205 protein-coding genes, 9 tRNA genes and 3 pseudogenes (1 of these 217 cut by a window edge) are annotated in these 230,686 nt (G+C 47.6%); 105 read left to right on the forward strand and 112 right to left on the reverse strand.

Annotation, left to right across the window (positions count from 1 at the left end):
• The first annotated feature begins 199 nt into the window (after positions 1–199).
• Together BHV73_RS12445 and BHV73_RS12450 are read left to right on the forward strand one after the other, a co-directional pair.
• Positions 200–1,516: a pyridoxal phosphate-dependent aminotransferase gene (locus BHV73_RS12445; protein ID WP_022218788.1), complete on the forward strand. Its 1,317-nt coding sequence runs from the start codon at positions 200–202 to the stop codon at positions 1,514–1,516.
• Between the two features lie 151 nt (positions 1,517–1,667).
• Positions 1,668–2,261, forward strand: coding sequence for a YqgE/AlgH family protein (locus BHV73_RS12450; RefSeq protein WP_009121117.1), 594 nt, complete (start codon positions 1,668–1,670; stop codon positions 2,259–2,261).
• Between the two features lie 26 nt (positions 2,262–2,287).
• Here BHV73_RS12450 and BHV73_RS12455 read toward each other — a convergent pair whose 3' ends face one another.
• Genes BHV73_RS12455 through recR form a run of 3 tightly spaced genes read right to left on the reverse strand, consistent with a single transcriptional unit; the run spans position 2,288 to position 3,930 of the window.
• Positions 2,288–2,842, reverse strand: coding sequence for a GNAT family N-acetyltransferase (locus tag BHV73_RS12455; protein ID WP_087411871.1), 555 nt, complete (start codon positions 2,840–2,842; stop codon positions 2,288–2,290).
• Positions 2,842–3,291: a hypothetical protein gene (locus tag BHV73_RS12460; RefSeq protein WP_087411870.1), complete on the reverse strand. Its 450-nt coding sequence runs from the start codon at positions 3,289–3,291 to the stop codon at positions 2,842–2,844. The genes BHV73_RS12455 and BHV73_RS12460 overlap by 1 nt, the downstream gene beginning before the upstream one ends.
• A 21-nt stretch (positions 3,292–3,312) precedes the next feature.
• Positions 3,313–3,930 (reverse strand): recombination mediator RecR, encoded by a 618-nt coding sequence (gene recR, locus BHV73_RS12465; protein WP_009121120.1) that lies wholly within the window; start codon positions 3,928–3,930, stop codon positions 3,313–3,315.
• A 115-nt stretch (positions 3,931–4,045) separates the two neighbouring features.
• Here recR and yihA point away from each other — a divergent pair, with 115 nt between their 5' ends.
• On the forward strand, positions 4,046–4,654 hold the full coding sequence (gene yihA, locus BHV73_RS12470; protein WP_009121121.1) for a ribosome biogenesis GTP-binding protein YihA/YsxC: 609 nt from the start codon (positions 4,046–4,048) through the stop codon (positions 4,652–4,654).
• 14 nt (positions 4,655–4,668) lie between these two features.
• Complete coding sequence (locus BHV73_RS12475) at positions 4,669–5,265, forward strand: DUF4923 family protein (RefSeq protein WP_087411869.1); 597 nt, start codon at positions 4,669–4,671, stop codon at positions 5,263–5,265.
• An 83-nt stretch (positions 5,266–5,348) separates the two neighbouring features.
• Here BHV73_RS12475 and BHV73_RS12480 read toward each other — a convergent pair.
• The 7 genes from BHV73_RS12480 to BHV73_RS12510 all read right to left on the reverse strand — a co-directional run bounded on the left by BHV73_RS12480 (position 5,349) and on the right by BHV73_RS12510 (position 9,556).
• Positions 5,349–5,421: transfer RNA gene (locus BHV73_RS12480), tRNA-Gly, on the reverse strand.
• A gap of 26 nt (positions 5,422–5,447) precedes the next feature.
• Positions 5,448–5,529: transfer RNA gene (locus BHV73_RS12485), tRNA-Leu, on the reverse strand.
• A gap of 75 nt (positions 5,530–5,604) precedes the next feature.
• Positions 5,605–5,688: transfer RNA gene (locus BHV73_RS12490), tRNA-Leu, on the reverse strand.
• 42 nt (positions 5,689–5,730) lie between these two features.
• Positions 5,731–5,812 (reverse strand) — tRNA-Leu (locus tag BHV73_RS12495).
• A gap of 49 nt (positions 5,813–5,861) precedes the next feature.
• Positions 5,862–5,934: transfer RNA gene (locus BHV73_RS12500), tRNA-Gly, on the reverse strand.
• A 98-nt stretch (positions 5,935–6,032) separates the two neighbouring features.
• The gene (gene nspC, locus BHV73_RS12505) at positions 6,033–7,178 is read right to left on the reverse strand and encodes a carboxynorspermidine decarboxylase (protein ID WP_022218182.1); all 1,146 of its coding nucleotides are present in this window, start codon (positions 7,176–7,178) and stop codon (positions 6,033–6,035) included.
• 32 nt (positions 7,179–7,210) lie between these two features.
• Positions 7,211–9,556 carry an ATP-dependent helicase gene (locus tag BHV73_RS12510; RefSeq protein WP_087411868.1) on the reverse strand — a complete coding sequence of 782 codons (2,346 nt, stop codon included), beginning with the start codon at positions 9,554–9,556 and terminating at the stop codon, positions 7,211–7,213.
• 123 nt (positions 9,557–9,679) lie between these two features.
• On the opposite strand from BHV73_RS12510, the gene BHV73_RS12515 reads away from it, so the two are divergent.
• Positions 9,680–10,300 (forward strand): superoxide dismutase, encoded by a 621-nt coding sequence (locus BHV73_RS12515; protein ID WP_286738469.1) that lies wholly within the window; start codon positions 9,680–9,682, stop codon positions 10,298–10,300.
• Between the two features lie 209 nt (positions 10,301–10,509).
• Here the strand turns inward: BHV73_RS12515 and ppdK are convergent, their stop codons facing one another.
• Positions 10,510–13,230, reverse strand: coding sequence for a pyruvate, phosphate dikinase (gene ppdK / locus BHV73_RS12520; protein ID WP_022218179.1), 2,721 nt, complete (start codon positions 13,228–13,230; stop codon positions 10,510–10,512).
• 207 nt (positions 13,231–13,437) lie between these two features.
• Between ppdK and rlmD the strand changes: the two genes are divergently transcribed.
• On the forward strand, positions 13,438–14,865 hold the full coding sequence (rlmD, locus tag BHV73_RS12525; protein ID WP_087411867.1) for a 23S rRNA (uracil(1939)-C(5))-methyltransferase RlmD: 1,428 nt from the start codon (positions 13,438–13,440) through the stop codon (positions 14,863–14,865).
• A 54-nt stretch (positions 14,866–14,919) separates the two neighbouring features.
• Positions 14,920–15,831 (forward strand): RluA family pseudouridine synthase, encoded by a 912-nt coding sequence (locus tag BHV73_RS12530; RefSeq protein ID WP_022218177.1) that lies wholly within the window; start codon positions 14,920–14,922, stop codon positions 15,829–15,831.
• Positions 15,832–15,950: 119 nt separating this feature from the next.
• Here BHV73_RS12530 and BHV73_RS12535 read toward each other — a convergent pair whose 3' ends face one another.
• Genes BHV73_RS12535 through araJ form a run of 3 tightly spaced genes read right to left on the reverse strand, consistent with a single transcriptional unit; the run spans position 15,951 to position 18,016 of the window.
• The gene (locus tag BHV73_RS12535; protein ID WP_022218176.1) at positions 15,951–16,364 is read right to left on the reverse strand and encodes a hypothetical protein; all 414 of its coding nucleotides are present in this window, start codon (positions 16,362–16,364) and stop codon (positions 15,951–15,953) included.
• Between the two features lie 12 nt (positions 16,365–16,376).
• Positions 16,377–16,817: a hypothetical protein gene (locus BHV73_RS12540; protein WP_022218175.1), complete on the reverse strand. Its 441-nt coding sequence runs from the start codon at positions 16,815–16,817 to the stop codon at positions 16,377–16,379.
• 56 nt (positions 16,818–16,873) lie between these two features.
• The gene (gene araJ, locus BHV73_RS12545) at positions 16,874–18,016 is read right to left on the reverse strand and encodes an MFS transporter AraJ (protein WP_087411866.1); all 1,143 of its coding nucleotides are present in this window, start codon (positions 18,014–18,016) and stop codon (positions 16,874–16,876) included.
• A 245-nt stretch (positions 18,017–18,261) separates the two neighbouring features.
• On the opposite strand from araJ, the gene BHV73_RS12550 reads away from it, so the two are divergent.
• The 5 genes from BHV73_RS12550 to BHV73_RS12570 all read left to right on the forward strand — a co-directional run bounded on the left by BHV73_RS12550 (position 18,262) and on the right by BHV73_RS12570 (position 23,356).
• A complete protein-coding gene (locus BHV73_RS12550; RefSeq protein ID WP_022218173.1) occupies positions 18,262–18,774 on the forward strand; it encodes an outer membrane beta-barrel protein in 513 nt (170 codons plus the stop codon).
• A gap of 163 nt (positions 18,775–18,937) precedes the next feature.
• Complete coding sequence (gene map, locus BHV73_RS12555; RefSeq protein ID WP_009121135.1) at positions 18,938–19,792, forward strand: type I methionyl aminopeptidase; 855 nt, start codon at positions 18,938–18,940, stop codon at positions 19,790–19,792.
• A gap of 194 nt (positions 19,793–19,986) precedes the next feature.
• Complete coding sequence (locus tag BHV73_RS12560) at positions 19,987–21,435, forward strand: DNA recombination protein RmuC (protein WP_087411865.1); 1,449 nt, start codon at positions 19,987–19,989, stop codon at positions 21,433–21,435.
• Between the two features lie 25 nt (positions 21,436–21,460).
• Positions 21,461–22,027 (forward strand): xanthine phosphoribosyltransferase, encoded by a 567-nt coding sequence (gene xpt / locus BHV73_RS12565; protein WP_009121137.1) that lies wholly within the window; start codon positions 21,461–21,463, stop codon positions 22,025–22,027.
• A 9-nt stretch (positions 22,028–22,036) separates the two neighbouring features.
• Positions 22,037–23,356: a nucleobase:cation symporter-2 family protein gene (locus BHV73_RS12570; RefSeq protein WP_087411863.1), complete on the forward strand. Its 1,320-nt coding sequence runs from the start codon at positions 22,037–22,039 to the stop codon at positions 23,354–23,356.
• 51 nt (positions 23,357–23,407) lie between these two features.
• Here the strand turns inward: BHV73_RS12570 and nhaA are convergent, their stop codons facing one another.
• From nhaA to BHV73_RS12725, 31 genes and pseudogenes are all read right to left on the reverse strand, one after another.
• Positions 23,408–24,730 (reverse strand): Na+/H+ antiporter NhaA, encoded by a 1,323-nt coding sequence (gene nhaA, locus BHV73_RS12575; protein WP_286738474.1) that lies wholly within the window; start codon positions 24,728–24,730, stop codon positions 23,408–23,410.
• A gap of 55 nt (positions 24,731–24,785) precedes the next feature.
• Positions 24,786–25,973, reverse strand: a complete 1,188-nt coding sequence (locus BHV73_RS12580; protein WP_286738476.1) for a cation:proton antiporter — start codon at positions 25,971–25,973, stop codon at positions 24,786–24,788.
• Positions 25,974–26,053: 80 nt separating this feature from the next.
• The gene (gene lepA / locus BHV73_RS12585) at positions 26,054–27,838 is read right to left on the reverse strand and encodes a translation elongation factor 4 (RefSeq protein WP_022218169.1); all 1,785 of its coding nucleotides are present in this window, start codon (positions 27,836–27,838) and stop codon (positions 26,054–26,056) included.
• A gap of 112 nt (positions 27,839–27,950) precedes the next feature.
• Positions 27,951–28,151: a winged helix-turn-helix domain-containing protein gene (locus BHV73_RS12590; RefSeq protein WP_009121142.1), complete on the reverse strand. Its 201-nt coding sequence runs from the start codon at positions 28,149–28,151 to the stop codon at positions 27,951–27,953.
• A 158-nt stretch (positions 28,152–28,309) separates the two neighbouring features.
• Positions 28,310–28,768 (reverse strand): C-GCAxxG-C-C family protein, encoded by a 459-nt coding sequence (locus BHV73_RS12595; protein WP_009121143.1) that lies wholly within the window; start codon positions 28,766–28,768, stop codon positions 28,310–28,312.
• A 6-nt stretch (positions 28,769–28,774) separates the two neighbouring features.
• The gene (locus BHV73_RS12600) at positions 28,775–29,539 is read right to left on the reverse strand and encodes an exodeoxyribonuclease III (protein WP_009121144.1); all 765 of its coding nucleotides are present in this window, start codon (positions 29,537–29,539) and stop codon (positions 28,775–28,777) included.
• 22 nt (positions 29,540–29,561) lie between these two features.
• Complete coding sequence (locus tag BHV73_RS12605; RefSeq protein WP_087411862.1) at positions 29,562–30,149, reverse strand: methylated-DNA--[protein]-cysteine S-methyltransferase; 588 nt, start codon at positions 30,147–30,149, stop codon at positions 29,562–29,564.
• Positions 30,149–31,408, reverse strand: a complete 1,260-nt coding sequence (locus tag BHV73_RS12610; protein ID WP_009121146.1) for an Nramp family divalent metal transporter — start codon at positions 31,406–31,408, stop codon at positions 30,149–30,151. Before BHV73_RS12610 ends, BHV73_RS12605 begins: the two co-directional genes overlap by 1 nt.
• 262 nt (positions 31,409–31,670) lie before the next feature.
• Complete coding sequence (locus BHV73_RS12615; protein WP_009121147.1) at positions 31,671–31,916, reverse strand: TIGR03905 family TSCPD domain-containing protein; 246 nt, start codon at positions 31,914–31,916, stop codon at positions 31,671–31,673.
• On the reverse strand, positions 31,916–32,653 hold the full coding sequence (locus tag BHV73_RS12620) for a YebC/PmpR family DNA-binding transcriptional regulator (protein ID WP_087411861.1): 738 nt from the start codon (positions 32,651–32,653) through the stop codon (positions 31,916–31,918). The genes BHV73_RS12615 and BHV73_RS12620 overlap by 1 nt, the downstream gene beginning before the upstream one ends.
• A gap of 163 nt (positions 32,654–32,816) precedes the next feature.
• On the reverse strand, positions 32,817–35,279 hold the full coding sequence (gene pheT, locus BHV73_RS12625) for a phenylalanine--tRNA ligase subunit beta (RefSeq protein WP_087411860.1): 2,463 nt from the start codon (positions 35,277–35,279) through the stop codon (positions 32,817–32,819).
• A gap of 152 nt (positions 35,280–35,431) precedes the next feature.
• Positions 35,432–35,665, reverse strand: a complete 234-nt coding sequence (locus tag BHV73_RS12630) for a hypothetical protein (RefSeq protein ID WP_195621142.1) — start codon at positions 35,663–35,665, stop codon at positions 35,432–35,434.
• Between the two features lie 166 nt (positions 35,666–35,831).
• Complete coding sequence (locus BHV73_RS12635) at positions 35,832–36,923, reverse strand: DUF1972 domain-containing protein (protein WP_087411859.1); 1,092 nt, start codon at positions 36,921–36,923, stop codon at positions 35,832–35,834.
• 6 nt (positions 36,924–36,929) lie between these two features.
• Entirely contained in the window at positions 36,930–37,745 is an 816-nt protein-coding gene (locus BHV73_RS12640; protein WP_022218161.1) for a glycosyltransferase family 2 protein, read from the reverse strand.
• Complete coding sequence (locus tag BHV73_RS12645; protein ID WP_087411858.1) at positions 37,742–38,749, reverse strand: EpsG family protein; 1,008 nt, start codon at positions 38,747–38,749, stop codon at positions 37,742–37,744. Before BHV73_RS12645 ends, BHV73_RS12640 begins: the two co-directional genes overlap by 4 nt.
• A 2-nt stretch (positions 38,750–38,751) precedes the next feature.
• Positions 38,752–39,828, reverse strand: coding sequence for a glycosyltransferase (locus BHV73_RS12650; RefSeq protein WP_022218159.1), 1,077 nt, complete (start codon positions 39,826–39,828; stop codon positions 38,752–38,754).
• Positions 39,825–40,979, reverse strand: a complete 1,155-nt coding sequence (gene wecB / locus BHV73_RS12655) for a non-hydrolyzing UDP-N-acetylglucosamine 2-epimerase (RefSeq protein WP_022218158.1) — start codon at positions 40,977–40,979, stop codon at positions 39,825–39,827. Before wecB ends, BHV73_RS12650 begins: the two co-directional genes overlap by 4 nt.
• The gene (locus tag BHV73_RS12660) at positions 40,976–41,965 is read right to left on the reverse strand and encodes a polysaccharide deacetylase family protein (RefSeq protein ID WP_087411857.1); all 990 of its coding nucleotides are present in this window, start codon (positions 41,963–41,965) and stop codon (positions 40,976–40,978) included. The genes wecB and BHV73_RS12660 overlap by 4 nt, the downstream gene beginning before the upstream one ends.
• The gene (locus tag BHV73_RS12665) at positions 41,962–42,780 is read right to left on the reverse strand and encodes a LicD family protein (protein ID WP_087411856.1); all 819 of its coding nucleotides are present in this window, start codon (positions 42,778–42,780) and stop codon (positions 41,962–41,964) included. Before BHV73_RS12665 ends, BHV73_RS12660 begins: the two co-directional genes overlap by 4 nt.
• 106 nt (positions 42,781–42,886) lie before the next feature.
• On the reverse strand, positions 42,887–43,633 hold the full coding sequence (locus BHV73_RS12670) for an SDR family NAD(P)-dependent oxidoreductase (protein WP_022218155.1): 747 nt from the start codon (positions 43,631–43,633) through the stop codon (positions 42,887–42,889).
• Positions 43,630–44,976, reverse strand: coding sequence for a Gfo/Idh/MocA family oxidoreductase (locus BHV73_RS12675; protein ID WP_022218154.1), 1,347 nt, complete (start codon positions 44,974–44,976; stop codon positions 43,630–43,632). Before BHV73_RS12675 ends, BHV73_RS12670 begins: the two co-directional genes overlap by 4 nt.
• 54 nt (positions 44,977–45,030) lie before the next feature.
• Positions 45,031–46,158: a glycosyltransferase family 4 protein gene (locus tag BHV73_RS12680; protein WP_022218153.1), complete on the reverse strand. Its 1,128-nt coding sequence runs from the start codon at positions 46,156–46,158 to the stop codon at positions 45,031–45,033.
• Entirely contained in the window at positions 46,155–47,708 is a 1,554-nt protein-coding gene (locus tag BHV73_RS12685) for a lipopolysaccharide biosynthesis protein (protein ID WP_022218152.1), read from the reverse strand. Before BHV73_RS12685 ends, BHV73_RS12680 begins: the two co-directional genes overlap by 4 nt.
• A gap of 60 nt (positions 47,709–47,768) precedes the next feature.
• Positions 47,769–48,065: a type II toxin-antitoxin system RelE/ParE family toxin gene (locus BHV73_RS12690; protein ID WP_087411855.1), complete on the reverse strand. Its 297-nt coding sequence runs from the start codon at positions 48,063–48,065 to the stop codon at positions 47,769–47,771.
• Positions 48,053–48,310, reverse strand: a complete 258-nt coding sequence (locus BHV73_RS12695) for a hypothetical protein (protein WP_087411854.1) — start codon at positions 48,308–48,310, stop codon at positions 48,053–48,055. The genes BHV73_RS12690 and BHV73_RS12695 overlap by 13 nt, the downstream gene beginning before the upstream one ends.
• 62 nt (positions 48,311–48,372) lie before the next feature.
• The gene (locus tag BHV73_RS12700) at positions 48,373–49,464 is read right to left on the reverse strand and encodes an MraY family glycosyltransferase (protein ID WP_286738483.1); all 1,092 of its coding nucleotides are present in this window, start codon (positions 49,462–49,464) and stop codon (positions 48,373–48,375) included.
• Positions 49,465–49,555: 91 nt separating this feature from the next.
• Complete coding sequence (locus BHV73_RS12705) at positions 49,556–50,032, reverse strand: UpxZ family transcription anti-terminator antagonist (RefSeq protein ID WP_087411853.1); 477 nt, start codon at positions 50,030–50,032, stop codon at positions 49,556–49,558.
• Positions 50,033–50,070: 38 nt separating this feature from the next.
• Positions 50,071–50,669: pseudogene (locus BHV73_RS12710) on the reverse strand (UpxY family transcription antiterminator).
• A gap of 723 nt (positions 50,670–51,392) precedes the next feature.
• Positions 51,393–52,061, reverse strand: a complete 669-nt coding sequence (gene lipB, locus BHV73_RS12715) for a lipoyl(octanoyl) transferase LipB (protein ID WP_009121172.1) — start codon at positions 52,059–52,061, stop codon at positions 51,393–51,395.
• A gap of 142 nt (positions 52,062–52,203) precedes the next feature.
• Positions 52,204–53,850 carry a RagB/SusD family nutrient uptake outer membrane protein gene (locus BHV73_RS12720; RefSeq protein WP_087411852.1) on the reverse strand — a complete coding sequence of 549 codons (1,647 nt, stop codon included), beginning with the start codon at positions 53,848–53,850 and terminating at the stop codon, positions 52,204–52,206.
• Positions 53,851–53,862: 12 nt separating this feature from the next.
• Positions 53,863–56,595, reverse strand: coding sequence for a SusC/RagA family TonB-linked outer membrane protein (locus BHV73_RS12725; protein WP_281960497.1), 2,733 nt, complete (start codon positions 56,593–56,595; stop codon positions 53,863–53,865).
• Positions 56,596–56,732: 137 nt separating this feature from the next.
• On the opposite strand from BHV73_RS12725, the gene BHV73_RS12730 reads away from it, so the two are divergent.
• On the forward strand, positions 56,733–57,566 hold the full coding sequence (locus tag BHV73_RS12730; RefSeq protein ID WP_009121175.1) for a helix-turn-helix domain-containing protein: 834 nt from the start codon (positions 56,733–56,735) through the stop codon (positions 57,564–57,566).
• A 1-nt stretch (position 57,567) separates the two neighbouring features.
• Here the strand turns inward: BHV73_RS12730 and BHV73_RS12735 are convergent, their stop codons facing one another.
• The 4 genes from BHV73_RS12735 to BHV73_RS12750 all read right to left on the reverse strand — a co-directional run bounded on the left by BHV73_RS12735 (position 57,568) and on the right by BHV73_RS12750 (position 62,559).
• Positions 57,568–59,232: an HAD-IC family P-type ATPase gene (locus BHV73_RS12735; protein ID WP_087411850.1), complete on the reverse strand. Its 1,665-nt coding sequence runs from the start codon at positions 59,230–59,232 to the stop codon at positions 57,568–57,570.
• 72 nt (positions 59,233–59,304) lie between these two features.
• Positions 59,305–59,616 carry a heavy-metal-associated domain-containing protein gene (locus tag BHV73_RS12740; RefSeq protein WP_009121177.1) on the reverse strand — a complete coding sequence of 104 codons (312 nt, stop codon included), beginning with the start codon at positions 59,614–59,616 and terminating at the stop codon, positions 59,305–59,307.
• Positions 59,617–59,666: 50 nt separating this feature from the next.
• Positions 59,667–61,883, reverse strand: coding sequence for a TonB-dependent receptor (locus tag BHV73_RS12745; RefSeq protein ID WP_286738485.1), 2,217 nt, complete (start codon positions 61,881–61,883; stop codon positions 59,667–59,669).
• Positions 61,884–62,193: 310 nt separating this feature from the next.
• Entirely contained in the window at positions 62,194–62,559 is a 366-nt protein-coding gene (locus tag BHV73_RS12750) for a hypothetical protein (RefSeq protein ID WP_255379868.1), read from the reverse strand.
• Between the two features lie 172 nt (positions 62,560–62,731).
• Here BHV73_RS12750 and BHV73_RS12755 point away from each other — a divergent pair, with 172 nt between their 5' ends.
• The 5 genes from BHV73_RS12755 to trhA are packed head-to-tail and all read left to right on the forward strand — an operon-like array spanning position 62,732 to position 68,515.
• Positions 62,732–63,589 (forward strand): DUF3298 and DUF4163 domain-containing protein, encoded by an 858-nt coding sequence (locus BHV73_RS12755; RefSeq protein ID WP_195621104.1) that lies wholly within the window; start codon positions 62,732–62,734, stop codon positions 63,587–63,589.
• 28 nt (positions 63,590–63,617) lie between these two features.
• Positions 63,618–64,238: a 16S rRNA (guanine(527)-N(7))-methyltransferase RsmG gene (gene rsmG / locus BHV73_RS12760; RefSeq protein ID WP_087411846.1), complete on the forward strand. Its 621-nt coding sequence runs from the start codon at positions 63,618–63,620 to the stop codon at positions 64,236–64,238.
• A 31-nt stretch (positions 64,239–64,269) separates the two neighbouring features.
• Positions 64,270–64,908 carry an MBL fold metallo-hydrolase gene (locus tag BHV73_RS12765; protein ID WP_009121182.1) on the forward strand — a complete coding sequence of 213 codons (639 nt, stop codon included), beginning with the start codon at positions 64,270–64,272 and terminating at the stop codon, positions 64,906–64,908.
• A 27-nt stretch (positions 64,909–64,935) separates the two neighbouring features.
• Positions 64,936–67,785, forward strand: coding sequence for an aminomethyl-transferring glycine dehydrogenase (gene gcvP / locus BHV73_RS12770; protein ID WP_281960494.1), 2,850 nt, complete (start codon positions 64,936–64,938; stop codon positions 67,783–67,785).
• Positions 67,786–67,843: 58 nt separating this feature from the next.
• Positions 67,844–68,515 carry a PAQR family membrane homeostasis protein TrhA gene (gene trhA, locus BHV73_RS12775; protein WP_087411844.1) on the forward strand — a complete coding sequence of 224 codons (672 nt, stop codon included), beginning with the start codon at positions 67,844–67,846 and terminating at the stop codon, positions 68,513–68,515.
• Between the two features lie 28 nt (positions 68,516–68,543).
• Here the strand turns inward: trhA and BHV73_RS12780 are convergent, their stop codons facing one another.
• Positions 68,544–69,110, reverse strand: coding sequence for a nitroreductase family protein (locus BHV73_RS12780; protein ID WP_087411843.1), 567 nt, complete (start codon positions 69,108–69,110; stop codon positions 68,544–68,546).
• Positions 69,111–69,142: 32 nt separating this feature from the next.
• Positions 69,143–70,270 (reverse strand): HpaII family restriction endonuclease, encoded by a 1,128-nt coding sequence (locus tag BHV73_RS12785; RefSeq protein ID WP_087411842.1) that lies wholly within the window; start codon positions 70,268–70,270, stop codon positions 69,143–69,145.
• 125 nt (positions 70,271–70,395) lie between these two features.
• Here BHV73_RS12785 and BHV73_RS12790 point away from each other — a divergent pair, with 125 nt between their 5' ends.
• Positions 70,396–70,623, forward strand: coding sequence for a CDGSH iron-sulfur domain-containing protein (locus BHV73_RS12790; protein WP_009121187.1), 228 nt, complete (start codon positions 70,396–70,398; stop codon positions 70,621–70,623).
• Positions 70,624–70,639: 16 nt separating this feature from the next.
• On the opposite strand, the gene BHV73_RS12795 is transcribed toward BHV73_RS12790, so the two are convergent.
• Positions 70,640–71,242 carry an IMPACT family protein gene (locus tag BHV73_RS12795; protein ID WP_009121188.1) on the reverse strand — a complete coding sequence of 201 codons (603 nt, stop codon included), beginning with the start codon at positions 71,240–71,242 and terminating at the stop codon, positions 70,640–70,642.
• A 129-nt stretch (positions 71,243–71,371) separates the two neighbouring features.
• Here BHV73_RS12795 and BHV73_RS12800 point away from each other — a divergent pair, with 129 nt between their 5' ends.
• On the forward strand, positions 71,372–72,502 hold the full coding sequence (locus BHV73_RS12800) for a glycerate kinase family protein (RefSeq protein ID WP_286738701.1): 1,131 nt from the start codon (positions 71,372–71,374) through the stop codon (positions 72,500–72,502).
• A gap of 7 nt (positions 72,503–72,509) precedes the next feature.
• Here the strand turns inward: BHV73_RS12800 and BHV73_RS12805 are convergent, their stop codons facing one another.
• The 17 genes from BHV73_RS12805 to BHV73_RS12885 form a co-directional block, all read right to left on the reverse strand.
• Positions 72,510–73,415, reverse strand: coding sequence for a DMT family transporter (locus BHV73_RS12805; protein WP_009121190.1), 906 nt, complete (start codon positions 73,413–73,415; stop codon positions 72,510–72,512).
• A 107-nt stretch (positions 73,416–73,522) separates the two neighbouring features.
• A complete protein-coding gene (locus tag BHV73_RS12810) occupies positions 73,523–74,854 on the reverse strand; it encodes an MATE family efflux transporter (protein ID WP_009121192.1) in 1,332 nt (443 codons plus the stop codon).
• A gap of 109 nt (positions 74,855–74,963) precedes the next feature.
• Complete coding sequence (locus tag BHV73_RS12815) at positions 74,964–75,161, reverse strand: hypothetical protein (protein WP_009121193.1); 198 nt, start codon at positions 75,159–75,161, stop codon at positions 74,964–74,966.
• A gap of 66 nt (positions 75,162–75,227) precedes the next feature.
• The gene (gene bamJ, locus BHV73_RS12820) at positions 75,228–75,632 is read right to left on the reverse strand and encodes a BamJ family beta-barrel-assembly machinery protein (RefSeq protein WP_087411840.1); all 405 of its coding nucleotides are present in this window, start codon (positions 75,630–75,632) and stop codon (positions 75,228–75,230) included.
• Between the two features lie 12 nt (positions 75,633–75,644).
• A complete protein-coding gene (locus BHV73_RS12825; protein WP_087412033.1) occupies positions 75,645–76,220 on the reverse strand; it encodes a flavodoxin family protein in 576 nt (191 codons plus the stop codon).
• Between the two features lie 131 nt (positions 76,221–76,351).
• Positions 76,352–77,599, reverse strand: a complete 1,248-nt coding sequence (locus BHV73_RS12830; RefSeq protein WP_286738486.1) for a DUF1015 domain-containing protein — start codon at positions 77,597–77,599, stop codon at positions 76,352–76,354.
• A gap of 22 nt (positions 77,600–77,621) precedes the next feature.
• Positions 77,622–78,542 carry an NAD(P)-dependent oxidoreductase gene (locus tag BHV73_RS12835; protein ID WP_009121197.1) on the reverse strand — a complete coding sequence of 307 codons (921 nt, stop codon included), beginning with the start codon at positions 78,540–78,542 and terminating at the stop codon, positions 77,622–77,624.
• 112 nt (positions 78,543–78,654) lie between these two features.
• Positions 78,655–79,722, reverse strand: coding sequence for a 3-phosphoserine/phosphohydroxythreonine transaminase (gene serC / locus BHV73_RS12840; protein ID WP_087411838.1), 1,068 nt, complete (start codon positions 79,720–79,722; stop codon positions 78,655–78,657).
• 308 nt (positions 79,723–80,030) lie between these two features.
• A complete protein-coding gene (locus BHV73_RS12845; protein WP_087411837.1) occupies positions 80,031–81,377 on the reverse strand; it encodes a DEAD/DEAH box helicase in 1,347 nt (448 codons plus the stop codon).
• Positions 81,378–81,628: 251 nt separating this feature from the next.
• Positions 81,629–83,182, reverse strand: coding sequence for a PD-(D/E)XK nuclease domain-containing ATP-binding protein (locus BHV73_RS12850; RefSeq protein ID WP_286738487.1), 1,554 nt, complete (start codon positions 83,180–83,182; stop codon positions 81,629–81,631).
• 153 nt (positions 83,183–83,335) lie between these two features.
• Positions 83,336–84,610 carry an NADH:ubiquinone reductase (Na(+)-transporting) subunit F gene (gene nqrF, locus BHV73_RS12855; protein ID WP_039950388.1) on the reverse strand — a complete coding sequence of 425 codons (1,275 nt, stop codon included), beginning with the start codon at positions 84,608–84,610 and terminating at the stop codon, positions 83,336–83,338.
• 17 nt (positions 84,611–84,627) lie between these two features.
• On the reverse strand, positions 84,628–85,254 hold the full coding sequence (gene nqrE / locus BHV73_RS12860) for an NADH:ubiquinone reductase (Na(+)-transporting) subunit E (protein ID WP_009121207.1): 627 nt from the start codon (positions 85,252–85,254) through the stop codon (positions 84,628–84,630).
• 103 nt (positions 85,255–85,357) lie between these two features.
• A complete protein-coding gene (locus BHV73_RS12865; RefSeq protein ID WP_004294324.1) occupies positions 85,358–85,993 on the reverse strand; it encodes an NADH:ubiquinone reductase (Na(+)-transporting) subunit D in 636 nt (211 codons plus the stop codon).
• Between the two features lie 4 nt (positions 85,994–85,997).
• The gene (locus tag BHV73_RS12870) at positions 85,998–86,687 is read right to left on the reverse strand and encodes a Na(+)-translocating NADH-quinone reductase subunit C (RefSeq protein ID WP_087411835.1); all 690 of its coding nucleotides are present in this window, start codon (positions 86,685–86,687) and stop codon (positions 85,998–86,000) included.
• Between the two features lie 16 nt (positions 86,688–86,703).
• A complete protein-coding gene (locus tag BHV73_RS12875; protein ID WP_004290754.1) occupies positions 86,704–87,876 on the reverse strand; it encodes an NADH:ubiquinone reductase (Na(+)-transporting) subunit B in 1,173 nt (390 codons plus the stop codon).
• A 122-nt stretch (positions 87,877–87,998) separates the two neighbouring features.
• Entirely contained in the window at positions 87,999–89,348 is a 1,350-nt protein-coding gene (locus BHV73_RS12880; protein WP_087411834.1) for a Na(+)-translocating NADH-quinone reductase subunit A, read from the reverse strand.
• 250 nt (positions 89,349–89,598) lie between these two features.
• The gene (locus BHV73_RS12885) at positions 89,599–91,017 is read right to left on the reverse strand and encodes a C1 family peptidase (protein WP_087411833.1); all 1,419 of its coding nucleotides are present in this window, start codon (positions 91,015–91,017) and stop codon (positions 89,599–89,601) included.
• A gap of 206 nt (positions 91,018–91,223) precedes the next feature.
• Here BHV73_RS12885 and BHV73_RS12890 point away from each other — a divergent pair, with 206 nt between their 5' ends.
• The 3 genes from BHV73_RS12890 to BHV73_RS12900 all read left to right on the forward strand — a co-directional run bounded on the left by BHV73_RS12890 (position 91,224) and on the right by BHV73_RS12900 (position 96,516).
• A complete protein-coding gene (locus BHV73_RS12890) occupies positions 91,224–92,426 on the forward strand; it encodes a BamA/TamA family outer membrane protein (RefSeq protein ID WP_039950396.1) in 1,203 nt (400 codons plus the stop codon).
• 139 nt (positions 92,427–92,565) lie between these two features.
• Positions 92,566–93,756 carry a glycosyltransferase family 2 protein gene (locus BHV73_RS12895; RefSeq protein WP_087411832.1) on the forward strand — a complete coding sequence of 397 codons (1,191 nt, stop codon included), beginning with the start codon at positions 92,566–92,568 and terminating at the stop codon, positions 93,754–93,756.
• 12 nt (positions 93,757–93,768) lie between these two features.
• Positions 93,769–96,516, forward strand: a complete 2,748-nt coding sequence (locus tag BHV73_RS12900; RefSeq protein WP_255379879.1) for a hybrid sensor histidine kinase/response regulator — start codon at positions 93,769–93,771, stop codon at positions 96,514–96,516.
• A 127-nt stretch (positions 96,517–96,643) separates the two neighbouring features.
• Here BHV73_RS12900 and BHV73_RS12905 read toward each other — a convergent pair whose 3' ends face one another.
• The 3 genes from BHV73_RS12905 to BHV73_RS12915 all read right to left on the reverse strand — a co-directional run bounded on the left by BHV73_RS12905 (position 96,644) and on the right by BHV73_RS12915 (position 100,125).
• Entirely contained in the window at positions 96,644–98,419 is a 1,776-nt protein-coding gene (locus BHV73_RS12905; protein ID WP_087411830.1) for a hydroxymethylglutaryl-CoA lyase-like TIM-barrel protein, read from the reverse strand.
• A gap of 219 nt (positions 98,420–98,638) precedes the next feature.
• On the reverse strand, positions 98,639–99,142 hold the full coding sequence (locus BHV73_RS12910; RefSeq protein WP_005653557.1) for an RNA polymerase sigma factor: 504 nt from the start codon (positions 99,140–99,142) through the stop codon (positions 98,639–98,641).
• Between the two features lie 347 nt (positions 99,143–99,489).
• Complete coding sequence (locus tag BHV73_RS12915) at positions 99,490–100,125, reverse strand: trimeric intracellular cation channel family protein (RefSeq protein ID WP_009121217.1); 636 nt, start codon at positions 100,123–100,125, stop codon at positions 99,490–99,492.
• A gap of 79 nt (positions 100,126–100,204) precedes the next feature.
• Here BHV73_RS12915 and BHV73_RS12920 point away from each other — a divergent pair, with 79 nt between their 5' ends.
• Entirely contained in the window at positions 100,205–101,299 is a 1,095-nt protein-coding gene (locus tag BHV73_RS12920; RefSeq protein ID WP_087411829.1) for a UDP-N-acetyl glucosamine 2-epimerase, read from the forward strand.
• 226 nt (positions 101,300–101,525) lie between these two features.
• On the opposite strand, the gene BHV73_RS12925 is transcribed toward BHV73_RS12920, so the two are convergent.
• Positions 101,526–102,110: a porin family protein gene (locus BHV73_RS12925; protein WP_022218035.1), complete on the reverse strand. Its 585-nt coding sequence runs from the start codon at positions 102,108–102,110 to the stop codon at positions 101,526–101,528.
• A 259-nt stretch (positions 102,111–102,369) separates the two neighbouring features.
• Here BHV73_RS12925 and BHV73_RS12930 point away from each other — a divergent pair, with 259 nt between their 5' ends.
• The 5 genes from BHV73_RS12930 to BHV73_RS12950 all read left to right on the forward strand — a co-directional run bounded on the left by BHV73_RS12930 (position 102,370) and on the right by BHV73_RS12950 (position 108,851).
• Positions 102,370–104,955, forward strand: a complete 2,586-nt coding sequence (locus BHV73_RS12930; RefSeq protein WP_087411828.1) for a DUF5686 and carboxypeptidase-like regulatory domain-containing protein — start codon at positions 102,370–102,372, stop codon at positions 104,953–104,955.
• A 39-nt stretch (positions 104,956–104,994) separates the two neighbouring features.
• The gene (locus BHV73_RS12935; protein WP_087411827.1) at positions 104,995–105,357 is read left to right on the forward strand and encodes a four helix bundle protein; all 363 of its coding nucleotides are present in this window, start codon (positions 104,995–104,997) and stop codon (positions 105,355–105,357) included.
• Between the two features lie 29 nt (positions 105,358–105,386).
• Positions 105,387–106,682 (forward strand): replication-associated recombination protein A, encoded by a 1,296-nt coding sequence (locus tag BHV73_RS12940; protein ID WP_286738498.1) that lies wholly within the window; start codon positions 105,387–105,389, stop codon positions 106,680–106,682.
• An 18-nt stretch (positions 106,683–106,700) separates the two neighbouring features.
• Positions 106,701–107,657, forward strand: coding sequence for a D-2-hydroxyacid dehydrogenase (locus tag BHV73_RS12945; protein WP_286738499.1), 957 nt, complete (start codon positions 106,701–106,703; stop codon positions 107,655–107,657).
• A gap of 81 nt (positions 107,658–107,738) precedes the next feature.
• Positions 107,739–108,851, forward strand: coding sequence for an endonuclease/exonuclease/phosphatase family protein (locus tag BHV73_RS12950; protein ID WP_286738501.1), 1,113 nt, complete (start codon positions 107,739–107,741; stop codon positions 108,849–108,851).
• Positions 108,852–108,908: 57 nt separating this feature from the next.
• Here BHV73_RS12950 and BHV73_RS12955 read toward each other — a convergent pair whose 3' ends face one another.
• The 4 genes from BHV73_RS12955 to BHV73_RS12970 all read right to left on the reverse strand — a co-directional run bounded on the left by BHV73_RS12955 (position 108,909) and on the right by BHV73_RS12970 (position 115,440).
• Positions 108,909–109,322, reverse strand: a complete 414-nt coding sequence (locus BHV73_RS12955; RefSeq protein ID WP_286738705.1) for a type II toxin-antitoxin system VapC family toxin — start codon at positions 109,320–109,322, stop codon at positions 108,909–108,911.
• A gap of 1 nt (position 109,323) precedes the next feature.
• Positions 109,324–109,575: a hypothetical protein gene (locus tag BHV73_RS12960; RefSeq protein ID WP_087411823.1), complete on the reverse strand. Its 252-nt coding sequence runs from the start codon at positions 109,573–109,575 to the stop codon at positions 109,324–109,326.
• A gap of 225 nt (positions 109,576–109,800) precedes the next feature.
• Complete coding sequence (locus tag BHV73_RS12965) at positions 109,801–112,995, reverse strand: TonB-dependent receptor (protein WP_286738502.1); 3,195 nt, start codon at positions 112,993–112,995, stop codon at positions 109,801–109,803.
• Positions 112,996–113,157: 162 nt separating this feature from the next.
• Positions 113,158–115,440, reverse strand: coding sequence for a sensor histidine kinase (locus tag BHV73_RS12970; RefSeq protein ID WP_286738503.1), 2,283 nt, complete (start codon positions 115,438–115,440; stop codon positions 113,158–113,160).
• 192 nt (positions 115,441–115,632) lie between these two features.
• On the opposite strand from BHV73_RS12970, the gene BHV73_RS12975 reads away from it, so the two are divergent.
• The 4 genes from BHV73_RS12975 to BHV73_RS12990 all read left to right on the forward strand — a co-directional run bounded on the left by BHV73_RS12975 (position 115,633) and on the right by BHV73_RS12990 (position 119,679).
• Positions 115,633–115,794, forward strand: coding sequence for a hypothetical protein (locus BHV73_RS12975; RefSeq protein WP_009121228.1), 162 nt, complete (start codon positions 115,633–115,635; stop codon positions 115,792–115,794).
• A gap of 224 nt (positions 115,795–116,018) precedes the next feature.
• The gene (locus BHV73_RS12980) at positions 116,019–118,616 is read left to right on the forward strand and encodes a DUF3987 domain-containing protein (RefSeq protein ID WP_286738504.1); all 2,598 of its coding nucleotides are present in this window, start codon (positions 116,019–116,021) and stop codon (positions 118,614–118,616) included.
• A gap of 393 nt (positions 118,617–119,009) precedes the next feature.
• Positions 119,010–119,381 (forward strand): hypothetical protein, encoded by a 372-nt coding sequence (locus BHV73_RS12985; RefSeq protein ID WP_286738505.1) that lies wholly within the window; start codon positions 119,010–119,012, stop codon positions 119,379–119,381.
• A 4-nt stretch (positions 119,382–119,385) separates the two neighbouring features.
• Positions 119,386–119,679 (forward strand): nucleotidyltransferase family protein, encoded by a 294-nt coding sequence (locus BHV73_RS12990; protein WP_009121234.1) that lies wholly within the window; start codon positions 119,386–119,388, stop codon positions 119,677–119,679.
• Between the two features lie 142 nt (positions 119,680–119,821).
• Here the strand turns inward: BHV73_RS12990 and BHV73_RS12995 are convergent, their stop codons facing one another.
• Both BHV73_RS12995 and BHV73_RS13000 read right to left on the reverse strand, forming a co-directional pair.
• A complete protein-coding gene (locus BHV73_RS12995; RefSeq protein ID WP_009121236.1) occupies positions 119,822–120,067 on the reverse strand; it encodes a DUF4248 domain-containing protein in 246 nt (81 codons plus the stop codon).
• A 95-nt stretch (positions 120,068–120,162) separates the two neighbouring features.
• Entirely contained in the window at positions 120,163–120,369 is a 207-nt protein-coding gene (locus BHV73_RS13000) for a hypothetical protein (RefSeq protein WP_087425937.1), read from the reverse strand.
• A 613-nt stretch (positions 120,370–120,982) separates the two neighbouring features.
• Here BHV73_RS13000 and BHV73_RS13005 point away from each other — a divergent pair.
• Positions 120,983–121,480: an HU family DNA-binding protein gene (locus tag BHV73_RS13005; protein ID WP_009121238.1), complete on the forward strand. Its 498-nt coding sequence runs from the start codon at positions 120,983–120,985 to the stop codon at positions 121,478–121,480.
• 311 nt (positions 121,481–121,791) lie between these two features.
• Positions 121,792–122,304: a smalltalk protein gene (locus BHV73_RS13010; protein ID WP_286738507.1), complete on the forward strand. Its 513-nt coding sequence runs from the start codon at positions 121,792–121,794 to the stop codon at positions 122,302–122,304.
• A 79-nt stretch (positions 122,305–122,383) separates the two neighbouring features.
• Here the strand turns inward: BHV73_RS13010 and BHV73_RS13015 are convergent, their stop codons facing one another.
• The 4 genes from BHV73_RS13015 to ettA all read right to left on the reverse strand — a co-directional run bounded on the left by BHV73_RS13015 (position 122,384) and on the right by ettA (position 131,070).
• The gene (locus BHV73_RS13015) at positions 122,384–123,673 is read right to left on the reverse strand and encodes a DNA/RNA non-specific endonuclease (RefSeq protein WP_009120441.1); all 1,290 of its coding nucleotides are present in this window, start codon (positions 123,671–123,673) and stop codon (positions 122,384–122,386) included.
• An 84-nt stretch (positions 123,674–123,757) separates the two neighbouring features.
• The gene (locus tag BHV73_RS13020) at positions 123,758–126,409 is read right to left on the reverse strand and encodes a choice-of-anchor J domain-containing protein (RefSeq protein ID WP_286738510.1); all 2,652 of its coding nucleotides are present in this window, start codon (positions 126,407–126,409) and stop codon (positions 123,758–123,760) included.
• A gap of 24 nt (positions 126,410–126,433) precedes the next feature.
• On the reverse strand, positions 126,434–129,148 hold the full coding sequence (locus BHV73_RS13025) for a TonB-dependent receptor (RefSeq protein WP_009120439.1): 2,715 nt from the start codon (positions 129,146–129,148) through the stop codon (positions 126,434–126,436).
• Positions 129,149–129,372: 224 nt separating this feature from the next.
• Positions 129,373–131,070 (reverse strand): energy-dependent translational throttle protein EttA, encoded by a 1,698-nt coding sequence (gene ettA, locus BHV73_RS13030; RefSeq protein ID WP_286738511.1) that lies wholly within the window; start codon positions 131,068–131,070, stop codon positions 129,373–129,375.
• A gap of 164 nt (positions 131,071–131,234) precedes the next feature.
• On the opposite strand from ettA, the gene BHV73_RS13035 reads away from it, so the two are divergent.
• Positions 131,235–131,310, forward strand: a tRNA-Lys gene (locus BHV73_RS13035).
• Positions 131,311–131,465: 155 nt separating this feature from the next.
• Here the strand turns inward: BHV73_RS13035 and BHV73_RS13040 are convergent.
• The 3 genes from BHV73_RS13040 to BHV73_RS13050 all read right to left on the reverse strand — a co-directional run bounded on the left by BHV73_RS13040 (position 131,466) and on the right by BHV73_RS13050 (position 134,087).
• On the reverse strand, positions 131,466–132,038 hold the full coding sequence (locus BHV73_RS13040; protein WP_286738512.1) for a flavodoxin: 573 nt from the start codon (positions 132,036–132,038) through the stop codon (positions 131,466–131,468).
• Positions 132,039–132,149: 111 nt separating this feature from the next.
• Complete coding sequence (locus tag BHV73_RS13045) at positions 132,150–132,977, reverse strand: carboxymuconolactone decarboxylase family protein (RefSeq protein WP_009120434.1); 828 nt, start codon at positions 132,975–132,977, stop codon at positions 132,150–132,152.
• Positions 132,978–133,325: 348 nt separating this feature from the next.
• Entirely contained in the window at positions 133,326–134,087 is a 762-nt protein-coding gene (locus BHV73_RS13050) for an SDR family oxidoreductase (RefSeq protein ID WP_286738513.1), read from the reverse strand.
• A gap of 192 nt (positions 134,088–134,279) precedes the next feature.
• On the opposite strand from BHV73_RS13050, the gene BHV73_RS13055 reads away from it, so the two are divergent.
• The 10 genes from BHV73_RS13055 to BHV73_RS13100 all read left to right on the forward strand — a co-directional run bounded on the left by BHV73_RS13055 (position 134,280) and on the right by BHV73_RS13100 (position 143,997).
• Entirely contained in the window at positions 134,280–135,677 is a 1,398-nt protein-coding gene (locus BHV73_RS13055; RefSeq protein ID WP_286738514.1) for a polyamine ABC transporter ATP-binding protein, read from the forward strand.
• A 7-nt stretch (positions 135,678–135,684) separates the two neighbouring features.
• A complete protein-coding gene (locus BHV73_RS13060) occupies positions 135,685–136,485 on the forward strand; it encodes an ABC transporter permease (protein WP_009120429.1) in 801 nt (266 codons plus the stop codon).
• Entirely contained in the window at positions 136,482–137,273 is a 792-nt protein-coding gene (locus BHV73_RS13065) for an ABC transporter permease (RefSeq protein WP_009120428.1), read from the forward strand. Before BHV73_RS13060 ends, BHV73_RS13065 begins: the two co-directional genes overlap by 4 nt.
• 196 nt (positions 137,274–137,469) lie before the next feature.
• Complete coding sequence (locus BHV73_RS13070; RefSeq protein WP_022219334.1) at positions 137,470–138,801, forward strand: ABC transporter substrate-binding protein; 1,332 nt, start codon at positions 137,470–137,472, stop codon at positions 138,799–138,801.
• Positions 138,802–138,876: 75 nt separating this feature from the next.
• Positions 138,877–140,043 carry an N-acetylglucosamine-6-phosphate deacetylase gene (gene nagA / locus BHV73_RS13075; protein WP_022219333.1) on the forward strand — a complete coding sequence of 389 codons (1,167 nt, stop codon included), beginning with the start codon at positions 138,877–138,879 and terminating at the stop codon, positions 140,041–140,043.
• Between the two features lie 43 nt (positions 140,044–140,086).
• On the forward strand, positions 140,087–141,415 hold the full coding sequence (locus BHV73_RS13080; RefSeq protein WP_009120425.1) for an MATE family efflux transporter: 1,329 nt from the start codon (positions 140,087–140,089) through the stop codon (positions 141,413–141,415).
• A gap of 95 nt (positions 141,416–141,510) precedes the next feature.
• Positions 141,511–142,185: an OmpA family protein gene (locus BHV73_RS13085; protein ID WP_009120424.1), complete on the forward strand. Its 675-nt coding sequence runs from the start codon at positions 141,511–141,513 to the stop codon at positions 142,183–142,185.
• Between the two features lie 21 nt (positions 142,186–142,206).
• A complete protein-coding gene (gene mtgA / locus BHV73_RS13090; protein ID WP_286738515.1) occupies positions 142,207–142,923 on the forward strand; it encodes a monofunctional biosynthetic peptidoglycan transglycosylase in 717 nt (238 codons plus the stop codon).
• A gap of 242 nt (positions 142,924–143,165) precedes the next feature.
• The gene (locus BHV73_RS13095) at positions 143,166–143,414 is read left to right on the forward strand and encodes a helix-turn-helix domain-containing protein (RefSeq protein ID WP_087413719.1); all 249 of its coding nucleotides are present in this window, start codon (positions 143,166–143,168) and stop codon (positions 143,412–143,414) included.
• A 127-nt stretch (positions 143,415–143,541) separates the two neighbouring features.
• Positions 143,542–143,997: a hypothetical protein gene (locus BHV73_RS13100; protein WP_009120421.1), complete on the forward strand. Its 456-nt coding sequence runs from the start codon at positions 143,542–143,544 to the stop codon at positions 143,995–143,997.
• Between the two features lie 141 nt (positions 143,998–144,138).
• Here BHV73_RS13100 and BHV73_RS13105 read toward each other — a convergent pair whose 3' ends face one another.
• The 3 genes from BHV73_RS13105 to BHV73_RS13115 all read right to left on the reverse strand — a co-directional run bounded on the left by BHV73_RS13105 (position 144,139) and on the right by BHV73_RS13115 (position 147,225).
• Entirely contained in the window at positions 144,139–145,290 is a 1,152-nt protein-coding gene (locus tag BHV73_RS13105; RefSeq protein WP_009120420.1) for a cytochrome d ubiquinol oxidase subunit II, read from the reverse strand.
• Positions 145,291–145,319: 29 nt separating this feature from the next.
• The gene (locus BHV73_RS13110) at positions 145,320–146,885 is read right to left on the reverse strand and encodes a cytochrome ubiquinol oxidase subunit I (RefSeq protein WP_286738516.1); all 1,566 of its coding nucleotides are present in this window, start codon (positions 146,883–146,885) and stop codon (positions 145,320–145,322) included.
• A gap of 112 nt (positions 146,886–146,997) precedes the next feature.
• Positions 146,998–147,225, reverse strand: coding sequence for a DUF4492 domain-containing protein (locus BHV73_RS13115; protein WP_009120418.1), 228 nt, complete (start codon positions 147,223–147,225; stop codon positions 146,998–147,000).
• 188 nt (positions 147,226–147,413) lie between these two features.
• On the opposite strand from BHV73_RS13115, the gene BHV73_RS13120 reads away from it, so the two are divergent.
• The 10 genes from BHV73_RS13120 (at position 147,414) to BHV73_RS13165 (ending at position 156,109) form a co-directional block, all read left to right on the forward strand.
• Positions 147,414–148,817, forward strand: coding sequence for a TolC family protein (locus BHV73_RS13120; RefSeq protein WP_286738517.1), 1,404 nt, complete (start codon positions 147,414–147,416; stop codon positions 148,815–148,817).
• Positions 148,818–148,903: 86 nt separating this feature from the next.
• Positions 148,904–150,133 carry an efflux RND transporter periplasmic adaptor subunit gene (locus tag BHV73_RS13125; RefSeq protein WP_087413715.1) on the forward strand — a complete coding sequence of 410 codons (1,230 nt, stop codon included), beginning with the start codon at positions 148,904–148,906 and terminating at the stop codon, positions 150,131–150,133.
• 20 nt (positions 150,134–150,153) lie between these two features.
• Entirely contained in the window at positions 150,154–150,900 is a 747-nt protein-coding gene (locus tag BHV73_RS13130) for an ABC transporter ATP-binding protein (RefSeq protein WP_087413716.1), read from the forward strand.
• A gap of 33 nt (positions 150,901–150,933) precedes the next feature.
• Positions 150,934–152,154 (forward strand): ABC transporter permease, encoded by a 1,221-nt coding sequence (locus BHV73_RS13135; RefSeq protein WP_009120414.1) that lies wholly within the window; start codon positions 150,934–150,936, stop codon positions 152,152–152,154.
• 162 nt (positions 152,155–152,316) lie between these two features.
• Positions 152,317–153,381 (forward strand): sensor histidine kinase, encoded by a 1,065-nt coding sequence (locus BHV73_RS13140; protein ID WP_087413717.1) that lies wholly within the window; start codon positions 152,317–152,319, stop codon positions 153,379–153,381.
• A gap of 4 nt (positions 153,382–153,385) precedes the next feature.
• Positions 153,386–154,087, forward strand: coding sequence for a LytR/AlgR family response regulator transcription factor (locus BHV73_RS13145; RefSeq protein WP_286738519.1), 702 nt, complete (start codon positions 153,386–153,388; stop codon positions 154,085–154,087).
• 546 nt (positions 154,088–154,633) lie between these two features.
• Positions 154,634–154,816, forward strand: coding sequence for a hypothetical protein (locus BHV73_RS13150; protein ID WP_117589094.1), 183 nt, complete (start codon positions 154,634–154,636; stop codon positions 154,814–154,816).
• 42 nt (positions 154,817–154,858) lie between these two features.
• Positions 154,859–155,263 carry a DUF5053 domain-containing protein gene (locus BHV73_RS13155; protein ID WP_118047606.1) on the forward strand — a complete coding sequence of 135 codons (405 nt, stop codon included), beginning with the start codon at positions 154,859–154,861 and terminating at the stop codon, positions 155,261–155,263.
• 181 nt (positions 155,264–155,444) lie between these two features.
• Positions 155,445–155,627 (forward strand): SGNH/GDSL hydrolase family protein, encoded by a 183-nt coding sequence (locus BHV73_RS13160; protein WP_087413554.1) that lies wholly within the window; start codon positions 155,445–155,447, stop codon positions 155,625–155,627.
• 23 nt (positions 155,628–155,650) lie between these two features.
• On the forward strand, positions 155,651–156,109 hold the full coding sequence (locus tag BHV73_RS13165) for a phage tail protein (protein WP_087413555.1): 459 nt from the start codon (positions 155,651–155,653) through the stop codon (positions 156,107–156,109).
• 125 nt (positions 156,110–156,234) lie between these two features.
• Here BHV73_RS13165 and BHV73_RS13170 read toward each other — a convergent pair whose 3' ends face one another.
• From BHV73_RS13170 to BHV73_RS13190, 5 genes are all read right to left on the reverse strand, one after another.
• On the reverse strand, positions 156,235–156,516 hold the full coding sequence (locus BHV73_RS13170) for a hypothetical protein (protein ID WP_087413556.1): 282 nt from the start codon (positions 156,514–156,516) through the stop codon (positions 156,235–156,237).
• Positions 156,517–156,578: 62 nt separating this feature from the next.
• Positions 156,579–157,487: a hypothetical protein gene (locus BHV73_RS13175; RefSeq protein ID WP_087413557.1), complete on the reverse strand. Its 909-nt coding sequence runs from the start codon at positions 157,485–157,487 to the stop codon at positions 156,579–156,581.
• Between the two features lie 47 nt (positions 157,488–157,534).
• Positions 157,535–158,440, reverse strand: a complete 906-nt coding sequence (locus tag BHV73_RS13180; protein ID WP_087413558.1) for an alkaline phosphatase family protein — start codon at positions 158,438–158,440, stop codon at positions 157,535–157,537.
• A gap of 382 nt (positions 158,441–158,822) precedes the next feature.
• Complete coding sequence (locus BHV73_RS13185; RefSeq protein ID WP_022219317.1) at positions 158,823–159,389, reverse strand: 6-pyruvoyl trahydropterin synthase family protein; 567 nt, start codon at positions 159,387–159,389, stop codon at positions 158,823–158,825.
• A 7-nt stretch (positions 159,390–159,396) separates the two neighbouring features.
• Positions 159,397–159,807 (reverse strand): Fur family transcriptional regulator, encoded by a 411-nt coding sequence (locus tag BHV73_RS13190; protein WP_022219316.1) that lies wholly within the window; start codon positions 159,805–159,807, stop codon positions 159,397–159,399.
• Between the two features lie 175 nt (positions 159,808–159,982).
• Between BHV73_RS13190 and pdxH the strand changes: the two genes are divergently transcribed.
• Entirely contained in the window at positions 159,983–160,636 is a 654-nt protein-coding gene (gene pdxH, locus BHV73_RS13195) for a pyridoxamine 5'-phosphate oxidase (protein ID WP_087413559.1), read from the forward strand.
• A gap of 97 nt (positions 160,637–160,733) precedes the next feature.
• A complete protein-coding gene (locus tag BHV73_RS13200) occupies positions 160,734–161,780 on the forward strand; it encodes a DUF2776 family protein (protein WP_087413560.1) in 1,047 nt (348 codons plus the stop codon).
• A gap of 4 nt (positions 161,781–161,784) precedes the next feature.
• Here the strand turns inward: BHV73_RS13200 and pgl are convergent, their stop codons facing one another.
• The 6 genes from pgl to BHV73_RS13230 form a co-directional block, all read right to left on the reverse strand.
• Positions 161,785–162,489 carry a 6-phosphogluconolactonase gene (gene pgl, locus BHV73_RS13205; RefSeq protein WP_195621567.1) on the reverse strand — a complete coding sequence of 235 codons (705 nt, stop codon included), beginning with the start codon at positions 162,487–162,489 and terminating at the stop codon, positions 161,785–161,787.
• A complete protein-coding gene (zwf, locus tag BHV73_RS13210) occupies positions 162,486–163,982 on the reverse strand; it encodes a glucose-6-phosphate dehydrogenase (protein ID WP_286738528.1) in 1,497 nt (498 codons plus the stop codon). Before zwf ends, pgl begins: the two co-directional genes overlap by 4 nt.
• 56 nt (positions 163,983–164,038) lie before the next feature.
• The gene (gene gnd, locus BHV73_RS13215; RefSeq protein WP_118467754.1) at positions 164,039–165,514 is read right to left on the reverse strand and encodes a decarboxylating NADP(+)-dependent phosphogluconate dehydrogenase; all 1,476 of its coding nucleotides are present in this window, start codon (positions 165,512–165,514) and stop codon (positions 164,039–164,041) included.
• A 129-nt stretch (positions 165,515–165,643) separates the two neighbouring features.
• Positions 165,644–166,114, reverse strand: coding sequence for an N-acetylmuramoyl-L-alanine amidase (locus BHV73_RS13220; protein WP_286738530.1), 471 nt, complete (start codon positions 166,112–166,114; stop codon positions 165,644–165,646).
• Positions 166,115–166,152: 38 nt separating this feature from the next.
• On the reverse strand, positions 166,153–166,254 hold the full coding sequence (locus BHV73_RS13225; RefSeq protein ID WP_502686889.1) for a smalltalk protein: 102 nt from the start codon (positions 166,252–166,254) through the stop codon (positions 166,153–166,155).
• 125 nt (positions 166,255–166,379) lie between these two features.
• Positions 166,380–166,874 carry an HU family DNA-binding protein gene (locus tag BHV73_RS13230; protein ID WP_286738532.1) on the reverse strand — a complete coding sequence of 165 codons (495 nt, stop codon included), beginning with the start codon at positions 166,872–166,874 and terminating at the stop codon, positions 166,380–166,382.
• Positions 166,875–167,171: 297 nt separating this feature from the next.
• Here BHV73_RS13230 and BHV73_RS13235 point away from each other — a divergent pair, with 297 nt between their 5' ends.
• The 3 genes from BHV73_RS13235 (at position 167,172) to BHV73_RS13245 (ending at position 168,069) form a co-directional block, all read left to right on the forward strand.
• Positions 167,172–167,408 (forward strand): DUF4248 domain-containing protein, encoded by a 237-nt coding sequence (locus BHV73_RS13235; RefSeq protein ID WP_009120811.1) that lies wholly within the window; start codon positions 167,172–167,174, stop codon positions 167,406–167,408.
• 74 nt (positions 167,409–167,482) lie between these two features.
• Positions 167,483–167,725 carry a hypothetical protein gene (locus BHV73_RS13240; RefSeq protein WP_087413671.1) on the forward strand — a complete coding sequence of 81 codons (243 nt, stop codon included), beginning with the start codon at positions 167,483–167,485 and terminating at the stop codon, positions 167,723–167,725.
• On the forward strand, positions 167,725–168,069 hold the full coding sequence (locus BHV73_RS13245) for a type II toxin-antitoxin system RelE/ParE family toxin (RefSeq protein WP_022218420.1): 345 nt from the start codon (positions 167,725–167,727) through the stop codon (positions 168,067–168,069). Before BHV73_RS13240 ends, BHV73_RS13245 begins: the two co-directional genes overlap by 1 nt.
• Before the next feature lie 82 nt (positions 168,070–168,151).
• Here BHV73_RS13245 and BHV73_RS13250 read toward each other — a convergent pair whose 3' ends face one another.
• Positions 168,152–170,449 (reverse strand): VapE domain-containing protein, encoded by a 2,298-nt coding sequence (locus tag BHV73_RS13250; protein ID WP_286738534.1) that lies wholly within the window; start codon positions 170,447–170,449, stop codon positions 168,152–168,154.
• 101 nt (positions 170,450–170,550) lie between these two features.
• Complete coding sequence (locus BHV73_RS13255) at positions 170,551–170,919, reverse strand: hypothetical protein (protein WP_286738536.1); 369 nt, start codon at positions 170,917–170,919, stop codon at positions 170,551–170,553.
• A gap of 1,949 nt (positions 170,920–172,868) precedes the next feature.
• Here BHV73_RS13255 and BHV73_RS14705 point away from each other — a divergent pair.
• From BHV73_RS14705 to BHV73_RS13325, 14 genes and pseudogenes are all read left to right on the forward strand, one after another.
• A pseudogene (locus BHV73_RS14705) lies at positions 172,869–173,396 on the forward strand (DUF3575 domain-containing protein); the annotation flags it as partial.
• 6 nt (positions 173,397–173,402) lie between these two features.
• A complete protein-coding gene (locus tag BHV73_RS13265) occupies positions 173,403–173,816 on the forward strand; it encodes a helix-turn-helix domain-containing protein (RefSeq protein WP_087413674.1) in 414 nt (137 codons plus the stop codon).
• 19 nt (positions 173,817–173,835) lie between these two features.
• Positions 173,836–174,816, forward strand: coding sequence for a DUF5119 domain-containing protein (locus BHV73_RS13270; protein ID WP_022218711.1), 981 nt, complete (start codon positions 173,836–173,838; stop codon positions 174,814–174,816).
• Positions 174,817–174,902: 86 nt separating this feature from the next.
• Positions 174,903–176,027 carry a fimbrillin family protein gene (locus BHV73_RS13275; RefSeq protein WP_087413675.1) on the forward strand — a complete coding sequence of 375 codons (1,125 nt, stop codon included), beginning with the start codon at positions 174,903–174,905 and terminating at the stop codon, positions 176,025–176,027.
• Between the two features lie 115 nt (positions 176,028–176,142).
• The gene (locus BHV73_RS13280) at positions 176,143–178,434 is read left to right on the forward strand and encodes a fimbrillin family protein (RefSeq protein WP_286738541.1); all 2,292 of its coding nucleotides are present in this window, start codon (positions 176,143–176,145) and stop codon (positions 178,432–178,434) included.
• A 50-nt stretch (positions 178,435–178,484) separates the two neighbouring features.
• Positions 178,485–180,116, forward strand: a complete 1,632-nt coding sequence (locus BHV73_RS13285; protein ID WP_286738542.1) for a hypothetical protein — start codon at positions 178,485–178,487, stop codon at positions 180,114–180,116.
• 22 nt (positions 180,117–180,138) lie between these two features.
• The gene (locus BHV73_RS13290; RefSeq protein WP_087413678.1) at positions 180,139–180,321 is read left to right on the forward strand and encodes a hypothetical protein; all 183 of its coding nucleotides are present in this window, start codon (positions 180,139–180,141) and stop codon (positions 180,319–180,321) included.
• 159 nt (positions 180,322–180,480) lie between these two features.
• Positions 180,481–181,290, forward strand: coding sequence for a KilA-N domain-containing protein (locus BHV73_RS13295; protein ID WP_286738543.1), 810 nt, complete (start codon positions 180,481–180,483; stop codon positions 181,288–181,290).
• A 286-nt stretch (positions 181,291–181,576) separates the two neighbouring features.
• Complete coding sequence (gene gmd, locus BHV73_RS13300) at positions 181,577–182,653, forward strand: GDP-mannose 4,6-dehydratase (protein WP_009120741.1); 1,077 nt, start codon at positions 181,577–181,579, stop codon at positions 182,651–182,653.
• Positions 182,654–182,692: 39 nt separating this feature from the next.
• Positions 182,693–183,775, forward strand: a complete 1,083-nt coding sequence (locus BHV73_RS13305) for a GDP-L-fucose synthase family protein (protein WP_022218705.1) — start codon at positions 182,693–182,695, stop codon at positions 183,773–183,775.
• 2 nt (positions 183,776–183,777) lie between these two features.
• Complete coding sequence (locus BHV73_RS13310; protein ID WP_087413679.1) at positions 183,778–186,159, forward strand: TonB-dependent receptor; 2,382 nt, start codon at positions 183,778–183,780, stop codon at positions 186,157–186,159.
• A 95-nt stretch (positions 186,160–186,254) separates the two neighbouring features.
• Positions 186,255–187,913: a long-chain fatty acid--CoA ligase gene (locus BHV73_RS13315; protein ID WP_009120738.1), complete on the forward strand. Its 1,659-nt coding sequence runs from the start codon at positions 186,255–186,257 to the stop codon at positions 187,911–187,913.
• A 135-nt stretch (positions 187,914–188,048) separates the two neighbouring features.
• Entirely contained in the window at positions 188,049–189,602 is a 1,554-nt protein-coding gene (locus tag BHV73_RS13320; RefSeq protein ID WP_087413680.1) for a sulfatase, read from the forward strand.
• A gap of 6 nt (positions 189,603–189,608) precedes the next feature.
• Positions 189,609–190,778, forward strand: coding sequence for an LA_2272 family surface repeat-containing protein (locus BHV73_RS13325; RefSeq protein WP_087413681.1), 1,170 nt, complete (start codon positions 189,609–189,611; stop codon positions 190,776–190,778).
• Here the strand turns inward: BHV73_RS13325 and BHV73_RS13330 are convergent.
• Complete coding sequence (locus BHV73_RS13330; RefSeq protein ID WP_009120735.1) at positions 190,775–192,769, reverse strand: fructose-bisphosphatase class III; 1,995 nt, start codon at positions 192,767–192,769, stop codon at positions 190,775–190,777. The genes BHV73_RS13325 and BHV73_RS13330 overlap by 4 nt on opposite strands.
• Positions 192,770–192,876: 107 nt before the next feature.
• Positions 192,877–194,541 (reverse strand): putative transporter, encoded by a 1,665-nt coding sequence (locus tag BHV73_RS13335; RefSeq protein ID WP_009120734.1) that lies wholly within the window; start codon positions 194,539–194,541, stop codon positions 192,877–192,879.
• 67 nt (positions 194,542–194,608) lie between these two features.
• Here BHV73_RS13335 and BHV73_RS13340 point away from each other — a divergent pair, with 67 nt between their 5' ends.
• From BHV73_RS13340 to BHV73_RS13350, 3 genes are all read left to right on the forward strand, one after another.
• Positions 194,609–196,117, forward strand: coding sequence for a tetratricopeptide repeat protein (locus BHV73_RS13340; RefSeq protein ID WP_195500713.1), 1,509 nt, complete (start codon positions 194,609–194,611; stop codon positions 196,115–196,117).
• A 167-nt stretch (positions 196,118–196,284) separates the two neighbouring features.
• Positions 196,285–197,628: a leucine-rich repeat protein gene (locus tag BHV73_RS13345; protein ID WP_087413683.1), complete on the forward strand. Its 1,344-nt coding sequence runs from the start codon at positions 196,285–196,287 to the stop codon at positions 197,626–197,628.
• Between the two features lie 44 nt (positions 197,629–197,672).
• The gene (locus BHV73_RS13350) at positions 197,673–198,377 is read left to right on the forward strand and encodes a hypothetical protein (protein WP_087413684.1); all 705 of its coding nucleotides are present in this window, start codon (positions 197,673–197,675) and stop codon (positions 198,375–198,377) included.
• A 66-nt stretch (positions 198,378–198,443) separates the two neighbouring features.
• Here the strand turns inward: BHV73_RS13350 and BHV73_RS13355 are convergent.
• The 4 genes from BHV73_RS13355 to BHV73_RS13370 form a co-directional block, all read right to left on the reverse strand.
• Positions 198,444–198,516, reverse strand: a tRNA-Lys gene (locus tag BHV73_RS13355).
• 13 nt (positions 198,517–198,529) lie between these two features.
• Positions 198,530–198,601, reverse strand: a tRNA-Glu gene (locus tag BHV73_RS13360).
• Positions 198,602–198,658: 57 nt separating this feature from the next.
• Positions 198,659–198,745: transfer RNA gene (locus BHV73_RS13365), tRNA-Ser, on the reverse strand.
• 174 nt (positions 198,746–198,919) lie between these two features.
• The gene (locus BHV73_RS13370) at positions 198,920–200,260 is read right to left on the reverse strand and encodes an MATE family efflux transporter (protein WP_022218699.1); all 1,341 of its coding nucleotides are present in this window, start codon (positions 200,258–200,260) and stop codon (positions 198,920–198,922) included.
• A 132-nt stretch (positions 200,261–200,392) separates the two neighbouring features.
• On the opposite strand from BHV73_RS13370, the gene BHV73_RS13375 reads away from it, so the two are divergent.
• The 6 genes from BHV73_RS13375 to BHV73_RS13400 all read left to right on the forward strand — a co-directional run bounded on the left by BHV73_RS13375 (position 200,393) and on the right by BHV73_RS13400 (position 207,976).
• Complete coding sequence (locus BHV73_RS13375) at positions 200,393–200,977, forward strand: Crp/Fnr family transcriptional regulator (RefSeq protein WP_009120729.1); 585 nt, start codon at positions 200,393–200,395, stop codon at positions 200,975–200,977.
• Between the two features lie 141 nt (positions 200,978–201,118).
• Positions 201,119–202,054 (forward strand): tyrosine-type recombinase/integrase, encoded by a 936-nt coding sequence (locus tag BHV73_RS13380; protein WP_009120728.1) that lies wholly within the window; start codon positions 201,119–201,121, stop codon positions 202,052–202,054.
• A gap of 496 nt (positions 202,055–202,550) precedes the next feature.
• Complete coding sequence (locus tag BHV73_RS13385; protein WP_039950225.1) at positions 202,551–203,954, forward strand: undecaprenyl-phosphate glucose phosphotransferase; 1,404 nt, start codon at positions 202,551–202,553, stop codon at positions 203,952–203,954.
• 46 nt (positions 203,955–204,000) lie between these two features.
• Positions 204,001–204,807 (forward strand): polysaccharide biosynthesis/export family protein, encoded by an 807-nt coding sequence (locus BHV73_RS13390; RefSeq protein WP_286738551.1) that lies wholly within the window; start codon positions 204,001–204,003, stop codon positions 204,805–204,807.
• A 42-nt stretch (positions 204,808–204,849) separates the two neighbouring features.
• On the forward strand, positions 204,850–207,270 hold the full coding sequence (locus tag BHV73_RS13395) for a GumC family protein (protein WP_286738552.1): 2,421 nt from the start codon (positions 204,850–204,852) through the stop codon (positions 207,268–207,270).
• Between the two features lie 142 nt (positions 207,271–207,412).
• Positions 207,413–207,976, forward strand: a complete 564-nt coding sequence (locus BHV73_RS13400; protein ID WP_009120721.1) for a UpxY family transcription antiterminator — start codon at positions 207,413–207,415, stop codon at positions 207,974–207,976.
• A 59-nt stretch (positions 207,977–208,035) separates the two neighbouring features.
• On the opposite strand, the gene BHV73_RS13405 is transcribed toward BHV73_RS13400, so the two are convergent.
• Entirely contained in the window at positions 208,036–208,137 is a 102-nt protein-coding gene (locus BHV73_RS13405) for a smalltalk protein (protein WP_022218693.1), read from the reverse strand.
• Between the two features lie 42 nt (positions 208,138–208,179).
• Complete coding sequence (locus BHV73_RS13410) at positions 208,180–208,680, reverse strand: HU family DNA-binding protein (RefSeq protein ID WP_009120720.1); 501 nt, start codon at positions 208,678–208,680, stop codon at positions 208,180–208,182.
• Positions 208,681–208,926: 246 nt separating this feature from the next.
• Between BHV73_RS13410 and BHV73_RS13415 the strand changes: the two genes are divergently transcribed.
• A complete protein-coding gene (locus BHV73_RS13415; RefSeq protein ID WP_009120718.1) occupies positions 208,927–209,151 on the forward strand; it encodes a DUF4248 domain-containing protein in 225 nt (74 codons plus the stop codon).
• Positions 209,152–209,270: 119 nt separating this feature from the next.
• On the opposite strand, the gene BHV73_RS13420 is transcribed toward BHV73_RS13415, so the two are convergent.
• Positions 209,271–211,271, reverse strand: a complete 2,001-nt coding sequence (locus tag BHV73_RS13420) for a bifunctional DNA primase/helicase (protein WP_286738710.1) — start codon at positions 211,269–211,271, stop codon at positions 209,271–209,273.
• A 31-nt stretch (positions 211,272–211,302) separates the two neighbouring features.
• Positions 211,303–212,238 carry a hypothetical protein gene (locus BHV73_RS13425; RefSeq protein ID WP_286738556.1) on the reverse strand — a complete coding sequence of 312 codons (936 nt, stop codon included), beginning with the start codon at positions 212,236–212,238 and terminating at the stop codon, positions 211,303–211,305.
• Positions 212,239–212,365: 127 nt separating this feature from the next.
• Here BHV73_RS13425 and BHV73_RS13430 point away from each other — a divergent pair, with 127 nt between their 5' ends.
• The 20 genes and pseudogenes from BHV73_RS13430 to BHV73_RS13515 all read left to right on the forward strand — a co-directional run.
• Positions 212,366–212,527 (forward strand): hypothetical protein, encoded by a 162-nt coding sequence (locus BHV73_RS13430; protein ID WP_022218689.1) that lies wholly within the window; start codon positions 212,366–212,368, stop codon positions 212,525–212,527.
• 391 nt (positions 212,528–212,918) lie between these two features.
• Positions 212,919–214,184 (forward strand): nucleotide sugar dehydrogenase, encoded by a 1,266-nt coding sequence (locus BHV73_RS13435; RefSeq protein WP_148359896.1) that lies wholly within the window; start codon positions 212,919–212,921, stop codon positions 214,182–214,184.
• An 8-nt stretch (positions 214,185–214,192) separates the two neighbouring features.
• Entirely contained in the window at positions 214,193–214,363 is a 171-nt protein-coding gene (locus tag BHV73_RS13440) for an NAD-dependent epimerase/dehydratase family protein (RefSeq protein ID WP_148359897.1), read from the forward strand.
• Positions 214,335–214,566, forward strand: a pseudogene (locus BHV73_RS14755) (transposase); the annotation flags it as partial. The gene BHV73_RS13440 and the pseudogene BHV73_RS14755, both read left to right, overlap by 29 nt.
• Positions 214,567–214,602: 36 nt before the next feature.
• Positions 214,603–215,388, forward strand: a complete 786-nt coding sequence (locus tag BHV73_RS14710; protein WP_353681453.1) for an acyltransferase family protein — start codon at positions 214,603–214,605, stop codon at positions 215,386–215,388.
• Positions 215,389–215,633: 245 nt separating this feature from the next.
• Positions 215,634–217,178, forward strand: coding sequence for an MATE family efflux transporter (locus BHV73_RS13450; protein ID WP_148359899.1), 1,545 nt, complete (start codon positions 215,634–215,636; stop codon positions 217,176–217,178).
• On the forward strand, positions 217,166–218,185 hold the full coding sequence (locus tag BHV73_RS13455; protein WP_286738559.1) for an O-fucosyltransferase family protein: 1,020 nt from the start codon (positions 217,166–217,168) through the stop codon (positions 218,183–218,185). Before BHV73_RS13450 ends, BHV73_RS13455 begins: the two co-directional genes overlap by 13 nt.
• A gap of 92 nt (positions 218,186–218,277) precedes the next feature.
• Positions 218,278–219,249: a hypothetical protein gene (locus BHV73_RS13460; RefSeq protein WP_148359901.1), complete on the forward strand. Its 972-nt coding sequence runs from the start codon at positions 218,278–218,280 to the stop codon at positions 219,247–219,249.
• A 16-nt stretch (positions 219,250–219,265) separates the two neighbouring features.
• On the forward strand, positions 219,266–220,150 hold the full coding sequence (locus tag BHV73_RS13465; RefSeq protein WP_187366624.1) for a glycosyltransferase family 8 protein: 885 nt from the start codon (positions 219,266–219,268) through the stop codon (positions 220,148–220,150).
• A gap of 529 nt (positions 220,151–220,679) precedes the next feature.
• Positions 220,680–221,375, forward strand: coding sequence for a hypothetical protein (locus BHV73_RS13470; RefSeq protein WP_148359903.1), 696 nt, complete (start codon positions 220,680–220,682; stop codon positions 221,373–221,375).
• Positions 221,342–222,562, forward strand: coding sequence for a glycosyltransferase family 4 protein (locus BHV73_RS13475; RefSeq protein WP_286738562.1), 1,221 nt, complete (start codon positions 221,342–221,344; stop codon positions 222,560–222,562). The genes BHV73_RS13470 and BHV73_RS13475 overlap by 34 nt, the downstream gene beginning before the upstream one ends.
• On the forward strand, positions 222,559–223,665 hold the full coding sequence (locus tag BHV73_RS13480) for a glycosyltransferase family 4 protein (protein ID WP_148359905.1): 1,107 nt from the start codon (positions 222,559–222,561) through the stop codon (positions 223,663–223,665). Before BHV73_RS13475 ends, BHV73_RS13480 begins: the two co-directional genes overlap by 4 nt.
• On the forward strand, positions 223,662–224,489 hold the full coding sequence (locus BHV73_RS13485; RefSeq protein WP_148359906.1) for a glycosyltransferase family 2 protein: 828 nt from the start codon (positions 223,662–223,664) through the stop codon (positions 224,487–224,489). Before BHV73_RS13480 ends, BHV73_RS13485 begins: the two co-directional genes overlap by 4 nt.
• Positions 224,490–224,574: 85 nt before the next feature.
• Entirely contained in the window at positions 224,575–225,642 is a 1,068-nt protein-coding gene (locus tag BHV73_RS14715) for an acyltransferase family protein (RefSeq protein ID WP_353681455.1), read from the forward strand.
• A complete protein-coding gene (locus tag BHV73_RS13490; RefSeq protein ID WP_286738564.1) occupies positions 225,639–226,010 on the forward strand; it encodes a hypothetical protein in 372 nt (123 codons plus the stop codon). Before BHV73_RS14715 ends, BHV73_RS13490 begins: the two co-directional genes overlap by 4 nt.
• A gap of 412 nt (positions 226,011–226,422) precedes the next feature.
• Positions 226,423–227,424, forward strand: a complete 1,002-nt coding sequence (locus tag BHV73_RS13495) for a glycosyltransferase family 2 protein (RefSeq protein ID WP_286738565.1) — start codon at positions 226,423–226,425, stop codon at positions 227,422–227,424.
• A 5-nt stretch (positions 227,425–227,429) separates the two neighbouring features.
• Complete coding sequence (locus BHV73_RS13500; RefSeq protein ID WP_148359910.1) at positions 227,430–228,524, forward strand: glycosyltransferase family 4 protein; 1,095 nt, start codon at positions 227,430–227,432, stop codon at positions 228,522–228,524.
• Between the two features lie 13 nt (positions 228,525–228,537).
• Positions 228,538–229,617: a glycosyltransferase family 4 protein gene (locus tag BHV73_RS13505; RefSeq protein ID WP_148359911.1), complete on the forward strand. Its 1,080-nt coding sequence runs from the start codon at positions 228,538–228,540 to the stop codon at positions 229,615–229,617.
• Entirely contained in the window at positions 229,607–230,641 is a 1,035-nt protein-coding gene (locus BHV73_RS13510; protein ID WP_286738566.1) for a DUF6625 family protein, read from the forward strand. Before BHV73_RS13505 ends, BHV73_RS13510 begins: the two co-directional genes overlap by 11 nt.
• Positions 230,638–230,686 carry the 5' end (the start) of a glycosyltransferase gene (locus tag BHV73_RS13515; protein WP_286738567.1) on the forward strand. The gene runs 1,052 nt beyond the window's last position, so only the first 49 of its 1,101 coding nucleotides appear in the window; it begins with the start codon at positions 230,638–230,640; its stop codon lies off the right edge, out of view. Before BHV73_RS13510 ends, BHV73_RS13515 begins: the two co-directional genes overlap by 4 nt.

Below are 230,686 nucleotides of genomic sequence, written 5' to 3' on the forward strand. Positions count from 1 at the left end.
GACAGGCATGTATTCTAACCAACTGAACTAACGCACCAGAATTTCATTTTATCATTGCTATCTCTCTCGATTGCGGTTGCAAAGGTAGGTGTTTTTTTTAAACCTGCAATAGCTTGAAAGAAAAAAAATCATCTTTTTTTTAACATTGGTTGATTATAAGAGATTTATGTTACCTTTGCATAGACAAAAAATAGAAATTATGAAAAATACCCCTATCGAACGTAAACTAATCGATGAAACTATCGAAGATTTTCATATTGCAGACTTTGCAAAAGCCACTATTCGCGAAGTAAAAGCTATCGCAGCTAAAGCAGAAGCGGATTCCGGTGTAGAATTTATAAAAATGGAAATGGGAGTTCCCGGACTGCCTCCCTCAGCCGTAGGTGTAAAGGCGGAAATTGAATCTCTGCAAAAAGGGATAGCAAGCCTATATCCGGACATCAACGGCTTGCCGGCATTGAAAGAGGAAGCGTCCCGTTTCATCAAAGCATTCATCAACGTAGATGTGGCGCCGGAAGGATGTGTACCGGTAACAGGCTCCATGCAGGGGACTTTTGCCTCATTCCTCACATGCAGCCAGTGCGACGGGAAGAAAGATACCATCCTGTTCATCGACCCCGGTTTCCCCGTGCAAAAACAACAATTAGTTGTAATGGGACAGAAATATGAAACCTTTGATGTGTACGATTACCGTGGCGACAAACTGAAAGATAAGCTGGAAAGTTATCTCAAAAAGGGCAATATTTCCGCCATTGTTTACTCTAATCCAAACAATCCCAGCTGGATATGCCTGAAAGAAGAGGAACTCCGCATTATCGGCGAACTCGCCACTCAATATGATGTAATCGTTCTGGAAGACCTTGCCTATTTCGCCATGGATTTCCGCCAAGACCTAAGCAAACCGTTTCAAGCGCCATATCAACCTTCCGTGGCTCATTACACAGACCATTATGTCCTACTCATATCCGGTTCCAAAGCATTCAGCTATGCAGGGCAACGTATCGGAGTAAGCTGCATCTCAGACAAACTTTATCACCGGGCATATCCGGGACTGACACAGCGTTATGGTGGCGGTACATTCGGCACTGTATTCATTCATCGCGTTCTTTACGCTCTTTCTTCCGGAACCAGCCACTCGGCGCAATATGCGCTCGCCGCCATGCTGAAAGCTGCCAACGAAGGTAAATACAACTTCCTGGACGAAGTAAAGGTATACGGTGAACGTGCACGGCGATTGAAAGAGATTTTCCTGCGCCATGGCTTCCATCTGGTATACGACAACGACCTCGGCGATCCCGTAGCCGACGGATTCTACTTCACTATCGGCTATCCGGGTATGAGCAGCGGCGAACTTGCCAAAGAACTGATGTACTACGGAGTAAGTGCCATTTCATTGGTAACCACCGGAAGCCATCAAGAAGGACTACGCGCTTGCACCTCATTCATCCAAGACCATCAATATGCCCAGTTGGACGAACGTATGGCTGTCTTTGCAGAAAATCATCCTATAAAATAAGACGCATATACCTTGTTACAGAGAATGAGCATCTCCTCCCTGAAGACGCTTCATTCTCTGTAAAACCTTAAATTTCCCAAGAAAGATACTTTTCTCATAAAAAAGAGAAATATAATTTGCTCCTTTATAGAAAAATACTTAATTTGGGGGCATGTATATCAATACAGACATATTCAAAATAGAAACTAACCATATAGTTCCTGCACGAGGAAAAGTTCTTATATCTGAACCTTTTTTGTGTGACCATATGTTCGGGCGATCTGTTATTTTATTAGTAGACCATACACAAGACGGAACAATGGGATTGGTAATGAACAAACCGTTGCCTCTATTTTTGAATGATTTATTAAGTGAAATCGACTGTCGAGAGGATATTCCTATCTATAAAGGCGGCCCCATCAGCACCGACACTCTTTTCTATCTGCACACGCTGGAGAACATAGCAGATTCACTCCCGATAGCCAACGGATTCTATCTGAACGGTGACTTCGCCGCCATCAAGCAATTTATGGCGGAAGGCAATTCAATAAAAGGAAAAATACGATTCTTCCTCGGCTACTCCGGTTGGGAATCCGGACAGCTGAAGCAAGAGATAGAAGAAAATACCTGGTTGGTGGACAAAGCGGATATTCCCTCGCTCATGGATGAAAAAGCCAGCAAGAATCTGTGGAAAGACGCGCTTGGCAAGCTCGGCGGAAAATATGAAATGTGGTCACGTTTTCCGCAAATCCCCACTCTGAACTGACAGTAACCGACTAATCCGATTACCGACTATCCTCTACCCGACTCCGTACTCCCGGAACGAATACGTTGCATCAAAACAACATCCTTAAATTTACCACCTGTAAACCACCATTCTTTCAGCAGTCCGCACTGTACAAAACCACAAGAGCCGAACAGACGCAGACTCACCTCATTATCGGCGGCCACATGCACAATCAGTTGTTTCAGAAATAAAAAGCCGAAAGCATAGTCACACAAAAGTTTCAAGGCGTCGGAAGCATATCCATTCCCCTGATACTCCTTTCGTACCGCAATCCCCACCTCACCGCGGGAATGCATCGGTGCAAAGTCCGTAATGTCAATAGTGCCCACCACGGCATCATCCTCGCAACGCACTATCATCATACGGAGCTGACGGTCAGCAAACATATCGCATTGCGAGTTTTCCATGTATTGTTTCAGGACATACTTGGAATACGGCACCGAGAAGTTCGTGACATCCCACGTTTGCGGGTCATTCTCCATGGCATACATTATCTCCAAATCTTCCGGCTCCATGGCCCGAAGACGCACACGCTCATTTATAAAAAAAGAAGATTTCATTATTCTTTATCTATATGCAGTTCCTTACGCAAACGATTTTCACCCGGCAGACAGAACAGAGACGCAGTCAAAGCAATTAAGGCACAAAGCACTCCCTTATTGCTCAGCATCATGTAATAGGTGAGAAATCCCGCCAATACCGGCACGGCAAGCAGAGCCAGACGCACCCCACTCCACAACACATACAAGCGCAGCGCATCCGTAATGGCAACAACATCTATTTGCTTAGTCAGCACCCACGAAAAAAGTTTCAGGGAAACAGGCACTAATACAGCCGTAAGCAGAATCGTAACAGTCTCCGCAAAATATGTAGCACGCACATCTCCCGCATAGTCACCAACCCATTCTCCGCCTGTTTCACCAAATACCACAAGAAATACGGGCAACATCCAGAAATATACAAACAACATCTTTGTGCGGGCTGCAACCCGCTTTATCTTTTCTTCCATGCAATCGGTTTTAAAGTTACGTCATACCGTACCCGTAAACGGAGTACGATTTACAATGCTACGCCCAAGCGTTACCTCGTCCGCATATTCCAGTTCATCTCCCACAGAAATACCACGTGCTATCACAGACAGTTTCACTCCCAGTTTTTCCAGTTTGCGATAAATATAAAAGTTGGTTGTATCACCTTCCATGGTAGTACTGAGGGCAAGCACTACTTCCTTAATTCCCCCGGCAGACACCCGTTGCACCAGACTTTCTATTTCCAAGTCACCGGGACCTATTCCGTCCATCGGCGAAATCACACCGCCCAGCACATGATACAATCCACGGAATTGCTGTGTCGCTTCCACCGCCATCACATCGCGTATGTTCTCCACCACGCAAATAACGGAAGAATCACGCTGAGGATTGGAGCAGATACGGCAAGTCTCCGTATCAGAAATATTATGACACACCTTGCAGTACTTCACTTCATGCTTCAACGTAACGATGGCATTGCCGAAGGCTTCCACCACCGCCGTATCTTGCCGCAGCAGATGGAGTACCAGCCTCATGGCAGTCTTCCGGCCCACACCCGGCAGTTTGGCAAACTCATTCACCGCTTTCTCCAGTAATATCGAGGGAAATTGTCCGTTCATACTTAAAGTTCTCCTATTGACGGGCAAAGATAGAGAGAATTCCTCATTATGAACAAGGATTTTTGAAATAAGTGCTACCTTTGCAGGAAGAAACAATTAAAAAACAGATAACAAAATGGAGATAACAAACGCTGAATTCGTCATCAGTAACACAGACGTAACCAAATGTCCCGGCGGGACATTCCCCGAATACGCCTTCATCGGACGTTCCAACGTTGGAAAATCCAGCCTCATCAATATGCTGACAGGACGCAAGGGACTTGCCATGACGTCCGCAACTCCGGGAAAGACCATGCTCATCAACCATTTCCTGATTAATAAGAGTTGGTATATCGTTGACCTTCCGGGCTACGGTTACGCCAAGCGCGGGCAGAAAGGACAAGAGCAGATTCAGCGCATCATAGAAACCTACATCCTGCAACGTGAGCAAATGACCAACCTCTTTGTCCTCGTCGACAGCCGCCACGAGCCGCAAGCCATCGACCTTGCTTTCATAGAGTGGCTGGGCGAGAACGGAGTGCCTTTTGCCATCGTTTTCACCAAAGCCGACAAGCTGAAAGGCGGCAGGATAAACAGCAACATCCGCCACTATCTGGAGAAACTGCACGAACAATGGGAAGAGCTTCCCCCCTACTTCGTCACATCTTCCGAAAACCGTATGGGACGCGATGAACTGTTGGGCTACATCGAACAAATCAACAAGGACATTAACTCCAAACCATAATTATTATAACCGAAATGAAAAGATTTGTTTTTTGGCACATATTCGTTGCCGCATTGCTAATGGCTTCCAACAGCCGGGCACAATCTCTGAAAGATTTATTAAACAAGGAAAATATCGAAAAAGTAGTGAATGCAGTAACCGGCAAAAGTACCGCCAGCATGGAAGGAACATGGATATATACCGGTTCAGCCATTGAGTTTGAATCGGACAACTTACTGCAAAAAGCAGGCGGTTCGGTAGCCGCCGGCGCTGCCGAAAGCAAGTTGAACGAACAATTGGCAAAGGTAGGTATCAAAGAAGGACAAATGTCTTTCACCTTCAATGCAGACAGTACTTTTACAGCCAAAGTAGGTGCAAAAAGCATAAAAGGCACTTACTCCTACGACACTTCCACACAGCATGCTAATCTGAAATTCATGAAGCTGATTCCACTCAGCGCCAAAGTCAACTGTACATCCGCCAATATGGATTTGCTGTTTAATTCGGATAAACTTTTAAAATTGATTACCCTTATTTCCAGCAAGAGCAATAATACCACACTTAAAACAATCGGCTCGCTGGCAAACAGCTACGACGGCATGATGCTAGGTTTTGCTTTGAAAAAGGAATAAACCCAGGAACGGAAAAATGAAAAAGCCCCGTAAGTATAAAACTTACGGGGTTTTTTCATTCTTATTCTTTAAAATATAAAAAGAGCGGAAAACGAGACTCGAACTCGCGACCCTAACCTTGGCAAGGTTATGCTCTACCAACTGAGCTATTTCCGCAAATGATGCCCTTCTTACAAAGAGCGTGCCCAGAACAGGACTCGAACCTGCATGCCTCTCGACACACGCACCTGAAACGTGCGCGTCTACCAATTCCGCCACCTGGGCAATCATTAAATCAAAGGACCCTAACCTTGGCAAGGTTATGCTCTACCAACTGAGCTATTTCCGCAATATACTATGTGAAGAGAAGGAGACTCGAACTCCCACGACATAATTGTCACTACCCCCTCAAAGTAGCGCGTCTACCAATTCCGCCACCTCTCCAACATATTCCAAACATTTCATAGACCATTGCCTCTACCCTTGTGCCCAGAACAGGACTCGAACCTGCATGCCTCTCGACACACGCACCTGAAACGTGCGCGTCTACCAATTCCGCCACCTGGGCAATCATTAAATCAAAGATAGGTAATTGCAATCATTAAATCATAGAAAAGAGCGGAAAACGAGACTCGAACTCGCGACCCTAACCTTGGCAAGGTTATGCTCTACCAACTGAGCTATTTCCGCGTTTGCGGTTGCAAAGGTAGATATTTTCAACATTCTACGCACTTTTTTCACACATAAAATTGAACATTCCACCCAAAGCGAAAGCAGACTTTTGATTATCAACTCATTCGGTCACGATAATCTTCGTAAGAAAATAGCTTGAATATATCAGCCTTCCCCTCTTTTGTCCACATGGCAATGGCGGGATGATGAATTCCGTTGAACATATTCGTCTTCACCGTGGTGTAATGTATCATATCTTCAAAAACGATTCTTTCGCCGATATGAAGTTCGTGGTCAAAGCTCCACAAGCCCATATAGTCACCGCTCAAACAAGAATTACCTCCCAAACGGTAGACATATGCACCTCCATCACCCGTTTCAGCGCCCCGAACGGCAGGCTGATAGGGCATTTCCAGACAATCGGGCATATGGCAGGTGAAACTGACATTCAGAATAGCGGTACGAATACCGCGGTTCTCTACGATATCCACCACTTCGGAAGTCAACACCCCCGTCTGCCAGGTAAACGCAGAACCAGGTTCCAAGATAATATTCAAATGAGGATAACGCTCTTTCAATCCGCGGAGCAGACGAATCAGATGTTCTACATCGTAGTCCTTACGGGTCATCAAATGTCCACCGCCCAGATTCAACCATTTTATTTGCGGGAACCAACGGGAGAACTTCGCTTCCAGATGCTCCAACGTGCGTTCCAGTTCGTATGAGGACGACTCGCAATGGCAGTGGCAGTGGAATCCGTCAATACCCTGCGGCAAAACGTCGGGAAGCTGTCCGGCCATTACACCGAAACGAGTACCGGGAGCGCAAGGATTATACAGCTCCGTTTCCACTTCGGAATACTCCGGGTTGACGCGTATGCCGCAGGATATACTCTGTCCGTCCGCCTGAATCATGGGATAGAAACGTTTGAACTGCACCAACGAATTGAATGTAATATGGCTGCTGCATCGCATGATTTCTGAAAAGTCGGCTTCCGTATACGCCGGAGAATACGTATGCGCCTTGCTGCCGAATTCTTCCAACGCCAAGCGTGCCTCATATACGGAGCTTGCCGTAGAATGCTCTACATATTCACGGAATATGGGAAATGAACGCCACATGGCAAAGGATTTGAAAGCAAGAATAATCTCTACTCCCGCCCGGTCGGCAACGCTCTTTATCAATGTGAGGTTCTTCCTCAGCAGTTCTTCTTCCATGATATAACAAGGAGAAGGAAAAAGGTCGAAATCTTTGTCTGTCATTTTTATCGTTGTATAAACTTTTCTTATTAATATCACCCTATCACTTTAAAACGCGCGAAACGCAAAAGAAGTTGCTTGTCACCCGCATTCTTAAAACGAATGGTGGCTTTTGCATTATCACCCTCGCCTTCCACTTTCATCACTTCGCCCAGGCCGAAACGTTCATGCTCGATAAGTTGCCCCGGCTGCACCGTGTTTCCGCCTGCGACTGCCGATAAATGAGATGCGGCAGAAGTTGTTCCCATAGAAGGCGTCATCCGCTTTAAATTACGTGGAACGGTGGGGGCAATGATTTCCTGCCGGGGACGAACTCTTTCCTCACGTTTTCCATACATGCCGGAAGAGATATTCTCTCTGTTCTCCCGACGGAAAGACATGGCATTCTCATCTATTCTGCGGCTCAATCCCGCATCCTGCGGCAATTTAAGGAAACGTACATCTATATCTTTCAGAAAACAGCTGGGATTTCCAAACTCCATTTTTCCATAACGGTAGCGACTCTTGGCGTAAGTAAGGAAACAATGATCTTCCGCACGGGTTATGGCTACATAGAACAGACGGCGTTCTTCTTCCAGCGCCTTCGGAGAGTCTCCCGCCATACCGCTGGGGAACAACTCTTCTTCCATCCCTACCACAAAGACATTCTTAAATTCCAACCCTTTGGCGGAATGTACGGTCATCAGGGTTATCTTTGCATCGTCTCCGTCCTTGTCCGAATCTTGGTCGGTAAGCAAGGAGACTTCCGAAAGGAAATCGCTCAGTGTGATATTGGCGTTACCCTCTTCCTGCCGTTGGGCGCAGAAGTCTCCCATACCGTTTGCAAGTTCTTCGATATTCTCCTTGCGACTGAGGTTTTCTGGAGAATTGTCTTGGCAAACATCATTGATGATACCGGACTGACGGATTATCTCCGTACCGAGTTCGTAGGCATTCTTTTCGGTAACGCCCTCTATAAATCCGGCTATCAAGTCGCGAAAGCCTTGCAGCTTACCCGCTGTCCCTTTGTTGATATTCACTCCATAAGTCAGCGGCTCGCAGAGTACGGTCCACAGGCTTACATTGTTGTCAGTGGCGGCGGCAGTGATTTTGCTTACCGTCGTATCGCCTATTCCGCGTGCCGGATAGTTGATGATACGTTTGAAGGCTTCTTCATCATTCGGATTGACTGCCAGACGGAAATAGGCGATTACATCTTTTATTTCCTTACGCTGATAGAAAGACAGTCCGCCGTAAATGCGATACGGCATGCTGCGTTTGCGCATGGCTTCCTCGAAGACGCGGCTCTGCGCGTTGGTACGATAGAGTATGGCAAAGTCGGAATAAGCGTAATTCTCCTGCCGGCGCAATTCGGCTATCTTGTTGATTACAATATCGCCCTCTTCCACATCACTGTATGCCTGATACACCCCGATAGCCTCTCCCCTCTCCTTTTCCGAAAAGACTTCCTTGCGAATTTGCCGCTGATTCTTTTCTATCAGACTGTTGGCGGCAGAAACAATCGTTTGGGTGGAACGATAATTTTGTTCCAACTTAAAAACTTTCGTACCCGGATATACCTTTGTAAAATACAGAATGTTATCAATATCCGCCCCCCGGAAAGAATAAATACTTTGCGCATCATCACCCACCACACAGACGTGCTGATGCTCTTTCGCCAACTGAAGCACAATACTGTGTTGGGCAAAGTTGGTGTCCTGATACTCGTCCACCAAAATATAGCGAAACTGCGACTGATAGCGGGCAAGCACATCCGGATGGTCGCGGAAAAGCAGGAAAGTATAGAACAGCAAATCATCGAAGTCCATAGCATCCGCCTGTCGGCAACGTTCCCAATAGCGGCGGTAAATATCGCGCAGGGCGGGCATCTTGGCGGCGCAATCGCCTTCGTAGGCTTCTTTGTTGTTGGCATAGCCCGCAGGAGACACCAAGTGGTTCTTAGCGTTAGAGATACGAGACTGCACCATACCCGGCTTGTACACCTTTTCATCCAGTCCCATTTCCTTGATGATAGAACGCAACAGGCTTTTGCTGTCCGCCGTATCATAAATGGTGAACTTCGAGGTAAATCCTATCCGTGCGGCTTCCGCATGCAGAATGCGCAAAAATATGGAATGGAATGTCCCCATCCAAAGATGGCGCGCACGTTCTATACCTACTTGCCGGGCAATACGCTCTTTCATCTCACGGGCTGCCTTATTGGTAAAGGTAAGCGCGAGAATGTTCCAGGGCTGATAACCGTTCTCCAACAGATAAGCTATTTTGTAGGTTAGCACACGGGTTTTTCCCGAACCCGCACCGGCTATCACCAGTGACGGGCCGTCATTGTAGAGCACCGCGGCTCGCTGTCCCTCATTCAATTCTTGTATATAATCGGACATATTCCTAATCATCTAACGGGTAAAGTTCGGGCACAAAGATAAAAAAAGGTTCGGACACCAGCGAACAATTCCATAGGTTATCACGTTAGTATAGTAAAGTTTCAAAACTAAATAATTGAACTTATGAATACGTTATTAATGTCTTTAATGATAATGATTATGACACATGAAATGCCAAAACTTCCTTACGCAAACAACGCGCTGGAACCTGTAATCAGTCAGCAAACAATAGATTACCATTACGGTAAACACCTGCAAACGTACGTGAACAATCTGAACAATCTTGTTCCGGGTACGGAGTATGAAAACAAAGATTTGGTTACTATCGTAGCTACCGCACCCGACGGCGCTATTTTTAATAATGCCGGACAAGTGCTGAACCACACATTATACTTCCTGCAATTCTCTCCGAAACCGTCTCAAAGCGAACCCACCGGGAAGCTGGCGGAAGCTATCAAACGTGATTTCGGCAGTTTCGAGAACTTCAAGAAAGAGTTTAATGCAGCGGTAGTCGGATTATTCGGCTCGGGCTGGGCATGGCTGTCGGTAGACAAGAACGGTAAACTGCATATCACCAAAGAAGCCAACGGAAGCAATCCCGTACGTTCGGGACTGACCCCGCTGCTGGGCTTCGACGTTTGGGAACATGCTTACTACCTGGATTATCAGAATAAACGCGCCGACCATGTCAACGCTCTTTGGAGCATCGTGGACTGGAATACAGTAGGAAAACGAATGAAATAAGCAACCCCTTATAAAACCCTGTTGCAACGCATCTGTAAGCTGTAAAAAGCCACAGATGCGTTTTTTATTGCTTATTCCGTGCAATGTACAGAAATAGAAGCCGGAACAGACCCCGTGCTTTACAAATAAATCAGGCCGTAATCCCATGCAAATGAGAGTTACGGCCTGATTGCCCTATCCAGTTCGCCTTACGGCGTTCTTGTCATTTCTTAATCTTCTATGGCTGCCTGCGCCGCTGCAAGTCTTGCGATAGGCACGCGGAACGGAGAACAGCTGACATAGTTCAAACCTACCTTGTGGCAGAATTTCACGGAAGAAGGCTCACCACCATGCTCACCGCAAATACCGCACTTCAAGTCCGGACGAATGGCACGGCCTTTTTCGGTAGCCATACGTACCAACTGTCCTACTCCATTCTGGTCGAGCACTTGGAACGGGTCTACTTTCAGAATCTTCTTCTCCAGATAGATAGGCAAGAAAGAAGCGATATCATCACGTGAATAGCCGAAAGTCATCTGCGTCAAGTCATTCGTACCGAATGAGAAGAATTCCGCAGAAGAAGCGATACGGTCTGCAGTAAGAGCCGCACGCGGAATTTCAATCATCGTACCTACTTTGAAATCGATGCTGTCGCCAACTTCGGCAAACAACTTGGCCGCTTCGGCGCGGATAACCTCTTCCTGCTGCTTGAACTCGTACAAGATACCCGTCAGCGGAACCATGATTTCAGGATGTGTCTCAACGCCCTCTTTTTTCAATTCCAAAGCGGCGCCGAGGATAGCCCGTGTCTGCATCTGCGTGATTTCGGGATAAGTATTACCCAAACGGCAACCACGGTGACCCAACATCGGGTTATGTTCGCAAAGCGCTTCCACACGCTGCTGGATATACTGCAAGCTTACGCCCATGGTATCCGCCATTTCCTGCTGTCCCTTCAAATCGTGGGGAACGAATTCGTGCAAAGGCGGGTCGAGTAAACGAACGGTTACCGGACAACCGGCCATCGCCTTGAAGATACCCTTAAAGTCAGCCTGCTGGTACGGCAGAATCTTAGCCAGTGCCTTGCGGCGTCCTTCCGCGTCTTCCGCCAGAATCATCTCGCGCATAGCCTTGATTTTCTCACCTTCGAAGAACATGTGTTCCGTACGGCAAAGACCGATACCCACCGCTCCGAAATTACGTGCGACCTCTGCATCGTGCGGAGTATCGGCATTGGTACGTACCTGCAATTTCGTATATTTATCAGCCAACTGCATCAATTCGGCAAAATCACCGGACAATTCGGCTGCTTTTGTTTCTACCTTTCCTTTGTAAACCTCACCGGTGCTACCGTTCAAAGAAATGAAGTCGCCTTCTTTCAACACAACGCCATCTACCTCTACCGTACGGGCTTTGTAGTCGATATTCAATGCGCCTGCACCGGATACGCAACATTTACCCATACCGCGGGCCACAACGGCAGCGTGTGAAGTCATACCGCCACGTGCCGTCAGGATGCCTTCGGCAACGGCCATACCGGCCAAATCTTCCGGAGAAGTTTCGATACGCACCATCACCACACGCTTACCGCCGGCATGCCATTCGGCAGCGTCTTCGGCAAAGAACACGATCTGACCGCAAGCCGCACCCGGAGAAGCCGGAAGACCGCGGGTAAGCACTTTAGCCTGCTTCAAAGCCGTCTTATCAAATACGGGGTGAAGCAATTCGTCCAGCTTATTGGGTTCGCAACGCAACAAGGCCGTTTTTTCGTCAATCATGCCTTGATGCAACAAGTCGGTGGCAATCTTTACCATAGCGGCACCGGTACGCTTACCGTTGCGTGTCTGAAGGAACCAGAGCTTACCTTCCTGTACGGTGAACTCCATATCCTGCATATCTCTATAATGATTTTCCAATTTGGTTTGCAAAGCATCCAGTTCCTTATAGATTTCGGGCATCGCCTCTTCCATGGAAGGATATTTGGCGGCACGCTCTTCTTCGCTCACGCCGGCAAGTTCAGCCCAACGCTTGGAACCGACGATGGTAATCTGCTGCGGAGTACGGATACCCGCCACAACGTCTTCACCTTGCGCGTTAATCAGATATTCGCCGTTGAAAAGGTCTTCGCCCGTAGCGGCGTCACGGCTGAAGCAAACTCCCGTAGCGGAAGTGTCGCCCATATTACCGAACACCATTGCCTGAACGCTTACGGCAGTACCCCACTCGTCGGGAATTCCTTCCATTTTACGATAAAGGATAGCGCGTTCGTTCATCCACGAGTTGAACACGGCGCAGACAGCTCCCCACAACTGTTCGTAAGCACAAGTCGGGAAATCTTTTCCGGTCTGTTCCTTAACGGCAGCCTTGAATCTCTTTACGAGTTCCTTGAGGTCTTCCACTTCCAGTTCATTATCCAGCTTCACGCCTTTGGCATGTTTCACATCTTCTATAATAGCTTCGAAGGGGTCTACATCTTCTTTGTTTACCGGCTTCATTCCCAATACAACATCACCGTACATCTGTACAAAACGGCGGTAAGAGTCCCATGCAAAGCGAGCGTTGCCCGTCTTGCGAATCAGGCCCTCCACCACTTCATCGTTCAAACCGAGGTTAAGAATCGTATCCATCATACCCGGCATGGAAGCGCGCGCCCCCGAACGTACGGAAACCAACAACGGGTTCTCCACATCGCCGAATTTAGAACGCATCAGCGTTTCTACGTGTGCGATGGCGTTTTCCACTTCCTGTTTCAACAGAGCAACAACCTTGTCCTGCCCCATTTCATAATATTCTGTACAAACTTCTGTCGTAATTGTAAAGCCCGGAGGAACCGGAACTCCGATAAGGTTCATCTCTGCCAAGTTAGCTCCCTTACCTCCCAAAAGGTTTCTCATGCCGGCTTTTCCTTCCGCCTGGCCGTTACCAAAGGTATAAACTCTTTTTTTGTCCATAATATAAATTTAAAGTTCTTGATTGTGATTTTTTTCATTTTTCTGTTCGCAAATCTAAGTATATTTCGCAGACTAGAAAACTTTTTAAGAAAAAACTTTAAGGCAAAATGCAATTTCGACATTGCAAAATTTAATATTCCGATTCATAGAGAGAAATCCCGAAAAAATACCTATTTTTGCCACTGAATTTATTATACTGGTGTAAAAGTGGCAAGAAAGAGAAAAGAACTTCCCCTGTTAGAAAAGGTGGAGATTACGGATGTGGCTGCCGAAGGAAAAGCCATCGCAAAGGTCAATGATTTGGTAATTTTCGTACCATACGTCGTTCCGGGTGACGTGGTAGACCTGCAAATCAAGAGAAAAAAGCATCATTACGCAGAAGCGGAAGCGGTGAAGTTCCACCAATACTCACCGGTAAGAGCAGTCCCGTTTTGTCAACATTACGGTGTATGCGGCGGTTGCAAATGGCAGGTGCTCCCCTATTCAGAGCAAATAAAATACAAGCAAAAACAAGTAACGGACAACCTTACCCGCATCGGGAAAGTAGAGCTTCCGGAAATATCGCCGATACTCGGCTCCGAAAAAACGGAGTTCTATCGGAATAAACTCGAATACACTTTTTCCAACAAACGCTGGCTGACTGCGGAAGAAGTCCGGCAAAACGTGGTGTACGAGCAAATGAACGCGGTAGGTTTTCACATTCCCAACGCCTTCGACAAGGTATTGGCCATAGAGAAATGCTGGCTGCAGGATGATATATCCAACCGTATCCGCAATGCGGTACGCGACTATGCCTACGAGCACGATTACTCGTTCATCAATCTGCGTACGCAGGAAGGGATGTTGCGCAATATGATTGTGCGCACGTCCAGTACCGGCGAGTTGATGGTAATCCTTATCTGCAAGATTGAGAAAGACGAGGAAATGGCTTTGTTCAAACAACTGTTGCAGTATGTAGCGGATACTTTCCCCGAAATCACGTCGTTATTATACATTATTAATAATAAGTGCAACGATACCATTACAGACCTCGACGTGCATACGTTCAAAGGCAAAGACCATATCTTTGAGGAAATGGAAGGCCTGCGTTTCAAGGTAGGCCCCAAATCGTTCTATCAGACGAACTCCGAACAGGCATACAATCTATATAAAGTAGCCCGCAATTTCGCAGGACTCACAGGCAACGAACTGGTATACGACCTTTATACGGGCACGGGAACCATTGCCAACTTCGTATCCAAGCAGGCGCGTCAGGTTATCGGAATCGAATACGTGCCCGAAGCCATCGAAGACGCCAAGGTCAATGCGGAAATCAACGGCATCAAGAATACGCTGTTCTTTGCCGGCGATATGAAGGATATGCTGACGCAGGATTTCATCAACGAATACGGCCGTCCGGATGTAATCATCACCGACCCCCCCCGTGCCGGTATGCATCAGGATGTGGTGGATGTTATCTTGTTTGCCGAGCCGAAACGCATCGTGTATGTGAGTTGTAATCCTGCCACGCAGGCAAGGGACTTGCAGTTGCTCGATGCAAAATACAAAGTAAAAGCCGTACAGCCGGTAGACATGTTCCCGCATACGCACCATGTGGAGAACGTGGTACTGCTTGAACTGAAAGCAGAAGTTTAAGAGTTGAAAGGCTTGAGAATTGAAACGAATCATTAATTACAAATTATTATACTCGTGGCAAAAGAAAGAAACATGGCAAGAGCCCGCACGCAATATACGGACTACATGGTAAAAGAGCCGATGGAACTGATGGAATTCCTGGCTGCCAAAATGCCGGATGCCAGCCGTACCAAGTTGAAATCATTATTGAGCAAACGAATTGTATATGTGGACAGTGTTATCACAACGCAGTACAATTTCCCTTTGAAACCGGGCATGAAAGTGCAAATCAGCCGCGAGAAAGGACGTAAAGAGTTCAGCAACAAACTGCTGAAGATTGTATATGAGGATGCATATATCATTGTCGTCGAGAAGATGCAGGGTCTGTTGTCCGTCAATACGGAAAGACAGAAAGAACGCACTGCCTATACCATATTGAACGAATATGTTCAGCGGTCGGGCAGACAGCACCGTGTGTACATCGTCCATCGCCTGGACCGTGATACTTCGGGATTGATGATGTTTGCCAAAGACGAAAAGACGCAGAACACATTGCGCGACAACTGGCATGACATTGTGACCGACAGGCGCTATGTAGCCGTCGTTGCGGGCGAAATGGAAAACAATGCCGGCATGGTAAGGTCTTGGCTCACCGACCGCAAGCTGTACGTATATTCCAACCCGACAGACGATGGCGGAAAAGAAGCAATCACCCACTACCGCACCATTAAACGCGCCAACGGGTTCTCACTCGTAGAGTTGAATCTGGAGACGGGACGCAAGAATCAGATTCGTGTGCACATGCAGGATTTGGGACATCCCATCATAGGTGACGGACGGTATGGATTGGAAGAGGTAAATCCTATCGGACGATTGGCATTACACGCTTTCAAGCTCTGCTTCTATCATCCTGTGACCGGAGAGTTGATGCAGTTTGAAACGCCTTATCCGGGAGACTTCAAGAAATTATTCCTAAAGAAACAATAAGGTATATCCAAGTAAAAGGGTGTATATCAGAATGAAAGTTGAGATTCACTTTGATATACACCCTTTTATTTATAGCCTCTGACCCGTTCTAAATAACCATAACGGGTTTGCGGACACTCTTAATACCGCCTTTCCAACATCACAGGACCATCCATATGCCCGTCCACGTACAGAACGCCGGACAGCCTGTTTCCTGAAACATATACATCATAGATTTCCAGCAGAGGATAGTCGTAACCATAATCCAGTCTTAAGATTCTGCCGTGCACATCCCAACGGAAAGGCAGGCTGAACATAACTTCTCCGTACGGATCATTGTAATATGCCTGTTCATCTCTTCCCAGACCATTACCTTCAAAATAAAGCCCGCTTTCCAATGCAGAGTTATAATTATCGGCGAACCCCAAGTCTCCTAACCAGATGCCACCCACCAAAGTATCATAGATGTAGAAATCATCTCCATCGTCCGTTTCACATGAACTCAGTCCCAAGACTAAAGTACACAGAAACAATATATTTAAATATTTTCTCATTATCTTTTATTTCTAATTCCGGTTAGTCATAGACTTGGAGGCGGTCAACATTATGATTTCTCCATCCAATTTTCCGGAGAGGTAATGGTCGCGTACCCAAACATTCTCAAAGTACTTTATCTCACCGGCTCCGTAATTCAGAACAAGTCCCTCTCTCGAATTATCTATCCACCGCCATGTGAAATCACTCTCCGTAGTCTTCATCTTACCGACTTCATAGACTATCAGCGTTTCTTTTCCGGAAAGAACTTCCTTGCCATTCTGCTTTCCCTTTGTGAATTCCAATATATGTCTGCATTCTCCCTCGTCGGTCGTATAATCTTCCATCCAAGCATCGCTGCATAACTTCTCATCGGTATTCTGTATGGTATAGTAGTTATCATCCCCGCAAGAAGCCAGCCCGATAGTCATTACGCATAACAACACTATCTTCACTAAGTTCAAAATCTTCATAATTATCAAGTTTAGTTAATATTTACGGGCAAACATACATAAAAATAATGAGATGCTTAATATTTAGACTGAAATTTCTTATAGAAGATAACGAATAAGATGAAACCTGTCAGCGCAAAAGGCACGCCTGCCAAAGCCGGATAACGGTATCCGCCACTAAGAGCCAGGCCACCTACGTATGCTCCGATGGCATTGCCCAGATTGAATGCCATTTGCACACAGGCGCCGCCCAGCATTTCCCCGCCGGGAGCTACGCGGATAATCAATACCTGTTCGGGGCTCGACACCGCAAACAGCCCCGCCGTACAAAGAGCCATCAATATGGCGGAGCACCACGGATTGGGCGACAGGAAAAACAGCATCAACAGCACAATGCAAATCATGCCCTGCACCACCATGCCAACCTTGCCCGGAGTATATTTATCGGAAAGCCGTCCGCTCACCAGATTGCCGACCACCATACCAAATCCCGCCAGAACCATTAACGCCGTCACACTCTCGGGGCTGAAACCCGAAACGTTCGTCAGCAACGGCGTGATATAGCTATACCAGCAAAACACACCGCCATTGCCCAAAGCCGTCGCCCCCAATATCAACCAGGGAGCGGGTGTCTTCAGGAAACGGAATTGTCCCTTGAATCCGGTATCTTTCAGTCCCTCTACCACAGGCACCCAGCGCCATATATAATAAAGAACTATCAAGCCCCAGCAACCCACCAGCAAGAATGTAACGCGCCACGAGAGCATGTGGCTCAAGGAAGTGCCCAGCGGAACGCCAAACAGATTGGCGACCGTCATACCCGCTATCATAATGGATACGGCTTCGGAACTTCTACCCTCGTCAGCCAGCTTACCCGCCACAATGGAAGCAACTCCGAAGTATGCCCCATGCGGCAAGCCCGAAATGAAACGCGCCGCCAGCAACAACCAATAATCGGGAGCCACCGCAGCCCCCAGATTTCCTACCAGCATCAAAGCCATCAATGCCAGCAGGATATGCTTCAACGGACGTTTACGCGCCAAAATCAACATGGGAGCACCGGCGCATACGCCCAGCGCATAGGCGGAAATAAAATGTCCCGCAACGGGAATACTGATATTCAAATCAGCGGCAACATAGGGCAAAATGCCCATCATCGTAAATTCGGCGATACCCAATCCTAAGGTGCCGAACGCTAACGCAATAAGACTCTTCTTCATTTGAAAAAATACAACCTGTAAAACAAACTTTTTACCGCTGCAAAAGTAATGCATTGTACCGTTCCCGATTCTTTATTTTATAAAAAAGTAACTAAAAATTTGTCTCATACGAATGTAACCTATACTTTTGCACCCCGAATAAAGAACATGTCAACAAGAACTTCAACCATTCTGCCGGTCGGAGTTCGGATATATTCTTATTCACGGTTCAATAACAATTTGTATAACTAAAAGGTAAGAAGAAAATGAAAAAGTTTGTAATCTTATTATTTGTCGCAATGGCTGCTTTATCAGCAAAAGCACAAGTGTATGTTGGCGGAACAGTATCTTTATGGCACAACGACGATGTCGACGCAACGACTTTCACGCTGAATCCGGAAGTAGGATACAACCTGAATGAAAAATGGGCTGTCGGCGGTATATTGACATTCTCGCACAGCAAACTGGACGAAGGAAAATACAATGCTTTCGGCCTTGCTCCATACGCACGTTACTCTTATTATGAAAACAAGGTTGTCCGCCTGTTCATCGATGGCGGTCTGGGCTTCTCCACTCAAAAGGTGAAAGGCGCCGATGCCGTAAACGGTTTTGAAATCGGTTTCAAACCGGGTATCGCCATCAAGCTGAACGACAAGTTCAGCGTACTTGCCAAATGCGGTTTCCTGGGTTACAGGGACGACTATATGAACGCCGGCAGCGGTTACGGTTTCAACCTCAAAAGCGAAGACCTCTCATTCGGTTTCCACTACGAATTCTAATCAATACAAACCGATGTGTACGCAAAAGGGATGCTTTCCGAAGCATCCCTTTTTTATTGTTCTCATAGAATAAGTACGGATTAGTTTCTAATTATTCAAACATTATAAATACTCACACTTAAATTATTCGTATTTTTGCGCATCGTTTATAAAATATGCAATAATGAAGAAGTCCGTAAAAGGAGTCCGGTTTGCTCCTAAAAACTATTCCGACGAAGTAGAAGCCAAGATTCAACATTATAAAAGAGAAGGATATAAACTGCCGTCACGCCACTTGCTGCGCACGGAAGAGCAACTGGCCGGCATACGCGAAAGCGCAAAGATAAACACCGCATTGCTCGATTACATCTCTGAGAATATCCGTGAGGGAATGTCTACGGCAGAGATAGACCATCTGGTATACTGTTTCACGACCGACCACGATGCCATCCCCGCCCCTTTCCTGTACGAGGGCTTTCCCAAGAGCGTATGCGTCAGCATCAACGATGTGGTGTGTCATGGCATCCCCAGCACTAAAGAGTTCCTGCGCAGCGGAGATATTGTAAACGTGGATGTATCCACCATATATAAAGGATATTTCTCCGACGCATCGCGCATGTACATGATTGGCGACGTCCGTCCCGAGATGCAACGTCTGGTGCAGGTGACCAAAGAGTGCCGTGACATCGGCATACAGGCCGCACAGCCCTGGGCTCGATTGGGCGATGTGGGAGCTGCCATCCAGGAGCATGCCGAGAAGAACGGTTACAGCGTAGTGCGCGACCTTTGCGGGCATGGCGTAGGCATCAAGTTCCACGAAGAACCGGACGTAGAGCACTTCGGCAAGCGCGGTACGGGCATGCTGATAGTACCGGGCATGACGTTCACCATCGAGCCGATGATTAACATGGGCACATACGAGGTCTTCATCGACGAAGCCGACGGCTGGACAGTATGCACCGACGACGGTCTGCCTTCCGCCCAATGGGAAAGCATGATTCTCATTACCGAAAACGGAAACGAGATACTGACGCAATAGGCATAAGCCCGCAGGCTGCAAGACATTCCCCGGTGTGGTACTCTCCGTACCAACCGTTGGTATTCCTCGTACCACGCTTTGGTATTGCTTGTACCAACCGCTGGTATTATCGGTACCAACCGTTGGTACGGCGGATACCACCCTTTGATACCGAATGTTCAGCCCATTGAAACTTTATTTCCCCATACGCAATTATGAATATCATACTATTACTCGTTGGAATTATCGCAGGAGCCGTCATCGGCTATCTGATGGCCGGCAGAAAAGCCGCCGCCCTAAAAACACAAGTAGAGGCCGCCGAAGCGCGTGAAGCGTTACTGAACCGCACTGCCGAAGAGCGTATCGCCCGCGAGCGCTCCGTTGCCGAAGAACGCTTGCAGGAAGCCGGCCGCCAAGCAGCGGAACGCCTTAGCACACAAGAACGGCTGTTTGCCGAACGCATTTCCGAACAGGCACGCGGCTTCAACGAACGCCTCGCCGAGCAGGAACGTTCCTTTGGCGAACGCATCACCCAGCAGCAACGGCAATGGGAACAACGCCTCGCCGAACAGAAAGAAGAAGCCGAAGCCTTGCACAAGCGTATGAACACCGAGTTTGAGAACCTTTCAAACCGCATCTTCCAAAGCAAGACGGAAGATTTCACCAAGCTGAACGCCGAGCATCTGGGCAATCTTCTGCGCCCGCTGGACGAGAAGATAAAAGACTTCAAGGAAAAGGTGGAGCAAGTATACAGTACCGAAGCCAAAGAACGCTTCTCTCTGGGAGAACGCATCAAGGAACTGGTGGAACTTAACAACCGCCTCAGTGAAGACGCCAACAACCTGACACGCGCCTTGAAAGGCGATTCCAAGATGCAAGGCAACTGGGGTGAAATGATTCTGGAACGTCTGTTGCAGGCGTCCGGCCTGATTGAAGGCGAGCACTATTTCCGTCAGGAGTTCCTGAAAGACGAACGCGGCGAAGTGATTGTCAGCGAAGAAAGCGGCCAAAAGATGCAACCCGACATCCTCATCAAGTACCCCGATGAGCGCGAGATGATAATAGACTCCAAAGTCTCCCTCACCGCCTACGCCGTCTATACATCCGCCGAAGACCGCGAAGAACAGGCGCGCTGGCTCAAAGCGCATCTGCAGTCCGTCCGCAACCACATCGACGAGCTCAGCCGGAAAGACTATTCGCACTACGACATCAAGTCACCGGATTTCGTCATGATGTTTATCCCCACAGAGGGCGCTTACCTGCTGGCCATACAAAGCGACGCCAACCTTTGGGAGTACGCCTACAACAAGAAAGTCGTACTGATGAGCCCCACGAACCTCATCAGCGCCCTGCGTCTCTCGCTCGACCTGTGGAAGCGGGAAAACCAAGTGAAAAACGTGCAGGCCATCATCAAGCGCGGCACGGCCTTATACGAAAAGATTGTAGGTTTCACCGACACTTTCCTCACCCTCGGCGACCGCATGACAAGCCTGCAAAAAGACTATGACAAAGCGCTCAACCAACTGTCCGAAGGCAACGGCAGCGTAGTCCGCCAAGCGGAAATGCTGAAAGACATGAGCCTTACTCCGAAGAAACGCATCTCGGCAAGACTGCTGCCCAGAGAAGAGGCGCAAGAAGAAACAGAACAAGAAGACAAAGAATAAATCTAAAGACAAGACCTGTTATATTATGAGAATTTTAAAAGACCGTATTCTGAAAGACGGAAAATGCTATCCGGGAGGTATATTGAAAGTAGATAACTTCATCAATCATCAAATGGACCCGATTCTGATGAAATCCATCGGCGTGGAGTTCGTCAGACGCTTCGCTTCTACCAATATCAACAAGATTATCACCGTCGAGGCCAGCGGCATCGCCCCCGCCATTATGGTAGGCTATCTGCTGGAACTTCCCGTAGTGTTCGCCAAGAAAAAGAAGCCGAGCACCATGGACAATATGCTGATTACTTCCGTATACTCATTCACCAAACAACGTTCGTACGACGTATGCGTCAGCAAAGATTTCCTCACTCCCGGCGACCAGGTGCTTTTCATCGATGATTTCCTCGCCAACGGAAACGCCGCCAAAGGCATTATGGACTTGGTGAAGCAAGCCGGCGCGGAGCTGGTAGGCATGGGATTCATCATAGAGAAAGCCTTTCAGCACGGAGGCGACGAGCTGCGCAGCCAAGGTATCCATGTAGAATCTCTGGCCATCATCGAAAGCCTCGACAACTGCGAAATCAAAATCAGATAACCCGGAGCAATGGAAAAACAACAGGAAAACGGACTGATTTACGGCTTGAACGACAAGCCGCCCTTCAAGGAAGCCTTCTTTGCCGCGTTGCAACATCTGCTGGCCATATTCGTAGCCATCATCACCCCGCCGCTCATCATTGCGGGAGCGCTGAAGCTCGATACAGAAACAACCGGTTACCTGGTTTCCATGGCGCTGTTTGCATCCGGCATATCCACATTTATCCAATGCCGCAGGTTCGGCGGGTTAGGCACCGGGCTGCTGTGTATTCAGGGAACCAGCTTCTCGTTCATCGGCCCCATCATTTCCGCCGGCATGGCGGGTGGGCTTCCGCTGATTTTCGGTTCCTGTATGGCGGCTTCGAGCGTGGAGATGCTGATAAGCCGGGTGCTGAAGTACACCAAGAAGATTATTACGCCGCTGATATCCGGCATTGTAGTTACCCTTATCGGCATGAGCCTGATAAAAGTGGGAATTACCGCCTGCGGCGGCGGAGCCATCGCACAGGCCGACGGCAGCTTCGGCAGTTTCCGCCATGTGGGGCTTGCCGCATTGGTTCTGTTGCTTATCATCGCCTTCAACCGGAGTTCCAACCGGTACCTGCGCATGAGCTCCATTGTCATCGGATTAGTGATAGGCTACATCGTGGCGTGGTGCATGGGGGTTGTAGATTTCTCCTCGATACAAAGCTACGGCGGTTTCAATCTGCCGATGCCTTTCCGCTACGGGCTGGCTTTCGACTTATCCACCATTATCGCGTTGGGACTGATTTTTATGATTACCGCCATTGAGGCGTATGGCGACATTACGGCCAATTCCCTTATCTCCGGCGAACCGGTAGAAGGAGAAACATTCGTGAAACGCGCTTCGGGCGGCATCCTCGCCGACGGCTTCAACTCCATGCTGGCGGGTGCGCTCAATTCTTTCCCGAACTCCGTTTTTGCGCAAAACAACGGGATGATACAACTGACAGGAGTTGCCAGCCGGTATGTGGGATATTACATTGCGGCCTTTCTTGTACTGCTCGGCCTGTTTCCCGCCGTGGGACTGGTATTTTCGCTGATGCCCGAACCGGTATTGGGCGGCGCTACGCTGCTGATGTTCGGTACGGTAGCCGCAGCCGGTATCCGCATCATCGCGGCGCAAGAAATCAACCGAAAGGCTACTCTTGTCATGGCCGTCAGTTTCTCCCTCGGCTTGAGCGTGGAACTGGTTCCCGAGATACTGTGCCAATTGCCGGAAACGCTACGGAATATCTTCTCATCCGGCATCACGACGGGGGGAGTTACGGCAATTCTGGCAAATATGCTGATTCATATCAAGGAGTAAAGTCCGGGAGCGGGAACCCGCTCTTTCCGAAGCATATCTTCCTGAAATAAGCTACTTTGTTTTCGTGGTTTTCGGCAGCACCGTATTCAGCACCGCATATCCCAATACCCCGGCAAGCACCGTCCCTACAAGCACACCGAACTTCGCCTGATTCAGCAATTCCGGATATTCGCCCGCAAAGGAAAGATTGGCGATGAACAAAGATACGGTAAAGCCGATACCGCCCAACAAGGAAACACCGGCTATATTCTTCCAGTTCATACCCGCAGGCATCAAGGCCAAACCGCTCTTTATCGCCAGCCACGTAAACAGATATATCCCCAGGAATTTGCCTGACAGCAACCCTGCGGCCACAGCCACGCTCACATCTCCCACGATACTGCCGCTACCGCTGAACACCACACCCGCATTGGCAAAGGCAAACAACGGCAGAATCACGAAGTTTACAGCTCCATGCAGATTGTCTTCCAACGACTGCAATGGACTGATAACATAATCGGACGCCTGCTCCACCTGCTTCAGCGTAGCAATCTGCGCATTGGTCAGCACGATATTATCTGATTTGGAAACCGGAAACTCCCCTATGACGTCACGGATGCGCTTGATATATTTACCCGCGTCCAAACGGGGACGCGCCGGTATCACAAACGCCAGTATCACGCCCGAGATTGTACTATGTATGCCCGATTGCAGGAACAAATACCAGATTATTATACCGAAGAACAGAAAGAATATCTTCTGCGTCACCCCAAACTTGCCCATATAGTAGAGGAATACATACAGAACAGCCGCCACTATCAAATACCCGTATGCCACGTCAACGCTATAAAACAGTGCGATAACCAATATCCCGCCAATATCGTCCACCACAGCGAACGCTGTCAAAAATACCTTCAGGCTCAACGGCACACGCTTACCCAGCAAGCTGAGCACTCCCAAAGAAAAAGCGATGTCCGTAGCCATAGGAATAGCCATGCCGCGCGTTTCGGGAGTACCGGAAACCACCAGAAGCGAGTAGATGACCACCGGAACCAGCATACCGCCGCATGCCGCGATAAAAGGCAAAACCGCCTTTCGGACGGAAGACAGTTCGCCTACCAGCAATTCACGCTTTATCTCCAACCCCACTGCCAGAAAGAAAACAGTCATCAGGCAGTCGTTTATGAATTCTATCATCTTCAACGGATGCCCGCCGTGAGAGAGCAGATTGAAATTCCCGATGCGCAAATGAAGTTCCTGAAGCAGAAAGTCCTGGTATATCGGCGATAAAGACGAATTGGCCACGACGGCAGCCAGGATAGCGGTGAGAAATAAAAGAATACTCGCCACTATGTTCAGCGACGAAATGTTTTTCACGGTACGTAGAATAATCATAAGTATTTGATTGAAGGTTTCATCTTTCTTCGGAAAAGGAAGTGTAGCCGACATTTCATTCCGTCACACTTCCATAACTCAACAACGCCAGCTTCTTTACCCACAGAACAAAGATACCCGTTAAAATTAAATTAAGCACTATGGTTAATACGGAAATTATCAATGCCGGGCCGCCCAAACTATATCCAAGAGCGATAAAGATTACCCCCGCCCCTACTTCACCGCGGGTAAACATACCGATAGAGAGCGCCAGACGCTCGCTGAACTTACGGTCTTTGTAAAAGAATACCGGAAACAGCTTACCGATATTAGACAATAACGACACTATCAGTACATGAAGCATAATCATTCCCCACGACATCATCTCCTGCGAACCCGTAACCGAGTGCTGTCCCAACGACGCCTCCGCAAAGTCCACACCCAGAAACCGGGGCATGCTCATTCCAACCAGAAACATAAAGAGGAAAGAAATCCCCGTGGAAACTTTACGTTCCGCCGGTGTGTCATGCTCCTTGTGCTTCATCACCATTCCCAAGACGAAAGCGGGCAGCAGCACCTCTATATGAATACTGCCTGCCTCACCATACAAATGCTTGCTGATGAGATATACAGCCTGCGTACACGCAAACACTACGGCCGAATATACCAGAATGGCTTTCCAATCCTGCCGCCAGTCGTATTTTCCCAGTTGTTTCCAACCGAAAGAGAGCAAAAGAAATACAATGAAAACAATCACCAGAAGCTGCCAGCGCAGGCCGATCATCATAATCTGAAGCGGAATCATCAGAAGGATGGTATCCAAATCATCAAAGATAGCCAGCACTTGAATTTTCTTGTAAACCCAGCTTGTCTTTAAGCCGATGGCGGCCAGCATGGTAAACAAAATACCGGCGGAAGTGGGAGCCGCAAAACGGCTCAACAGGAGATTCTCTTTCCACGCTTCCCAACTATTCCAGTATTCGGGCGGAAGCAGGACAAAAACATAATAAATAGCAATCAGGAACCAAGGCATGGCGGCGGTAGCCATTGCAACGCCATAATCTTTCGCGTATGTCTGCCAACGTGATTTATCGACTTCAAACTCACGTCCCACATTAATCATTATAAAACTCAAGCAGACATAGAGCAATACATTCGATACGGCCTTTACCGCATTATAGTTTCCGCCCGCCCACACAGGGAGATATTGGGAAACGAGCAGGCCTGCCATCAGGAAGGCCGAAAACGATAGAACTTTTCTCATTCGGTTTAAATTTAAAAGGGGTTGTCAAGATAGCCCTACGGAAAGAGAACAACCCCTGTGTCATATGAATTGTTTAGCAACTAATCCAATTTCAGCACAGCCAAGAACGCTTTCTGCGGCACTTCCACATTACCAATCTGTTTCATTCTTTTCTTACCCCGCTTCTGCTTTTCAAGCAATTTACGCTTACGGCTCACATCACCGCCATAACACTTGGCCGTAACGTCCTTACGGACTGCCTTGATTGTTTCGCGGGAAATAATCTTGGCGCCGATAGCCGCCTGAATGGCAATGTCAAACTGCTGTCTCGGAATCAGGTCTTTCAGCTTCTCGCACATACGGCGTCCCAGCTCGTACGCATTGTCAAAGTGCGTCAAGGTAGAGAGGGCATCCACCGGTTCGCCGTTCAGAAGGATATCCAGCTTCACCAGTTTGGACGGACGGAAACCGTTCGCATGATAGTCGAAAGAGGCATATCCCTTGGAAATACTTTTCAGCTTGTCGTAAAAGTCGATAACGATTTCGCCCAACGGCATATCATAGTATATCTCCACACGGTTACCGGAGATATATTCCTGCTTCACCAGTTCGCCGCGCTTGCCCAGACAGAGTGTCATGATAGGGCCGATATAGTCCGTGGTGGTAATCACGGACGCACGGATATAGGGTTCTTCAATGCGGTCTATCAAAGTGGGATCGGGCATGCTGCCGGGGTTGTGCACCTCGGTCATGTGCCCTTGCTTATCGTAGATATTATAAGATACGTTCGGCACGGTGGTAATCACATTCATATCGAATTCGCGGTCCAGACGTTCCTGTACAATCTCCATGTGAAGCAATCCCAGGAATCCGCAACGGAAACCGAAGCCCAGCGCCAATGAAGATTCGGGCTGGAAAGTCAGCGAAGCGTCATTCAACTGCAACTTCTCCAATGATGAGCGCAAGTCCTCAAAGTCTTCCGCCTCAATGGGATATACACCGGCAAATACCATCGGCTTCACTTCCTCGAAACCGGCAATCGCTTCCTTGCACGGACGGGCTATGTGCGTAATCGTATCGCCCACCTTTACCTCTTTGGAAGTCTTGATACCCGAGATAATATAGCCTACGTCGCCCGTACGCAATTCCTGACGGGCAACCATATCCATCTTCAGCACACCGATTTCATCCGCATCGTACTCCTTGCCCGTATTGAAGAATTTCACTTTGTCTCCTTTACGTATCACACCGTTTACAATCTTGAAATAAGCGATGATACCGCGGAAAGAATTGAATACGGAGTCGAATATCAAAGCCTGCAGAGGCGCTTCTTCATCGCCTTCGGGATGAGGAATACGCTCGACGACTGCCGCAAGGATTTCCTCGACGCCCATTCCCGTCTTACCGGAAGCGCGGATTATCTCTTCACGCTTGCAACCGAGCAGTTCCACGATTTCATCCTCTACCTCTTCGGGCATGGCGCTCGCCATATCGCATTTGTTGATAACCGGAATAATTTCCAAGTCATGCTCAATAGCCATATACAGGTTGGAGATGGTCTGCGCCTGCACGCCCTGTGAAGCGTCCACAATGAGCAACGCACCTTCGCAGGCGGCAATGGAGCGGGACACCTCGTAGGAAAAGTCCACGTGCCCCGGAGTGTCAATCAGGTTCAGAACATACTTCTCGCCTTTGTACATATACTCCATCTGGATAGCATGGCTTTTGATGGTGATACCTCTCTCCTTTTCCAAATCCATATCATCCAGCATCTGTCCTTCGGTTACTTGGATAGTATTGGTGAACTCCAACAGACGGTCGGCCAAAGTTGATTTACCGTGATCGATATGAGCGATGATACAAAAGTTACGTATATTCTTTTTCATTTGTTTCTAAAATTTTGGTGCGCAAAGATACAAAAAGGAGAAGACAAAAAAAAATGCGTTGATAACATATCAAATGTATCAACGCATTTTTTATAACATTCTAATCTCTTTCTTAGTTCAGCTTTACAAACAGTTCGCCTTCAACTTCTTGAGTAGAAATTTTGTCTTCTCTCAATAACCAGCCAAGACCCAAGAACAAATCCTTATCTACCAATTTTGTAGCTTTCTTGATTTGTTTAGCAGTTAAACCTTCAGTTTCATTCAGTGCGCTCCAAATTTTTCCTGCAGTTTCACCGGCTTTTTCTTTTAACATTTTCTCTTTGTTTTTAGTTAGACATGCTTAAAAATCCGCTTCCCAAAACGGAATAATCAGATTTTATTTCGGCGGCAAAGATAGTTATTTTTATGTTACATAACACATTAACTCTCTTTTTTTTCGCTTATCTGTCATAAAAAACGGCTGTTGCCGGCTTATTTCCGCTGTTTTTCCAAGTACTCAGCCCATATCGTCGCGGCTTCTTCCACCATTTTCGCGCAAGGACGTTTGGCGTAGTATTGCTCCGTACGGGCTTCGGGAACGGAAGAGCCTTCGGGCTTCTTCAGTCCCAGCAACTCGGCGCAAATCATCGAGCCGTTACGTTTCTTGAATTCTTCCGCAAGTGCCTGCACCAGCGCATAATTAGCGGCTTTGCCCTCACGGTCTTTACCGTCGACGGCGCCTTTTTCCAGCCCCGCCAACAAAAACATGCCGCAGGCAGCGCCGCAAGTCTGACGCATCCGCCCTATACCGCCGCCAAAAGAGGCGGACATGCGCAAAGCCTGTTCTTCCGTAAAACCGTACATGTCGGCAAAGGCGGCTACCACCGATTGCGAACAGTTATAACCGCTCTTGAACAGCTCAACGGCTTTCTCTATTCTGTCTTTCATCATCGTCTTTTAATCTGCAATTTCCAACATCATAGGACAATGGTCCGAATGTACCGCATCGTTCAGAATGCGCGCTTCTTTCAGCATCGGACGTACCGGCTCGTTCACCATGCAATAATCTATACGCCAGCCTTTGTTCTTCGCCCGCGAATTGAAACGGTAACTCCACCAAGTATATTCCTGCTTGTCAGGATGCAACAGACGGAAAGTATCTATGAAGCCCGCATTCAGAAAACGGGTCATCCACTCTCTTTCTTCCGGCAGGAAACCGCTGTTTGTAGCATTGCGGACAGGGTCGTGAATGTCTATCGCTTCATGACAGATATTATAATCTCCGCAAAGAATCAGCTTCGGACGGGTGCGCTGCAACTCTACCACATATTGCTGAAACTTTTCCAACCATACCATTTTAAAAGCCTGGCGCTCATCGCCGCTTGTTCCCGAAGGATGATAAACACTCACAATGGACAGGTCGCCGTAATCGGCGCGGATAAAACGGCCTTCATTATCGTACTCTTCAATACCCATACCATATTCCACATGATCCGGTTCGCGTTTCGTCAGAATGGCTACTCCGCTATACCCTTTCTTTCGGGCGGAATACAGGTAATGCTTGTATCCCGATGCATCCAACGCTTCCGCCGGATACTGCTCCGGCTGCAATTTGGTTTCCTGCAGACACAGCACATCCGGTTGTTCATTTGCCAGCCATTCGGGAAAACCTTTGGTTACGGCAGCGCGCAAACCATTCACGTTGTAGGTTATAATCTTCATGTCTGTATGTTTTTAAGTTTATCTATTCGGCTTCCTTATGCTGTTTCTCCCACTCCAGCAGTCGGACTTTACGCTCCAGCCCCCAATGGTAACCGCCGAGAGCTCCGTCCGTACGCAGCACCCGGTGACAGGGAATCAATACCGAAACCGGATTCTCGCCGATGGCGGAGCCTACTGCCCGGAAAGCCTTGGGAGTTTGCAGCGCGGCGGCAATGTCCTTGTAGGTGGTTGTTTCGCCGAACGGGATATTCAACAGCTCTTTCCACACGCGCAACTGAAATTCGGTTCCCTTCAAATGCAAAGGTACCGTTTCCACGTTTTCCTCATCCGCGGATAAAGCGGCCAATGCCTTGCGCTGGTACTCGTCCGTACGTTCCTCAAAGTGAGCTCCGGGAAACCTGCTGACCATTTCAATCAATGAAACATCTCTGTTTCCGGTTACAAATGCCATATAGCATACACCTTTGGGCGTAGATGCAACCAACATTTCTCCCAGAAATGTCTCTGCAAAAGAATATTCCACGGTCACTCCCGGGAGTTTATGGGCATATCCGCCATCGGCCAACTGTTCGATTGTCACGAACTTTTCATTTAATAAGTGACGTTTCATTATAAACTTGATATTAATAACATAATGTTTAATACTGTCACAATAGCAGCAATCGTATAGAGCACGAACGTACTCCATTTGCTGTTTACATATTGTCCCATTACTTTACGGGACGAGGTAAGGCTCACTTGCAGGAACACGGTAAACGGCAACTGGACACTCAATATCATCTGTGAAATCAGCAGCCCTTTGAACGGGTCTCCGATAAAGCAAATCAATAGCAATGCGATGCCCAAGGAAAGAATTACTCCCACCTGCGAATGGCTGTCCTTAATGTGATACGACTCGCCGAATATACCGGCAAAAATAGAGCCTGCCGCCATACCGCTCGTAATAGTCGAAGAGATACCCGCCATCAGCAATGCCAGCGCAAACACCACGCCGGCGCTGCTTCCCAACAGCGGGTCCAACAGTGATTTTGCCTGTTGCAATTCTTCCACCTGAATCCCGCTCTTAAAGAAAGTGGCGGCTGCCAGCAATATCATCGCGCTGTTAATGGCCCATCCCACAATCATGGAAAACAGCGTGTCGAACAGTTCATACTTCAATACCTTACGGATGGAAGCATCGTCCTGCTTGTTGTACTCATGGCTCTGTATCACTTCCGAATGGAGAAACAGATTATGAGGCATCACCACAGCGCCGAGCACACTCATGATAATAAGCATGCTTCCTTCGGGAAACGAAGGGGTCACCCAGCCTTGCGCGGCCACAGGCCAATCAATCCTGACAAGGAAAAGTTCGTAGATGAACGAAAGCCCTATAACGGACACGAACGCGATGATAGCCCTTTCAATCTTCTTATAGGAATTGGTGAAAAGCATTACCGATACAAAAACCGTAGTCAGTACCGAGCCCCATATAATCGGAATATCCAGCAACATTTGCAGCGCAATGGCTCCGCCTAATATTTCGGCCAGCGAAGTAGATATGGATGCCAGCACAGCCGTCCCCAATATGGGGCGCGACACCCATTTGGGAGTGTATTGCGTGGCAGCTTCCGACAAGCACAATCCGGTTACGATGCCCAAGTGCGCCACATTATGCTGCAAAATTATCAGCATAACGGTGGAAAGCGTCACTACCCACAACAACGAATAGCCGAATTCAGAACCCGCCGCAAAGTTCGACGCCCAGTTTCCCGGGTCGATAAAACCGACCGTAACCAATAGCCCCGGACCGATATATTTGAATACATCCAAACCACCCAGATAGCGTTTGTGGTCTTTCCGTTGTAAATCTTTAAAAATATTCTTCATTGTGTTGTTCTTATTTTGAGGGTGTAAAAGTACTCAAATAAAAAAAACAAATACACTATAACTTGGTTCAAAAGCAAAAAGGACGTGCCAAAACGAATTTCAGCTATCACAGTTTTGCACACTCTCTTCTTCACTCCGTTCAGACTATACATCAATGTAAAAATCAGAAGATGTTTTGAGCGAAGCTAATGACAAAACAATACCTGAAATTCGTTTTGACACACCCTCTTTTAAAATTCCCCCTTTTTAAATCAGAGCAGGGTTAATATCCCATTTCGTGCAATGCTTTACACAACTGGTCCGGACAAGAAGTCGGACGTCCGCCGCAGCGGATACCTTCCAGACGGGAAATCACCTCTTTTACCTGCATCCCGGCAACCAAACGGGACAAGCCTTGCAAATTGCCGTTACAGCCACCCCAGAACGCGATGTCCTTTACGATTCCGTCTTCTACCTCAAGCTCGATATTGCTACTGCACGTACCTTTCGTCTTGTAAGTATAAGTCATTATTCTTCGCTTTCTTCCGGCTTCATATTGGTATAAACCGTCTGTACGTCGTCAAACTCTTCCAGACGTTCCACCATTTTGTCGATAGTTTCACGATGTTCCGGCTCAACATCCTTCAGGTCATTCGCGATATAGGTAAACTCACCGCCGACATCTTCAAAACCGCCTTCTTCCAAGTGTTTCTGGATAGCCGCATAACTTTTCGGATCACCGTAGATAGTAATTGTGCCTTCTTCTTCATCCTCTTCATAATCTTCGTCAATGTCGAAGTCAATCATATCGAGAATGAATTCTTCCATATCCATGCCGTCTTTCTTCTTGAAAGTGAACACGCATTTATGGTCGAACAGGAAGGCCAATGAGCCCATTGTACCCAGGTTTCCGCCAAACTTGTTGAATACGCTGCGCACATCCGCTACCGTACGGGTAGGATTGTCGGTCAAAGTATCAACAAATACGGCTACGCCATGAGGACCGTATCCTTCATAAGTCATACTCTTGTAGTCGCTCTGGTCTTTACCCATCGCATTTTTGATAGCACGTTCAATGTTATCCTTCGGCATGTTTTCACGCTTGCAAGTAGCGATAACGGAACGCAATGTCGGATTGTTTTCCGGTTCGGGTCCGCCGGCTTTCACTGCAATAACAATTTGTTTACCCAGTCTTGTAAAGGTCTTAGCCATGTGACCCCATCTTTTCAATTTGGCAGCTTTTCTATATTCAAACGCTCTTCCCATTGGAACTAAATATTTATGAGTTATAAGTTATGAATTATATGAGAATGTGAAAAACAGACTTAATTTATTTTAGGCACGGATTTCACGGAATCACACGGATTTTCATGTATGTTTTCCGTAAAATCCGTGCCTAAAAAAGTTTTACACATCTTTATTCCCTTTTTTAACGAAGTTTCGCCCCCAGCTTGTCTTCCAGATTTCTCACCAGTTTGGACATGATTTTATCAATCATTTTATCGTTCAACGTCTGGTTTTCGTCCTGCAACAAGAAACTTACGGCGTAGGATTTCTTTCCGGCTTCCAGATTCTTGCCTTCATAGACATCAAAGAGAGACACTTCCTTCAACAATTTCTTCTCTGTTTCATAGGCAATCTTCTCGATTTCCGCAAACTGCACCTTCTTGTCGAGCAGCAGGGCGAGATCGCGTTTCACAGCCGGGAATTTGGAAATCTCGGTATAGTTTACTTTCACGTTTTTGACGGCTTTCATCAGCTCTTTCCAATTCAGGTCGGCATAATACACCTCGTTGTCGATGTCAAACGCTTTCAGGAGCTTTCTTGTCACCACACCGAAAGTAGCCAGACGCTTACCGCCTCTTGTCTGTACGGACAAGGCCGCAGCATAAATGTCGTCCGTAAGATTGCCGACTACCAAATCGTGCATCTGCAATCCGAGACGGGCGAATATATTTTCAACATACGCCTTCAGTTCGTATACGGAGCTATCCTCGTCTTGGTGCGCCCATGAATTGGAAACTCTCTTGCCGGTAACCCACAAGCCCAGATGATAATCTTCCGAATAAGGAGCAAGCGCCTTTTCAGGATTGCGCTTCTCTTCGTTGAAGTAATAGCAATTACCGAATTCAAAGAATCTCAAATCGGCGTTCTTGCGGTTGGCATTGTGAGAGATGCTCTCCAGTCCGCCAAAGAGCAAAGACTGGCGCATGGCGTTCAAGTCCGCGCTAAGCGGGTTCATCAGCATTACGAGGTTTTTAGCGGGATAAGATTCCAATCCGTCATAATATGCGGCGCGTGTCAGCGAGTTATTCAAAATCTCATTGAAACCGCAGCCTACCAATTGCTCGGCAATCAGATTCTGCAATCTGTTGGACTTATCCCATTCGCCTTTCGTTGTCAGGCTGGACTTCAAAGCCGTAGGAATCTCCACATTATTATATCCGTAAATACGGAGAATATCTTCTATTACATCGCAGTCGCGCTGTACATCCACACGGTAAGGCGGAACGTCCAGCGTCAGTCCCTCGGCCGTTTCACCGACAATCTTCATTTCCAGACTTGTCACGATACTCTTTATGGTTTCTACCGGAATAACCTTGCCAATCAGCGAATGTACCTTCTCATAAGAAAGTTCCACTCTGAAATCTTGGGCGGGAGCGGCGCATACATCCTTTATATCGGAAGATATGGTACCGCCGGCAAGTTCCTTCACCATCAATGCCGCCAGTTTCAGGCAGTAAAGGGTGGCGTTCGGGTCGATACCTCTTTCAAAGCGGAAAGAAGCATCCGTATTCAAGCCATGACGACGGGCGGTCTTGCGCACCCAAGTAGGATGAAAATAAGCGCTTTCGAGGAATACATCTTTCGTAGTTTCCGTAGAACCGGAATCCAATCCGCCGAATACTCCGGCAATACACATAGCCTCTTCCCGGTTGCAAATCATCAAGTCGCGTTCGCTCAATTTGCGTTCCACACCGTCCAAAGTGACAAAGAGAGTGCCTTCGGGCATAGTCTTTACAATCACCTCGCCGCCTTTAATCTTGTCGGCATCGAAGCAATGAAGCGGCTGACCGAACGCATGAACGATGTAGTTCGTAATGTCCACCACATTGTTAATAGGACGTAGGCCGATGATACGGAGCTTGTTTTGCAACCATTCCGGGCTCTCCTTTACGGTTACGCCTTTTACGGTTACTCCGGCATAACGCGGACAAGCCTCGCCGTTTTCCACCGTAACCTTGATGTCCAAGTCGTGGTTCTCAACGGCAAAAGCGTCCACAGACGGCTTCTTCAAAGAAGCCGGCAGGCCGTTCTGTACCAGATAAGCGTACAAATCGCGAGCCACGCCGTAGTGTGAGCACGCATCAGCGCGGTTGGGAGTAATATCCACTTCCAGCACGTAATCGCTCTTGATGTTATAATAATCCTTGGCAAGCGTACCCGGCACAGCCGTTTCCGGCAATACGATGATACCCGCATGGTCTGTTCCGATACCTATTTCATCTTCCGCGCAAATCATACCGTTGGACTCTACGCCGCGGAGCTTTGATTTCTTGATTGTAAAACATTCATCACCATCGTAAAGTTTCGCGCCCAAAGTAGCTACTACCACTTTCTGTCCGGCAGCCACGTTAGGCGCACCGCATACAATCTGCACAGGCTCGACCTGTCCCAGATTTACGGTAGTGATGTGCATGTGGTCTGAATTAGGATGAGCTTCGCATGTCAGCACTTCTCCGATGACCAGACCTTCCAGTCCGCCTTTAATGGTTTGCACCTCTTCTACGCTTCCTGTTTCCAATCCAATGGAAGTCAGCGCAGCGGCGACTTCATCCGGTGTCAAATCGAAATCGACATACTCTTTCAACCAATTATAAGAGATATTCATATCATTATTTTTTTATTGTTTCCAAAAGTGACCCGCAAAGTTAATAAGATTTTTTGGTTGGCAGGGAATTATCAGAGAAGAAAATAAAACAAAAACAGCCGGAACCGCTAAACAAAGCAATTCCGGCTGCGCCTAAAACAAAATAACCGCTGTTACCTGTCGTTTATCAAGCCTCTTTTTCTGCAAATGGCGATGGGCGCTCCAAGCTCTTCCCGCTCCGCCACCTCGATATATCCGTCTTGTTCCAGCTCAAACAGTGCGGGATATACCCGCAACTTGTCGGCGCCGGAATTGCAGATAATATCATCCACAGCCACCATCCCATCCGAGGCGTCTATATAATCTCTGATTTTTTGCGTGTCAAGTGCTTTGTAATCCATAGTCATAAATTTATCCTTTCATTTTTTACTGTAATGATACGATTTAAAGTTTATCCGCTATGCTGTGCAGCCGTCTCCGTAGCAACATATCATTCTGCTACATGAACTGAAACGATTTTTTCACTTTATCTTATTATTATCTATAAATAATAACATCATTTCTCCTATATTTTCAGTCACCCGAATGCGAATATAATGCTTCATATTGCTGTGCAATTACTTTCCAACGATAACGTCTATACGCGATTTCCACCATATTTTCAGCATTTATCTTAAAAGTCGGGTATGGTTTCTGCAAAAGAGTTTCCAGCATCTCTGCAGAAGAGAAATAATCAGCTTTTTGCTCTGTTGTCTCCCTATTATATATCACATCAAAAGCCAATATCGGCTTACCAAAAAACATAGCTTCTACCAACGAAGGATTCGTACCTCCTGCACTATGTCCATGTATATAAAAAGAGCAATGGCCCCTCAATACATTTAAAGTCTTTACATCATATATAGGAGACAATAAATGGATATTCCCGTACTTGGCATATTTTTCTAACAACGATTTTCCATACGGACTTCTATTCCAATTTCCAACGAAAAACAATTTTTTACCAGAAGCTTTAAAAGCTTCCAATATAACATGCACATTGTTTTCCGGCTCTATCCGACATAAAGAAAAAGAGTAACTAATATTTTTCAGTCCGTATTTTTCTAATATTTCTTCCTCTACATCCGTAATATCACACAACACATGGTCTCCACCATAGGCTATCAGTTCCGTTTCTGTTCTATATTCCTTTTTCACATAATCCTGAATACCCTTATTATCAGCTACCACCACATCTGCATGCTTCACCGCCATCTTTTCCGAAAATTTCAAGAAAGCTTTGGCATATTTTCCCCATTTTTCACGACGATGTTCCAAACCATCGATATTGATTATCAAACGCTTTTTAGAAAACAAACGGTATATTGGAAGAAAGCAACACCCGGAGACACCCAGTATCAAAACCACATCGCTTTTCTTTGTAGCCTTTATCAAAGAGATGATATCGTATAGGATACTTTGACTTCCATTGGCATCTAACGGAACGTATTTCAAATCTGCGTTTTTATAAACTGATTGTCGGTGAGGGTAGCCTTTGGCACTGCAATAAACCGTATAGTGTATATCGTCTAAAGAATTATATCCTATGATATTCTCTACCAAAGACTCAAAACCACCATAGTTAGCGGGTACTCCTACCGTGCCTATAATTGAAACTTCCTTCATTATATGTTATATACGTGTAAATATATAGTACAATTTCCAATATGCAAACTTCAGATAATTTACCCTGAAAGGTAAAGCTGCAAAAAAATCATGATACACCCGAAACCAACTCATCACATGCCTCAGTCTATTATAGATATATTTCTTTCCTGACAAAGTGGAGCCTATGGAATTATTACCGTGCTGCCTATACTTAATCGTAGGCACATTCAAACACGCCACTTTACCATATTTCGCCGTTAATACAATTATCCAAAAATCATGAATTACTGTTTTAGGTATCGGCAGAGTATAATCCAAAACCCATTTGTTCATTAACATTGTACAGCCAGGAGCTACACTGACAGCCATTGCTTTATACAAGTCGTTCACAACATCAAAAGGCATACGTGCCGCTTTGAAAAAAGAATCATTTACAATATTCAGATTCTCATCTACCACGTATAAATCCGTAAATACAGTACAAGGAGCTTTCTCTCCCGATGAACTCTCCAACTCGTACATACGCTTCAACGAAATTTCTATTTTCTGCTCGCACCAATAATCATCCTGATCGCAGAACATAAAGTAGTCTGCTTTGGAATTCCGCATTAAAGTTTCGAACGAAAGAGTAGAGCCCAAATTACCCAAACTATCATTAAGGATATGTATAGGTAAGGAATTTGTATCTCTATACTTCTTAATGATATCCAAAGTTCGGTCTGTAGAACCATCATCCCTGACAATCACATTAAAATCTTTATAAGTCTGATTGTTTAATGATTCCAGCAGCTCTTCAACATACTTCTCCCCATTATAGGTTGAAAGCAATATATCAATCATATTATAGTTATCGTTTTCATCGCCGCATATCCGTACAAAACAGTAACGCCAAATGATATGAATAATAATAAATACCCTCTCTTCACCGTACAATAATCTTTATTATATGCCATATTCACCATAAGAATTACATAAACTACAGAATAAAATTCTGCAAAACGGACTGAAATTACAGGTAACTGGAGAGGGAGCAAGTAGTAATAACAACACAAGCCAAAAGAAAATATCTTGTACAGTGTAAAATTTAAAGAATCCTCTTTTTTTATCAATGTTGATACCAAAAGAAAAAGAAACAATAATGTTGCATATTTTAAATTCCAAGGTGACATAAAGTCCGACTCTCCACCGGATTTATTCAGTCCTATCAAATCTTGCAGTAAATAAACATATTTGGTAAGATTCGATGCAAACTCTACAAAAAAAATGGAAAAAACAACTCCTGTCAGTGTCACCACTACACAAAACTTTATTGAGCGGGCCATACGTGTATATATCCAGCAAAAGAGCATTATCATTGCCGAATAATGAAATAAAGTAGCTATCAACATTTTTATGAAGAAACAGAACGACCTGTTTTCATTGATATCTTTGATGCTGCATAAAAAGATACCGATAGCTACTGCCGCCCTTATCTGAGTATATTCGTGGACAAAAAAGAAAGATAAGAAATAGAGAAATAATACTACATTCCAATGGGAAGATAATGACCTGAAAGCACGTATTTTAAGAGATAATGCAGTTATAACCGATATAAAATATATAGGTGCTACATGACCATCAAACAAGTAATCATTCAAGTATCTCAAAAAGCGATAAGCAGGTTCTATAGAATCTCGCTTAAATCCTTCATGAGTAAAAAGTTCTCTATATCCATTATAGTCCGCACCTATTCCCAATAAACGACCGGCACTGATAACTCCAGCTATAAAAAGCAAAAGAAAAATAAGATAATATTCTCTTATTTTCTTAGCCTTAATATAAGATGCATTTGGGGCTACAAACATTTTTATAACGGTGAGAACAGAATTTGTGGAATATTATTTTCAGCACTCAAGCGCAGAACTGCTGCTGCAACTTCTTCATTTTTATCACTCTTTTTTGCAGACAAGCCGTTCAGGTCTTCATTGTATGATATATATTCATATCCCATTTTAACACTATCGCCAATATTGATGGTTTTTACGATGGGAATCAAACCATACGACAAATACTCTATCAACTTAGTGGGTGCGGCTACTCTGTTAAGAACGATATCATCGCGCAATATAAAACCATAATGGGCTATCGAATAATATAAGTTTAAATCTTTTGGTAATACACTTTTTACTACGACAGAATCTGAATTTGGTAATTTAGAAACAATTTCATTTGCTCTTTCCTCTTCTTGGGTCATTATAATAAACCTGTAGTTCGGATTATTCATAGCCCTGATGCACTGTATCATTAATTCAAAGTTTTGCCATTTCTGAAGATTTCCCGAGTACACAAACACAACGTTCGAATCATTTATATTCAAAGACTTCTTCAAAGAATCAACATCATCAGTTTTCGACTCAGATATACTATTGATGGGATAAATCGGTTTAACAACACATTTTATTCTTTCATTCAACTTCCGTTTCTTTCTATAATAATCCACCATTGCATAGCTGACAGCGATCAAGTTCGTAACATGTTTATACGCTACTCTTTCGACCTCATTATAAAATAGAGACTTGAGTTTTTCACCATAAAACTCAAGTTCTTCCGGTACAGAGCCATGTAAATCCAATGTTATGTTTTTTCCTTTCAAAGAAGCTCCTATTAGAAATTTGAAATTGTACAAGGAATGGACATATATATAATCAGCACTTTTTATCATTTTAGAAATAAAGACAAAATGAATAAACCAATTCACGTAAACAATTCTCACATTGCCTATTATTTCTTCAGTCTTACTCTTATGTGAAACTAGGCTTATTGATAAATAAGTGCGATTATAGGCTTCAAACTCTGCATCAATAGCCTTAATTCGTTGAAACATCCCCTCTTTTTGCTTATCTACAGTGGGGTATGCAGCAATAAATAATATATTTTTCGTCATTTTTGTATAAATGCTACAATTCTGCTACATGCATTTCCATCACCATAAGGATTTACCGCCTTACTCATTTCTTCATAATATTCTTGACAGTCCAACAACTTGGAAACTTCATTTACAATTTTATCATAATTAGTGCCTACGAGTTTTACCGTTCCTGCGTCCAAAGCCTCCGGGCGTTCTGTTGTATCACGCATTACAAGCACAGGCTTGCCTAAACCCGGTGCCTCTTCTTGAATACCTCCGCTATCAGTCAGTATAATAGTAGATTTTTCCATTAAATATACAAATGAAAGATACTCCAACGGCTCTATGAAAAAGATATTCCCAAAATCGGATAAACTTTCTCCAAATACTTCATGAATCGGCTTACGGACATTAGGATTTAAATGCATAGGATAAATGAAATCTATATCCCGGTACTTTTCAGTAAGTGCTTTTATGGCCTTACACATCGAAACGAAACCATCACCAAAATTCTCACGGCGGTGCCCTGTTATCAAAACCATTTTTCTGCCATCGGCCAAACGGCTTACATCATAACCTGAATTACTCAAAACCGTTTTCAAGGTAGCAGACAAACTCTCATCGGTCTTAATCTTATCCACGACCATATACAGTGCATCAATTACCGTATTTCCGGTGACCGTTATCGCTTCTTCTCCTATACCTTCAGCCAAAAGATTTTTTTTGCTCAAACCGGTAGGTGCAAAATGATAGGTAGCAATACGCCCGGTTACCTGACGGTTCATTTCTTCAGGCCAAGGACTGTATATATTATGTGTACGCAATCCGGCTTCAATGTGCCCTACAGGTATCTGCTGATAAAAAGCAGCCAATGCAGCAGCTGTAGAAGTCGTAGTATCTCCATGAACTAATACCACATCCGGATGAACTTCTTTTAGTACATCTCGCATACCCAGCAGTACTCTGGAAGTAATATCATACAAATCTTGTCCTTGCTTCATTATATTGAGGTCGTAATCTGGTTTGATATCGAAAAGATGGAGAACCTGGTCGAGCATTTCACGGTGCTGGCCGGTTACACAAACCAATGTTTTAAACTCGTGAGGGGATTTTTGGAACTCTTTCACCAAAGGAGCCATTTTTATTGCCTCAGGACGTGTTCCAAATACAAGCATTATTTTTTTCATTGCTCTATTTTTTCCTTTATAATATTATGATAAGTTGTAAAACACAATAAACGAGAAACTTTCTTCAAATTACTCATATTTATCATTGCAAAATCTTTAGGATGATCTATAAATGTTATTAATTGGAAGGGCGTCTTTTCTATTTTTTGAATCAAAGTTTCAGGAGAAATCTTAGTAAAAGAAAACAGACTTACATGAGAAACCATTTTCCAATAGTCTGATGCTCTATAGTGAGTTCCATCTGAAAAAACTTTAAATCGTTTTTTATAAAACTCTCTATATATCCGATTAAATATTCTATCCCACAAATTATAAGGATGAGTAGTTATCGGAACTTCCCAAAAAGTCCCATTTTCATCATTCTCTTCAATTGTATTCTCAAATTGGTAAACTGCTTTATATGGAAATTTTGTAAAATCAAGATTTGAATAAGAAGTTTCTAATTGTACCCCTAAAGCAACAGAAGAATCTACTAAAATGCCAGCTTTTCTAAAAGCATTTACAAAATTATCAAATGGTTGTATGACCCATCCACCTGCTCTAAAAGCAAAAATTCTATAATCAGGAATAACTTTCTTAGCTATTGAAGTCAAGCAATCCACTCCTTCCTGAAACATACGTTCTACCTCTTTTTTTGAGAAACTTGTAAGTGCATAGTGAGTGAAATCTGAAAAATCCCAAGTTCCATCACCATTATATTTAGCATCTATCCAATGTGAATGAATATGTAATTCTATACGATGCCCTCTACGGACAATATCCATTAATTGTTCCTCTATCGCTTTTAAATCAGCTAAAGTACGTTTACAATTTTCCTTTTCTAAAAATTTAAGCATCAAATAATCTACAAAAAAAGTAGCTTGAGCACCTACCTCATCAAGTACATTAAGCATTATATTAGTAGGTTCAATCAAGGTTTTTTGAACAGTTCCAGACTTATCGCCAAAAAACAGTTCATAATCAAAAGAAAGTATTGCTCGTTTCATTTTGGCAAAAAATCTATTTTAGTTAAATGCAACTCTATATCTTCTTCTTTAGGAAGTGCATTATAATCACCGTATGCTTTAGCTAACCATTCTGTCACTTTATGAGGAGCTTTAAAATCTTTCCCTTCAAACTTAATAGTTTTCAACGGAAAAATGTTTGATATTGGCTGGGTCTGCTTCCAATAACACCCATAAGAATGATTCAGATTGTTCGTTTTAAAAAATCTATCTACTATTCTGCAAGCCCCGAACAGTAATGAAAACGTATAATACAATAACTGATTTAACGCAAATTTCAGGCCATAAGGATCTTTTTTACGCGATAAAATGAATTTGTATAATAACGGTTCCCAAATTATATTAGTACTATGCAACAAAAATAAATGAGAATGTTCCATTGGGAATACATCTATGTATATACCTCTATATTTGTAATTTATATCTTCATTTCCTGTTTCGTATATTCTAGAATTTAAATCCCTAATTTTCAAATATGGATGATAATAATCCGAATCTGTTGAATGGTCCTGCAAAACCATGTCTGCTGGCAATGATTTTATCATTACTTCTCTAAAGCGTTTTAAATCTTTACGCAATATCATTATGTCCAAATCATCATCCCATGGAATGAAACCACCATGTCTATAAGCACCTAACAAAGTCCCAGAAGAAAGCCAATAATCGATATTATTATCATCACAAATTTTAGCTACATTTTCCAGAATATGTAACATTACCATTTGTTGTTTCCTCAAAATAGAGCCTTCAGGATTATATTTATACTTTAATTCCTTGGACATGATTATATCTATCATTTTCACAGTATATTAATTAATAACAAACGATCCGCTTCACAACATAATTTCTAATTACACTCCATGCACTAATTTTTCACAACAAGAACATAAAATCATAATAGTTTCAGTTTTCTTTTAATCGTAGGAGTTTATAATCATAAGAATGTTCGCCCTCTGCTCTAAAGTCTTCGTAATAACGTTGCAAAACATTCTTAAAGACTTCTTCATATTGGGGAATAAACAAATCACACCCCTCTTTCATTCGATAAATAATTTCTTCAGCCAATGGTTCTATTAAAGACAAATTATTCACCCCACCATTAAAACAAGTACCTTTGATTTGCCCTGGGGAAACATTTAATATTCTATTAGTAATACCTTTTTTTTTCAATTCCACATTAACACTTTCTATAAATATCTTCAAAGCAGCCTTACTCGCTCCATAAACACTAAAGAAAGGAGAAGACATGAATCCAGCAATACTGACCATTACCACTGTACGGAATGTAGATATACTATGAATCTTTGAATAAAAATGTTTAATAATACGTAATACTGATATTGTATTTAGGTTTAGCATATTAATAATAGTCTCTTCTGATGTGTCCTCGAAAAGAGATAGTTTACCACATCCTGCTGTAATAACTAAAGTATCAATATCACTAAATTCATCAAACAAAGCATAATCATCAGACAGAAGATCAAACCTTTGGAATGTAATAAAAGGCCTTACATGAACAGAAATTTTATCATAATCAGGTTCTACTTTATCAACTATTAATATTGGCTGTTCTTTCGCTAAGCATATTGCTATAGCCAAACCTATCCCATTACTCCCACCAACAATTAAAGCTCTATTTTTCTGTTTCATTCTAAATAAGTATTATTAGTTCCTTCCCTGTATAGTTCTATCATACCAGCAATCGCTACTGATTCTTTTCGTCCAAAACGGTAACTACTCAGACGATGAGTAAATATCATTGAAAGAAATTCTTGTAATTCATAACGTAGGCCATCACCTTGAAAAGCATAAAAATATTTCTTATTCTGATTTTGATCTTCATATCGTACCTCAAAATAATTAGTGAGCCACCAAGGCGAAGGGACAAGAATATAACCACAGGTCCCGGATATCACAAGATTTCCCTCGGTTTTTACTCCTAAACCAAGTGTCACTGAAGCCGTTGCTTGCCTATACACAATGTTTCCTTTCGTAAATATATCTACACCATCTTGCAATTTTGAATAAAAACGTACCTCCTTAATATCTGTACCCAGCAATTTCACAATAGCCATTAATGGAAATGAAGCTAATTCTGTCATACATCCTCCTGCCTGCAAGGCATCAAGTTCACGAACATTTCCATTAACCAATTTAGACAATGAGGCTTTTACATCTACGATTTCACCTATTATACCACTTTTTACCAAAACAAGTAAATGATTCCAAGCTGGACAATGCGCCGTCTTAGAAGCTTCAAGCAAAACGAGTTTCTTATTCTCGGCCAAAGAATAAAGCAGTTCTGCATCATTCTTTTTCAAGACCATAGGTATCTCACACAATACATGTTTTCCTGCTGTCAGAGCTTTATATATATAATCATAATGTGTAAGATGAGGAGAAGCAATATAGACTGCATCTAATTCTTGAAAAAAAGATAAGAGATTATCTGTAGCTTTTTCTATAGAATACCGAGAAGCAAAAGCTATCGCCTCATCATAAAATGGGTTATAAACAGCCACAATTCTTGCTCCGCCCACATTTGAAGCTTCCGGTACAAAACGTTGGGCAATACGTCCAGTACCTATAATCCCAATCTTTATTTCTTCCTGAAATTCTTCACGTAATTGAGTACTACTTATACCTTCGGTACGTGGTAAATATACTACTTGACAAAATTCTCTCAAATAATCAAAATGTCCTTCCCAATCTGAACCTATGGCAAAAATGTCTACACCAAAACGCTGAATATCATCGATTTTTTGGCCAACATAATCCTCAATCACGATCTCATCAGCATAACCAGTACGACGTACAGCTTCTATGCGCTCCAACACATTGTTATGTACATTAAGCTTTCCACGTTCCTTGTCAAAGTTGTCACTTGTAACACCTACTATTAGGTAATCTCCCAATGCTTTGGCACGTTGTAACAAATTAATATGACCTTGATGCAATAAATCATAAGTTCCGTATGTAATAACTTTTCTCATTGCTTGTAACTTCTATTCCCATACACTAATGAACAATATCTTCTCTTCTATAGCTTAAGTGTGTTTGCCACATTCCATAACGCAATCATAAATTATCTTTGCCTGTTGCACATTATCATATTGTACTTTAAAAACATCTGAAATATTCTTTAAATGTTCTTTGGTCGGGTAATTCTCCAATACTTCCATTATTTTATTTTTCAAGGCAGTAAAATCTAAAGCCGGTTCATAATAATTTACCAATCCCATAGTCGTTTCGGGCAGAGCAGTCTCTCTGGTGCAAATAACTGGAGTTTCACAAATAGCAGCTTCAATAGGAGTATAACCAAAACCTTCATGTAGAGAAGGAGATACAAGAATAGAAGCAGACTGATATAAGCAGACTATATCTTCATCGGAAACATAATTAGAGTAATGAATAACACGGCTTTCTATGCCAGCTTTCTTTATCATCGGTAGCACAACATTTTCCCAATACGGAGTACTCTTCCCTACTATCACAAGCCTATGAGAAATCATGTCTTTCAATTCTATAAAGGCTTTAACTAATGTCACTAAATTTTTATATTCGCATAAAGCACTGACATAAAGTAAATACTTATAATTGATTTTCAAACTTACAGAAAGAGATAAAGGCGGTAAAACTATACCATTACGTATTACTATTACTTTATCCGATGAAACGAAGTGATATGTTTTTAATATATCTTGTTTTACATAATCCGTTATAGCTATTATCTTATCTGACACTTTCAATATCAAAGGAGTAAAAAGAGTATATACCCACTTTCTCAAACCCTTCAAAGTTCTAAATCCTTGAATATCATGTATCACTTGAACTCTACAGATCTTCACTTTCCAACAAGAGGTTAAAAGTGAACCCGGAGAAAATAATACATTACAACCCGAAGTATTTACAGCTTTCCGCCACAATAATCCATTCAAAAGCCATCTTATTCGAAATATTTTTTGTAGACTATTACGATAGGAATATTGTTTCAAAAGAATATATTTCCACTCCGGAAATTCCTTTTTGGCCCATGCCTCCATCTCCTCCTTAATCAGCAATATTATATCAACATTCGAGGAGTTATATTCTCTCCAAACAGATAATACGCGAAAGGCATACACTCCATAGCTATGCCCTTTTTCACAACATGTTAAATCTACCAATATTTTCATAATCTACCATTTTTACATATAAGACTTAATATTCTGCTCATACTTTGCCGCATTGAAAGATTAATACCACACATGATAAACAAGAATAATACACTGAAAGTCACCACAGACATAATAGTATATACGATTGACTGTTGATAATTATTCTCAGGGTTTGCCGCTATGAAAGAAAACAAAAAGCAACAAATGCATACGGTTACCACTCCAGAAACAAAACATTTAAAATAAAGCTTCCAGTAATGAAGAACCGAAATTTTAAATCCCCAGCCAAATAGAAAGTATGGTTTCCACAAAAAAATAATCAGTAATAAACTCAGTAATACACCTACCAAAATACCTGGTAGTCCCCACAAATAACCAAACCAAATAGAACAACCTATATTTATACATGCCTCTACCATTGTCGCCCATACATCCTGAAAAAGCCCATAAGCATTGTTGAACGAATCAATTATATTACGTACTAAATCTACAAAAAGAATAGCAGTAATCAATAATAAAGTTGTATGGTTCAATATATATTCTTCCCCAATCCAAAAAGAAATAAAAGGGCTGACCAGCATATAATAACCATAACATACTACTGCTACAATATAGAAACGAAGAGAAAAAAGTTCATTGAAAACAGAAACTATATGTTCTTTATTATTTTCAGCTACTAAATTACCAATACCTGCATTAATACTATTGAAAATAGCACTTACTAACATTTGAAGTCCAGTAGCAACTAACATATAATTACCATAAATAGCTACCAAAGAAAGAGAAGCGTATGCATAAATAATAATGGAACTGGACTGAGTAAAGGCAAATCCACCTATTTTATGAAAGAAAATTTGCTTTGTTTTCCTAATAATCTCCGTATGTTTATTGCGGAGTTGCCCGCCCAAACGAGGCTGCGGATGCAACCAAGAGTATTCCCGCCGTAACACATGATTTATAATAACCGTAGTTACTATAGCCATTACAAACTCAAGTACCAACCAATACACATAACCATCCGCCAAATAAGTTATTGCTGCTATTTGAACAAGCACTTTTATAACCTTGATACCCTGAATATTCAGCGTTATCTTATACTCTTTTTGATCGGCAGTCAGCACTATCTGTTTATAATTAAAAATATATCCAAGCAAAGCACTGAACAAGAGGACGGAAAAAGAGGCATATGTATACCACAAAGGAACTTTCGCTTTCTCAAAAATAAATGGAAAGAAACACATCAGCACACAAGCTGCTATAATTACCACAACAGCCACTCGTCGATATAGCCATCCCTGCACAGAAACAATTTCATTTATTACCTTAACATCTCTCTGAAAAAGAGGTTTATAGAGAGCGTACGAAATGGCACTACCAATACCTAACTCTGCCAAGTTTAAAAAACCCAACAGGTTCTGTGCAGTAGTGTTCAATCCGAGCACCTCCGCTCCCAAATAGTCAAGAAAGACCTTACGGGAGAAGAACTGCAGAACTAAATTAATGAAATAAAAGATAAGGGCCACCTTAGCATTTTTGATGCTCTTGGCAGTCCGGGAAGATTCAGACACGGATAAACTTCGATATTAATTTTACAGATGCTTAATTTTTAGCAGATGCAAAACAATTTATTAATGTTTCATCATAGTAGCATGAATCGCCACTATATAGAGGGTCGTTTTTGTAAAACGATAAATAATACGATATTTGGGATGAGACAGAAAACTGTAATATTTTGTTGTTGCTGTGCTACGATTGTGTTCCAAAGTGCCGATACCCGGGAAACGAGATAAGGTACTGACTGTATTCCGAATGTCATCTGTAAACTTTTGAGCCGCCTTTCTGCCCATTGTACACTCGTACCAATGGGTAACTTCCTGCATAAAGTTCAAAGCGTCATTCCGGACAATAACCTTTAATGTCCCCATCTCATAAAAAAAGCGTTTACTTCTTCTTCAGAAGCATTACCGCTGGCTTCCGAATGGCGAATTACCTCATCAAGTTCTTCTTCCGTAAAGCAGCAAGGCATTTCATCCTCATAAAGGAGTTCCAGACATTGCTGCAATTTCTCTTCATCTGTTGTAGCATCAATAGAGGCTATAATCCTGTTCTTCAAGCCTTGAAGGTAAGGATTGTTATATGCTACTACGGGTTCGGATACTTTTGTTTTCATGACGATATGCCTTTGTTTATGTTACACAAAGAACGGGATTTAATTCGTAACAAACAAATGTTTTACTTTTTATCTCTCAAATAATCCCACCACAGATTCAGCCCTATCCAAATCACGATATCAGCTATCAGCATCATCGTATTATTTACATAAGGCACCAGTAAAATATTGGCTGCACTAAAAGCACAAGACATGAAAAGCAAGCTCAGCATTGCCTTTCTCGGCGACAATCCTACCGCCAGCAATTTATGGTGGATATGATTCTTATCCGGTTCAAAAGGGCTGTGTCCCTCGCGAATACGGACTAAAACAACACGGACAACATCGAATGCGGGAATTATCATGGTGCTGAAAGCTATGATAAAAGCACCTGCGGTATACGGCATTATATCCGTATTGTGCTGGCTGTACTTTATGGCAAGGAAACTGAGCGTATAGCCTAAAGTAAGACTTCCCGTATCACCCATGAAAATCTTGCGGGCACGCTCCATGCTACCGAATACGTTGTAATAAAAGAACGGTACAAGCACGCCGAAAGTACCTGCGGCAAGCATGGCATAACTCCACAGTCCCTTATTTATAAACAAGAAAGTAAAAATCAATAACGCCACACTGCTTAAACCGGAAGCAAGACCGTCAATCCCGTCTATCAGATTGATGGCATTGGTAATGAATACTATAATCAGAACGGTGAAGGGCATACCGATATAAGCCGATAGCTCGTGTATACCGAACAAGCCGTATAAATCGTTTATCCAAATTCCCGATAAAGGGAAAAGGCAGGCACAGAAGATTTGGATAACAAATTTCTGACGATAACGGACACCGACAAGGTCGTCGGCGATACCCGTCAGATAAAGCAAGGTCATACCGCAGGCAAATAACAATAACTCCGGCAGCAGATAGCTTGCATAGACTGTTGAAACACTGTCACCACCCAACAAACGGAAAGCATAGACAAGACAAAAAGAGAATAAGGTGGTTGGAAAGAAAGATACGCCACCCAGACGGGGTATAGCTCTTTTATGTATCTTACGATTATCCGGAATGTCAAAAAGTTTCTTGCGCAGGGATATCAACAAGATACGGGGTATCAGGATACGGGCGATAAACGCCGATATCAGAAAGGTCAGAATGATAAAAAAGAAGTTCACTATGATAATTGTTGTTTAGTGATTAGCGATTGATAGCTGAAAACTTAAACGCTTAGTGACCGAGAGAGGGGGGAAAGACTGTCAGGCGGAATTAATCTACAATCTCGAAAGGGTATTGATTTTCTTCCATATTCTTTAACTCACCGATGATTTCCGTCTGTTCCGGAGTTAAAGAAGACGTATCCCAAGTGTCAATAATGGAGTGTGCCTCGCTGGCGAGTTTCTCATCATATACTTCCCCATAGCAACAGGTAAGAAGACGAACTTTCAGAAGCGAAGCCGGAAGTTTGTCAAGAACATTCCAGCAACGGTCGAGAAGGTGCTGAATGAATTGCTGCTTTCGGCCATTGTCATAAAAAGTCGCATTCAAGGCCAGAAGAATAGAAAGACAAAGCTCGGCTTCTTCTTCCGGTGTGTTACCTTCCGGAGCGTTGTACAGATTGAGCGCTTGTTCATAAACTTCGCGATTCAGACGGGCGAAGTGGTCGCTGTAAATAGGACTGCCGTCCATACCCAGATTCAGAAGCTCATGGGCAAGGGCATACAAGGATGAAACGTGATCGTTCATTTTATCTAAAATATAGAAGTTATTGAGTTACAAATATTTCAGTTTCTATCTATCGGTTCTATAAGTGAAGAGTGGATAAATGTAGTGGCAACTGCCATGACACCCTCTATATTCACCACTACACGGCGGTCATGGCGCAAACGGACAAATTCGCCGACAGCTCCTTCAAACACTCCGCCTGTAATACGTACTTTGGTACCCTTTACTAATTTCAGTTCTTCCGGTTCCACATAGATAACAGCCTCGTCGTACGTACCTGCAACCAATATGAAACTACGCATCTGCGCATCCGGAATGATAACCGGCTGGCGGGTTTCGCGATTCATGATGTAGCGGACGGGGATATTCAGAGCCGGATTGTTTTTGATTTCATCAATACATGCACGAGTGGAACGGACAAATACCAAATTGTGTATGGCGGGAACGAGTTTGCGGACACGGCGTTCATTCCTGATGATATATTCGTAGTGCATAGGAATGAAATTCTCTATATTTTCCTTGTCGAGATAGTCCTTAAAGACAATTCGCGACTGTACGTTACACGGACAGCATACCAATGTAATTGGCAATCTTTGTTCTGTTGACAAGCGGGGGTGTGCTGCGATTCAGATTTAATTTTTTCCGATAAGCCGGGCATTACAAAGTATGAATTGTAAGAGTTCGAGGGAAATAAAACCTTGTGAAAAGGGTATTCTTTGGGGACACCGGGATAAGATAACTCTTTCCGGTCAATTCATGTAATGCAATTATAGTCAATAGTTTAGTCTGCATCCATATTATCCCAAAGCTCCCCACTATCACAGAAAGAGAACGTTGAAACAGTTATGTGATCAATAAGCTTTCAAAAAGCTGTAAACGAATGATTTAAAAACGAATATGTTTTTTAGACGTTCGTTTGATAAACGCAAAGATATGGCAGTTTTTTGTATTGGCAAAATGTTTGATAGAAATTCTTTGAAGTTTATAGTCAATAGAGTATATAATAGTCTGTATGTCAACAAATAAACCATTATAATAACCTCTGTTAATCTTTACTTATTTCCATATATTTCTACTGGATGCGATTTGCATTTGAAAAGTGTTTATCAAACGAACGTCTAAAAAACACTTTCAGGCATACTCTTCCCCATTCCTTTTTGTATCCACAAAGTAAAAACAAGACAACTCCCACCGAAGTTAACATCATGGGAAATAGTAAGTTAACATCACTATGCACAATAAGTTAACATCATCAGAAGCTATAAGTTAACATCATCAGAAGCTATAAGTTAACATCAGTGCGCCTGTATATTAACATCAAAGAAACAAGGATGCTGTAACTCCGATTGACACCCTCATGATATAAAAGAGAATATATTCTCTATTGCCTATCTCCAAGCATACCTCTCAACTCACGGCAAAGCAGTTCTTTCACCTCATCCATCGGCACTTCCCGTCCCAATTCTTTTTGGAGCGAAGTCACCCCTTTATCTATAAACCCGCAAGGATTGATATAGCTGAAATAGCGTAAATCCGTATTTACATTGAGCGCCAGACCATGCATCGTAACATAATGGCTGCTACGTACACCGATAGCGCAGATTTTACGGGCACGCGGTGAATCTCCATCCAACCATACGCCGGTAGCTTTCTCCACGCGTCCGGCAGTTATCCCGTAAGAAGCGCAAACACGAATTACGGCTTCTTCCAGCAAATGCACATATTCTTTCAAGCCCAAAGAGAACTCTTCCAGATTCAAGATAGGATAACAAACAAGTTGTCCCGGCCCATGATAGGTAATATCACCACCCCGGTCTATATGATACAGCGACGCCCCTATTTTATGCAACTGTTCTTCACTCAGCAACATATTTCCTTCCTTGCCACTGCGTCCCAACGTATATACATGCGGATGCTCACAGAGAACAATATGATTTACATACTCCCCACCTGCTTGTTTGGCTTGTACAAGCGTATCGAAACACTCCGTCTGTCTGTCCCATGCTGCGGCATAGGGAACAGTTTTCCAATCTGATATTTCCAGTCTCATAAAACAAATATACTACTTTTTCTTTATTTCCGCACCATTACCCTCAAATCACCGATTATACCCAATTTAATCACCGGTCATCCATCACCAATCATAATTCATTAACATTCACCCCTAATCACTAACCACTAATCACTAACCACTAATCACTCATTAAATACCCCTTATTCTGCCGCAACCTCTCATTCATTTTCAGCACATTGCCCGGAATAGGAAACACGGTGGTGTATCCACTCTCCTCGCCCGCCAGTTGCGGACGGTCGCTGTACGCACGGGTAAATCGTCCGAAACGCACAAGATCCTGCCGCCGCCATCCTTCCCATGCAAACTCCAATAATCTTTCGTCCAGCAGATTCTCCAATGTTGCCGGACGCGCAACAGCTCCCACTCGGCTGCGTACCTGCGCCAATTCCGCATCCCCGTTTTCCCCGTTGCGAACTTTCGCTTCACTCTTCATCAACAGCACATCCGCATAACGGAACAGAACGATATCGTTCTCCATTAATTTACCGTCCTTGGTTGCGTCCGTATCAATGGCATATTTCTTCATGCGTGCGCCTGCCGTTTTTTCATAAGGCATATCCGATATATCCACCGCCACTTCCCAAGGATGATACTCCAATACGGTTCCATCGTCCAGCCTGATTAACTCCCCTTTCAAATCGTACATCACACCGGCAAAATAACACTTATCAAAACGAGGGTCTACCTCGGCCGTATCGTACCCGAACACACGTAACGCGTCTTTCGTAGCGCTCGACCCGTTCTCGCCGCTCAGCCCGTAAGCTTTGGCATGATTATAGTGCCGCGAACGAAACAGATACTGCATCTGATTGGTATATAAAGTCTTGTTCATCGGAATAGTGAAGATATTCTCTACCGAGGATTCATTATATACGGCGAAATTCGTTTCGTACAGGGGTTCCAGCGCATACCCCATCGCGGTAATCCGGTCACAATAAGTCACTGTCGCCTGCCACGCATTCTGTTGCCGCCCGTCTATGGTAAAGCTTATAGTTCCGCCGTCGGGACGCACACCGTCCGTCCAGTCATTATCCGTATACACTTCCGCGTTAAGAGCCAGCTTGGCAAGCAAGAAATAAGCTACCGGACGGGTGATGCGTCCGTAATAGTCGCCCGGCCGGTTACTGCGGCTTTCCGCCAATAGCGGAGCCGCTTCCTGTAGTTCTTTCACAACAAAATCGAAAACCGTTTTCCGTTCACTCTGCACAATATCGCTCATAGATGCGGAAGAAGAGAGTACGAGCGGCACTCTGCCGAATAAATCCAGCAGATAATAATAGTACATGGCACGCATAGCACGCACCTCAGCCAAATAGGCCGGCAGTTCGGGGTCATCGTGAGTTTCCCCGAACTTTTGGATTTGCTCTACCGACTTATTGCTCAGCATCACCACTTTATACAGATACTCCCACGTAGCCTGAACGGCATCATTGCTCACTCCCCACTTATGCAGATACAATCCCTGCCAGAAGCCGCCGTCGTACCAGTCACCGCCCCGGGTGGGCATGATGGCCTCATCGGTGGTAAACGTATTCAGGTCGTAAACACCCCGTCCCGTACCTTGCAATCCCTGACTGTCGGCATAACCGCCCACGTAGTTATACAGAGACGCCACCGCATTGAGATATACGTCCGACAGCGTACGGTACGCATCCGCATGGTCTGTTCCGTCGCGAGGGTCTTCACGCAAAAAGCCGTTACAGGCAGTAAACAAAGGCAGACAGCACACCGCCGCCAACCAATATACTATACGATACTTCTTCATATCCTTATTCCTTTAGAAATTAATACTCAATCCCAATGTATAGGTTCGGGCAAGCGGATAGTTCCGTTTGTCGTCCAATCCCAAAGTGCCGTTCACCGTAGCGCTGTTTATCATCGGCGAAAGCCCCGAATAGCCGGTGATGGTGGCAAGGTTGTTCACCGTAAAGGTCAGACGCAAGTTCTGAACATACCTCTTCGTACCCCGCAACGGAACATTCCAGCCTGCCGTTACATAGTCGAAGTTCACATAATCGCCCCTTTCCAGCCAATAGTCGGTTGCGGTCTGGTCTTTGATATTGACTTGCGGAGCGCCTTTCATCACGTTATAGTCGGGAAAGATACCCATATTCATATACGTAAGTGAAGTGCCGTTGTATATCTTATGCCCGAACGCCCCGTTTATCTGTACCGACAAATCGAAATCCTTGTAGCGGAAACTGATATTGGAGCCTACCGTTGCTTTGGGTACAGCCTGCCCGGCAATGTAGCGGTCTTCGCCGTCTTCCAGACTGATACCGTTTCCGTTCAAATCGGCTACACCGTATTTATATCCGCCGTTTCCGTCCGACACCAGCCCCGTGCTATGAGGAAGATAGAACACGCCGAGCGGTTGCCCCACAATCTGGTAGGCTATATGATTATACCCGCCATGAAAACCTGCGCCGTCCAGGCTGGAGATGCTCTTGTATTCGGCGGCCGCAATGCGTTCGCCATTGTAAACGCCGCTCAACGAAAGCAGTTTGTTCTGTTGGAAAGACACGTTCGCATTAATGCTCAGCTCCATATCTTTCGTTTTCAGGGGAGTAACCCCTACCGCGATTTCTACGCCGCTGTTGCGCATCGAGCCGATATTTGCCACCAGCGTATTATAAGTAAACGGCGGCACGCTGACATTATACATATACAGCATGTCGGTAGTCTTGGAGAGGTAATAATTCACCGAGAACAGCAGCCGGTTGGCAAACAGCGCCAAATCAAAACCGGCATTGAAGTTATGCTTCACTTCCCATTTCAAATCGGGATTCGTATTTCTCAATTCGCTCAAGGACACCACAGGAGCGCTGCCCACAGGTACTACCCCGTTGGGCTGCGCCAGACGCAAGGTCGTGTACGAGTTTATCCCGCTCTGATTACCCGCCAGACCGTAGCCCACACGTACTTTCAGATTATTGACCAGCGGAAACCGCTTCATGAAATCCTCTTCCGTCACATTCCAGGCCGCCGATACCGAAGGGAAAAAGCCCCATTTATGATTGTCGCCAAATTTGGAAGAGGCGTCTGCACGGGCATTCACCGTCAGCACATAGCGGTCGGCATAGGTGTAGTTGGCACGTCCCATGAAAGAAAGCAAACGGGTACGCTCGTAATAAGAGTTCGTCCCTTCCCACGGGCGCAGCGCGCCCGCCTGCAAATTATCAAAGCCGAATAAATCGGAACTGAAATTGGTGACCGTCGTATAGAAACCGGAAAACTTCTCTTCCTGCACTTCCGCCAGCGCCAACGCATCAATGAAGTGACGCTTCAAACGCTTCCGGTAGGTCAGCATGGCATTGCCCACCAACGACTCCGACTTGCGCACGCCTCTATACGCCTGTCCGTGCGCCCATACGACGGTAGGCAGATATTGGGAGTTCTCCACCATATTATACGAGTACGAACCGAACAGCCGCATCTTCAGGTCAGGCGTGAAGTTCAGCAACAGCTTGGCGTGCGTGCTGATACGCGAAACGGACTCTTTATCCTTCACTTCCATCCATGCCAGCGGATTGGTTATCTGGCTGGCGTTCGTCACGCCGTCCCAAGAGCCGTCCCCGTTTTTATGATTGGGAAAGGTCGGGTTAAAGGCAGCCGCCGAATAGAAAGTCTTTTGCTCGTCCACCAGATTGCGGTTGTTCTGCACCGAACCGAACATGCCGACATCGCACCGGATGAAACCGTCGAACAGGCTCTGCGTCATATTCATGTTCGATGTAAAATTCCTCATGTTTTCGTTGACAATCACCCCTTCCCGGCTCATATAGCCCAATGACACACGATAGCTCGACTCATCCCGTCCGCCGTAAAAAGCGATATGATGGTCTTGTTGGAATCCCGTCTGCTGTATCTCTTTCCGGAAGTCGGTATTGTTCCCCTTGTCGATAATGGAAACGCCCGTCTGCTCCGCCACTTTGCGGAATTCATCCGCCGACAGCATTTTCAGGCTCTTATAGACAGATGCCACGCCGAAACTGCCGTTATAGCTTACCCTCGTTTTACCCTTCACTCCTTTCTTGGTCGTTATCTCGATGACGCCGGATGCACCCCGCGAACCGTACTGCGCCGTTTCGGAAGCATCCTTCAGGATAGTGAAGCTCTCTATGTCCGTAGGATAAACGGATGTAAGCATCGAAATATCGCCGAATACGCCGTCGATGATAATCAGCGGGTCGTTGCCGCTGGTCAGCGAGGTAGTGCCGCGCAGGCGTACGGCATCCAAAGCGGCCGTACCGTTGGCAGCGCGCTGTATGGTAAGGCCGGGCACTTTGCCGTAGATGGCTTCCAGCGGATTGGTTATCTGGTCTGCTTTCAGCTGTTTGCCGGTGAAACTCTCCACAAGGGAAGATATATTACGGGTATGCCCCACGGTATATCCTATGGTGAGCAATGAGTCGGGAACGCCGGCCGACACATCCTGCGCCTGCGCGTACGACACCGGCCACGCGGCACATATAAATCCGAGGAAGAAAAGTTTGCGGTATTGTTTCATAGTTCTATCTGTTATAAGATTAACACTCTTAACTTTAATAACAATTAAAATTAAAAAAATCCCTGCCCGATTGCAAGTTTTTCGATACTTTTCAGCAAAAAAGCGTAACTTTGTGCAGACCAAAAACGACAACACTTATGGAATTCCCCCAAGTCGATCTCCCCGTAGACCTGATTGCATGGACGGATGTAACAGAAGATATTCTGAACATATACAAGCAATCATGCCGCCTGAAGGCATGTATCTTCGCATTGTGCACCGAAGGTTCCATTACGGTATCCATCAACCTGATGGACACCGAAATCAAACAAGGCGACTTTGTGACACTCCTTCCCGGCACCATCATCCAGTTTCACGGACAGAAAGAAAAGGTGCGGATAGGTTTTGCCGGGTTCTCCGAGCATTGTCTCAACGGAGTCAACATCATCCAATCCACCATGAGCTCGTACTCCAAGATTATAGAAGCTCCCGTGATACCGCTCAACGAAACCGTCGCCTCTTACTTCAGGGACTACTTCGCATTGCTGGCACGCGTTTCCACCGGACCGTACATGCCCAAAACGCGAATGGCGCAGAACGTGCTGGACACGCTTCTCTACGGTGTCAACGAGTTATACAGCAACCGTCCGGACTCCCAAAACAGGATTAAAAGCCGGAAAGAGGAAATCTGCCGTGAGTTCATACAGCTGGTTATCGAAAACTACACCACCGAACGCCGCGCGCAGTTCTATGCCGAAAAGCTGGGCATATCCCTGCAACACCTCAGCACCACCATCAAACTGGTGACCGGGAAAAACGTGCTGGACATCATTGCGCATGTCGTCATCATCGACATAAAAGCCAAACTGAAATCCACCGACATGACCATTCAGGAAATCGCCTACTCGCTGAACTTCCCCAGCGCCTCGTTCTTCGGCAAGTACTTCAAGAGACACATGGGAATGAGCCCGCTGGAATACAGGAACAGCTGACCTACCCTCTCATCAGCGTTACGCAGGAGAGCACTATGGCTATTGCGGCCAGCATGGGCGTCAACAGTATTCCGTACACCGGATAAAGGATGCCCGCGGCTATCAATACGCCTGCCAGATGATAGATTATCACCCAGAACGAGTTCTGGCGCATCAGCCGGAGCGTATGGCGCGACAGGCCGAACAACTTGGGCAGCGACTGCAAATCGGAAGATTTCATCACTATCATGGCTTCATCCGTCAGCGTATCGTCGGCATAGCCACCCATGGCGATACTGACATCCGCACCCGCCAGCGCCTGCACGTCATTGATGCCGTCGCCCACCATAACGACCGTCTTTCCCTGCAACCGGAGCTCGCGGATAAAAGTTTCCTTGTCGTCCGGCAGGGCATCGGACAGATAGCGGATGATACCCAGCTTCCCCGCTATGGTCGAAGCGGTACGTTCGCCGTCGCCCGTCAGCAGACAAATATCGAGTTCCTGCCCTCTGAGCTCTTTCACCACACCGAGCGCAGTGACTTTCAACTGGTCTTTAACGGCAATTATGGCAAGCAGCTCACCCTCACGACCGAAGTAAACGATGCTGTTTCCCTCGGACTCATACTCCACCAGCATATCGCCCAGCACGTCGGACAGGTAAACCTGATAATCCTTCAACAACTTATGGCTGCCCACCCAATACTCCATACCCTTATAGGCGGCTTTCATCCCTTTTCCTTTCAGAATCTCGCAGCCGTCCAAACGGGCGGGCGTAATCTGCTCTTCCCGCAGGGCGGCGGTGATGGCGGCCGCCAGCGAATTGGACGAGTTCATTTCCGCAGCCAGCAGCACCATCTTAAAATATTCTTCCTGGTACTGCGCCCACAACCAGGCCGTAACGGTGGGATGTCCCTCGGTCAGCGTCCCGGTCTTGTCAAAGACCACCACATCGGCCTTGTTCAGCCGTTCCAAAGCGAGAGAATCCTTTATCCAGATATGCATATCGGCGGCTTTGCCTATCCCGCGCATCAGCGCGACCGGTGTTATCAAGCCTAACGCGCACGGACAAGCGACAATGAAAATGGAAATAACCGAATAGAGCGCATGCGGCACGGCTTCCACACCGCCGAACAATATCCAGATAAAAAACACGGCAACCGCCGTTCCCGTCAGCACGGGAAAGATGATATTGGCTATGCGGTCTTCACCATGCAGTTCTTCGGGCAGGAACCGGAACACTTTACCGGTCAGCCCCACTGCGACAATCAGTACGGTCACTTCGTAATAAACGTGCGGTTGAAGTCCCGCGTCATGCCAGTAGTCCGGAAAGAACGTGTTGAACAAGCTGAAAAGAAAAGCCACGGAAGCGCTGAAAGCAATCAGCGTGTCCATGGTGGCGCGTCCCTCACGGAGCCGCTTCCAGGCATCCGTATAAAAAGATGTTCCCAGAAACAGCAGCGCAAGTGCGGCCAGCGGCAATTGTATCTCGCTGCCATAGGACACATAATTACCGAATATGGAAAGCAGCAACAACGGAACGGCCAGCAGCCACGCGCCGACAGCCTGCATCTTCAGACTGCGGTACTGCCTGTTGCGTTCTTCCATGTTGCATCTTTCCATACTATCGGCATATTCCGCGCAGTGTAATTCCTGCGCGGGACATACCTTCTTCAATATATTGCTCATTCCATTCTATATTTTAGGGGGTTGTTACTCTGAATCCACTAAAGCAACAACCGGAATGAGCCGTTTGTTCAATTACTTCTTATCGCCCTGCTTGCTCTCTTTCACAAACTCGGCTTCGTAATGGAACTTTCTGAAACCCTCTTTCAGTTTTTCAATATCGGTCTTGTCGGCATCGTACGTGATGGTCACCGTTTTGGTCTTCAAGTCCGTATCGAACTTTTTCAGCCCTTTCTCGAAACGGATATTGCTGTTTATCTTTTTCACACAGTTCTCGCACGTCATCTGTGACACTTTGAACACTACGGTACGCAGGTCTTTGGCCACGACTGTCGTTGCGCTCAGCAATACGGCCGCAAGGGCGATGCAAATCTTTCTTGTTTTCATGATGTTTTCTTTTAATTAGTTTTCACTGTTCATATCTCTTTGATTAACCGCTATATCCGTGGAATATTGAAGCGTACGCCTACATACGCCTTTGCCCCATGCATCGGCCCCCACACCATGGTGGCATCGAAATTGCTTCCCCACGGATCGGAAGCGTCGATAATGGGATTCTTCTGCTTGAAGTTGGTAAGGTTTTCCCCGCCGACATAGACAGACCAGTTGCGGAAGTAGCGGGTGACCTGTGCGCTTAGCTGCTCAAAGCCGTTATAGCGGTGTTCCCACGACCACGCGCCGTCTCCCTGTTCGTAAGGGGTCGGCATACGGCCGCCACCGTTCAGCTGCAAGGTCGCGTCGAACTGCCACAAGCCCAGCGGAGTCTGATACGAAGCGGTAAGCAGTCCTTTGTACTTGTCGGTAAGCGGCTTTTCCCGCAACTGCCCGTCGTAGGTGGTCTTGGCATCCGTCCAGCGATAGGCTGCCGTGAGGGTGAATCCCGGGAAGAACGGATAAGTGGCTTCCACCTGGAACACCTGCGAATACGACCGCCCGCCGAGGTTGTAGAACAAAACGGCATGCGGGTCGGTATCCATATCCACCACTACCTGCTTGAGGAAGTCCGTGTAGTAATACTCCGCATTCAGGTTCAGCGTTTTGCCGAACAAGGGGACGTAAAAGGAAGCGCTCGCTCCGTAGTTCCAAGCCTCATCCTGGTCGAGGTTACGGGCGATGTCTATACGGCGGCTGCTTGCCAAGAGGTAATTGTTCTCGGCAAGGACATGATTGGTGCGATACCCTTTTCCGGCGGAAAGGCGGAAGTGCGCGTATTCGTTGGGATTGTACTTTACGTGGAAACGGGGCGTGACAAAGTAACCGTACTCGCTGCTGCGGTCACCGCGAATACCGCCCATAAGGATAAGTTTATCATCCAGATTATAGGTGTACTGCACATACGCTCCCGGAACGGCTTCCTTTACGAACTGCCTCGTAAGAGGTTGCTCCGCATCGTTCGTCAGCCGATAATGCTGATTGTAGGAATCGTAGTTGAAACTCAGTCCCGCAGACAGGCTGTGACGCTTGCCGAGTTCCGTCTCGAACAAAAGGGACGCGTAAGCGTTGTGCTGGTCTACATCGTACAGCTTACGTCCGTACACGGCATCCTGCTTGTGCAGAGAGCCGGAAAGGATGAGCGCCAGATTGGTATTCTTCTCCTTATCGAAGATGTAAGCGTTTTTGGTGAACGCCTCGTAACGGTCGGTTCCGATGGATATTTTGTAGGGGTCGGCCGAATGGCTGCCGCCATGGCTCACCTGCCCGCTGTTGCGGTCTTCGGACAAGGCTTTGATGCCTGCCTGGAAAACGTAACGGTCGCCCATATACGCCCAGCGGTTCCATACGTTGTACTGCTTCACTTGCGGAATATCGGCAAAGCCGTCATCGTTGCTGTCGTGGGCTTTGGTTTCGTTTTCGTAATGCGCCAGCAAAGAGGTGCTCCAACGCTTGGAGAGTTTCACCGTGGCGTCCGCATTGGCTTCGTAACGGTTGGTGGTGCTGCCGAAAAGATTGACGGAGAGCCAGTCGGCTTCGGGCAATTGCGGCTTCTTGAACTCCACATTGATTTGCCCGGTGATGGCCTCGTAACCGTTTTTGACGGATGCGCTGCCCTTGCTCACCTGTATGCTTTGCATCCACGGGCCGGGCACATAGCCCAGCCCGTACGGAGCGGCCACTCCCCGAAAGTTGGGAATGTTTTCCGTCATCATCTGTACGTAAGTGCCGGACAATCCCAACAGCTTGATTTGCTTGGCGCCCGTAGCGGCATCGGAATAGGTCACGTCCACCGAAGGGTTGGTTACGAAACTCTCTCCGAGGTTGCAACAGGCGGCGCGGGTCAGTTCGGCGCTGCTTATCATATCCTCATTCATCACGCTGCCCCGCAGTTTCATGGTTCCGAGCTTACGGCTGACAACATTGACTTCGCTCAGTTCCACCCCTTCGCGAAGAACTATGTCGAGCGTTTCATCACGTCCGTTCACATGTATCGTATCGTTCTCGAAACCGATGAAGCTGACTACCAGCATGTGCTTACCGGCAGGCTTTGCGAGGGAGAAGCTCCCGTCGGCAGAGGTGGTGGCGCCCTGTGTCGTTCCCATCCAGAAAAGGTTGGCTCCGGCAACCGGTTCACCGAGATTATCTTTTACCGTTCCCTTTACCTGCGCCCGCAAAGTGATAAAGGGGAAGAACAGCAACATTAACCATATATATTTCATATCTGATTCTTTCTTATTTTGAAATGTGACAATAAAACAAATAAACGGTTATCCGGTATGGCGCCCGTAAATGATAATAAAGGCGTCATTGCGGATAATCATAGCAATTATTCGCCTCACGGGATGGAAATATCCGTCTTACGAAATGAAAATACCAACCCCGTGAGGTGAAACGATTCGTTCCGCGGGATGAAACTGTTTGTTCCATGGGATGAAACGTATCGTTCCCCGGCAGGGAACAACATGTTTCACGGTGAGGAACAGACCGTTCCCCGGCAGGAAACAAACGCCGTCCCGCAAGGATGTCTCTCTAAATAAGCAGTGTGGAATAAAGCGCCAGATAATGCCTGGAACCGCAATATCTCGGCGGTGAATAGACTTGTGTTCCGGTCACCGGCAGTTCCACCGGCAACAGGCAACCGAACTGCGGCAACTGCTCGCAGTACAGCGTGCATACGGGTACTGTCGAAGACGCTTCCTGCACATGCTTCACCACATCCACTTTGTAGTGAACGGTGGTACAGCCCGTATCTTTACAGGTTTCCTGCGACGCGTAGTGCGCCTTCTCACATTCCGAACAACCGGACGTGCAGCAACGTTGCTCCATCCGGCATCCCGAACAGCAATAATGGATAATGGAAACTCCCGCCCCACTTATGATAATAAGTGAGGACATCAATATGGCGAATATGTAACGGAGCCTCTTCATAGACGGCGGCAAAGATAGAAAGTTTTAACCGTTCGCAGGAATTAATTTTTCCTTTTTTATGTGTGGAGTTCGTTAATAAGTTCTATATTTGTCGATAAAGATTCCCGAATGAAATGTTGATTTATAAACGAAACTCGATATGAAAAAGCAAACTGTCAGCCTACTTGTCCTTCTGCTTGCGGCAAGCGGCTTTTTCTTTTCTTGCGGTAACATCATGAACAAAAACGCCGGAGCGCTGGAGTTCGACAGCATACAAGTGAACGAAACCGCCCACCTCTTCGGTGATACCGCCAAACCGGCATGCAACCTCATCATCAACCTTACATACGCTTCCCGGTCGGCCGACGAGAAGATGAAGGACAGTCTGAACACCTATTTCCTTTCCGCCTGCTTCGGCGAGAAGTACATGGGCATGACTCCCGAAGAAGCCGTAAAGAAGTACACCGAAAAGTACGTCGGCGACTACCGCAAAGACCTGGAACCGATGTACAGGAAAGACGAACAGGACAAGGAGAACGCCGAAGACATGGGAGCATGGTACTCCTATTATAAAGGTATCGAAAGCCACGTGCAACTGTACACCGGGCATCTGCTCGTCTACCGTATAGACTACAACGAATATACCGGCGGCGCACACGGCATCTACATGTCCACTTTCCTCAACCTCGACCTGCGCACCCTGGCTCCCATCCGCCTGGACGACTTGTTTGTGAACGACTACAAGGAACAGCTCACCGACCTCTTGTGGAACCAGCTCATGGCCGACAATAAGGTAGCCACCCGTCAGGAACTGGAAGATATGGGATACGTCACTACCGGCGACCTGACGCCGACCGAGAACTTCTATCTGAGCAAGGACGGCATCACGTTCTATTATAATGTATACGACATCGCCCCCTATGTAATGGGACCTGTAAAAATAACATTGCCGTACGAAATGATGCAGCACCTGCTGAGCGACGAAACAATGGCGCTGAACGACCTGCGCAACCCATAACTTATAACTCATAACTCATAACCCAACAATGGAACTCATCCTGAAGTACTTTCCGGACCTGACAGAAGAACAGAAAAGGCAATTCGCCGCGCTCTACGACCTCTATACGGACTGGAACTCTAAAATAAACGTCATTTCACGTAAAGATATCGGAAACCTCTACGAACACCACGTTCTCCACTCCCTGGGCATAGCCAAAGTAATCCGCTTCGCCCCGGGTACGAAAATCATGGACTTGGGCACAGGGGGCGGATTCCCGGGAATTCCGCTGGCCATACTTTTCCCCGAAGTGCAGTTCCACCTGGTGGACAGCATCGGCAAGAAAGTACGCGTAGCCACCGAAGTAGCGGGCAGCATCGGACTGAAAAACGTAACCACCCGTCATGCACGCGCCGAAGAAGAAAAGCAACTGTTCGACTTCGTGGTGAGCCGTGCCGTAATGCCCCTTACCGATTTATTGAAAATCATCCGCAAGAATATCTCCCCCAAACAGCAGAACGCACTGCCCAACGGACTTATCTGCCTGAAAGGCGGCGAACTGGAGAAAGAGGCGATGCCCGTCAGAAACAAGACTACGATGTGGGACTTGAAGGAGTTCTTCGGGGAAGAGTTCTTCGAAACAAAGAAAGCGGTGTACGTAACAGTCTGAAGAAAGAATCTATTACAGTAAATATAGTATCATGAAGATAAAGAGATTTGAATTTAATATGTTCCCGGAGAACTGCTATGTACTGTGGGACGAAACCAACGAAGCCGTAGTCATCGACCCCGGTTGCTTCTACGAAGAGGAGAAACAGGCTTTAAAGAACTTTATCATACACAACGAGCTGAATGTAAAGCACCTGCTGAACACGCACCTGCACCTGGACCACATCTTCGGAAACCCTTTCATGCTGAAAGAGTTCGGACTGAAGGCGGAAGCCAACCAAGCCGACGAGTTCTGGATTGACGAAGCGCCCAAGCAGAGCCGTATGTTCGGTTTCCAGTTGCAGGAACCGCCCGTACCGTTGGGTACTTACCTGCACGACGGCGACATCATCACCTTCGGCAATACGGAACTGGAAGCCATCCATGTGCCGGGACACTCGCCGGGCAGTCTGGTGTACTATTGCGCGGCAGACCATTGCATGTTCTCCGGCGATGTACTGTTTCAAGGCAGCATCGGCCGTGCCGACCTCGCCGGCGGCAACTTCGACGAACTGATAGAACATATCTGCAGCCGCCTGTTCATACTCCCCAATGAAACGATTGTCTATCCGGGGCACGGAGCGCCTACGACCATCGGCATAGAAAAGGCGGAGAACCCGTTCTTTAGATAGGTAATAACTTTAAATAATATAGTACGTATGAAAAACGACCTGTTGGCTGACCGCCACATCGGCATCAGCAAGAAGGATGAAGAACAGATGCTCCGCAAAATCGGCGTGGCAAGTCTGGACGAACTGATTGATAAAACCATTCCTGCCGATATCCGTCTGAAAGAACCGCTGGCTTTGCCCGAAGCCATGACCGAATATGAGTTCGGACGGCACATAGCGGAACTGGCAGCTAAGAATAAGCTATACGCTACCTATATCGGCATGGGTTGGTACAACACCATCACGCCTGCCGTAATCCAGCGCAACGTATTCGAGAATCCCGTTTGGTACACCTCCTATACGCCTTATCAGACGGAAGTGTCGCAGGGACGGCTGGAAGCCCTGCTGAATTTCCAAACCGCCGTTTGCGACCTTACCGGCATGCCTCTTGCCAACTGTTCCCTGCTGGATGAAGCAACCGCCGCCGCGGAAGCCGTTACGATGATGTACGCGCTGCGTCCGCGCGATATGCAGAAGGCGGGAGCCAACGTCGTGTTTGTGGACGAAAACGTATTCCCGCAAACACTGGCTGTCATCACCACCCGCGCCATCCCGCAGGGCATCGAGATACGGACGGGTAAATACAATGAACTGGAACCGGCTCCGGACATCTTCGCCTGCATATTGCAGTACCCGGACGCCAACGGAAATATAGAAGACTACCGCGCTTTTGTGGAGAAAGCGCATGCCGCAGGCTGTAAGGTGGCTGTGGCCGCCGATATACTGAGCCTCGCTCTGCTCACCCCGCCGGGAGAATGGGGAGCGGACATCGTATTCGGAACCACCCAACGACTGGGCACGCCGATGTTCTACGGCGGCCCGTCGGCCGCTTACTTCGCCACACGCGACGAGTACAAGCGCAATATGCCGGGACGTATCATCGGCTGGTCTAAAGACAAATACGGAAAGCCGTGTTACCGCATGGCGCTGCAAACCCGCGAGCAACACATCAAACGCGAGAAAGCGACTTCCAACATCTGTACCGCACAGGCGCTGCTGGCCACAATGGCCGGTTTCTATGCCGTATATCACGGACCGGAAGGCATCCGCACCATTGCAGAGCGCATTCACAACATCGCCGCATATCTGGAACAGGAAATCGATAAATTAGGATACAGGCAAGTGAACGCCCGGTACTTCGACACGCTCCGCTTCGCATTGCCCGACAATGTATCGGCGCAGCAAGTGCGCACCGTCGCCCTGAGCAAGGAAGTGAACCTGCGCTACTTCAAGAACGGCGATGTAGGTATGAGCATCGACGAAACGACAGACCTGGCCGCCGTCAACGTGCTTCTTTCCATTTTCGGCATCGCAGCCGGAAAAGACTATACCAAAGCCGCCGACATCCCCGAAAGCCGTACCATTCCGGAAGCTTTCCGGCGCCAGAGCGCTTACCTGACGCACGAGGTATTCAACAAATACCATACGGAAACGGAAATGATGCGTTACATCAAGCGACTGGACCGCAAGGATATCTCATTGGCGCACTCCATGATTTCCCTCGGCTCATGTACCATGAAGCTGAATGCCGCCGCCGAAATGCTGCCGCTCAGCCGTCCGGAATTCATGGGTATGCACCCGCTCGTTCCCGAAGACCAGGCAGAGGGCTACCGCGAACTGATACACAATCTCAGCGAAGAACTGAAAGTGATAACCGGATTTGCCGGAGTGAGCCTGCAACCCAATTCCGGCGCCGCCGGAGAGTATGCGGGACTTCGCGTAATCCGCGCCTATCTGGAAAGCATCGGACAAGGGCACCGCAACAAGGTGCTGATACCCGCATCGGCTCACGGCACCAATCCCGCTTCGGCTGTTCAGGCAGGTTTCACCACGGTCACCTGCGCCTGCGACGAACAAGGGAATGTCGACATGGCCGACCTGCGTGCCAAAGCCGAAGAGAACAAGGCCGACCTCGCCGCGCTAATGATTACCTATCCGTCCACCCATGGCATCTTTGAAACGGAAATCGTGGAAATCTGCAAGATTATCCATGCCTGCGGCGCACAGGTTTATATGGACGGCGCCAACATGAATGCCCAAGTAGGTTTGACCAACCCCGGATTTATCGGCGCCGATGTCTGCCACCTGAACTTGCACAAGACATTCGCCTCTCCCCATGGCGGTGGCGGACCGGGCGTAGGTCCTATCTGCGTAGCCGGACATCTGGTTCCGTTCCTGCCGGGTCACGAACTGTTCGGCAATACCGCCAACCAAGTATCGGGAGCTCCCTTCGGCAGTGCGGGAATCCTGCCTATCACCTACGGCTATATCCGCATGATGGGTACGGAAGGGCTGACACGCGCCACCAAGACTGCCATTCTGAACGCCAATTATCTGGCTGCCTGCTTCAAAGACACCTACGGTATCGTCTATCGCGGAGCAACGGGTTTCGTAGGACACGAAATGATATTGGAATGCCGCAAGGTACACGAGGAAACGGGCATCAGCGAAAACGATATAGCCAAACGCCTTATGGACTACGGCTATCACGCGCCTACCCTCTCCTTCCCCGTTCACGGCACACTGATGATAGAGCCGACGGAGAGCGAAAGCCTTGCCGAACTGGATAACTTTATACATGTGATGCTCACTATCTGGCAGGAAATTCAGGAAGTGAAGAACGGCGAAGCGGACAAGACGGACAACGTGCTGATAAATGCTCCGCATCCCGAATATGAAGTGGTGGCCGACGCATGGGAACACAGTTATACCCGGCAGAAAGCCGCCTATCCGATAGAAAGCGTTCGCGACAACAAGTTTTGGGTGAACGTGGCGCGGGTAGACAATACGTTGGGCGACCGCAAATTGTTGCCAACATGCTACGGATGCTTTGAATAGAATATCGGGAGAGGGTGTCGAAACACACCCTCTCTTCTTTTATACCGTAAATAAGTGTATGAGTACAATGCGCAAGAGAAAAAGAAACGGCCTTTTTTACAGTAAAGGCGAAGAAACCGTCAACAGCCTATCCCACGGCATAGGCATCTCGATGGCAGTTATTATCGGGGGATTCTTCCTGATAAAATGCTATCGGGCACAAGACCCGTGGGCGATACTCGGTATGTGGCTCTACCTGTTCGGTATGGGCGGTTCCTATTTGTCTTCCACCCTTTACCACTCCTTGAAGCACCATAATCCGTGGAAACGGCGGTTGCGCCATTGGGATCACGCGGCTATCTACTGGCATATCGCCGGAAGTTTCTCTCCCATTACACTGATCGCCTTACGCGATGAGGGGCTCTGGGGCTGGGGATTGTTCTGTTTTGTCTGGCTATGCGCCGTTGCAGGCACTATCATCAGCTTCCGCAAGATGGAAGAACACAGCTATGTGGAAACGGTGTGCTACATCCTTATGGGGCTGTCCGTGCTGGTGGTGTTCAAACAACTCTTTGCCGTCGCGCCCGCTTCCTGCTATTGGATTATCGCCGAAGGAGTATGCTATATAGGCGGTGCGGCGTTGTATTCCATACGCAACGTGCGCTATATGCACTCGGCGTTTCATTTCTTCGTATTGGCGGGGTCTGCCTGCCACCTCGTCGCCGTGTGGTACATTCTGGCGGAGATATAAAAGTGTACTCTCCGCCTGTACCGCACCGTCAGCGGATTACAGTAACCGTGCCTTCCGCCAGTTTCTTATCTTTCACGGGAGCGTCCGCAGGGGCATAGCCCAAAGCGGCACAGCCGTACACACGATGATTCTCGGGAATACCGAGTTGGGTAAGGAAAGCGCGCACATCGGGATCGTCACAGGTCTGTCCCAGTTGGTTAATCCAGCAAGAGCCGATGCCTAAAGACTTGGCGGCAAGGAAGATATTCTGCAAGGCGCACGCGCAGTCCATAGACGCCCACCAGCAGGTCGGTTCGTTGGATACGATAATCAAGGCGGGAGCATGATAATAGCAGCAGTAAGTCCGGCTGTGTCCGCGTTCCTGCAGACGGGCATCGTCACTCTTGGCAAAAGCGCCCTTTATCTTCTCATTCAGTTCGGTCAGTACGGCGGCATCCTGAATGGCGGTAAAATGCCAGGTCTGGAAATTCATACCGCTGGGAGCATACGTCGCCGCTTCCAGTATAAGGTTCAAATCTTCAGCGGAAACCTGTTGTTCCGTATAAGCGCGCACGCTGCGGCGCGACTTAATGTTTTCCAATACTTCGTTCAACATTGTACGTTCGTTTTTAGGATTCTATGACCGGGTCAGCGTTTCAGCAACCCTATCTTTACATTCAGCTTAAAGTAATACACACCGTTCTCCCGTTCCAGGAAGCCGTATTTGTCTTTATCCACCGAGCCTTTTTCAAAACGGGTGTTCCGGTAGAGAAAGTCGGCAAACGTCTGTCTGTCGGACTTGTGATAACAAAGCACTTCACCGTCTCCGTTGATCAGCAACAACCCTTCCACGGCAGAGTCCGTACCGTTGTAAATCTTTGCCGGACGCATGCCCAGCGCAAGCGCCAGCAAGAACTGTTTCATCTTGAACTCGTAGAAGCAGTGTTTGTTTATCAGTTCGTCCTTTATCTTCAGGGGATTCATTTCCTTGATGCGTTCCGTCAGCTCGGCAACACGGGTGATACCGTCCAAGTGCATGATACGCACCATTTCGGCAAGCATACGGGGAAAGTGCAGGTCTATCATCAGCAGGTTGCAACGGAACACGCGGTCGGCAACGTCGGAATACTTCAATACACCGCCCAGACGCTCAATCATCAGCATGCGTTCGGCAACTTCCGCAGGCGATTCGGGCAAGGCGTTCACCTTGTTCACAGTGGGCACGGCAAACTTCACGCCGCTCTGCTCCAGCTTCAGGTTGGCTGTGCGCCCGCCGTCCAGCAAAGGATTCATGCGGCTGAGACGGCAGCGGACGGTAAATCCCGTCAGCGGAGCGTCCGCGCTCCAAAAAGCTACGGAGAAATCTGTACGGTCATCGGTCTTGGACTCCAGGTCGTAGATGTTCACAGCATCCAGAAAGGCTTCCAATCCTTCGGAGACTTCTACTTCCTCGCCTTGCTCATTTCTCAACAGATGGAGTATGATTTCCGCCGCGTCGCCAAAGTCCGCACGGGGAAACGAAAGCTCCTCTTTCTCTGCCGACGCTGTGAATGTGCCGTCCTTTTCCACCGTACCGCTGACAATGCGTACATCCTCTTCCCCGATATAATAGCGGCGTGTGCCGTCATGTTCCTCTCTCTGTATCAGCGCCACAGGCCAACATTTTTTATCCTCTCTCTGGGCGTTCGGAGTACCCGGAAAGACTTTTCCGTCCGCCAGCAGACGGAAGAATGTATAGAGCTCGCCCAATTCGCGCTTAGTTGCTTCAAATGCCATATCAACTCGATTTTGATTAAATAAGTGTGCAAAGATAAGTAAATCCATACAAAAGATATGGAATTAACAAACTATTTCCATGCGGAGACGTTCTACCAAGTACGTAAAACATAAAGACCGAGAACATGGAAAAAGAAGAAAATACAGTAACGATTACAGCTACACCCAACGGGCCTTTCATCGTAGAAGGCAATTTTAAACTGGTAGACAGGGAAGGAAAGGCGGAAATGCAGGAAGGCCGGATAGCCCTCTGCCGCTGCGGACGCTCCTGCAAACAACCTTTTTGCGACGGCACGCACCGCAAAATCCATTACAACGATTTATCCGTAAAGAGGATTGAAAGAGTTGTCTGAAAAGAAACCGGAGACTTTACTCCTCCTCAAAACGTAGAGTCTCCACTTTCTCCAGACGCGCCCTCAACCTGGGCATCATCGACTGGCGGATGCGAAGCGTCATACGGCAGTCCATATCATACGACTGTTCCGATAGCTCCGGTTCTTCTTCCTTCACGATGCGCATTACATCATTCATAAAAGGATACTCGAAGAGAACGGTCACCGTTTCGTCCACAGTCTTTTCAATAACGGTAGCGGCGGCAATAGCCTCGGCGGCGGCAGCCTTATAAGCCACTATCAGTCCGCTCGTACCCAGCTTTATACCACCGAAATAGCGGACTACGACAATCAGAATATCCGTCAGTTCGTTCGAATTTATTTGCCCCAGGATAGGTTTTCCCGCCGTACCGGACGGCTCTCCGTTGTCATTGGCGCGAAAATCCTTGCGCTCGTGCCCCAGCATATAGGCATAACACACATGGCGGGCATCGTAGTATTTCTTCTGATAAGTTTCCAGATGCGCCTTTACTTCTTCAACCGTACGTACCGGCAAGGCGATAGCGATGAACTTGCTGCGCTTCTCGGTGTAAATTCCTTCGGACGGGGTGGCAATGGTTTTATACGTATCTTCACTCATGCCGCAAAGATACTATACTTTTCGCTATCCGCCTTTTGATAGCTATCAAAAAACTTTATCTTTGCAGAAGAAAGAAGTTATCTTCCCACGAAAAAAGGGTATCCTCTTATGAAACCATATTATCCCCCGATGAAAAAAGCGGTTCTTGCCATAGACTCCTTCAAAGGCTGCCTTACATCCGCGGAAGCCGAAGCGGCGGCTGCCGAAGGCGTACACGCCGCACTGCCGGAATGTGAAGTTATCCGTATCCCCGTAGCCGACGGCGGCGAAGGCATGCTGGACGTCCTGATTGCCGCCACTCACGGAAAGAGTATCAGCGTGCAGGCTCACGGTCCTTTAATGGAACTTCGCGAAGCCCGCTACGGCATTTCCGGTGACGGGCAGACGGCTTTCATCGAGATGGCAGCCATTAGCGGACTTCCACTCGTCGCCCCGGAGAAGCGTAACACGATGCAGACAACAACTTTCGGAACGGGCGAACTGATACGGGACGCATTGCAACGCGGATGCAGGCATTTCATCATCGGTCTGGGCGGAAGCGCCACGAACGACGCCGGATTGGGCATGCTCCGGGCATTAGGTTTCCGTTTCCCGGATAAAACGGGGAATGTTTCAAGCTATGGCGGACAGATGATGGGTAAGGTCGATAGCATAGACACCTCGTCCGTTCATCCCCTGCTCTCAGGATGTACCTTTACCGCCGCCTGCGATGTACGCAACCCATTCTACGGGACAGACGGAGCGGCATACGTATTCGCCCCGCAGAAAGGAGCCGACGCGGCTATGATAGAGGCATTGGATGCAGGTATGCGACATTTGGCCGCGGTCATCTTCCGAACCACCGGTAAGGATATATCTTCCTGTCCCGGAGCAGGAGCAGCCGGCGGAATGGGCGGAAGTTTGTCGGCATTCCTCAATGCCGAACTGAAACCGGGCATACAGCTTTTGCTGGAAATGCAGAATTTTGCAGAACAGATAAAAGACGCCGACTTGATTATCACCGGAGAAGGGAAATCGGACAGACAAACCGTCATGGGGAAAGTTCCGTACGGCATACTGACGGAAGCAAGAAAACAGCATATTCCCGTCGTGTTGATAGCGGGCGGCATAGAAGATACGGATATTCTTACCCGTGCCGGATTTCACGGGATATTCTCCATCACTCCAAGTCCCGTCGCTTTGGAACAAGCCATGCAACCGGAATTCGCGCGCATGAATATCCGCCGTACCGTAGAGCAGATATGCAGGATTATCCGCTAACCGCCCGTCAGTGCCGGGTATGCTTCTTCGCCAGCTCCAGCAAGGGTTTGGCCGCGATTATTAGTGTTACGGCAGTCAATATCATCAATACACCGAGCATGATGCGCGGCGTGAGTTGCTCACCGAACACCGCTACCCCGAAGAACAGAGCCGTTACAGGCTCCAACGCTCCCAAAATGGCAGCCGGCGTAGAGCCTATGCTATGAATGGAAAGCGTCATCATAATCAATGAAATGATAGTGGGGAACAAAGCCAGCGAAAGGACATTCACCCACAACACCGGAGAAGGGACAGGCTGCAAGGCCGCACAGAAATCCAGACGCACCACGTAAATGATGACACCGAACAGCAAAGCATAGAAAGTCAGCTTCGCCGTAGGCAGGTCTTTCAGGGAAGAACGGTTGACCCCTACTATATATACGGCATACGTCAGCGAGGACAGAATAACGAGCAGTACGCCGAACATATTCAACGTCTTGCCGTCGCCCCCCTCATACAACAATGAGATGCCCGTAAAAGCCATTGCGATGGAAAACATCGTAATGAACGAGACTTTCTCATGGAAGAACACCGCCATAATGATAGCCACCAGCACCGGATAGACAAACAAAATGGTAGACGCGATACCCGCATCCATATAATTATAACTCTCGAACAGGAACAACGAAGAGAAAGAGAACAGCAACCCCATCACCGCCAACGGCAGTATATCCGTCTTTTTCAGAGCGAAGGACTGTTTCTTTACTTTCATCAGAACGCCCAGCATCACAATAGCAAGAAAATAACGGTAGAACAAGACGGAATCCGCATTCATCCCCGCCCCATACAAGGGTAACGCAAACAACGGATTCATTCCGTAGCTGGCTGCGGCAATAGCTCCGTAAGTAAATCCTTTCAAACGCTCATTAGTCATGGCAGTATCTCTTTCTAAAATCGGGCGCAAAGATACTGCTTTTAAATGAAGAATGAAAAATGAAGAATGAAGAATTTCGCTGCGCAAGTATGCCGCAAGGAAATTCTTCATTTTTCATTCTTCATTTTATAATACAGTACTCCTACCGCATCTGCCAGCAGCCAACCGATGGGAATAGACCACCAGATGCCCGTTACCCCGATGGAAGGAATGGCGGCGAGTATATAGGAAAGCACGACGCGGGTACCTAACGAAATCACCGTAAGCACGACCGACATCCCCGGTTTGCGGATAGCGCGATAATAGCCGTAAAGCAGGAAAAGGATGCCGATGCCATAGTAGAACGCACCCTCTATACGCAGATATTCCACTCCGGTAGCAAGGATTTCCGTCTCGCTCGGATGAACGAAAATCAGCATCAGCGGTTCTGCAAAGACGAATACAACTACGGAGACGATAAGCGAAAAGATAACCGTAGTGAGAAACGCACTGCGAACACCCCGGCGAATACGTTCGTAACGTTTCGCCCCGAAATTCTGCGCAATGAAAGTGGAGAAAGCATTTCCGAACTCCTGTACGGGCATATATGCGAAGGAGTCTATCTTTACGGCGGCAGCAAAGGCCGCCATAACGGCTGTACCGAAACTGTTGACCAGCCCTTGTATCATCAGGATACCGAAATTCATGACCGATTGCTGTACACAGGTCAGTGTGGAGAAAGAGACTATCTCTTTCAGACTGCAACGGTCGAAGTGCATGTCTTCGCGATGCAGCCGCAGCTCCGGACGTTTCTTGCAGGTATAGAGCAGTATTCCCGCCGCAGCCGCTCCCTGCGCTATGACTGTGGCTATCGCAGCTCCCTCGATGCCCCAACCCAATTGCAGGATAAAGAACAGGTCGAGCACGATATTCAGTACGACAGAGACGGCCAGAAACCAGAGAGGAGTTACCGAATCTCCCACCGCACGCAGCAGCGCCGCATAGAAATTATAGATGAATGTGAAAACAATGCCGCAAAAGATTATCCACAAGTAGCTGCGCATCATGCCGTAGATGTCCTGCGGTACTTGCAGCAGGCGGAGAATAGGGTCTAACCATACAAATGCGGCCACATTCAGCAAAAATGTAACCGCTCCTATCAGCACGAATGAAACAAAAATGCTGCGACGCAAAGCAGAACTGTTTCCCGCGCCGTAGTGCAATGAAAATACCGTACCGCTGCCGATGGACAAACCGAGAAGAACGGAGATAAGGAAAACCATCAGCGTATACGCCGAACCTACCGCCGCCAGGGCGTCCGCACCGATACACTGTCCTACAATAAGGGTATCGGCTATATTATAACACTGTTGCAGCAACGAACCTGCCATCATAGGCAAGGTAAAACGCAACAGCGTACTCGTTATGCCGCCTTGGGTAAGGTCTCCGTTCCGTAACATTCGCTACCGTATTTCGATATTTTCGTATTCCGTTTCGTATTTTGCCGCAAAGATACGAAACATAGCGGTGTAACCTACCCGATAAAGGGATAAAATAAAAAGCAGAGGGTTATCCTCTGCTTTCCATGCTGTGCTTGTCCGGGTTCAATATCTTAACCATTTGACGAACATCTTTCTTATCCGCTTTTCCATACAGCCCGATTTGCTGTCCGGGTAACGTTTCTTTCTCGTTTTCATTTACCGGCTGTTCCGGGGAGATGGATGCGTTCAAGGTATCACACTCCTTTTTCTTCTTTTCCTGATTCATACTTATTGTTAAAGTTTAAGTTATAAGTAATGTAACGTGTGAAGAAGAAGGATTGTTCACGCTCTCTCAGGCAATACCCAATAGTTTCACTTCAAATATCAGTGTGGAGAAAGCCGGAATAGGTCCGCTGGTACGTGTGCCGTATCCCACGGTATAAGGAATGTAGACCATCCAGTGGTCACCCACGCGCATCCGTTGCAAAGCTATCTGCCAACCGTCAATTACTTCGTTCAGCCGAAAAGCTTCCGGGCAGTTACGCTTCCAGGAGTTGTCAAACTCTCTGCCGCTGATGAGCGTTCCCTTATAATGTACCGACACAATGCTGTTTAAGCGGGGAGTGGCGCCACTGCCCTGCCCGTTTTCCAGCACACGGTAAAGCACACCGCCGCCCAACTCTTTTACGCCCTCTTCGGTACGCAGGCTTTGCAGAAACTGTTCGTTCTTCAGCTTGTATTCTTCTTTTTTGCTCATATCGATTCAGTATTATAATAACTTATGTACAGCTCTTTTACAATGTGATATCTCTTTGGAGGTCAAATCCGGATGCTTTCTGGTGCCACCCTTCTCTATGGCTTTCACAACTTTGAAGCCGCTCCACTTTAATATTTCCTTGAGGGCTTTCACTACCCCGCGTGTCTGGTTATAAAGAATATTAAAAGGATAAGGAGTTGTGCAGGTACTTACAATAATTACTTTCTTTCCTTTATGAAGCGCAAGAGGCATACCCAATGAATTCTCTCCCATCATGCCGTACACCATACGATCGAACAACACTTTTAATTCTCCGGGCATATTTCCCCAATAACACGGAGCGCCTATTATCAGCGCATCAGCATCCCTGATACTTTGCAATACCCGCTGCGCGTCATCTTCCGGCAAGCAGCACCGTAACGAACTGCGGCATTTCATACAGCCGATACAAGGACGCACTTTCAGCTCCGGCACTCTGACATAGACCGCTTCGGCATTACAACATTCTATTTCCTGTTTCATCGTTTCCAGCATCTTCGAGATGTTGCCATTTTTGCGAGGACTGCTGTTGAGTATTAATATCTTCATAAATATAATCCGGCCTTTTCGGCAAAGGTCAGCATTTTCTATATAACAGGAAAGAAAACGGCCAATAAAATAACGGAGCATCGCGTAATGCAATGCTCCGTTTCCTATTCATTCTTCAAGATTATATCTGATTAGTCTAGTTTGTGAATTACCAGTCCCGAACGTAGCTTCGGTTCAAACCAAGTAGTCTTGGGCGGCATGATATTACCGGTATCGGCGATATCCATCAATTGTTTCATGGATACGGGATAAAGAGCCAAAGCTACTTTCATTTCGCCGCTATCCACCCGTTTCTTCAATTCGCCCAGACCACGGATACCGCCTACGAAGTCAATACGCTTGTCGGAACGGAGGTCTTTGATACCGAGGATTTCATCCAGTATCAGATTGGATGAAATGGTAACATCCAGCACACCGATAGGATCGTTATCGTTGTAAGTACCCGGCTTGGCAGTAAGACTATACCACTTGCCTTCCAGATAAAGGGAGAAATTATGCAAGCCTGTCGGTTTGTAAATTTCCGTTCCTTTCTCTTCCACCGTGAAATTCTTACCTACGGCAGCCAGGAATTGTTCGGGCGTCATACCGTTCAAATCTTTCACCACACGATTATAGTCGATGATAGTCAACTGATTGGCGGGGAAACAAACCGCCATGAAGTAGTTGTACTCCTCGTCTCCGCGATGATTGGGATTTTGCTTGGCTTTCTCCGCGCCAACCAGAGCAGCGGCCGCGCTACGGTGATGTCCGTCTGCGATATAGAGCGCGGGCATCTTGGCGAACTCTTTGGTTATGACATCGATATCTTCCTGTTTGTCGATAATCCAGAATGTATGACCGAAGCCGTCACCCGGAGCAATAAAATCATAAACAGGTTTCTGAGCCGTGTAACGGGCAATGACAGCATCCAGCGTGGCATTATCGGGATAGGCGAAGAATACAGGTTCGATGTTGGCATTATTCACACGCACATGTTTCATGCGATCTTCTTCCTTATCGCGACGGGTAAGCTCATGCTTCTTAATGACGCCATTCATATAATCGGGCACGTATGCGCCCACCACCAAACCATATTGCGTCTTGCCGTTCATGGTCTGGGCATATACGTAGTAATTTTCCTTATCGTCCTGTACCAGCCAGCCTTTGTCCTGAAACATTCGGAAGTTGTCGGCGGCTTTCCAGTAAACACGTTCATCATGCTCATCCGTGCCCTCAGGAAAATCTATCTCGGGCTTAATGATATGATACAAGGATTTTTCGTTTCCTGCCGCTTCTTCACGGGCTTCGGCGGAGTTCAGTACATCGTAAGGACGGGATGCAACTTGCTCTACCAAGTCTTGGGGCGGGCGAACGCCTTTAAAAGGTTTAATTGTAGCCATGGCTATCAGATTATTAATCTATTTACTTATTTACACGAAACTTCTCGCAACCGTCTTTCAGGAATCCTACAATCTGCTTGGCAGCGGCAATACCGGCATTGATATTGGCTTCGGCAGTCTGCGCACCCATCTTTTTCGGTGTGGAGAAATAACGGCCGGCAAACTTGGCGGCAAATGTCTCGTTGGCTGCGGGCATGATGTCAGTCATGTACTTCAGGTCGGCGCGTTCTTCCATAAGCTGAATCAGTTCGGCTTCGTTGATAACTTCCTTGCGGGCGGTATTCACCAACAAACCGCCTTTCGGCATCTTGTTCACCAAAGCATAGTTGATGGAATTCTTGGTTTCCGCCGTTGCGGGAATGTGCAGGGAAACGACATCACAAGTAGAGTAAAGTTCCTCGGCAGAGGCCACAGCCTTTACACCGTCTTTCTCAATAACTTCTTTCGGGCAGAAAGCGTCGAATGCGTAAATCTCCATACCGACACCTTTGGCGATACGGGCTACATTACGACCGACATTACCGTAAGCATGGATACCCAGCTTCTTACCCATCAGTTCCGTACCGGAAGTACCGTTGTACATATTGCGGACAGCCATTACCATAAGTCCGAAAGCCAGTTCGGCTACGGCGTTGGAGTTCTGTCCCGGAGTGTTCATGACACATACGTTGTGGGCGGTGGCGGCAGCCAAGTCTACATTGTCATAGCCCGCACCGGCGCGTACCACGATTTTCAGTTCTTTGGCGGCATCCAAAACCTCGGCATCAATGATGTCGCTGCGGATAATAATAGCGTTGGCGTCTTTCACAGCATCCAGCAGTTTTGCTTTATCGCCATATTTTTCCAGCAAAGCAAGTTCATAACCTGCCGCTTCAATCTCTTTGCGAATACCGTCTACCGCAACTTTTGCAAACGGTTTGTCTGTTGCAACTAATACTTTCATGATTTAATGGTATTAAAAAAAGATTCACCACAAAGTCGCACAGAGTTTCACAGAGTTCTCCTTTTATCCAATCTCTGCGGGACTCTGCGCCCTCTGTGGTGAACGAATATTGTTAATGAAGTTTCTCAAATTCCTGCATGCATTCTATCAAAGCCTGTACGCTTTCTTTCGGCATGGCGTTGTAGCAAGATGCACGGAAGCCACCTACGGAACGGTGTCCCTTGATACCTACCATACCCTTTTCAGTAGCGAATTTCAGGAAGTCGGCTTCGAGTTCTTTGTATTCGGGAGCCATTACGAAGCAGATATTCATGCGAGAACGGTCTTCCTTGGCGGCGGTACCCACGAACATCTTGTTGCGGTCTATCTCGGCGTACAGCATATCAGCCTTCTCGATGGCACGACGTTCCATTTCTTTCACACCGCCCTGAGCCTTTATCCAGCGCAAAGTCTGCAATGCCGCATAAATAGGAACAACCGGAGGAGTATTGAACATTGAACCGCCGTCGATGTGAGTCTGATAGTTCAGCATGGTCGGGATGTAACGGGACACCTTACCTACCGCATCATTCTTCACGATAACGAATGTCACGCCCGAAGGAGCCAGATTCTTCTGTGCGCCACCGTAAATACAGATATATTTAGACACGTCGATAGGACGGGAGAAAATATCGGATGACATATCGGCAACCATAGGAACATTTACATCCAGGTCTTCTTTCAATTCCGTACCATAGATAGTATTGTTGGTAGTGATATGGAAATAATCCGCATCGGCCGGTACCGTGTAATCTTTCGGAATATAAGTATAAGTGGCTTCAGCAGAAGAGGCAACTTCTACAACCTCGCCAAAACCTTTGGCCTCTTTCATAGCTTTCTTGGCCCACACACCCGTATTGAGGTAAGCGGCTTTCTTTTCGAGGAAGTTGAAAGGTACCATGCAGAATTCCAGACTTGCACCACCACCCAGGAACAGTACCGAATAGCCTTCGGGAATATTAAGTAGTTCTTTGAACAGTGCTACGGCTTCGTCCACTACGGGCTGGAAGTCTTTAGCACGGTGGCTAATCTCCATAAGAGAGAGACCGGATCCATTGAAATCTAAAATAGCCTTCGCTGTATCCTCTATCACCTCACGCGGAAGAATGGAAGGTCCTGCATTGAAATTATGCTTTTTCATTTGAAGTTTGTTTATTTTGTGTCTTACGACATGGCGAAATTACGGAATTATTTCTGTATTGCAAATCTTTCCTTATAAAAATCCTTCTTTAAAGCACATTTACCTTACTTTTTATTGGTATATACAAGAAATATACACCAATCTGTTATGTATACTTACCAAAAAAGCTATTAAAAGGTAAACTGAAAGATAGAAACGGAAATAACTTTCTACTAAGAATTAAAACCGAAAAGAAAGTGCATAATTATTAGAAACAAACTATTCTCCTATGCTTAATAACATCACCGGACATGCTTCATAACATGAAGTTACCGGGCTTCTTCTATCAGCGTTTTCATGCCTTTTATCTTTTCTCCGCGCAACAGCGTGAGCAGTTGCTTCACCTTGCCGCGACGAACCGCCACAAAAGCGTAGTGCTCCTTTACGTCTACCTGTCCCACATCCTCGCGCACCAGCCCGCCTTTCTTATATAGAAAGCCCACGATATCCACCTTGTTCAGTTTGTCTTTCTTGCCTTTACCTATATATAAGGTAGTCCAGCGGGGTTTGGCCGGTTTCGGCGTCTGCTCCTGCAACCCGAATACGGGGATATCTTCCGGGATATAATCGGGAAGGCGTTCTTCCGCATGGAGAAGAATGAAAGACGAGCCGCACGCTTCCCAACGTGCCGTACGTCCGTTACGATGCGTAAAGGCTTCTTCGTTGACGGGTATGTGGTAGTGCACGACATTGTCGATACCCGGAATGTCCAATCCGCGTGCAGCAAGGTCGGTAGATACCAGAACGGGGCAACTGCCGTTACGGAACTTGTAAAGCGCCCGTTCCCGGTCGTCCTGTTCCATACCGCCATGAAAAGCGTCGCAAGGGAATTTCTTCGATTTCAGGTAGGAAACCACACGTTCCACGCTTTCGCGGTAGTTTACGAACACCAGTGTAGAATGGTCGCCAAGCGTACAAAGCAGGCGGTACAGCGTTTCCAGTTTATCTTTCTCGGGTGAGATTACTTTCTGTAAATTCAGACGTTCGGAAACGGCTTCTTCCGGAAGGAAGTTCAACTTAATGACCCGTGACGATGATGCAGCGTTACCGGATGCTTCACCCCCTACTCCCGCAAATTGCGGAATTTCCTCGGCATCCGTAGCCGAAAGCAGCACGCGCTTCTTCAAGGCGGGCAACTGCCCGATAACCTCTGCCATTTCGTCATGGAAACCGAATTCAAGGCATTTATCGAACTCGTCTATTACCAGCGCAGTGACGAAACGGGTATCAAAGTTTCGCTTTCGCAAGTGGTCGTTCATACGACCGGGCGTACCGATGATAACGGCAGGATTAACGCCTCTCATCGTGCGGTGCTCTTCCATTGCCGGACGTCCGCCGTAGCAACTCATTGCCTTAAAGGGCGTACCCATCGACTTAAAAACTGTTTCTATCTGCAAGGCAAGTTCGCGCGAAGGGACAAGCACCACCGCCTGAACGCCTTGTATTCCCGCTTTGAGCGACTGTACCAGCGGCAGCAAGAATGCCAGTGTCTTACCAGAACCCGTGGGCGACAGCAGGACGAGGTCTTTGTCCGATTGATAGGCATCCTGCGCAGCCTCTTGCATCGGAGTGAGCTGTTCTATCCGTAAGTTACGAAGTATATCAGATTGTTCCATAAAATTCTTTTATTTAGTGGAGCAAAGATACGAAAAGATTAGCGGAAAACGCACTATCTGTTTAAGGTAAACGCATTATCTGTTACACCCAAACAGATAATGCGTTTACCTTAAACAGACAGTATGTTTTTGTCAAGATGATAATATCTTTTTCTATGATGATAATTCCGTTTGATATGCTTGATAATATCGTTTGATGCGCTTGATAATTCCATTTGATATACATCAAATATCAGAAGGAATGGTTTCCGCTAAAGTTCCTCTACCACCCAGCGTTCAATATTACGCGTAACATTGCTGAAGTTCACTCCTATCTTAAACACTTTACGACTATCCGCAGCAAAAGGCAACGCATACCGTTTATCATTGATTTGCCGCAAAGCCTCTTCCGCCGTGCCATTCAGTTTGAATTCCATTACATAAATATACTTGTCGGTTTGCAGCACCAAATCTATTCTGCCCTGCGAAGTGTGATATTCCGCTTTCACATAAAAACCTACCAGCTTAAAGACGATGAAAAGCACATTCTGATAATGCAGCTCCAAATCCTTCACCAGCTCGTAAGGCGTATCTGCAAAGAAACTTTGCAGGCGGCGGAAGAAAGCGTCGGGCTCACCCGCACGTATCTCCTGCACAAATCTTTGTATCTCAAACGGTGCTTCAATCTTATTGAAGCGTGTATAATAAGGAATAAGGAACTTGATAAATCCCTCTTCCACCTCACGGTTCGGAAAACCGAGACGGTAAATGCCAAACTCTTCATCATACCCTTTTATCGTGAGATAACCACTCTGGAAAATTACAGGCAACGGCTCTTCATCCCCATAGATACTGTTCAGCACATCGGCATACGTTTCGGCGTGCGCCATGTGTTCCAGGTCATAGTGATAGCGTTTCAACAGTTCTATCAAGTAAGTAGGCGTACCCGTCTCGAACCAGTAACTGCCGAACTTTTTATATTTAAAAGTATTCAGCAGACTGAAAGGATTATAGACCCCTTCAGTGTTCTCTACAAAATGATAACCGTCATATCTCCGCTTCAACTCGGCGCAGGCTTCCTCGTAGGTCATTTTCTGCGCATCCGCCAATTCGTGAAGTTCTTCTTCAAGATTATCGTGGATTTCCTGCTCGGTCACTCCGCAAAGTCTGACATACATTTCCTGCATGGAAATATCATCCAGATTATTCAAGTCACTGAATACGCTGACCTTGCCAAACTTGGTGACCCCGGTAAGGAAAGCCAATTTGATACAACCGTCCATGGTTTTCAGTACGCCGTAGAAAGGTTTCAGCGTATTTCGGTATTCCTTTTGCAGTTCCTCGTTGCCGATGGCCTGGAGCATCGGTTTGTCGTATTCGTCCACAAGAATGACTGCACGCTGACCTGTCTGTTGGCAAGCACGCTTAATGATTCCGGCAAAACGCAAAGAAAAAGTTACTTCAGACGGACGAGTACCATATTGTGATTCCCATTGTTCCAAATGGTCGTTCAATATTTTGTCCAAGCTATCAGGAGTATCATATTTACCAATATTTAAATCCAAATGAAATATCGGATACTGTATCCAGTCTTTCTCCAGTTTCTCGATGGCCAATCCTTTGAACAATTCCTTTTTCCCCTGAAAGTAGGCCTCTAAGGTGGAAATCAGAAGACTTTTACCGAAGCGACGCGGACGGCTGAGGAAATAGTAGCTGCCTGTCTTAGCCAACTGATAAACCCAGGCGGTTTTATCGATGTAGAAATATCCATCTTTGCGGATTTTCTCAAAGTTCTGTATTCCGATAGGATATATTTTATTGCTCATACCGTCCACTGTTTTTAGATTACGATAAAGCAAAGATAGTCATTTCTTCCGAAGTGCCCCGCTACTTGGTTATAAAAAAACTCCGGCAAGAGCCGCAGCCCTGCCGGAGTTTCTTCAATATTTTACCTGTATGTGTCTTAACAACGTATCGTCTTATCCGCCGAAGTTATCGAACATCAAGTTCTGAGCCGGAACGCCGAGGTCGTCGAGCATCTTCTCAACGGCTTTGGACATCGGGCCGGGACCGCACATGTAGTATTCGATATCTTCGGGAGCTTCGTGGTCTTTCAAGTAAGTCTCGTAGATTACGTTGTGTACGAAGCCCGGAGTGTACTTCACGCCCGCTGCATCGGCTGCCGGGTCGGGACGGTCCAGTGCAAGGTGGAACTTGAAGTTGGGGAAATCCTTTTCTATCTGCAGGAAGTCTTCCAGGTAGAACACCTCGTTCAGCGCACGTGCACCGTAGAAATAGTTCATCACGCGGTCCGTGGTATGCAATGTCTTCGTGAGGTGCATAATCTGCGCACGCAACGGAGCCATACCGGCACCACCGCCAATCCACATCATTTCCTTCTTGGAATCGAAAATCGGGTGGAAGTCTCCGTAAGGACCGCTCATGATTACCTTGTCACCCGGTTTCAAGGTGAAGATATAAGATGAAGCGATACCCGGCATTACATCCATAAAGCCCGGACCCTGGTCTTTCGGCTTGAACGGCGGAGTAGCGATACGTACCGTCAGCATGATGCGGTCGCCCTCTGCGGGGTAGTTCGCCATGGAGTAGGCACGGATGGTCTCTTCGTCGTTACGGCACTTCAAGCCCAGCAGACCGAATTTCTCCCATGCAGGCAGATACTCTTCACCGATAAGAGACTTGTCGATGTCCTTGTCATAATCCATAGAGAATTTAGGAATCTTAATCTGCGCATAAGAACCGGGGATGAAGTCCATGTGTTCGCCCTTAGGCAACGCAACGATAAACTCCTTGATGAACGTAGCCACGTTCTTGTTGGAGATAACCTCGCACTCCCACTCTTTTACGCCGAGTACGGACTCGTCGATTTTAATTCCCATGTCGCCTTTCACCTTTACCTGGCAACCCAGACGCCAGTGGTCCTGGACTTGCTTACGGCTGAAGTGAGGTATTTCGGAAGGCAGAATCTCACCTCCGCCTTCTACAACCTGGCATTTGCACTGTCCGCATGAACCCTTACCACCGCAAGCAGAGGAAAGGAACACGCCGTTTACAGACAGCGTATTCAGCAACGTCGAACCGGAAGCCACTTCCAGCTCCTTGTCGCCGTTGATAGTCAGTTTTACATTACCTGACGGCAGCAAGAATTGCTTGGCTACCAACAGAATAACCACAAGCAACAGAATAACCACAAGGAATACTCCAATGCTCGCTAATATTAAATTCATATCCATTGTCTTATTCCTTTCTTTTAGATGTTCAAACCAGAGAAACACATGAATGCCATTGCCATCAAACCTACTGTGATGAAAGTGATGCCCAAGCCTTTCAGCGGAGCAGGCACGTCAGAGTAGGCCATTTTCTCGCGGATGGCGGCCAGACCGACAATAGCCAGCAACCAGCCGATACCCGAACCCAATGCGTAAGAGATGGAATCCCAAACGTCACCGATGTATTTCGGATCGCTCTCGCCCACGTTGATACGTTGCTGCATGAAGAGCGACGCACCCATAATGGCGCAGTTTACGGCAATCAGCGGCAGGAAGATACCCAGTGAAGCATACAGCGAGGGGCTGAAACGCTCCACGACCATTTCCACCAACTGAACGATACCGGCGATAACGGCAATGAAAAGAATAAAACTCAGGAAGCTGAGGTCAACGCCTTCAACGATTGCATTGGCAGCCAGCACCTTAGTTTGCAACAAATAGTTGACCGGAAGCGTCACCACCAACACAAAGGTTACGGCGATACCCAGTCCTACGGCAGTCTTTACATTCTTTGATACGGCCAGATAAGAGCACATACCGAGGAAGAACGCAAATATCATATTGTCCACAAAAATGGAGCGGACGAATAAACTTAATAAATGTTCCATAATTCCTTTAATTAAGAACTAAGAATTAAGAATCAAGAATCTACATAACAGCGCCACAGCACCGCCCCGTTCTTCACTCTTCATTCATCATTCTTCATTTATATTACTTTTCCTGCAATTCTTTATGACGTGCACGTTGATACCAGATGATGCAGGCGCAGAGAATCAGCGCCATAGGCGGCATCAGCATCAAGCCGTTGTTCACATAACCTATCTTCTGCAAAGGCTCGTAGTTAAGGATGTTGAACCCGAGCAACGTACCCGAACCCAGCAACTCGCGGAAGAAAGCCACGATAACCAGAATCTTGGCATATCCCAAACCGTTGCCCACACCGTCGAGGAAGGACTCCCACGGACCGTTCTGCATGGCAAACGCTTCCAAACGTCCCATGAGGATACAGTTTGTGATAATCAGACCTACGTATACGGAAAGCTGTACGCTTACATCGTAGGCAAAAGCCTTTAGAATCTCACTTACAATAGTTACCAACGCCGCAACTACTACCAACTGAACGATGATACGGATGCGGTTGGGAATAGTCTTGCGCAGCAATGAAATCACTACGTTGGAGAATGCCGTAATCACCGTTACGGAAAGTCCCATCACGATAGCCGGTTCCAGCTTGGCGGTAACGGCCAAGGCAGAGCAGATACCCAGCACCTGTACGGTAACGGGGTTGTTCAGTCCGAGCGGAGTAGAGAATACTTCTTTATTCTTTTTTGAAAACAATGCTCCCATATTCTTATTTCTCCTCATTATTATTAGTTAAAAAGTTCTTGTAGCTGTTCAGACAGGTTTTCAGCATGGCATCCACACCTACGGAGGTGATAGTACCGCCTGAGATACCGTCCACCTGATAGTCAGGTTTCTCTACTTTTCCGTTCTTCACAACGCCGAGGGCGATTTCGCCGTTCTCCAGTGTCTTCTTGCCGTTGAACTCTGCCTGGAACTGAGCGGTCGCGATTTCAGCACCCAGACCCGGAGTTTCGCTGGCATGAGAGAAGTAAACGCCGTAAACGGTGTCCTTGTCGCTGTTCAGAGCGACATAGCCCCAGATAGCGCCCCAAAGACCTGCGCCGTAAACAGGGAATACATATTTGGTCTCTCCGTCCACTTCAGCAACGAATACGTGCAGACGGTGGTTTTCCTTGGCTTCCTTTTCGTAAGCGGTGGCAAATGCGTCGGTGTTCTCGGTCAGCGTACCGTCCTCGTTCATCAGCATATCGCCTTTGATGTACTTATTATATTCTGCGTCGGCATCCTTCACATCCTTGATGTTGAGGGCGGCAAGAATCTGCTTCTTCGTGTCCAGCTCTACGTTCTTGTTCTGGGTGGCACGCAGAGAAGAGCTTACGAATGCCAGCAGGAATGCAACGATAACAACCATTACCGAAGCATAAATGATAGTATAACTATTACTATTGGTATTCATTTCTTTTTCCGGTATTTTAATTGTTAGACTTAGCGGTTGCACGTTTCTCGCGACGGCTGATATTGCCCTGTACCACACAGTAGTCAATCAGCGGAGCGAAGATATTCATCAGCAGGATGGCAAGCATCATGCCTTCGGGATAACCGGGGTTCAGCACACGGATAATGATAGCCATCGCACCGATGAGGAATCCGAAGATATACTTACCTGTTTCCGTACGGGCCGAAGTTACGGGGTCGGTAGCCATAAACACGGCGCCGAAGCAGAAACCGCCCAATACGAGGTGTTCGTACCACGGCATCTGAGCCATTGCGGTGTCCGGACCGATAGTGTTGAACACCCATCCCATGAATGCACCGCCCACAAATACGGAGAACATGGTTTTCCAGCTTGCGATGCCTGTCCACAACAGCAGGATAGCGCCGAGGGCGATGGCAATAACGCTGGTTTCGCCGATAGAGCCCGGAATGAGGCCGGTCACCATGTCCCACGAGAACTCCGGATAAGCCCCCGCAGTAGCGGCAGCTCCCAGCGGAGTGGCAACGGTGAGTCCGTCTACCGTCTGTCCCAAACCGAAGATACTGTCACCCGATACCCAAACGGCATCACCGGACATCTTCGTAGGATAGGCGAAGAACAGGAAGGCGCGTGTAATCAGAGCGACGTTGAACACGTTCATACCCGTACCGCCGAATACTTCCTTGGCGAAGATTACAGAGAACGCGGTGGCTACCGCCAGAATCCACAGCGGACAGTCTACCGGCACAATCATCGGAATCAAGATACCCGAAACCAGGAAACCTTCCTGAATTTCTTCCTTCTTCCACTGAGCCACAACGAACTCAATGCCCAGACCCACTACATAAGACACAATGATTTTAGGCAATACTGCCAGGAAACCGTAAGCGAACATTTCAATAAAGCTGCCGGTAGCGCCGGTAGCGTGGAAATGCTGGTAACCTACGTTATACATACCGAACAACAGCGCCGGTATCAACGCAATAACCACCATCGACATGATGCGTTTGCTGTCAATGGAGTCGTGAATATGCGTTCCCGATTTCGCAGTGGCGTTGGGCACGAACAAGAATGTCTCGAAGCCGTCGAACACCGAACGAAATGCGTGGAATTTGCCGCCCTCTTCAAAGTTCGGCTTTATCTTGTCGAGATAATTTCTTAACGCTTTCATTTATTAAATTGATAATTGAGAATTGAAAATTGAGAAATAGGCTGCGCCGTATACACTTGGCAGGTTATATCGCAATGTTTCAACTATCATTTTTTATTCTTAATTTTTAATTCTTAATTCAATTACGCCATTTCGGCACGAAGCATGTCAAGTCCGGCACGAACGATACGTTGAACCTCTACTTTGGAAGAGCATACGAATTCGCAGAGCGCGAAGTCTTCGGGAGCTACTTCGTAGATGCCCAGAGCTTCCATGCGGTCGATGTCTCCTGCAATGATGGCCTTCAACAGATATTCGGGGAAGATGTCCATGGGGAACACGCGGTCGTATTCGCCCGACATAATCATATGGCGTTCACCACCCTTGATACGGGCGTCAATTACATATTCTTTCTTGCCCATCAACCAGCTGAAATAAGAGCGGTTGACACTGAACTGATTGAAACGCGGCATAATCCAACCCAGCATTTCGTGGATTTCATCTCCTTCGGGAATTACGGTCAACTGGCTGTCGAAAGCGCCGAGGAAGCCGTTGGGAGAAACCTTCTTGCCCGTCAGCACATTACCGCTGATGTAGCGCAGGTCTTTATCGGTGGTTACGTTGCCCTTGAAGACGTTGGTTAGCAATGCTCCCACCTGCAGCTTGCAGTAAGCGGGTTTCAGCACTTCACTGCCTGTTACGGCTACGGTGCGGGTAAGGTCTACGCGACCGGTGTTCATCAAACGGCCGATAAAGAGTACGGCTTCCGCTCCGATAGTCCATACCGTCTCACCCTTCACTACGGGCGAGATGTGGTTGATTTGCACACCTACGTTACCTGCCGGATTGGGTCCGTCGAATGCGGTAACGGTAACGTTCTTTGCCTGCACGAGCGCGGCGGCTTTTTGTTTTACACTGATGTTCAGATACGTCTTTGCCATTCGGGACAAAGCGTCAAGTCCTTTCTGGAAGTTTGCTTCTTCGCCTTTCAAAACGAATTCGAAGTCGGGAGCCAGCGGATTGCTGTCGAAAGCTGAAATGAAGATAGCTTTCGGAGCTACCGTCGGGTCGGCGATTACATCGTACGGACGTTGGCGGATGAAAGCGAACATACCGGCTTGCAGTAATGCGTCCTTTACTTCCTGTGCGCTCATCTTGGACGGATCCATCTTGCCGAATTCCTCGTAGTCCTGCTCGGCGGCAGCCTCTACCACGATGTTCAGCACCTTACGACGTGCACCGCGTTCCACGCTCGTCACTACGCCGCTTACGGGCGAAACAAATTTCAATTCAGGATGATTCTTGTCGATAAACAAGGGTCCCCCGGCCATTACATACTCCTGCTCTTTCACCACCACTTTCGGAGTGATACCTGTAAAATCATCGGGAACCAACGAGTAGAATCCCGGCTCTTTCACAGACATGAACTCTTCGGCAGCTTTACCTTTCAGGTTAATGTCAAGGCCTTTGCGTAACTTAATTACATTTGCCATGCGTTTATATAAAATAATGGTTTCATTAATTTGCCCGCAAAAGTAGCAAAAAAGAATGTGAATAAAGAGCAAAAAAGAAAGGAATTACGGAGAAATTTCCGTAATTCCTTTCGTTAACGAACACGAGAATAGTGATGAGCGGTTAGTGATGAGTGATTAGTGGGCTGCGCTATAACTCCGCAGGGTACCCATCCCCCATTACTACCCCCTAATCACTCATCACTAATCGCTAATCACTAATCACTAACCACTAATCACTAACCCCTATTTCTTTCTCTTCGGCGAACATAGGGTCCCATGCAGGCAGGCGGACGGGTTTCTGTTTGAAGAGCTCCATTATCTTGGCGGGGACGTATTTGGTTTCTACGACCAGACGGAACATATATTCGTCGAACCAGTCGTCCGTCATGATGAGATGGCCTTTGTAGCCGCTGTCAGCGCCCCAACTGTTTTCAACCATCCACTTGACGGGTTTTCCGTTTTTGTCCAAGTCTACCGCCATGAGCGTCATGGCATGGGAAGAGCCGCTGGAGAAGGTTTGGATGCGTTGTTTCTTATTCATTCCGAAGGTAGTGCCCATGAGCGACTCGTAGTCATAGTTTTTCACATCGAGCAAGCCACGTTCCGAATTCAGGAACTTACCGACATCGCAGGAGAAATACATCATGGTACTGTCTTTCAGCGAGGCGACAGCCATTTGCTTGATGTCCTCTACGGGCAGGTTGACGTAAGTCCAGTTCCTGCCGTCGTAGCGGTGGCGGTCGTAGTCTATTTCATAACATTTGTAATACTCCCGGCTGGGGTCGTTCATCAGCATTACGTAGTCGGTGAGCAATTGTTTGTCACCGTATTTCTCAAGGAAAGACATCGGGGTGTGATGTTCCGTTTCTACCGGGTTGCCTTTGGCATCGGTACGCACGTAGTCGAATTCCGTAGGCGGAACACCCAAGTTCAGCACCAGCATACGGTAGACGGTACCGAGCATGGCGGTTTTCTCTTTCTCCAGGGCGGCAGGCGTAGCGCCTTTGGCGGCAAGGTCACGGAGTTGAAGGGCATATTCCTTCAGTTTTAAAGAGATGAGAGCGGCCATACGGGCGGTATTCTCGCTGCTGTTTGTTTCCGGCATGGCGCTCTTGGGCACAAGGCCATACTTGGAAACGATGTCCGCCACTCCGGTGAATGTACCGCCGTCGCTCAACGGATGTTTCAGAAGCCATTCCACGGTCGGGTCTTCCAACGGACTTTTGGCGGTGTCAATGATGCCTTGCAGAAACAGATTGGACTTCTCCAACTGGTCCCAGAAGAAAGGATATATCTCCGAGAACTCAAACGACTGAAAGCCATAGCGTGCAAGAGTCTTGGCACGCATTACGTTCAGCCCTGTAAAGAGCCAGCAACGGCCGGAAGACTTTTGATCGGTAATGCCTTTGGAGTCCACCTTGATGGAGAAATGGGTGTCCATGTCCTGCATATTCTCCTGGTTGAGCGCCAGTTTGCGGATGTCATTATTGCCAATGGCATTACGCAGCGCCTTATCGGAAGGCGTGCCTCGATAACTCTGTTGAATCCGGCCGAGCATGGCGGGGCTTATCCCGCCCTTGCCGTCCTGCGCCTGCACCGACAGCAGCGCGGCGCTGAAAACAATTACGGATAAAATACGTTTGTTCATTTCAGATATATGTTTGTTTATTTCAAATAGTTGTCATGCAGGTTATCCGATAATGAAGACAGGCCGAAAAAACTGCCTCACCATGGAATGGAAAGCAAATGTAATGTCTTTTTTGATAATTTTAGTGCCCTCTTTAGATTTATTATCTATTCCGCTCAAAACCAATTCAAATAAAATAGTTTTCTTTGCAGCCACATTCGTACGATATGAAAAGATACATACTGGGTATATTTACTCTGATATTGATACTGACGACTGTTTCAGCACAAGAGCAGACCGTTACAGCTACCAACGACACTACTCCCGCACTGACCAAAAAGGAATTGCGCAAACAAAGGGTGGCTCGCAGAAATTTCCATTATAACATATTAGGCGGTCCCAGCTATACGCCCGATTTCGGCGCGCTGGTAGGCGGAAGCGCGCTGATGACTTTCCGCATGAACCCCAGCGATACCACACAGTTGCGTTCGGTGCTGCCCATGTCCATAGCCTATATGTTTAAAGGCGGCGTCAATCTGATGGTAAAGCCGCAGCTTTTCTTTAAAGGCGACCGTTTCCGTATCTTCGGAAAGTTCGTCTACAAGAATACGGAAGACAACTTCTACGGCATCGGTTACAGTACCAACAAGAATTATGTCCGCAGCGACAGTACCAGCAAATACCGTTACAGCGGCATACAAATCAACCCGTGGTTCCTATTCCGTCTGGGAGAAAGCAACGTCTTCGCCGGTCCGCAGGTAGACATCAACTACGACAAGATAACCGACCCCGCCAAACATCTCATCGAAGAGCCCGACTACATGGCAGCCGGCGGTACAGCCAACGGTTACAAGAACTTCAACTCCGGCCTCGGCTTCCTCTTGACCTACGACAGCCGCGATATCCCCGCCAATGCCTACAAGGGCGTGTATCTGGACTTCCGGGGCATGATGTACAGCAAGGCGTTCGGCAGCGACAACAATTTCTACCGTCTGGAACTGGACTACCGCCAATACAAGTCCGTAGGCCACCGCAAGGTATTCGCCTGGACCGCGCAAAGCAAGAACGTATTCGGCAACGTCCCCCTCACCCAGTATTCGCTGACCGGTACCCCTTTCGACCTGCGCGGCTACTACATGGGACAATATCGTGACAAATCCTCGCACGTCGTCATGGCCGAATACCGCCAGATGATAAACACCGACCGCGGCAACTGGATGAAACGCCTGCTGCACCACATCGGCTTCGTAGCCTGGACGGGATGCGGCTTCATGGGTCCTACCATGGGCAAGATAGAAGGCGTACTGCCCAACTACGGCGTAGGTCTGCGCATCGAAGTTCAGCCCCGTATGAACGTTCGTCTGGACTTAGGCAAGAATACGGTAAACAAACAAACGCTGTTCTACTTCAACATGACAGAAGCGTTTTAAACACTAAATGCCAATCATCCGCCCTAAATCGCTAACCACTAATAAATTCTCCCTTTTCCTTGCACCGCCAAAAGATTATCCATAATTTTGGGCGTTAATCCCCAAGCTCCCGAAATAGAAATATAAGAATCTGATACAGATGAAGACTTGCGAAATTATCTTTTGGATAAGTTTATTCATTGTATTCTATACATATATAGGTTATGGAATGCTCCTTTACGTTCTGGTCAGACTAAAGGAATGTTTTCGCAAAACAGTCATCCCGCCCCTGCCGGCAGACAGCCGGCTTCCCGAACTGACCCTGTTCATCGCCGCCTACAACGAAGAAGATGTCATAGACGATAAGATGCGCAACTGCCTTGCGCTGGACTATCCGGCAGACAAGCTGCACATCCTTTGGGTTACGGACGGCAGCAACGACCGTACCAACGAGCGTCTTTCGCGCTGGCCTCAGGCCACCGTGCTTCATCAGCCCCAAAGACAGGGCAAGACCGCCGCTCTGAACCGTGGCATTCACTTCGTCACCACGCCGATTGTCGTATTCACCGACGCCAATACGCACCTCAACCGTGAAGCGCTGCGTAAGATTGTACACGCATTCGCCAATCCCGAAACGGGCTGCGTAGCCGGAGAAAAGCGCATCGCCGTACAGGCCGAAGACAATGCCGCATCCGGCGGCGAAGGTCTTTACTGGAAATACGAATCCGCCCTCAAGAAGCTCGACTCCCGCCTCTACTCGGCCGTAGGAGCAGCCGGAGAGCTGTTTGCCATCCGTCGCGAGCTGTTCGAGGAGATGCCTGCGGACACATTACTGGACGATTTCATCCTCTCCCTGCGCATCGTGATGCATGGATATACCATTGCCTATTGCGCCGACGCCTACGCCGTGGAAAACGGTTCGGCAGACATGCACGAAGAAGAAAAGCGCAAAGTGCGCATCGCTGCCGGCGGCCTGCAGTCCGTCCGGCGTCTGCGTGCGTTGCTCAACCCGTTCCGCTACGGCGTATTCAGTTTTCAATACATATCCCACCGCGTACTGAGGTGGTCTCTTACGCCCGTCCTGTTATTCCTGCTGCTCCCTCTCAACGCGATTCTTATTTTTACGACAGACCGTCCTCTGCTCTATGCCGTCATCTGGCTGTTGCAAACGCTGTTCTATCTCATGGCGAGCCTGGGTTATTACCTGTCAACGAAACACATCAAAAACAAGATACTCTTTGTTCCTTATTATTTCCTTTTCATGAACATCAACGTTATCCGTGGTTTCAACTATCTGCGCAAACGACAGGGGCAAACCGGCGGTGCATGGGAAAAAGCACGAAGGGCATAAAACAAGAGAAATATGAAAAACATCCTGAAAAACGCAGAGAAGGCCGAAGAGCTGCTGAAACTGACCTCGGACACCATGATTTTATTGGACAGGAACGGCATCTGCGTGGATATCGCAGTGTACAACGTAGACATGTGGTTCCTGAAAGAAGACCGGTTGCTGGGCAAGAACATACTCCGGTTGCTTCCCCCAGTCACCTACCGGCAGGTATACCCCGAGTTCAAGAAAGTACTTACGCGCAGGGAAGTCTCCAGCCGGAACTACGAGCTGGCCATCGGCGACACCACCTACTTCTTCAAGTGCATCATGCGCCCCTACGAAGATATGGTGCTCTGCCAATACCGTGACATCACCGAGCGAAGCCAGCGCAAACTGAAACTGGAAAAGACGAATCGCGAACTCAACGAAATACAGAAAGCCGCCCTCATCGGCAGATGGCAATACGACTCCGGCAAGAAATCCTTCTGCTACACCGGACACTCCGGCGTGATGTGTACCGAAGAGGAGCAGGAAATCCTGCTCGAAGACTACAAGACGCACATACTGCCCGAAGACAGGGAAGTATTCGGCAAATGGCTGATACAGAACCTGCAAGGAGATATGGAAGCCAGCATAGACTATCGCATCCATTTCCGGAAGCGGGTGTTCTATATCCGCCTGAAAACCTTCTCATACGAGAAACAACCCGACGGAAACATCCTTCTGGAAGGGTACATACAAAACATCACCGACATCCAGCAGCGGCGCAACGACATCAACCTGCTGACACACGCCATCAACAACTCCACCGAAGACATCTTCGCCGCCCACGAGGACGGTACGCTCGTCTTTGCCAACCGCCGCTTCCGGGAGCATCACAACATCGGCGTGGCGGACGACATCAGCGAACTGAACATCTACCGGATAGACATGAATACGCCGGGCGGAAACTTCTGGCAGGGACTGCTCCACTCCCTCAAAAAGGGAGAAAAACGCAGCGGTTTCGTCCTCTACAATCCCCTGCCCGACCATCCCGAAGTACTGGCCATGGAAGGAAGCGCCTATTGGGTGACGAGCGACAAAGGCGAAGCCATTCTCTGGGGTTTCGGCCGGGACATCACCCAGCGCATCAAGAATGAGCAGCAAATCAAGCGGTTCAGTCAGATTCTGGACAAGACCATCGAGAATCTTCCCGCCGGCATCGTGGTAAAAGACATCCGAAGCGGCTTTAAATACCTGTACCGCAACCGCGAATCGTACAACCGCAACATTCCTCTGAAAGAAGCGCTGGGCAAGGACGACTTCGACTTCTACCCCTTCGACGTCGCACAGGAAAAGAGAACGCAGGACATCGAAATAGCCCGAACCGGAGTAGAGAAACACTGGATTACCGAGGAACACGACCAAAACGGCAAGTCCATCTTTCTGGACAAACGGAAGATACGCATCGAAAGCGACGACTTCCCCCCTATCCTGCTGAGCATCGAATGGGACATCACCGAAATGGAACGGATGAAGCGGGAACTGCTCGTGGCCAAAGAGAAAGCGGAGACTTCCGACCAATTGAAGTCGGCTTTCCTTGCCAACATGAGCCACGAGATACGCACCCCGCTCAATGCCATCGTAGGTTTCTCCAGAATCATCGCCGAAAGTACCGATGCCGAAGAACGCAAAAACTACTACGACATCGTGGAAGCCAACAACGAAAGGCTCCTGCAACTGATAAACGAAATTCTGGACCTCTCCAAGATTGAGGCCGGCATGGTAGAGTTCACCATTGCTCCGATGCGTCTACATCTGCTCTGCAACGAGATATACAACGCGCTGAAATTCCGTTGTCCGATGGGAGTAGAATTGGTCTACGAGGCTTCGGACGAGGATATTGTCATCGAGGGAGACAAGAACCGTATTTTCCAGGTGGTGTCCAACCTTATCGGCAATGCCTTCAAATTTACCACAAACGGCAGCGTCAGTTACGGATACCGCCGCAAAGGAAACGAAATAGAGTTCCACGTCAGCGACACCGGCATCGGCATCGAAGCCGACAAACTGTCAAAGGTCTTCGAACGCTTTGTGAAGGTGAATAATTTTGCGCAAGGTACGGGACTGGGATTGTCCATCTGCAAAACCATTATCGAACGGTTGGGCGGCACCATATCCGTCAGCTCGGAAATGGGAAAAGGGACGACTTTCCTCTTTACCCTGCCTCTGTCGGAGAATAAAAAAGAAGCGGCAGCCAAACAAAAAGAAACGACAGACGGACAAAAAGGAACGGCAGACGGACAAAAAGAAACGGCAGGCGAACAAAACAAGACGTCCGGAACAAACTTGAACGCATCCGGCAATACAGAAAAGAGCGATACGGTTTCCGACTCCCGTGAAGAGCCGCAAGAGCTTCAAGAACCTCAAGAGCCCGAAGCCTCTAAAGCCCCCACCATACTGATAGCCGAAGATACGGACAGCAACTACGTCCTCGTCAAAGCCATTTTAGGAAAGCTATACCGCCTGGAACGCGCCAAAGACGGTATGGAAGCCGTAACCATGTTCGAGGAACTGCATCCTGAATTGATTCTGATGGATATGAAAATGCCCAATCTCGGCGGATTGGACGCAACGAAAATCATTCGTGAGCTTTCGCCAAAGACACCCATCATCGCCCTCACCGCCTATGCCTACGAGCACGACAAACAGGCCGCGATTGACGCGGGATGCAATGACTTCCTGACAAAGCCCTATACGCAAGAAGTTCTGAAAGAAATGATAAAGAAATATTTAAAGTAGGAAAGCATACGCCAACGCCCGGATAAGGCTTACATCCTGTCATTCAGAGGAGCGTAGCGACGAAGAATCCCCTCTCTTTATCGATGTGAAGAGAAGAGATTCCTCGCTCCGTTCCGAATAACAACCGCTACGCGAAGATATCGCTTCGCTGGATGTACGCTATCACGTCTCCCTTATTGACGTTAGCGCCCTGCCGGGCACATACTTCGACAACACGGCCTGTAAATCCGGTCATTACCTTTTCGTACTCGCCCCACGGCGTAGAGAGATAGCAGAACACCTCGTCGTGCTGATACTTACGCCCGATAAACGGCGCCGAAGACGGACCTTCCACGGAAACTTCCCAAAGCACCTGCCCCTTGGACGGCGCAATAACGGGGTCTGCTTTGGCGCGTTTCAGCTTCTTTATCTCCTCTTCCGAGTATCCGCTCTTTGCCATAGAAGCATCCTTTACACGCTCCAACTCATCACGGAAACGTTTCTTGGCAACACCCGACTTATAATCGCGGTATTGGCGGTCGTGCATAGCCAGTTCAAAAAGCTCCTCATCATCCTCACCATATTCCCAGCCGTTCTCGTCCATTTCCTTGCGGTAATCGTCCAAAGCGTCCGGATAGTTGGATTGCGGGTCTGTGTCGACAAACTCGTAACCTTTGGACTTGGCAAGCTCTATGATTTCGGGAGCCAGCTCACCCGGCAGACGTCCGCTCTTGCCCAGAATCATGTCCCAGGTATGATTATCGATCATCGTCCAGCGTTCTTCTCCTTTCACCAGTTGCATTACGTTCATCAGCGCCACGTTCTTCACGTACTGGCTGAACGGAGTTACCAAAGGCGGATAGCCCAGCTTAGGCCATACATATTCCACTTCGTCGAAAAGCATCACCAGCAGGTCGTCTATGCTGAGTTCGGGCTGGTTCTTGCCTTTCAGTATCATGTTGATGCCGGAATGTACACCTTTCAAGTCCGCCATCATGGAGCCCATCATACCGCCCGGAAGCCCGCACTTCAAGAGCAGGGACGACATATGCTTGTTGGTGGGGTCCATAAAATAACCGAGGAAGTCGTCTATGAACTCCTGCGTCATGGCGCGCGCTTTCATATAGGCCTTCATATTGATGTCGGGCACCCGGAAACCCTTGTCGCGCAGCATGGCCTGTACGGAAATAACGTCCGGATGCACCTTTCCCCACGACATGGGTTCCATGGCCACATCTATGATATCGGCTCCGTTTTCGCATACCTCGAGGATGGAAGCCATTGAAAGCCCCGGTCCGCTATGGCCGTGATACTGTATCAGCACGTCGGGATGTTTCTCCTTGATGGCTTTCGTCAGTTCGCCCAGCATACCCGGACGGCCGATGCCCGCCATGTCCTTCAAGCAGATTTCGGGCGCTCCCGCCTCAATAAGTTTGTCGGCTATACGGGCGTAGTACTCCACCGTATGTACGGGCGAATGAGTGATACAGAGCGTTGCCTGCGGTATCATGCCCGCTTCGAGCGCATAGCGGATGGAAGGGATGATGTTGCGCGTTTCATTCAGTCCGCAGAAGATACGGGTGATATCCACGCCTTGCGCATGCTTCACCTTGTACATCAGCCGGCGCACATCGGCGGGAACGGGATACATACGCAGCGCATTCAGTCCGCGGTCGAGCATGTGGGTCTGTATGCCCGCATCGTTGAAAGGCTTGGTAAAGGCGCGGACTGCCTTGTTAGGGTTCTCACCATAGAGAAGGTTCACTTGCTCGAAAGCTCCGCCGTTGGTCTCGACACGTGCAAAGCAGCCCATTTCGATTATCAACGGTGCGATACGTACCAACTGGTCTACTCGCGGCTGGTATTTACCGGACGACTGCCACATATCGCGGTAAACAAGACTGAATTTGATTTCTTTTTTCATTGTAATAGGTAATTAGCTATTTGGTCACTCGGTTAACTTGATACATACAAATATAAAGGATTATTCTGACATATAGTCAAAATAACCCCATAATTATTCACTCAAAAGATATGTTTTATATCATTTGGTAAATTGAGAATTGAGAATTAAAAATTGAGAAATAGAGAACGAACATCGCGCAGCCTATTTCTCAATTTTTAATTCTCAATTCTCAATTTACTAAATGAAGTCTTTCAACTCTTCCTGTAATTTCTGTCTTGTAAAGAAGATGCGGCTTTTTACTGTTCCGAGGGGGAGTCCGAGGCGTTCGGCTATTTCGCGGTATTTAAATCCGGAGACATGCATGGAGAAGGGTACTTTATAATCACGTGGCAATGAATTGACGATGCGGTGCATTTCTTTCAGGTCGTAGGCGCCTTCGGTGCTGGCGAAGCCGGAATCCTGCGGCATGCTCAGATGATACAGATTATCGGTCTGGTCTACGAAAGTCTGTTCACGAACTATCTTCCGGTAGTTATTTATAAAGATGTTACGCATAATGGTATACATCCAACCTTTAAAGTTGGTATCAGGTTCATATTTATCCTCATTATCCAAGGCTTTAAGAGAGGTCTCCTGCAACAAATCATTCGCTTCTTCCCGATCGGCCGTCAATTTGTATGCAAAGCGAAGCAGTTCTTCTTGCACGGCAAGTAAATCTTTTCTAAAACTGTAAGTGTTCATACTTTGCTAATTTTTTTAAATGGTTAATATTCGTTTCGGTTTAGTGATTGCAAGTATACGGAAGTTTCCAAGTCTTGAGGGATGAAATACGGGTATTCTTTGGGGTGAAAACTATCATTTGACAGATTTCACCCCCTATTTTGACAGTTTTCGGGTGAAGCGAAGCGGCTGAAATTCAGCAGGAAGTACAATTTCACCGCTGATTTATGACAATTATTACCATAAGATAAACAAAAAGATGTCTACGGAAAGGGCGCATCAGAGGGAATAATTAAAATGTGTCTGCCTGTAATGAAAGCGGAACATCATTACAGGCAGACACATCTATCGGAGAAAAACGGGCGAAGTCAATTTTCTTTCCCTTGCTCCTCTCCGTCGTTGCCCGACAGTATGGGCAGACAAATCTTATATTTCACAGCCAGAATACGGGTGATGAACACGGATATTCCGCCTATCACCTGACAGCCGTAAGACTGCATGCCGGCAAGTTCGCAAAGCCAATACACCGTACCGCCCACCACACACGCCATCGCATAAATCTCCTTACGGAATATGAGCGGTATCTCGTTGATAAAGACATCGCGTATCACGCCGCCCGCCGCTCCGGTAATGCTGCCCATGATGATGGCCACCCAAAAAGGATAGCCCAGCGCAAGGCTCTTGCCCACGCCCACCACCGTAAACAGCGCCAGACCGATTGTGTCGAATATAAAGAACGTATTGTGCAGATGGATAAGATGCTTTCCGAAGAAGATGACCCACAGCAACGCCAGTCCGGTACATATCAGATAAATGGGGTCGGTCATCCAGCCGGGGGTCACATCCAGCAGCAGGTCGCGTATCGTACCGCCGCCGATGGCCGTCACGAAGCCCACCACATAGGCTCCGAACCAGTCGAAACGTTTCGCCGAAGCCAGCCGTATGCCGCTGATGGCGAAAGCGAATGTACCAATGAAGTCGAGTATCTGAACAAATGTTGGCATGAGGGCATTTCTTTTTCTGCAAAGTAACAAATAATTTCCCTAAGAAAGTGTATTTTTGTCTCATCAATTTATATCGGCAATGAAAATAACCATCGTATCGGGCGCACGTCCCAACTTTATGAAGATCGCCCCCCTCTGCCGCGCCATCGACGCAGCCAGAGAGGCAGGCAAGAACATCTCCTACCGCATAGTGTACACCGGAGCACAGGACGACACCACCCTGGACGCCTCGCTCTTCTCCGACCTTGCCATGCGCAAGCCCGACGCCTACCTGGGCATCGGCGGACGCGACCACTCCCAAGTGGCGGCCGCCATCATGCTGGCCTTCGAGCAGGAGCTCAACGAACACCCCGCCCGGGTGGTGCTCGTGGTGGACGACATGACCGCCACCATGAGTTGCGCCATCGTAGCCAAGAAGCGCGGGCTGAAAGTGGCGCACGTCATAGCCGGAACCCGCTCGTTCGACATGAATATGCCGCGTGAGGTCAACCGTACGATTGTAGACGCCATCTCCGACTATCTCTTCACCGCCGGCATGGTAGCCAACCGCAACCTCAACCAAGAAGGCATGATACCCGAATACATCCATTACGTAGGCAATATCCTCATCGATACCATCCGCTACAACCGCCACCGCCTTGTACAGCCGCTCTGGTTCTCCAGCCTCGGACTGCGCAAGGGCGGCTATCTCCTGCTCACCCTGAACCGCCACGACCTGCTGGAAAAGAAAGCCGTGCTCGGCTCCCTGATGCAGACGCTGGCCGGGAAAGCAGGCGACATGCCCATCGTAGCCCCCGTGCATCCGTACGTGGAGCGCGCCATCAAGTCATTGGGGCTCGACATGCCCCGGCTGCACATCCTGCCGCCCCAGAGCTACCTGCACTTCGGCTTCCTCATCAACCAGGCCAAAGGCATCGTGACCGACTCCGGCAACATAGCCGAAGAAGCCACCTTCCTCGACGTGCCCTGCATCACGCTCAACACCTACGCCGAGCATCCCGAAACCTGGCGCATCGGAACCAACGAACTCGTAGGCGAGAACTCCTTCGCCCTCTCCGCCGCCCTCGACAAGCTGCTGCACGGCGAATGGAAGCACACCACCCTGCCCGACCGCTGGGACGGACGTACCGCCGAGCGCATCGTACAGACGCTGATAAACGGAGAGAAAATATAGAAATCGTCCGGAAAATCATCCCGCCACATGAGCCGGCTCATCCCGTGAGATGAATTTATCCATTCCGCAAGACGGATTATTTCGCCCCGTAAGACGAATCCGCTTGTTTTACGAGGCGATTTTTGGTATATAAAAAAGGGTATGGTCATTAGCTGCCATACCCACACTAAACACAGTACAATAAAAGAAAAATAGTTTAAGTCAGTCTGTTATTATGTTTCTGTAATCAGAATTTGTAACCTACCGAGAGAGCGATAGACATATTCTTCGGAGAATCTTTGCCCCAATCCATCACTTCCGTCAGACCGAACAGGAAGTCCAGGCCGACCAGGTACTTGCCGAATTCGGCGCCCACGCCGAAGCCCAAACCGAAGTCGAAGCGTTTGGCGTCCCAGCCTTCACCGGTATCCTCGTCGTATTTGAAAATCTTTTCGCCGTCGCATTTGCCGCCCAGACCAAAGCCCAGATACGGACCCACCTTACCGACGATGTTTATGCTTTCAGTCACCGGAAAACGGCCTGCCGCCATGATAGGAATCTGCAAATAGGTAGGTTTGAACTTTTCGGACTCTCCGCCACCGTAATCAAATTTGGCTCCGTTACCCACAATCATCAACGACGGCTGGACAGACCACATATCGGTAAAAGCATATTCCATGCCCACACCCAGCTGATAGCCCACTTTCATGTCGGCCCCCTCGCCACCGGTCAATTTACTCATATTAATACCTGCTTTCGCATTCCAAGAGATTTGCGCAAAGGTTACAGTAGACACCATTGCAACCAAAACCAATACAAATAACTTTTTCATAATACAATATATTTTGTGATTTGATAAGACAAATGTATTCAATTGTATAAAAAACTCAAAACGCCGATTCGCCCCATCGTCACTATCCTGGGCAAATCCCGTTCTATTCTGTCAATATTAACAAACAAGAGGGGGAAATAAAGTGAGAAAACGCCCGAACGGCGGCCTCACCCTCTTAAACATCCCTCTCATTCTTTAAAATATATTTGCTTCTTGATTAACAGTAAATTGTTAACTTTGCGGCTTGATTATGAAACGTATGAAACGAATATATAGCATTACCCTCATCCTCTTGCTTTTACTATTCGCCTCTGCCGGCGCATCAGCACAGATAAGAGGCGTTATAACGGACTCCCTCACCCACGAACCGCTGATGTATATCACCGTACAATACGAAGGAAAAGGCGTAGGCGGCATCTCCAACGCTGACGGAGAATACCAGGTGGAGACACGTAAAGGCTGGGATGAACTGACCTTCTCCGCCATAGGCTACATCACCAAGAAAGTGAAGTTCGCCCCCGGCACGAAAGTACTCAACGTAAAGCTGACACCCGCCGACGTGATGCTTTCCGAAGTCGTCGTCAAGCCCAAGAAAGAGAAGTACTCGCGCAAGAACAACCCCGCCGTGGAGTTCATGAAGAAGGTCATCGAGAACAAGAAAGCCCTGAAGCTCGAGGAGAACGACTACTACCAGTACCAGAAATACGAGAAGATGAAGATGTCCATCAACGACGTCACGCCGGAGAAAATGGAGAAAGGCATCTACAAGAAATTCTCTTTCTTCAAAGACCAGGTGGAAGTGTCGCCCAAGACCAACAAGATGATTCTGCCCATCTCCATCAAGGAGACGGCTTCCAAGACCATCTACCGCAAAAGTCCCAAGAGCGAGAAAACCATCATCGAGGGAATGAACTCCAACGGTATCGAAGAATTCTTCAATACGGGCGATATGCTGGGCACCATCCTCACCGACGTGTTCTCCGACGTCAACATCTACGACGACGATATCCGCCTGCTGCAACGCCGCTTCGTCAGCCCTATCGGACGCGGAGCCATCAGCTTCTATAAGTTCTACCTGATGGACACCCTCATGGTGGACAAGCAGGAATGCGTGCACCTCACCTTCGTGCCCCAGAACTCGCAGGACTTCGGCTTCACCGGACACCTGTACGTGGTGAAAGACTCCACCTACGCCGTAAAGAAAGCCATCATGAACCTGCCCAAGAAGACAGGCGTCAACTTCGTGGAGAACCTCGACATCGTGCAGCAGTTCGAGCAACTGCCCGACGGCAACTGGGTACTCACCGACGACGACATGACCGTGGAGCTCGCCCTGATGAAAGGCATACAAGGCCTGGAAGTGCAGCGCACCACCAAGTACAGCGACTACAAATTCGATGAGATAGAACCCCGCCTGTTCCGCCTGAAAGGAAACGTCATCAAAGAAGCCAACATGCTTGCCAAAAGCGACGAATACTGGGCTAAAGTACGCCAGGTGCCGCTCACCAAGAAAGAGAGCTCCATGGACGTGTTCATGAACCGCATCGAACAGATACCGGGCTTCAAATACGTCATATTCGGTGCAAAGGCGCTCATCGAGAACTTCGTGGAGACGGGCAGCAAGAAGCATCCCAGCAAGTTCGACTTCGGTCCCATCAACACCATGATTACCAGCAACTACGTGAACGGCACCCGTTTCCGTCTCAGCGGCATGACCACCGGCAACCTGCATCCGCACTGGAGCTTCAGCGGTTACGGAGCCTACGGTACGCGCGACAAGAAATGGTTCTACTCCGGACAGGCCGCCTACTCTTTCAACAAGCGCGAGTACGTCCTTTGGGAGTTCCCCAAGCATTACCTCGCCTTCCAGTACACCTACGACGTGATGTCTCCCATGGACAAGTACCTGGCCACGGACAAGGACAATATGTTCGTCGGCTGGAAATGGACTACCGTAGACCAGATGTCGTACATGCGCGACGCCACCCTGACCTACGAGCTCGAAACCCAATCCGGCTTCTCCGTCAAGGCAATGGCGCGCCACCGCAACGACCAGCCCGCCGGTATGCTGCAATACTGGAAGAACAACGGCTCCACCCCCGGCGAATGGGACGAGAAGAACACCCTGGTGCACGACGTCACCACCACCGAGCTGGGACTGACGCTACGTTACGCCCCCGGTGAGACGTTCGTCAACACCAAGCAGCGCCGTGTACCCGTATCGCTGGATGCGCCCACGTTCACCCTCTCTCACACCGTCGGCCTGAAAGGCGTGCTTGGGGGCGAATACAACTTCAACCTTACGGAAGCCAGCATCCGCAAACGTTTCTGGTTCGGTTCGTGGGGTAAGCTGGACGTCACCGCCCGTGCCGGCGCGCAATGGAACACCGTGCCCTTCCCGTTGCTGAACCTGCCGATGGCGAACCTCTCGTACATCACCCAGAACAACGAATCGTTCAACCTCATCAACAACATGGAGTTCCTGAACGACCGCTACGCCTCACTCGCCCTCAGCTACGACATGAACGGAAAGCTCTTCAACCGCATCCCCCTCATCAAGAAGCTGAAGTGGAGAGAGATGTTCCGCATCCGAGGCATGTGGGGCACACTGACGGACAAGAACAACCCGTACAAAAGCGGCAACCCCGACCTCTTCCTCTTCCCGATGCGCGATGGCATGCCCACCAGCCATATCATGAGCAATACCCCCTACGTCGAAGCCAGCGTAGGTATCTACAACATCTTCAAGCTGCTGCACATAGAATATGTGCGCCGCCTCACCTACACCGACATTCCCGGCGTGAAGAAAGGCGGAGTGAGGTTTATGATATTGATGATATTTTAGGAGTTATGAGTTATAAGTTATGAGTTATTTGGGGGGGATATGAAGGAAAGTATATTGAAAGAGAAAGCCATGGATTTTGCGATACGCATTGTCAATCTATATCATTTTCTGAATGATAAAAAGCAGGAAAAGGTTATGGCGAAACAGATATTACGGAGCGGCACCTCTATTGGAGCAAACATCAGTGAAGGGATATATGCAGAGTCCACAGCCGATTTCATTCATAAACATGCCATTGCCCAAAAAGAGTGTGCAGAAACCCTATATTGGCTTGAACTATTGAAAAGAACCCAATATATCGACCCGAAGCAATATGACTCTTTATACCAAGATTGCAACGAACTACATAAAATGATAACCTCTACCATCATAACTTCCAAGAAATCCCATCCAACCAAATAACTCATAACTTATAACTCATAACTCATACCATGCAACCATTAGCAGAACGGCTTAGGCCAAAGACATTAGACGAGTACATCGGTCAGAAACATCTGGTAGGACAAGGAGCGGTACTGCGCAAGATGATTGATGCGGGACGCATCTCCTCGTTCATCCTATGGGGCCCGCCGGGAGTGGGCAAGACGACGCTTGCACAGATTATAGCCAACAAGCTGGAAACTCCGTTCTACACCCTCAGCGCTGTGACCAGCGGCGTAAAGGACGTACGCGACGTGATAGACCGCGCCAAGAACAACCGCTTCTTCTCGCAGGCAAGCCCGATACTGTTCATCGATGAAATACACCGTTTCAGCAAGTCGCAGCAAGACTCCCTGCTCGGCGCTGTGGAACAGGGAACGGTGACGCTGATAGGCGCTACCACGGAGAACCCCTCGTTCGAGGTAATCCGTCCGCTGCTCTCCCGTTGCCAGCTCTACGTACTGAAATCACTGGAGAAAGACGACCTGCTGGAACTGCTCCGGCGCGCCATAACCACGGATGTCCAGCTGAAAGAGCGCCGGATAGAGCTCAAGGAGACAACCGCCATGCTCCGTTACAGTGGCGGCGATGCCCGCAAACTGCTTAATATCCTCGACCTCGTCGTGCAGTCCGAAGCCGGCGACCCCGTTGTCATTACCGACGAGATGGTGACCGAGCGCCTTCAGCAGAACCCCCTCGCCTACGACAAAGACGGAGAGATGCACTACGACATCATCTCCGCCTTCATCAAGTCCATCCGCGGCAGCGACCCCGACGGAGCCATCTACTGGCTGGCACGCATGGTAGAGGGCGGTGAAGACCCCGCTTTCATAGCCCGCCGTCTCGTCATTTCCGCTTCCGAGGACATCGGACTGGCGAACCCCAACGCCCTGCTGCTGGCCAATGCCTGCTTCGACACCATCATGAAAGTAGGCTGGCCTGAAGGACGCATCCCGTTGGCGGAGACTACCATCTACCTCGCCACCAGTCCCAAGAGCAACTCCGCCTACATGGCCATCAACGACGCCCTCGAACTGGTGCGGCAGACAGGCAACCTGCCCGTTCCCCTGCACCTGCGCAACGCCCCCACCAAACTGATGAAACAGCTCGGTTACGGCGGCAACTATAAATACGCCCACGACTATCCCGGCAATTTCGTCCGCCAGCAGTTCCTGCCCGACGACCTGAAAGACCGCCGCATCTGGCATCCTCAGGACAATCCCGCCGAACAGAAGCATAAGGAAAGGATGGACAGTTTGTGGGGAAAGCGAAATGACACCCCCACCCCCATAACTCATAACTCATAACTCATAACTTATAACCCCATGAAAATAATAGCATTAGACGGCTACGCCGCCAACCCCGGAGACCTCTCCTGGGACGAACTGAAAAGCCTGGGCGAATGTACCATTTACGAACGTACCGCCCCCACCGAAGTACTTGAACGTGCAGCCGGAGCAGATATCCTGCTGACGAACAAAGTCGTGCTCGATGCGGCGACCATCGCATCCCTGCCCGACCTGAAATACATCGGCGTACTTGCCACCGGATACAACATCGTCGATACCGCCGCTGCCAAAGAGCGGGGCATCATCGTTACCAATATCCCGGCATACAGCACCCCGTCCGTCGCGCAAATGGTCTTCGCGCACATCCTCAACATCGCCCAGCAGGTGCAGCACTACACCGACGAGATACGCAAAGGCCGTTGGAGCGACAGTCCCGATTTCTGCTTCTGGGACACTCCGCTCATCGAACTGCGCGGTAAGAAAATCGGTATCATCGGCCTCGGACAAACCGGTTACAACACCGCCCGCATCGCCATCGGCTTCGGCATGGAAGTACATGCGTACACATCCAAATCGCCTTTCCAGCTTCCCCCCGAAATCAAGAAAACGGAGCTCGACGAACTCTTTGCCAACTGCGACATCATCAGCCTGCACTGCCCCCTCACCGACTCCACCCGCGAACTGATTAACGCCGTCCGCCTGAAACAGATGAAGCCCAACGCGATTCTCATCAACACCGGACGCGGCCCGCTTATCAACGAGCAAGACCTTGCCGATGCCCTGAACAACGGCACCATCTTCGCCGCCGGGCTGGACGTACTCTCGCAAGAGCCGCCCCGTGCCGACAACCCGCTGCTCACCGCCAGAAACTGTTACATCACCCCGCACATCGCCTGGGCAAGCGCCGCCGCCCGCGAACGCCTCATGCAAATCATGCTGGATAATGTAAAAGCCTTCTTAGACGGAAAACCGATTAATTCAGTAATAAAATAACCGACAGAAGAGTAAGCGTCAAAGCTCCGGCAGTCCCGTCTCCGGAGCTTCCGACGCCCTTATAAGTCACCGGTGCCGACCATGGGAAAAGCCGCCGTCAAAAGCCTGTTTCATCTGATACTGACAGCCGCCACATTCGTGCTGGCCGCCGTCACCATCCTCGCGTCCCGTTCCGGACATTACCATCCGGAAAGCTCCACCGTCATGCCCTTGCTGGGACTTGCCGTACCGGTATTGCTGGTCTCCTGCCTGATTGTCTCCCTCTGCTGGGCAGTGGCACGCAAGAAATGGGCGTTCGTCACGCTGATAGCTTTCTTCTTCAATTGGGAGTACCTCACGGCCGTTATCCGGTTCGGTTCCGCCCGTGACATACCCGCCACGGCATCGGCACCGAACCGCCAGGGCAAACCCGGCGGTTACCTCACCGTAGCCACCTACAACGTTCATAACTTCGGAAACGAAATCACCGGCTACTCCTGCAAAGAGATAGCCAGGTACATGCGGCAACAGCACGTCGATGTACTCTGCTTTCAGGAATTCGGCGGAAACGAACACTTCACGGCAGACAGCCTGCGTCGCGCCCTTTCCCACTGGCAATACGCCCTTATCCCCGCAGACGACTCCATCCGCGGCCTTCTCCCCATCGCCGTATTCAGCCGCTACCCGCTCACCGGCGGACGCTTCATCACCTACCCCCACAGCTCCAATTGCAGCATGCTGTGCGACATCGTTGCGGGTACGGACACCATCCGTCTGCTGAACAACCACCTGCAAACTACCGGCGTCAGCCGGAACCGTAAAAAATGGGAACGCGAACTCACCACCGACAATACCCGCCGTGAAGCGCAAGCCGTACAGGACGCGGCGGAAACCCTGCATGAAAACTTCGTGAAACGTGCCGCCCAAACCGACAGTATCTGTCACCTCGCCATTGCCGCCCCTCACCCCATACTGGTGTGCGGCGACTTCAACTCCCTACCCTCATCCTACACCTACCGCCGGCTCTCCGGATTCCTCGAAGACGGCTTCAAGACGGGCGGACACGGCTATATGTACACCTACCGTTACGGCAAGCGCATGCTGCGTATCGACTACGCCTTCCATTCACCCGAACTGGAATGCATCGACTACTACTCTCCCGATCTGGATTTATGCAGCGACCACAATCCGGTGATATTCACGGTGAAGCGTTAAAAAACAAAAGATTACCACTAAAGAAAGGAAAACATCAAAAGAAGAACGTACAAACAATTACTTTTCAGAAGCCCAATTTTCAATTCGGATATTCTCCACTCTATCAAGATGCTTTACATTTTCCGTCACCATGACAGCATCAATAGCAACAGCCGTAGCACCAATAAAAAGGTCTATATCATCAATTAAAGTACCTTTCCTTCTCAGCCTTGCTTTCTGAGAAGCATATTCAGATACGGCGACAGCGATAGGAATGACTTCCATATCCGCACAAAAGGATAATACCTCTTTTATATTTTCCGCTACGGAATTACTGCATTCCGCACCATACAACAGTTCCGCAACGGTCATTTCCGAAATGCAACAATTATGCCAGCCAACTCTCCGCAACTGTTCACACATTCCTTTTTGACCTCTAAGGATATAAATGCAAATATTACTGTCGAGCAAATATTTAGGTACCCTATCCATCTCAATCAAAATTCAATGGAGCCTTTACGCTTTTCCGGCCTTCATACATATCCTTTATGATTTTGTCCGTACTGCGTTCATCTTTCCATTTACCCATATGTTTTTCTATCATATCTTGCGTCTTATCCCTATGGGTAACTTTACCGGCCACAACAGAAGCCGTAAGGCGTGTAGCCAAACGCAATTTTATATCATCACTCAACGATTTCAACATTTCCCAATACGTATCGGTTATTTTCAATGCATCATCCATACCATTCTGTTTTTAGCCATTCGTTTTCTATTCATCCGACAGGATAAAACAAAAGTAACTGATTAATTATACCTATACAAATAAATCGCGAACAAAATCAAAATACCATCCTACTCTGCCATACCGTATTTCCTCTTACGCTCAAGCTACAACTAAAAAAAGATAGAGCCGCCCCGGTCTCCCGGAACAGCTCTACCATAAAAATAAACATAAAATAAAATATCCTTAGAACGTCAAGCGGACACCTACCTGAGCGTGCCAGCGTGAAGAAACATCGCTCTTGGTGATTTCAGACTTGTTGTAGATATAGTTAGGAGTGGTCTGGCCGTTTACCGTTGTCAGTTTCGTAACGGAAATCGGTGAGAGGTTGTAGAGCGAGCCGTAGGTTGCTCCCCACTTCTTATTCAGCATATTGGCGAAGTTGATGATGTCGAAAGTAAATTCCAGCTTACCCAAACCCTTAGGATTATAGATGGTTTGAGCCAGGTGGAGATTGATTTCGTGCTCCCACTTGGTGAGGTTGGAGTTACGTTCGGCATACTGTCCGCGGTGGTTCTTGGCGTAAGCGTCGTCCTCAATCCACTGTTTGAAAGCCTGGCGGCTCTCTTCGGCGGTCATGGTCACTTCTCCCTTCTTGTTTGTAGCATCCACAAATTCCATCTTGTTCAGTTCTTCGTCGGTCGGGATGTACAGCAGGGAGTTACCCTTTTGTCCGTCGCCGTTGAAGTCGGACGTTTCGTTCATGGTCAGGCTGTAACGGTTTCCGGAGAATCCGTTGTAGATGACAGAGATAGAAGTACTCATCCAGTTGTTCCAGTATTTCGGAGTGGTGTAAGCTACCTGAGCCATTACACGGTGCGGAATATCGAATTTGGAGAAACCGAGTTCGTTGCCGCTGTTGGTATCACGGGAGTAGTTGTACTTCCAGTTGGAGTAAGCTACGGAAGAAGTACCGTCGTTCACAGACTTGGAGTGTCCGAACGTATAAGAAGCCGACATGTCGAGACCGAATCCGAAGTGTTTCTCCAGCAAGGCTGAAAGAGCGTAGCTGTAACCCTTGTTCGTATTCTTCAGGTTGATGATGGAGTAATAATCACCGGCCTGCACCTTATAAGCGGGAGAAGCGGAAGCCTCTACACCCGGAACGGCGTACACCTGTCCGTTTTCCACCAGAGCGAGGTTTTCAAAGAACACGTTGTTCATGGTCTTGGAGTAAACACCCTCAAGAGTCATTTTCACGTTACCCGGCAGGAATTGCTCCCAAGCCAGATTGGCACGCAACACTTGCGGATACTTGAACTTCTTGTCGGTAGTCACGATATCCTGCTTCATGCTACCCGTGGCGGCAGACAGCGGATTATCCTTGTATTCGCCCAGTGAAGGAGCCTCGTTGGTATCGTTCTTGCCCGACGCGTCCTTAGGCTGGAGAGTAGTACCCTTCTGCTCCATACCCGTATTGTTGAACGAGTTGCTGAGCCATACGAACGGTACACGTCCGGTAAAGATACCCACACCGCCGCGGATAAGCGTGCGATGCTCCTCGTCGGTGTACCAGCTGAAGCCTACACGCGGTGAAACCATCAGCTTGGCGCTCGGAGTCTCGCCTACGCGCACACCCATGTTGCGTTCGGCAGCGAAGTCATTGAAAGCGGAGTTTACGGTAGGTTTGTTGAACAGCAGGGGAATATCGAAACGGATACCGTAAGTGAAGTTGAAGTCTCTCGACACCACCCACTTGTCCTGAGCGTAGAAACCGAACTGTCCGGCTTTCATTACAGGGGCGTATTTCAAGTCACCGCCTGTCATGTCGGGGTCGCTATACTTATACGTAAACTTGTAAGGCTTGTCTTGCAGGAAGTAATCCAAAGAGTTGTAGTACCACGCGCCTTCCGAAGCCTGGATAAACAAGTTGCTGATTTTGTAGATTTCATTGTGAGTACCGAAAGTCAGGGTATGGTTGCCGAGATACCAGGAGAGGTTGTCCTCGAAGCTGTATACATCCTGATCCAGTCTGTTGGCGCCGGAAGAGAATTCCGTACCGATGTTGGCTGTAATCTTCGTTTCACCGTCACCGCCTACCACATTGCTGATTTGCACACAAGGGCCTGCATATTCCGTATCGCGGAAGTCGCGAACGAACGTGCCCGATGCACGAAGCTCGTTGTAGAGGTTATCGCTCAGGCGGGAGTTCAACTCGGCCACTACCGAATTCATCTTGTTGTTCATGCGGTAACCGCTGTTGCCGAAGTAGTAAGTGGTGGAGTTGGCTCCGTACACATCTTTATAAGAGTTGTTGTGCTGGTAGCGTACGGCGAGTTTATGCTTTTCGCTGATGTTCCAGTCCACACGCGCCAAGAGGCCGAAAGATTTCTGTTCGATGTCACGTTCGCCGTAAGCCTCTTCGATACCGGTCAGATTCTTGTACTGGTCGGCAATCTGCTTGGCGGTGGCGCTGGTGATATAGTTAGAGGTATAGCCCGGGTAAGTGCTTGAAGGATAGCTGTTCTTCTTGCCTTCCGCGCTGACGAAGTAGAACAGTTTGTTCTTGATGATGGCGCCGCCCAGCGTACCGCCGTAAGTACGGTCGAACTGCTGAGACATCGGCGACTTCTCGTAGCCGCGTACGGCGCTATACTTGCCATACATGTTCTGGTTGTTGAAATAGGTGTAAGCCGAACCGTGAGTTTCGTTCGTACCCTGCTTGGTGATGGCGTTGATGCCGCCGCCCGTAAATCCGCTCTGGCGGACGTCGTAGGGGGCTACCACCACCTGAATTTCCTGAATGGCGTCCATGGAGATGGGATTGGCGCCTGTCTGAGCGCCGTTCGTACCGCCGGCAGAGAGGCCGAATACGTCGTTGGCTACCGTACCGTCGATTTGGAAGCTGTTGTAGCGGTTGTTGGAGCCAACAAACGTGATACCGCCGTTTTTGGAAGTCATGGCCAGCGGGCTGTTCTTCACGATGTCGTAGATGTTGCGGTCTACGGTCGGGGTATTCTCGATGGCGTTTGCGGAGAAGTTGGTGGCAGCGCCGCTTTTGGTCTTGGCGTCGGCTACGACTACCACTTCATCCAGCAACTCCGAGCTGGGGTGCAGTTTTACGTTCTGTGTGTAAGTGTTACCCAATTCCAGCATGATGCCGGTAAACGCCGCGCTCTGATAACCTACATAAGACACTGTAAGCTTGTACGGGCCGCCCGTACGCATACCCTGAATGGTATAGCGTCCGTCCACGTTGGTGATGGCGCCGTACTGTGTACCAGAGGGCTCATGAACAGCAACAATCGTCGCTCCGATCACTGTTTCATTCTGTTCGTCGGTCACCTTGCCGCTGATGGCGGAAGTGGTAACCTGCGCATTTACGCCCGCAGCTGCCAGAACCAGCATCAGCGTAAAAATAAGTCTTAGTCTTTTTAACATAATTGTTTTTAATTAGTTTCGTAAAATGTTATATTTCTGAAAACATTGGCAAAGATAAGCAAAATAATATGTACTTGCATTACATTTCTGCTACATTTTTTAAGAATAGCGTCAGCAGGTATGTAAATACGGTATATGTCATCGGAAAAAAGGTATATATGACTATTCCGCGCAAGGCAGCACCACCGTAAACCGGCTTCCCCGCCCCACTTGCGATTTTACTTCGATGCGTCCGCCCAGCCGTTCCACAATGACTTTGCAGATGGGCAGCCCCAGTCCCACGCCTTGCGAGAACTCGCTGCGCTTGTAGAAGCGGGCGAAAATCATCTCCCGTTCCTCTTGCGGAATACCTATCCCGGTGTCTTCCACGTAGATGCCCACTTCGCGGGTGGCGGGCAGGCGGACGTATCCCAGCCTGATATGGCCTTCGGACGTGAATTTGCCGGCGTTGTTCAGAAAGTTCGTGAGGACCTGCGTCAGCCGCATGCGGTCTGCGTGCACGAAGGCGTCCTCTGCCGGGAAATCCGCGATGAACTCCAGCGGCGGTTTTATCAGTACGCTGTGTGTCCGGTAAATCGCTTCGAGCAGGCAGCGTACGCTTTCTCGGCGCAGGTCGAAAGACATGTTGGCGGTTTCCATGCGCGAGAGTTGCAGCACGTCGTCCACCAGTTTCAGCAGCAGTTTGGTGTTGGTGTCGATGATGCCGGCATACTCCCGCTTCTCCGTTTCGGACAGCTCCGGGTCGTACACCAGCAGATTGGCGAAGCCCGCTATGGCGTTGAGGGGCGTGCGTATCTCGTGGCTCATGTTGTTCAGGAACGACTGTTTCAGCTCGGCACGCTCCGCCAGACGGCGCGCCTGTATCAGTTCCTCTTCATGGTCTTTGACGTCCTGGATGTTCTGCAACAGTCCCGTAATGATGTATTTGCCGCCCGACACGGTAGCGGGCAGCGTGCTGTAACGCAGTTCCCACCATTCGTAGCCCCCGCCGGTGAAGTCGAAGCGGTAGTGCCCCTTATGGGTATGCACGTTCTCCGAGGCACGGTAGCCGCGGTAGAAACGCTCGCGGTCGGCGGGATGCAGGAAGTGTATTATCTCGTCCAGCGTGATGCGCTCGCGCGGGTGGCGGATAAGGTCGTAGAAGTGCGGGTCGCAGATAATCCCCTCGCCTTCCAGGCGCCACACGTAGGTGGAGCTGCCGCTGATGGCAAGCGTCAGCGTTTCGTGCTCGTAGCGCAGGGAGTGCTGCGCCTCACGCTTGCGCCTGCGCTCCACGGAGAGGCTGCGGATAAGAAAGGCGATGAGCAGCAGCAGGAGAAGCCCCGAAAGGGCGGCTATATATAATAAGGTGTAATGATAGCGTTCCGTAAAGGGGATGTACATCACGGTGTACTCCTTGGGGATGCGGCTCAGGGGGATGCCGTAGCGTTGCAGCACGTGCCAGTTTACAACGTACCGCTTGGCGCAATACCGCACCTGCCTGTCGGGCGTCGCGCCGCGGAGACGTTCGGCGATGCCCTGCGCCATGTCGTCCAGTTGCGTTTCGAGAGGAGCGAAGTAGCCGCCCAGGGCGTAGTCCGACGTACCGAAGCCCTCGTTCACAGTTTCAAAGCAGGGGTTGTGGAAGAAGTTGGCGGAGTGCACGGCTATGAATTCCCGTCTGGTGAAAAGGCAGAGCGTGCGGTGGCCGTGCCCCGTCCACGCCATCTGGGTGAGCGAGAGCGAGTCGCCGTTCAGCCGGACGATGGCGGTGGTGTCGAACCGTTCGTTCTCCCCGCTCATGCCGGACGCTACGGGCGGCAGGGCGCTGCTCAGCCCCCGGTGGACGGACACGTGCATGCCTATCTGTCCGCAGTAGATTTCGTAGCCTTTCCCGCGGAGCTGCCCGGTGAGGTCGTTCCAGATGAAGCGGTCGAGTACGCTGTTGCGGTTTATCACGCACACGCGGGACTTGCCCATGATGCGCTCCACCATGCGTACGGTGTTCAGGTAGTCGGGAGCGTCGGCGTAGCCCGTCACGTTGGGATAGCGTTCCAGCAGCTTGCGGTTGGGATAGTTTACGCCGCCGAACACCACGGGCAGGTCGTGCAGGCGGGGATTGCCGCAGGCCATGAGCGAGTAGAGCGCCTGGTCGTCCAGCACCGCCACGAGGCGGGCGCCCCAGCGGGTGAAGTCGTCGATGAAGTCCGAGCAGCGCTCTTCTTCTTTAGCGGGCAGCAGGTCGTCGCAGTCCAGGAAGTATTCGCGGAAGTCGCAGGAGATGCCGTGCCCGGCCAGCGCGTCACTCAGCATTTCCCGGGTGCGTCCGGCATCCGGATAGCCGGCTTCGTAGGAGTGGACAAGAGCTATCTTATACCGCCCGGCATGAGGCTTGCGCCCGCATCCCGGCAGGCAGAGCAGAACTACCCAGCACGATAGCAAGGCAGCTATTGTCTTTATTTTCATTTCGTTTGTTCGTCTGTTCTACATGCAAAGATACGGATATATATCCGATATAAAAGGCTGTCGGCATGATTATTTTTCAGGAAATTTAGAATATCTTTGCCGCCTTTATTTTTTAAGGTAAAACATTATATGAATCATTATGGAAACTAAAAAAAAGAAGGATGGGCACATCTGAATCGAGTAAGAAAAGCCATGGAGTGTATTAAAATCGTTACCGACGAAAACTACGAAGTAAGCGATGAAGCCTACCACACGTTGAAGCGGATAGTAAAGGGATGTGAGAAACTGATTAAGGCTTACGAAAGAAAGCTGGCGCAGCGGGAAAAGGAACGGGAAAGGGCGCTGAACCGTTAATAAAGTACAAATATCCCCCATAAGTATGTTTATACATTTACACAAATGCAATGTGTTGGGACACACCGGAATAGGTGGCGCAAAGTGTATAGGCAGGAAAAAGCGTCCGTTTTATTTTCAGTAACTTTGTGGTAACAAACGTTGAACAGGCTGTCTTCCGACCGCGCTTTGCATGCATCGGAGACAGCCTGCTTCAATCAGTACTCATCCTATAAAACAAAGACATGGTAACTACATGTACAGAGGGAGAGATAGAAATCTCCGAATTCGGCTCCGTCCGAAGTAAAACATCACGGATCATCAGCCTTCGACAGTATGTAAACAATGTGCGCAGCGATATGTTCAAGGCACGCGTAGAGGAGTATATGCGCCTCGCAGCCCTGCCGGGACATGAAGCCGAAGCGCAGGCCGTAAAGGACAGGATGCCCTGCATCGTACCCGCCGGCGTGTGCAGCGGCGGACATGCGGTAAAGAACCTCGTCAGGCACAGCGGACTGCTGCAAATAGACATGGACCACACCGGAGCGCGCACCGCCGAAGTGTGCGGCCTGCTGCGGCAACTGCCTTACGTGGTGGTGGCGCACATGAGTTTCTCGCACAACGGGGTGCGCGCATTCGCGCTCGTGGCCGCCGGGGATGTGGAACGGAACTATGAGCGGTTGTACGCCGCCGTAGGAGAAGCCGTGAGCCGCCATGCCGGACACGATTACGACTCCAAGTGCAAGATACTGACGCAGCCCAGCTTCTACTCGTGGGATGCCGACGCGTATTACAACCCCGGTGCGGAAACGTTCCGGATGCAGTGGGGAGAGGAAATGACGAGCCCGGAAGGGGGAGTTGCGGAAAAGGAGATTGCAGGGAACGGGAATGTAGGAAATAGGAGTTCGGGAACAGGAACAAGGACATCGGAAACAAGAACAGGAACAGATACAGCAGGAACAGATACAACAGGAGTTGCAAATGCAGGAACAGGTACGAACGCAGATACAACAGACGCAGGTACGGCAGCAGCTTCCGCCTCAGTTTCCGCCTCTGCCCCGAACACCGTTTCCAACACTGCTTCCAACACTGCTTCTAACTCCGCCACTCCTTCCACCCCCGATGCCGCTCCCGGTTTCCTCGCCCAATTCCTCAACGACTTCGAGCACCGCAACCCTTTCCGCCGAGGCGAACGGAACTACCTTGCGCTGAAGCTCGGACGTGTGGCACGCAGTAAAGGATTTTCAAAAGAAGAGCTGGAAGAAATCACCCGTATCTTCACCTGCCGCTACTCTGCGACCGATTTTACAGCCGAGGACATCCGTCAACGCATAACCGCTGGTTATCAGTTCATTGAATCACTTCCGCAAAAAACGGAAGAGCACAACAGGGTTCAAAATAGGGGTCAGGTTCTATATGACCCCTCCGAGCCGCCCGATGAAGCTCTCGAAGACGCGGATTTGTTGGAGAAAAACAACGAACTGCGCGCCAGTTCTCCCTACATTCCCGACAGCGTTTACGACGGACTGCCCGCACTGCTCAAAGAGTGCGTAAAGTACTCCGGCGACCTGCGCGAACGGGACATCGTACTGCTGGGCTGCCTGAGCTGTTGCGGAGCCCTCTTCCCACACGTCAGCTTCTTCTATAAGAACGCCCTCTATTCGCCGCATTTCTACCTTGCCCTGATAGCCGCCGCCGGAGCGGGAAAAGGCGTACTGGCCTTTATCATCAGCCTGCTCGACGCCACTCAGGAGCACTATGACGACGAACGCCGCCAACAGAAAAAAGCTTTCGAGAAAGCACAGGCCGATTGGGACAACGAACTGCATCAAGCCCAACGTGAGCACCGCTCTCCCGACACCGACAAGAAGCCGGAAGAACCCAAAGGCAAGTATCTGAAAACCTCTGCCACCACCAGTAAAAGCCGCCTGCTGGAACAGCTTGCCACCAATGGCGAACTCGGTTGCCACATGGCGTCTACCGAAATCAACACCCTCATTTCTTCGCTCACCCAAGACTACGGCAAATACGAGGACATCCTCTGCAAAGCCGCCCACCACGAAGAAATCTCGCAGTCGTACAAGGCAGACGGCGACCCGATAGTCGTACCTCATCCTCACCTTGCACTCGCCATATCGGGCACACAGGAGCAGTTCATCAACTTCTTCCATTCACACGAAAACGGTCTGTACAGCCGCTTCCTCATCTACACCCGTCAGCTCAGCCTGCATTGGGAAACCTGCTCCCCCGGCGAAGGACGTGTAGACCTGCGCGCGCACTTCCGCGCACTGGGGCAGAAGCTGTTCGATATGCACAAGTTGTTGCTGGACTCTCCCACCCTCGTCACCTTTACCTCCGAACAGTGGGAACGCCACACGCAACAGTTCTCACTGTGGCTCAAATCCGCTTTGGTAGAGGGACGCGAATATCCCAGCAGCATTGTATTCCGTCACGGACTGCTTGCCATGCGCCTGGCATCCATCCTTACCATTTTCCGCAAATGGGACGATTACCGCTACGCCAAAGAGTATGCCTGCACCGATGCCGATTTCAACGCCGCCATGCAGATTGTAGCCACAATCCTTGAACACAGTCTGCTGCTGGGAACCACACTGCCCGACACCGGACGACAGCCCGTCCTCATGCGGCACTTCCACCAGTTCGACCAGATACTGGCCGACTTGCCACGCTCTTTTTCTTACAGTGACTTCACCTTCGCCGCCCAAAATCTCGGCATTTCCCTCTCCACCGCCAAGCGTATTCTCAAGAAAGGCTTGGAACAGGAACTCATTGTAAAGCAAGGAGATAAGTATAGAAAAAGGAATAAAAGGCGGGGGAAATAGGGTCAATAAGGAAGTGACCCCAAAAATGAACCCAAACAATATCTCCCCATTTCGTACGGGCAACCGGAAAAATGTTTATCTTTGTCCCGGTCTTCTCCCGGCGTTGTGAGAAGATGTGTTTTTCTTGATTTGGAGAAAATCATTTTATTATTCGTCACTCCTACGAAAGTCTGGTAAATTTTCACAAGAACGAGTAATAAGTGAGACTCTCCACGTCCGGCTTGCGTATAACTCTGTTATATAAAAGTTTGGCGTGGAGCTATTGCTTATTATTATTCTCTTGTACGGTCTTACCAGAGCCTCAGGGGTGGGATAATAATATCAATAGTTTCCACGCCATTCTTTATTATGGCTGACGGGGGAACACACTATTAACCCGATTAAAAAAAAGCCATGAAAAAGGAACAAGAAACAAGCAAAGAAAAAAACGAGGAGATTACCGATAGCACCGATAAGGCGACAGCCCCCTCAACGGCATTTCCCGACCTGACAGAGAAACATCCCTGTCCCCACCGCTACTGCGCCCTGTTGGAAGAACTAAAAACCACTCCCGACCTCTACGACCTTTTACACTCCTACTGCACCTTTCCCGAATCGTTAGACAACCTTTACGGCACGTCCCTCGCCCACCTGCGCTGCGATTGTTGCCTGTACGCCCACGCACTGATACGGCTGCGCCAACGCCCCGCATCCCGCTGGAAACGGATAAAGAAGTACCTTGCCTCGCTCCTGCCCGCATTTCTCAAAAAAAAGAAAAAAGCATAATCCCATGAAATCGACTACCGAAATATTAGAGTTACTTCGTACCTACAAGGCACACTCCGCCGCCAAATACGGTGTGAAACGCCTTGGTATTTTCGGCTCCGTTGCCCGTGGTGAACAGACAGAGCACAGTGATGTCGACATCTGCTACGAAGGAGATGCTCCTTCACTCCTCACGCTGGAACGTTTTCAAAACGAATTAGAAAATCTGTTGGGAAGCCCGGTAGACTTGATAAGGATACGAGAACGTATGAACAGCCGCCTGAAACAACGAATATTAAAAGAAAGTATCTATGTATGACAAAGAGTTTCATTCCTCTTACGAGAGGAAATAAATCATCCTGCGAGAAAAATAAATTCATCTTACGAGAGGAATAAATTCATCCCGTGAAACGGAAATATCCGTCTTACGGGCGGAATGGATTTATCCTGTGAGGTGGAAATCATGGCGTCCCCAACACCCCTATTATAAGTCGCACTTGCGCGGGCGTGTACCGTCTTGCGGTAGGCGTCATGCCCGTTTCCTGCAACTGCTGTTCCAGTCCGGGAGCGGTGCGTATCCACTCGTTAAACTGCTTGACGGCCGTCTGCTGTTGCACACCGCCTATATACATGCTCGCCAATTCGCCTTTGCCGTAGCTGCGCACGACAAACGCTTTCTCTACAATATCTTCATCTGCCTGTTCCATGTGGGGTAATTTACGGTAATCCTAATTATGGTTGGAGATATAAAGATAGTGATTTTCAGCGGGATAAGCAATTATATCGGGCGGTATATCATCCTCTACCACCGTCTTTTTTTCTTCTTGCAGCCTTTCTGCAACGCCACGCCAAACAGGCAACAGGCGCATTTCAATTCTTTCTGGGAGAGTTTATCCAAATTGTCGAGGATACCGGGGATTGAGTAGTTTTCGTCGAGAAACTCATAAGGGTCGGCGGCTTCTTCCAAATCCTGCTTCATCAGGCAGGTACATACAGGAGTTTTATCCATTAGTTTGTTATTTTTTTGGTTTATGTAAGGGTTATCTTATCTGCTTTACAAAAAAACGTCGGGGGGACGCCCCATCGAAAAAAACGCACCTTACTCCCCTTGCGGAAAGAAGGATGCTCAAAGATAACACTTTTTTGCTATTATTTGCATGATTATTATAATTTAATACAATAAGTCAATGTTGAAAGTCTGTTTGTACCATCTGTCTGTCATTGTTACCCAATCGTACTTAACAGCACTCAAACGTACCGAGCGTCGCCTAAGCTTACTTATCTTTATCCAAGCTTACTAAACATGACCTATCCTTACGCAAAACAACTTAACCTTGCTTATCCTTACATAATCTTACCTATCCTTACGCAAAACCGCTCAACCTACTTATCCTTACATAACATTACTTATCCTTACTCAAAACAACTCAATCTTACTTATCCTTACATAACCTTACTTATCCCTACTCCAAACTACCCAACCTTACCGAAACGTATTTTCCGCCTTGCGCCTGCCGTATCTTTGTTTCAACGAAACGAGGTAAGGAATATCGCCGCGGAGACTTCTCCTCTGACCGTCAGCAATCAATAATCAATATTTCCAATTAAAACCTAATTTCATCATGGCAATTATCGTAGAGCGTGTACAACGCTATCAGAAAGTCGGGGACAAGACTTCCCCGCAACTGTATTACTTGAAGCGGAAAGCCAAGAACTCCCGCCTGTACGACACCAAGCGCATCGCGCAAGAGATTGAGGAACTGGGCGGTATGTCCGCCGAAGACGTGGAGCACGTAGTCACCGCCCTTGTACGCAACATCAAGCGCAAGCTGACAGACGGCGACAGCGTAAAGCTGGACGGCCTCGGCGTGTTCTACACCACTTTCCACAGCAAAGGCACCGTGAAATCGGAAGACTCCACCGTTAAGAATATCGACAAAGTGAATATCCGTTTCCTCACCGACAGCGGCCTGCGTCTGGTGAATGATTCCGGAGCAACGACCAAAGGCGGGCCGAACAACGTGGCGTTCGAGTTGTACAATCCCAAAGAGGACGGTTCGTCGGGCGGCAATGGCGGCGGTGGCGGAAACGACGGAGAAGAAGAGAATCCGTTGGGCTAAGAACCCGCCGGGCGGAAACAGGGTAAAAGACAGGGCGGAACGGATTTCAAGCCTTATCCCGTTATTGAAAGGCCGTCTGCCCGTCCGTACCCCTATCCCCCCGATAACATTTCAATCAATCTTCATTATTATAAATAACCCATAAGTAAATACTGAAAACCAGTTTATATCCCAAATACCTGTCCTTCGGAGCCAGCGAAGAAACCACTCCCTTTTTCGCATGCATAAAGAAAAGATTCTTTGCTTCGCTCCGAATAACAGATAGTATAAGCCGATTATGCGTATTTATTTAATACTTAACCCCAATTATTATGTCAACAAAATCAACCTGGTGGGACAAGCTCCTCAAAATCGTAATCGCAGTAGCATCAGCCGTTCTCGGCGCATTGGGCGACCTCATCGTCATTCACTGTTCCGCCACCCGTTGCGACCGCAGCTATACGGAACACGACCTGACAACAGACCACCTGCGCCGGGGCTTCTCCGGCGCAGGTTATCATTTTTACATCCGTAAGAACGGTGATATAAAGACGCTCCGGCCTTTGGAACGTCCCGGCGCGCATGCCAGAGGCTACAACGCCCACAGCATCGGCATCTGCTACGAGGGCGGGCTCAATCATTACGGAATGCCCGAAGACACCCGTACCGAATGGCAACGTCATTCGCTCCGCGTACTCGTAAGGACTTTACTGCTGGACTACCCCGATGCCCGGGTGGCCGGGCATCGAGACTTGAGCCCCGACCTGAACGGCAACGGCGAAGTGGAACCCATGGAGTGGACGAAGCAATGCCCGTGCTTTGAGGTGAAAAAGGAGAAATGGTGAAAAAAGAAAACATAAAAAAAGAAAGCGCTATCAAAGTAAATGATAACGCTTTCTCGCTATAAGACAACCGGCAGAATAATTACCATGCCCAATCGTCCAAATTCATATCGCTTTCTACCGTGTTTTCCAAATCATCCGGTAGATTACAGAAGAAATCTATTCCTGTTTTCTCTTCCAAATCGTCGATGCTGACAGCACGGGCTTTCACTTCGTCCGCAGTAGGAGCCTTACTGTATTCCTTATGTTCCGCCAAGAAACCGATGGCATGATATACACCGTCCGTTTCGGATAAAACAGCCATAAAGTAATATTTCGGACAAGCCAGTCCATGTATGGTAAAACCATTTTCGTCGGTAGTAGGTATTATTTGATCACCGCCTTTCTTCGTACCTGTATAATTTACAAGAAGCTCGTTCAACGCGCCGCCTTTGACCACATACAATTTACTGTAAGTAGTGGTGACACCCCTCTCGGCTCCGCCCCATTTGCGTACTTGCTCCTCGAACTCAGCCCAATAAGGACTATTGAAAGAGTGTATCATCGGCGACATATTACTGAAATAGAATGTCTGGTCGTTGGCTTCCTGAGTGAAAAGACGGTCGGCAGAACCGCAGATATGCCCGCGGTCAAAGCCGTCGCTCTTGTGGTGCGCATCGGTAACCTGCATCGCTTCGGGAAGAAGAGGGTCGACGATAAACTTATCCTTACGTCCCACACCGTCACCGGCAACACGTGTTGTCGCATCAAAAGAGAATGCCACCCATGAGGAATGTTTCTTCGTGTCGTCCCACTCCAAAGCGTAGTTCAGCATCTCCGTACCGTTCACTTTCAGCGAATGCGCTACAAAAACATTGGCTTCGTTCAGGCGGGGAATCTCAAGATTGAGCGAATAGCCGCTTTCGTCCTTTACGTTGGCATTGGCATTAGGTCTTACATCCTGCTCTACCGCATACTCTATCGTAACGTTGTTACCGTCGATACCGCATATACGGAATTTAACGTATTGGTCTGCCGCCAACGTCGCGGTACGCGCCCAGTAAGCGGCACCGTCTATCACGGGAACTTCCGTCTGCCAGGCATCATCAGCCGGACGTGTTTTCATTTCGTCCAGACGGGTGGAAGAACTTTTCACAAAAGTGTATTGCTTGCCGTAGAATGCCTTGTCCTGAATATAGAACGGAGTCTGAAAACCTTCCGGTTCGAATACCGTAAATCCGCTCTGAGGATTCTCATAACCTTTCAGTACAAGCGTAGCGGCACCTTCCTGCGTTGTTTCAATATAACCGTTATAGGGGGCGTCGGAGCTTTCGCATGCAACCATTCCCAGCATCAACAGCCACAACCCTAAGATATTGCTAAGTTTTTTCATTGTTCTTTTTTTACTTTATTGGATGTTGTTGTTTGATAAACGGCGCTTTAGCGGGGTAAAACCCCGCCCAAACGCATCCTTTATCTATTCGGCCGGAGTTTCGGCATCACCGCCTTCTTCTCCTTCGCTTTCTCCTTCTACCTTTTCACGAACTACCACATTCTTTACTTCCCAAGTAGGCGCAACCTCATTGGTGCTGGCATATTTGAAAGCGATGGTAACTTGCTGTCCGTTGTAAGCGCTCAGGTCTATTTTGTTGCTTACGAATGTCCAGTCGGTAGCATCCGACCAGTTCTCGACTGTCAAAGCCGTCCATGTGGCGGTCTTCACATCACCCGAATAGTCTACGGATACCATCACGTTCAGATGGTCGGCCGGATTCTCGGCACGGAAACGACAGGCGTGCTCAAACAACAGTTCAGGTTCTTTCGACTTCTTAAAGTTCATAACAGGCGATACAAGCCAACTCTCCGCCTGATGATTACCGGTAGCTTTGATGTAAGCGGACGCTTTCATATAACCGTATGAGTCTTGTTTCCATACCCAGCTCACTCCATCCATAAATACGTCCTGAATAGTGAAACTGCCCAAGTCTTTCTTGAATGTTTCGTTTACGTACATGCTTGCCTCGGCACTGATGCCTTCGGCATCTTGCGTAAAGGTAGTAGTAACCAGCCTGCTGGAAGTCGTTTCTATCCAATTTTCTCCTAAAGTATACTCTGCAACCACAGGCGTATTCGCCTTCTCATTGTAAATTACCGCAACTACCGATTCTGCCGCCGCATACGGATACTTCTGCTTCAAGTAAGCAGGCAGTACCGTTTCAGGCTCTTCAATCATATCCGTACCCAATGATTCGTAAACGCCCGGCTCTACTACGGCCACCTTGGCTTCTTCAGTCGTATATTCTTTCCATGCATTGTTATCGCCGTCGTACACATACAAAGCGGAAGTGGTAGGAGAAACGGAAGAAGCACGGGTAGAGGCAAGAGAACGAAGACCTGCAACGGCAGCAGCTTCTTTTATAGAAACCAACATTACCTGAATATATCCGCCTTTATTTGCCCCTAACAAATAACCATTCATGACAACTTTCTTCCCATTCAGGCTTGCCGCAACATCGGAATCATCAACATAAGATAACGAGAGGTCTTTTTCAACCCCTTCCACTGCCAGATTGTAAAAATTATATCCCTTTTCACTGTCTTTAATTGTCAACGTACCTTCAACAGAGGCATAGGCAAAGCGCGGTGCGGCAGCATAAGCATTCAACTCTGCGGCACTCAGCACTTGCGGAACCATATCGTTCGGAATGGTACTGCCTTCAGATATCCTTGTTACCGCAAGTCCGGTACTCGTAAATTGAATCAGACCATTTCTGGCTTCCGTTGTACCAACCACTTGTACCATGTCTCCCACTTTCTCGTCAGGCAAGGCATTCTTGTATACCAAAATATCACCTGTTCCATCCGTCATTACAAACCCTTTCGTATGAACGGCGGTAACCAGTCCTTTCACTGTGTAATTCCCTATCGGAGAGTATGCTATCAGCCCTATCGGAGTAACTTGGTTAGCTGTGCCTTTCACAACAATCGAAGTAGCGAATGTATTGATATATTTGGCTGAACTGCCACTGACTCCAGCAAGATAACCGGTTACGACAACTATTTGATTAATCCAGGAATCATCTACCAACAACGCATCGGTAATAGAGCCTTGAACTGAATTGCCACCATCTAAAACAATATTTATATTATTTGAGTTTTTCGTTAAAGTTCCCTCATAAGTGACGTATTGTATAGCAGGAACAGCAGCATTTGCATAAGTCACCAAATCAGCAGTCTCCATTGTTTGCGGAGCAGGATACGTAAATGCTTCCTTGCGTTCAAGAACTTTGAAAACAGATTTCGAACTAAAGCGGTTCATGCCCTGCTTTGCCAGCTCTACCTTACCAGATACTTCTACCGCATCGCCAACGGAACACGTTACAAGCTTTCCTTGATAAACACGAATAAGCCCCGTTTCATCCTTAAGTATAAAGCTTTTAGCATTAACCGCCACTACTTCACCCTTAGAAGTATATTCTCCTTCTGATGTAAGTTTTAACAAATCAGCAACACTTGTGTAAGAGGGCGCAGGTTCATCACCGCCATCACCCCCACCACCGATACTGGGCTCTGTTTGAGAATAAGCATAATTCACGACTTTCATATCTCCTGCCGCCGGATTATTGACAGCAGCTTTCAGCAAACCCGGAATCTTAGATACAGTGGAAGGAGAAAGGAAAGAAGCTTTCACTTTATCACCCCATACTGTTTTATAGTCATCTTCCGTCAAGTCATAGGCAGACAGGTTCTTAAAATCACCCATATACTCGGACGGACTGAAAAGTTTGTAAGTAACCACAAATCGCGAGCCTTCGTCTGCATTGGGATATTTGGATTTCAGATAGGCCGGAAGATAATCCTCAGCGGGCGCTTCTTCCGTAAAATAATGGTTAGTACCGACTTCCGCCAATGCCTCTACATACGTCTTTCCTTCGGGGTCTTTGGAAAGTGCCAGCTCCTGGTTGGCGCTCAATTTGGAGATAGTACCGTAATCGGCTGTTTCCAACGTCATGGCGATGTCCTTCACATCCGTGATATCGGGTTTGATGTTGAACTGGTCATCGTAATGGTCGTCACAAGCTGCTAACAGAGCCAGCAACGCTATTGAAACGAATATTTTCTTCTTCATATTGTGAATGTCTTTGTTTTCGGTTTAGAAATTAACTTTCAATCTTATGCTATATGTACGTCCAAAAGAATAGAATACATATACGTTATCGGCCGTAGCCGCCGTACTTGCGCCACTGGGGTTCCAAGCCTTGGAAATATACTGGTAGTTCAACAGATTGTTTACATTACCGGACAGAATCGCATTCAGCTTACCGAACTTGAAGCGGTACGAAGCGTTCATATCCAACTGACTGGCAGCAGGAATCTTCCACGGTTCCGCTACCGCAGTTTCTTTACCAACCGTCAGGATTGTACCGTCTACGGCATAGTAAGAATAGTTACGTCCGTAGTAAGTCCAGTCGGCACCTACACGCAGGTCTTTGGTAATGTTTACATTGGCGCCTACGGCTGCCGTAGTCTGCGCCGAACCGCCTACACGGATACCATTCATCTTGATGTGCGCCTTGGCATGATCCTCGGCTCCCGGAGTGGTAACTTTTCCGGCTTGCGTCATGGCATTGCCCAACTCGTCGTATACGTATCCCGTAGCATCGCTATCCCACTTCCAATCGCCTAAAGAAACCATACCGGTAAGTTCCAGCCACCGGAAAGGTCTGATTTTAATATCCAACTCAGCGCCTTTATGCAAAGCGGCAAGGCCGGACATATTGATATTGCCATTCTGCTGATTATCCAGCGTCACACTCTTTGTCATGGTTTTGTCCATCCAACGAGTGTAATAGAGATTCAGATTAGCTGTCAGCCACGTGTTACGGAAACCATAACCCAACTCTGCCGAGAATACTTTTTCATTCACGGCTTCCTTGTTCAGGATATTACTCTTGTCCGATGTCATAAATGCGCCGTATGAGTACTTGGGAGCACGACTGATATAACCTACATTGGCAAACACATTGTGGTTGTCCGTAATGTTGTAATTGGCGCCACCTTTAGCGGTGAAGCCCAAGAAGTTTACCGTTTTGGACTTGGCGTGTTCCTTATCGTAGTAAAAACGGTCGTAACGCCAGTAACCGGTGTTTGAAAGCGACCCTGCGACGAAAGCAGCCAAACGGTCTTTATTGTATTCCAATTGGAAGAAGCCGCCTTCCTGCATTACAAATCCGTCATAATCGCGGAAAACAACGTCACCGACACCTAATTTCTGATAGCGCCAATTAGGGTCGGCCGCGTGAATATTGTTCTTGACATCTACGTTGCCACGCTCAGAATCAAGATAATATGTACCACCAAAAAGGTCTGAAATCTCGTTACGGTGCACACCTTTATAAAAACGATAGTCTATGCCGCCATAGAAGTCCAAATATTGTCCTATCTTAGTGGTGTAAGTAGAGAGCAGTCCGTACCAGTCGTGACTGTTATTGGAACGTGCGGCAATCAATGCGGAACCGTATTCGCTCGTACGGTTAATCTCTTCGATGGCAGCATAGTCGAATGTTCCGTCACTGCGGCGGAAAGTATCGTACAACGTACCTTTATAAGCTCCTCTCCATGAAGTGTATGAATAAGGAGAGAACTCTGTATTTCCTTGGCCGGAGAAACCGGAACCGCGACCCAATGACACGTAAAGCGAAGTACTGAGCGAAGATTTGGAGTTAATCTGCCATTGGTGATTTAAACTGATGAGTGGCTTGTGATAAGAGTTGCGATAAGAGTTATATGACTCACCGTTAGAACGATAACCGAAGGTAGGATTATATTTATGGTCTTTCACACCATAAACAGTCTCTACCATTTTCCAGTCGGCAATAGTCAAACCGCCGTAAGAGGAATTACGTTGGTCATGCCACTGCGGAGCACCGAATGCGGTAAGCGTAAGTTGATGCTCTTCATTGATGCGTTTGGAAATGCTGGCAAACCAGTTGTAACCTTCGAACGCCGTACCCTGGATATAGCCGTTACCCCAGTTCTTACCCCCCATAAGGGTGAATGCCCAACCGTTCTTGGTTATTCCGGAAGAAACCGAAAATAGAATTTTATTCATTCCGTCATTTCCCATTCCGTAAGAAAGAAAGCCGCCTTTCTTTGCATCCAAATTGCGGGTTACGATATTAATGGTACCGCCCACAGAAGGAGCCGACACTTTACTTGCACCCAAACCGCGCTGCGTCTGTATGCTGCGGGCTACGTCACTAAGTCCCGCCCAGTTAGACCAGTAAACGCCGCCCCACTCCATATCGTTCATAGGTACGCCATTTACCATCATAGCGATGTTACTATTATCAAAACCGCGCATATAAATTTCGGAATCTCCAAAACCACCGCCTTGCTTGTTGGCATGCACGCCCGGAGTGGATTTCAATAATTCCGGAAACTCCTGAGTTCCCAATTTCTCTTCAATAAATACCGGATCTACCGTGGATAAAGCGACCGGTGTTTTACGCGCTACCGCTACGGATGAAGTAATCACCACATCTTTCAGCATCACAGCATCGGGTTTCATTTGGATAATACCCAAATTTACAGAAGCGCCCTTCTGCGTAACTTTCTTCTTCAGGTCTTTATAACCCATGTATTTAAACAATAATGTAGCATTCGAAGCAACGCCTTGCTTGAAATAACCGTCAATGTCGGTCACCGACCCCTGAGTAGTGCCCTCTACCATAACGGCAGCACCGACCAAAGGCTCGCCTGTTTCAGCATCGACAAGCTGACCTCTTACTGTAGTTTGAGACCATGCAACGGCACTACAAGCCGACAGCACAGCCACCAACAGGAATTGAATTAGATGTTTTCTCATAATTCCGCTTTTAGTTAATAGATAGTGTTAATTAATATTTAAAAACATTCATGAATTGCAAATATAATATTATTTAGCTATATATACATTACTATTATGCTACATTTTTTAAAGCTGCTAAACTTTTTTGAAAACATCTTAAATAAAAAAGCTCCGCAAGTTTCCTGCGGAGCTTTCTTTTTGTCACAAATGTGACGTATATGCTTTCAGATTAAAATCTAATATCAATCATTCATTAATTTCCTATATCGCACGCGAGTAGGCTCTTCTCTGCCCAAACGTTTCAATTTGTTTTCTTCATACTCCGAATAAGAGCCTTCGAAGAAGAACACATTGGAGTCGCCTTCGAACGCGAGGATGTGCGTACAGATACGGTCGAGGAACCAACGGTCGTGGCTGATGACCACAGCGCATCCGGCAAAGTCCTCAAGACCCTCTTCGAGAGCGCGCAGCGTATTGACGTCGATGTCATTGGTAGGCTCGTCGAGGAGCAGCACATTGCCTTCTTCCTTGAGGCAGAGAGCCAGGTGAAGACGGTTGCGCTCACCACCGGAGAGCACGCCGCAAAGCTTTTCCTGGTCGGCTCCGGAGAAGTTGAAGCGCGACAGGTAGGCACGCGCGTTGATGTCGCGTCCGCCCATACAGATGAGGTCGTTGCCGCCGGAGATTACCTGATAGACGCTCTTGTTGGGGTCGATGTCCTTATGCTGCTGGTCTACGTAGGCCACTTTTACGGTCTCTCCTACTTCGAATTCGCCGCTGTCGGGAGTCTCCAAGCCCATGATAAGGCGGAAGAGAGTGGTTTTACCCGCACCGTTGGGGCCGATGATACCCACGATACCGTTAGGCGGCAGCATGAAGTTGAGGTCGTCGAACAGGAGCTTGTCGCCAAACGCTTTTGCCACGTGCTTGGCTTCGATAACCTTGTTGCCCAGACGGGGACCGTTGGGGATGAAGATTTCGAGCTTTTCCTCTTTCTCCTTCACATCCTCGTTCAGCAGTTTGTCGTAGGAGTTCAAACGGGCTTTTCCCTTTGCCTGACGGGCTTTGGGAGCCATACGCACCCATTCCAGCTCGCGTTCCAGCGTCTTGCGGCGTTTGCTGGCGGTCTTTTCTTCCTGCTCCATACGCTTGGTCTTCTGGTCGAGCCAGCTGGAGTAGTTGCCCTTCCAGGGGATACCTTCGCCACGGTCGAGTTCGAGAATCCAGCCTGCCACATGGTCGAGGAAGTAACGGTCGTGGGTAACGGCGATTACCGTACCTTCGTACTGCTGCAAGTGCTGTTCCAGCCAGTCGATGGATTCGGCGTCGAGGTGGTTGGTAGGCTCGTCGAGGAGCAATACGTCGGGCTTCTGGAGCAACAGGCGACAGAGTGCCACACGACGGCGTTCACCACCGGAAAGATGCTCTACCGACTGGTCTTCGGGCGGACAGCGGAGTGCATCCATAGCACGCTCCAGCTTGCTGTCGAGGTTCCATGCATCGGTAGCGTCGATGATGTCCTGCAACTCTGCCTGACGGGTGAAGAGCTTGTCCATCTTGTCCTGGTCTTCGTAGTATTCGGGCAGGCCGAACTTCTGATTGATTTCCTCGTACTCCGCCAATGCGTCCACAATGGGCTGTACGCCTTCCATTACCACTTCTTTTACTGTCTTTGTGGGATCGAGGTAAGGCTCCTGCGCCAAGTATCCCACCGAATATCCGGGCGAGAACACCACTTCGCCCTGATAGGATTTATCCAAGCCGGCGATAATCTTCAGCAAGGTCGATTTACCCGAACCGTTCAGACCGATGATACCGATTTTCGCTCCATAGAAGAACGAGAGGTAGATGTTCTTCAACACCTGCTTGTTGTTCTGCTGAATGGTCTTGTTCAGCCCTACCATAGAAAAGATAATTTTCTTATCGTCTACTGTTGCCATGTAATTTAAGTATAAAGTATGAAATATAAAATATAATGTCCGAGATGTGATATAAGACTCTTACACACGAAATTCCGGTACAAAGATAAGAAAAAAAGCGAAAATCTTTTGCAACTTCCAAAAAAGTCTCTATCTTTGCACCCGCTTAACAGCAATAAAGGATTGATTCGCTAGCTCAGCAGGTAGAGCACAACACTTTTAATGTTGGGGTCTTGGGTTCGAGCCCCAAGCGGATCACCAGAAAACAAAGCCGAAATCGGCAAAAAGAGACAAGTCCTGTAATACATTGATATTACAGGACTTTTTCTTTTACCTCCGACTATATTGCAGATGTCATTACCAACCTGCCTGCTACGGGCACTCTGTTTAGTGGGTTTTCCCGTAACAAGGGGATTCTATTCGGCATTGGCAACCTGTTTTGCCCAATCTCCGGCCTGCTTTGCGCTTCCATTACACAGCCGGCCTGCCTGCCATTCAAATTTAGGATATAGCTTCCTGAGTTGCTTTACGCTGCCTGTAATAGAACTGCCGCCGGAAGTGGCAAACGGAATGATTGTCTTACCGGAGAAATCATATTTCTCAAGAAATGTATTGACCGGACGCGGACACAAGTCCCACCATATCGGATAGCCGAGGAATACCACATCGTAATCTTGCAGATTGAGCGTTTCTCCGCCCAACGCGGGGCGTGAGGTTTCATCCGCCATTTCCACAGAACTGCGGCTTGCCTTATTATTCCAATTAAGGTCTGCCGAGGTGTAGGCCGCAGCCGGAGTAATCCGGTACAGCTTACCGCTAACTGCTTGGGCAATGGCATCGGCAACTCTCTCCGTAGTTCCGGTACAGGAGAAATAGGCCACGAGGATTTTCTTATCGGATTGCGTATCGGCATCCGTTGTCTGTTTTTGCGCTTTCGATGAGCAGCTGAAAGTTAGTAAACTCATAATTATCAATATAATTTGTTTCATTTTATTCTGATTTTGAATGTTTCCGATTACTTGCCATGATGGACAGCCTAAGCATCTTATTATACCCATCATACATTATCTATATATGTTCGCCGGGAAGCCCGACCGAGATTATCGCTTATCCGATTCGAGCTTGTCATACTCTTCGTCCGTCACCGGTTCGAGCCATTCATTGGAAGTATTTTCACCGGGAACCTCGAAAGCCAAATGAGCGAACCAACCGTCGGCAGCAGCTCCATGCCAATGTTTGACGTTTGCCGGGATATGAATAACCGTACCCGGCAGAATTTCCACAGCAGGCTTGCCCTCTTCCTGATACCAGCCGCGTCCGGCTACACCGATCAACATTTGTCCGCCACCACTTGTTGCACGGTGGATATGCCAGTTGTTACGGCAGCGAGGCTCGAACGTGACATTGGAAACGCCCACCTGCTCGCGCGAAACGGGGGCGAGATAACTGTTACCGATGAAATACTTTGCGTATGCCGTATTCGGCTCACCGATAGGAAAAATCATTTCGCGCTGGAAAGCGGCTTTGGCATCCTCACCGGCAGCATCTTCCGCCCATACGCCTTTTGCCAGATTGAATGCCGCCCATGCTTTCGGCCAACCTGCATAGAAACCGATGTGAGTTATGATTTCGGCAATCTCGGTACGGGTAATGCCGTTCTTCTTTGCCGACTGAAGATGGAATACGAGCGAATTGTCCGTGATGCCCTGACTGATGAGCGAGGTAACGGTTACCAAACTGCGGTCGCGCAAACCGAGTTTGTCGGTACGGCTCCACACTTCTCCAAAAAGAACATCATCGTTGAGTTCTGCGAATTTAGGAGCGAACTCCCCTAATTGGGTACGCCCGGCTGTCTGTACTATTTTCTCTTGTGCCATAACATTGAAAGTTAAAATACTGAATACTGAAATTAAAAGAATCTTGTTCATGGTCGTTTCATTTATCGTATGAGGTTATTACTATTACCGGTTGTTTTACGATTGCAAATTTACCGCGGTTACGCAAACCGGTTTGTATATGATTTACGGATATTTATACCCGAATCATTGATTTTGCGATTAGGGATGCATGTAATGCAAAACAAAAAAACAACCATCAACAACACCGGAATGCGCTGATACCTCAAAAAAGCGAAAGGAAACAGTAAACAGGATTGAAGTTGCGGAATACCGTAACGGCGAGCGTCCATACAGCAGCCCCTATCAGCTCCGTGCCCAGGCGTCCTTCGTACTTATCGCCCATGGCAGACCTTACTCTTAACTATCACGGAAGAGCCTCTATTTCCGGCTGACGATTGTACCCGTCGCCTGATTGGCGGGCATTACCAGCACCTCGGCCACCTGTATGTGTTCGGGTACGGCGGCGGCAAAGTACACCACCTCGGCAATATCGTCGCCCGTAAGCGGACGGATACCCTTGTACACATTATCGGCAGCCGACTTGTCTCCACGGAAGCGCACTACGGAGAAATTCGTCTCCACCAAACCGGGCTTGATGTTGGTCACCCGCACGGGAGTATCCACGAGGTCGATACGCAATCCGTCAGACAACGCCTTTACGGCAGCCTTGCTGGCACAATACACACTGCCGCCCGGATAGGCGTAATCGCCCGCAATGGAACCCATATTGATGACATGACCGCGGCCGCGTTCCACCATTCCGGGGACAACAAGGCGGGTCATGGCAAGCAACGACTTGATATTGGTGTCGAGCACGATGTCCCATTCGTCGAGATTACCTTCGTGTTCCTTATCCACGCCGATTACCAGTCCGGCATTATTAACGAGGATGTCTATCGCCTCCCATTCTTCGGGAAGCGAGTCAAGAGCGGCTTTCGCAGCCTCGCGGTCGCGTACGTCGAAAGGCAGCAGGCAGACGTCCGCGCGGTATTCCGTTTCCAGCTCGCGCTTTACGGCGGTCAGCTTCTCCATATTCCGTCCGTTGAGAATCAGGCGGTAGCCATTCATGGCAAACTTGCGTGCGCAGCCCTCTCCTATGCCCGAAGAGGCGCCCGTGATGAGTACGATTTTCTTTTCCATTTCTTATAAGGAATTTAATGTTACAGGCCGCAAAGTTAGGACTTATTTGCGAGCATCGGTAAATTACTCATAACTTATAACTCATAACCCTTAAAGTTTTCAAGAAAATATGTACCTTTGCGCCACTTTTTTATGACTGACTGTATCAGGTAGAGATTTGTTTAATTAGTTTGGATAAAGTAAGAAACGCTTATGCAAAAGTCCGACTGCATCATCAGCGTAGAGCACGTATCGAAGTTCTTCGGAGATAAAGCCGTACTGAATGATGTGAATTTGTCTGTCCGTAAGGGCGAGTTTGTAACGATATTGGGACCGTCCGGTTGCGGAAAGACGACGTTGCTGCGTCTGATTGCAGGCTTCCAGACTGCTTCGGAAGGAGTGATTACCATTGCAGGGAAGGACATCACACAGACACCGCCCCACCGGCGTCCGGTGAACACGGTGTTCCAGAAATACGCCCTGTTCCCCCACCTCAACGTATTCAACAACATTGCTTTCGGCCTCAAGCTGAAGAAGCTGCCCGCCGCCACAATCGAGAAGAAAGTGAAGCAGGCGCTCCGCATGGTGGGCATGACCGACTATGAAGACCGCGACGTAGACTCCCTCTCCGGCGGACAGCAACAGCGCGTTGCCATAGCCCGCGCCATCGTCAACGAACCCGAAGTGCTGCTCCTTGACGAGCCCCTTGCCGCTCTCGACCTGAAGATGCGCAAGGACATGCAGATGGAGCTCAAAGAGATGCACCAAAAGCTGGGCATCACCTTCGTATACGTCACCCACGACCAGGAAGAAGCCCTCACCCTGAGCGACACCATCGTCGTCATGAGCGAAGGCAAGATACAGCAAACCGGCACCCCGATAGACATCTACAACGAGCCTATCAACTCCTTCGTGGCCGACTTCATCGGCGAGAGTAACATCCTGAACGGCGTCATGGTGCACGACCAGCTCGTCCGTTTCTGCGGACAGGAATTCGACTGCGTGGACACCGGTTTCGGCGAACAGACGCAGGTGGACGTCGTAATCCGTCCGGAAGACATCTACATCTTCGAGCCATCGGACGCGGCTCAACTGACGGGAACCGTAACAAGCTCCATCTTCAAAGGCGTGCACTACGAAATGCTGGTACAGACCGACGAGGGCTACGAGCTGATGGTACAGGACTACCACTGCTTCGAGGCAGGCCGCAAAGTGGGTCTGCTGGTAAAACCCTTCGACATCCACGTGATGAAGAAAGAGCGCACCTGCAACACCTTCGAAGGCAAGCTCCTGGACGAGACGCACGTGGAATTCCTGGGTTGCAGCTTTGAATGCAGTCCGGTGCAAGGCATCGAGCCCGAAACGCCCGTAACGGTGGAAGTGGACTTCCGGAACGTCATCCTCGAGGACAACGAAGAAGACGGACGACTGACGGGCGAAGTGAAATTCATCCTCTACAAAGGAAACCACTACCACCTCACCGTATTTACCGACTGGGACGAAGACATCTTCGTAGACACCAACGACGTATGGGACGACGGCGACAGAGTGGGCATACGGATTGCGCCGGAAAACATACGGGTAACAATAAATGACAAGGCGATAAAGTGATAAGGCGATGTTAAACAAGTTATCTTCTTTCTTCATGCGGCGGCGCAACTGGACGGTTCCCTACGCGCTGTTCCTGCTGATATTTGTGATAGTGCCGCTACTGCTGATTGTGCTGTACGCCTTTACGGATGCCGACGGAGCCTTTACCTTCGCCAATTTCCGCAAGTTCATGATGCACCCGGAAGCGATGAACACGTTCGTATATTCCATCGGCATAGCCATCATCACGACGCTGGCGTGCCTGTTGCTGGGTTATCCGGCGGCTTACATCCTCAGCCAGCGGCAGTTCAACACCTCGCAAACGATGGTGGTGCTGTTTATCCTGCCCATGTGGGTGAACATACTGATACGCACGCTCGCCACAGTGGCGCTGTTCGACTTCCTCAACCTGCCGTTGGGCGAAGGCGCGCTCGTGTTCGGTATGGTGTACAACTTCCTGCCGTTCATGATATACCCCATCTACAACACCTTGCAGAAGATGGACCACAACCTCATTGAAGCCGCCCAAGACCTCGGAGCCAACCCCTTGCAGGTATTCGGCAAAGTGATACTGCCCCTCTCCATGCCGGGCATCATGAGCGGCATCGTAATGGTGTTCATGCCTACGGTAAGCACCTTCGCCATTGCCGAACTGCTGACGATGAACAACATCAAGCTCTTCGGAACGACCGTGCAGGAGAATATATACAACGGAATGTGGAACTACGGTGCGGCCTTGTCGCTCATCATGCTGTTGCTGATAGGCGTCACCATCCTCTTTACGAACGAAGAGGACAGCGCATCCAATGAAAGCGGAGGTGTGATATGATGACACGTATTCTTGCCAAAGGCTACCTGTGGCTGCTGCTTGCGCTGCTCTACTCGCCTATCCTCATCATAATGATATTCTCGTTCACCGAGGCCAAAGTGCTGGGCAACTGGACGGGATTCTCCACCAAGCTGTACAGCTCCCTCTTCACGGGCGGCATGCACCACTCGCTGATGAACGCCATCTGGAACACATTCGCCATTGCCATGCTGGCAGCCACCGCCAGTACGGCGTTGGGCAGCATCGCGGCCATCGGCATCTTCAACCTGCGCACACGCACGCGTCAGGTAATGAACTTCGCCAACGCCATTCCGATGATGAACGCGGACATCATCACGGGTGTGTCGCTGTTCCTGCTGTTCGTCAGCTTCGGCATCTCGCAGGGATTCGCGACGGTGGTACTGGCGCACATCACGTTCTGCACCCCCTACGTAGTGCTGAGCGTGATGCCCCGTTTGAAGAAGATGAACCAGAACGTGTACGAAGCCGCCCTCGACCTCGGAGCCACTCCTTTCCAGGCATTGCGCAAGGTGATTCTGCCGGAGATATTTCCGGGCATGATAAGCGGTTTCATCCTTGCCTTCACGCTCTCCATCGACGATTTCGCAGTAACCATATTCACCATTGGAAACGAAGGACTGGAAACGCTCTCCACCTACATCTACGCCGATGCGCGCAAAGGCGGACTGACACCGGAGCTGCGTCCCCTCTCCACCATTATATTCGTTACGGTGCTGGTGCTGCTGATTGTCATCAACAAGCGTGCGGAGCGTGCACGGAAAAATTAAACCCGCCCCATCTCACGGGGCGAGGTGATTGCTCACGGGCTAAGGTGACTGCTCCCGTGAGATGAAATCATCCGCCCCGCAAGACGGGATACACCCGCTTCGTGAGACGAATTTTCTCATCCCGCAGGACGGAAAGATTCATCCCGCAAGCCGAAAAATGAAAGTATAGTCAAGATAAACCTGCTGAACAAAAAAAATGAAAAGATTAACACACATACTCCTTCTCCTTTGCCTCGTCCTCGCAGCCGCCTCGTGCAAGGACTCGGGCGAAGAGCGCAGCCACGTACTGAAAGTCTACAACTGGGCGGACTACATCGACGAAGACGTACTTGCCGAGTTCCCCGCCTGGTACAAGCAACAGACGGGGCAGGACATCCGCCTTATCTACCAGGTGTTCGACATCAACGAAATCATGCTCACCAAGATAGAGCGCGGCCACGAAGACTTCGACGTGGTGTGCCCCTCGGAATACATCATCGAACGGATGCTGAAGAAGAACCTTCTCCTGCCCATCGACCGCGACTTCGGCAAGACCCCGGACTACCTGCCCAACATCTCCCCCTACATCCGCCGGGAGCTGAACAAGACCAGTCAGCCGGGACGCACCACCACCGACTATGCCGTACCATATATGTGGGGCACGGCCGGCATCCTGTACAACCGCAACTTCATCACCCCCGACGAAGCCGGCAGCTGGCACTGCCTCTGGAACTCCAAGAACAAGGGTAAAATCCTGATGAAAGACAGCTACCGCGACGCCTACGGAACCGCCATCATCTACGCCCACGCCCGCCGGCTTGCCGACGGCACCGTCACCGTGGAGCAACTGATGAACGACAACTCCCCCGAAGCCATAGCCCTGGCCGAGGAGTATCTGAAAGCCATGAAGCCCAATATCTCCGGTTGGGAAGCCGATTTCGGCAAGGAGATGATGACCAAGAACAAGACCTGGCTCAACCTCACCTGGAGCGGCGATGCCGTATGGGCCATCGATGAAGCCGAAGCGGTAGGCGTAGACCTTGCCTACGAAGTGCCGCGCGAAGGCAGCAACATCTGGTACGACGGCTGGGTAATCCCCAAATACGCGCGTAACCCCAAGGCTGCCGCCTACTTCATCAACTATCTCTGCCAACCCGGCATCGCCCTGCGCAATATGGACGCCATAGGTTACGTCAGCGCCGTTGCCACCCCCGAAATCATGGAAGCCAAACGGGACACCGCCATCGCGACGCGTTCCGACCTCAGCTACTTCTTCGGTGAAGGTGTAGGTGCGGACAGCCTGCAAATCAATCCCGTACAATATCCCGACAGGAAAGTCGTGGAGCGCTGCGCCATGATACGTGACTTCGGCGACCGCACCGAACTCGTACTCGAAATGTGGAGCCGCGTGAAAGGCGACAACCTCAACACCGGCATCGTACTGCTGATATTCTCCGTATTCGGCGTGCTGTTCGTATGGCTGGTGTACGGCAAGATACGCAAGTACCGGCAGAAACAACGCCACCACCGGAGACGGAGAATACGGTAACCCCCTCATAACCCATCCCCCCAATAACTCATAACTTATAACTCATAACTTATAACTCTTAAATCCCCTCTCTCCATGTTAACTCAAATTATCAATGGACGCATATTCACCCCGCAAGGCTGGCTGAATGAAGGTTCCGTCCTGATGCGTGACGGAAAAATCCTTGAAGTGACCAACTGCGACCTCGCCCTTATCGGCGCACGTCTCATCGACGCCAAAGGCATGTACATCGTGCCCGGCTTCGTCTGCATGCACGCGCACGGCGGTGGCGGACACGACTTCAACGAATGTACCGAAGAAGCGTTCCGCAGCATCATCGACGCACACCTCGCTCATGGCGCAACGAGCTTCTACCCCACCATTTCCTCGTCTCCGTTCGACAAGCTGCATCAAGCCGCCAAAGTGTGCGAGCGGCTCATGGCAGAACCGGACAGCCCCGTGCTGGGACTTCACATCGAAGGCCCCTACCTCAACAGGAAAATGGCAGGCGAGCAGTTTGCCGACCAGGTGAAAGAGATTGACGAACAAGAGTACCGCGAGCTTGTAGAAAGCACCCGTTGCATCCGCCGCTGGGACGCCTCTCCCGAACTGCCCGGAGCGCTGGAATTCGCAAGCTACCTGCGCGAAAAAGGCATACTGGCAGCCGTATCGCACACCGAAGCCGAATACGACGGCATCCGTGCCGCCTACGAAGCCGGATTTACCCACGCCGCCCACTTCTACAACGCCATGCCGGGCTTCCACAAACGCCGCGAATACAAGTACGAGGGCACTGTGGAAAGCGTCTACCTGACCGACGGCATGACCATCGAACTCATCGCCGACGGCATCCACCTGCCGTCCACCATCCTGAAACTGGCATACAAACTGAAAGGCGTGGAGCACACCTGCCTCGTAACGGACGCCCTCTCCTGCGCTGCCACCGAAGGCAAGGAAATCAACGACCCGCGCTACATCATCGAGGACGGCGTATGCAAACTTGCCGACCGCTCCTCTCTGGCAGGCAGCATCGCCACCATGGACGTACTGGTGCGCACCATGGCAAAAGCCGGCATCCCGTTGGGCGACGCCCTGCGCATGGCTTCCGAAACCCCGGCACGCATCATGGGTGTGTACGACCGCAAAGGTTCCCTGCAAAAGGATAAGGACGCCGATATCCTCATCATGGACAAGGAGCTGAACATACGCGCCGTATGGCAGGCGGGCAAGTTGGTTCAGGAAAGTTTCCTGAATTATAAGTAGCGTGATTCTTCCTTTTACCGGTTCCTTATAATCCCCCGACACCATGCACGGAGCGAAAAATCTTACCCAAGGCCCTATCAACCGCCAGCTATTCGGCCTGGCGATGCCCATCATGGCTACGTCCTTCATCCAGATGGCGTACAGCCTGACGGATATGGCGTGGGTAGGCCGTCTGGGCAGCGAGGCGGTTGCGGCGGTAGGCGCGGTAGGTATTCTCACGTGGATGTCAGGCTCTATCGCCCTGCTGAACAAGGTAGGGTCGGAAGTCAGCGTAGGCCAGTCCATCGGAGCGCAGAACCGGGAAGACGCACGTGCCTTCGCCTCGCACAACATCAGCATCGCGCTGCTTATCGCCGTATGCTGGGGCGGACTGCTATTTGTTTTCGCCCGCCCCGTCATGCGCCTTTTCGAGCTGGAACCGCATATCACCGAGAATGCCGTAACGTATCTGCGCATCATATCGACGGCACTGCCTTTCGTCTTCCTCTCCGCCGCCTTCACGGGTATCTACAACGCCTCTGGGCGCAGCAAGACACCGTTCTACATCAGCGGAACGGGACTTGTGATGAATATCCTGCTCGACCCTCTCTTTATCTTCGGCTTCGGCTGGGGAACGGTAGGCGCAGCGCTCGCCACATGGCTGGCCGAGGCTTCCGTATGCTTCATCTTCGTCTACAAGCTCCGGCGGAAAGACGACTTGCTCGGCGGATTCCCGTTTTTCGTCCGACTGAAAAAGAAGTACAGCCGGCGTATCTTCAAACTGGGGCTGCCCGTCGCCACGCTGAATACGCTGTACGCTTTCGTCAACATGTTCCTGTCGCGCACGGCAGCGGAACAGGGCGGCCACATCGGGCTCATGGCCTTTACCACCGGCGGACAAATAGAGGCCATCACCTGGAATACGTCACAGGGCTTCTCCACCGGATTGAGTACTTTCATCGCCCAGAACTACGCCGCCGGACAGAAAGCGCGCGTATGGCAGGCATGGAAAACGACGCTCCGGATGACGGCCGTGTTCGGCACGCTTTGCTCGCTGCTGTTCATCTTTTACGGCAACGAGCTGTTCTCCGTCTTCGTGCCCGAGGAAGCGGCCTATCGCGCGGGCGGCAACTTCCTGCGCATCGACGGCTACTCGCAACTGTTCATGATGCTGGAAATCACCATGCAGGGCGTCTTCTACGGCATAGGGCGCACCGTACCGCCGGCTATCGTCAGCATAGGGTGCAACTACATGCGCATTCCGGCAGCCTTGCTGCTGGTGCAAACGGGTATGGGCGTGGATGCCATCTGGTGGGCGGTAAGCGGCACCACCATCGCCAAGGGAATAATCCTGACGGGCTGGTTTATCTTTATTAAAAGGAAAATTCTCTAAAAAAACTACAATGGTAAACTTTTTGATGCCAACGGATGTATTATATACATAAATTTGCATTAGTAAAACTTGAACCAATTAAAAAAATAAAAGGTATGAAAAAGATGAAAATTACAGCATTCCTGCTGAGCGGTGCCATCCTACTGGGTAGCTGCGGCACCATGAATAATACGACCAAGGGCGGTATCATCGGCGGCGGCTCGGGAGCGGCGGCAGGAGCCATTATCGGCGGACTGTTCGGCAAAGGTAAAGGCGCGGCCATCGGTGCGGCGGTAGGCGCTGCGGTAGGTACGGGCGCAGGTGTGGCCATCGGCCATAAGATGGATAAAAAGGCCGCCGAAGCCGCCAAGATTGAAGGCGCGCAGGTGGAAGTGGTGAAAGACGCCAACAACCTGGATGCCGTTAAGGTGACGTTCGACTCCGGTATTCTGTTTGCCTTCAACTCCTCTACGCTGAGCAACGACGCGAAAGCTTCTTTGCGCGACCTTGCCAAGATTCTGAAGGAAGATACTACCACGGACATCGCCATCATAGGGCATACCGACAAGGTCGGCACGTACGAAGCCAACATGAAAGTTTCCAAGAACCGCGCTTATGCCGTAGAGAATTACTTGCAGGATTGCGGCGTATCTCCCTCGCAATTCAAGCAAGTGGAAGGTGTGGGGTACAATGAATACGACGAAAGCCTGTCGGCCGCCCAGAATCGCCGTGTGGTAATCTTTATGTATGCCAGCGAGCAGATGATTAAGAACGCGGAAGCGGGAAAATGATAGTCCCGGCCATCATCTCCCATGAAGCTTTCCAAACCCTTACGTATCATCCGCAATCTGTTGCTCTTCTTCTTTATATCCACTACCGTAACGGTAGTGGTTTATAGTTTTATGCCGGTATATGTCACGCCGCTGATGATTATCCGAAGCGTGCAACAGGTATTTAAAGGGGAAAGCCCCGCATGGCATCACGAATGGGTGCCGTTCGATAAGCTCTCCCCTCACCTGCCTATGGCCGTCATAGCGTCGGAAGACAACCGTTTTGCCACACACAACGGCTTCGACTTCATCGAAATACAGAAAGCCATGAAAGAGAACGAGAAGCGCAAGCGGAAACGCGGCGCGAGCACCATCAGCCAGCAGACGGCAAAGAACGTATTTCTGTGGCCGCAGTCCTCATGGATTCGCAAGGGCTTTGAAGTTTACTTTACGTGGATGATAGAGATGTTCTGGTCTAAAAAGCGGATAATGACGGTCTACCTCAACTCCATCGAAATGGGCAAAGGCATCTACGGAGCGCAAGCGGCCGCCCGATACAAGTTCCATACCACCGCCGCCAAGCTCACCGCCAGACAATGCGCACTGATTGCCGCAACCCTGCCCAACCCTATCCGCTTTGATTCCGCACACCCCTCAAGCTATATCCTGAAAAGGCAGGAGCAGATACTGCGATTGATGAAACTCGTACCGAAATTTCCACCGGAAGAGCCGACGGGCTCTAAGAAAAAAAAGAAATAATAAAACATTCTCTTGTGAAGAAATAAGAATTTTCATACATTTGCAATAAGCAATAAAAAAGAAACGAAAAAGGATAAACTGAAAAATAAATTTAGTTTATAAAACGCGAAAGGAAAGCGTCGCTACCCGCGCACAGGTTGAAATCGCTCCGGCCACCCTGTTCCTTATTCGGGAAACAGAGTTTCAAAGCCTGTGGAAACAAGAGGGGGAATGGACGTTTTTACTTGCTTATGCACTATACCATGATAAACATCGGCAAACTGATAGAAATGGAATTACACCGCCAGGAACGCTCTGCAAGCTGGTTCGCAAAGAAATTATACTGCGACCGCACCAATGTATATTCCATCTTCAAACGACACAGCATAGACACAGATTTACTAATGCGCATCTGTTACATACTGAACTGCGATTTCTTCCGGTACTACTCCGGCGAGCTTCAAGAACACCCTTTTCCACCCGTAGACAACAAAGAAAACGAGGCGGAATAAAGCGCACCTCATGTAGAATATTATCCTACACTTCTGTATAAATAAAAACTACATACAGACAAAGTTTTTCGATTCGATAGAAATTATCTTTGCATCGTTTTAATATTAATTTAAAAAAAAGAACAAAATGAAAAACTTTGAACTTAAATTTTGGTTGTCTTGTATGATGATGGCTTTATGCCTTGGTTTTACATCTTGCGGTGATGATGATGAAGGTATCGAGGGAGATGCCAACGAACTGATTATCGGTGACTGGAAAGTGGTTGACGAATACGGTTGGTACAAATATCAAGACGAAGAAACCGGCAAATGGGTAAAAGAGGAATACGGCAAGGAAGACGGCGACTACATCAATGAAATCTTCAGCTTCAAAAAAGATGGTACCGGTTCGGAAAAACAGGCAGGTTACACCGAAAACTTCACTTGGAAAATTAATGCTCAGAAGCTCACTTTGAAATATGATCATTACAGCATGGAATGTACCATTGAGCAGATGAACGCTAAAAAGGCTACCATGTCTTTCTATGAAAAAGACGAAGACGGTGAAGAAGAGGCTATGGTACTTGTACTTGAAAAGCAATAAATAAAGGCTTGAAACCCTTTCATTAATAATAAAAACGCCTCGCGTTGGTAATCCAAACGCGAGGCGTTTTTATATTATCTCCGGCAGTTTTAAAGGGAAATCCCCGGCAATCAGGACACAAACTCCCGGTGTCCGGAACAATCAATAAGCATGTCCCCCCTCTTCCCGCATCTCTTTCGCATCTATTTTCTTCTTGTCGATGCTACGCCATGCGTAGAAAATGTATGCAAGCACAAAAGGAACCAGAACAGACACATAAGCCATTACCCGCAACGTGAACTGGCTGGAGCAACTGTTTGCCAGCGTCAGCGAGCTTTGCAGGTCGGCGGTAGAGGGATAATAAGCAGTATTGTTATAGCCCGCCACAAGCAGCAGCGCCAGCACCGTAAGCACCGTACCCGCACCGGCAAACCATATTCCTTTATCGAAAGCAGGTTTCCACACCGTACGGATAATTCCCCAAAGCACCGCAAGCACGCCCACAAGGAATACAATCAGCACCACAGGCATTTCGATGAAGTTCGTCAGATACTTATAGGGCTCCATAAAGACCTCTCCGGTTTCCGGATTCACCGCATATCCCTCGGCAAGCAGCGTACGGATAACGAACGCCAGGAAGAACACCAGGAACAATCCCGTATTTCCCCACAACGCACGGCGGCAACGTTTCACCAAATCGGCATCACTGATATTATTAATGAAATAAAGCGAACCGAGAATACGCGCCAGGAAGAACACAGCCAGCCCCAGCACTACATTCCAGGGATTGAGCAACGCATCCAGGCCATGTCCCGCATTCGCCCAACTGCTGATAACAGGCATCACCGTATCGGCGATATTACCTTTGTCGATATAAAACTCCGACCCCGTAAAGAACGTTGCCACCGCACCGCCCAACAGCACCGGCCCTACCACTCCGTTTATCACCAGAAAAGCGCGATACGTCGTCTTACCCAGCAGATTGCCCGCCTTCGACTGGAACTCATAGCTGACGGCCTGCAACACGAAAGTAAACAGGATAATCATCCACAGCCAGTAGGCTCCGCCGAAACTCGTACTGTAAAACAACGGGAACGACGCAAAGAACGCCCCGCCGAACGTCACGAGCGTAGTAAACGTAAACTCCCACTTCCGCCCCGTAGAGTTGATTATCATCTTACGCTGCTCTTCCGTCTTGCCCAGACAAAATATCAACGAGTTACCCCCCTGCACAAACAGCAGGAAAACAAGTAAGGCCCCCAACAGGGACACTACAAACCACCAATATTGTTGAAGAAATAGATAGGTATTCATGTGAAAAGTTATGAGTTATGAGTTATAAGTTATGAGTTATGGGGAAGTTCGTTTTCCGGACCTTTCCGTATCGCTTTCAGCATAATGCCCACTTCGGCAATCAGCATAATGGTGAACAGTACGAGGAAAATGAAGAATGTGGTCTGCACGGAGCCGACATCCAGTTTGGAAATAGCGGCACTGGTGGGCAACATATCCTGAATGGCCCACGGCTGACGTCCGCACTCGGCAACCACCCAACCGGCCTGTCCGGCAAGATAGCCCAACGGAATGGTCAGCATGGCCACCCAATGCATCCAGCGCATCCGCGACAAGTCTTTCTTATAGGCAAGCACAAGAACCACGATAAAGAAAAGGATAAAATACCCGCCCAATATCACCATGATTCGGAACATATAGAAAGTGAGCGGCACATTGGGAACCAGCTCGTTTACATCCTTGATATAACCATAACCGAAATACGCCACATTCTCTTTCAGCACTTTGGCAGCCACCTGCGCATCGACATCATTGCCCGCAGCCTTGGCGGCGCGATAGGCGGAGAAAGCGCCGATAGCCGTCTTTCCCTTCTCAATCTTTTCTTGGGCGGAGAGCGCGGTCGTACCGTCTTTCAGGGGATAACCGCCTTTCAGCAGGTCGTTGATGCCCGGCACGAAAGCCTTTGAGTCACGCTCGGCAAGCAGCGACAGGAACTTGGGAATCTCCATGCGGAAAAGGAAAGCATCCTTTCCGTCACCGGCCGTTTCCTTTTCGGGATTGAGAATGCCGAAAGCCACCAGCCCGGCTCCTTCCTGTCCCTGATAATAACCTTCCATGGCAGCCAGCTTCATAGGCTGTTTCTGCGCCACCTGATAACCGGAACCGTCACCCGTCCATGCGGAAAGCACAGCGGCGCACAGTCCCACCCAGGCAGCTATCTTTATGCTTGACAAGGCAAACTTCTTCTCACGGTTCTTCCACAGATACCAGCAACTCACGCCTACCACAAACACCGCGGCCAGCACCCAGCCGGACAATACGCTGTGGAAAAACTTGTTGACTGCCATCGGCGAAGTAGCCACAGCCCAGAAGTCCACCATTTCGTTGCGGGCGGTATCGGGATTGAATTCCATGCCCACCGGGTTCTGCATCCAGGCGTTTGCCACCAGAATCCACCAGGCGGAGATAGTAGCGCCAAGACCCGTAAGCCAGGTAGAGGCCAGGTGGAAGCGTTTGCTCACCTTGTCCCAACCGAAGAACATCACCGCAATGAACGTGGCTTCCATAAAGAATGCCAGGATGCCTTCGATAGCCAGCGGCGCACCGAAGATGTCGCCCACAAACCAGCTGTAATTGCTCCAGTTCGTACCGAATTCAAACTCCAGAATCAATCCCGTAGCCACACCTATGGCGAAGTTGATGCCGAAGAGCTTCATCCAGAACTTGGCTGTATGTTTCCAAAACTCGTCACCCGTACGGTAGTACACCGTTTCCATGATGCCCATAATCACCGCCAGTCCTAAAGTAAGCGGCACGAAAATCCAATGATAGATAGCGGTCAAAGCGAATTGCGCTCTCGACCAGTCAATCAGGGAAGTGTCAATGTTTTCAAGCATGAGAGGTAAAATATTAAGTATAAAGTATTAAGTATAAAGTATAATATCAAGTATAAAGAATAGTGAAAAGAGCCATCCCGCCCCCTAATCACTAATCGCTAATCACTAATCCCTAATCACCGTTCTCCTGCGCCCTCAGAATCAGTTCGCGGCTGACATACTCTTCCTTATCGCTGCCTACGGCGGCTTTGTTCAGATAGTTCGGGAAGAAGAAAAGGCGAAGGATAAAAAACATGATAAACAGTTTGATTGCAATTATCAGCCACAAAGTACGTCCTAATGTCATACTCCGGAAGCCCTCAACATAGAATTGCCAAATACCGGTCACGAGGTTTCTCATAGAAGCTCAATTTATAATCATTACAAATATAAAATACTTTTATATAAATAACAAATAAAAGGCTGAAAAGTTAATTGTCGGCAGAAAAAAGTAGTCCGCCGATACAATCCAGGCAAACGTCTATTGTTTTTGCCGTTTCCGAAAGCGCCGCCTACTTTTGTGAAGGTAAAACATAGAAATCAGGAAATATGATAAACGTAAGAAGATTGACAGTGATATCGCTCTGTGTGGCAAGCGCCTGCGCCGGCAACGTAACGCTGCAAGCGCAAGACGCCGCCATCGGCGCACAGCAACGGGACAGCGTACAGGCACTTCCCGCACAATGGGATTTGCAAACGTGCATCGACTACGCCTTGCGGCAAAATATCACCATCCGCAAGAACCGCCTCAACGCCGAAAGCGCCGAAGTGGACGTGAAGACCGCCAAGGCAGCCCTCTTCCCCAGCCTCACGGCATCCGTAAGCCAGCGTATCGTAAACCGCCCCAACAGCGAGACGAATACGATTATCGACGGCGACAACATCACCAGCAGCCAGAGCAAGACCAGCTACAACGGCAGCTACGGCATCGATGCCAACTGGACGCTCTACAACGGCAGCAAACGCCTGAACACCCTGAAACAGCAACGGATGAACAACCGCATCGCCGAACTGAGCGTGGCAGAGAGCGAGAACAACATCGAAGAGAGCATCACGCAAATCTACGTACAGATTCTCTACGCCACCGAAGCCGTCAAAGTAAACGAAGCGACCCTCGCCGTCAGCCGGGCGGAATGCGAACGGGCACGCGCCCTGCTCGCGGCGGGAAGCATCGCCAAGAGCGACCTTGCCCAACTGGAAGCGCAAGTCAGCACCGACAACTATCAATTGGTAACCGCACAAGCCACCCTGCAAGATTACAAACTGCAACTGAAACAACTCCTCGAACTGGACGGCGAAAAGGAAATGACGCTCTACATCCCCACGCCCGGCGATGAGAACGTATTGTCTCCGCTACCCTCAAAGACCGACGTCTACCGCTCCGCCCTCACCCTGCGCCCGGAAATCGAGGCAGGCCGGCTGAATGTCAAAGCCTCGGAGCTCGACATCGACATCGCCCGTTCCGGTTACATCCCCACCGTCAGCCTCAGCGCAGGCATAGGGAGCACGAACACCAACGGCAACGACTTCACCTTCGGCGAGCAAATCAAGCAGAACTGGAACAACTCTCTGGGCGTAACCGTAAGCGTGCCCATCTTCAACAACCGCCAGACCAAGAGCGCCGTACAGAAAGCCAAAATCCAGAAGCAGAGCAGCGAACTGGACTTGCTGGACAGCCAGAAAGCCTTGTACAAAACCATCGAAGGCCTATGGCTGGACGCCAACAGCGCACAGCAACGCTACGTTGCCGCCACAGAGAAGCTGCGCAGTACACAAACCAGCTACGACCTCATCCAAGAGCAGTTCAACCTCGGCATGAAGAACACCGTGGAACTGCTGACGGAGAAGAACAACCTGCTCAATGCGCAGCAGGAAACTCTGCAAGCCAAATACATGGCGATACTGAACACGCAACTGCTGAAATTCTATCAGGGAGAAAAGATTACGCTTTAACCGGCTAATTTAAAATAAGTAAAGATGCCTAATCAACCGATACTATCGGTATAAACTAAATTTCAACATTAATAAAGATACAGAGTATGAACAAGAAGAAAATCATCCTTATCGCCGTAATCGTCGTAGCAGTGGTCGGCGCAGGCTTCCGGCTCTTCGGCGGCTCTAAGGCCAAACATAAAGTGACCTACGAGACAGCCGCCGTCACCAAAGGCGAGATATCGGAATCGGTAACCGCCACCGGCACCATCGAACCGGTGACGGAAGTGGAAGTCGGTACGCAGGTCAGCGGCATCATCGACAAGATATACGCCGATTACAATTCCGTAGTCACCAAAGGCCAGCTCATAGCCGAAATGGATCGCGTGACGCTGCAAAGCGAAGTAGCTTCCCAACGTGCCGCCTACAACGGTGCGAAAGCCGAATACGAGTATCAGCGGAAGAACTACGAACGCAACCGCGGACTGCACGAAAAACAGCTCATCAGCGACACCGACTACGAGCAGTCCGTCTACAACTACGAGAAAGCGAAAAGCAACTACGAAAGCAGTCAGGCATCGCTGGCCAAGGCCGAACGTAACCTGTCGTACGCCACCATCACCTCGCCCATCGACGGTGTGGTCATCAACCGTGCGGTAGAGGAAGGACAGACGGTGGCATCCGGCTTCGAAACCCCTACCCTGTTCACCATCGCCGCCGACCTTACGCAGATGCAGGTGGTGGCCGACGTGGATGAAGCCGACATAGGCGGTGTGGAAGACGGGCAGCGCGTTACCTTTACCGTAGACGCTTATCCCAACGATACCTTTGAAGGCGTGGTAACGCAGATTCGCTTGGGCGAGGACAGCTCCTCAAGTTCCGGCAGCAGCACCACGTCCAGTACGGTTGTCACCTACGAGGTGGTTATCTCCGCCCCCAATCCCGACTTGAAACTGAAGCCCCGTCTCACGGCCAACGTCACGATTTATACACTCGACCGCAAAGGCGTGCTTTCCGTTCCGGCGCGCGCGCTCCGTTTCACTCCCGAAAAGCCGCTCATCGGCGACAATGACATCGTAAAAGATTGCGAAGGCGAGCACAAGCTTTGGACACGCGAGGGCAATACATTCACCGCGCATCCCGTAGTGGTGGGTATCTCCAACGGTGTGAATACGGAAATCGTAAGCGGCATCGGCGAAGGTGCGGTAGTAGTGACCGAAGCCACCATAGGCCGCATGCCGGGCGAAGGCGCGACGGCGGATACGCAGCAGGAACCCAGCGGCGAGAAGAGTCCGTTCATGCCGGGCCCCCCGGGAAGCAACAAGAAGAAAAAGTAAATGATAATACATCATTAACCATGAGCAAAACCGTAATTGAACTTCAAAACATAAAGCGGAACTTCCGGGTGGGAGACGAAACGGTGCATGCGTTGCGCGGCGTATCGTTCTCCATCGGCGAGGGAGAGTTCGTGACCATCATGGGTACGTCCGGCTCGGGAAAATCGACGCTGTTGAACATACTCGGCTGTCTGGACACGCCTACCGTAGGCGAGTACCTGCTGGACGGTATCTCCGTGCGCACCATGAGCAAGTCACAGCGTGCCGTACTCCGCAACCGTAAAATAGGCTTCGTATTCCAAAACTACAACCTGCTGGCCAAGACCACAGCCGTGGAGAACGTGGAGCTGCCGCTGATGTACAACTCGTCCGTATCGGCCGCCGAACGCCGGAAACGCGCCGTCGAAGCGTTGAAAGCCGTAGGACTGGGCGACCGTCTGGAACACAAGTCCAATCAGATGTCCGGCGGACAGATGCAACGCGTAGCCATCGCCCGCGCACTGGTAAACAATCCCGCCGTGATTCTGGCGGACGAGGCCACCGGTAATCTGGATACACGCACCTCGTTTGAAATTCTGGTGCTTTTCCAGAAGCTGCATGCCGAAGGGCGTACCATCATCTTCGTTACGCACAATCCGGAGATAGCCCAATACAGCAGCCGCAACATCGTATTGCGCGACGGGCGGGTGAAAGACGACACAGTCAACCCCGACATCCTGAACGCCGCCGAGACATTGGCCGCGCTGCCCAAACAAGAGGATGATTGATACAGAAAACAATATTCATAAAACACTAAACCAATGAACGGAACCAACCTTTTCAAAATAGCTCTCCGGGCGCTTGCCAACAATAAGCTGCGGGCTTTCCTCACGATGCTGGGTATCATCATCGGCGTGGCGTCCGTCATCACGATGCTTGCCATCGGGCAGGGTTCGAAGAAGAGCATCCAGGCGCAAATCTCCGAAATGGGCTCGAATATGATAATGATTCATCCGGGAGCGGACATGCGCGGCGGCGTACGGCAAGACCCCAGCGCCATGCAGACGCTGAAGCTCACCGACTACGAAGCCCTGCGCAACGAAACGAACTTCCTGTCTGCCGTCAGCCCCAACGTATCCTCGTCGGGACAGCTCATCGCGGGCAACAACAACTACCCCTCTTCCGTAAACGGCGTAGGCACGGACTACCTCGAAATCCGCCAGCTTACGGTGGACAACGGCACGATGTTTACGGAAGCCGACATACAGACTTCCGCCAAAGTATGCGTCATCGGCAAGACGATACAGGACAATCTTTTCCCCGACGGAGAAGACCCCGTAGGACGTATTATCCGCTTCAACCAGGTGCCTTTCCGTGTGACGGGCGTACTGAAAGCCAAAGGTTACAACAGCATGGGCATGGACCAGGATGATGTGGTGCTCGCTCCCTACACCACCGTGATGAAGCGTCTGCTTGCACAGACTTATCTGCAAGGTATCTTCGCATCCGCCCTCACCGAGGACATGACGGATAACGCCACCGAGGAAATCACCGGGATTCTGCGCCGTAACCATAAACTGAAAGACAGCGACGACGACGATTTCACCATACGCAGCCAGCAGGAGCTCAGCTCGATGCTGAACACCACCACCGACCTGATGACCACTCTCCTCGCCTGTATCGCAGGCATATCGCTGGTAGTAGGTGGTATCGGCATCATGAACATCATGTATGTATCCGTAACGGAACGTACCCGCGAAATCGGTCTGCGCATGAGTGTGGGCGCCAGAGGAGTGGATATTCTGTCGCAATTCCTCATCGAGGCTATCCTCATCAGCATCACCGGCGGACTTATCGGCGTTATCATCGGCTGCGGCGCAAGCTGGATAGTAAAAAGCGCAGCCCATTGGCCTATTTACATACAAGCCTGGAGCGTATTCCTCAGCTTTGCCGTCTGTACGGTAACGGGAGTGTTCTTCGGCTGGTATCCCGCCAAGAAAGCGGCAGACTTAGACCCGATAGAAGCGATACGATATGAGTGATGAGGGATTAGGGATTAGCGATTAGTGATTAGTGATAAACGATTAGCGATTGGGGATAAACGGTTAGTTTTTATTGATAGCTAATCCCTAATCACTTATCACTAATCACTAATCACTAATCGCTTATCACTAATCCCTAAAAAAAACTATCTTTGCATTTGTATGAAACAATTTCTCTACTCACGGTCGCGCATCATCGAAGCCTTGATTCATATCATCGGCTGGGGAATAGTATTTGCCTTTCCTTTTGTGATGATGACACGCAGCGGATTCACCATTACGTGGGTGGAATACCTGCGTCATGGCAGTGTTGTTCCGCTGTCGTTTCTTATCGTGTTCTATGGCAATTACTGCTTCCTCATCCCCCGCTATCTGTTCGAGGGACGCATCAGGCAGTATCTGCTGCTGAATGTGTTGCTGATAGTTTGCGTTACCGCCGGCGTGCACTTCTGGCAGGAGTACGCATTCCACGCCTATGCCAAAGTGGAAGACGAGGGCAAACGACACATGGGCCCGCCGAAGTGGATATTCATCATGCGCGATTTCTTTTCCATGATACTTACCGTAGGACTGAGTGCGGCCATCCGTCTCAGCGGACGTTGGGTACAGGTGGAAGCCGCCCGCCGTGAAGCCGAGAAAAGCCGTACGGAAGCGGAACTGAAGAATCTGCGCAATCAGCTCAACCCTCATTTCCTGCTCAATACGCTGAACAATATCTACGCGCTCATCGCCTTTGATACAGATAAGGCTCAAACGGCCGTACAGGAACTGAGCCGCCTGCTGCGCCATGTCCTTTACGACAATCAGCAGAATTTCGTGACTTTGGGCAAGGAAATGGATTTCATAAAGAACTACATCGCGTTGATGCGCATCCGCCTCTCGGCCAATGTCACCGTTGAAACACGTTTCGACATCCGTCCCGACAGCCCTACGGAGATTGCCCCGCTGATATTCATCTCTCTCATAGAGAATGCTTTCAAGCATGGCATCTCTCCCACCGAGTCCAGCCATATCCGTATCTATTTCAGTGAAAGCGCGCATGAGGTGCGTTGCGAAATCGCCAACAGTTACCACCCCAAGAACGAAGCCGATAAGAGCGGCAGCGGCATCGGACTGGAGCAAGTGCTCAAGCGTCTGGAGCTGACCTATCCCGGCCGGTACGCATGGCAGCACGGCGTAAGCGAGGACGGAAAAGAATATAAATCGGTTTTAGTAATCAATCACTGACAACATGAATCTGAAGTGTGCAATCGTAGACGATGAACCGCTGGCTCTGAACCTGTTGGAGAGCTACGTCAACAAAACCCCGTTTCTGGAACTTGCCGGCAAATACTCCAGTGCGGTGCAAGCGATGAACGATTTGCCGGACAAGCATGTCGACCTTCTCTTCCTCGACATACAAATGCCCGAACTCAACGGACTGGAGTTCTCCAGAATGGTAGATACGCATACGCGCATAGTTTTCACCACCGCTTTCGACCAATATGCCATAGACGGGTATAAAGTCAACGCCCTCGATTATCTGCTGAAACCTATCTCGTACGTAGATTTTCTGCAAGCCGCCAACAAAGCCGTGCAATGGTTCGAGCTGCTGCAACAGCCCAAAGAGGAAATTGAAAGTATCTTCGTGAAAAGTGATTACAAGCTGGTACAAGTGGATCTCAGAAACATCCTCTACATCGAAGGCCTGAAAGACTATATCAAAATCTATGAGGAGAACTCCCCCAAGCCCATTCTCTCACTCATGAGCATGAAGTCCATGGAAGAACTCCTGCCCGCTTCCCGCTTCATACGCGTGCATCGTTCCTATATCGTCCAAAAAGATAAGATACGTATCATCGACCGCGGACGTATCGTTTTTGGCAAGAACTATATCCCCATCAGTGACAGTTACAAACAAATATTCCAGGATTTTCTTAATAAAAGGAGTTAAAAAGCCCCTCATAGGTTTATATTTTATTGAAATCAGCCTATTTCTAATAATATCCTATTGCATATTAAAAGATGTTTTTTTACCTTTGCGGCGAACAGATAGGAGTTGTGAAACTCCCCCAATAGAATAGTTTAGTTAAGTCTAGTTTAGTTTTTGTGTAAGCACTTCCTTCGTAAGCGAACGTTGGAAGTGCTTTTATTTATAGGTTATAGAGCATTTACGAAAAAAGCAAGATTTGAAAATAGTCTCATTTTTGGGACAAAATAATTGCCAAAAACAAGAAAGAAGGAGAGATGAAAAACATCATTTACAATACAACCAGAAGCACAAGAACTCATTAATAAGCATATATCAAAAAACGGCAAACTTGTATTCGGTAAATATAACACGTTCGGCAAATGCTATTCGGTTATTTCCAGAAAAATAGCAGAGCTTGCAGAAGTTGCATGGATAGATATGCGAGATAACGAAAATAATTCAAGCGACAGTTGCGAAATAACCAAAGGATTATTATCTTTGTAATGTCAAATAACAAAAGTAATCAACATGAGTAACGAACAAATTAAAAAGGATTTGCTTATACAAAGAGCATTCCTCAAAAAAGAACTAGACCAACTAAGGTTCATCGCTGAAGTTACCGGAACAAACCAAGAAAAAGAGATTGACAAAAGGTTAGACCGGTTACTGACAATCGACAAAATCTTAAAAGAGTTAGAAAAAAAGAAGTAAAACAAAGCCCCTCTCTCCGGAAAGGGCACTAAAAATAAATATATGGCACTGAAAGATGAATTACAGGCATTAAAGCCGCTACTTGGTACAGACTCTCCGGAGTTCTATATCAAAATGAGAGAAATAGCCGCCAAATACAATTCGGAAGAAGATAAGAAAGCTATTGCCAACTTTGTATCAGAGCGCTTACAGAACATTGATAAGAAACTGGATGTTATAGAAGAAAGCGCAATCAAATTACAGTTGCAAGAAGTGGCCGAAATTGTCTCTCTAAGCTATCTTGCGAAGAAATACTTTAATAAAAGTAGGTCATGGTTGTATCAGAGATTAAATGGTAATTTGGTAAACGGGAAACCGGCACGCTTCACACAAGAAGAATTACAGACATTCAACAATGCCCTGCAAGACATTTCTAAAAAAATAGGCTCACTTAGTATCTCATATTGATACTTTGTTATTTGACACCATCCCCGTAGTTGAGCCGCTACGGGGATTTTTTACAAGTTATTATTGTATACTCTATTTTTATTTCCATATCTTTGGAACTTATACAATAAACACCAATAATAATTTCAACAAATAAAGTGTGATTGTCAATTACAGGTCGGACTAAAAAACACATGAGACTATGGGTGAATACAAAACACCCGACATTTACATCAAAGAGAAAAACGCATTCGGAGATTCGATAGGCGATACGATGAAGAACCGTATTGGTAGCCATCAGTCGCCCGGCAGAATTCATCGAGATTACATTCTGGCAGCAGATGCAGGAAAGCCGATAACGATGGATATTATAATATTTAATTGACAACACTGTAATATTTGAATAGTATGACAGACAAAAACGGAACAACTCAGAGCATTCAGACATGGCCTGTGCCTGAATTTCATTTCAGCGTGGAAATATCGAATGTGGGAAAAATCTTCTGCAAGGAAGTGTCGGGACTTGATGTCGAGTTCGATGTGATAGAATACCGTCCCGGTGACATGCCGGGCTTCACCAGGGGCAAGATGCCGGGCTTGCGCAAAGGCGGAGACGTGACCCTGAAAAAGGCGATATTAAAAGACGACAAGACACTCTGGGACTGGATAAATCAGGTGAAGATGAACATTATCCGGCGCGAAAGCGTGACCATTGCCCTGATAGACGAAAGCGGCATTCCGGTACATAGTTGGAAACTAACCAACGCATGGCCCCAAAAGTATACTATGGGAGGCTTCAAAGCCGATGGAAACGGTGTATTCATGGAAAACATCGTACTGGCACATGAAAATATAACACCGGATTAGAATAAATTCAATTGCCGGTATAACTTAGTTTTTGCGTAAGCACTCCCTTCGTAAGCGAACGTTGGAAGTGCTTTTATCCGGTAGAATCATTATACTTGTAGTTCCATACCCAAATTTTCCAATGATTATAAAGAATCCAAATAATCATATAAAGCGGGAAGCTTATCCCTGTCGAACTCAAATTGGCTTGCTGTCTTAGGAAGCTTGTCCGGAGACACATTGTCTGCATGTTCGCCCCATAAACATTCACGATCATATTCGATATTCTTATCCTCGAGTCCCGCATGTTCCTTCAGCCATTTACAAATCAGTTCTCCTAATTTCTTAGTGTCATACTTACATGTAGAATTCTGTTTTCTAACGTAGAGAATAAACTCATCATTACCCATTTTAATTATTTTACCCATCGTTTTTCTTTTAAATATTAAACATGAACAAATATATACAAACAAAAAAGAAACTAATTTCCTCAATGTCCTTTTTCCTGACTCATTTTCATAAACTCTTCTACTGTTCTGGTATAAATATTATCCCTCTTATTATAATAAACAATACTCATTAAGTTTGCCATATTCAAAACAACAGTACTTTCATTTTCCCTATTATATAAAAATATAGCAGAACCGCATTCACCTATATAATTATAATCCTGGTCTGTGTATTCCACACTGTTTTGCATTGTGATATGGAATCTTTGTTCATTGCTTTTCTTATCCAAATTCGCATTATATACGCCTAAAAGGACCATACAGGTAAGAATTGATATGAATAAAATAATTGCAGCAACCAAGTTATGGTAGACTTTCACTATCCGGAATCTGACTTTTCTATATGAGCGTAAATATAAACCGGCGTAAGGAAAACAAAGCATCAATAAGACAACAATCCAAAAGTATTTATATTTAGTTTCTATTGCTCCAATATAAATATTAAAAGGAATAATAATAGATGAAATAACAAATACTATAGGTATAGACAATAAATCTCTATGAAAACTTTCTTTCGCATCTTTTTGGTCATAGTATTTATTTATAACTCTCTTTTTACGTTTACAACGATGTATAATAGATAATACTTTATTTATGCAGGCATTTTGGATTTTGATATTCCTTAGTTTTTTGAATTCATAAAGAAACCTCTTTTGAGGAACCCGGGATAGAAATTGTAAGCCAAAGAAAGCCACAGAAAGCATAACTACTATAAGAATAGGAGTTAAAGTAGAAACCAATACTTCCGCCAGAGTGATATACGAGGTTATATTAATACCAAATTGATAATAATACACCATATAGTATGCAAATCCTATAATATATACAATCAGAGCTAAAACAGGAAGTATTTGTATTACATAAGTTTTTATCCAATTTTGCGTTGCCATAAATATTGATTTTATCCACCATTAACCTATTCCCACGAACCGCCCGCCTATCTAAAGACTTGAGTCATCGGACGTCCTATCCACACTTGCGGCTGCCGCAATCCGAAGATATAGGCTATGGTAGAAGCCACATCGTACTGCATCATGCTCTCGTGGAACACCCCATTTTTCCTCACGTTTTTACCGGAAATAATAAAGGGAGTCTCCATCTCCTGCATTGTCTTACCGCCATGTCCTTTCTTGATACCCCCATGATCTGCGGTAACGATAAATATTGTCTCCTTCAGCATGCCGGCATCCTTTACCGCCTGTACGATGCGTCCGACATAACTATCGAGTTCCTTCAACTTGGCATAATATTCGGGCGTATCATGACCTGCCTTATGCCCCACATGATCCGGATTATCGAAACAAACGGCAAGCAGCGTCGGTTGTTTCTCCTTAATATAGTTCTCGGCCATGCTGCATAACGCTTCGGGATATTGATTATAATCCGGCGCTTTCGCATAATGGCTCAACGATAGAGTATCCACAAGATATTTAATGCCGTTCCACTCATACAAACAACCTATTTCGGCTTCCGGCCGGGCATCTCTCAACTGTCGGAAGATAGTGGGAAATATACCGTGTTCATTTAATATGCGCGAAGGCAATTCGGGAGTTTTGGAACCCCATTCCGTATATCCGTGCAATTCAGGTCCGGCACCCATAAACATAGATGCCCAGTTTACAGCACTGGAAGAGGGTAATACAGAACGTTTTTCCAAAGTATAAGAACCCTCTGCCATTAACTGTTTGATATGGGGAATGTCAGCTTTGGGAACACTGTAAGCCCCCCAGCCATCCAATCCGATTAACACTACATGCTTGGCTTTACTCTTGGCCGAACACGGGATAACAAAAAGACACGCTGCAATGAGGAGTAAAAACAGCGGAACGATTACTTTTTTCATAGATATTTTCTTTATGGTTTACAAAAATAGTAACAACACATGGAATAACCAAATATATACAAACCTACTTCGCGGCCTCATGCGCATGTGCAGCTTCCATCGCCTCGGCTTGGGTCTTATGAATGTGCCGTGCGAGTGCTCAACGGAAGCATAAATCGGTTTGTACCCGTCCACAGGGTGGTACGGAAATTCTCAAAAGTGCTTGTCGGTATTCATAATCCAATACTAATTCAAGTATACTTTATAATATAAAAACCATTCGAAACCGCCGTATCGCCGATACCGGTATATCGTTACCCAAGAAGGGGATATCCCCTTCAGAATACCCCCTTCCGTTATACAAACGCTTTAATGCACCGTCACACCGGCGTATTAAAACCGCTTATTGCTTCTTATATCCGCATTTAGGACATACCCCTTCCTCATTCAGCGAAATGCCGCACAAAGGACAACGTTCGATATCATTCTTCGTATCGAACTCGGCTGAACCTGCATTCACGCCGCTGGTAAAGGTAATCTTGGCAATGTTCAGTTTCTCTTTCAGCAGGTCGTACACGATTTTAATCATGCCTTCCACAGTCATGGTTTCCTTGGTCACCACCAACCGGCAGTCGGGATACGCGGTGGCGAGCGGAGTTTTAAACGCTTCACCCTTCATCTTGTTCTGAGGATGACCGTTCTTGATACCCTGCTTTTCATAAACGTCGAGGATGGCCGGCAACAACGGGTCATCTTCACGCAGCACGAGGGCATGGTCGAAGTTCTTCAGCACGTCCCAAGCCACTTTCTGAATCTCGTTACACGGATACACCATGTTTACTCCTTCATTCACCGTGTCTTCCACCTCAATGGTCAATACGCCTGTATGGCCGTGAAGATACTGGGCTTCGCCTTGGAAACCATAAAATCTGTGTGCATACTGCAAATCGAAAGTTGTGATACTTCTCATTTTCAAATCATTTTTTAGTTAAACATTTATTAAGTGTTATCTGTACCTGTATCTTGTCGATATCGTCCGATACAAGGTTTTTGCTTTCCAGATACTGTTGTATCATCCGTGTCAGTTCGGGGTCTTCATAATCCATTATCTGCTGTCCGTTAAACAGATGATGGTGACTATGAACCGTGATGTCATAATAGCATTTTCCCGTATCGGGATGGCATACCAGCGACAGCAAACCCGCCTTACAGAACGAATCAAGAATACGATACACCGTAGAGAGTGTGATTTCCTTATCTTTCGATTGCACACAGGAGATAATCTCCTCAATCGGAGCGTGGCGCAACTCCGTCATCGCTTCATATACGGCTTTGCGCTGGGGAGTCAGTTTCAGTCCGGCTTCTCTTATTTTATCTGTTCCTTCCATTTATCCATCTTATTTTGCGACAAATATATTGCGAACATTTTGCAATTGCAAATTTTTCGCAATAAAAGACATATAAAATTTCAAAATCAAAGGAAATATAAAGAATCAGGCAAGTTCTCCCCATTCGTTTCAACCCTTTCGTCTTTTCATTGTTATACTGATAAACGGTAATTATATGGACTCCCAACTCTCGGACATACGAAAAGAATATAAGAAAGGCAAGCTCACCCGTAACACCATCTCGGAGAACCCTTTCGAGCAATTCGCCCGCTGGCTCGACGATGCCCTGCATTGCGGCGAGGATGAACCTACGGCCATGATTGCGGCCACCGTCTCGCCCGACGGCCGCCCCTCTACCCGCACCGTCCTGCTGAAAGGCGTGGAAAACGGCCGATTCATCTTCTTCACCAACTACGAAAGCCGCAAGGGAAGGCAGCTCGCGGCCAATCCGCACATCTCCCTCTCTTTCGTCTGGCATAAGCTGGAGAGACAGGTACACATCGAGGGTATAGCGGAGAGATGCGCTCCCCGCGAATCGGACGCCTACTTCTCCACCCGACCCTACAAAAGCCGGATCGGCGCAAGAATATCCCCGCAAAGCCACGTTATCGGCAGCCGGATGGAAATCATCCGCGCCTTTGTAAAAGAAGCCGCCAAACTGGCCGGACAAACCGTGCAGCGTCCCGACAACTGGGGCGGCTTTGCCGTCACCCCCACCCGCTTCGAGTTCTGGCAGGGGCGTGAAAGCAGACTGCACGACCGCTTCCGATACACGCTCCGTGAGGCGGCGCCCGTTCCCGCATGGACAATACTCCGCCTCGCCCCCTGACCGGGCATCCGGCTCTTATATCCTACAAATAAACCTTAAAATGAAAAACAAACTCATAACGCTGCTGTTAGAGGGGAAAACTTAAAAGAAGATAGTTATGAATTATGGAATCAGTGTTCTCTTTCGCGCCATCCCACTGTTGATGGCCTTGTTTTGTTTTGGTTACGGAGCTTTCGTGCTCGGCATGGGAACAGACCCGGCCAGGTACGTTGCCGGCCCGGTAGTGATGTCATTGGGAATGATATGCATCGCCTTGTTCGCGACGGCGGCAACCATTATCCGGCAGATAATCCACACGTATAACACGGTCGCCAAATACGCCCTGCCCGTTCTTGGCTATCTGGCCGCCCTGCTCACGTTCATCTACGGCTGGGAATACTTCAGCGAAGCCCCTACTGCCGGACATTTCGTAGCCGGACACGTCATCTGCGGCGTAGCCTTCATCACCGCTTGCGTGGCCACCACCGCCACTTCGTCCACCCGCTTCACCCTTATCCCCGCCAACTCCGACGCTACGGGTCACGACACACCCCCGCAGGCCTTCAGCGCCATGCAGGGCAACATTCTCATCGCCGTTGCAGCGCTGCTGGCACTCGCCGCCTGGATATGGACTATCTGGCTGCTTGCCAAGAGCGACGTTCACAACGCCTACTACATTGCCGGACACGTCATGGCAGGCATCTCCTGCATCTGCACCAGTCTCGTGGCGTTGGTGGCGACCATCGTACGCCAGATACGCAACAGCTACTCGCACTCCGAACGCAAATGGTGGCCTGCCGTGGTACTCGCGATGGGCACTCTCGGCATCCTCTGGGGCTTGCTGGTAACGACCGAACACAATCCCGCCAAATCATCCATCGGTTATATCATGATAGGTTTAGGACTGGTTTGTTACAGCATCTCGAGCAAAGTCATACTGCTTGCGGCCATCTGGCGCAACACCTTCAAACTGGCCAACCGCATCCCGCTGATACCGGTATTCACCGCCTTGGCCTGCCTGTTCCTCTCCGCTTTCCTCTTCGAGATGGCGGGCATGCACGAGGTTTACTTCGTACCCGCGCGCGTACTGGCAGGCTTGGGCGGCATTTGTTTCACGCTATTCTCCATAGTCAGCATACTGGAAAGCGGTACCTCAAAAGGGTAACCGCTTATCCCGTAATCTCTACGTCGGTAAAGATGTCCACACTCTCGGCGTGATGCGCCACGTAGGCCGCCGGCCCCGTATCGCCCGATTTCATGATGTCGTACACCACGTCCGTCTTGTTCTTGCCCGTAATCAGGAATACAATCTTCCTCGCGTTGAACAGCAGACACCCCGTCATGGCGATGCGCGGCTGCCCGTTATACGGATTCACGCTCGCCTCGTACGGATGGAAAGAAGACAGCAGATACTCCTGTCCGGGGAAGATAGACGACGTATGCCCGTCATCTCCGGCTCCCAGCAGTACCAGGTCGAACGCCGGGAAGCCCCGCCGCAGAGGAACCGTGCCGAACACCAGGTCTGAGTAACGCTTCGCCTCTTTCTCCGGATGGCGGCAAGCGCCGTCGATGGGAAACACAAACTCATCCGGCATACCCACTTCTCTCAGCAGCAGCCGCAGCATGGTGCCGTAGTTGCTGTCCGAGTCTTTGACGGGTACGCAACGCTCGTCCACCCAGAAGATGCGCATCCGCATCCACGGAGTTTCTTTCTTGAACTCATGCGCCCAAATGTCAAACATAAGGGAAGGCGTCGTTCCCCCACTGAAAGCAATGTGGAAGATTCGCTCCGGCTCCCGGTTCATCATGTCTATTATGTACCGGATAAGAGCCCGTGAGGTCGAAGTCGCGGCAGGATATATATAACTTTTCATAATTCGCAATATTCATCGGTATTCGTCAAATTCTTGCACGGGTTCGTCCATTCGGCTCCGTGCTCGCGCATCATCGCTTCACTTTCCAGAGGACCCCAGGTTCCTACGGGATAACCGTACAGCGGCGCCCCGGGATGCTCCTGCCAGAATTTCAGTACGGGGTCGAAGAAACGCCATGACGCGTCCACGGCATCGCTGCGCGTAAAGAGTGTCTGGTCGCCCTGTATGCAGTCCTCTATCAGGCGGGCATACGCGTCGCCGGTGGGCAGTCCGCCCAGGTCGGAATAGCTGAAGTCCATCATCACCTGCTTCACGTCGAAGCCCGGTCCCGGAACCTTCATGCCGAATTTCAGCACGATGCCCTCGTTGGGTTGCAGGCGCAGAATCAGTTTGTTGGCACGCGGGCAGTGGCCGCCCTCGCAACGGAACATCTGGTGGGGCGTCTCACGGAAGTGCACCACGATTTCGGTCACTTTCGTCGGCATCTGCTTCCCGGTACGGATATAGAAAGGCACGCCGCTCCAACGCCAGTTGTCGATACCAATCTTCATGGCGATGTACGTTTCCGTACGTGAGTCGGGAGCCACATTCTTCTCCTCGCGATAGCCGGGCTTGGTGGCGGATGCGGTATATTGCCCGCGCACGATATGCTCGTTCAAGTCTTCCTCGGTGAGCGGAGAGAGCGATTCGTACACTTTCACCACCTCGTTGCGGAAGTTATCGGCATTGAACACCGCGGGCGGTTCCATGGCAGTGAGCGCCACCAGTTGAATAAGGTGGTTCTGCACCATATCGCGCAATGCTCCGGCTCCCTCGTAGAAGCCGCCGCGCTGCTCGATGCCCAGATTCTCCACAGCCGTTATCTCTACGTAGTCGATGTAGTTACGGTTCCAAAGCGGCTCGAAAATACCGTTGGCGAAGCGGAACGCCAGAATGTTCTGCGCGGTTTCCTTGCCCAGGAAGTGGTCGATACGGTAAATCTGGTGCTCCTCGAACACCGAGGCATAGATACGGTTCAGCTCGCGCGCCGAGTCCAAATCATAGCCGAAAGGCTTCTCCACGATGATGCGCGTATGAGGACGGTTCAGTCCCGCAGCCTTCAGGTGCAGAGGAATCACGCCGTACAGCGACGGCGGAGTGGCCAGGTAGTACAACATGCCGTCCGGCTCCTGCTCGCCCGTCAGCTCCTGCAGGCGGGCGGCCAGCTTGCCGTAATCGGCGGCTTCGGCGGGATTGAGCGAGAGGTAGTGCAGACGGTCGCAGAAGTCAGCCATGCGGTTGTCCGCATGCTCTTCCGGGGCTACAAAACGCTCCATCTCCGTCCGTATATAGGTACGGTAGGTATCATCCTGATATTCGGTACGTCCGATACCTAAAACAGCGAAATCTTCCGGTAAGCGGTTATCCTTGTACAGCGCATACAGTGCCGGCATCAGTTTTCGCTTCGTCAGGTCGCCGGAAGCGCCGAAAATTATCATCACAAATTTACTCATAGCTTTATGTTTGTTTTTTTTGGGGGGCATTTCAGTAATCTTTCTCCGAGAGGGGGCTACACGTTGTAGGTTCCCGACTTCGTATCTCCGCCGTGTCCCGTCCAGTTTTCGTGGAAGAATTGTCCTCGCAGTTCGTCCACACGCTCAAAGGTGTGCGCTCCGAAATAGTCGCGCTGCGCCTGAATCATGTTGGCCGGCAGCTTGGCCGACACGAGCGAGTAGAAATAGTTCAATGCCGACGAGAAGGCGGGAACCGGAAGTTCCTCTTTCATGGCCTGCGCCACCAGATGTTTCCAGCCGGAAAGCAGTTGCTTCATCTCGTTGCTGAAATAGGGAGCGAGCAGAAGATGCTGCGGTTTTCCGGCCTGCTCGAAAGCGGCGGCGATGTCATTCAGGAAGATGCTGCGGATGATGCAGCCGCCACGCCACATACGGGCTATGGAAGCCAGGTCGAGGTTCCACCCGAAAGCGTCCGAGGCGCGTTGCAGTACGGCGAAGCCCTGTGCATAGGACACCAGCTTGGACGCGTACAGCGCCGAATAGATGTCTTTCACCATTTCGGGCTTGTTGTACACCACGTCCGTGCGCCGGCACACAAAATGCTTGGCGGCCGATTCCCTCAGGCTTTTCTGCGCCGACAGGCTGCGTTCGAATACCGCCGTGGCAATCAGTCCCAGCGGCATGCCCAGCTCCATCGCGTTGATTACCGACCACTTGCCGGTACCTTTCTGTCCGGCGGTATCCAGAATTTTATCTATCAGATAGCCGCCCGACTTATCCTTGTGACGCAGGATGTTGGCCGTAATCTCAATGAGATAGCTGCGCAACTTGCCCTCGTTCCAAGTCGAAAAAACGGAAGACATTTCCTCGTTATTCAGTTGCAGCAGATTCTTCATCACCCAGTAGGCTTCCGAGATGAGCTGCATGTCGCCGTATTCGATGCCGTTGTGAATCATCTTGACAAAGTGTCCCGAACCCGCCGGGCCCACCCACTGGCAGCACGGCGTGCCGTCGGACGCTTTGGCGGCGATGCTTTGCAGAATCGGTTTCACCTCGTCCCAAGCGGTCACCGACCCGCCCGGCATGATGGAAGCGCCGTTCAGCGCGCCCTCTTCACCGCCGGACACGCCTGCGCCCACAAAACGGAATCCTTTTTCTTCGGCCGACGCCACGCGGCGGTTGGTATCTTCGTAGTTGGAGTTGCCGCCGTCTATCAGTATATCGCCCGGCGAAAGCAACGGAAACAGTTGTTCCATCAGTTCGTCCACGGCACTGCCTGCACGAACCATCATCATTATTTTACGCGGCGCGGCCACCGACTCCACAAAACGGGCTATATCCGTATAGCCGCGAATGCTCTTACCACGTGCGCGGCCGTTGATAAAACGGTCTACCACACCTTCTTCAATCCCCGGAACCGTACGGTTGTAAACCGATACCTGCCAGCCTTTATCCGCCATATTCAACGCCAGATTTTCACCCATTACGGCCAGCCCTATTAGTCCAATGTCAGTTTTATTTAAATTCTCCATATATTGATACTTGTAAAATTTATCTTTATAGTTGAAACAATATGTGCCCGCTATTTGTTCATGTCAAGTTTGAAATTATTCCATATTTTGTTTAACTTTTGATTAACCGCTCGTTTCAAGGAAAATCAATTACAAATATCCCGGATTTACGGGCGGTTCGTCAAGCAGTGAAGCGGCGTCGAAACAGGGACACTCCTTTATCCATTCTTCGGGCTCTATCTCGCCGTTGCCGTTCAGGTCGGGACTGAGGTCGCGGTGCCCGCAAAGGCGGCTGCCGGGATAGTCTTTCAACAGTAGCAGGACGAGCGCTCTCAGGGAGTGTTTCTGAAAATCGGTACGGGTATCGGCAGGCCGTCCCCGCTCGTTCAGCCCGCCCTCGTAGCAGATGCCGACGCTGTGAGCGTTGCAGCCTCTGGCATGCGCGCCGGGACGTTCCAGAGGCCGGAGCGTCTTTATATCACCGTTCTTACGGATGTAAAAATGATAACCTGCGCCGGAAAAGCCCCGGCGCAGGTGGTCTGTTGTCAGGTCGTGTTCCGTATAGCTGCGGTCGCAACGGGTGGCGGAACAGTGGACAACGATGAGGTTGATGAATCTCATTTTGAGTTATGAGTTATAAGTTATGAGTTATGGCTTGGCTACATGGGCATTGCGTGTGCGCCCAATGCGCCGAGAACGGCTGATGCTACTGCGATTACGATTTTGAGGAGCTTGTCCCACCAGGTTGATTTTTTTATAATAATGAAAATTGATTGAAATGTTATCAGGAAATAGGGTACGGACGGGCAGGCGGCCTTTCAATAACGGGATAAGGCTTGAAATCCGTTCCGCCCTGTCTTTTACCCTGTTTCAGTCCGGCGGGTTCTTAGCCCAACGGATTTTCTTCTTCTCCGTCGTTTCCGCCGCCGTTGCCACCGCCGCCGTTACCGCCACCTGTCTCTCCGTCCATTGCCGCCTGTACATCGAGAAATTCAATCTTCTCTCCTGCACGCGTAGACGTCAGATTCGGTTTCACACTGCTCGAAGCTCGAAAGTTAATCTTCACCGTCCTGATATTCTTGGATGTACAATCCTTTACATCCGCCACTCCCGCCGAGTGCGCCGAAAGGCTGAATACGCCGAACTCCTGAATATTCACCGAATGACCGTTATACAACGCCGTCCGCATCGCTTCCACGAAGTTCGTCAGCACACTCTTGATATCCCCGTAAGAAAGGGAACTTTTCTCTTTCATCTCGTACGCGATACTCTCCAGCGTCATTGTCTGACCCATCGTAACGAGGCGGGGATGAAACACTATCTCGGAATTTTTATTCTTCGGGTCTTTCCGATAACCCACTTTCTTAAATGGTACTGCCATAGTAAATTGAGAATTGAGAATTAAAAATTAAAAAATAGGGAGACTGAGCCGGGGTGCGCAATTGGCGGTTAACCATACCCTCTCTTGTTCCGTAGGACAAAGATACGGAAGTACGCACCGCTGTTTTGTCGTACATGGGTGCGGCGGTATATGTATGTCGATAGTTGGATTTCAAGTGATTATAATGTGCGGTTCACTTCCGTAGTCCGTATTTTTTCCGTATATTTGAGGTATATCCGAGAGATGGCTCGAACAAAAAAACAGTAATCATAAAACGTTTAAAATCATAACAAAGAGATGGAGAATCATTGCATTGAAGAACCTTTCATTATCCGTTCTTACAGAAAATCGGAGTTGGCGCACTTATATAATCCCGATATGCCGCTTGTGCCCGCCATGCGCAAGATGAGGTATTGGATACAAAGAAATCCCGAACTGTACGAGGCCATGTACAGGTCGGGAGAAGCAAGGGGAGACCACCGCTATACGAGGCGGCAGGTGAGGCTGATTGTAGAGACGCTGGGAGAGCCGTAAAAAACAATACCACCGACATCAAACATATACCGAGTTTTTTACCTATCTTTGTCAGTGTACAAAACAAAGTAATTATGAATACCTTAGAATTAGAAGCTTATAAGGCAGAATTGGCAAGGGAAGTATTGAGTATTGACAACAAAGAAGTGCTGGACGATATAAAAGAAATCATATTGAAAGGTACGGGACATAATGCACCCTGCCGGATGAATTTCAGTGAGGTAAAGCAACACCTGCAAGCTTCTGAAAAGCGGTTTGATGCAGGAGAATACATCAGTGAGGAACAAATGGAAGAGCTTTTTAACTCACTGCGGTAATGATTATACGATACGACGTTAAAGCCCGGTATCAGATTGAAGAAATCTTTCAATACGGAAAAAGTAACTTCGGTTCTCAAACCGCTTTAAGATATATACAGAAGCTGAGAGAGAACATCAACGGATTAAAACAGCATCCTTTGGCAGGAAGCATTGAATGGCTGCTCACCGATAAAGAGCATGAATACAGATTTATTTTTGTAAAGCCTTATAAAGTAATCTATTCTATCAAAGGAGAGATTATTAGAATACATCTCTTTTGGCATACCTACCGAAATCCCGACACTTTAAAATCCTGTCCTCTCGAAGTCTGTGAACCATCCTCTCCCTACGGAAAAGAATAATATTTTGCCTATGCCGCCAATCCCGTTTGCCGTACATCAAACGTAATTTGCAACATAGGCAAAACTTTTTTTGATATACATCCTATTGCCGGAAGTTGCGCTCCACCTCATCCGACTGGAACTTCACCACTTCATACTCCGTACTGCCCTGACCGTTCGTACGCGTCGCAAAACCATACTTCTCGAGCGCCTGCACCAGCTCCTGCTGCGTCTGCCGGTTCACCTGCACCTTACCGTAAATCGTAAGATGGGTAAGGATGGCGGAAGCGGGCATCCACTGAACAGACAAATCCTCTGCCAGAGGACGGCGGAAAAAGACGAACAGGTTCTCTTCCACCGGGTCCTTCATCCGGTGACGCTCGTTATGAGTGTTCAGCCCGTCTATCTCGTCGCCCTCGTACCAATACCGGAAGCCGCTGCCCAGCAGCGACATAGCCTGCGAATACACCCCCTGATAATTCACGGGGCGACGATAATCCACCGAAAGCACCGATGAGGGCAGGAAACGCCGGTTGCCGTCGATGTCCTGCAAGCACTGACGCTTGTTGGTACTCGCGATGAACGAGGCATGCCGCGCGAAGCAGAAAGCCTGCGTATCGTACACCTTGCGCTGCGTCACGCTCTCCTGCGTGATGATACGCTTCAGCCCCGCAAGGTCGGCCGCCTTCACACCCTGAAACTCTTCCATGTTGATGAGATAGCGGGTGGAAAGCAGCAGCATGTCGTCCTTGCTGTCCGGACATATCATGCCCGTGTGGTAGTACTCGCGCCACTGGGGCGGAAGCAGACGGCTTATCCACGTGCTCTTGCCCTTGCCCTGACCGCCGAAAAGTATCAGCACGAGCTGGTTCACCTTCTTCTCGTACAGCGCGCAGGCCACCGAGCCCACCAGCCAGCGGCGGAAACTCTCGCGCCAGAACTTCCCGTCTTCCGTCCGTACGGTATCGGCCAGCTCGCCGATGTAGTCCGTTACGCCGTCCCACGGGGGAAGATTGAGCAAATAGTCCTCAAAGGGATTGAACGCCGTGGCGTAGTCGGAGTCGACAATGGCCTTCAGCGTGTTCAGGGAGCAGTTGATGCCGTCTGTCAGCAGGCTTACGTAGATGGAGTTCAAATCCTTGCTCCGCAGGGGGCTGAAAACGGGAGAAGCGGTAAGGGAGTCCGTCCCGCACGCACCGTCCTGCTCGCAGAACTCCAGACGGTCCAGCACCGTATTGCGGCGGAAGCGGTAGCGAAGCGAAAGGAAATCCATGACGCGGCTGACGACGGGAACCTTGTCCTCTTTCGCCTTCTCGGCCGCACAGGTCTTGCTCACGTACAGGTAGGCGTTGCCGATAGCCCCCGCAACGTCCAGATCGTCCTGCCGGAAGTCACGTTCGGCAAGGAGCACGGCAACTTCCCGGGGGATGTCCTTGCGGAAGCAGCGGTTGCCCAGTATGAAGAGGAAATTGTCACGGTTGCCCTTACGGAAAACCTCGGAACGGCGGGTGGTGTTGAGCGCCTTTTTATACTCCATGAGATGCCAGGGGGCTATTTCGGCAGACAGGGCGGAAGCGTCGCCACCCCGCGACCTGTCGCTCTTCTTGCCCTGCAATGCTCCGTTATCCGCCGTTTCGTCCGGCAGCCCGTTACTCATCCTCTCACCCGGCAGTGCACCGCCTGTCCTTTCACCCGGCAGTTTCCCCGGCAACCCGTCTTCCACCGGCTTATCCCCCGCCCCTTTCTTCTTCCTCTCCGTCTTCCCGGGCACGAGCACCCGGGTCGTCACTTCCTCAATCTCCCCCAGCAGAGCCGTATTCAGATACGCCTGCGCATCGAACGAAGCGAAGAAGCCCCTACCGATATCCTTACCGCTCACGTCCACCGGAAGTCCGATGAGACGCTCCACGTACAGGCGGGCGGCCTCGTACATCAGCGCATGATGGTTCTCAAGCTCCGCGTACGTGATGAAAGGCACGGAGAAGGTCATCTTGCGCAGGCGGCGGGCATACGCCGTGCGCAGGTAAAGGAAGATTTTGAAGCCGTGCCGCTTGGGCGTGAGGAAGCACGCCACAACGTCGGCGTCAGCCTCAAGCAAACGGCGGACGGCATCCACACGGTCGTCCGCCAGCTCGTCCACGTCCACGGTGATGACGGGGTTGTAGCGAAGCAGGCTGTAAGGCTGCCGCAAGGCGGAGTAGTTTCCCGTGAGCGTAAAAAAAGGGAGCTGCTTCTTGATGGCGTTCGCTTTGGAGAGGTCGCCCAGACGCAACTGCTGCTCCACTTTCCGAACCGTATGGAAGTAGGCGCCGTTGCGGATGTTGGTTATCACGGTAGTCAGGTTCGTTTCGCCGGAAACGGTGGAGAAGCCGCTGTAAGCGGTAATCATGAGGTCTTTCATCGATGTTTGTTTTAGTTTGCCCTATCGGCGGGAACAAAGATAAGCGTACGCTCCCGGATACGAAAATAGTCCTCTCCACAGGAAAGGACTATCCGCTTCACTTATTTCGGACGCTCATCGGACGCGCCCTGCTCCTCTTTCGGGAAAAGACGGGCAAGGGTATTGTACAGCGCCGTTTCGATGGACTGTTCCTTCATCTCCGAACTGCGGTCGCGGTCTTTCTCCACAAAGCAGAACGCGTGCAGAATATGAGCCCAGCACCTCACCTCGCGGCTTATACTTAAATCAGGACATCCCGCCGCCTGATGGCCGTGTATCTGGCAGGCAACGGCCTCGAACAGAAGCTGTTTGCCCGTATCCACGTGCACCTTGCCGTCAAGCATCAGGTCAATCCCCGTAACGATGCGGGATACATCAAGGTTTTCATCCTTCGAAACAAACACATAACGATCGCAATCTACAAACTCCACTTTTTTAAAATAGCACTTTTCATACTCTTTTCTCTTTTTTCGTTTAACATTTAAAGGCTTCAATTAATATTAACAGGCAAATTTAAACATTTATTAAACGCGGGCAAAACAATCGCCGGAAACTTGTTGAGAATAAAAAAAAATCGCCGACACCGTGAAGAAAGGCAGGAGGGTATATCCCCCTCTCTAATGAATCGGCGATTTTTAACCGAAAAAAAAGAAAGAATACGCCCGTGCGTGCGCACACGCGCATGTACTATATATATGAAACTTGTATCATCAGGGAAAAGTTGTAAAGAACAGAGAAATAACGGCGGTGAATGTTGTAACGAAAATTCAACGAAAACGGAGGTGTTTTTTAAACGTACGTTTGATAAACACAAAGATACGCATACTTTTCATAATACCAAATTATTTTGATAATATTAATTTCGGATGACAGCAAAATAATTTTTCAATATATTGTGGAACAGACGCTTACATCCGAAATAAAAATAGTGCCCTGACAAAGGAATAAGTATAAAGGGCGGGGCTGAAAGAGAGCCCCGAAAAGGTGTTTTTCAGACGTACGTTTAATAAACACTTTACCCTGAAAAGCAAGCAAACAAGCAAACAAACAAATAACATTTATGAACCTGAAACCTTTGTTAATCATTGGGTTTATGCAGGTACTGCCTTTTCCGATATATCCACAGGAAGCGCGAGAGACAAAAAAAGAGGTCTTCAGCGCCGACACCGAACAAAAGACAGAACTCGTACTGCATTTCCGCTTCGACCGCTCAATGGTCGACTACGGATATCGTGACAATAACCGGATACTTGCCGCCATGCACAAAATCTTCGCAGACAGCCTGTGTGTATCCCGGATAGATTCCGTGTGCATACAAGCCTTTTCCTCACCCGAAGGAGACGCCGATTACAACCGGCGTCTCGCTCTGCGACGCGCACAGGCCGTCAAAGGGTATCTGGTCTGGAAATACCCCGGACTGAACCAGTATCGCATCCGTACCTCTGCGCAGGCGGAGAGCTGGGATGCCCTGCGTGATGTCGCACTGAACGACACGCTCCTGCCCTGCCGGGACGAAATATTGCAGATATTAAAGCTGAATACAGGCGAAAAACGGAAAGAGGCTCTCTTGAAAAAGCTGAATACAGGTATTCCGTATCGGCATATAAGCCAATGGATTTTGCCTGAACTGAGAAACGCATCTATATGCACCGTCTATATGCGGCCGCTAAGGCATGCACAGCAGGGTAGCAGGCTTGTAGCAGATGCTCAAGGTAATAACGGAAAAGAGTACCAAAAGGCAGACGGAACGGAGATTACGGATGATACGGAAGTCGTAAACGGTGTAAGAGTTGCGAAAGGCAATGACACAAACGCAAACGGTACAGAAGTTATAAACGGTGTAAGGGTTACGAAAGGCAATGTTGCAAATGCAAACGGTACAGAAGTTATAAACGGTGTAAGAGTTGCAAAAGGCGATGTTGCAAACGTAAACGGTACAGAAGTTATAAACGGTGTAAGAGTTGCGAAAGGTAATGATACAAACGCTAACGGAACAGAAGTTATAAACGGTGTAAGAGTTACGAAAGATAATGATACAAACGCTAACGGTACAGAAACTGTAAACGGCGTAAATGTTGCAAAAGGCAATGTTACAAACGCTAACGGTACAGAAACTGTAAACGGCGTAAATGCTGCGAAAGGCAATGACACAAACGCTAACGGTACAGAAGTTATAAACGGTGTAAGGGTTGCGAAAGGCAATGACACAAACCCTGACGGAACAAAAAACATAAGCGGTGTAAGAGTTGCAAAAGGCAATGATACAAACGCTAACGGTACAGAACTAACGGACAACACAGCAATCACCGGTAGCACGCAAGTAACAGGCAATGCCCAAACAACAGGCAGCGCCAACGCAATAGCACCCGGCAAATCACGCCGTCGCCCCCTCTTCGCGGTAAAAACCAATCTCCTCTTTGATGCGGCGCTCATGCCCAACATCGAGCTGGAAGTCCCCATAGGCAAACGCTGGTCGCTCAACGGAGAATACATGTTCCCCTGGTGGCTGATAAACGATGACAGATACTGCCTGCAAATACTCATGGGCGGACTGGAAGTCCGTTACCGGCCGGGCAAAAGGAGCGGACGCGACGTACTCACCGGACATTTCATCGGCCTCTACGCGGGCGGTGGAAAATACGATCTGCAATGGGACAAGAACGGCTATCAGGGAGAATTCTTCATTGCCGCCGGAGTGAGCTACGGCTACGCCCACAGCATCGCCCGCAATCTCCGACTGGAATACAACATCGGCATCGGAATGCTCCGAACCGACTATCGCCACTACCACTCCCGAGACAACCACCGGACCCTGCTCTGGCAGGAAAACGGCGAGTACACCTGGCTGGGCCCCACAAAACTGAAAATATCACTCGTTTGGCTGATTACAGGAAAAAACAAAAAATAAAAGAATATGCTATCCCCTCTTACTCAAATAGCAATAACATTGTTGCACGACATCGCCATGCACGAACCGCATGAAGCGATAGGCCACTGCACCTCTCCCGAAGAGCTGCGATACATATACACACGCCTCGAACAGAAAGGAATGATATGCCGCAAGGAAAAGGCAACCGAAAAGGCAACAGAAAAAGCAGCCGAAGATGCCGGCGCCGATACATACACCACCTGTTCCTACAAGTTGTGCCGCCCGTTATGCGAAATCTCCCTGCTCGAAGTGCTCGAAGCCATAAACGGACACCTGAACTGCAACCACCCCACATCCGAAGCGTTCTACACCCGCTACGGAAAGATGGCGCAGAAACTGGGAGTGGTCAACTATATTACAAGGCTCTATCTGTCGGAAATAAAACTGATAGATTGTTAATACTAAAACACAGAAATAAATGAAGAATACAGTTTTGTTTTTGCTACTGCCGCTCTGGCTGGCGTCCTGCGAACGAAGGGAACTGACCTTCTATACGGAGGCCGAAATAACCGTGACGGCCGACTGGAGCCGTGCCGACCAGCAGGAAGAAAGCCAATACGGAGCCACCCTGATTTTCTATCCGCAGGACGGAGGCACACCGCGCGTCGTACTGATGGGAGACCGTACGCAAACTACCGTACGCCTGCCCGATGGACGCTACGACGCCATACTATTCAACCGCTCGTTCGACGAGTTCGGCACAATGGCATTCCGGGGACAGGAGCAACTGCACACCCTCGAAGCCTACGCCCTGCAAACGGAGACGCGCTACGGAACGAAAATCATCACCGCGGCGCCCGGCAAGCTGGCTTCTGCCGTGATACGCGACTTTGAAGTGACGGACAACATGCTGGGCAACTACGCCCCGGCCGGAGCACGCAGCGTGGCCGACTGTCCCGACGGAGCCTGCCGGCTGCAATTCACTCCCCTGCCCCTCACCCGCAAGGTGAAAGTAAAGCTGCACATCACGGGCATCAACAACCTCAAGCAGGCCACGTGCCAACTCAGCGGCGTGCCCCTCTCCATCTACCTGCACGACGGCAATACGGACAACGCCGAGAAAGGCGTGCAGGAGTTTGAAGTAGAGGACATCACCCCGGACGAGGACTTCGCCGCCAACGGCACGCTCAGCGGCACCATCCACCTCTTCGGACTGCCCTCTACCGAAGAAGTACAAATCAAGGTAAGAGCCTTGCTGAAAGACAACACCACCGTTATAGAGCGCGAAGTGGAGAACATCGAAGCGAACGAAGAGGCGGACGGCAGCGGCGTCACCACCCTGCATATAGAAGCCGACATCACCGAACCTCTGCCCGACGTAACCATCTCGGAAGACTCCGGATTCAACGCCAATGTAGACGAATGGGGACAAGAGAACGATACAGAGATTCCGATTTAAGAAATACGGCTCATCAACCTAAAGACGCAAAGCTAAAGATACTAATTTAAAGATACAATTTATCAATCTAAAAACAACATTCAGTTATGAAAGCAAAGAGTTTATTCTCACTGGCCATCATCGTAATGGCCTTGGCAGGATGTTCGGAAAATGAGATTACCGAACAGAACCCGGACGCCAACAAGCCTATCGGTTTCGACACCTACACCGCGGCGCAAGCCCGTGGAGCGGAAAACGGGCTTCCCGCTGTAAAGACTTCCGGCTTCGGGGTAATGGCGTACCAGACCAATGGAGCTTACAGCACCGCCGGAGCAAAGTCCGAATTCATGAACAACCAGAAAGTGACATGGAACAGCAGCGGCAACGCATGGGTATACAGCCCCGTAAAATTCTGGCCGGCAGGCGCCAACGACAAAATCTCGTTCTTCGCCTACGCCCCCTATGCGGGCAGCAACGGCATCACACCGGTGTCCGCCGACGTAAGCAACAACCCGAAAGTAAAATTTGAGCTGCAAACCAACCAAAAGAATATGGTAGACCTGGTAGTATCCGATCCTACGGACGGTTCCAACAATACGATGGACAAGAATTCGACTTCGGGCACGGTAAACTTCAAGTTCCTGCACCAGCTGACCAGAGTGGCCATGGAAGCCAAAACGGGTACGGACATCAGCGCCAACACCGACACAAAGGTATTCATCACAGCCGTATCGCTGATACATACCAGCAAGCTGAACAGCAAGGGCACGCTGGACATGAAAGCCCTGACGTGGGCAAGCAATACGTCGGATTATCTGGCATCTCCTTATGCGCTGACGGCAGCCTCATCCAACGGCATATTGAACCTGACGGCAGCCAACTTCGCAGGCTACACCACAAGCTCCATCGACATATCTTCCGCCGGAACAACCGCCACATCGCTATTCCCCGCCAATGAATACCTGTTCCTGCTCCCGGTGAGCAATGCCACAGGCACAGCCGCGGCCGGTGATGTACAGGTAAAAATCGCATACGACATGGTGAACAAGACAGGTGCCGCTACCCACACCAAATCCTCGGTGGAAAAGACAGTGAACCTGCCTGCCGGTGTTTTCAAGAAAGGTACAGCCCAAAAATTCACTTTCACGGTGAGCCTGAACGCCATCTCCTTCAACGTAACTACCGTAGAAGGCTGGGGAACGGAAAGCGACACACCCGTAACCGTTCAATAACCCGATGTAACGAAACGATAACGAAACGATAATAAGACGATTTCCCATCGCCCGGTCAAGGTTGAATGTCCTTCTCCGGGCACACAACAAACTTTTTCAGTAAAAGAAGCAAGCAATGAATATGACGAGAAGAATGAAAGGCGCGTACATCCTGATTCCGCTGCTGTGCGCCCTGTGCGCCGGCTGCGACAGCAAGGACGAAAGCCTTATGTCCACCCGGGAGATTGGTTTCTCCACCACCGTAGCAAGCAGTGAAGCGGAACCCGGCACACGTGCCGAAGCCACCACCGACAACCTTACGGAAATGGGCGTATTCGCCTACTTTACGGGCACAGGCAACTTCAGCAACGGCAGTTCCACTCCCAACCACCTGTACAACCAATCGGTAAAGAAAACGGGCGGCGTCTGGACGTACAGCCCCATAAGGTATTGGCCTGCCAACGCCAAAGAGAAAGTATCATTCTTCGCTTACGCGCCCCATACCGCCGCCGTTTCCGGCAACGCCAACGACAAGATACGGATAGCGAAGCCCACCGCCTTCAACGCCCCGGGCAGACCCGTTATCAGCTATTCCGCCCCCAAAGGGGAACTCGACCTGCTGCTCTCGACAGGCGTAACGGACTGTGCTAATACTCATGGCCCCGTGCAGTTCACCATGAAGCACGCCATGACCAAGGTGGTCTTTAAAGTAAAGACGGGCGGCAGTGACTCCAAAACCATAACCGGTATCAGCACCGAGTGCGCCTCATCGGCCGACTTCAGCATAAACGACGCCAACACCGCGGTCACCGCGGAGAACATCGGTACAAGCAAAAGCACTTGCACGGCCACCGTCAGCATAGCGGTCGACGGCACGGCAAAGACCGTAAAAGAATTCTTCCTGATACCCTCGCACCCGAACGATACGAAGGTGACGCTGACCTATGCCGATGGAAGCGGCTCCACAACCGTAACAGCCACCCTGCCCAATGTCACCCCCAACGACTGGCTGTCCGGCAAAGCCATAGGCTACACCCTGACGATACAAAACAACCAGATAACCGCCATCACGGTGAACTCCGACATAACATGGGATGAACTGAAAGTCCCTATCCCTTCCGACACCGACTATGACTATATCATAGCCACCGCCGAAGACCTCGCCCAATTCCGCAATGATGTGAATAACGGAAAAATCCGTCCCGCCAAAGCTTTACAAGTGGCGGACATCGACATACAAGACCTCGCTACCTCGAAATACTTCTCCAACGATGCCACCGACTGGACACCGATAGGATATAAAGTAGAGTTTCAAGGAGTATACAACGGGAACGGACATACCATAAAAAATTTAAAGATAAAAACCGGAAAGACAAGCCAGGGTATCGGCCTTTTCGGACAGGTAATCGAGTCTCTGCTGGTGGGTATAAATCTGCGCGACGCAGATATAACGGTCGGGTCTCCTATAACCTACACAGGAACACTGGCAGGAACGGTCGACCAAGAGACGCAAGTAAACTATTGTTCCGCCACCGGAAAAATCAGGAAAGTTCCATGTAATGCCGACGGCGGCCAGCCGTACATAACAGGCGGGCTGATAGGAGATGCAAAGGATGCTTCAATAATCTTATGCCATGCCAATGTAGATATAGGGGAAGGAGGTATTTACAATCACACCTCGTCAGCCGCCATGAATGCCTGCACCATAGGAGGATTAGTGGGCTACATGTCAACAAACAAAAGCAGAATCGCATCCTGTTGGTCTTCAGGCAATATTAAGTTGGGACCTATTCCCGCAAACGCCGGGTATATTGTCACAGTCGGCGGATTTTTAGGCGGCGATGCCCATAGCGGCGATATTTACGGTTCCTATTCTTTAGGAAGCATAGCACTCTCTTTCAGCGGAATGGCCAGCAGCGGTGACACCAGAACAGTAAACGCAGGCGGTTTTATAGGCACTGTCAACGCTATTCTGTGTACGTCTTGTTATAGTTATACGCCACTTTCCCTTACGTACCCCGATATAGATTCGCAGGGTAATATAGGTACTGTTAATTTCGGCGGTTTTACACCCCTAGATTATTCGACATTCAGATACTGCTATGGAGACGGCTCGGTGCTGCCCAGAACAAGCTATTTCAATTATAAAATAAGCTGCTATGAGTTCTCCGATAGCCCGAATTCAACATCTTATTCCTGCAATACATTAGGCGGGAAAACGGTACAAGAAATTCTCAGACCAAGCAGCAAGATTAGATCATCCAAAACATTCAGATGCGCCAAGTACGACTCTTCCATCAATGCATACTATACGATGCCCCCGATGCTTTACATCATAAATTGGGACAGCGATAATTTCTGGAAGCAGACTCCGGCCGATCCGACATACCCCGAAATAAACTATTATGTAGATATGACGTCGTTATAGGCGTTATGTCTTTGCAGATACCATGTCTTTATCCTAAAAACAGCGTAACGATGAAAAAGCATATTTTACATATCCCATACAGTAAACGCAGCGTATGCAATGATGTACACGGCATACACTGTGTACGTAACACATTCCGTACACGCAACACGAGCCGTATACACAATCTATTCATATGGTGCGGCATAGGCCTGTTATGGCTCTGTACCGCCTGCACGGAACAGGACGAGTTTTCCGCCGCCATCTTGCAACCTCTCACCTTCATCATAGACGAGCCCCTGCCCTTTCAGGAAATGACAGCAGGCAGCGGCAACACCGCCGCTCAGCCGTCAGGCAGGGACGACTCGCATGCACGTCCCCATACCCGTATCGCGGATTCGGGCGAAACCGTGTCCTGGGAGAATAACGACAAGATATATCTCGCCGCAGCAATAACCGTCAGCACAAGTACCACGTACGCCTACTCCACCGCCACATACAACGGCAGTACAAAAAAATGGAGCGCGCTCACCCCGCCCATCTCCGCCCCGGCAGGCGCCAACGTCAATGTGGAAGCAATCTACGCCAAAGGTACGCTGTCCGGTAACACCATGACTCTTGCGGACAACAGCATCATAATGAAAGCGAGTACCAAAAACATTAAGGTCACAGCCCCTGCCGAACCCATAAATCTAACCTTTCTGAGCACGCAGGTACGGGTGGAAGTAGCCGGAATGGACAATGGCATTACCCCCACTTCCAGCCTTGCAAATATTCCCCAAAGCATAGACATACAGCCCGCCAAAGGCAGTTTCAGCATCACCACCGCCAGTAAAACGAATTTCATTTCCGACAACGGAGTGTATTACGTATTTCCCGGTGGAATAAACCTTGAAACATCCAATCATAAGGTCATAGCCCTAACCAACACCCGAGTCAACAGCTCCTATTTTCTTGATATGAGCGGCAGAGGCGGCCACGTCCGTCCCGACGGAGATATCCATGTAGGCGACTACTATTACAGCGACGGCACCTGGAGCGACGGTGGCTACCGGCTACTGACAGACGGTACCTGCCTGCAAGAAAACGTACCGCCCCTCGTAGGGAAAACATGTATCGGCATCGTATTCGCCGTAGGCCATTCAGATTATGATACATCCAACTACAGAAACACCGGCATCCGTCAGGATAAATGCCAGGCCTATGTGATAGCTTTAAAAGACGCAGGCGCTGAATGCCGGTGGGGCGTCCCCGGCCCTGTTGTAGGATGCAGTGTATCCAACAACGGCTCCTATCCCGAAAAAGACTGGAGCGGATATTTATATACCAAAAAAATCGATGATTATGCCACTGCTAACGGCTCAGGACTCGATCCTGAAAACTTTGACGGATACCCGGCCACTTATTATGCCAAAATAGCCTATGAAACGCAAGTAGCAGCCCCAGCGACAAGCAGCGGCTGGTTCCTGCCCGCCATCGGACAATTGTATGAAATTTGGCAGCAGAAGGATTTATTACACAACATTATTCCCAGCCATAGACGGTACTGGTCGTCTTCGGAAGATAGCGCGAATACAAGTTTGTCCGTACTGGTATTAGATGTAGCAGCCACTCCCGTAAGCCAACGAATATCAAGCCTTAACAAACACGACCGCTATTCAGACCCTAACGGCACGTATTCCTGGGCGATTTTGGCTTTTTAGTCCATTATAGCGTGAGGCTGATATGACATGCACTGAGAACGGCGGAATAAATTGGGAAGGAGACGGCAACGCCTCGGACAATAATCAATTCGGAAATGGTACTCCCGGCTGGCCCGGATACAGCACAGAAGCCTCAAACGGTTGGGGAAGCAGTCACTGGAAATCATTCAGCTATGGCTCTATTCCCGAGTTGCTGTGGGAGTAGCGGGGGATGAATGGGGAGAGAGAATAAGAGCATATTATTTGGAAAATAGTGCCTACTCCTCCCAAAACGTATCCTATCTTTGTAAATAGTTCATTAAAAAGGATGCGGTCTCGCAAATTATAGCGACCTTTGTAATTGAAACTTAATGCATCAATTACAATGGCAAAAATAACCGTTCAAAATACAGACATTAGTGTTGTCAAGTACAATGAAGAAGACTACATCAGCCTTACAGACATGGCAAAAAGCCAACTGCAAGAGCATATTATCTTCCGTTGGCTTAGCCTTAAAAGCACTATCGAATATCTTGGTGAATGGGAAATGTTATATAATCCCATTTTTAATTGTACCGAATTCGGTACAATTAAAAATGCGGCAGGGAGCAACAATTTCGTGCTTTCGGTAAAAACGTGGATAGAACAAACCGGTGCAATCGGCATTCATTCTAAGGCTGGTCGCTACGGTGGCACATATGCACATCGGGATATAGCATATCATTTTGGTATGTGGATTTCTCCTAAATTCCAATTACTTCTTGTTAAGGAGTATCAGCGGCTAAAGACAGAAGAACAAAGGTTGCTTGGTTGGTCAGCAAAACGTGAATTGTCGAAAATCAACTACCGCATACATACTGATGCCATAAAACAAAACCTTATTCCGATGGAAGTCACGCCGATACAAGCAAGCATTATTTATGCCAATGAAGCCGATGTACTGAATGTGGCGATGTTTGGCATGACAGCCAAACAATGGCGGAAAACGAATCCCGAACTGAAAGGAAATATCCGTGATTATGCTACTATCAACGAACTTATCTGTTTATCGAATATGGAGAATCTAAATGCTGTATTTATCGAACAGAATATGACACAAAGGGAACGTCTTGTTAAGCTAAACCAAATAGCCATCCATCAAATGAGTATATTGGAAAGTGATGATAATCAAAATCGTAAGTTATTAAAAGATTGAATGCATCGATCCGACCATTCTTGTACGCAGCAAATAAACTCTCCTTTACTTCATAGATTCTAACTTTTATACTATCTTTGTTCTGTGGCACTTCAAAGGTAGCACGTTGAGATTGACCCATTTGTCCAGTTGGGCGGCAGGAACTGCAAAACAATTAGTTTACCATAAACTCCGACATACAATTTATGCCGGAGTTTATTGCATTTTCCCAGCTATATTTTGCCATCTCGCAAAAAATAGCGAATTTTGCTCGTTCAAAACAACGGTCATACAAAATTAAAGATAAATGAAAAAAGCTCTAATCTCCGGAATTACCGGACAGGACGGCTCGTTCCTTGCAGAATTCCTATTGCAGAAAGGGTATGAAGTGCACGGCATCATGCGCCGTTCATCTTCCTTCAACACCGGACGCATCGAGCATTTGTACTTTGACGAATGGGTACGTGACATGAAGCAGAAACGTACCGTCAACCTGCACTATGGAGATATGACGGACAGCAGCTCGCTGATACGCATCATCCAGCAGGTGCAACCGGATGAGATATACAACCTCGCCGCACAGAGCCACGTAAAAGTATCTTTCGACGTGCCCGAATACACCGCCGAGACAGACGCCATAGGCACGCTACGCATGCTGGAAGCGGTACGTATCCTCGGACTGGAAAAGAAAACGAAGATATACCAGGCCTCTACATCAGAGTTGTTCGGCAAGGTACAGGAAGTGCCCCAGAAAGAGACTACCCCGTTCTACCCGCGCAGCCCGTACGGCGTAGCCAAGCAATACGGCTTCTGGATTACGAAGAACTACCGTGAAAGCTACGGCATGTTCGCCGTCAACGGTATCCTCTTCAACCACGAAAGCGAACGCCGCGGCGAAACATTCGTAACCCGCAAAATCACACTGGCCGCCGCACGCATAGCCCAAGGCTTTCAAGACAAACTGTATCTGGGAAACCTCGACGCACGCCGTGACTGGGGATATGCCCGCGACTACGTGGAATGCATGTGGCTCATCCTGCAACACGACACACCGGAAGACTTCGTGATTGCCACCGGAGAGATGCACACCGTACGCGAATTTGCCACGCTGGCCTTTGCAGAAGCAGGCATACAGCTTCGTTGGGAAGGCACAGGCGCAGACGAGAAAGGTATCGACTGCAAAACCGGCAAAGTACTGGTGGAAGTAGATCCCAAATACTTCCGTCCGTCCGAAGTGGAACAACTGCTGGGCGACCCCACCAAAGCCAAAACGTTACTGGGCTGGAACCCGCAGCAGACGAGCTTTGAAGAGTTGGTACGCATCATGGCGGAGCATGACATGAAGTTCGTACGGAAACTGCATTTGAGAAGCAAAGAGATTTAACCAAATAATTAATTTTCAGAAACCATCCCATTCATTACAATGTTAGACAAGAACGCAAAAATATACATCGCAGGGCATCGCGGACTGGTAGGTTCCGCCATCTGGAAAAACTTGCAGGAGAAAGGCTACACCAACCTCGTAGGCAAAACCCATAAGGAACTCGACCTGTTGGACGGAGTCGCCGTACGCCGTTTTTTCGATGAGGAGCAACCGGAATACGTGTTCCTCGCCGCCGCTTTCGTAGGCGGTATCATGGCAAACAGTATCTACCGCGCCGACTTCATCTACAAGAATCTCCAGATACAGCAAAACGTCATTGGCGAGAGCTTCCGCCACAACGTGAAGAAACTGCTTTTCCTGGGCAGCACCTGTATCTACCCGCGTGACGCCGAGCAGCCGATGAAAGAAGACGTCCTGCTCACCTCACCGCTGGAATACACCAACGAGCCGTATGCCATCGCCAAGATTGCCGGACTGAAGATGTGCGAAAGCTTCAACCTGCAATACGGTACGAACTACATCGCCGTCATGCCCACCAACCTCTACGGCCCCAACGACAATTTCGACCTGGAACGCAGCCACGTACTGCCCGCCATGATTCGCAAGGTACACCTGGCCCACTGCCTGCAACAAGGCGACTGGGATGCCGTACGCCGCGACATGAACCTGCGCCCCGTAGAAGGTATCGACGGCGGCAACAGCAACGAAGAGATACTGAACATACTTGCCAAATATGGCATCGGCGAAGGGGAAGTCAAGTTATGGGGTACGGGAACGCCGCTGCGTGAATTCCTCTGGAGTGAGGAAATGGCGGACGCCAGCGTATTCGTCATGGAGCACGTGGACTTTAAAGATACCTGCAAAGCCGGAGAGAAGGATATCCGCAACTGCCACATCAACATCGGTACGGGAAAGGAAATCACCATCCGCCGCCTTGCCGAACTGATTGCGGACACCGTGGGGTATCGCGGAAAGCTCACTTTCGACAGCAGCAAACCCGACGGCACCATGCGTAAACTCACCGACCCCGGCAAACTGCACGCGTTGGGCTGGCAGCATAAGATAGACATCGAGGAAGGTGTAGAGCGGATGTACCGCTGGTATTTAAGCAACGATAAATAAGCATGACGGTAAAACTCCGGCACATCGGCGGCATCGTATGGCTGATGCTCCTCTTTTGCATCGTCCCGGCAGTGGCGACAGCCGCTGCCACAACCTACCCTGTCCGGGGAAAAGTCATTGACAAGAGCTCCCGAAAGCCCGTCGCCTACGCCAACGTAACGGTAACGGGCCTTCCGGGCAAAGGGGCTTCCACCGACTCGCTCGGCGTATTCCGCATCGAGCAGGTACCGCCGGGGATATACCGTTTCGAGGCTACGTGCATAGGATACGTCACCACATCCAGCCCGGAATATATAGTCTCCGCCTCTACTCCGTTCATCGAAATAGAGATGGAAGAAGACGCCAATCTGCTGACGGCGGTTGTGGTTACGCCCTCTCCTTTCCGGAGAAGCATAGAAAGCCCTGTAAGCATGCGTGTCATCGGCTTGCAGGAAATCGAGAAAAGTCCCGGAGCCAACCGGGATATTTCCCGCATAGTACGTGCCTATCCGGGCGTGTCATTCTCTCCTGTCGGCTACCGAAACGACCTTATCGTACGGGGCGGCTCACCTTCCGAAAACCGTTTCTACATGGACGGCATCGAGATACCTAACATCAATCATTTCGCCACGCAAGGCGCGTCGGGCGGCCCGGTAAGCATCGTCAACGCCGACCTCGTACGGGAGATTACATTCTATACAGGCGCATTCCCCGCCAACCGTTCCGGAGCATTGAGTTCCGTGCTCGACTTCCGGCTTCGTGACGGCAACCCGGACAAGCAGACTTTCAAGGCAACCCTCGGAGCATCCGAAGTGTCCCTGAGCGGCAGCGGACATTTCAATGACCGCACCACCTACCTTTTCTCCGTACGCCAGTCGTACCTGCAACTGTTATTCAAAGCATTGGGGCTGCCTTTCCTGCCCAACTTCATAGACGGCCAATTCAAAATAAAAACCAGGCTGACGGAACATGACGAGCTGACCGTACTCGCCCTGACAGGTATCGACAAAATGAAGCTGAATACGGACGAAAAAGGAGAAGACGCCGAATACCTGCTCAGCTACCTGCCTACCATCCATCAGGAGACTTTCACCGTAGGAGCCGTGTACCGGCATTACGCCGGAAAGCACACGCAGTCCGTCACCCTCAGCCACAATTATCTGAACAACCGCAACCTGAAATACCGGAATAATGATGACTCTTCCGAAGACAACCTCACCCTGCGTCTCCGTTCGGTAGAACAGAAAACCACCGCCCTGTTCGAGAACCGGACCCGTCTCGGACAATGGACTTTGAAAGAGGGTGCGGAATTTACCAACTCCGGCTATACGAATAATACCGACAGTCCGTTCTCCCTCTACAAAACCTCGCTCAATATCATCGGCTGGGGAGCTTTCTTCTCGTCCGACTATTCCACCCGCGACAACCGTTTCACCCTCTCCGCCGGCATCCGCGTGGACGGCAACAACTACAACCGCGGCATGAAACAATTGTGGAAGCAGTTGTCTCCCCGCCTCTCCGCCTCGTACAAGCTGTCGGAGCAATGGATTCTGAACGGAAGCGCCGGGCTTTACCACCAGTTGCCGCCCTATACGGCGCTGGGCTACAAAAACAACGATGGGACCTACCTCAACAAAGCATTGAGATATATGCGGGTAATGGAGAGCAGCATCGGCGCAGACTGGCATCTGCACGACCGTATCATGATTTCCGCCGAGGGCTTTTTTAAGCGTTACAACCGTATTCCCCTCTCCCTGCAAGATAACATCCCGCTGGCCTGCAAAGGCAACGACTACGGCGTAGTAGGCAATGAACCGCTGGCTTCTACCGCCGACGGCAGGGCATACGGCCTGGAAACCATGTTCAGGTGGCAGGTATCCGGCCGCTTCAACCTGGTATCTTCCTTCACCCTCTACAAAAGCGAATACCGCAACCATTCGGGAGACGATTACATTCCGTCCGCATGGGACAACCGTTTCATCCTCAACATGAGCGGCACGTACAACCTGCCTAAGCGCTGGAGCATAGGTGGCAAGGTGAGCTACATAGGCGGTGCGCCCTACACTCCCTACGATGAGGACAAATCATCGCTCGTCCAGGCCTGGGACGCCAAAGGACAGCCTTATTACGACTACTCGCTCTACAATACCGGGCGGCTTCCCGACTTCGCCCAACTGGATGTGCGTGTGGACAAGTCTTTCTACTTCCGCCGTTGCATGGTGGGACTCTATCTGGACTTGCAAAACGTGACCGGCAGCAAACTGAAGCAGCCGGATGTCATCATGAGCACAGGCGTCATTGAAAACCCCGCCGCCCCCGCGTCCGAACAACGTTACAAGATGAAATACCTCAAACAGGAAAGCGGAACCCTGCTGCCTACCCTGGGCGTTACCGTAGAGTTTTAGGAAATCCGCCGGAGTACTATTTTCCCCTAAAAGTTTGCATTCTCTATATAAACCCTTATATTTGCACAATTTTCAACTAAATGTGCAATATAATAATGGAACAAAGTTTTATCGCCTATATAGAGAACAGTATAAAGGAAAACTGGGACCTGGACGCCCTGACCGACTATAAAGGGGCAACCCTGCAATACAAGGATGTAGCCCGCAAAATAGAAAAGCTGCATATCATTTTTGAAGCGAGCGGCATCAAGAAAGGCGATAAAATCGCTGTCTGCGGCCGTAACAGTTCGCACTGGGGAGTGACTTTCCTCGCCACGCTGACGTATGGCGCAGTCATTGTGCCCATTCTTCACGAGTTCAAGGCCGACAATGTGCACAACATCGTGAACCACTCCGAAGCCAAGCTCCTTTTCGTAGGCGACCAAGTATGGGAAAACCTCAACGAAAGCGCCATGCCGTTGCTGGAAGGCATCTTCATGATGACCGACTTCACCCTGCTGGTATCGCGCAACGAACGGGTTACTTACGCCCGCGAGCACCTCAACGAGATGTTCGGCAAGAAATTCCCCAAGAACTTCCGCAAGGAACACATCGATTACCACAAAGACCAACCCGAAGAGCTGGCCGTCATCAACTATACTTCCGGTACGACCAGCTACTCGAAAGGCGTAATGCTGCCCTACCGCAGCCTGTGGTCCAACACCAAGTTCGCCTTCGAGGTACTGCCGCTGAAAGCCGGGGACAAACTGGTATGCATGCTGCCCATGGCGCACATGTACGGACTGGCATTCGAGTTCCTGTATGAGTTCTCCGTGGGTTGCCACATCTACTACCTCACCCGCATGCCGAGCCCGAAGATTATCTTCCAGGCCTTCGCCGACGTGAAACCGAACCTCATCGTAGCCGTACCGCTCATCATCGAAAAGATTATCAAGAAGAGCGTATTGCCCAAGCTGGAAACCCCTACCATGAAGCTGCTGCTGAAAGTGCCCATCATCAACGACAAGATAAAGGCCACTGTACGCGAGCAGATGATACAGGCGTTCGGGGGCAATTTCGCAGCGGTCATCGTCGGCGGCGCAGCTTTCAACCAGGAAGTGGAGCAGTTCCTGCGCATGATAGATTTCCCCTACACCGTAGGCTACGGCATGACGGAATGCGGCCCTATCATCTGCTACGAAGACTGGACGCGCTTCAAGCCCGGTTCCTGCGGTAAGGCCGCTCCCCGCATGGAAGTGAAGATTCTCTCTCCCGATCCGGAGAATGTCCCCGGCGAGATTGTCTGCCGCGGTCCCAACGTCATGCTGGGCTACTACAAGAATGAAGAGGCTACCGCCGAAGTGGTGGACAAAGAGGGCTGGCTGCATACCGGCGACCTCGCCCTGATGGATGCCGAAGGCAATGTCACCATCAAAGGACGCAGCAAGAATATGCTCCTCGGCCCAAGCGGACAGAACATCTACCCCGAAGAAATAGAAGATAAGCTGAACAACCTGCCGTACGTATCCGAAAGCATCATCGTACAGCAAAACGAAAAGCTCGTAGGACTGGTATATCCCGACTTTGACGATGCCTTTGCCCACGGCCTCAACAACGACGACATAGAACGCGTCATGGAAGAGAACCGTGTGGCGCTGAACGCGGAATTGCCCGCTTACAGTCAGATTTCCAAGATGAAGATATATCCCGAAGAATTTGAAAAGACACCCAAGAAGTCCATCAAACGCTTCTTGTATCAGGAAGCAAAAGGATAAGACGAAATAGTGGATAGCGGTGAGTGATTAGTGATTAACGGGTTATGCGGCCTGCGCTGATTGTTCACCGCCATTCATTCAATCCCCCCTAATCACTAATCCCTAACCCCTAATCACTAACCCTTTCTTTCTCCGATGAAAAACGAATTATTATTATCCGCCGCGTTACTTCCGTTATCCGGAATGTCAGGAGCAGTCCAGGCGATGCCGTCAAGCGAGGCAATGCCCGCCGCGGAGCAACGCCCGAACATTATTTTATTTTTAGTGGATGATATGGGATGGCAGGACACATCTCTGCCTTTCTGGACACAGCGCACCCGCTACAACGACACGTACCATACGCCCAACATGGAGCGTCTGGCAACTCAGGGCAAGATGTTTACACAAGCCTACGCGTGCAGTATCAGCTCGCCTACGCGCGTCAGCCTTTTTACGGGTATGAACGCCGCGCGACACCGGGTGACAAGCTGGACGCTGCGTAAGAATACCACCCACGAGCAACCGGACTCCGTTATGATTTATCCCGAATGGAACGTTAACGGCATTTGCCAGGAGCCCGGTGTGGAACGCACCACGCAAGTTACCTCGCTGGCACAGGTACTCAAAGACAACGGTTACCACACCATCCATTGCGGTAAAGCCCACTTCGGGGCCAACGACACGCCCGGAGCTGATCCGCTGAAAATGGGCTTTGACGTGAACATAGCCGGTCATGCGGCAGGCTCTCCCGCCAGCTACTACGGCATGCAGAACTTTGGAAACAAGCCTGACGGGAAAAGCCCGCTGGCTGCCGTACCCGGATTGGAAAAATATCATGGAAAAGATATATTCCTCTCGGAAGCGCTCACCATAGAAGCCGAAAAGGCCTTGGACGATGCACGGAAAACGGACAAGCCTTTCTTCCTATACATGGCTCATTACGCCATACACACTCCTATCCAGCCCGATATGCGTTTCTACCAAAAGTATCTGGACAAAGGCCTTCCCCCGGTAGAAGCGGCGTATGCCACACTGATAGAGGGTATGGACAAAAGCCTCGGCGACCTGATGGACTATCTGGACAAGAATAATCTCACCGATAACACCGTCCTGCTTTTCATGTCCGATAACGGCGGGTTGGCCGCGCACACCCGTGCCGGACAACTGCATGTGCAGAACTACCCGCTCAACAGCGGAAAAGGTTCCGCCTACGAAGGCGGGGTGCGCGAACCGATGATTGTACGCTGGCCCGGCACGGTAGCCGCAGAAACCAAATGCGACCATTATCTGATGATAGAGGACTTCTTCCCCACCATTCTCGAAATAGCCGGTGTGAAGCATTACAATACGGTACAGGAACGCGACGGCATCAGCTTTCTGCCCTTGCTTACCGGCAAAGGCAAAATGCCCGCTCGCGACATATACTGGCACTACCCGCACAGTTGGGGTCCTTCCGGCCCGGGCATAGGAGCCACCTGCTCCATCCGCTCCGGAGCATGGAAGCTGGTATACTACTTTGACAGCGGCAAGCGCGAATTGTTCAATATCCCGGCCGACATCGGCGAACAGCATGACATAGCAGCCGGGAACCCGAAACTTGTAAAGAAACTATCCAGAAAATTAAGCAACTATCTGCGGTCAGTGGACGCACAGCGTCCGATACTGCGCGCCACCCGACAGCCGGCGCCCTGGCCTGATGAAACATTATAAAGAATCATGAAACGTATATTTTCACTTATTTGCCTGTCCTTGCTGTTGGCAGGGACAGGCTATGCCCAGACAGGCAAGCGGCAACCCGTCCGTAAAGGAAAAGCGGGCGTCAACCTCTCCCTTTGGAAGAATCTCTCCACACAACGCACGGACACGGTCGGAAGCACTTTCTTCAATCTCGGTATCTTCTCGGCCATGAACCGTTTGAACGGCTTGGGAGTAAATGCATTGGGAGCCGTTGTGGGCAGAGACATGAACGGAGCGCAGTTCTCCGGCATATCCAATATGGTGGGTGGAAGTATGCGGGGCGTACAAATGGCAGGAATCACCAATATCAACGGCAATAATCTCAGCGGCCTGTCCGTTGCCGGACTTGTGGGTATCACCGGGAATCATGCGCAGGGAGCGGTCTTTTCCGGCTTGGCCAATATCACGGGCGATAACAGCAGCGGAGTGATTGCGGGCGGCCTGCTGAATATCACAGGTGACAAGACCGCCGGCGTACAACTTGCGGGACTTGCCAATATTTCGGGCGGTAATTTTGCAGGCATCACCGCATCCGGCCTGTTGAATGTGGCAGGCGGCGATATGAGGGGAATCCAGATTTCCGGTTTGGGAAACATCACAGGCGGTACGTCTGCCGGCGTGCAGCTTGCTCCCCTCAATGTGGCGGTTCGCGCTAAAGGACTTCAGATAGGTCTGGTGAACTATTATAAGGAAAAGCTGGACGGCTTCCAGTTGGGACTGGTCAATGCCAATCCGAATACCAAAGTGCAGATGATGCTTTTCGGCGGTAACGCCACGAAACTGAATCTCGCGGCCCGCTTCAAGAACAAGCTGTTTTATACCATTCTTGGCGGTGGTACGCATTTCCTCGATTTCAGCGACAAATTCTCCGGCGCGCTTTTCTACCGTGCCGGACTGGAACTGCCTGTTTACAAGCAACTGTTCATCAGCGGCGATTTGGGCTATCAACACGCAGAAACCTTCAGGAACAAAGACTATGGTTTCCCAGCCCGGCTGTATTCTCTCCAAACCCGCATCAACCTCGAATATCGCCTGACGGCAAAGTCAGGAGTGTTCGTGACAGGCGGTTACGGCTGGGACAGGCATTACAACAAAAACGCCGCCTTCGACAAAGGGATTATTGTGGAAGGCGGCGTGGTATTGTTTTAGAAAATCTCCTTTTCTTTAATGAATCCCGTCCGGTAGGCTACCAGCAGCTTCTTCAAATCTTGGATTTGCGTTACGAGCTGCTTGCCCTTATCGGTATCTTTCACCATCATGCGCTGTGAGTTGAACTCGATGACGAATGTCGTGGACTTGATGTCCTGTCCCTCTTCAATCGCTTTCTGACGGCTTTGGAACGGGTCGTGCTGCACCAGCTGCATGCCGTGCGAATGATATACCAGCGTATAGCCCGCGATACCCGTTTCGGGCTGATAGGCCTTGGAGAAACCGCCGTCAATCACCAGCAGTTTGCCGTCCGCCTTTATGGGGCGCTCGCCTTTAATAATCTTCACGGGCACGTGTCCGTTGATGATATGTGAATGAGGCCCCGGTTCCACTCCGAACTCGGCCAGGATATTATCGCAGATATCGGCACGGTTGCGAAGCGTGTAGTAATATCCCTTGCTCTCTTTATGCAGCGCCTTGTCGGCTATGAAGTAACGCTCGAAAGTCGCCATCTTATCCTTGTCGAAAGACGGAGCGTCCGGCCCGCACCACATATACCACATATAATCCAGCGCAAAGTTCTTCTCTTTGGAACCATCCTCGTCAAAGTAGGCGGTACGGATAAGCTGGTCGGTCTTTTGCAGCAGCTTATGCCCCCAGTACTCTTTCTTGCCGATGCGTACGTGCTTGAAGCTTCCGTCCTCATTCAAAGGCACGGACGCATGATACAGCAGGTTGCTGTTGCACACCAGGTACATACCGCCGTAAGTAAACAGGCAGCGCATGTGCTTCTTCAGCTTCTCGCTGTTCATAAACGAGGCATGAATCTTGTCCACCAGTTCCCGTTCCTCATCGGTCAGGCGATACGGGTCAGCCGGGTCGATAGTCGGGAAGTTGGCGTCGCGCAGTTCGTATTCCTTACCCTCGTAGATAAATACGCCCCGTTCAAAGTCTATCTTATGCAGCAACTTCCGGTTTGCCATGCCGAATTCCGGGCGGCGGTCTATAATCTCCGCTTCCAGTTTAAGCTGGATAATCGTAATGGCCTTGTGCATCTGCGTAATCAGGCGCAGTGTCTTTTCATTGTAATTGGCGTCGGCGAAGTTCATCTTCGGGGCAAAGATAGCGCAGGCGTCGTCCGCATAGGTATCCATCGCAAAGGTAGCCAGAGGCAGCAGATTGATGCCGTATCCGTCTTCCAGCGTCGCCAGGTTGGCATAGCGCATGGACATGCGGATAACGTTTGCTATACAGGCATCGTTACCCGATGCGGCGCCCATCCACAGAATATCATGGTTACCCCACTGGATGTCGAAGTTATGGTAGTCGCAAAGCGTATCCATGATGATATGCGCGCCCGGACCACGGTCGTAGATATCCCCCACGATGTGCAGGGAATCGATTGTAAGCCGTTGGATAAGGTTGCACATGGCGATGATGAAGTCGTCCGCACGCTTGGTAGAGATAATCGTGCTGATGATGACGTTGATATACGCGTGCTTGTTGGGCTCTACGCTGGACTCGTGCAACAACTCCTGAATGATGTAGGAGAACTCTGCCGGCAACGCCTTGCGCACCTTCGAGCGCGTATATTTGGAAGATACGTTCTGGCAGACTTTCACCAGTTGGTTCAAGGTGATGAGATACCAGTCGTCCAGGTCTGTTTCCTGTTCCTTTATCAACTGCAATTTCTCTTCCGGATAATAAATCAGCGTACAGATTTCTTTCTTCTCACTTTCGCGCAGCGTATGGCCGAAAATCTCATTCACTTTTCGTTTTACCGCGCCCGAAGCGTTCTTCAATACATGCTGAAAAGCCTCGTACTCTCCATGAATATCCGTCAGGAAATGCTCTGTTCCCTTAGGCAAATTCAGAATGGCTTCCAGATTGATGATTTCCGTACTGGCATCGGCGATGGTAGGAAAACTGCGCGACAACAATTGCAAATAGCGTAAGTCGCTGATTATACTTTCCGGAGTAATAGTTCCCATGATATGATTTCAGATTTATGATTTATATTCGGTTATCGATACTATCAGGAGCGATAATTCCTCTAACTCCTGACACACATTATTTCTCATTTTTCAATTCTCAATTCTCAACTTAACAAGAACATCAACAGCACCTGCGCTATGATTACCCGCAGGAACATACACATCGGATATACCGTTGCATAAGCCACCGACGGGTTATCGCCAGGGATGGTGTCGTTGGCGTAATTCAGCGCCATCGGGTTCGCCATGCTTCCGCACAGCATGCCTGCCATAGAGCCGAAATCCACTTTCATCCACTTAAAGGCAATCACACCCACTATCAGTACCGGGACGACAGTCAGCGTAAATCCGGCCGCAATCCACAGCAAGCCTTCCGGACGGAATACCGTATCGAAAAAATGCGCTCCCGCGTCCAGTCCCAGGCAAGCGAGGTATAGCGACAGTCCCAATGCGCGCAGCATCAGGTTGGCGCTGCGTGTGGTATAGGTTATCATGTGCATTCTCGGTCCGAAAGTACCGATGAGAATACCCACGATAATCGGTCCGCCGGCAAGTCCCAGTTTCACCGGAGCGCTGATGCCCGGCAGGGAAATGGGGATTGCCCCCAAAGCAAGTCCCAGGATGATGCCGATAAATACCGCAACCAGATTCGGCTCCTTCAGGCTCTTGATGGCGTTGCCCAGCACTTTTTCCACATTCTGGATGGCGGCGGCCTCACCTACTACCGTCAGGCGGTCACCCAACTGCAAGGTCAGTTCCGCGGTGGCAAGCAACTGTACGCCGCTGCGGTACACACGGCTGATGTTGATGCCGTAATGATTGCGCAGGTGAAGCGAACCCAGCTTCTTTCCGTTCAGCTCGGGACGTGTCACCACGATACGCTGCGAGATGAGCTGGCTGTCTATGGCATTCCAGTCGATATCCTCTTTATTCCAGTCGGTATGTTCCTGCTCGCCGAACAGTACGGTCAACGCCGGGGCATACTTCTCCGAAGTCACCACCAGCAAGCGGTCTCCTTCCTTTATTATCTTCTCGGAAGTAGGAATACTTACGTTGCCGTCCCGCCACAAACGGGAGATGACGAACTTCGGATAATTCAGACCGCCTATCTCCTTGATGCTTTTATCGAAGATGGCCGGATTGTGTACCTGAAACGCCGCGATATAGGTTTTGTTCGCATCGTCTTTCTCTTTCAGTTCCAAATCTTCCTTACGGGCCAATGCCTTGCGTATTATCAGTACGGCAAGAATCACTCCCACCACCCCCAGCGGATAGGCTACCGCACAGCCCAAAGCCGGAGTGCTGGACTCCAGTCCCATCTGCTTCAAGGTCTGTTGCGCCGCGCCCAGCGCCGGTGTGTTGGTCGTGGCGCCGCAGAGGATGCCTACCATGTCCGGCAGCGATATGTTCAGTCCGTAACTGCCCAATACGGCCATCAACGTACCGATCAGCACCACTCCCAGAGCCAGCATGTTCAGTTGCACCCCGCCCTTGCGGAAAGAGCTGAAGAAACCGGGCCCCACCTGTAAGCCCAACGCGTACACAAATATTACCAGTCCGAAACTTTCCGCGTAGTTCAGCATCTGCGGGTCGATGGACAACCCGAAATGCCCGGCGAGAATACCGGCAAAGAAAACAAAAGTCACGCCGAGGGAGATACCGCAAATATGTACTTTCCCCAACCCCAATCCGATAGCTGAAATCAGTGAGAGCACCACCACCGCCTGCAAAGCGGAGTGTTCGATAAACAAACTATATAGCCATTCCAAAGTGTTACGGTTTTATCTACATTTAGAAGTGCAAAGATAGGAAGTTCCGCGAAGCCTAAAAAGATAAATGCAGGAAATTCACGCAAAGCCCCTCATTTCCCGCCTTTCACTTGTACAAAATATCTTTTATCACTACATTCACGGCATGAAACGCCTTATTATACCGATTATATGTATGCTCCTGCCGCTGGCCGGATGCCATGAACGCAAGCCGCTTCCCGGCCTTGACATCGCGGACAGCCTGCTGGTCAATGCCGGCGATAAATCCGGAGCCTTGCGCATCTTCCTGCAGATTGAGGAGCAATTGAAAAGCCGGCAAGACCCTTACGGCAAAGGACTGCTCTACGAGCGCATCGGCGACATATACTACGAGCAGATGAACTACGTACGCGCCTACCACTACTTCAAGCAGGCCAGAGAAAATTTTCAAGTATCCGACAGCCTTCGTGAAGAGACGGAAGCCACGCTTGACATGGCCGCCGCGTCCTACCGCCAGAAAGACCTGGAACGTGCCATGAGGCTGTACTCGGCTGCCCTCGACCTTGCCGACGAGCAAGATAGTGAAGCGCTTGCCGAAACAGCACTCAGCAATCTCGCCTCCCTTTATGTAAAGTCGCACAAAAAGCAGATTCCGCAAGACCTGCTGCAACGCATCGAACGGTCCGCACGCAAAGACACACTGTTCGGCAACCATACCATGATTGACGTACAATTGCTCAAGCACCGTACAGACAGCGCACGCCATTATCTGAAACTGGCGGCGGCTCAGGATAATGATGTGCTGGACAAGGCGGAATTGCATTACACCGCCTACCGGATAGAAGCTTTGTCCGGCAATTTCCGGCAGGCCACCGATCACATACACCGTTATATCTATCTCACGGATTCCCTGACACGCTCAATCATGCAGTTTTCTGCCGGTGTAATCGAAAAAGAGTACTATCAGGAGCGTTCCGCTTTCGCCGAGTACCGGATGAAGCACCGCATTTTCTGGGAAATAGCCGTTATCTGCGGGATATTCCTTCTTGTGGGAGTAGCTTTCTATATTGTCCGCCAGCGCCTGCACCTGCAACGTGAACGTAACGACCATTATCTGCTGCTGGCAGAAGAAGCCCGTGCCGAATACCAGGCTCTCACCCGTCAAATGGAAGGGCGATACGACACGGAAAAACGTTTGAAGAATCTGGTAGCTTCCCGTTTCGACATCATCGATAAACTCGGCAAGACCTATTACGAACGGGAAAACACCCCGTCACAACAGGCTGCCATGTTTCAGGAAGTGAAACGAATCATTACCGATTTCTCAGAGAACAATGAAATGTTTCAGGAATTGGAGCAGATGGTCAATACCTGCCACGACAATGCCATGCAGAAGCTTCGGCAGGTTTTCCCTGCAATGAAAGAGAACGACATCCGTCTACTTTGTTATATTTTTACCGGTTTTTCTCCGCAAGTAATCAGCTTGTTCATGAAAGAAAGCGTGGCAAACATCTATGCGCGTAAATCCCGGTTAAAGTCACGCATCAAAACTTCCGGAACACCTCATACGGAGCTGTTCATGTCCCTCTTCGGATAACTGTCAGACGCATGTTAGAAAAAGACAAATCCTCCGGAGATTAATCTACTGTAAAACAAGCATATAGAAAACAGACTGTTAGATTTACACGTTTATATCGTAACTCCCCGAAGAAACGGATTCGCTACTTTTGCAACCAAAAATAACGATAATAAAAGTGTAAAAATATGAAGAGTAAGATTGTTTTTTTAGTGTGTATCATGTTTTTTATAGTAGCGTGCGAGAAAGAACAGATTCCTTTGGAGAAACCCATTGAAGCCCCCGCCCCATCCAGCAATGATGAAAAACCGGAAGAGAAACCGGAAGGTACGACAGAAGGGCAACCGGAAGAGAAACCCGAACAGCAACCGGAGATACAAGCTACGCTCGAGAAGTTATCAATCGCGCAACTGCCTCATAAAACTTTCTATACTTTAGGAGAAGAACTGAATCTAAACGGACTTCAACTAACCGGATTATACAGTGACGGGAAAGAATACCCCGTCACTGTCAGTCCGGAACACATCAGCGGTTTTTCTTCCGAAGCTCCCGCAGAGCATTTGGAGTTAACAGTCAATATAGAAGAACGGCAAGTGAGCTTTATCATTCAAGTTGCACCCGTTCGCGTACGGGAAGGAGTGCTGACAGAAGTCCTTAAAGGTTACAGTGAAATCACGCTTCCCCCCAATGTAACGGCTATCGCGCCGCAGGTATTCCAAGGTAACCGGCAAATCGCCAAAGTAATAATGAACGAAGGATTAACTTCGATAGGCGAAAGAGCATTCTTCAATTCGAGCATACAGGAAGTAGTCTTCCCCTCTACTTTGAAGCAACTCGGACAAGACATCTTCTATTACTGCAACCAGTTGAAACGCGCCGATCTCTCACATACGCAAATCACCCGCTTGACTTCCGGAAGTTTCGTATACGCCGGTGTAGAAGAAGTATTATTGCCGTCTACGCTCCAAAGCATAGAAGTACAGGCTCTGATGAAGACAGGTAAGCTGAAATCCGTTGTCATCCCTCAAAATGTAAAATATATCGGTCAGGAAGCGTTCCGGGAAAGCGGCATCATCAATGTACAGCTCCCCAACGGTATCTCTACCATTGTAGACCGCGCTTTCTATTACTGTCCCAATCTGACGGAAGTGTCAACCTATGGTCCTGTTTCGGACAACGACCCCGACGCCATGATTCAAGCCTATTGTTTTGTTGGATGCCCCAACCTCTCCCGGCTTGAAATACCCCGGAGTATCCGCATCTTGGGACAAGGGCTGATAACGGGTAATCAAAAGGTAAACAAACTGACAATCCCGTCCCGTGTTGTCCGAATCAATTTTTCCGCTTTTGACAATACAGGAGTTAAAGAGGTCATTGTAGAAGCCGTCACGCCACCCGCTACTCCCGAAGGCGAATGGTACGGATTCCCTAAAACGGTAACAAGTATCCTCGTCCCGGCACAGGCTGTCAAAGCATACAAAACCGCCCGAGGCTGGAATAAATTTGCAGAAAAGATTGCGGCCCGTCCGTAACACTTTCCGCTTCCTCTGCCATAAACTTAAATAACGGAATCCGCATGACAACAAGCAGATATAACACTTTCGGGTACATCCTGATATTTATTTTCTCATCGATAGGAACGTCCATATACGCACAGGAAAAGGGAACCGTGAAATATTGGAAAGTGGAATTAATGGGAGCCGTCAACACTTACGACGGCTGGGAAATAGAACCTTCCGTAACCTGCCAACCCGTCCGTTATATCGGACTGACGATGGGACTCTTATTCTGCAATCCGATAAACGAGAGCGGTTTCATCGGAGAATCGCAAGACAAACAATGGTATTGGAGTGCAGTGGACGACGATAATGGAAGTTATCTTTTTGCCCTGCGCCCTTCCGTCCTATTCACCTCACCTTCTATATGGCTGGGCGAGGATAAAGATTATGCCTTATCTTTTTCCATTTCTCCCGGAATAACCATGCCTTTGCCCCCGAACCGGGAATTCAATATCGAGTACTTCCCGCAAAAGCCCGGAGCATGGACCGCCTTTAAAACAGAGCATGTCAAAAACAAAGATGCGACCTTTGTTTACTACCATCTCCGAAGTGCCGTATCGCTCGAAATAGACGACAGCATCATCCTGTCAATGGGATATACTCTTTCCAACTTCGACTTATATGGCGGAAGCCGGAATATTGTCATCGAGGGCAGGAAACTGAATCCTGAACGGCACCCCTTGATGCATTCTTTCTTTATAGGTATCGGTTATCGCTTTTAAACGAAAAAGGCGGTTGCCAAAATGACAACCGCCTTTTTCGTTTAAAAAAAATAACTCAAAGAAAAGTACACCCTCAGGGATTCGAACCCTGGACCCACTGATTAAGAGTCAGTTGCTCTACCAACTGAGCTAAGAGTGCTTCTATTAAATTGTAGTGGATACGAGAATCGAACTCGTATTACATGCGTGAGAGGCATGTGTCCTAACCGTTAGACGAATCCACCGACTTTTTAGAAAAGCACCGGCTTTTGCAAACCGATGCTTTCTATTTTTGTTCCTTGCGGAAGCTGGGGGATTCGAACCCCCGGTACGGTTACCCGTACGTCAGTTTAGCAAACTGGTGGTTTCAGCCACTCACCCAAACTTCCTTAGTAACCAACATTCTTCTCAAATGCGGTGCAAATGTATGGTAAACTTTTGGACTATGCAAATCTTTCCTGCATAATTTTTTCCTCATTTTCGCAAGAAAAGAGATAACACGTTAACACTCAAAATCTAATAGAGCAGAAAAAACAATAAAATCAAGCTTTCGCCATCAAACATTATTTTATAAAACTCTTACTTACCCATTTCATGCTATACCAACGACGCACAAAGATAGCACCCCGAATGTTTTCATCCAGCAAAAACGCAATCCACATACCGCAAATTCCCCAACCAAACGGAATGCCAAACAGATATCCAAGCCCCACAGCCACGCTCCACATCACTACCAGTCCCACATAGAACGGATAATTTACATCTCCCGCCGCACGCAAGGCATTGGTAGCGAAAATATTGATAGGCCGCCCTATCTCCAGTACAACGTCGATTATCAGAATCGTGACCCCCATTTTGATAATTTCGGGATTAGACGTCAGCCAACCGAAAATAACATGCCCCAAAAGCGCCAGTATACAGGACAGAATCAAGGTTATCATCACAGACTTCTTCATTACATACTTCCCCATCAGAAAAGCCGCCCGAGGTTTCTTCTCCCCTATCAGATGTCCGATACATATCGCCCCGCCCTGCGCCATAGAAATGCTGAACAGATAGGCGAACATGATAATATTGACACAATAAGTACGCGTAGCCAACGCTTCCACCCCCAACATATTAATGAAATAAGTGATTACCACCTGCGAAGAACTGTAAGAAAGTTGCTCACCGGCAGAGGGCAGCCCCACCTTCATCAAATTCTTCAACTCCATCCAGGGGAACGGACGGAAATAAGCCAACGGAAAACGGTGGATATGCTTGCGAAACAGGATGACGAACAGAATAACCATCGAAACGCCCCTGCTGAAAGCCGTGGAAATGGCAGCTCCCTCTACTCCCAGCTCCGGGAAACCGAACCGTCCGAAAATCAAAGAATAATTACCTATGATATTAAGGATATTCACAACCACCGTCACCATCATCGGATATATCGCCTTGTTTGCGCTGCGCAAGGATGCGGAAAGAGTCAGAGACAATGCCTGAAAAAAGGCGAATGCCCCTACGATACGCATATAATCCATACCATCCTGCATCAGCTCGGGCCCGAGTCCCATCAAACGTAAGATAGGCTCCGCACCGCCGAACAGCAGCATACTGATACTGACACCCACCACCAGGTTAACCAGAACAGACACTCCCACCACCTGTACCACCTGTTTATGCAACCTCGCTCCAAGATATTGCGAACACAAGACCGAAGTACCGAGGTTTATCACCTCAAAAACCAGAAAAGTCAGCATAATAATCTGGTTGACTACACCTACGGCAGCCACGCTGTTATCCGAATGGCGGCTCAGCATGATGGTGTCCACCGCGCCGAGCATCATTATGAGTAATGTCTCTATAAAGATAGGAGCCGCCAGTTTGGCAAGCCGTTTCTTCAGGTTCTCCTGCTGTATCATTGTTCGTGGGATGTGCTATGCTAAAAATCGCGCAAAGATACGGAAAGGAAAGAGACGCGAAATTGATACATATCAAATAAATTTCCTTATCTTTGCCACACTAAATGACACCCCCAATCTACATTAACTGTTATGGAAACATTACTCAAAGAGACAGTTGATATCACTGTCAATTCCCGTTATCCGGGCATGGCTCCCGAAGGCAGACGACAAATCGAAGAAATCCTGATTCGCAAAGAGGTGGAAAAAGGCGAGCTTCTGTTGAAGGAAGGACAAATCAGCCACAACATCGTACTCGTCGGCAAAGGCATGCTGCGACAGTTCTACTACAAAAACGGCAAGGACGTCACCGAACATTTCTCGTATGAAGGCTGCATCGTTATCTGCATCGAAAGCACCCTCAAAAAAGAGCCCACCCACCTGATGATCGAAGCGCTCGAGGACAGCATCGTCTACCTGCTTCCCTATGACAAGTTGATGTTACTCACCGAAATCTCCCGGGAAATCAATATGTTCTATCGCAAGATACTTGAATACTCCCTTATTGTTTCACAAATCAAAGCCGATTCCTGGCGGTTCGAGACTGCACGCGAGCGTTACAACCAACTGATGCGGCACCAGCCGGAAGTCATCAAGCGTGCTCCCTTGTCGCATATCGCGTCTTATCTGCTGATGACTCCCGAGACATTAAGCAGAGTACGTTCGGGCATACTCTGATTTTTTGCGGGGGTGCCCGAACCGGTCATATCTGAATTTATATAGAATATTTATCCTTTCTATATTTAAACCTGTTCTATCTCAAATCTTTTTTTGAGATAGCTTGTTATCAAGCTCATTATTCATCTTAAAATTCAGATTATGACTACAATATATACTTTTGCGCAAAGTGCCATCGAAGACGCCAGAAGCGCCGGGCGCTACGGCACCGCCAACTTGTACACCAGCGCCATCAACAGTTTCCGGAAATTCACCGGAGACATCCCTCTCACCTTCAAAGAACTCACGGCAGGTCTGATTAAAACTTACGAAGAAAGCCTGCTCCAACAGGGACGGCGTCACAATACCATATCCGCTTATATGCGTATGTTACGCTCCATCTTCAACCAGGCGCATTTACAAGGTATTCCCGACGCCATATCCGCCGACGAACTGTTTCGTTTCGTTTTCACAGGATACGAACCCACCGCCAAGCGGGCTATTTCGCCCACTCTCATACGGCGCCTCTCGCAATTGAATCTGGAGAAGCAGCCCAACTTACGCTTCAGCCGCGATTTGTTCCTGCTCAGTTTCTATCTCAGAGGGATTCCGTTCGTCGACCTCGTCCATCTCCGCAAAACGGACATGAGATACAACACCATTCATTACCACCGGCATAAAACCCGCCAGCAGCTATCGGTCTATATCGAGCCTTATGCCGCCGATATCCTGCACCGGTACACCGACAAGCGTTCCAAATCCCCCTATCTCCTGCCCATACTTTCATCCACTGGCGCAGAGGGTTACCGACAGTACAAGAGCGCTTTACGCCTCTATAACCAACACCTGCACCAACTATCCAAAATGCTGCGCCTGAATGTACCGCTAACCTCTTACGTAGCCCGCCACAGCTGGGCCACTACCGCCAAAGAAGAGGGAGTGGCCCTTGCCATGATAAGCGAGGGTTTGGGGCATAGTTCCGAAAAAGTCACACACGTATATCTCGCTTCTTTTAACAATAATGCGATGAGTAAAGCCAATAGAAAAGTAATATCTACAATTCATAGCAAAGAAAAAAAAAGAAAAAGCAAAAAATAGCGTGTCAACTTATCTTACGAATTAATCAACAAATTTTACAAGAAATCCATTCTCTTACTTACAAGGTAAGAGAATCTCTTCTCATGGCGACAAAGATAGAAAAAAAATCACCAATACAAATAAATAAATTTGTATTTTTTATTGGTGTATATTTATTGTAAATAGGAATAAAAAGGTATAAAACATATTTTTTGCGTTTAAAAATAATTACAGATATAATTTTTATAATCCTTTGATTTTTACAAATACCCGTTTCTGGAAAAATAAAGGCGCAACCTGTTTTAAATTATCCTGTTTCATTGGGATAGTATCCTTATATGTCATTATAAAACGTTTTTTCCCGATTCTATTCCATTCTCTTACCTTGTAAGTAAGGGATTTCTTTTTTCCACTACCTTGTAAGTAGGAGAAAAGACAAACAAATAGAACAAATATACAGCAAAATCATTCATTTTATCCACCAAAATAAATTGAATGACAGGACATTACAGAAGGTATGAGACAGGTTTTACGTTTCAACAGAATTATCAAATGCATCATCATCGCAGGCGATTTATGTATACTTAACGCTATTTTTATAGTGTTATATCATACATTGGACAGTAATACGCTTGGAGCTACATTCAGCAATTCTCTGCCTCAACTGCTGGTTCTCTTGAATTTAGTATACATTGTATGTAACTATTCCAAAGGCATCATCCTGCACCAGCGCATCGTACGTCCCGATCGTATTATCATGCGCGCCATCCGCAGTACTTTTTTCCATGCTTTTGTATATATCAGCTTAATCAGCCTTGCGGATTTCGGAACGCTCTCGGCCCGTTTTTTCACGCTATTCTATATATCGTTTTTAGCGTGTCTGATTATTTACAGGCTGGCATTCAGACATATCCTGAAATTATATCGCCGTTCCGGCGGAAACTCCCGTACAGCCATACTGGTAGGTGACGGCAGCAACATGGTGGAGCTTCACCATGAAATGACCGGCGATCCGACTTCCGGTTATCGGGTAGTCGGCTATTTCGCGGAAAGCCCTTCCTATCTTTATCCGGAGCATCTCCCGTATCTGGGTGTCCCGGAACAGGTAGTCCCCTACCTCAGCTCCAACAATATCGAACAAGTATATTGCGGACTGACTTCGGCTCATAGCAAGGAAATCCTGCCCATCATCAATTATTGCGAGAACCATTTTCTGCGTTTTTACAGCGTACCCAACGTACGTAAATATTTAAAGCGACGCATGCATCTCGAAATGTTGGGAAACGTGCCCGTCTTGTACATACGTCAGGAACCGTTGGCGCAACCGGAAAACCGTATGCTCAAACGTCTGTTCGACATTGTATTCTCCTTGCTTTTCTTGTGTACCCTATTCCCGATTATCTTTATAATTATAGGAACCGCCATAAAAATCAGCTCTCCCGGACCTGTTTTCTTCAAACAGAAACGCAGCGGTGAAGAGGGTAAAGAATTCTGGTGCTATAAGTTTCGTTCCATGCGCGTCAATAAAGACAGTGATAAGCTGCAAGCCACTAAAAACGACCCGCGTAAAACACGCCTGGGCAATTTTATGCGCAAAAGCAATATCGACGAACTCCCCCAGTTCATCAATGTGCTATTGGGTGACATGTCCGTAGTAGGTCCACGCCCGCACATGCTGAAACATACCGAAGAATACTCCAAACTGATTGATAAATATATGGTGCGCCACCTTGTCAAACCCGGTATTACCGGTTGGGCCCAAATCACCGGATTCCGCGGCGAGACCAAAGAATTGTGGCAGATGGAAGGACGCGTAGAACGAGATATCTGGTATCTGGAACACTGGACTTTCATGCTCGACCTGTATATCATCTACAAAACCGTAAAGAACGCGGTAAAAGGAGAAAAAGAAGCCTATTAAACAGTGAGTTGAAAATTGCGAGTTGAGAGTTAAAAATCATAAACACATGAAAAAAAAGAGTCTGATTATTTTATTATTTCCGCTAATACTTACCGGATGCCAAAGCTACAAGAAAGTACCTTACCTGCAGGATGCTTTACAGCAGACCGCAACAGCGGATACGAACGTTCCCGATATGAGTTTGTACGATGCGCGTATCATGCCGAAAGACTTACTGACAATTGTAGTGAGCTGTCCCGAAGAGCCCGAATTGGCGGAACCTTTTAACCTGACAATAGCCACTCCTGCAAGCAATACCGGCAATAAATCCCTTACTTCCCAACCCGCATTGCAACAATATCTTGTAGACAACGATGGAAATGTAGAGTTCCCGGTATTAGGAACCATTCATTTGGGTGGGCTTACCAAAGGAGAGGCCGAACAATATATCAAAGACAAACTCAAACCCCAATTCCGCGAAACTCCCATCGTTACCGTACGTATGGTGAACTACAAGATTTCCGTTATCGGCGAAGTAGGTCATCCGGGAACTTTCACCATATCCAACGAGAAAGTTAATATCCTCGAAGCTCTTGCCATGGCGGGTGACATGACTATCTACGGCATCCGGGACAATGTAAAACTGATTCGCGAAGACAATAACGGAAAACGGGAGATTATCACACTCAACCTGAACGACCAAGACATACTGCAATCACCTTACTACTACCTGCAACAAAATGACATTCTGTATATCACTCCCAATAAAACGAAGGCAAAGACATCCAATATCAGTGCCAGTACCACAATCTGGTTCTCGGTTATCGGTTCATTGGTATCACTGGCGAGTCTTATCATCGCGATTACAAAATAAGGAGAATTGAAAAACCAAAACAGAAAATTAAAAAATACGGACGTGAAAGAAGAAATATACGACGACTTGTTCGAAGAAAAAGAAGAAAAGACCAACTGGCAGGCTATACTTTTCAAATATGTCATCCGCTGGCCGTGGTTTATCGCCTCAGTCATCCTTTGTCTGGTATGCGCCTGGTTCTATCTGAAAACCACCACTCCTGTATACAACATCAATGCATCCATTATCATTAAGGATGACAAGAAAGGCGGGAACGCAAGCGACCTTAGCGCTTTCGAGGATATCGGCATCATATCTTCTTCTAAAAACATTGACAATGAAATCGAAATTCTTCGCAGTAAATCGCTCATCAAAGATGTAGTCAGCGAACTGGGCTTATATATCAACTATTCCGGTGAAAGCGGATTTAACAAGACCGATTTATATGGTTCATCTCCGGTACTCGTACACTTCCTGCCGGAAGATGCCAAACGCCTTACTGCCCCTATATTTCTGAGTATCAGCTATAATTCCGACCGTCAGATAGATGTAACGGCAACTGTTAACGGAAATACCGTCAACAAACATTTCACAGAGCTGCCTGCCGTTCTGTCCAGTGAAGCGGGTACACTCACTTTTATGTCCAATCCTTCCGTAGCCCTCACGGGCAGCGGTAACATAGAGGTAAGCATCGTCAATCCCCTATCCGTAGCCAAAGGTTACCGGACAGCCCTGTCTATCGAACCGACCAGCAAAACCACTTCCTTCGTTACCGTATCGGTGAAAAACACCAGTAAGAAACGCGGTGAGGATTTTATCAACAAACTGATAGAAATATATAACAAGAACGCCAACAACGACAAAAACGAAGTTGCGCAGAATACCGCCCGTTTCATCGATGAGCGCATCTCCGTCATCAATCAGGAGTTAGGTACCACGGAGCAGGAGTTGGAAAGCTTCAAGCGCGAAGCGGGGCTTACCGACCTCAGCAGCGATGCCCAGCTTGCCATCAGCGAACAGTCCGCCTATGAAAAACTTTGTGTGGAAAACGGCACGCAACTCAACCTGATTCAATATCTCTCCGAATACATCCGGAAGCCGGAAAACGTAACCGCCACTCTCCCCACCAATGTAGGGCTGAACGATGAAACCCTGTCCGGACTCATAGCCCAATACAACGCCTTGATTTTGGAACGCAACCGCCTGTTGCGCACCTCTTCGGAAACCAATCCGGTTGTACGCCGTCTCGACAGCAACATAGAGGACATGCGCGCCGGTATCATTACAACCATTGCCAGCGTGCGCAAGGGATTGCTCATCACCAAAGCCGACCTCGACCGCCAGGCAGGCAAATACGCCGGACGCATCAGTAACGCCCCCGCCCAGGAACGCCGCTTTGTCAGCATCCAGCGCCAACAGGAAATCAAAGCAGGACTTTATCTCATGCTGTTGCAGAAACGCGAGGAAAACAACATCGCGCTGGCCGCCACCGCCAATAATGCCAAAATCATTGACGATGCGATAGCGGATGATTTCCCTATATCTCCCCAAAGCAAAAAAATCTACATGATAGCATTCGTGCTCGGACTCGGCATTCCGGTAGGAGTCATTTATCTCCTGAACCTGCTCAGTTTCCGTATCGAAGGACGTGCCGATGTCGAGAAGCTCACCGATGTACCCATTATCGGTGATGTTCCCCTCACAGAACCGGAAGCCGGACACACCCATACCATTGCCGTCCGTGAAAACGACAATGACATCATGGCGGAAACATTCCGCAGTCTACGCACCAATCTGCTTTTCATATTGGGCGACCCGGATAAAAAAGTAATCCTTGTCACTTCCACCATGAGCGGTGAAGGGAAAACGTTCATCGCTTCCAACCTTGCCGTCAGTCTGGCGCTCTTGGGTAAAAAGGTAATCATCGTCGGACTGGATATCCGCAAACCGGGGTTGAACAAGGTATTCCACATCCCTCATAAGGAACGGGGCATTACCCAGTATCTGTCCGCTCCCCAAAGCACAGACCTGCGTTCCATGGTACTCCCTACCGATATATCCGCCAACCTCAGCGTACTGCCGGGCGGAGCCGTACCGCCGAACCCGACGGAACTGCTGGCGCGTCAGTCTCTGGCAGATGCCATCGATATATTGAAAAAAGAATACGATTACATTGTGCTCGACACGGCTCCCATCGGTATGGTAACAGACACGCAACTCATCGCCCGTGTAGCCGACGCGAGTATTTATGTCTGCCGGGCCGACTATACGCACAAGAACGATTACCGGCTAATCAATGAGTTGTACAACAATAAACGCCTGCCTAACTTATGTACCGTCATTAACGGACTGGACATGACAAAGAAAAAATACGGCTATTACTACGGTTACGGTAAGTATGGCAAGTATTATGGCTATGGTAAGAAATACGGATACGGATATGGCTACGGGTATGGCTATGGTGACACCCCCGATACCAAATAAAATATATACCCCATAAGTCCGGGGCTTGCACGCGCGACACCGTTCTCGTTTCCGGGCTTATTTTTTGTTTGTTTGCTGGTATGCTGCGGCGGTAGAGCGCTGCTGCCGGGCATACCTTTTACACTAACCGATCACAAAAACAATGCAGAATACGAATCACATAGAAATAAAAAGCAGCACAGCTCACCGCCAATGGCTGGTGGCCTATGTACAGTCGTGCCTCGAGAAAAAAACCGCGCAACGGCTTGCCGCCATGGGTATCGAGTGCTATCTGCCTGTTCAGAGCGAAATCCGCCAATGGAGCGACCGCCGCAAACGGGTCGACCGGCTGGTGATTCCCATGATGATATTCGTACACGTCACTCCGCAGGAGCGGCCGCTTCCCCTAAGCCTGCAAGCTGTCAGCCGCTATATGGTGCTGCGCGGTGAAAGTACTCCCGCCGTCATTCCCGACGAACAGATGGCGCAGTTCCGCTTCATGCTCGACTACAGCCCCGAAGCAGTGGAAATGTGCAGCGTCCCGCTGGCTCCCGGCGATGCCGTAAAAGTCATAAAAGGCCCCCTTGCCGGCCTTGAAGGAGAGCTCATCACCGTCAACGGGAAAAGCAAAGTAGCTGTGCGACTGGATATGCTGGGATGTGCGCATGTAGACATCCCCATAGGGTTTGTCGAGAAAAAGGATAAAAAAGAAAAGGCTGTACGATGATTTCACTTTATCACCTTACAGCCTTTTCCGCATCATGTCAATTACACGTATTCCCGTCGCTAAAGCGTCATCGCATTTGCTCCAAACACGCCCAGCACAGCCGAAGCCACCGCAATCACCACCTTCAAAATCGTATCCCAGATTCCTCTACTTTTACTCATTTTCTTGCAATTAATTTATAATTCATAACTTATAACCCATTCTCATCCCAGCGGATTCTCTTCCTCTCCACCGGTATTTCCACCGCCGCCATTACCGCCCGGTGCCGTGCTTCCATCGGCAGATACCAGCTCGAAAGAGACATTGTTGGCAGCTCCTTTCGTAGTGGCAACCGAATCGTTCACCAGCCTCAAAGTCGTAGCGACCTTGAAGTTAATCCGCACCTTATCGATGTTTTTCACCGTACAATCCTTGGGATGTTCCGTGGCCACACAGTGAAACGAAGTGCGGAAAATACCGAAATCATCCAAACGGACACTGTTGCCGTCGGTCAGTTTCTCGCGCATGTTTCTCACGATAGCCTTACCTACATGCAGCACATCCTCTGCCGACATGCCACCCAAAGCCTCGATTTCTTCCGCGATGCGTTTCAAGTCATACATCTTCGCGTCACGCGGTTTTCTTTTCAAGGTATACACCAGCGGAGAAGTCTTGTCTCCGATCTTTTTGTAGCGCTGTGTACGCACTACCAATGCTGTCGCCATAATTCTTCAGTTTTTAATTGTTAATTGTAAAACATTCATCATTCAGTCCCGAGGGGCCCTTTCTCCTGACTGACCATGCAAAGATAACGCTTCGCCCACCCGTATCCGCCCCTTCGCGCATCATCACACGCCATAAGGCGTTTTTCAGCGGTTTTTGACACCTTACGACGCGATAAACCACGCTCTTTTCTTCCACAACCCACTAATTATCATTAACTTTACATCATACAACAAGTCATAAAAGCCATGGAAAAATCCTCTTTCACTCCCCGCAGTTACAGTAAAAGCGAACTGGCAATGCTATACAGTCCCTATATCACACCCAAAGCCGCCGTCCGCAAACTCAACCGCTGGATAGCTTTCAACCCCGGACTCCGGCAACAGCTCGCAGCCACCGGCATACTCCCCAACGCCAAATGCTACACCCCTATCCAAGTGCACGCCATCGTAGAAGCGTTGGGAGAACCGTAACATAAAAACTCCAAGCGTTTAAAAGCCGAACGCCCGGTATTTCAGAGGCAAACACCGGGCATTTCAGCCTGAAACACAAGGCATTCCGGAAGTAAATTCCCGGCCTTTCGGAAGCAAACTCACGGAGTTGTCAGCCCCACCCACGGCAGCCTGTCCTTATCCAGCACTTTCCCCTGCATCTCGGTCATTATCTGTTCCTCGGATTCCCGTTCGTCATATCGCCCGCACGGTTGCCTCACGAACAGCACACTCCCTGTCCGGCACAAATCCTGGTCGCGTACTTTCAACATATCCAGCCGGGTATAACTCCTGTCCGGCTGCTCGATACGGCTGATGGAAAAGATGAAATCGGCCAGGTTCGCCCAGTTGGCGCTGCCCGAAATGGTGTACATGTCTATTTCTTCCAGCTCGTTCTTCCCGTTCAGCTTTTTCAGGCTGCGGGGATGCGCCACGATAATCACCCAGATTCCGTTGGTACGTCCCCACGCCTGCATCTGCGTCAGCATGGCTTTGATGGCCTGCGTCTCCGTATTGTAACGTCCGGTTTCCACTTCCATGAAAAGATACGGGTCGATGATGAGATACTTCAACGGTACGGCACGTTTCACCCGTTCCGCACGCTCTATGATGTTGGCGGGTGTGGGCGAAACCTCGTGCAAATCCAGGTGCGCCATGTGTCCGTCCAGAAAAGAGACGATGGGCTGCAATTGTTCACGGGTATATGCCGCCGTGTTCACCTTACCCAGCATCAGGCGGATAAGATTCGCCATGTGCTTGTTCTTGTCGGGCACCTCGAAGGAGAGATAGCACACATAGCGCCCCGTCTTGGCCATAAGGCGGCAAGTCAGGTCATTCAGGAAATCCGTCTTGCCGCTATTGGGCTTTCCGGTGGCGATTATCAGCCCGCCCTGGTCGGTGGGATGAAACACATGGTCGGTAAGCGGACCGTAACCCACATCGTAACCGTGGTCGTAATTGCCGCTCAACACATTCATAATCTCATCCGCACGCTCACTTACCGTGATGATGTCCGACGTATGATGCGGACACGCCGAGTCGATAATCTCACGTACCACACCGGCGCCGTACATCACAAGCACGTCGGATATATCCTTACAACCGCCGGGCAGTACGGTGAACAGGCAACGCGTACCGAAATAGTCGGCAAGATGCTTCACAAGCGTTCTTCCGGGCAGGTCGCAGTCGCCGCAAATCACCAGTTCCCGCACCCTGTCCAGCCAGGGGCGAAAAGCCTCGAAGCCTTTGGAGAGGTCGCTTGCCGCGCCGTTGGGTACGCTGATGACGTACGGATATCCCGCCTCATACAGGGTCAGCACATCCCGTTCACCTTCGGTGACAATCAGGCGCGGAACGTTCTCTTCGGCAATCCGCAACGGATTGATGCAGTCGATATTGTAAGGCGGGCAAGGCGTGGTGGGCGACTCCTGGCTCCAGCACTTGGTATAACCGGAGGCGGAAACATCGCACGAGCGGTATTTCACATTGACGGGTTGCCCGTTGATGTAATTCACATAGGCGATACAGTGGTACATCATTCCCACAGCGTTCTTTTCATCCTTTTCACCCTTTCCGCTCTTACCGTCCTTGCCGCCGAAACAGCGGTGCATCAGGCAACCGATACGCGCATCGACAGCGGTTTTCAAGGAAATGCCCATATCGGCAAGGTAGCGGCGGGCCGCAAGCTGTTCAGGGTCTGAAGTCTCCGGTTCGTCAGTCAGCGGTTTGATTTTGGAGATTATCTCAGGCGACAGCCGCTTGTAGTCTTCGGGAATCATAGATACCTCGAACGCGGCGGTTCCCCCGCCGACCGATGCCGACGCCATACCGCCCGGCTCTCCTTTTCCGGAACTCCGCTTTGCCGCCGGCGAAGCTCCCGCCGAATACGGATGTCCGGCATCCGACCGTACCGTATCCCGCCGTTCTTCCCAAAAATCCTTCAACCTCCCGTGAAAGTCGCATCCCGCATAGAAGCAGTGATACAACCCCGTCTCACGTGAAATGGAAAGATGTTTCTTCCCGCACTTGGGGCACTCCGCCACAAAATTTTTCCCTACATTTCTACGCTCAGGAAAATCACTCAAATAATAAAAAGGTTTCATCATCCGATATTCATAATTTATAGTCTGTAACTCATAATTCAACACTCCCCCATTTTCCGCTCAGCACATTCCACTCCGCTCCCGCACCCGGACGGGGAGGCGCTTCATCCGGTATATTCACCACTCCTTCCAGCGGGTCGTCGTAAAAGCGCAGGCCGCTTTCCTTATCCGTCCACTCAAACTCGCCAAGCGGATGATTATTGCGTTGCTCGCTCCGCATATCGGCAAGTTTTTGTATCCGCCTCTGTCTTCCGGCATGTGCGGCGTCTTTTTGCATTCGTTGTCCGCCGGCGGATTTCAGCAGGTTGTTCAGCCAGCATAGGCGTCCGGCATAGGTGGATTTCATGAAGCGTTCCTGTCCGGCGAAGTAAGGTATCAGCAGTTCATTCACCAAGTACACCAGATTGAGGCATGCGTCTTCACGTGTCAGCCCCTCTTCCTGCTGGAAACGATTGATGAGCGGAGTAAAGACCTGCGCTTTCTGTATCGGATTCTCATTGATGAGATGAAAGAAATGCCGTGCAGTCTCCAGACTTTTTTCCGCGGAAGATATCTTTCCGGAGGATATATTATTCTTATTATCCTGTATAGTATATATATTATATATATCACCCTGCGGTAATTTTACCGGTAAAGTTTCCGCGGAATCATCCGTTTTTTCCTTCTCTTTCCAAAGGCAGGAATAGAATGAACTCATCCCGTACACATTATCGGCGGGTATGATGCCGAACGCCCCGCTTTGCCGGACTGCCTCGACCAGAAACCGTGCGTTCTTAAACTTCAGCGACTTACTGATATCATAGAAATTCTCTACAGGATAGACCGCATCCTCATTCATATAGGCGGGCATCCCCAAGAGCAACTCCAAAAGTTTCGCAACGGTGGAGTCTGTGATTTTCCGACTTTTCCATTGTCCGATGGTCTTTTGCAGCTCCCGTACGGAAAGTGTTGTTTTATGTGCTTTCATCGCATTTTATTTTAATTTATTAAAAAAGCTGTCGCAAAGATATACCTTTGCACCCACATTCTCCGTACCCATATAGTGGGTACGGATATCAAACATTTCTATTTAATTAACTAAAAACAATTTCATTATGAAATCAAACAGATTCATTTCCGACCATCCGGAATTCGGCGCGTTCCTCAAAAAAGAACTGAAACAACTTGGTATTCCCAGAGAGGCATTCCGCTCTACTTGTCACATGAAGCAAAGCTATCTTGAGGACATAAAAAAGGGCTCCATAATTATGAGGTAGATAGTTACCAGCTCATTCTGAGCGCATTTGAAGAGTTCACGACACCGGAAAACGCACAGCGTATCTATCGGGAAGGGGTAAAATTCTTGTTTCCTAAGCTGAAAGACTAAGGTTTTATGGGTTTATGAAGAAAAATGCCTTTCAAATTTCTCCATAAACTTTGGAGCATTGCGAGTTAATTCGTAATTTTGCTGCACATTTATCAATCACTATTGCTTTCGCCTGCTCAATGATTTGGGAGGGGCGAAAGCGTAGCGTACTCATCCGTATCTATCCAATCAAAAGTTCTAGCGTATTTGAATTCAAAAATATTTTGCAAAAAATATTTTATGAACCTCTTTATGCATATTCCACTCTCTCATTACTTTTAAACAAATAAAACATAATCAATATGGCACGGGATATTAAAATTGCAGTAGCCGGAACAGGCTATGTCGGACTAAGTATAGCGACTTTGCTCAGCCAACACCATCAAGTAACTGCGGTAGACGTAATACCTGAAAAAGTTGAACTGATAAATAACCGTCAGTCACCTATCCAAGACGAATATATAGAACAATTCTTAAAAGAGAAAAATTTGAATTTACGTGCTACTCTTGACGGAACATCTGCCTACAAAGATGCCGACTTCGTTGTAATAGCCGCTCCCACCAATTATGATCCGGTAAAAAATTATTTCGATACCAGTCATGTGGAAGAGGTCATAGATTTGGTATTGGAAGTAAACCCGAATGCCGTGATGGTCATTAAGAGTACAATACCCGTAGGATACTGTCAATCACTTTATAGCAAATATGCAGCAAAAGGTATAAAAAAATTAAACTTACTATTCTCACCGGAGTTTCTCCGTGAGAGTAAGGCTCTTTATGATAATTTATACCCGAGCCGCATCATCGTAGGTACAAACATGAACGACGAACAGCTCACCAAAGCTGCACATACCTTTGCCGCTTTATTACAGGAAGGAGCGATAAAAGAAGATATAGATACTCTCTTCATGGGACTTACCGAAGCCGAGGCTGTAAAACTTTTTGCGAACACTTATCTTGCTTTACGTGTCAGTTACTTTAATGAATTGGACACATATGCAGAAATGAAAGGACTTGATACAGCCGCTATCATCAATGGCGTATGTCTCGACCCGCGTATCGGTACACAGTATAATAATCCATCTTTCGGCTATGGCGGTTATTGTCTGCCTAAGGATACCAAACAGCTTTTAGCTAATTACAGCGATGTGCCGGAAAATTTGATAGAAGCCATTGTAGAAAGTAATCGTACCCGCAAGGATTTCATAGCAGACAGAGTGCTTCATCAAGCTGGTTATTACGATTATTATAATCGGGGCGATTTTAATCCATCAGAAGAAAAACGCTGTGTAATTGGTGTTTACCGATTGACCATGAAAAGTAACTCGGATAATTTCCGCCAATCATCCATTCAGGGGGTAATGAAACGTATCAAAGCCAAAGGCGCGGAAGTTATTATTTATGAACCAACATTAGAAGATGGAAGTACATTCTTTGGTAGTCGCATTGTGAATAGTCTTGATGAGTTCAAAAAACAAAGTAATGCGATTATTGCAAATCGATATGATGTTTGTTTGGAGGATGTGAAAAAAAAGGTTTATACAAGAGATATTTTTAGAAGAGACTAAAGTATGATATGATACAATACAATATAGATTTAGCTGAAAAAAGAGTTCTTGTAACAGGTGCCACAGGATTCATAGGGAGTAACTTATGTAATAGATTACTTCATAAAATACAATACACAACAATCATAGACATCGATAACATGGTGATATCATGGTTTCAAACTTCACCTGCTCTGTAATGACAGAGGAGAGACAATAATATTTTGCCTTACAAGAGCTAATGTGGATGGCCGCAGCCCAAAGGACTGGATAATCCTGATAAAAGATTTGTATGGAGAAGGCTTTGCAGACAGGGGTACATCCCCCAAAACTGTTCAACAACCTGTTTGATGATGGCATCAGGCTCGCTCATGGCATTAAGGCAAAAATGAAGAGCAAACTCAGTCATTCTAACTCTTATCCCAAACTCACGTAATATATGTCTAAAAGAATCAACTACATTGATTATATGCGAGGTATTGCAATCATCCTCGTAGTAATGGGACACTTGATACAATTCAATGGTTTCCCAACTAGCAATCCTGTATTTGAATTTATTTACAGTTTTCACATGCCTCTCTTTTTTGCAATTAGCGGATATATTACCCAAAGAGTTACAAGCATAGAAACTATATATGAATATTTCACATATTTAAAAAAGAAGTTTCTCAGTATTATTCTTCCACTAATAACCTGGTCGCTATTTATCAATCCTTATTTATTAAAAAAACAATGGGAAATATTATCTTACGAAGAAGCATTAAGAATATTACAATACCCTGGCTTATGGTTTCTCAAAATGCTATTTATCATTTTAGTATATTATGGCATCTTCAATCTGATATGCAATAAATTAAAGCCTACAAATTTTTTACGATATTTTTTTGCGACACTCCCCACCACATTGCTAACGTTAGCATCTGTATATCTGAACATTACAGAGACAAACTTGATTCTATTCACTTACGCTTTCTATTTAGGATGTTTCACTGCAAAATTTCCTATCATAGAGCATTTATTAAACAAACAATCGGTTTATGCCATTTCTCTCTTGTCATTTTTTACATTATCTACTCACTGGAACTTTGCAGGGAATCACATAGATGATATTTATAAAATTGTAGTATCAACTTTTGCTTTTATTACCCTACTGAACCTTTGCCAAAAATTCAATTTTAACATAAAAGTAAAAAAATATTACAATTATTTGGAACCCAATCGTTAGCAATATATATACTTCAATTTAGATTATGCAACTTTGGAAATGAAACCCTATTTATTCATATTCATAACATGAATCCGTTCGTTTTATTTTTACTCACTTTAATCGTTGCTATACCCATTTCATACATCTGCTGTATAGTTACTAAAATTATCTACACCAATTCTTTTTTAAGTTTTTTCTTATTTGGGAAAAAGACATTAGCTTCTGACAAGTAAAACATCTATAGCAACCTCCAAAAACAATTCATGAGTTCGACTGCCAACCGTGTCATAAAAAATACCGGTTACCTGTATGCGAAAATGGGCATCACCATGTTCATCTCGCTCTATACTACCCGGTTGATATTAAATTCTCTCGGAGCCAGCGATTTTGGTATTTTCAATATTGTAGGAGGAGCTATTGCCATGCTCGGTTTCCTCAATGCCGCTATGGCAAGTGCCACCCAACGTTTCATGTCCTACTGTGAAGGAGAAGGCAATAAAGAGAAACAGAAACGCATTTTCAATATCAGCTTTATTCTCCATTTTTGCCTTGCATTCATTGTTGGCCTAGCTTTACTGATTAGCGGATATTTCTTTTTCAACGGCATTCTCAATATTCCTGGGGAGAGAATCTTTTCTGCCAAAGTTGTATATGGAAGTCTGATTGTCAGCACTATGTTCACAGTGATGAGTGTTCCTTACAATGCTGTGATGAATGCTCATGAGAATATGAAATATTTTGCCATTGTAGGCATCCTGGAATCGCTGTTAAAGTTAACTGTAGCTTTTGTATGCACATATACTAGTTTTGATAAATTAATTGTTTATGGCATATTAATGACCTGCATACCGCTCATCATTCTTACCATTATGCGAATCTATTGTCACAAACACTATACTGAATGCATCATCTCTCCACGTATGTATTGGAACAGACAGCTAATGAAAGAAATGACAACTTTCGCTGGATGGAACTTTTTAGGTTCGCTCAGTAGCATCGTCTCTCAATATGGGTTGAGTGTGGTTTTGAATCACTTTTGGGGCACCCTATTAAATACGGCGCAAGGAATAGCCAATCAAATTTCAGGACAGTTAATGACCTTTTCAAATGCCATGCTCACAGCATTGGGACCTGTCATAACCAAAAGCAGAGGCAGTGGAAACAATGCGCTAATGCTACAAGCCTCTTTATTAGGTTGCAAATATGCATATATCATCTTGTCGTTTTTTGCCATACCATTTATATTAGAAACGCCTTATCTTCTTAAATTATGGCTAAAGGATGTTCCTGAATGGAGTATTGTTTTCTGCCAATTACAATTGCTAAGAAGCATCATAGAGCAACTTACCGTAACTATTGGCGCAGCCATAGCTGCACAAGGTAACATAAAAGGAATATCCTTGTATAAAAGTATACTCGGGTTCCAGCCTATCATACTCACAGCCATATTCTTCTATTATAGTTTCCCACCCTATGTTATGTACATTATATGGATTATTTGCGGAGGAATCATCGGTGGATGTGTTTCATTATATTATACAAGAAAACTATGCGATCTAAGTCTTAGGCAATATGCGAAAGTGATCTTATTGCCTTGCCTAATGCTTTCTACCGTTATGCTCTTCTTTGGGTTTATACCACAATTGATATTCTCTGAATCTTTCTACCGATTAATGGGGACGTGCTTGCTAACCACAGTTAGTATGGTAATCTTTAGCTGGAAGATTATATTAGGACAAACAGAAAAAAAAATCATAACCTCAATATTTCAAAAAAATAAAAGAAAGGTATGTTTTTGGATAAAATAAAGAAAATAAGAAAGATTAAGAGTGCAAAAGACATTACAAACTATTTATGGGGAATCAGCGTGAGAAAGACACGTGCTACTTGGCTATATCCCTTTCTCTATCGTTCTTATTGGCATTATCTTTTGCATAAATCCTCCAAACCCAACCACCAATCAAAGAAATCCTATTACGCCGCTCGCCCGAATCCGGGAGCCGGTATCGGGCATCAGCTGGCAAATTGGATAGCCGGATATTGGTATGCCAAGCAACTCGGTCTTACATTTGCCCATATACCATTTTCAACTTCGCAGTGGGATATTTTTTTAGGATTCGGAAACGGAGAAGTCAAAGTTGAAGAGTTGAAGCGGCAAGGAATAAAGATAAGGAAACTCCCTTTGTTCACTGACGGAAATACGATAGAATTCGCTTTAAACAAGGCAATCATTCAGTCGTATGCAAATGAGAAAGTCGTTTTCATAGCAGAGCAAGACCAATTCTACAAAGCACAATATGGAGTAATGGAAGAGTTAAAACAAAAATTCCACTCTGCTCCAGCACGAAAGAATGAAAAATTAATTTATAACAAAGACCACTTTAACATAGCCATCCACGTAAGAAGAGGAGACATTATGCTCGATCCATCTAATCCTAACTTAGTTATGAGATACCTAAGCAATGATTATTTTGAAAAAGTGTTGAAACAAGTAACAGAAAACCTGCAAACCAACAAGCCTATCCACATTTATTTCTTCTCACAAGGAAAGCCGGAAGATTATCCTGAGTTTGCACAATATCCTAATTTACATTGGTGCTTGGATATGAACGCACAAGAATCATTCCTACATTTTGCCTATGCTGACCTATTGATAACCAGCAAAAGTTCGTTCTCTTATAAACCAGCCTTACTGAATAATGGAATAAAAGTATGTCCCAAGAATTTCTGGCATGGATATCCTACTAGTAAGGATTGGATACTCGTTGAGAATGACGGAACAATTGATTTAAATGAAAAATCAAAATTCATATAAATAAACATCATCAATGAGCCATATATAAACGAAAATTTGCTTTATTATCTCCATAACACTAAATATTAACAAAAATTCAAAAAGTAACTATTATGAATCCTATATCTATCTTCATCTTAAAGGTTCTCCGAAAACTATATGCAAAGACTTTTGGAGGATATGTATTACCACCGCTACAAAGGGAAGAAAATATTGATAAAATTTCAGAGATTATTTACGACTTATTATCTTCTGACAAACCATGTATGATAGCACGATTCGGCTCAACAGAATTATCTGCTATAGTCAACTATTTAGGAGTAAATACTCCACACCATTCTATTTGTAAATTTATCAAAGGGGAACAACCGGAATGGTGGTGGAATCATAATATTATGAATCAGATGCAGCAGTGGAGTGGTTTCTTTCCTGCTACTCCACAAAATATGCAACGATTTGGAGAACTGATGATAAATGACTCAAAAGAAATTGATATTCTAGGTAGTTGGGTAAGAAATGAATATCAATTATCTTCATTCTTACCTTCAAATATGAAAAAAGTAGATAGAGATAATATAAATCCTTTCTTTGCAAAAAAACCTTGGACTAAAGCATTAGAAGGAAAGAATGTTATAGTTATACATCCTTTTGCAGAAACAATAAGAAAACAATATAAGATAAAAGACAAAATATTTCCAAACGGTTTACTTCCTGATTTTAATCTAACCGTAATAGAGGCTGTTCAAAGTTTGGGGGGAGAAAATAACAAATACCCCACATGGTTTGAAGCTCTACAATATATGGAACATGAATTAGACAAAATAGATTACGATATATGTCTGATAGGATGTGGTGCATACGGATTTCCGCTAGCTGCTCATATAAAAAGACAAGGGAAAAAAGCAATACATATCGGAGGAGCTTTACAATTATACTTCGGAATAAAAGGAAAAAGATGGGAAGGAAAAGGATATAAAGGTGGAATCAATGACTATTCCAAACTTTTTAACGAATATTGGACTCGTCCTAGTGTTAACGAAAAACCTAAAAATTCTTCAAATGTAGAAAATGGTTGTTATTGGTAATTTTAATATGAACAATATGATAAACATAGCATTTGCTCCTGATGATAATTATGTGATGCCTACTTGTGTTGCCATTACATCAGTACTTGAAAATACTCACACAGAAATCACTATATACATTATTTATATTAAAGATAATCTGTCTGAAAGAAATCGTACAATTTTAAAAAACACGATTTGTAACTATAATCAAAACGTCTGCTTTGTAAAAGTAAATAAAGATGATTTACAAGGATTTCCTAATTTACGCCACGGTCTCTCTGCATACTTAAGAATCTTAGCTCCAAAATTATTTCCTAATATTAACAAACTTCTTTATTTGGACGGGGATTTGATTATAAACTATTCGATTTCTGATTTATACAATATAGACATAAAGGATTATCAACTTGCTGCAGTTTCAGACCTCAAGCCCCTCTTCACTCCGAACTCTATTCCTTCAATAGGATATTCTTACAATCACCCTTATTTTAATTCTGGAGTTCTGTTGATGAACTTAAAAGAATTAAGAAAAATAGATTTGCAGGAACGTGTAAAAGTATATCTAGAAACCTATAAAGATAGAATTTATAATGAAGACCAAGACATACTGAATTGTGTTTGTCCTTTAATCTTAAATTTAGAGCCTAAATATAATTCCATAATTCATTTATGGAACAAGAACATTACATATTGTAAAAAACTTTGGACAGATCAAGAAATAGATGAAGCAAAAAGATCTCCTATAATTATCCATTACTTAGGTGGACATAAACCTTGGAAATATGAAACAAGACATCCCTTTAAAACAATATGGTATCATTATTTAAAGAAAACTTATTTCTACGATTATACTCCACATAAGAGTTTCAGGAAATTTTTATCTCTAATCAAAGGATCTGTATTACAACCTTTCAAATAATCAAATGCTAGGGCGTCCTCTATTTTTCTGCTATTTACTAACTATTTTCCCAATATTACCCTATTTGGGTTCTATTGGCTTGCATAATCAAACTATTTCATGGATTATAAATTTTGTCTTAGTTACATCAGCCATCCTCGTATGCAAAAAATACTTCAAGCCATCGAACAAAGCTGATTATTATTCTATCTATGCATTTGGGCTTTGGAGCATAATAGGCATTATAAGAGGAATAATTGTAGCAGATAATTATTGGGAGTATAAAAACTTGATTAGTTCTTCGTTTGATCTCTCAGTCCCTATATTTGCTATAATTTTTTCGTTTCCTGCTATTCTAAGTAAATCTTTGCACTATTGGATAAAATTCTCCATTCCTTTGTTTTGTATTATAGGAATATGGATGGTTAGTTCTGGCAGGTACCAATTTTTGTTAGGACCAATCTATCTGTTGATATGTTTCTTCCCTTTCGTCTCGAAAAAATGGAAAATACTATTATTAGGATTCGCCCTATTTTTACTATTTATAAATTTGGGAGCCAGAAGCCAATCCCTAAAATCTTTGATTTCAATATTAATAGCCTTGGCTTTTATATTTCATAGGATTATTGGAAAAAAGATTATCTATATTACATTTTGGAGTCTATGGATTATACCTATAATATTGCTTACATTAGGAATAATAGGGAAATTCAACATTTTTGAGGATTTATCTTCACATCAAGGAGAATATATAAACACGAAAACAGGGGAAGATTTAAGTAGTGATACTAGAACGTTTATTTACAAAGAAACAATATTGTCAGCCGTTCATAATAAATATGTATTATATGGAAGAACTCCAGCCAGAGGGAATGATAGCAAAAGTTTTGGAACTTTTAATTCCGAAATATTAAGAACTGGAAAATATGAAAGATTTAAAAATGAAGTATGTCATCTTAATATCTTTACCTGGTTAGGAATAATAGGTATTATCCTTTATAGCAGTATTTATTTTGTAAGTTCCTATCGGGCTGTTTTTAATTCAAGAAATAAATATATACAATTCATAGGACTTTTAATAAGCTTTCATTGGGCGTATGGTTGGATAGAAGATATTAATAATTTTGATATTTTAACAATTTCATTATGGATGATGATAGCTATGGGACTTTCATACGAATACAGACAGATGTCAAACAAAGCGTTTAAATTATGGGCGAGGAATATATTTATCAAAACATTATAAGTATGAGAATAGGAATTGTTGTAAATATTGACACTGTAACATTATTGCCTTATTTAACAGAACCTGCAGATAAGGAGTTGGTGAACAAGTATTGTAGTCCTAATGGCGCTCCAGCAGTAAACACTCTTATACTATCATTTTTAAAACATGGACATTTCCTACGTATTTTCACCAATGCAAAAAAAACGTTTAACATAAAGACGCCACAAGTAGAAATCTATGCAATAGAAACATATAACAAATACCCAATAAAATATTTGTGGGGGGGATTTATCACGGCTGAAAGATTGAAGAATTTAATGTGTGACAAATTAGATGACTTAGATACATTGCACGCCCATTGGACTTACGAATATGCTTATGCAGCTTCATTCTATGAGAAAAAATTACCTGTATTTTGTACCATACGAGATTATGCTGCTTACATATGGAAAATCGAATCTTGGAAAAATAAAATATCACGCATATTTAAACAGATAATGAATGATGTTGTAATAAAACACAAACACATGCATTTTATAGCCAATTCGCCTTATACAGCTCATATAGCCAAGAATATTTATAAAAAAGACATACCTATAATCCCTAATTCAATAAAAGACTCATTCATTAAACAGGGAGAACATATCTATCCTAAAGAATTTACATTAGTCTGCATATCAAGTAGTAATGACAAAAGGAAGAACATCATATCCCTTCTTAAAGCTTTCAAACTATTTAGGCATAAACACCAAATAGGAACATTACAATTAATAGGTTCTCCTTTTATAGCAGAAGACTCCTTAATAAAAAGATGGAAAGAAAAAGAACTACTAGATAATGTAGAATTGATAGGTAGATTACCCCATAATGACATAATTAGCTACTTGGATAATTGTTCTATTTTTATCACACCATCCTTGGAAGAAACATTCGGTAATACACTTTTAGAAAGTATTGTAAGAAAGGTTCCTACAATAGGCGGTATAAATTCTGGAGCCGTACCTTATGTCTTGCATCATGGGGAAGCAGGGTTTTTATGCGATGTTTCGAAACCAGAATGTATTTTCCAAACAATAGAGGATTTGTTCTTGAATCCCAAAAAAGCCAAAGAAAAAGCAGAAAAAGGATATAAAATTATTATCTCTGAATATAGCGAAAGTATTGTATGCCAAAAGCATATTGATTTATATAAAACATATTTATGAAAATACTCCATCTTTTCAATGAACTAAAATTTTCCGGTGCGGAAATTATGTATGTGAGCGCCGCTCCTTTGTTTCAGAAATTAGGTTGTAAACTTACAGTAGCAAACACTTCTCTACAATTAGGAGAATACACCCCCGCATTTAAAACCGCAGGATATACTATTATACACCAATACATACCACACGCTCTTTTAAGACAATGGAAAATGAGAAAGGAACTGATTCAACTCATAAAGGAAGGAGGATATGACGTAGTACATATTCACCGATCTGATTTGCGATGGATTATGTCTTATTGCGCATGGAGAACAAGATGTAAAGCTGTATACACCACTCATAGTGTATTTCGTTCTCACTGGTACAGTTATCCACTGCACTTTATGCAACGTTGGACAGCCTACCACCTTTTTCATTGTACATTCCAAACTATCAGCGATTCCGTAGATGCTAACGAACGTAATTACTACCATACCCAAACCACCCTTATCTATAATTGGTATGGAAGCACGCGTTTCTATCCGGCTACAAAAGAAGAAAAAAAACAAACCCGTCTAGAACTAAATATTCCACAAGATGCCTTAGTGATAATTTCTGTAGGAGGATGCAGTCATATCAAACGCCATCATGACGTTATAAAGGCCATGCCTACCATTCTAAAAAAATATCCGAAAGCCATTTATTTACATTTAGGAGAAGGAAACACACTGGAAGAAGAAAAAGTATTGGCTAAAAGTTTAAATTTAAACCAAAATGTTCGCTTCTATGGAAATCAAAAAGATGTACGCAATTTTTTGATAGCCTCGGATATATATGTTATGCCAAGCAAATTTGAGGGAATTTCTCTCACTACTATTGAAGCTATGGCATGCAACATTCCTGCAATTCTTTATAATGTGCCCGGTCTGAGAGACTTCAATAAAGAAAAAGAATGTGCTCTACTAATTCCTGAAAGCACAGAAGTACTAGCTAAATCTATTATCGAACTTTATGAAAATCCCAAACAACAATCTACTTTAATCCAAAATGGAAAAGAGTTCGTAGATGCTTATTTCAACATGGAAAAGAATGCAAGAAAAATATTCGAACTATATACAAAAAGATGAAAACCATAGCTGTACTTCTTACTGTATTCAACCGTAAAGACAAAACCATCCAGTGCCTGCATAACATAAAGGCACAACAACTTCCTACAGATATACAAACAGATATCTATATTGTGGATGGAGGTTCTACAGACGGTACTGTGGAAACTGTGAAGAAGAATTTTCCGGAAGTTCATATAAAAACTACAAATGGACTGTTTTGGAATCGTGGAATGATTGAAGCTTGGAAAATGGCAGGTAATAGTTATGATTATTACCTTTGGCTGAACGATGACACCTTTATCCATAAAGACTGCATCAGTACCCTGCTATATGTCTCTACACAGAAAAGAGACAAAGCCATTATCATGGGTTCTACTACAGATACTCAAGGAAACGGCATACTGACTTATGGAGGTAGAGACGAGACGGGTAAGGTAGCCCAATCCTCTGATGATAGCCCTGTAGCAGTTGTGATGATGAATGGCAACATTGTCCTTGTACCCCAAGTAGTGTATAGGCAATTAGGAACACTCGATCCTTACTTCACCCATGCACGTGGTGATTTTGACTACGGACTACGTGCCCGAAAAGCAGGAATAGCAATGTGGCAGGCTGGTCATCCATTAGGAGAATGCGACCTGCACGAACGCATTGATGCTTGGTGTGACCCAGAAATACCACTTGGCAAACGTTGGAAATTGATGCACCGCCCCAACGGAATGCCTCCAAAAGAGATATTCTATCTGGAGAGAAGGCACTATGGACTGGGAATCGCTTTATTTCATTATTGCACCATCCATGCAAGATGTCTTTTCCCCTCGATTTGGATAAAATTCAAATAAATACACATATATGGTGTCGCATGATGGCAAAGAAAATACCTAATACTATCTACATAGTTAAATATACAGTCTCATAAGAATCATAATGCCAAAAGATAATACTATTATTATTCAGAAAAATAAGAGAAATGAAGTATTTGACCTTGCAAGAGGAATAGCCATTATACTGGTTGTCATTGGTCATAGTGGATGTCCAGAATATCTTAGAAATTTTATTTATTTATTCCATATGCCTGTGTTTTATACCTTTTCAGGTTATTTTTTCAATAGCAAAAAAAACATACAAGTATTTTCCTTTATAAAAAGAAAAATCGATTCTCTTTACAAGCCTTTTGTAATATATTCATTTGTTTTCTTACTATTTACAAATATATTTTACAAATCACACATAATTAGCAAGTCAATTTCGTTAGAGGATTTTCAGAAACTAGGCATCCATATATTAATCTTTAAAAACTCAATTCCTCTCCTTCCGTTTTGGTTCTTAAGGAGTCTGTTTATTATCAATGTCATCTTCTTATTTGAATACACATTTATGTTAAGAAGAAAATATGATGCCAGAATATTAATGATTATCAATCTTATCCTATTTTTCATAGGCTCATATTTTTGTATGAATGGCACTCATCTTCCTTTAGAATTGCAAAGAGAATTTATTCTTCTGCTATTCTTTACATTCGGTTTTTACTTGAAAATGATCCCGTCTATTCTTAAAATAGATAATAATTTATATCTTATTATCAGAATCTTAATATTGTTAGTATGTCCTTTTTTTGCCAAAATAGACTTAGCATATAGTATAATATTCAACCCTATAGTATTAATAGTTTGTTCTTTCTGCGGAATTACTCTTCTATTGGATTTCTGTAATTTTCTAAAGCAATGTAAACAACTAGTTATTACTAAAAAAATTCTCTGCCTATGCGGAAAACATAGTTTGGCTATCTTTGCTTTACATTTTATATCATTCAAGATAGTATCTCAAATCATTATTAATATAAAACATTTAGATATTAATCTTTTAACATCTTTTCCTACAATAAAAGACATTTCTCCCTATTGGTGGATATTTTACACTATCATTGGAGTTCTTACTCCTTTGGCATTAAATATACTCTATACTCGAATTAATAATTTCAAAAAACAACGATGAATAATCTTCTATTGACAGCAACTATAAACCCTGCTCACTATAGCAATACGAATGTCGTTTTAACAAATGTTCAAAAGAGGCTTTCACAATATAAGACAGCACTAAAGTATTACATCACGGAAAGCTCTTTTGTCACAATTATTTTTGTAGAAAATTCATCTTTCGAATTCAATGCAGATATATATCACATGCTGGCCCAAAAGCACAATAAAAGATTTGAGTATATACCAATCAATACCGACATAAAGAAAACCATACAATTAGGAAAGTCATACGGAGAAGCTGTATGCATAGAAGAAGGTATAAATAAAAGTGTCTTATTAAAAAATGAAAAAACTTTTTATAAGATAACCGGGAGAGTAATTTAAAAAAATAACTCTCTATTTACCCAATATAAAGACAATTCTTCTCGTTTCTTATTCAGAAATGATTTAAAGAAATGTTATACCGTATTCTTCAAAGCAAATATTGAAGATTATAGAAAATATTTCTTTGATGCCAAAAATAATTGTAATGAATCTCAGAACAAAGATATAGAAGCTGTTTTTTATCAAATTATCTCTGAAAAACAAATTGCAACAAAAACTTTTCATTCTTACCCTTTGCTATTGGGGACTATAGGGACAACTGGTGACAGTTACAATGATACAAATGTGGTCTTTTTCATTAAGAATGTTATGGCAAAAATGGGAATGTTTTCATATTTACCCAATGGTGGTATTATAAATATCTTAGCTAAAATACGTCTGACACTATTTAAAAAACATCACAACATATAATATGCCACTTCATAGCATCATCATCCCCGTCTATAACGTAGAGCACTATTTAAATCAGTGCATCGACAGCATCCTGTGCCAAGACTACATACTTTTTGAACTCATTCTGGTAGATGATGGCTCTACGGATGGTTCACCTATAATATGTGACGAATATGCCCAAAGAGACAACCGTGTGAAAGTCTTCCATCTAAAAAACGGAGGAGTCAGCAAAGCCCGAAACTATGGTTTAGAAAAAGCCCAAGGGGCATACATTTCTTTTGTCGACAGTGATGATTTTGTTAGCAAAGATTATTTGAAAGTCATCGGTCAAGCTATTAAAGGAGAACCCGACCTTATCACCTTTAACTATATCCGTTGGATAAATTCAAATAAACAGGAAACGGGCAGGTTCAGATTATCGGAAGGGATATATCAAGAAATAAACAAATTGTATAACGAAGCTATTTGTTTGGAAATTGTTTCGCTATCCGTTTGTTGCGCAATATTCAAAAGAAGTATTATCACCGCATATCAGCTAAGCTTCAACGAAAATATGAAGACGTGCGAAGACTTTATGTTTTCACTCAATTATTATCAGCACATACAAAATTATTCTGCCATAGACACACCTCTTTACTTCTATCGAGAGAACTTGAACAGTGCGACAGGGAAACGCGCATTGCAACATGCAGCAGACTATCAAATCATATTTGATAAAATAAACAGAATTCTCGAACAACAATCTTTCAAAGATGAGATAAAAGATTTGTTTCAACGCAGATGGACCCGATGGATTATTGCTTTAGTTGCCAACTACAAAACACAAAGAATAAGCAATAAGAAAATTGAAGAAGTAGTTTGCCAACAACCATATTACGATGCTATGCTACAATTTAGAAGTAAAGGCTTTTTATGCCAAACGGAACGATGGCTGCTGAAAGAAAAAGCCTTTGTAAGCATCAAGTTATACTTGAATGTCATTAAGAATATCAAGTATCTGCTAAAACGTTATAAATTCTAAGATCTATGAAAATCGGATATATTCATTTAGACTGCGGAGAGTGGAGTACCGATAGCTACAACGTCCAAGAGATAGGACTGGCTAAAGCATTGGAACAGATAGGACACCAAACGACCATTGTATATTGGATGCCCCGAGAAGACAAACGGTGTGGTAAAGAAATGACCATAACTCCAAACATCAAGAAGGTCTATCTACCCTATCGGATGCGATTTGTTCACCATATTCTGCCAGATTTCCCGTTACTACTTTTTTTGGAAATAGACGTGTTTCACTTACAAAGCGATAACCTGCTCTGTGTACCGGAAGCCGTAAACTTCTGCCAAAAGCATGGGTTAAAACACTATTGCTATGTGGGGACAGTACATAGTTCTTCACCCAAAGCCATTTCACGCTGGATAATGGACAAGTTAAGCAGCAGAAACTTTTCCGCATTCAGAAAAACAAAAGTCTTTTGTAAAACTCCGGCTGTGGTTGATGAATTGAAACAGAAAGGTGTAACGAGTGCTGAATGGGCTCCTGTCGGATTAGATACAGATATTATTCCACTAACAATAAATTCTAAAGAAGAACTTAAAAAAGAGTTAGAATTACCTCACAACAAAATCATTGTATTCTTGGTGTGTGCATTAAGACCAGACAAGCATCCCATGGATATATTTCCTTTAGGAGAGGTATTAGGAGATAAATACTTATTAGTGCATGCGGGAGCACCTTGGATGCAAACAGAGGAATATATGAAAAAATTAAAATCGAACGATATATATAGCAATATATTGTTTGTTGGTAAAATTCCAAATGAAAAAGTTCATGCATATTATGAAGTTGCCGATTATGTAATAAACTTTAATCCCAATGAAATATTTGGCATGGCTATTCTTGAAGCGATGTATCATAATGTAACAGTAGTGGCACGGCATGCACCCGGCCCTGACTGTATCATTGAAAATGGAGAGAGTGGTTTTCTGTGTAATTCGGTAGAAGAAATGGCCCAAATAATACATTCCGGTAAAAAAGTTCAAAATGCACAAAAACGAATCATAGAATATTTTACATGGGAATCAACTGCTAAAAAGTTTTTGGATTATATACAACATTAAAAATTACCGGCATATGCGTATATTCCATATTATCACTCATTTTGATATAGGAGGAGCAGAAAGGGTAGCTGTCAACATAGCCAAATCACCAACTGTAGGGATGGAATATCATCTTGTAGAAGTTGTTCGAGGAAATGGAGAATTCAGTCAATCTTTTATTAAAGAATTACATGACTGCGGTATTTGTTTCCATCGTTCGCATATTACAAACAATAAAATTGCAATAATATTGTTTCCTCTATGGTTCATATATCTATCGTTTAAATGGAAACCGCAAATAATCCATACACATACAGAAATACCAGACCTAAGTATATATTTATGGTATAAAATGTTTGGGTGGATATTCCCAAGCATAAAATATGTCCGCACAATCCACAATACAGAATTATGGAATCAATGGCCTCAAATAGGCTGTAAAGTTGAAGCTTTTTTCAAGAAAAGACATGCAAACATAGCTATCAGCCAATCAACACAACTACGTTATAAGCAAATTTATGGAGAAACACCACAAATTATATTCAATGGGCTACAATCTGTTAAACAAAATAAATTCAAATATATCATAGCAAACAAAATAAATATTTTATTTGCCGGAAGATTAGAATACCAAAAAGGAGTAGATCAACTTATAGAAGTCGTAAATGCATTAAAATATAATTCCAAGTTTTATTTTCACATAGTAGGTAATGGCTCTATGAAAGAAAAAGTACATAAAGCTTTAGGAGCATCAACTAATGTATCTTTTTATGATAAGATTTTTGGATTGAATCAATATATAGGAGATTTTGATTATTTATTTATGCCCTCAAATCACGAAGGGCTTGCTTTAATACCTATCGAAGCAAGTTTAGCACACACACCAACCATTATCAATAACTGCCCCGGTTTAAAAGATACACTTCCGGAGAAATGGCCTTTGAAAGTAAATAACAATAATGTTACTGATTTTGTCCAATTAATCTTATCACTTGAAAACACAACACATTATGAAGAATATGTGAATATAGCATACGAGTATGCGAAAACAAATTTCTCTATTGAGAAAATGCAATATGAATATGAACAAATATACAAAAATCATGAAATATAAAATTTGCTTGATTTTGCCTTATTACGGAGTATTTCCAAACTATTTTCATCTATGGATAGATAGTGCATCGCACAATTCGTTCATAGACTTCTATATCATTACAGATAGTGAATTTTCTTATCAACTGCCAGAAAATATCCATTTAAAAAAGATCTCATTGAATGAAATAAAGCAACGGCTACAAGAAAAAACTAAAAAGAAGGTTTCATTATCATCCCCTTATAAATTATGTGATTATAAGCCAGCTTACGGCCTCATATTTGAAGATATCGTTTGCAATTATGATTATTGGGGATGGTGTGACCCTGATATTATTTGGGGAAATCTACAACTTATTATCAATGAGAACTCTATTGAAAAATATGATGTAATAGGTGGTGGTGGCGCATTTACGATTTGTAAAAATACTGACTTTTTGAAAAAATGTTTTTTATATACAAACTCTTCAATGCCTTCTTTTTCTTTTAACGAAGTTAGAACAACAAAGAAAAATCTAATTTTTGATGAATGGGGAGCTACAAATATCCGAAAATATTTAAATATAAAAGAAACATCACAATATGATTGGTTGTACAGAAAAGTACTGGATGTAACTCCTCCTGATATAAAAAAACGCCATAGTCCGATGTTCATACGTTTCTGTAATTATCCTATTATTGCAAAATATGAAAATGGTCATATTTTTGCTTATTCAATTTCACCAAGCGGAATAGAAAATACACAAGAATATGCATATTGCCATTTACAAAAGAGAAAAATAAATATTATTACACAACAACTAGATTCTTTTCTACTATACAATGAAATGTTTCTACCACTCCAAATGTTCCAAGAATGTATTTATAACACACAAAATAGTATATTAAAGCAATACCAACATAATATAGTAATGAGTAAACAGATAGGAAATACGCATAGGGGGGGGGTAAAATTATTATACAGAAAAGTAAAATCAAAGCCTATAATACCTATTCTTCTAAGATTACTACGCCATATTGGTATATATTCACACTATAAAGTATGAAAAATAAAAAGATTTTATTTATTCTCCATCTACCTCCACCTGTAC

Origin of the sequence: Bacteroides sp. 44_46, assembly GCF_001915465.1 — a bacterium.
Lineage (GTDB): Bacteria > Bacteroidota > Bacteroidia > Bacteroidales > Bacteroidaceae > Bacteroides > Bacteroides clarus.

Bases quoted from the DNA above. Each gene is read 5' to 3' on its own strand.
- gnd (WP_118467754.1), bottom strand. From the start codon at position 165,514: ATGGAGAATTTAAATAAAACTGACATTGGACTAATAGGGCTGGCCGTA.
- BHV73_RS12725 (WP_281960497.1), bottom strand. From the start codon at position 56,595: ATGAAACAATACCGCAAACTTTTCTTCCTCGGATTTATATGTGCCGCG.
- BHV73_RS13145 (WP_286738519.1), top strand. From the start codon at position 153,386: ATGAATCTGAAGTGTGCAATCGTAGACGATGAACCGCTGGCTCTGAAC.
- BHV73_RS13420 (WP_286738710.1), bottom strand. From the start codon at position 211,271: ATGAAACCTTTTTATTATTTGAGTGATTTTCCTGAGCGTAGAAATGTA.
- lepA (WP_022218169.1), bottom strand. From the start codon at position 27,838: ATGAAAAAGAATATACGTAACTTTTGTATCATCGCTCATATCGATCAC.
- BHV73_RS13430 (WP_022218689.1), top strand. From the start codon at position 212,366: ATGAAATCAAACAGATTCATTTCCGACCATCCGGAATTCGGCGCGTTC.
- BHV73_RS12650 (WP_022218159.1), bottom strand. From the start codon at position 39,828: ATGACGAAAAATATATTATTTATTGCTGCATACCCCACTGTAGATAAG.
- BHV73_RS12935 (WP_087411827.1), top strand. From the start codon at position 104,995: ATGAAGGAAAGTATATTGAAAGAGAAAGCCATGGATTTTGCGATACGC.
- BHV73_RS12750 (WP_255379868.1), bottom strand. From the start codon at position 62,559: ATGTCCTCACTTATTATCATAAGTGGGGCGGGAGTTTCCATTATCCAT.
- BHV73_RS12510 (WP_087411868.1), bottom strand. From the start codon at position 9,556: ATGTCCGATTATATACAAGAATTGAATGAGGGACAGCGAGCCGCGGTG.
- BHV73_RS12870 (WP_087411835.1), bottom strand. From the start codon at position 86,687: ATGAATACCAATAGTAATAGTTATACTATCATTTATGCTTCGGTAATG.
- BHV73_RS13135 (WP_009120414.1), top strand. From the start codon at position 150,934: ATGAACGGAACCAACCTTTTCAAAATAGCTCTCCGGGCGCTTGCCAAC.
- BHV73_RS13500 (WP_148359910.1), top strand. From the start codon at position 227,430: ATGAAAATCGGATATATTCATTTAGACTGCGGAGAGTGGAGTACCGAT.
- BHV73_RS13240 (WP_087413671.1), top strand. From the start codon at position 167,483: ATGAATACCTTAGAATTAGAAGCTTATAAGGCAGAATTGGCAAGGGAA.
- BHV73_RS13165 (WP_087413555.1), top strand. From the start codon at position 155,651: ATGACAGACAAAAACGGAACAACTCAGAGCATTCAGACATGGCCTGTG.
- map (WP_009121135.1), top strand. From the start codon at position 18,938: ATGAAGAAGTCCGTAAAAGGAGTCCGGTTTGCTCCTAAAAACTATTCC.
- BHV73_RS13125 (WP_087413715.1), top strand. From the start codon at position 148,904: ATGAACAAGAAGAAAATCATCCTTATCGCCGTAATCGTCGTAGCAGTG.
- BHV73_RS12960 (WP_087411823.1), bottom strand. From the start codon at position 109,575: ATGGATGATGCATTGAAAATAACCGATACGTATTGGGAAATGTTGAAA.
- BHV73_RS13375 (WP_009120729.1), top strand. From the start codon at position 200,393: ATGGAAACATTACTCAAAGAGACAGTTGATATCACTGTCAATTCCCGT.
- BHV73_RS12615 (WP_009121147.1), bottom strand. From the start codon at position 31,916: ATGACTTATACTTACAAGACGAAAGGTACGTGCAGTAGCAATATCGAG.
- BHV73_RS12765 (WP_009121182.1), top strand. From the start codon at position 64,270: ATGAAGATAAAGAGATTTGAATTTAATATGTTCCCGGAGAACTGCTAT.
- BHV73_RS12740 (WP_009121177.1), bottom strand. From the start codon at position 59,616: ATGAAAACAAGAAAGATTTGCATCGCCCTTGCGGCCGTATTGCTGAGC.
- trhA (WP_087411844.1), top strand. From the start codon at position 67,844: ATGAGTACAATGCGCAAGAGAAAAAGAAACGGCCTTTTTTACAGTAAA.
- BHV73_RS12445 (WP_022218788.1), top strand. From the start codon at position 200: ATGAAAAATACCCCTATCGAACGTAAACTAATCGATGAAACTATCGAA.
- BHV73_RS12720 (WP_087411852.1), bottom strand. From the start codon at position 53,850: ATGAAGAAGTATCGTATAGTATATTGGTTGGCGGCGGTGTGCTGTCTG.
- BHV73_RS12950 (WP_286738501.1), top strand. From the start codon at position 107,739: ATGGGAAAAGCCGCCGTCAAAAGCCTGTTTCATCTGATACTGACAGCC.
- BHV73_RS13040 (WP_286738512.1), bottom strand. From the start codon at position 132,038: ATGAAACAAATTATATTGATAATTATGAGTTTACTAACTTTCAGCTGC.
- pdxH (WP_087413559.1), top strand. From the start codon at position 159,983: ATGGACTCCCAACTCTCGGACATACGAAAAGAATATAAGAAAGGCAAG.
- BHV73_RS12630 (WP_195621142.1), bottom strand. From the start codon at position 35,665: ATGACTATGGATTACAAAGCACTTGACACGCAAAAAATCAGAGATTAT.
- BHV73_RS12595 (WP_009121143.1), bottom strand. From the start codon at position 28,768: ATGATGAAAGACAGAATAGAGAAAGCCGTTGAGCTGTTCAAGAGCGGT.
- BHV73_RS12835 (WP_009121197.1), bottom strand. From the start codon at position 78,542: ATGAAAGTATTAGTTGCAACAGACAAACCGTTTGCAAAAGTTGCGGTA.
- BHV73_RS13110 (WP_286738516.1), bottom strand. From the start codon at position 146,885: ATGCTTGAAAACATTGACACTTCCCTGATTGACTGGTCGAGAGCGCAA.
- BHV73_RS12670 (WP_022218155.1), bottom strand. From the start codon at position 43,633: ATGAAACAGAAAAATAGAGCTTTAATTGTTGGTGGGAGTAATGGGATA.
- BHV73_RS13020 (WP_286738510.1), bottom strand. From the start codon at position 126,409: ATGAAGAAGAAAATATTCGTTTCAATAGCGTTGCTGGCTCTGTTAGCA.
- BHV73_RS13200 (WP_087413560.1), top strand. From the start codon at position 160,734: ATGAATTATGGAATCAGTGTTCTCTTTCGCGCCATCCCACTGTTGATG.
- BHV73_RS13315 (WP_009120738.1), top strand. From the start codon at position 186,255: ATGGAACAAAGTTTTATCGCCTATATAGAGAACAGTATAAAGGAAAAC.
- BHV73_RS13005 (WP_009121238.1), top strand. From the start codon at position 120,983: ATGGCAATTATCGTAGAGCGTGTACAACGCTATCAGAAAGTCGGGGAC.
- BHV73_RS13485 (WP_148359906.1), top strand. From the start codon at position 223,662: ATGAAAACCATAGCTGTACTTCTTACTGTATTCAACCGTAAAGACAAA.
- nhaA (WP_286738474.1), bottom strand. From the start codon at position 24,730: ATGATTATTCTACGTACCGTGAAAAACATTTCGTCGCTGAACATAGTG.
- BHV73_RS13140 (WP_087413717.1), top strand. From the start codon at position 152,317: ATGAAACAATTTCTCTACTCACGGTCGCGCATCATCGAAGCCTTGATT.
- ettA (WP_286738511.1), bottom strand. From the start codon at position 131,070: ATGGCAACAGTAGACGATAAGAAAATTATCTTTTCTATGGTAGGGCTG.
- BHV73_RS12600 (WP_009121144.1), bottom strand. From the start codon at position 29,539: ATGAAGATTATAACCTACAACGTGAATGGTTTGCGCGCTGCCGTAACC.
- BHV73_RS12665 (WP_087411856.1), bottom strand. From the start codon at position 42,780: ATGATAGATATAATCATGTCCAAGGAATTAAAGTATAAATATAATCCT.
- BHV73_RS12450 (WP_009121117.1), top strand. From the start codon at position 1,668: ATGTATATCAATACAGACATATTCAAAATAGAAACTAACCATATAGTT.
- BHV73_RS12970 (WP_286738503.1), bottom strand. From the start codon at position 115,440: ATGAAAATAAAGACAATAGCTGCCTTGCTATCGTGCTGGGTAGTTCTG.
- BHV73_RS13170 (WP_087413556.1), bottom strand. From the start codon at position 156,516: ATGGGTAAAATAATTAAAATGGGTAATGATGAGTTTATTCTCTACGTT.
- BHV73_RS12910 (WP_005653557.1), bottom strand. From the start codon at position 99,142: ATGAACACTTACAGTTTTAGAAAAGATTTACTTGCCGTGCAAGAAGAA.
- BHV73_RS12945 (WP_286738499.1), top strand. From the start codon at position 106,701: ATGAAAATAATAGCATTAGACGGCTACGCCGCCAACCCCGGAGACCTC.
- BHV73_RS13120 (WP_286738517.1), top strand. From the start codon at position 147,414: ATGATAAACGTAAGAAGATTGACAGTGATATCGCTCTGTGTGGCAAGC.
- BHV73_RS13415 (WP_009120718.1), top strand. From the start codon at position 208,927: ATGGAAAAATCCTCTTTCACTCCCCGCAGTTACAGTAAAAGCGAACTG.
- BHV73_RS12900 (WP_255379879.1), top strand. From the start codon at position 93,769: ATGAAAAACATCCTGAAAAACGCAGAGAAGGCCGAAGAGCTGCTGAAA.
- BHV73_RS13345 (WP_087413683.1), top strand. From the start codon at position 196,285: ATGAAGAGTAAGATTGTTTTTTTAGTGTGTATCATGTTTTTTATAGTA.
- BHV73_RS12905 (WP_087411830.1), bottom strand. From the start codon at position 98,419: ATGAAAAAAGAAATCAAATTCAGTCTTGTTTACCGCGATATGTGGCAG.
- BHV73_RS12755 (WP_195621104.1), top strand. From the start codon at position 62,732: ATGAAAAAGCAAACTGTCAGCCTACTTGTCCTTCTGCTTGCGGCAAGC.
- BHV73_RS13000 (WP_087425937.1), bottom strand. From the start codon at position 120,369: ATGGATAAAACTCCTGTATGTACCTGCCTGATGAAGCAGGATTTGGAA.
- BHV73_RS13130 (WP_087413716.1), top strand. From the start codon at position 150,154: ATGAGCAAAACCGTAATTGAACTTCAAAACATAAAGCGGAACTTCCGG.
- BHV73_RS12535 (WP_022218176.1), bottom strand. From the start codon at position 16,364: ATGAGAAAATATTTAAATATATTGTTTCTGTGTACTTTAGTCTTGGGA.
- gmd (WP_009120741.1), top strand. From the start codon at position 181,577: ATGAAAAAAGCTCTAATCTCCGGAATTACCGGACAGGACGGCTCGTTC.
- BHV73_RS12865 (WP_004294324.1), bottom strand. From the start codon at position 85,993: ATGGGAGCATTGTTTTCAAAAAAGAATAAAGAAGTATTCTCTACTCCG.
- yihA (WP_009121121.1), top strand. From the start codon at position 4,046: ATGGAGATAACAAACGCTGAATTCGTCATCAGTAACACAGACGTAACC.
- BHV73_RS13320 (WP_087413680.1), top strand. From the start codon at position 188,049: ATGAAAAACGAATTATTATTATCCGCCGCGTTACTTCCGTTATCCGGA.
- BHV73_RS12460 (WP_087411870.1), bottom strand. From the start codon at position 3,291: ATGGAAGAAAAGATAAAGCGGGTTGCAGCCCGCACAAAGATGTTGTTT.
- BHV73_RS13160 (WP_087413554.1), top strand. From the start codon at position 155,445: ATGGGTGAATACAAAACACCCGACATTTACATCAAAGAGAAAAACGCA.
- BHV73_RS12705 (WP_087411853.1), bottom strand. From the start codon at position 50,032: ATGAACGATCACGTTTCATCCTTGTATGCCCTTGCCCATGAGCTTCTG.
- BHV73_RS13410 (WP_009120720.1), bottom strand. From the start codon at position 208,680: ATGGCGACAGCATTGGTAGTGCGTACACAGCGCTACAAAAAGATCGGA.
- BHV73_RS12915 (WP_009121217.1), bottom strand. From the start codon at position 100,125: ATGCCAACATTTGTTCAGATACTCGACTTCATTGGTACATTCGCTTTC.
- BHV73_RS12785 (WP_087411842.1), bottom strand. From the start codon at position 70,270: ATGGCATTTGAAGCAACTAAGCGCGAATTGGGCGAGCTCTATACATTC.
- BHV73_RS12660 (WP_087411857.1), bottom strand. From the start codon at position 41,965: ATGAAACGAGCAATACTTTCTTTTGATTATGAACTGTTTTTTGGCGAT.
- BHV73_RS12975 (WP_009121228.1), top strand. From the start codon at position 115,633: ATGGAGTGTATTAAAATCGTTACCGACGAAAACTACGAAGTAAGCGAT.
- BHV73_RS13390 (WP_286738551.1), top strand. From the start codon at position 204,001: ATGAAAAAAAAGAGTCTGATTATTTTATTATTTCCGCTAATACTTACC.
- gcvP (WP_281960494.1), top strand. From the start codon at position 64,936: ATGAAAAACGACCTGTTGGCTGACCGCCACATCGGCATCAGCAAGAAG.
- BHV73_RS12475 (WP_087411869.1), top strand. From the start codon at position 4,669: ATGAAAAGATTTGTTTTTTGGCACATATTCGTTGCCGCATTGCTAATG.
- BHV73_RS13070 (WP_022219334.1), top strand. From the start codon at position 137,470: ATGAAAAGATTAACACACATACTCCTTCTCCTTTGCCTCGTCCTCGCA.
- BHV73_RS13015 (WP_009120441.1), bottom strand. From the start codon at position 123,673: ATGAAAAAACTTAGCAATATCTTAGGGTTGTGGCTGTTGATGCTGGGA.
- BHV73_RS13275 (WP_087413675.1), top strand. From the start codon at position 174,903: ATGAAAGCAAAGAGTTTATTCTCACTGGCCATCATCGTAATGGCCTTG.
- BHV73_RS12560 (WP_087411865.1), top strand. From the start codon at position 19,987: ATGAATATCATACTATTACTCGTTGGAATTATCGCAGGAGCCGTCATC.
- BHV73_RS12875 (WP_004290754.1), bottom strand. From the start codon at position 87,876: ATGAAAGCGTTAAGAAATTATCTCGACAAGATAAAGCCGAACTTTGAA.
- BHV73_RS13245 (WP_022218420.1), top strand. From the start codon at position 167,725: ATGATTATACGATACGACGTTAAAGCCCGGTATCAGATTGAAGAAATC.
- BHV73_RS13405 (WP_022218693.1), bottom strand. From the start codon at position 208,137: ATGAGTAAAAGTAGAGGAATCTGGGATACGATTTTGAAGGTGGTGATT.
- BHV73_RS12635 (WP_087411859.1), bottom strand. From the start codon at position 36,923: ATGAAGGAAGTTTCAATTATAGGCACGGTAGGAGTACCCGCTAACTAT.
- BHV73_RS12690 (WP_087411855.1), bottom strand. From the start codon at position 48,065: ATGGGGACATTAAAGGTTATTGTCCGGAATGACGCTTTGAACTTTATG.
- BHV73_RS13400 (WP_009120721.1), top strand. From the start codon at position 207,413: ATGCAGAATACGAATCACATAGAAATAAAAAGCAGCACAGCTCACCGC.
- BHV73_RS13045 (WP_009120434.1), bottom strand. From the start codon at position 132,977: ATGAACAAGATTCTTTTAATTTCAGTATTCAGTATTTTAACTTTCAAT.
- pheT (WP_087411860.1), bottom strand. From the start codon at position 35,279: ATGAATATCTCTTATAATTGGTTGAAAGAGTATGTCGATTTCGATTTG.
- BHV73_RS13220 (WP_286738530.1), bottom strand. From the start codon at position 166,114: ATGAGATTCATCAACCTCATCGTTGTCCACTGTTCCGCCACCCGTTGC.
- BHV73_RS14715 (WP_353681455.1), top strand. From the start codon at position 224,575: ATGCCAAAAGATAATACTATTATTATTCAGAAAAATAAGAGAAATGAA.
- BHV73_RS13325 (WP_087413681.1), top strand. From the start codon at position 189,609: ATGAAACGTATATTTTCACTTATTTGCCTGTCCTTGCTGTTGGCAGGG.
- BHV73_RS13230 (WP_286738532.1), bottom strand. From the start codon at position 166,874: ATGGCAGTACCATTTAAGAAAGTGGGTTATCGGAAAGACCCGAAGAAT.
- BHV73_RS12880 (WP_087411834.1), bottom strand. From the start codon at position 89,348: ATGGCAAATGTAATTAAGTTACGCAAAGGCCTTGACATTAACCTGAAA.
- BHV73_RS13305 (WP_022218705.1), top strand. From the start codon at position 182,693: ATGTTAGACAAGAACGCAAAAATATACATCGCAGGGCATCGCGGACTG.
- BHV73_RS14710 (WP_353681453.1), top strand. From the start codon at position 214,603: ATGTCTAAAAGAATCAACTACATTGATTATATGCGAGGTATTGCAATC.
- lipB (WP_009121172.1), bottom strand. From the start codon at position 52,061: ATGAGACTGGAAATATCAGATTGGAAAACTGTTCCCTATGCCGCAGCA.
- BHV73_RS12695 (WP_087411854.1), bottom strand. From the start codon at position 48,310: ATGAAAACAAAAGTATCCGAACCCGTAGTAGCATATAACAATCCTTAC.
- BHV73_RS12580 (WP_286738476.1), bottom strand. From the start codon at position 25,973: ATGAGAAAAGTTCTATCGTTTTCGGCCTTCCTGATGGCAGGCCTGCTC.
- rsmG (WP_087411846.1), top strand. From the start codon at position 63,618: ATGGAACTCATCCTGAAGTACTTTCCGGACCTGACAGAAGAACAGAAA.
- BHV73_RS12645 (WP_087411858.1), bottom strand. From the start codon at position 38,749: ATGTTTGTAGCCCCAAATGCATCTTATATTAAGGCTAAGAAAATAAGA.
- serC (WP_087411838.1), bottom strand. From the start codon at position 79,722: ATGAAAAAGCATAATTTCAATGCAGGACCTTCCATTCTTCCGCGTGAG.
- nqrE (WP_009121207.1), bottom strand. From the start codon at position 85,254: ATGGAACATTTATTAAGTTTATTCGTCCGCTCCATTTTTGTGGACAAT.
- pgl (WP_195621567.1), bottom strand. From the start codon at position 162,489: ATGAAAAGTTATATATATCCTGCCGCGACTTCGACCTCACGGGCTCTT.
- BHV73_RS13010 (WP_286738507.1), top strand. From the start codon at position 121,792: ATGTCAACAAAATCAACCTGGTGGGACAAGCTCCTCAAAATCGTAATC.
- BHV73_RS13085 (WP_009120424.1), top strand. From the start codon at position 141,511: ATGAAAAAGATGAAAATTACAGCATTCCTGCTGAGCGGTGCCATCCTA.
- BHV73_RS13440 (WP_148359897.1), top strand. From the start codon at position 214,193: ATGATACAATACAATATAGATTTAGCTGAAAAAAGAGTTCTTGTAACA.
- BHV73_RS13460 (WP_148359901.1), top strand. From the start codon at position 218,278: ATGAATCCTATATCTATCTTCATCTTAAAGGTTCTCCGAAAACTATAT.
- BHV73_RS12780 (WP_087411843.1), bottom strand. From the start codon at position 69,110: ATGTTGAACGAAGTATTGGAAAACATTAAGTCGCGCCGCAGCGTGCGC.
- BHV73_RS13385 (WP_039950225.1), top strand. From the start codon at position 202,551: ATGAGACAGGTTTTACGTTTCAACAGAATTATCAAATGCATCATCATC.
- BHV73_RS13235 (WP_009120811.1), top strand. From the start codon at position 167,172: ATGGAGAATCATTGCATTGAAGAACCTTTCATTATCCGTTCTTACAGA.
- BHV73_RS12965 (WP_286738502.1), bottom strand. From the start codon at position 112,995: ATGTTAAAAAGACTAAGACTTATTTTTACGCTGATGCTGGTTCTGGCA.
- BHV73_RS12540 (WP_022218175.1), bottom strand. From the start codon at position 16,817: ATGAAGATTTTGAACTTAGTGAAGATAGTGTTGTTATGCGTAATGACT.
- BHV73_RS13510 (WP_286738566.1), top strand. From the start codon at position 229,607: ATGAAATATAAAATTTGCTTGATTTTGCCTTATTACGGAGTATTTCCA.
- BHV73_RS12885 (WP_087411833.1), bottom strand. From the start codon at position 91,017: ATGAACAAACGTATTTTATCCGTAATTGTTTTCAGCGCCGCGCTGCTG.
- BHV73_RS12640 (WP_022218161.1), bottom strand. From the start codon at position 37,745: ATGATTGATATATTGCTTTCAACCTATAATGGGGAGAAGTATGTTGAA.
- BHV73_RS12830 (WP_286738486.1), bottom strand. From the start codon at position 77,599: ATGGCTACAATTAAACCTTTTAAAGGCGTTCGCCCGCCCCAAGACTTG.
- BHV73_RS12980 (WP_286738504.1), top strand. From the start codon at position 116,019: ATGGTAACTACATGTACAGAGGGAGAGATAGAAATCTCCGAATTCGGC.
- BHV73_RS13100 (WP_009120421.1), top strand. From the start codon at position 143,542: ATGAAAAACTTTGAACTTAAATTTTGGTTGTCTTGTATGATGATGGCT.
- BHV73_RS13280 (WP_286738541.1), top strand. From the start codon at position 176,143: ATGAATATGACGAGAAGAATGAAAGGCGCGTACATCCTGATTCCGCTG.
- BHV73_RS13115 (WP_009120418.1), bottom strand. From the start codon at position 147,225: ATGAGAAACCTCGTGACCGGTATTTGGCAATTCTATGTTGAGGGCTTC.
- BHV73_RS13330 (WP_009120735.1), bottom strand. From the start codon at position 192,769: ATGGGAACTATTACTCCGGAAAGTATAATCAGCGACTTACGCTATTTG.
- BHV73_RS12825 (WP_087412033.1), bottom strand. From the start codon at position 76,220: ATGAAGATATTAATACTCAACAGCAGTCCTCGCAAAAATGGCAACATC.
- BHV73_RS12940 (WP_286738498.1), top strand. From the start codon at position 105,387: ATGCAACCATTAGCAGAACGGCTTAGGCCAAAGACATTAGACGAGTAC.
- nspC (WP_022218182.1), bottom strand. From the start codon at position 7,178: ATGACAGACAAAGATTTCGACCTTTTTCCTTCTCCTTGTTATATCATG.
- BHV73_RS13065 (WP_009120428.1), top strand. From the start codon at position 136,482: ATGATGACACGTATTCTTGCCAAAGGCTACCTGTGGCTGCTGCTTGCG.
- BHV73_RS13050 (WP_286738513.1), bottom strand. From the start codon at position 134,087: ATGGAAAAGAAAATCGTACTCATCACGGGCGCCTCTTCGGGCATAGGA.
- BHV73_RS13465 (WP_187366624.1), top strand. From the start codon at position 219,266: ATGATAAACATAGCATTTGCTCCTGATGATAATTATGTGATGCCTACT.
- BHV73_RS13505 (WP_148359911.1), top strand. From the start codon at position 228,538: ATGCGTATATTCCATATTATCACTCATTTTGATATAGGAGGAGCAGAA.
- BHV73_RS13295 (WP_286738543.1), top strand. From the start codon at position 180,481: ATGGCAAAAATAACCGTTCAAAATACAGACATTAGTGTTGTCAAGTAC.
- BHV73_RS13175 (WP_087413557.1), bottom strand. From the start codon at position 157,487: ATGGCAACGCAAAATTGGATAAAAACTTATGTAATACAAATACTTCCT.
- BHV73_RS13080 (WP_009120425.1), top strand. From the start codon at position 140,087: ATGCACGGAGCGAAAAATCTTACCCAAGGCCCTATCAACCGCCAGCTA.
- BHV73_RS13380 (WP_009120728.1), top strand. From the start codon at position 201,119: ATGACTACAATATATACTTTTGCGCAAAGTGCCATCGAAGACGCCAGA.
- BHV73_RS12590 (WP_009121142.1), bottom strand. From the start codon at position 28,151: ATGTTAAAAGAAAAAGCCGGTGAAACTGCAGGAAAAATTTGGAGCGCA.
- BHV73_RS12895 (WP_087411832.1), top strand. From the start codon at position 92,566: ATGAAGACTTGCGAAATTATCTTTTGGATAAGTTTATTCATTGTATTC.
- BHV73_RS13060 (WP_009120429.1), top strand. From the start codon at position 135,685: ATGTTAAACAAGTTATCTTCTTTCTTCATGCGGCGGCGCAACTGGACG.
- BHV73_RS13270 (WP_022218711.1), top strand. From the start codon at position 173,836: ATGAAGAATACAGTTTTGTTTTTGCTACTGCCGCTCTGGCTGGCGTCC.
- BHV73_RS12795 (WP_009121188.1), bottom strand. From the start codon at position 71,242: ATGAGTGAAGATACGTATAAAACCATTGCCACCCCGTCCGAAGGAATT.
- nagA (WP_022219333.1), top strand. From the start codon at position 138,877: ATGTTAACTCAAATTATCAATGGACGCATATTCACCCCGCAAGGCTGG.
- BHV73_RS12985 (WP_286738505.1), top strand. From the start codon at position 119,010: ATGAAAAAGGAACAAGAAACAAGCAAAGAAAAAAACGAGGAGATTACC.
- BHV73_RS12925 (WP_022218035.1), bottom strand. From the start codon at position 102,110: ATGAAAAAGTTATTTGTATTGGTTTTGGTTGCAATGGTGTCTACTGTA.
- BHV73_RS13310 (WP_087413679.1), top strand. From the start codon at position 183,778: ATGACGGTAAAACTCCGGCACATCGGCGGCATCGTATGGCTGATGCTC.
- BHV73_RS12570 (WP_087411863.1), top strand. From the start codon at position 22,037: ATGGAAAAACAACAGGAAAACGGACTGATTTACGGCTTGAACGACAAG.
- BHV73_RS12850 (WP_286738487.1), bottom strand. From the start codon at position 83,182: ATGAGCAATAAAATATATCCTATCGGAATACAGAACTTTGAGAAAATC.
- BHV73_RS13495 (WP_286738565.1), top strand. From the start codon at position 226,423: ATGCCACTTCATAGCATCATCATCCCCGTCTATAACGTAGAGCACTAT.
- BHV73_RS12455 (WP_087411871.1), bottom strand. From the start codon at position 2,842: ATGAAATCTTCTTTTTTTATAAATGAGCGTGTGCGTCTTCGGGCCATG.
- nqrF (WP_039950388.1), bottom strand. From the start codon at position 84,610: ATGGATATGAATTTAATATTAGCGAGCATTGGAGTATTCCTTGTGGTT.
- BHV73_RS12995 (WP_009121236.1), bottom strand. From the start codon at position 120,067: ATGGAACAGGCAGATGAAGATATTGTAGAGAAAGCGTTTGTCGTGCGC.
- bamJ (WP_087411840.1), bottom strand. From the start codon at position 75,632: ATGAGCAAAAAAGAAGAATACAAGCTGAAGAACGAACAGTTTCTGCAA.
- BHV73_RS13095 (WP_087413719.1), top strand. From the start codon at position 143,166: ATGATAAACATCGGCAAACTGATAGAAATGGAATTACACCGCCAGGAA.
- BHV73_RS12730 (WP_009121175.1), top strand. From the start codon at position 56,733: ATGGAATTCCCCCAAGTCGATCTCCCCGTAGACCTGATTGCATGGACG.
- BHV73_RS13425 (WP_286738556.1), bottom strand. From the start codon at position 212,238: ATGAAAGCACATAAAACAACACTTTCCGTACGGGAGCTGCAAAAGACC.
- BHV73_RS12680 (WP_022218153.1), bottom strand. From the start codon at position 46,158: ATGAAAATATTGGTAGATTTAACATGTTGTGAAAAAGGGCATAGCTAT.
- BHV73_RS12605 (WP_087411862.1), bottom strand. From the start codon at position 30,149: ATGAAACGTCACTTATTAAATGAAAAGTTCGTGACAATCGAACAGTTG.
- BHV73_RS13185 (WP_022219317.1), bottom strand. From the start codon at position 159,389: ATGAGAAGTATCACAACTTTCGATTTGCAGTATGCACACAGATTTTAT.
- BHV73_RS13435 (WP_148359896.1), top strand. From the start codon at position 212,919: ATGGCACGGGATATTAAAATTGCAGTAGCCGGAACAGGCTATGTCGGA.
- ppdK (WP_022218179.1), bottom strand. From the start codon at position 13,230: ATGGACAAAAAAAGAGTTTATACCTTTGGTAACGGCCAGGCGGAAGGA.
- BHV73_RS12805 (WP_009121190.1), bottom strand. From the start codon at position 73,415: ATGACTAATGAGCGTTTGAAAGGATTTACTTACGGAGCTATTGCCGCA.
- BHV73_RS12620 (WP_087411861.1), bottom strand. From the start codon at position 32,653: ATGGGAAGAGCGTTTGAATATAGAAAAGCTGCCAAATTGAAAAGATGG.
- BHV73_RS12550 (WP_022218173.1), top strand. From the start codon at position 18,262: ATGAAAAAGTTTGTAATCTTATTATTTGTCGCAATGGCTGCTTTATCA.
- BHV73_RS13480 (WP_148359905.1), top strand. From the start codon at position 222,559: ATGAAAATACTCCATCTTTTCAATGAACTAAAATTTTCCGGTGCGGAA.
- BHV73_RS12990 (WP_009121234.1), top strand. From the start codon at position 119,386: ATGAAATCGACTACCGAAATATTAGAGTTACTTCGTACCTACAAGGCA.
- BHV73_RS12815 (WP_009121193.1), bottom strand. From the start codon at position 75,161: ATGAATCAGGAAAAGAAGAAAAAGGAGTGTGATACCTTGAACGCATCC.
- BHV73_RS13150 (WP_117589094.1), top strand. From the start codon at position 154,634: ATGAGTAACGAACAAATTAAAAAGGATTTGCTTATACAAAGAGCATTC.
- BHV73_RS12745 (WP_286738485.1), bottom strand. From the start codon at position 61,883: ATGAAATATATATGGTTAATGTTGCTGTTCTTCCCCTTTATCACTTTG.
- BHV73_RS12890 (WP_039950396.1), top strand. From the start codon at position 91,224: ATGAAAAGATACATACTGGGTATATTTACTCTGATATTGATACTGACG.
- BHV73_RS12810 (WP_009121192.1), bottom strand. From the start codon at position 74,854: ATGTTACGGAACGGAGACCTTACCCAAGGCGGCATAACGAGTACGCTG.
- BHV73_RS13450 (WP_148359899.1), top strand. From the start codon at position 215,634: ATGAGTTCGACTGCCAACCGTGTCATAAAAAATACCGGTTACCTGTAT.
- BHV73_RS12515 (WP_286738469.1), top strand. From the start codon at position 9,680: ATGAATACGTTATTAATGTCTTTAATGATAATGATTATGACACATGAA.
- BHV73_RS13105 (WP_009120420.1), bottom strand. From the start codon at position 145,290: ATGAATACCTATCTATTTCTTCAACAATATTGGTGGTTTGTAGTGTCC.
- BHV73_RS13055 (WP_286738514.1), top strand. From the start codon at position 134,280: ATGCAAAAGTCCGACTGCATCATCAGCGTAGAGCACGTATCGAAGTTC.
- BHV73_RS12845 (WP_087411837.1), bottom strand. From the start codon at position 81,377: ATGGAACAATCTGATATACTTCGTAACTTACGGATAGAACAGCTCACT.
- BHV73_RS12955 (WP_286738705.1), bottom strand. From the start codon at position 109,322: ATGGATAGGGTACCTAAATATTTGCTCGACAGTAATATTTGCATTTAT.
- BHV73_RS13290 (WP_087413678.1), top strand. From the start codon at position 180,139: ATGACATGCACTGAGAACGGCGGAATAAATTGGGAAGGAGACGGCAAC.
- BHV73_RS13350 (WP_087413684.1), top strand. From the start codon at position 197,673: ATGACAACAAGCAGATATAACACTTTCGGGTACATCCTGATATTTATT.
- zwf (WP_286738528.1), bottom strand. From the start codon at position 163,982: ATGAGTAAATTTGTGATGATAATTTTCGGCGCTTCCGGCGACCTGACG.
- BHV73_RS13340 (WP_195500713.1), top strand. From the start codon at position 194,609: ATGCAGGAAATTCACGCAAAGCCCCTCATTTCCCGCCTTTCACTTGTA.
- BHV73_RS13180 (WP_087413558.1), bottom strand. From the start codon at position 158,440: ATGAAAAAAGTAATCGTTCCGCTGTTTTTACTCCTCATTGCAGCGTGT.
- BHV73_RS13370 (WP_022218699.1), bottom strand. From the start codon at position 200,260: ATGATACAGCAGGAGAACCTGAAGAAACGGCTTGCCAAACTGGCGGCT.
- wecB (WP_022218158.1), bottom strand. From the start codon at position 40,979: ATGAAAAAAATAATGCTTGTATTTGGAACACGTCCTGAGGCAATAAAA.
- BHV73_RS13490 (WP_286738564.1), top strand. From the start codon at position 225,639: ATGAATAATCTTCTATTGACAGCAACTATAAACCCTGCTCACTATAGC.
- BHV73_RS13475 (WP_286738562.1), top strand. From the start codon at position 221,342: ATGGGCGAGGAATATATTTATCAAAACATTATAAGTATGAGAATAGGA.
- xpt (WP_009121137.1), top strand. From the start codon at position 21,461: ATGAGAATTTTAAAAGACCGTATTCTGAAAGACGGAAAATGCTATCCG.
- BHV73_RS12790 (WP_009121187.1), top strand. From the start codon at position 70,396: ATGGAAAAAGAAGAAAATACAGTAACGATTACAGCTACACCCAACGGG.
- BHV73_RS13265 (WP_087413674.1), top strand. From the start codon at position 173,403: ATGCTATCCCCTCTTACTCAAATAGCAATAACATTGTTGCACGACATC.
- BHV73_RS13190 (WP_022219316.1), bottom strand. From the start codon at position 159,807: ATGGAAGGAACAGATAAAATAAGAGAAGCCGGACTGAAACTGACTCCC.
- araJ (WP_087411866.1), bottom strand. From the start codon at position 18,016: ATGAAGAAGAGTCTTATTGCGTTAGCGTTCGGCACCTTAGGATTGGGT.
- BHV73_RS12675 (WP_022218154.1), bottom strand. From the start codon at position 44,976: ATGAGAAAAGTTATTACATACGGAACTTATGATTTATTGCATCAAGGT.
- BHV73_RS12735 (WP_087411850.1), bottom strand. From the start codon at position 59,232: ATGAGCAATATATTGAAGAAGGTATGTCCCGCGCAGGAATTACACTGC.
- recR (WP_009121120.1), bottom strand. From the start codon at position 3,930: ATGAACGGACAATTTCCCTCGATATTACTGGAGAAAGCGGTGAATGAG.
- BHV73_RS12800 (WP_286738701.1), top strand. From the start codon at position 71,372: ATGAAAAAAGCGGTTCTTGCCATAGACTCCTTCAAAGGCTGCCTTACA.
- BHV73_RS13155 (WP_118047606.1), top strand. From the start codon at position 154,859: ATGGCACTGAAAGATGAATTACAGGCATTAAAGCCGCTACTTGGTACA.
- mtgA (WP_286738515.1), top strand. From the start codon at position 142,207: ATGAAGCTTTCCAAACCCTTACGTATCATCCGCAATCTGTTGCTCTTC.
- BHV73_RS12920 (WP_087411829.1), top strand. From the start codon at position 100,205: ATGAAAATAACCATCGTATCGGGCGCACGTCCCAACTTTATGAAGATC.
- BHV73_RS13250 (WP_286738534.1), bottom strand. From the start codon at position 170,449: ATGAAAGACCTCATGATTACCGCTTACAGCGGCTTCTCCACCGTTTCC.
- BHV73_RS13285 (WP_286738542.1), top strand. From the start codon at position 178,485: ATGAAAAAGCATATTTTACATATCCCATACAGTAAACGCAGCGTATGC.
- BHV73_RS12930 (WP_087411828.1), top strand. From the start codon at position 102,370: ATGAAACGAATATATAGCATTACCCTCATCCTCTTGCTTTTACTATTC.
- BHV73_RS13025 (WP_009120439.1), bottom strand. From the start codon at position 129,148: ATGAGAAAACATCTAATTCAATTCCTGTTGGTGGCTGTGCTGTCGGCT.
- BHV73_RS12610 (WP_009121146.1), bottom strand. From the start codon at position 31,408: ATGAAGAATATTTTTAAAGATTTACAACGGAAAGACCACAAACGCTAT.